The 230,686-nt window shown below is 63.2% G+C and carries 211 protein-coding genes and 1 pseudogene (1 of these 212 cut by a window edge); 123 read left to right on the forward strand and 89 right to left on the reverse strand.

The annotated features are described in order from the left end of the window. Positions 1-125: 125 nt before the first annotated feature. The 5 genes from phoU to H6X51_RS01365 all read right to left on the reverse strand — a co-directional run bounded on the left by phoU (position 126) and on the right by H6X51_RS01365 (position 6,822). Positions 126-875 carry a phosphate signaling complex protein PhoU gene (gene phoU, locus H6X51_RS01345; RefSeq protein ID WP_185265729.1) on the reverse strand — a complete coding sequence of 250 codons (750 nt, stop codon included), beginning with the start codon at positions 873-875 and terminating at the stop codon, positions 126-128. An 18-nt stretch (positions 876-893) separates the two neighbouring features. After that, positions 894-1,727 carry a phosphate ABC transporter ATP-binding protein PstB gene (gene pstB, locus H6X51_RS01350; protein ID WP_185265730.1) on the reverse strand — a complete coding sequence of 278 codons (834 nt, stop codon included), beginning with the start codon at positions 1,725-1,727 and terminating at the stop codon, positions 894-896. 32 nt (positions 1,728-1,759) lie between these two features. Further along, the gene (gene pstA / locus H6X51_RS01355; RefSeq protein WP_185265935.1) at positions 1,760-3,376 is read right to left on the reverse strand and encodes a phosphate ABC transporter permease PstA; all 1,617 of its coding nucleotides are present in this window, start codon (positions 3,374-3,376) and stop codon (positions 1,760-1,762) included. Between the two features lie 80 nt (positions 3,377-3,456). Continuing rightward, positions 3,457-5,733: an ABC transporter permease subunit gene (locus H6X51_RS01360; protein WP_185265731.1), complete on the reverse strand. Its 2,277-nt coding sequence runs from the start codon at positions 5,731-5,733 to the stop codon at positions 3,457-3,459. A 117-nt stretch (positions 5,734-5,850) separates the two neighbouring features. Continuing rightward, the gene (locus H6X51_RS01365) at positions 5,851-6,822 is read right to left on the reverse strand and encodes a PstS family phosphate ABC transporter substrate-binding protein (protein WP_185265732.1); all 972 of its coding nucleotides are present in this window, start codon (positions 6,820-6,822) and stop codon (positions 5,851-5,853) included. Between the two features lie 248 nt (positions 6,823-7,070). On the opposite strand from H6X51_RS01365, the gene H6X51_RS01370 reads away from it, so the two are divergent. Further along, positions 7,071-7,463, forward strand: coding sequence for an acyl-CoA thioesterase (locus tag H6X51_RS01370; RefSeq protein WP_185265733.1), 393 nt, complete (start codon positions 7,071-7,073; stop codon positions 7,461-7,463). A gap of 94 nt (positions 7,464-7,557) precedes the next feature. Here H6X51_RS01370 and H6X51_RS01375 read toward each other — a convergent pair whose 3' ends face one another. From H6X51_RS01375 to H6X51_RS01385, 3 genes are all read right to left on the reverse strand, one after another. Beyond that, a complete protein-coding gene (locus H6X51_RS01375; protein WP_185265734.1) occupies positions 7,558-8,466 on the reverse strand; it encodes a hypothetical protein in 909 nt (302 codons plus the stop codon). Positions 8,467-8,480: 14 nt separating this feature from the next. Next, positions 8,481-9,458 carry an NAD(P)H-dependent flavin oxidoreductase gene (locus H6X51_RS01380; RefSeq protein ID WP_185265735.1) on the reverse strand — a complete coding sequence of 326 codons (978 nt, stop codon included), beginning with the start codon at positions 9,456-9,458 and terminating at the stop codon, positions 8,481-8,483. A gap of 156 nt (positions 9,459-9,614) precedes the next feature. Beyond that, positions 9,615-9,749 (reverse strand): entericidin A/B family lipoprotein, encoded by a 135-nt coding sequence (locus tag H6X51_RS01385; protein ID WP_185265736.1) that lies wholly within the window; start codon positions 9,747-9,749, stop codon positions 9,615-9,617. A gap of 231 nt (positions 9,750-9,980) precedes the next feature. On the opposite strand from H6X51_RS01385, the gene H6X51_RS01390 reads away from it, so the two are divergent. Both H6X51_RS01390 and H6X51_RS01395 read left to right on the forward strand, forming a co-directional pair. Next, a complete protein-coding gene (locus H6X51_RS01390; RefSeq protein WP_185265737.1) occupies positions 9,981-11,237 on the forward strand; it encodes an MFS transporter in 1,257 nt (418 codons plus the stop codon). A gap of 111 nt (positions 11,238-11,348) precedes the next feature. Beyond that, positions 11,349-11,939, forward strand: a complete 591-nt coding sequence (locus H6X51_RS01395) for a DUF6933 domain-containing protein (protein ID WP_185265738.1) — start codon at positions 11,349-11,351, stop codon at positions 11,937-11,939. A 21-nt stretch (positions 11,940-11,960) separates the two neighbouring features. On the opposite strand, the gene H6X51_RS01400 is transcribed toward H6X51_RS01395, so the two are convergent. Together H6X51_RS01400 and relB are read right to left on the reverse strand one after the other, a co-directional pair. Then, complete coding sequence (locus H6X51_RS01400) at positions 11,961-12,233, reverse strand: type II toxin-antitoxin system RelE/ParE family toxin (RefSeq protein ID WP_221627181.1); 273 nt, start codon at positions 12,231-12,233, stop codon at positions 11,961-11,963. Beyond that, the gene (gene relB / locus H6X51_RS01405; RefSeq protein WP_185265740.1) at positions 12,214-12,414 is read right to left on the reverse strand and encodes a type II toxin-antitoxin system RelB family antitoxin; all 201 of its coding nucleotides are present in this window, start codon (positions 12,412-12,414) and stop codon (positions 12,214-12,216) included. The genes H6X51_RS01400 and relB overlap by 20 nt, the downstream gene beginning before the upstream one ends. A 243-nt stretch (positions 12,415-12,657) precedes the next feature. On the opposite strand from relB, the gene H6X51_RS01410 reads away from it, so the two are divergent. Continuing rightward, positions 12,658-13,737, forward strand: coding sequence for a GGDEF domain-containing protein (locus tag H6X51_RS01410; protein WP_185265741.1), 1,080 nt, complete (start codon positions 12,658-12,660; stop codon positions 13,735-13,737). 48 nt (positions 13,738-13,785) lie between these two features. On the opposite strand, the gene H6X51_RS01415 is transcribed toward H6X51_RS01410, so the two are convergent. Further along, complete coding sequence (locus tag H6X51_RS01415) at positions 13,786-14,466, reverse strand: Crp/Fnr family transcriptional regulator (protein ID WP_185265742.1); 681 nt, start codon at positions 14,464-14,466, stop codon at positions 13,786-13,788. Between the two features lie 157 nt (positions 14,467-14,623). Here H6X51_RS01415 and H6X51_RS01420 point away from each other — a divergent pair, with 157 nt between their 5' ends. Together H6X51_RS01420 and H6X51_RS01425 are read left to right on the forward strand one after the other, a co-directional pair. Next, positions 14,624-15,829, forward strand: a complete 1,206-nt coding sequence (locus H6X51_RS01420) for an alpha-hydroxy acid oxidase (protein WP_185265743.1) — start codon at positions 14,624-14,626, stop codon at positions 15,827-15,829. Beyond that, a complete protein-coding gene (locus H6X51_RS01425) occupies positions 15,826-17,226 on the forward strand; it encodes an FAD-binding oxidoreductase (RefSeq protein ID WP_185265744.1) in 1,401 nt (466 codons plus the stop codon). Before H6X51_RS01420 ends, H6X51_RS01425 begins: the two co-directional genes overlap by 4 nt. Positions 17,227-17,290: 64 nt before the next feature. On the opposite strand, the gene H6X51_RS01430 is transcribed toward H6X51_RS01425, so the two are convergent. From H6X51_RS01430 to H6X51_RS01450, 5 genes are all read right to left on the reverse strand, one after another. Beyond that, the gene (locus H6X51_RS01430; RefSeq protein ID WP_185265745.1) at positions 17,291-18,850 is read right to left on the reverse strand and encodes an acetolactate synthase large subunit; all 1,560 of its coding nucleotides are present in this window, start codon (positions 18,848-18,850) and stop codon (positions 17,291-17,293) included. 126 nt (positions 18,851-18,976) lie between these two features. Further along, entirely contained in the window at positions 18,977-19,645 is a 669-nt protein-coding gene (gene tenA, locus H6X51_RS01435) for a thiaminase II (RefSeq protein WP_185265746.1), read from the reverse strand. Between the two features lie 110 nt (positions 19,646-19,755). After that, positions 19,756-20,064 (reverse strand): AzlD family protein, encoded by a 309-nt coding sequence (locus tag H6X51_RS01440; protein ID WP_185265747.1) that lies wholly within the window; start codon positions 20,062-20,064, stop codon positions 19,756-19,758. Then, positions 20,061-20,771 carry an AzlC family ABC transporter permease gene (locus tag H6X51_RS01445; protein ID WP_185265748.1) on the reverse strand — a complete coding sequence of 237 codons (711 nt, stop codon included), beginning with the start codon at positions 20,769-20,771 and terminating at the stop codon, positions 20,061-20,063. The genes H6X51_RS01440 and H6X51_RS01445 overlap by 4 nt, the downstream gene beginning before the upstream one ends. A gap of 672 nt (positions 20,772-21,443) precedes the next feature. Beyond that, the gene (locus H6X51_RS01450; protein ID WP_185265749.1) at positions 21,444-22,436 is read right to left on the reverse strand and encodes a bile acid:sodium symporter family protein; all 993 of its coding nucleotides are present in this window, start codon (positions 22,434-22,436) and stop codon (positions 21,444-21,446) included. A gap of 94 nt (positions 22,437-22,530) precedes the next feature. Here H6X51_RS01450 and H6X51_RS01455 point away from each other — a divergent pair, with 94 nt between their 5' ends. Continuing rightward, positions 22,531-23,352: an AraC family transcriptional regulator gene (locus tag H6X51_RS01455; protein ID WP_185265750.1), complete on the forward strand. Its 822-nt coding sequence runs from the start codon at positions 22,531-22,533 to the stop codon at positions 23,350-23,352. On the opposite strand, the gene H6X51_RS01460 is transcribed toward H6X51_RS01455, so the two are convergent. Then, the gene (locus H6X51_RS01460; protein ID WP_185265751.1) at positions 23,342-24,439 is read right to left on the reverse strand and encodes an NAD(P)-dependent alcohol dehydrogenase; all 1,098 of its coding nucleotides are present in this window, start codon (positions 24,437-24,439) and stop codon (positions 23,342-23,344) included. The two genes, H6X51_RS01455 and H6X51_RS01460, sit on opposite strands and share 11 nt — an antisense overlap. Before the next feature lie 355 nt (positions 24,440-24,794). Between H6X51_RS01460 and H6X51_RS01465 the strand changes: the two genes are divergently transcribed. Genes H6X51_RS01465 through H6X51_RS01475 form a run of 3 tightly spaced genes read left to right on the forward strand, consistent with a single transcriptional unit; the run spans position 24,795 to position 28,134 of the window. Then, positions 24,795-25,238: a TadE/TadG family type IV pilus assembly protein gene (locus H6X51_RS01465; protein WP_221627167.1), complete on the forward strand. Its 444-nt coding sequence runs from the start codon at positions 24,795-24,797 to the stop codon at positions 25,236-25,238. Between the two features lie 48 nt (positions 25,239-25,286). Continuing rightward, complete coding sequence (locus tag H6X51_RS01470; RefSeq protein WP_185265752.1) at positions 25,287-27,557, forward strand: pilus assembly protein TadG-related protein; 2,271 nt, start codon at positions 25,287-25,289, stop codon at positions 27,555-27,557. Between the two features lie 19 nt (positions 27,558-27,576). Continuing rightward, entirely contained in the window at positions 27,577-28,134 is a 558-nt protein-coding gene (locus H6X51_RS01475; RefSeq protein WP_185265753.1) for a TadE/TadG family type IV pilus assembly protein, read from the forward strand. An 85-nt stretch (positions 28,135-28,219) separates the two neighbouring features. Here the strand turns inward: H6X51_RS01475 and H6X51_RS01480 are convergent, their stop codons facing one another. After that, positions 28,220-28,957 (reverse strand): response regulator transcription factor, encoded by a 738-nt coding sequence (locus H6X51_RS01480; protein ID WP_185265754.1) that lies wholly within the window; start codon positions 28,955-28,957, stop codon positions 28,220-28,222. A gap of 361 nt (positions 28,958-29,318) precedes the next feature. On the opposite strand from H6X51_RS01480, the gene H6X51_RS01485 reads away from it, so the two are divergent. The 3 genes from H6X51_RS01485 to H6X51_RS01495 all read left to right on the forward strand — a co-directional run bounded on the left by H6X51_RS01485 (position 29,319) and on the right by H6X51_RS01495 (position 33,414). Then, positions 29,319-30,947: a tetratricopeptide repeat-containing response regulator gene (locus H6X51_RS01485; RefSeq protein WP_185265755.1), complete on the forward strand. Its 1,629-nt coding sequence runs from the start codon at positions 29,319-29,321 to the stop codon at positions 30,945-30,947. Beyond that, positions 30,944-31,636: a sensor histidine kinase gene (locus tag H6X51_RS01490; protein WP_185265756.1), complete on the forward strand. Its 693-nt coding sequence runs from the start codon at positions 30,944-30,946 to the stop codon at positions 31,634-31,636. Before H6X51_RS01485 ends, H6X51_RS01490 begins: the two co-directional genes overlap by 4 nt. A 119-nt stretch (positions 31,637-31,755) precedes the next feature. Continuing rightward, on the forward strand, positions 31,756-33,414 hold the full coding sequence (locus tag H6X51_RS01495) for a long-chain-fatty-acid--CoA ligase (protein WP_185265757.1): 1,659 nt from the start codon (positions 31,756-31,758) through the stop codon (positions 33,412-33,414). A 206-nt stretch (positions 33,415-33,620) separates the two neighbouring features. Here H6X51_RS01495 and H6X51_RS01500 read toward each other — a convergent pair whose 3' ends face one another. Together H6X51_RS01500 and H6X51_RS01505 are read right to left on the reverse strand one after the other, a co-directional pair. Beyond that, positions 33,621-34,643, reverse strand: coding sequence for an NADP-dependent oxidoreductase (locus tag H6X51_RS01500; RefSeq protein WP_185265758.1), 1,023 nt, complete (start codon positions 34,641-34,643; stop codon positions 33,621-33,623). A gap of 146 nt (positions 34,644-34,789) precedes the next feature. After that, positions 34,790-35,326: a gamma carbonic anhydrase family protein gene (locus H6X51_RS01505; protein WP_185265759.1), complete on the reverse strand. Its 537-nt coding sequence runs from the start codon at positions 35,324-35,326 to the stop codon at positions 34,790-34,792. Positions 35,327-35,463: 137 nt separating this feature from the next. Between H6X51_RS01505 and prlC the strand changes: the two genes are divergently transcribed. Both prlC and H6X51_RS01515 read left to right on the forward strand, forming a co-directional pair. Then, the gene (gene prlC, locus H6X51_RS01510; RefSeq protein ID WP_185265760.1) at positions 35,464-37,503 is read left to right on the forward strand and encodes an oligopeptidase A; all 2,040 of its coding nucleotides are present in this window, start codon (positions 35,464-35,466) and stop codon (positions 37,501-37,503) included. Continuing rightward, on the forward strand, positions 37,500-37,775 hold the full coding sequence (locus tag H6X51_RS01515; protein WP_185265761.1) for a YheV family putative zinc ribbon protein: 276 nt from the start codon (positions 37,500-37,502) through the stop codon (positions 37,773-37,775). Before prlC ends, H6X51_RS01515 begins: the two co-directional genes overlap by 4 nt. Before the next feature lie 162 nt (positions 37,776-37,937). Here the strand turns inward: H6X51_RS01515 and H6X51_RS01520 are convergent, their stop codons facing one another. Beyond that, positions 37,938-38,582: a hypothetical protein gene (locus tag H6X51_RS01520; RefSeq protein WP_185265762.1), complete on the reverse strand. Its 645-nt coding sequence runs from the start codon at positions 38,580-38,582 to the stop codon at positions 37,938-37,940. Positions 38,583-38,911: 329 nt separating this feature from the next. Here H6X51_RS01520 and coxB point away from each other — a divergent pair, with 329 nt between their 5' ends. The 4 genes from coxB to H6X51_RS01540 are packed head-to-tail and all read left to right on the forward strand — an operon-like array spanning position 38,912 to position 43,144. Further along, positions 38,912-40,036 carry a cytochrome c oxidase subunit II gene (gene coxB, locus H6X51_RS01525; protein WP_185265763.1) on the forward strand — a complete coding sequence of 375 codons (1,125 nt, stop codon included), beginning with the start codon at positions 38,912-38,914 and terminating at the stop codon, positions 40,034-40,036. Between the two features lie 11 nt (positions 40,037-40,047). Then, positions 40,048-41,631: a cytochrome c oxidase subunit I gene (ctaD, locus tag H6X51_RS01530; RefSeq protein WP_185265764.1), complete on the forward strand. Its 1,584-nt coding sequence runs from the start codon at positions 40,048-40,050 to the stop codon at positions 41,629-41,631. A gap of 18 nt (positions 41,632-41,649) precedes the next feature. Then, complete coding sequence (locus H6X51_RS01535) at positions 41,650-42,219, forward strand: cytochrome c oxidase assembly protein (RefSeq protein WP_185265765.1); 570 nt, start codon at positions 41,650-41,652, stop codon at positions 42,217-42,219. Positions 42,220-42,247: 28 nt separating this feature from the next. Beyond that, entirely contained in the window at positions 42,248-43,144 is an 897-nt protein-coding gene (locus tag H6X51_RS01540; protein WP_185265766.1) for a cytochrome c oxidase subunit 3, read from the forward strand. A gap of 15 nt (positions 43,145-43,159) precedes the next feature. On the opposite strand, the gene H6X51_RS01545 is transcribed toward H6X51_RS01540, so the two are convergent. Then, the gene (locus tag H6X51_RS01545; RefSeq protein ID WP_185265767.1) at positions 43,160-43,369 is read right to left on the reverse strand and encodes a DUF2909 domain-containing protein; all 210 of its coding nucleotides are present in this window, start codon (positions 43,367-43,369) and stop codon (positions 43,160-43,162) included. 61 nt (positions 43,370-43,430) lie between these two features. On the opposite strand from H6X51_RS01545, the gene H6X51_RS01550 reads away from it, so the two are divergent. From H6X51_RS01550 to bfr, 6 genes are all read left to right on the forward strand, one after another. Further along, on the forward strand, positions 43,431-44,192 hold the full coding sequence (locus tag H6X51_RS01550; RefSeq protein ID WP_235991200.1) for an SURF1 family protein: 762 nt from the start codon (positions 43,431-43,433) through the stop codon (positions 44,190-44,192). Then, positions 44,185-44,778 (forward strand): hypothetical protein, encoded by a 594-nt coding sequence (locus H6X51_RS01555; protein ID WP_185265768.1) that lies wholly within the window; start codon positions 44,185-44,187, stop codon positions 44,776-44,778. Before H6X51_RS01550 ends, H6X51_RS01555 begins: the two co-directional genes overlap by 8 nt. Positions 44,779-44,784: 6 nt before the next feature. After that, a complete protein-coding gene (locus H6X51_RS01560) occupies positions 44,785-45,816 on the forward strand; it encodes a COX15/CtaA family protein (RefSeq protein WP_185265769.1) in 1,032 nt (343 codons plus the stop codon). A gap of 105 nt (positions 45,817-45,921) precedes the next feature. After that, positions 45,922-46,827 (forward strand): heme o synthase, encoded by a 906-nt coding sequence (gene cyoE / locus H6X51_RS01565; protein WP_185265770.1) that lies wholly within the window; start codon positions 45,922-45,924, stop codon positions 46,825-46,827. Then, positions 46,824-47,453: an SCO family protein gene (locus tag H6X51_RS01570; protein ID WP_185265938.1), complete on the forward strand. Its 630-nt coding sequence runs from the start codon at positions 46,824-46,826 to the stop codon at positions 47,451-47,453. The genes cyoE and H6X51_RS01570 overlap by 4 nt, the downstream gene beginning before the upstream one ends. 157 nt (positions 47,454-47,610) lie before the next feature. Beyond that, a complete protein-coding gene (bfr, locus tag H6X51_RS01575) occupies positions 47,611-48,075 on the forward strand; it encodes a bacterioferritin (protein WP_185265771.1) in 465 nt (154 codons plus the stop codon). Between the two features lie 87 nt (positions 48,076-48,162). On the opposite strand, the gene znuB is transcribed toward bfr, so the two are convergent. Genes znuB through H6X51_RS01590 form a run of 3 tightly spaced genes read right to left on the reverse strand, consistent with a single transcriptional unit; the run spans position 48,163 to position 50,208 of the window. Further along, positions 48,163-48,948: a zinc ABC transporter permease subunit ZnuB gene (gene znuB / locus H6X51_RS01580; RefSeq protein WP_185265772.1), complete on the reverse strand. Its 786-nt coding sequence runs from the start codon at positions 48,946-48,948 to the stop codon at positions 48,163-48,165. Further along, the gene (gene znuC / locus H6X51_RS01585) at positions 48,941-49,717 is read right to left on the reverse strand and encodes a zinc ABC transporter ATP-binding protein ZnuC (protein ID WP_185265773.1); all 777 of its coding nucleotides are present in this window, start codon (positions 49,715-49,717) and stop codon (positions 48,941-48,943) included. Before znuC ends, znuB begins: the two co-directional genes overlap by 8 nt. Continuing rightward, a complete protein-coding gene (locus H6X51_RS01590) occupies positions 49,714-50,208 on the reverse strand; it encodes a Fur family transcriptional regulator (RefSeq protein ID WP_185265774.1) in 495 nt (164 codons plus the stop codon). Before H6X51_RS01590 ends, znuC begins: the two co-directional genes overlap by 4 nt. A 68-nt stretch (positions 50,209-50,276) precedes the next feature. On the opposite strand from H6X51_RS01590, the gene znuA reads away from it, so the two are divergent. Both znuA and H6X51_RS01600 read left to right on the forward strand, forming a co-directional pair. Then, positions 50,277-51,218 carry a zinc ABC transporter substrate-binding protein ZnuA gene (gene znuA / locus H6X51_RS01595; RefSeq protein WP_185265775.1) on the forward strand — a complete coding sequence of 314 codons (942 nt, stop codon included), beginning with the start codon at positions 50,277-50,279 and terminating at the stop codon, positions 51,216-51,218. A 262-nt stretch (positions 51,219-51,480) separates the two neighbouring features. Then, positions 51,481-53,106, forward strand: coding sequence for a methyl-accepting chemotaxis protein (locus H6X51_RS01600; protein ID WP_185265939.1), 1,626 nt, complete (start codon positions 51,481-51,483; stop codon positions 53,104-53,106). Positions 53,107-53,140: 34 nt separating this feature from the next. Here the strand turns inward: H6X51_RS01600 and H6X51_RS01605 are convergent, their stop codons facing one another. Then, positions 53,141-53,446 (reverse strand): ArsR/SmtB family transcription factor, encoded by a 306-nt coding sequence (locus tag H6X51_RS01605; protein WP_185265776.1) that lies wholly within the window; start codon positions 53,444-53,446, stop codon positions 53,141-53,143. Between the two features lie 89 nt (positions 53,447-53,535). On the opposite strand from H6X51_RS01605, the gene H6X51_RS01610 reads away from it, so the two are divergent. Next, positions 53,536-54,624 (forward strand): NADH:flavin oxidoreductase/NADH oxidase, encoded by a 1,089-nt coding sequence (locus H6X51_RS01610; protein ID WP_185265777.1) that lies wholly within the window; start codon positions 53,536-53,538, stop codon positions 54,622-54,624. Between the two features lie 157 nt (positions 54,625-54,781). After that, complete coding sequence (locus H6X51_RS01615) at positions 54,782-55,933, forward strand: GGDEF domain-containing protein (protein ID WP_185265778.1); 1,152 nt, start codon at positions 54,782-54,784, stop codon at positions 55,931-55,933. A gap of 8 nt (positions 55,934-55,941) precedes the next feature. Here H6X51_RS01615 and H6X51_RS01620 read toward each other — a convergent pair whose 3' ends face one another. Together H6X51_RS01620 and H6X51_RS01625 are read right to left on the reverse strand one after the other, a co-directional pair. Then, positions 55,942-56,895, reverse strand: a complete 954-nt coding sequence (locus tag H6X51_RS01620) for a homoserine kinase (protein WP_185265779.1) — start codon at positions 56,893-56,895, stop codon at positions 55,942-55,944. A gap of 9 nt (positions 56,896-56,904) precedes the next feature. After that, the gene (locus H6X51_RS01625) at positions 56,905-57,192 is read right to left on the reverse strand and encodes a DUF2782 domain-containing protein (RefSeq protein ID WP_185265780.1); all 288 of its coding nucleotides are present in this window, start codon (positions 57,190-57,192) and stop codon (positions 56,905-56,907) included. A gap of 76 nt (positions 57,193-57,268) precedes the next feature. On the opposite strand from H6X51_RS01625, the gene polA reads away from it, so the two are divergent. From polA to H6X51_RS01655, 6 genes are all read left to right on the forward strand, one after another. Beyond that, complete coding sequence (gene polA, locus H6X51_RS01630; RefSeq protein WP_185265781.1) at positions 57,269-60,013, forward strand: DNA polymerase I; 2,745 nt, start codon at positions 57,269-57,271, stop codon at positions 60,011-60,013. Between the two features lie 421 nt (positions 60,014-60,434). Then, entirely contained in the window at positions 60,435-60,830 is a 396-nt protein-coding gene (locus H6X51_RS19995; protein WP_185265782.1) for a type IV pilin protein, read from the forward strand. Continuing rightward, positions 60,824-61,306: a pilus assembly FimT family protein gene (locus H6X51_RS01640; RefSeq protein WP_185265783.1), complete on the forward strand. Its 483-nt coding sequence runs from the start codon at positions 60,824-60,826 to the stop codon at positions 61,304-61,306. The genes H6X51_RS19995 and H6X51_RS01640 overlap by 7 nt, the downstream gene beginning before the upstream one ends. After that, the gene (locus H6X51_RS01645; protein ID WP_185265784.1) at positions 61,284-61,661 is read left to right on the forward strand and encodes a type II secretion system protein; all 378 of its coding nucleotides are present in this window, start codon (positions 61,284-61,286) and stop codon (positions 61,659-61,661) included. Before H6X51_RS01640 ends, H6X51_RS01645 begins: the two co-directional genes overlap by 23 nt. 12 nt (positions 61,662-61,673) lie before the next feature. Further along, positions 61,674-62,330, forward strand: coding sequence for a PilW family protein (locus H6X51_RS01650; RefSeq protein WP_185265785.1), 657 nt, complete (start codon positions 61,674-61,676; stop codon positions 62,328-62,330). A 20-nt stretch (positions 62,331-62,350) separates the two neighbouring features. Continuing rightward, complete coding sequence (locus H6X51_RS01655) at positions 62,351-64,507, forward strand: hypothetical protein (RefSeq protein ID WP_185265786.1); 2,157 nt, start codon at positions 62,351-62,353, stop codon at positions 64,505-64,507. 22 nt (positions 64,508-64,529) lie between these two features. Here the strand turns inward: H6X51_RS01655 and H6X51_RS20290 are convergent, their stop codons facing one another. Next, positions 64,530-64,997, reverse strand: a complete 468-nt coding sequence (locus tag H6X51_RS20290; RefSeq protein WP_185265787.1) for a tetratricopeptide repeat protein — start codon at positions 64,995-64,997, stop codon at positions 64,530-64,532. Between the two features lie 273 nt (positions 64,998-65,270). Here H6X51_RS20290 and H6X51_RS19915 point away from each other — a divergent pair. Further along, positions 65,271-65,388 (forward strand): annotated as a pseudogene (locus H6X51_RS19915) (prepilin-type N-terminal cleavage/methylation domain-containing protein); the annotation flags it as partial. A gap of 288 nt (positions 65,389-65,676) precedes the next feature. Continuing rightward, a complete protein-coding gene (locus H6X51_RS01670; protein ID WP_185265940.1) occupies positions 65,677-67,101 on the forward strand; it encodes an O-antigen ligase family protein in 1,425 nt (474 codons plus the stop codon). Here the strand turns inward: H6X51_RS01670 and yihA are convergent. Further along, a complete protein-coding gene (gene yihA, locus H6X51_RS01675) occupies positions 67,091-67,747 on the reverse strand; it encodes a ribosome biogenesis GTP-binding protein YihA/YsxC (RefSeq protein WP_185265789.1) in 657 nt (218 codons plus the stop codon). The genes H6X51_RS01670 and yihA overlap by 11 nt on opposite strands. A gap of 262 nt (positions 67,748-68,009) precedes the next feature. On the opposite strand from yihA, the gene H6X51_RS01680 reads away from it, so the two are divergent. The 9 genes from H6X51_RS01680 to H6X51_RS01720 all read left to right on the forward strand — a co-directional run bounded on the left by H6X51_RS01680 (position 68,010) and on the right by H6X51_RS01720 (position 77,507). Continuing rightward, the gene (locus H6X51_RS01680; RefSeq protein WP_185265790.1) at positions 68,010-68,618 is read left to right on the forward strand and encodes a c-type cytochrome; all 609 of its coding nucleotides are present in this window, start codon (positions 68,010-68,012) and stop codon (positions 68,616-68,618) included. A gap of 164 nt (positions 68,619-68,782) precedes the next feature. After that, positions 68,783-69,409 carry a thiol:disulfide interchange protein DsbA/DsbL gene (locus tag H6X51_RS01685; protein WP_185265791.1) on the forward strand — a complete coding sequence of 209 codons (627 nt, stop codon included), beginning with the start codon at positions 68,783-68,785 and terminating at the stop codon, positions 69,407-69,409. 77 nt (positions 69,410-69,486) lie between these two features. Continuing rightward, positions 69,487-70,305, forward strand: coding sequence for an endonuclease/exonuclease/phosphatase family protein (locus H6X51_RS01690; RefSeq protein ID WP_235991201.1), 819 nt, complete (start codon positions 69,487-69,489; stop codon positions 70,303-70,305). Further along, positions 70,305-71,162 (forward strand): N-acetylmuramoyl-L-alanine amidase, encoded by an 858-nt coding sequence (locus tag H6X51_RS01695; RefSeq protein WP_185265792.1) that lies wholly within the window; start codon positions 70,305-70,307, stop codon positions 71,160-71,162. The genes H6X51_RS01690 and H6X51_RS01695 overlap by 1 nt, the downstream gene beginning before the upstream one ends. Positions 71,163-71,179: 17 nt before the next feature. After that, entirely contained in the window at positions 71,180-72,409 is a 1,230-nt protein-coding gene (locus H6X51_RS01700; RefSeq protein ID WP_185265793.1) for a nucleoside recognition domain-containing protein, read from the forward strand. Positions 72,410-72,800: 391 nt separating this feature from the next. Beyond that, positions 72,801-74,141, forward strand: a complete 1,341-nt coding sequence (locus H6X51_RS01705) for a ribonuclease J (protein WP_185265794.1) — start codon at positions 72,801-72,803, stop codon at positions 74,139-74,141. Beyond that, complete coding sequence (locus H6X51_RS01710) at positions 74,138-75,481, forward strand: NTP/NDP exchange transporter (protein ID WP_185265795.1); 1,344 nt, start codon at positions 74,138-74,140, stop codon at positions 75,479-75,481. Before H6X51_RS01705 ends, H6X51_RS01710 begins: the two co-directional genes overlap by 4 nt. Further along, entirely contained in the window at positions 75,478-76,422 is a 945-nt protein-coding gene (locus H6X51_RS01715) for an aldo/keto reductase (protein WP_185265796.1), read from the forward strand. Before H6X51_RS01710 ends, H6X51_RS01715 begins: the two co-directional genes overlap by 4 nt. Positions 76,423-76,535: 113 nt before the next feature. Beyond that, positions 76,536-77,507, forward strand: coding sequence for a quinone oxidoreductase family protein (locus H6X51_RS01720; protein ID WP_221627168.1), 972 nt, complete (start codon positions 76,536-76,538; stop codon positions 77,505-77,507). Between the two features lie 34 nt (positions 77,508-77,541). On the opposite strand, the gene H6X51_RS01725 is transcribed toward H6X51_RS01720, so the two are convergent. Next, on the reverse strand, positions 77,542-78,849 hold the full coding sequence (locus H6X51_RS01725; protein WP_185265797.1) for an NAD(P)/FAD-dependent oxidoreductase: 1,308 nt from the start codon (positions 78,847-78,849) through the stop codon (positions 77,542-77,544). Between the two features lie 203 nt (positions 78,850-79,052). Here H6X51_RS01725 and alr point away from each other — a divergent pair, with 203 nt between their 5' ends. Both alr and H6X51_RS01735 read left to right on the forward strand, forming a co-directional pair. After that, positions 79,053-80,123: an alanine racemase gene (gene alr / locus H6X51_RS01730; RefSeq protein WP_185265798.1), complete on the forward strand. Its 1,071-nt coding sequence runs from the start codon at positions 79,053-79,055 to the stop codon at positions 80,121-80,123. Positions 80,124-80,220: 97 nt separating this feature from the next. Further along, the gene (locus H6X51_RS01735) at positions 80,221-80,769 is read left to right on the forward strand and encodes a cupin domain-containing protein (RefSeq protein ID WP_185265799.1); all 549 of its coding nucleotides are present in this window, start codon (positions 80,221-80,223) and stop codon (positions 80,767-80,769) included. Positions 80,770-80,781: 12 nt separating this feature from the next. Here H6X51_RS01735 and H6X51_RS01740 read toward each other — a convergent pair whose 3' ends face one another. The 3 genes from H6X51_RS01740 to algB form a co-directional block, all read right to left on the reverse strand. Further along, positions 80,782-81,336 (reverse strand): DUF4136 domain-containing protein, encoded by a 555-nt coding sequence (locus H6X51_RS01740; protein WP_185265800.1) that lies wholly within the window; start codon positions 81,334-81,336, stop codon positions 80,782-80,784. A 64-nt stretch (positions 81,337-81,400) separates the two neighbouring features. Further along, a complete protein-coding gene (locus tag H6X51_RS01745) occupies positions 81,401-83,185 on the reverse strand; it encodes an ATP-binding protein (protein ID WP_185265801.1) in 1,785 nt (594 codons plus the stop codon). Beyond that, complete coding sequence (algB, locus tag H6X51_RS01750; protein WP_185265802.1) at positions 83,182-84,528, reverse strand: sigma-54-dependent response regulator transcription factor AlgB; 1,347 nt, start codon at positions 84,526-84,528, stop codon at positions 83,182-83,184. Before algB ends, H6X51_RS01745 begins: the two co-directional genes overlap by 4 nt. A 217-nt stretch (positions 84,529-84,745) precedes the next feature. Here algB and H6X51_RS01755 point away from each other — a divergent pair, with 217 nt between their 5' ends. After that, entirely contained in the window at positions 84,746-85,600 is an 855-nt protein-coding gene (locus H6X51_RS01755) for a BON domain-containing protein (protein WP_185265803.1), read from the forward strand. Between the two features lie 87 nt (positions 85,601-85,687). Further along, on the forward strand, positions 85,688-85,852 hold the full coding sequence (locus tag H6X51_RS01760; protein WP_105644136.1) for a DUF1328 domain-containing protein: 165 nt from the start codon (positions 85,688-85,690) through the stop codon (positions 85,850-85,852). 85 nt (positions 85,853-85,937) lie between these two features. On the opposite strand, the gene H6X51_RS01765 is transcribed toward H6X51_RS01760, so the two are convergent. From H6X51_RS01765 to H6X51_RS01775, 3 genes are all read right to left on the reverse strand, one after another. Next, the gene (locus tag H6X51_RS01765; RefSeq protein WP_185265804.1) at positions 85,938-87,347 is read right to left on the reverse strand and encodes an efflux transporter outer membrane subunit; all 1,410 of its coding nucleotides are present in this window, start codon (positions 87,345-87,347) and stop codon (positions 85,938-85,940) included. After that, positions 87,340-90,492, reverse strand: coding sequence for an efflux RND transporter permease subunit (locus H6X51_RS01770; RefSeq protein WP_185265805.1), 3,153 nt, complete (start codon positions 90,490-90,492; stop codon positions 87,340-87,342). The genes H6X51_RS01765 and H6X51_RS01770 overlap by 8 nt, the downstream gene beginning before the upstream one ends. 83 nt (positions 90,493-90,575) lie before the next feature. Then, positions 90,576-91,727, reverse strand: coding sequence for an efflux RND transporter periplasmic adaptor subunit (locus tag H6X51_RS01775; protein WP_185265806.1), 1,152 nt, complete (start codon positions 91,725-91,727; stop codon positions 90,576-90,578). A gap of 326 nt (positions 91,728-92,053) precedes the next feature. Here H6X51_RS01775 and H6X51_RS01780 point away from each other — a divergent pair, with 326 nt between their 5' ends. Beyond that, positions 92,054-93,025 carry an AraC family transcriptional regulator gene (locus H6X51_RS01780; RefSeq protein ID WP_185265807.1) on the forward strand — a complete coding sequence of 324 codons (972 nt, stop codon included), beginning with the start codon at positions 92,054-92,056 and terminating at the stop codon, positions 93,023-93,025. 50 nt (positions 93,026-93,075) lie between these two features. Here H6X51_RS01780 and H6X51_RS01785 read toward each other — a convergent pair whose 3' ends face one another. Together H6X51_RS01785 and H6X51_RS01790 are read right to left on the reverse strand one after the other, a co-directional pair. Next, on the reverse strand, positions 93,076-94,473 hold the full coding sequence (locus H6X51_RS01785; RefSeq protein WP_185265808.1) for a sensor histidine kinase: 1,398 nt from the start codon (positions 94,471-94,473) through the stop codon (positions 93,076-93,078). After that, positions 94,470-95,138, reverse strand: coding sequence for a response regulator (locus H6X51_RS01790; protein WP_185265809.1), 669 nt, complete (start codon positions 95,136-95,138; stop codon positions 94,470-94,472). Before H6X51_RS01790 ends, H6X51_RS01785 begins: the two co-directional genes overlap by 4 nt. Before the next feature lie 249 nt (positions 95,139-95,387). On the opposite strand from H6X51_RS01790, the gene H6X51_RS01795 reads away from it, so the two are divergent. From H6X51_RS01795 to H6X51_RS01820, 6 genes are all read left to right on the forward strand, one after another. Continuing rightward, positions 95,388-96,581 carry an OprD family porin gene (locus tag H6X51_RS01795; RefSeq protein WP_235991208.1) on the forward strand — a complete coding sequence of 398 codons (1,194 nt, stop codon included), beginning with the start codon at positions 95,388-95,390 and terminating at the stop codon, positions 96,579-96,581. 46 nt (positions 96,582-96,627) lie between these two features. Continuing rightward, on the forward strand, positions 96,628-97,608 hold the full coding sequence (locus tag H6X51_RS01800; RefSeq protein WP_185265811.1) for a Bug family tripartite tricarboxylate transporter substrate binding protein: 981 nt from the start codon (positions 96,628-96,630) through the stop codon (positions 97,606-97,608). A 52-nt stretch (positions 97,609-97,660) separates the two neighbouring features. Continuing rightward, positions 97,661-98,116 carry a tripartite tricarboxylate transporter TctB family protein gene (locus H6X51_RS01805; protein ID WP_185265812.1) on the forward strand — a complete coding sequence of 152 codons (456 nt, stop codon included), beginning with the start codon at positions 97,661-97,663 and terminating at the stop codon, positions 98,114-98,116. Between the two features lies 1 nt (position 98,117). After that, positions 98,118-99,632: a tripartite tricarboxylate transporter permease gene (locus tag H6X51_RS01810; protein ID WP_185265813.1), complete on the forward strand. Its 1,515-nt coding sequence runs from the start codon at positions 98,118-98,120 to the stop codon at positions 99,630-99,632. After that, a complete protein-coding gene (locus H6X51_RS01815) occupies positions 99,625-100,662 on the forward strand; it encodes an AbrB family transcriptional regulator (RefSeq protein WP_185265814.1) in 1,038 nt (345 codons plus the stop codon). The genes H6X51_RS01810 and H6X51_RS01815 overlap by 8 nt, the downstream gene beginning before the upstream one ends. Positions 100,663-100,773: 111 nt before the next feature. Continuing rightward, the gene (locus tag H6X51_RS01820) at positions 100,774-101,445 is read left to right on the forward strand and encodes a cytochrome b/b6 domain-containing protein (RefSeq protein WP_185265815.1); all 672 of its coding nucleotides are present in this window, start codon (positions 100,774-100,776) and stop codon (positions 101,443-101,445) included. A 33-nt stretch (positions 101,446-101,478) separates the two neighbouring features. On the opposite strand, the gene H6X51_RS01825 is transcribed toward H6X51_RS01820, so the two are convergent. Together H6X51_RS01825 and H6X51_RS01830 are read right to left on the reverse strand one after the other, a co-directional pair. Further along, entirely contained in the window at positions 101,479-101,949 is a 471-nt protein-coding gene (locus H6X51_RS01825) for a c-type cytochrome (RefSeq protein ID WP_185265816.1), read from the reverse strand. Between the two features lie 96 nt (positions 101,950-102,045). Beyond that, positions 102,046-103,794, reverse strand: coding sequence for a SulP family inorganic anion transporter (locus H6X51_RS01830; protein WP_185265817.1), 1,749 nt, complete (start codon positions 103,792-103,794; stop codon positions 102,046-102,048). 207 nt (positions 103,795-104,001) lie between these two features. Between H6X51_RS01830 and H6X51_RS01835 the strand changes: the two genes are divergently transcribed. Then, the gene (locus H6X51_RS01835; RefSeq protein ID WP_185265818.1) at positions 104,002-104,775 is read left to right on the forward strand and encodes an SDR family NAD(P)-dependent oxidoreductase; all 774 of its coding nucleotides are present in this window, start codon (positions 104,002-104,004) and stop codon (positions 104,773-104,775) included. Positions 104,776-104,790: 15 nt separating this feature from the next. Then, on the forward strand, positions 104,791-105,090 hold the full coding sequence (locus tag H6X51_RS01840) for a DUF2845 domain-containing protein (protein WP_185265819.1): 300 nt from the start codon (positions 104,791-104,793) through the stop codon (positions 105,088-105,090). Positions 105,091-105,203: 113 nt separating this feature from the next. Here the strand turns inward: H6X51_RS01840 and aroE are convergent, their stop codons facing one another. The 5 genes from aroE to H6X51_RS01865 all read right to left on the reverse strand — a co-directional run bounded on the left by aroE (position 105,204) and on the right by H6X51_RS01865 (position 109,787). Next, positions 105,204-106,010: a shikimate dehydrogenase gene (gene aroE, locus H6X51_RS01845; RefSeq protein WP_185265820.1), complete on the reverse strand. Its 807-nt coding sequence runs from the start codon at positions 106,008-106,010 to the stop codon at positions 105,204-105,206. Beyond that, positions 106,010-106,915: an oxygen-dependent coproporphyrinogen oxidase gene (gene hemF / locus H6X51_RS01850; protein WP_328795607.1), complete on the reverse strand. Its 906-nt coding sequence runs from the start codon at positions 106,913-106,915 to the stop codon at positions 106,010-106,012. The genes aroE and hemF overlap by 1 nt, the downstream gene beginning before the upstream one ends. 42 nt (positions 106,916-106,957) lie before the next feature. Next, positions 106,958-107,515 (reverse strand): L-threonylcarbamoyladenylate synthase, encoded by a 558-nt coding sequence (locus H6X51_RS01855; RefSeq protein WP_185265821.1) that lies wholly within the window; start codon positions 107,513-107,515, stop codon positions 106,958-106,960. 52 nt (positions 107,516-107,567) lie between these two features. Further along, on the reverse strand, positions 107,568-108,683 hold the full coding sequence (gene dprA / locus H6X51_RS01860; RefSeq protein ID WP_185265822.1) for a DNA-processing protein DprA: 1,116 nt from the start codon (positions 108,681-108,683) through the stop codon (positions 107,568-107,570). A gap of 78 nt (positions 108,684-108,761) precedes the next feature. Beyond that, a complete protein-coding gene (locus H6X51_RS01865) occupies positions 108,762-109,787 on the reverse strand; it encodes a LysM peptidoglycan-binding domain-containing protein (RefSeq protein WP_185265823.1) in 1,026 nt (341 codons plus the stop codon). 138 nt (positions 109,788-109,925) lie between these two features. Between H6X51_RS01865 and def the strand changes: the two genes are divergently transcribed. From def to H6X51_RS01890, 5 genes are all read left to right on the forward strand, one after another. After that, entirely contained in the window at positions 109,926-110,438 is a 513-nt protein-coding gene (gene def, locus H6X51_RS01870) for a peptide deformylase (RefSeq protein WP_185265824.1), read from the forward strand. Positions 110,439-110,534: 96 nt separating this feature from the next. Next, positions 110,535-111,488, forward strand: coding sequence for a methionyl-tRNA formyltransferase (fmt, locus tag H6X51_RS01875; RefSeq protein ID WP_185265825.1), 954 nt, complete (start codon positions 110,535-110,537; stop codon positions 111,486-111,488). Next, entirely contained in the window at positions 111,485-112,819 is a 1,335-nt protein-coding gene (gene rsmB / locus H6X51_RS01880; RefSeq protein WP_185265826.1) for a 16S rRNA (cytosine(967)-C(5))-methyltransferase RsmB, read from the forward strand. The genes fmt and rsmB overlap by 4 nt, the downstream gene beginning before the upstream one ends. Then, positions 112,816-114,189: a Trk system potassium transporter TrkA gene (gene trkA / locus H6X51_RS01885; protein ID WP_185265827.1), complete on the forward strand. Its 1,374-nt coding sequence runs from the start codon at positions 112,816-112,818 to the stop codon at positions 114,187-114,189. The genes rsmB and trkA overlap by 4 nt, the downstream gene beginning before the upstream one ends. Positions 114,190-114,209: 20 nt before the next feature. Then, positions 114,210-115,658 (forward strand): TrkH family potassium uptake protein, encoded by a 1,449-nt coding sequence (locus tag H6X51_RS01890; RefSeq protein ID WP_185265828.1) that lies wholly within the window; start codon positions 114,210-114,212, stop codon positions 115,656-115,658. 18 nt (positions 115,659-115,676) lie between these two features. Here the strand turns inward: H6X51_RS01890 and H6X51_RS01895 are convergent, their stop codons facing one another. From H6X51_RS01895 to H6X51_RS01930, 8 genes are all read right to left on the reverse strand, one after another. Next, positions 115,677-116,930, reverse strand: a complete 1,254-nt coding sequence (locus H6X51_RS01895) for an OprD family porin (RefSeq protein WP_185265829.1) — start codon at positions 116,928-116,930, stop codon at positions 115,677-115,679. A gap of 57 nt (positions 116,931-116,987) precedes the next feature. Continuing rightward, positions 116,988-117,251 carry a PilZ domain-containing protein gene (locus H6X51_RS01900; protein WP_185265830.1) on the reverse strand — a complete coding sequence of 88 codons (264 nt, stop codon included), beginning with the start codon at positions 117,249-117,251 and terminating at the stop codon, positions 116,988-116,990. A gap of 25 nt (positions 117,252-117,276) precedes the next feature. Then, complete coding sequence (locus tag H6X51_RS01905) at positions 117,277-118,164, reverse strand: lysophospholipid acyltransferase (protein WP_185265831.1); 888 nt, start codon at positions 118,162-118,164, stop codon at positions 117,277-117,279. Between the two features lie 47 nt (positions 118,165-118,211). Continuing rightward, positions 118,212-118,610, reverse strand: coding sequence for a DUF1850 domain-containing protein (locus tag H6X51_RS01910; protein ID WP_185265832.1), 399 nt, complete (start codon positions 118,608-118,610; stop codon positions 118,212-118,214). Next, positions 118,607-120,628 (reverse strand): TRAP transporter permease, encoded by a 2,022-nt coding sequence (locus tag H6X51_RS01915; protein WP_185265833.1) that lies wholly within the window; start codon positions 120,626-120,628, stop codon positions 118,607-118,609. Before H6X51_RS01915 ends, H6X51_RS01910 begins: the two co-directional genes overlap by 4 nt. A 20-nt stretch (positions 120,629-120,648) precedes the next feature. After that, positions 120,649-121,602 carry a TAXI family TRAP transporter solute-binding subunit gene (locus H6X51_RS01920; RefSeq protein WP_185265834.1) on the reverse strand — a complete coding sequence of 318 codons (954 nt, stop codon included), beginning with the start codon at positions 121,600-121,602 and terminating at the stop codon, positions 120,649-120,651. A 15-nt stretch (positions 121,603-121,617) separates the two neighbouring features. Continuing rightward, positions 121,618-122,232, reverse strand: a complete 615-nt coding sequence (locus H6X51_RS01925; protein ID WP_185265835.1) for a DNA-3-methyladenine glycosylase I — start codon at positions 122,230-122,232, stop codon at positions 121,618-121,620. Positions 122,233-122,366: 134 nt separating this feature from the next. Then, on the reverse strand, positions 122,367-122,912 hold the full coding sequence (locus H6X51_RS01930; protein WP_185265836.1) for a FlgO family outer membrane protein: 546 nt from the start codon (positions 122,910-122,912) through the stop codon (positions 122,367-122,369). Positions 122,913-123,029: 117 nt separating this feature from the next. Here H6X51_RS01930 and ppnN point away from each other — a divergent pair, with 117 nt between their 5' ends. From ppnN to H6X51_RS01960, 6 genes are all read left to right on the forward strand, one after another. After that, positions 123,030-124,400, forward strand: coding sequence for a nucleotide 5'-monophosphate nucleosidase PpnN (gene ppnN, locus H6X51_RS01935; protein ID WP_221627169.1), 1,371 nt, complete (start codon positions 123,030-123,032; stop codon positions 124,398-124,400). Between the two features lie 81 nt (positions 124,401-124,481). Next, positions 124,482-125,429: a glycine--tRNA ligase subunit alpha gene (gene glyQ, locus H6X51_RS01940; protein WP_185265837.1), complete on the forward strand. Its 948-nt coding sequence runs from the start codon at positions 124,482-124,484 to the stop codon at positions 125,427-125,429. Then, positions 125,429-127,483, forward strand: a complete 2,055-nt coding sequence (gene glyS, locus H6X51_RS01945) for a glycine--tRNA ligase subunit beta (protein WP_185265945.1) — start codon at positions 125,429-125,431, stop codon at positions 127,481-127,483. The genes glyQ and glyS overlap by 1 nt, the downstream gene beginning before the upstream one ends. Then, positions 127,480-128,013, forward strand: coding sequence for a D-glycero-beta-D-manno-heptose 1,7-bisphosphate 7-phosphatase (gene gmhB / locus H6X51_RS01950; protein WP_185265838.1), 534 nt, complete (start codon positions 127,480-127,482; stop codon positions 128,011-128,013). Before glyS ends, gmhB begins: the two co-directional genes overlap by 4 nt. Before the next feature lie 3 nt (positions 128,014-128,016). Further along, the gene (locus tag H6X51_RS01955) at positions 128,017-128,751 is read left to right on the forward strand and encodes a lysophospholipid acyltransferase family protein (protein ID WP_185265839.1); all 735 of its coding nucleotides are present in this window, start codon (positions 128,017-128,019) and stop codon (positions 128,749-128,751) included. A 40-nt stretch (positions 128,752-128,791) separates the two neighbouring features. After that, positions 128,792-129,916 (forward strand): PilT/PilU family type 4a pilus ATPase, encoded by a 1,125-nt coding sequence (locus tag H6X51_RS01960; protein ID WP_185265840.1) that lies wholly within the window; start codon positions 128,792-128,794, stop codon positions 129,914-129,916. Between the two features lie 129 nt (positions 129,917-130,045). Here H6X51_RS01960 and H6X51_RS01965 read toward each other — a convergent pair whose 3' ends face one another. From H6X51_RS01965 to dnaA, 6 genes are all read right to left on the reverse strand, one after another. Beyond that, on the reverse strand, positions 130,046-130,237 hold the full coding sequence (locus H6X51_RS01965) for a hypothetical protein (protein WP_185265841.1): 192 nt from the start codon (positions 130,235-130,237) through the stop codon (positions 130,046-130,048). Beyond that, the gene (locus tag H6X51_RS01970) at positions 130,234-130,764 is read right to left on the reverse strand and encodes a zeta toxin family protein (RefSeq protein WP_185265842.1); all 531 of its coding nucleotides are present in this window, start codon (positions 130,762-130,764) and stop codon (positions 130,234-130,236) included. The genes H6X51_RS01965 and H6X51_RS01970 overlap by 4 nt, the downstream gene beginning before the upstream one ends. 96 nt (positions 130,765-130,860) lie before the next feature. Beyond that, entirely contained in the window at positions 130,861-133,275 is a 2,415-nt protein-coding gene (gyrB, locus tag H6X51_RS01975; RefSeq protein WP_185265843.1) for a DNA topoisomerase (ATP-hydrolyzing) subunit B, read from the reverse strand. Positions 133,276-133,294: 19 nt separating this feature from the next. Beyond that, positions 133,295-134,389: a DNA replication/repair protein RecF gene (gene recF / locus H6X51_RS01980; RefSeq protein ID WP_185265844.1), complete on the reverse strand. Its 1,095-nt coding sequence runs from the start codon at positions 134,387-134,389 to the stop codon at positions 133,295-133,297. 5 nt (positions 134,390-134,394) lie between these two features. Continuing rightward, on the reverse strand, positions 134,395-135,498 hold the full coding sequence (gene dnaN / locus H6X51_RS01985) for a DNA polymerase III subunit beta (protein ID WP_185265845.1): 1,104 nt from the start codon (positions 135,496-135,498) through the stop codon (positions 134,395-134,397). A 49-nt stretch (positions 135,499-135,547) separates the two neighbouring features. After that, positions 135,548-137,029, reverse strand: coding sequence for a chromosomal replication initiator protein DnaA (gene dnaA, locus H6X51_RS01990; RefSeq protein ID WP_185265846.1), 1,482 nt, complete (start codon positions 137,027-137,029; stop codon positions 135,548-135,550). A gap of 636 nt (positions 137,030-137,665) precedes the next feature. Here dnaA and rpmH point away from each other — a divergent pair. The 5 genes from rpmH to mnmE all read left to right on the forward strand — a co-directional run bounded on the left by rpmH (position 137,666) and on the right by mnmE (position 141,592). Then, positions 137,666-137,800, forward strand: coding sequence for a 50S ribosomal protein L34 (rpmH, locus tag H6X51_RS01995; protein ID WP_074779021.1), 135 nt, complete (start codon positions 137,666-137,668; stop codon positions 137,798-137,800). Positions 137,801-137,814: 14 nt separating this feature from the next. After that, positions 137,815-138,213 (forward strand): ribonuclease P protein component, encoded by a 399-nt coding sequence (gene rnpA, locus H6X51_RS02000; protein ID WP_185265847.1) that lies wholly within the window; start codon positions 137,815-137,817, stop codon positions 138,211-138,213. Continuing rightward, positions 138,206-138,454 carry a membrane protein insertion efficiency factor YidD gene (gene yidD, locus H6X51_RS02005; protein ID WP_185265848.1) on the forward strand — a complete coding sequence of 83 codons (249 nt, stop codon included), beginning with the start codon at positions 138,206-138,208 and terminating at the stop codon, positions 138,452-138,454. The genes rnpA and yidD overlap by 8 nt, the downstream gene beginning before the upstream one ends. Beyond that, positions 138,451-140,136 (forward strand): membrane protein insertase YidC, encoded by a 1,686-nt coding sequence (gene yidC / locus H6X51_RS02010; RefSeq protein WP_185265849.1) that lies wholly within the window; start codon positions 138,451-138,453, stop codon positions 140,134-140,136. The genes yidD and yidC overlap by 4 nt, the downstream gene beginning before the upstream one ends. Positions 140,137-140,221: 85 nt before the next feature. Beyond that, positions 140,222-141,592, forward strand: coding sequence for a tRNA uridine-5-carboxymethylaminomethyl(34) synthesis GTPase MnmE (gene mnmE, locus H6X51_RS02015; RefSeq protein WP_185265850.1), 1,371 nt, complete (start codon positions 140,222-140,224; stop codon positions 141,590-141,592). A gap of 33 nt (positions 141,593-141,625) precedes the next feature. On the opposite strand, the gene grxB is transcribed toward mnmE, so the two are convergent. Beyond that, complete coding sequence (gene grxB, locus H6X51_RS02020) at positions 141,626-142,261, reverse strand: glutaredoxin 2 (RefSeq protein ID WP_185265851.1); 636 nt, start codon at positions 142,259-142,261, stop codon at positions 141,626-141,628. Between the two features lie 518 nt (positions 142,262-142,779). Here grxB and mnmG point away from each other — a divergent pair. The 17 genes from mnmG to H6X51_RS02105 all read left to right on the forward strand — a co-directional run bounded on the left by mnmG (position 142,780) and on the right by H6X51_RS02105 (position 158,556). Next, entirely contained in the window at positions 142,780-144,678 is a 1,899-nt protein-coding gene (mnmG, locus tag H6X51_RS02025; protein WP_185265852.1) for a tRNA uridine-5-carboxymethylaminomethyl(34) synthesis enzyme MnmG, read from the forward strand. Beyond that, positions 144,675-145,313, forward strand: a complete 639-nt coding sequence (rsmG, locus tag H6X51_RS02030) for a 16S rRNA (guanine(527)-N(7))-methyltransferase RsmG (RefSeq protein ID WP_185265853.1) — start codon at positions 144,675-144,677, stop codon at positions 145,311-145,313. Before mnmG ends, rsmG begins: the two co-directional genes overlap by 4 nt. A gap of 17 nt (positions 145,314-145,330) precedes the next feature. After that, a complete protein-coding gene (locus H6X51_RS02035; RefSeq protein ID WP_185265854.1) occupies positions 145,331-146,128 on the forward strand; it encodes a ParA family protein in 798 nt (265 codons plus the stop codon). A gap of 22 nt (positions 146,129-146,150) precedes the next feature. Continuing rightward, positions 146,151-147,011, forward strand: coding sequence for a ParB/RepB/Spo0J family partition protein (locus H6X51_RS02040; RefSeq protein WP_185265855.1), 861 nt, complete (start codon positions 146,151-146,153; stop codon positions 147,009-147,011). 157 nt (positions 147,012-147,168) lie between these two features. Beyond that, a complete protein-coding gene (locus tag H6X51_RS02045) occupies positions 147,169-147,573 on the forward strand; it encodes a F0F1 ATP synthase subunit I (RefSeq protein ID WP_185265856.1) in 405 nt (134 codons plus the stop codon). 14 nt (positions 147,574-147,587) lie between these two features. Then, complete coding sequence (gene atpB, locus H6X51_RS02050) at positions 147,588-148,442, forward strand: F0F1 ATP synthase subunit A (RefSeq protein WP_185265857.1); 855 nt, start codon at positions 147,588-147,590, stop codon at positions 148,440-148,442. A gap of 63 nt (positions 148,443-148,505) precedes the next feature. Further along, positions 148,506-148,745: a F0F1 ATP synthase subunit C gene (atpE, locus tag H6X51_RS02055; protein ID WP_185265858.1), complete on the forward strand. Its 240-nt coding sequence runs from the start codon at positions 148,506-148,508 to the stop codon at positions 148,743-148,745. Between the two features lie 89 nt (positions 148,746-148,834). Further along, entirely contained in the window at positions 148,835-149,305 is a 471-nt protein-coding gene (locus H6X51_RS02060) for a F0F1 ATP synthase subunit B (RefSeq protein ID WP_185265859.1), read from the forward strand. 11 nt (positions 149,306-149,316) lie between these two features. Next, positions 149,317-149,853: a F0F1 ATP synthase subunit delta gene (locus H6X51_RS02065; RefSeq protein WP_185265860.1), complete on the forward strand. Its 537-nt coding sequence runs from the start codon at positions 149,317-149,319 to the stop codon at positions 149,851-149,853. Positions 149,854-149,868: 15 nt separating this feature from the next. Beyond that, on the forward strand, positions 149,869-151,413 hold the full coding sequence (atpA, locus tag H6X51_RS02070) for a F0F1 ATP synthase subunit alpha (protein WP_185265861.1): 1,545 nt from the start codon (positions 149,869-149,871) through the stop codon (positions 151,411-151,413). Positions 151,414-151,487: 74 nt separating this feature from the next. After that, positions 151,488-152,348: a F0F1 ATP synthase subunit gamma gene (atpG, locus tag H6X51_RS02075; RefSeq protein ID WP_185265862.1), complete on the forward strand. Its 861-nt coding sequence runs from the start codon at positions 151,488-151,490 to the stop codon at positions 152,346-152,348. A gap of 48 nt (positions 152,349-152,396) precedes the next feature. Next, a complete protein-coding gene (gene atpD, locus H6X51_RS02080) occupies positions 152,397-153,773 on the forward strand; it encodes a F0F1 ATP synthase subunit beta (RefSeq protein ID WP_185265863.1) in 1,377 nt (458 codons plus the stop codon). A 44-nt stretch (positions 153,774-153,817) separates the two neighbouring features. Further along, the gene (locus tag H6X51_RS02085) at positions 153,818-154,261 is read left to right on the forward strand and encodes a F0F1 ATP synthase subunit epsilon (protein ID WP_185265864.1); all 444 of its coding nucleotides are present in this window, start codon (positions 153,818-153,820) and stop codon (positions 154,259-154,261) included. A gap of 304 nt (positions 154,262-154,565) precedes the next feature. Continuing rightward, positions 154,566-155,939 carry a bifunctional UDP-N-acetylglucosamine diphosphorylase/glucosamine-1-phosphate N-acetyltransferase GlmU gene (gene glmU, locus H6X51_RS02090; RefSeq protein WP_185265865.1) on the forward strand — a complete coding sequence of 458 codons (1,374 nt, stop codon included), beginning with the start codon at positions 154,566-154,568 and terminating at the stop codon, positions 155,937-155,939. A gap of 67 nt (positions 155,940-156,006) precedes the next feature. After that, the gene (gene cfaB, locus H6X51_RS02095; protein ID WP_185265866.1) at positions 156,007-157,194 is read left to right on the forward strand and encodes a C17 cyclopropane fatty acid synthase CfaB; all 1,188 of its coding nucleotides are present in this window, start codon (positions 156,007-156,009) and stop codon (positions 157,192-157,194) included. Positions 157,195-157,282: 88 nt separating this feature from the next. After that, complete coding sequence (locus tag H6X51_RS02100) at positions 157,283-158,104, forward strand: flagellar brake protein (protein ID WP_185265867.1); 822 nt, start codon at positions 157,283-157,285, stop codon at positions 158,102-158,104. After that, positions 158,104-158,556, forward strand: a complete 453-nt coding sequence (locus tag H6X51_RS02105; protein ID WP_185265868.1) for a DUF192 domain-containing protein — start codon at positions 158,104-158,106, stop codon at positions 158,554-158,556. Before H6X51_RS02100 ends, H6X51_RS02105 begins: the two co-directional genes overlap by 1 nt. 9 nt (positions 158,557-158,565) lie before the next feature. Here H6X51_RS02105 and H6X51_RS02110 read toward each other — a convergent pair whose 3' ends face one another. From H6X51_RS02110 to H6X51_RS02160, 11 genes are all read right to left on the reverse strand, one after another. Next, positions 158,566-158,931, reverse strand: coding sequence for an NADH:ubiquinone oxidoreductase (locus H6X51_RS02110; protein ID WP_185265869.1), 366 nt, complete (start codon positions 158,929-158,931; stop codon positions 158,566-158,568). A gap of 29 nt (positions 158,932-158,960) precedes the next feature. Then, positions 158,961-159,926 (reverse strand): CobW family GTP-binding protein, encoded by a 966-nt coding sequence (locus tag H6X51_RS02115; protein ID WP_185265946.1) that lies wholly within the window; start codon positions 159,924-159,926, stop codon positions 158,961-158,963. Between the two features lie 63 nt (positions 159,927-159,989). Further along, a complete protein-coding gene (locus tag H6X51_RS02120) occupies positions 159,990-160,343 on the reverse strand; it encodes a DUF3301 domain-containing protein (protein WP_185265870.1) in 354 nt (117 codons plus the stop codon). Continuing rightward, positions 160,336-161,034, reverse strand: a complete 699-nt coding sequence (tsaA, locus tag H6X51_RS02125; protein ID WP_185265871.1) for a tRNA (N6-threonylcarbamoyladenosine(37)-N6)-methyltransferase TrmO — start codon at positions 161,032-161,034, stop codon at positions 160,336-160,338. The genes H6X51_RS02120 and tsaA overlap by 8 nt, the downstream gene beginning before the upstream one ends. Before the next feature lie 59 nt (positions 161,035-161,093). Next, positions 161,094-162,029, reverse strand: a complete 936-nt coding sequence (locus tag H6X51_RS02130; protein WP_185265872.1) for an alpha/beta hydrolase — start codon at positions 162,027-162,029, stop codon at positions 161,094-161,096. Between the two features lie 89 nt (positions 162,030-162,118). Continuing rightward, positions 162,119-162,643: a DUF3299 domain-containing protein gene (locus H6X51_RS02135; RefSeq protein ID WP_456237517.1), complete on the reverse strand. Its 525-nt coding sequence runs from the start codon at positions 162,641-162,643 to the stop codon at positions 162,119-162,121. 2 nt (positions 162,644-162,645) lie between these two features. After that, positions 162,646-163,725 carry a 5-(carboxyamino)imidazole ribonucleotide synthase gene (locus H6X51_RS02140; protein WP_185265874.1) on the reverse strand — a complete coding sequence of 360 codons (1,080 nt, stop codon included), beginning with the start codon at positions 163,723-163,725 and terminating at the stop codon, positions 162,646-162,648. A gap of 10 nt (positions 163,726-163,735) precedes the next feature. After that, the gene (gene purE, locus H6X51_RS02145) at positions 163,736-164,227 is read right to left on the reverse strand and encodes a 5-(carboxyamino)imidazole ribonucleotide mutase (RefSeq protein WP_185265875.1); all 492 of its coding nucleotides are present in this window, start codon (positions 164,225-164,227) and stop codon (positions 163,736-163,738) included. 135 nt (positions 164,228-164,362) lie between these two features. Further along, a complete protein-coding gene (locus H6X51_RS02150) occupies positions 164,363-165,052 on the reverse strand; it encodes a carbonic anhydrase (RefSeq protein ID WP_185265876.1) in 690 nt (229 codons plus the stop codon). A 57-nt stretch (positions 165,053-165,109) separates the two neighbouring features. Then, positions 165,110-166,918 carry a sodium-extruding oxaloacetate decarboxylase subunit alpha gene (gene oadA, locus H6X51_RS02155; protein WP_185265877.1) on the reverse strand — a complete coding sequence of 603 codons (1,809 nt, stop codon included), beginning with the start codon at positions 166,916-166,918 and terminating at the stop codon, positions 165,110-165,112. A gap of 44 nt (positions 166,919-166,962) precedes the next feature. Beyond that, entirely contained in the window at positions 166,963-168,378 is a 1,416-nt protein-coding gene (locus H6X51_RS02160) for an acetyl-CoA carboxylase biotin carboxylase subunit (RefSeq protein WP_185265878.1), read from the reverse strand. A gap of 137 nt (positions 168,379-168,515) precedes the next feature. On the opposite strand from H6X51_RS02160, the gene H6X51_RS02165 reads away from it, so the two are divergent. The 3 genes from H6X51_RS02165 (at position 168,516) to H6X51_RS02175 (ending at position 172,334) form a co-directional block, all read left to right on the forward strand. Continuing rightward, the gene (locus tag H6X51_RS02165; protein WP_185265879.1) at positions 168,516-169,448 is read left to right on the forward strand and encodes a LysR family transcriptional regulator; all 933 of its coding nucleotides are present in this window, start codon (positions 168,516-168,518) and stop codon (positions 169,446-169,448) included. Positions 169,449-169,836: 388 nt separating this feature from the next. Beyond that, the gene (locus H6X51_RS02170; protein WP_185265880.1) at positions 169,837-171,195 is read left to right on the forward strand and encodes a GntP family permease; all 1,359 of its coding nucleotides are present in this window, start codon (positions 169,837-169,839) and stop codon (positions 171,193-171,195) included. Beyond that, positions 171,195-172,334, forward strand: a complete 1,140-nt coding sequence (locus H6X51_RS02175) for a glycerate kinase (RefSeq protein ID WP_185265881.1) — start codon at positions 171,195-171,197, stop codon at positions 172,332-172,334. The genes H6X51_RS02170 and H6X51_RS02175 overlap by 1 nt, the downstream gene beginning before the upstream one ends. Positions 172,335-172,368: 34 nt before the next feature. On the opposite strand, the gene H6X51_RS02180 is transcribed toward H6X51_RS02175, so the two are convergent. Continuing rightward, a complete protein-coding gene (locus H6X51_RS02180) occupies positions 172,369-172,566 on the reverse strand; it encodes a PA3496 family putative envelope integrity protein (protein ID WP_185265882.1) in 198 nt (65 codons plus the stop codon). A 223-nt stretch (positions 172,567-172,789) separates the two neighbouring features. Here H6X51_RS02180 and H6X51_RS02185 point away from each other — a divergent pair, with 223 nt between their 5' ends. Beyond that, a complete protein-coding gene (locus H6X51_RS02185; protein WP_221627173.1) occupies positions 172,790-173,173 on the forward strand; it encodes a DUF6746 family protein in 384 nt (127 codons plus the stop codon). Between the two features lie 52 nt (positions 173,174-173,225). Here H6X51_RS02185 and H6X51_RS02190 read toward each other — a convergent pair whose 3' ends face one another. Next, positions 173,226-174,815 (reverse strand): ABC-F family ATPase, encoded by a 1,590-nt coding sequence (locus H6X51_RS02190; RefSeq protein ID WP_185265883.1) that lies wholly within the window; start codon positions 174,813-174,815, stop codon positions 173,226-173,228. Between the two features lie 156 nt (positions 174,816-174,971). Here H6X51_RS02190 and H6X51_RS02195 point away from each other — a divergent pair, with 156 nt between their 5' ends. Then, a complete protein-coding gene (locus H6X51_RS02195) occupies positions 174,972-175,193 on the forward strand; it encodes an AbrB/MazE/SpoVT family DNA-binding domain-containing protein (RefSeq protein ID WP_185265884.1) in 222 nt (73 codons plus the stop codon). Positions 175,194-175,203: 10 nt separating this feature from the next. Continuing rightward, a complete protein-coding gene (locus H6X51_RS02200) occupies positions 175,204-175,629 on the forward strand; it encodes a type II toxin-antitoxin system death-on-curing family toxin (protein WP_185265885.1) in 426 nt (141 codons plus the stop codon). Between the two features lie 105 nt (positions 175,630-175,734). Here H6X51_RS02200 and H6X51_RS02205 read toward each other — a convergent pair whose 3' ends face one another. After that, on the reverse strand, positions 175,735-176,634 hold the full coding sequence (locus H6X51_RS02205) for a LysR family transcriptional regulator (RefSeq protein ID WP_185265886.1): 900 nt from the start codon (positions 176,632-176,634) through the stop codon (positions 175,735-175,737). Positions 176,635-176,752: 118 nt separating this feature from the next. Here H6X51_RS02205 and H6X51_RS02210 point away from each other — a divergent pair, with 118 nt between their 5' ends. The 3 genes from H6X51_RS02210 (at position 176,753) to H6X51_RS02220 (ending at position 179,056) form a co-directional block, all read left to right on the forward strand. Further along, positions 176,753-177,568 (forward strand): DODA-type extradiol aromatic ring-opening family dioxygenase, encoded by an 816-nt coding sequence (locus H6X51_RS02210; protein WP_235991202.1) that lies wholly within the window; start codon positions 176,753-176,755, stop codon positions 177,566-177,568. 27 nt (positions 177,569-177,595) lie between these two features. Then, positions 177,596-178,390, forward strand: a complete 795-nt coding sequence (locus tag H6X51_RS02215; protein WP_185265888.1) for an SDR family NAD(P)-dependent oxidoreductase — start codon at positions 177,596-177,598, stop codon at positions 178,388-178,390. 144 nt (positions 178,391-178,534) lie between these two features. Next, entirely contained in the window at positions 178,535-179,056 is a 522-nt protein-coding gene (locus tag H6X51_RS02220) for a cytochrome b (protein ID WP_185265889.1), read from the forward strand. A gap of 71 nt (positions 179,057-179,127) precedes the next feature. Here the strand turns inward: H6X51_RS02220 and H6X51_RS02225 are convergent, their stop codons facing one another. Further along, complete coding sequence (locus H6X51_RS02225; protein ID WP_185265890.1) at positions 179,128-180,465, reverse strand: hemolysin family protein; 1,338 nt, start codon at positions 180,463-180,465, stop codon at positions 179,128-179,130. 193 nt (positions 180,466-180,658) lie between these two features. Here H6X51_RS02225 and H6X51_RS02230 point away from each other — a divergent pair, with 193 nt between their 5' ends. The 4 genes from H6X51_RS02230 to H6X51_RS02245 all read left to right on the forward strand — a co-directional run bounded on the left by H6X51_RS02230 (position 180,659) and on the right by H6X51_RS02245 (position 184,825). Then, complete coding sequence (locus tag H6X51_RS02230; RefSeq protein WP_185265891.1) at positions 180,659-181,573, forward strand: DUF808 domain-containing protein; 915 nt, start codon at positions 180,659-180,661, stop codon at positions 181,571-181,573. Between the two features lie 186 nt (positions 181,574-181,759). Then, positions 181,760-183,682, forward strand: coding sequence for a methyl-accepting chemotaxis protein (locus tag H6X51_RS02235; RefSeq protein ID WP_185265892.1), 1,923 nt, complete (start codon positions 181,760-181,762; stop codon positions 183,680-183,682). Between the two features lie 115 nt (positions 183,683-183,797). Continuing rightward, the gene (gene sodC, locus H6X51_RS02240) at positions 183,798-184,319 is read left to right on the forward strand and encodes a superoxide dismutase family protein (protein WP_185265893.1); all 522 of its coding nucleotides are present in this window, start codon (positions 183,798-183,800) and stop codon (positions 184,317-184,319) included. 20 nt (positions 184,320-184,339) lie between these two features. Then, positions 184,340-184,825: a GFA family protein gene (locus H6X51_RS02245; protein ID WP_185265894.1), complete on the forward strand. Its 486-nt coding sequence runs from the start codon at positions 184,340-184,342 to the stop codon at positions 184,823-184,825. A 95-nt stretch (positions 184,826-184,920) separates the two neighbouring features. Here the strand turns inward: H6X51_RS02245 and H6X51_RS02250 are convergent, their stop codons facing one another. From H6X51_RS02250 to hexR, 7 genes are all read right to left on the reverse strand, one after another. After that, on the reverse strand, positions 184,921-186,960 hold the full coding sequence (locus H6X51_RS02250; protein WP_185265895.1) for a nitric oxide reductase activation protein NorD: 2,040 nt from the start codon (positions 186,958-186,960) through the stop codon (positions 184,921-184,923). An 11-nt stretch (positions 186,961-186,971) separates the two neighbouring features. Continuing rightward, positions 186,972-187,784 (reverse strand): CbbQ/NirQ/NorQ/GpvN family protein, encoded by an 813-nt coding sequence (locus tag H6X51_RS02255; RefSeq protein WP_185265896.1) that lies wholly within the window; start codon positions 187,782-187,784, stop codon positions 186,972-186,974. Between the two features lies 1 nt (position 187,785). Beyond that, on the reverse strand, positions 187,786-189,156 hold the full coding sequence (locus tag H6X51_RS02260; protein WP_185265897.1) for a cbb3-type cytochrome c oxidase subunit I: 1,371 nt from the start codon (positions 189,154-189,156) through the stop codon (positions 187,786-187,788). Between the two features lie 51 nt (positions 189,157-189,207). Continuing rightward, positions 189,208-190,059 carry a c-type cytochrome gene (locus H6X51_RS02265; protein ID WP_185265898.1) on the reverse strand — a complete coding sequence of 284 codons (852 nt, stop codon included), beginning with the start codon at positions 190,057-190,059 and terminating at the stop codon, positions 189,208-189,210. A gap of 12 nt (positions 190,060-190,071) precedes the next feature. Beyond that, positions 190,072-190,197, reverse strand: coding sequence for a hypothetical protein (locus tag H6X51_RS20210; protein ID WP_268898582.1), 126 nt, complete (start codon positions 190,195-190,197; stop codon positions 190,072-190,074). A gap of 126 nt (positions 190,198-190,323) precedes the next feature. Continuing rightward, on the reverse strand, positions 190,324-190,602 hold the full coding sequence (locus H6X51_RS02270) for a peptidylprolyl isomerase (protein ID WP_185265899.1): 279 nt from the start codon (positions 190,600-190,602) through the stop codon (positions 190,324-190,326). Positions 190,603-190,612: 10 nt separating this feature from the next. Beyond that, positions 190,613-191,488 carry a transcriptional regulator HexR gene (hexR, locus tag H6X51_RS02275; protein ID WP_185265900.1) on the reverse strand — a complete coding sequence of 292 codons (876 nt, stop codon included), beginning with the start codon at positions 191,486-191,488 and terminating at the stop codon, positions 190,613-190,615. 359 nt (positions 191,489-191,847) lie between these two features. Between hexR and zwf the strand changes: the two genes are divergently transcribed. After that, positions 191,848-193,311: a glucose-6-phosphate dehydrogenase gene (gene zwf / locus H6X51_RS02280; protein ID WP_328795603.1), complete on the forward strand. Its 1,464-nt coding sequence runs from the start codon at positions 191,848-191,850 to the stop codon at positions 193,309-193,311. Positions 193,312-193,670: 359 nt separating this feature from the next. Here zwf and H6X51_RS02285 read toward each other — a convergent pair whose 3' ends face one another. Then, entirely contained in the window at positions 193,671-196,502 is a 2,832-nt protein-coding gene (locus tag H6X51_RS02285) for a putative bifunctional diguanylate cyclase/phosphodiesterase (protein ID WP_185265901.1), read from the reverse strand. 192 nt (positions 196,503-196,694) lie between these two features. Between H6X51_RS02285 and uvrD the strand changes: the two genes are divergently transcribed. The 7 genes from uvrD (at position 196,695) to H6X51_RS02320 (ending at position 213,805) form a co-directional block, all read left to right on the forward strand. Further along, on the forward strand, positions 196,695-198,875 hold the full coding sequence (gene uvrD, locus H6X51_RS02290; RefSeq protein WP_235991203.1) for a DNA helicase II: 2,181 nt from the start codon (positions 196,695-196,697) through the stop codon (positions 198,873-198,875). A 631-nt stretch (positions 198,876-199,506) separates the two neighbouring features. Further along, a complete protein-coding gene (locus tag H6X51_RS02295) occupies positions 199,507-200,337 on the forward strand; it encodes an OmpA family protein (RefSeq protein WP_185265903.1) in 831 nt (276 codons plus the stop codon). Positions 200,338-200,457: 120 nt separating this feature from the next. Continuing rightward, on the forward strand, positions 200,458-205,659 hold the full coding sequence (locus H6X51_RS02300) for a BapA/Bap/LapF family prefix-like domain-containing protein (RefSeq protein WP_185265952.1): 5,202 nt from the start codon (positions 200,458-200,460) through the stop codon (positions 205,657-205,659). Positions 205,660-205,784: 125 nt separating this feature from the next. After that, positions 205,785-207,842 (forward strand): TolC family outer membrane protein, encoded by a 2,058-nt coding sequence (locus H6X51_RS02305; protein ID WP_221627174.1) that lies wholly within the window; start codon positions 205,785-205,787, stop codon positions 207,840-207,842. Further along, positions 207,839-210,004, forward strand: coding sequence for a type I secretion system permease/ATPase (locus tag H6X51_RS02310; RefSeq protein WP_185265904.1), 2,166 nt, complete (start codon positions 207,839-207,841; stop codon positions 210,002-210,004). Before H6X51_RS02305 ends, H6X51_RS02310 begins: the two co-directional genes overlap by 4 nt. After that, a complete protein-coding gene (locus H6X51_RS02315) occupies positions 210,001-211,254 on the forward strand; it encodes an HlyD family type I secretion periplasmic adaptor subunit (protein WP_185265905.1) in 1,254 nt (417 codons plus the stop codon). Before H6X51_RS02310 ends, H6X51_RS02315 begins: the two co-directional genes overlap by 4 nt. 223 nt (positions 211,255-211,477) lie before the next feature. Beyond that, complete coding sequence (locus tag H6X51_RS02320) at positions 211,478-213,805, forward strand: hypothetical protein (RefSeq protein WP_185265906.1); 2,328 nt, start codon at positions 211,478-211,480, stop codon at positions 213,803-213,805. A gap of 328 nt (positions 213,806-214,133) precedes the next feature. On the opposite strand, the gene H6X51_RS02325 is transcribed toward H6X51_RS02320, so the two are convergent. The 4 genes from H6X51_RS02325 to H6X51_RS02340 form a co-directional block, all read right to left on the reverse strand. Next, on the reverse strand, positions 214,134-215,072 hold the full coding sequence (locus tag H6X51_RS02325; protein WP_185265907.1) for a peptidoglycan-binding domain-containing protein: 939 nt from the start codon (positions 215,070-215,072) through the stop codon (positions 214,134-214,136). A gap of 76 nt (positions 215,073-215,148) precedes the next feature. Next, positions 215,149-216,714 (reverse strand): methyl-accepting chemotaxis protein, encoded by a 1,566-nt coding sequence (locus H6X51_RS02330; protein ID WP_185265908.1) that lies wholly within the window; start codon positions 216,712-216,714, stop codon positions 215,149-215,151. Between the two features lie 34 nt (positions 216,715-216,748). Then, positions 216,749-217,591, reverse strand: a complete 843-nt coding sequence (locus H6X51_RS02335) for an EAL domain-containing protein (protein ID WP_185265909.1) — start codon at positions 217,589-217,591, stop codon at positions 216,749-216,751. A 170-nt stretch (positions 217,592-217,761) separates the two neighbouring features. Then, positions 217,762-217,977 carry a Flp family type IVb pilin gene (locus H6X51_RS02340; RefSeq protein ID WP_221627175.1) on the reverse strand — a complete coding sequence of 72 codons (216 nt, stop codon included), beginning with the start codon at positions 217,975-217,977 and terminating at the stop codon, positions 217,762-217,764. A 259-nt stretch (positions 217,978-218,236) separates the two neighbouring features. On the opposite strand from H6X51_RS02340, the gene cpaB reads away from it, so the two are divergent. Genes cpaB through H6X51_RS02380 form a run of 8 tightly spaced genes read left to right on the forward strand, consistent with a single transcriptional unit; the run spans position 218,237 to position 226,251 of the window. Next, positions 218,237-219,190: a Flp pilus assembly protein CpaB gene (cpaB, locus tag H6X51_RS02345; protein ID WP_185265910.1), complete on the forward strand. Its 954-nt coding sequence runs from the start codon at positions 218,237-218,239 to the stop codon at positions 219,188-219,190. Positions 219,191-219,210: 20 nt separating this feature from the next. Next, positions 219,211-220,467 (forward strand): type II and III secretion system protein family protein, encoded by a 1,257-nt coding sequence (locus tag H6X51_RS02350; RefSeq protein ID WP_185265911.1) that lies wholly within the window; start codon positions 219,211-219,213, stop codon positions 220,465-220,467. Positions 220,468-220,478: 11 nt separating this feature from the next. Then, a complete protein-coding gene (locus tag H6X51_RS02355; protein ID WP_407925934.1) occupies positions 220,479-221,654 on the forward strand; it encodes an AAA family ATPase in 1,176 nt (391 codons plus the stop codon). Next, on the forward strand, positions 221,651-222,922 hold the full coding sequence (locus tag H6X51_RS02360; RefSeq protein WP_185265913.1) for a CpaF family protein: 1,272 nt from the start codon (positions 221,651-221,653) through the stop codon (positions 222,920-222,922). The genes H6X51_RS02355 and H6X51_RS02360 overlap by 4 nt, the downstream gene beginning before the upstream one ends. Then, positions 222,919-223,794 carry a type II secretion system F family protein gene (locus H6X51_RS02365; protein ID WP_185265914.1) on the forward strand — a complete coding sequence of 292 codons (876 nt, stop codon included), beginning with the start codon at positions 222,919-222,921 and terminating at the stop codon, positions 223,792-223,794. Before H6X51_RS02360 ends, H6X51_RS02365 begins: the two co-directional genes overlap by 4 nt. Next, positions 223,791-224,672, forward strand: coding sequence for a type II secretion system F family protein (locus H6X51_RS02370; protein ID WP_185265915.1), 882 nt, complete (start codon positions 223,791-223,793; stop codon positions 224,670-224,672). Before H6X51_RS02365 ends, H6X51_RS02370 begins: the two co-directional genes overlap by 4 nt. Then, the gene (locus H6X51_RS20215) at positions 224,669-225,961 is read left to right on the forward strand and encodes a tetratricopeptide repeat protein (protein ID WP_268898583.1); all 1,293 of its coding nucleotides are present in this window, start codon (positions 224,669-224,671) and stop codon (positions 225,959-225,961) included. The genes H6X51_RS02370 and H6X51_RS20215 overlap by 4 nt, the downstream gene beginning before the upstream one ends. Positions 225,962-225,969: 8 nt before the next feature. Next, complete coding sequence (locus H6X51_RS02380; protein WP_185265916.1) at positions 225,970-226,251, forward strand: DUF3613 domain-containing protein; 282 nt, start codon at positions 225,970-225,972, stop codon at positions 226,249-226,251. 330 nt (positions 226,252-226,581) lie between these two features. Here the strand turns inward: H6X51_RS02380 and H6X51_RS02385 are convergent, their stop codons facing one another. After that, positions 226,582-227,073 (reverse strand): prepilin peptidase, encoded by a 492-nt coding sequence (locus tag H6X51_RS02385; RefSeq protein WP_328795604.1) that lies wholly within the window; start codon positions 227,071-227,073, stop codon positions 226,582-226,584. Positions 227,074-227,640: 567 nt separating this feature from the next. On the opposite strand from H6X51_RS02385, the gene H6X51_RS02390 reads away from it, so the two are divergent. Both H6X51_RS02390 and H6X51_RS02395 read left to right on the forward strand, forming a co-directional pair. Further along, a complete protein-coding gene (locus H6X51_RS02390) occupies positions 227,641-230,364 on the forward strand; it encodes a PAS domain-containing sensor histidine kinase (RefSeq protein WP_185265917.1) in 2,724 nt (907 codons plus the stop codon). Positions 230,365-230,491: 127 nt separating this feature from the next. Then, positions 230,492-230,686: the 5' portion of a response regulator gene (locus tag H6X51_RS02395; protein ID WP_328795605.1), read on the forward strand. The gene runs 189 nt beyond the window's last position; the window shows 195 of its 384 coding nt (coding positions 1-195); the start codon lies at positions 230,492-230,494; its stop codon lies beyond the right edge, outside the window.

A 230,686-nucleotide genomic window follows, 5' to 3' on the forward strand; every position in this document is an offset into this window, starting at 1 on the left:
ACTATACGCACGCATCGGCTTTATGTTTTTCAACCATCGGAGCTTGCAACCGGGGAGGAGTCCCTATACGCAATGACGGTGTTTGCCAAAGGCGGTCAAGGTGCCCACACACCGCAGCGTATTCCTCAGTCAGCGTCTGGGGCCTGGCTCTGGTTGTTCTTCTGCACCTGCTCGGCCATGCGCTTGAGACCCAGATGGCGGACGTTGGTGCCTTCGACCATATGGATCACGTGTTCGGCGACGTTGCGCGCGTGGTCACCGACCCGCTCCAGCGAACGCAGCACCCAGAGGATGTTCAGTACCCGGCTGATCGAGCGCGGGTCTTCCATCATGTAGGTGACCATCTCACGCATCGCGGTCTTGTATTCCTGGTCGACAATCTTGTCCTCGCGGGCCACTTCCAGGGCCTGCTGGCTGTCGTAGCGGGCGAAGGAATCCAGTGACTGCTGCACCATCTTGTGCACGTGGTAGCCGATGTGCCGGCACTCCACGTAGCCACGGGGCGCCTGGCCTTCCTCGATCAGGTGCAGCGCACGCCGGGCGATCTTCGAGGCTTCGTCGCCGATGCGCTCCAGATCGACGATGATCTTGCTGATGTTCACCACCAGACGCAGGTCGCTGGCCGCCGGTTGACGCCGCGCCAGGATGCGCATGCATTCCTCGTCGATCTGGCGCTCCATGGCGTTGGTAGCCTTGTCGTTTTCGCGCACCTTGTCCGCCAATTGACCATCGGCCTCGATCAACGCGGTCACCGCGTCATGTACCTGCTTCTCGACCAGGCCGCCCATTTCCAGCAGGCGCGTGCGCAGCGACTCCAGCTCCTCGTTGAACTGCTGGGAAATATGCTGCGTGAAGCTGTCTATGTCTTTATTCATGGCGACTCTCCCCAGGGGTTAGCCGTAGCGGCCGGTAATGTAGTCTTCGGTCTGTTTCTTGGTCGGATTGGTGAACAGCGTGTTGGTGTCGCCGAACTCGACCAGTTCGCCCATATACATGAAGGCAGTGTAATCCGATACGCGCGCGGCCTGCTGCATGTTGTGGGTCACGATGACGATGGTGAACTTTTCCTTCAGCTCGTTGATCAGTTCCTCGATCTTCAGCGTGGAGATCGGATCCAGAGCCGAGGCCGGCTCGTCGAGCAGCAGCACTTCCGGCTCCACGGCGATGGTGCGGGCGATCACCAGACGCTGCTGCTGACCACCGGACAGGCCCAGTGCCGATTCATGCAGGCGATCCTTGACCTCGTCCCACAGCGCCGCGCCCTTGAGCGCCCACTCCACTACCTCGTCCAGCGTGCGCTTGCTGTTCACGCCCTGGATACGCAGGCCATAGGCGACGTTCTCGTAGATCGACTTGGGGAACGGGTTGGGCTTCTGGAACACCATGCCCACGCGCCGGCGCAGGTTGGAGACGTTCACACCCTTGGCGAAGATGTTCTTGCCGTCGAGCAGGATCTCGCCTTCGATACGGCAGCCATCGACCAGATCGTTCATCCGGTTGAAACAGCGCAGCAGGGTCGACTTGCCGCAGCCGGAGGGCCCGATGAAGGCGGTCACCCGGTTGCGCGGGATCTGAATGTTGACATCGAACAGCGCCTGCTTGTTGCCGTAGAACAGGCTCAGGCCGGGCACATCCAGGGCGATGGTTTCCTGATCCATGCTCAGTTCCTGCTGCGAGCGACCCAGGGCGCTCATATCCATTGCATGGGTTTTGCTGCTATTGGACATAATCTGTATCCGCGTCGTAATGGTTGAGACGATCAGTTTTCCAGCGCTTTGTATTTTTCGCGCAGATGGTTACGTATCGCTACCGCCGAGAAGTTCAATGTGGCAATCACGCCCACCAGCAGCAATGCCGTGGCGTATACCAGCGGGCGTGCGGCCTCGACGTTGGGACTCTGGAAACCGACATCGTAGATATGGAAGCCCAGGTGCATGAACTTCTGATCCAGGTGCAGGTAGGGGTAGTTGCCATCCACCGCCAGCGACGGCGCCAGCTTGACCACCCCGACCAGCATCAGCGGTGCCACCTCACCGGCGGCCCGGGCCACCGCCAGGATCAGGCCGGTCATCATCGCCGGACTGGACATCGGCAGGATGATCTTCCACAGCGTTTCCGCCTTGGTCGCGCCCAGTGCCAGCGAACCCTCGCGCAGCGACCGCGGGATGCGCGTCAAGCCTTCCTCGGTGGACACGATCACCACCGGCACCGTGAGCAGCGCCAGGGTCAGCGAGGCCCACAGCATGCCGCCGGTACCAAAGGTCGGCGCCGGCAGCGCCTCGGGGAAGAACAGCGAATCGATGCTGCCGCCGAGGAAGTAGATGAAGAAGCCCAGGCCGAATACCCCGTAGACGATCGAAGGTACCCCGGCCAGGTTGTTCACCGCGATGCGGATCACCCGGGTGACCACGCCCTGCTTGGCGTACTCGCGCAGGTACACAGCCGCCAGTACGCCGAACGGGGTCACCACCACGGACATGATCAGCACCATCATCACCGTGCCGAAGATCGCCGGGAACACACCACCCTCGGTGTTGGCCTCGCGCGGCTCGTCGCTGACGAACTCCCACAGCTTGGCGAAGTAGTGACCGGTCTTCTGCAGCACGCCCATGCTGTTGGGCTGGAACACCCGCACCACCTTGCCCAGGCTGATTTCCTTCTCGCGGCCGTCCGGGACCCGCGCCATCAGGCTGTCGCGGTTGAACTGCTGGTACAGCTCCATCAGGTGCCGTTCCAGCTCGGCATACTCATTGTTCAGCGCGGTACGCTCGGCATTCAACTCCGCCTCGCGCTCCGGGGTCAGCTCGTTGCGCAGCTCATAGCCCCGCTCGCGCAGACGCAGACGCTCCAGACCGGCGTTGATGCGGCCGATCTCCTGCTTCTCCAGGTGCTTGATATCGTCCTGGATAGCCAGTGCGCGCTTGACCGCCTGCTGCAGCGCCGGCCAGGCCTGCTCACCCTGCGCGATGATCTCGCCATTCTGGCGCACGTCCACCAGGTAGCCATAGAAGTTGCCCCACTCGCGGCGCTCGATGACGATGACATCTTCCGGGGTGCGGGTGTTCTCCAGCCATTCGCCGACGATCCAGCGGAAATCCGCGCCATACAGATCGCGGTTGCCGACCTTGATCAGCTCACGCTCCATGAAGCCGTCACGCTCCGGGTCCACCGGCAGGCCGGCGCCGGCCAGACGCGCGGTGGGCACATCTTCGCGGGAGTTGACCTCGCCCATGATGACCAGCGCTTCCTGGCCGGGGATGCGATATTCCGCCTCGATCACATCCGACGGCCAGAAGTGGCTCAGGCCACGCACGGCGATCAGCAGCAGCAGGCCGATGGTCATGACCACGGCAATCGCCACCGCGCCGGCATTCATCCAGATCCACGGATTGCCGCTCTTGCACCAGGCTTTGAAAGTATTCTGTTTCACTGTGTCGATTCCTGTTGTCCGTGGGCCTAGAGCGATGCGTACTTCTTGCGCAGGCGCTGACGGATCAGTTCAGCCAAGGTGTTCATCACGAAGGTGAAACTCAGCAGCACCAGCGCCGCCAGGAACAGCACCCGGTAGTGGGTACTGCCGACCTCGGACTCGGGCATTTCCACGGCGATGTTGGCCGACAGGGTACGCATGCCCTCGAAGATGTTCATGTCCATGATCGCGGTGTTGCCGGTGGCCATCAGCACGATCATGGTTTCACCCACGGCGCGGCCCATGCCGATCATCACCGCCGAGAAGATCCCCGGGCTGGCGGTGAGGATGACCACCTTGCTCATGGTCTGCCAGGGCGTGGCGCCGAGTGCCAGCGAACCCTGGGTCAGGTGGCGCGGCACGCTGAACACCGCGTCCTCGGCAATCGAGAAGATCGTCGGGATCACCGCAAAGCCCATTGCCAGGCCAACCACCAGGGCGTTGCGCTGGTCGAAGTTGATGCCCATCTCATGGGTCAGGAACACCCGCATGTCACCGCCGAAGAACCAGGCTTCGAGGTAGATGCTCATGTGGAAACACAGCCAGCCGATGACCAGCAGCACCGGGACCAGCAACAACGCTTCCCAGCCATCGGGCACCAGGAAGCGCACCTTCTCCGGCATCTTGCTCCAGGCGAAGGCGAAGGCCAGGAAGGCGATCGGCGTGAGGATCAGCAGGCTGACCACGCCCGGCAGGTTGGCCTCGAGGAAGGGCGCCAGCCACAACCCGGCGAGAAAACCGAGAATCACCGTCGGCAGCGCTTCCATCAGCTCGATCACCGGCTTGACCTTGCGGCGCATCGCCGGGGCCATGAAGTAGGCGGTGTACACGGCTGCGGCAATCGCCAACGGGGTTGCCAGGATCATCGCGTAGAAGGCGGCCTTGAGCGTACCGAAGGTCAGCGGCGAGAGGCTCAGCTTGGGCTCGAACTCGGTGGTTCCGGAGCTCGACTGCCAGATGTAGTCGGGCTCGGGATAGCTTTCATACCAGACCTTGCCCCACAGCGCCGACCAGGAGATTTCCGGGTGCGGGTTGTCGACCTTCCAGAAGCTGATCTGGCCATCGGCATGCTCGACCAGCAGATCGCCGGCACGCGGTCCGATGCTGTAGGCCGACACCGGGCCCTGGTCCACTGGCTGAACCATCAGGTTCTGGTGTGCAGTGGTGTTGTAGAAGCCCAGCCGGCCCTGGTCATCGGCGGCCAGGAACACCTTGCGCCGCTCCTCGGCGCGGATATCGCGGATGGCGTTACCCTTCTGCGCATCGAAGCTGCGGATATGCGTCAGCTTCGAGGTACCTTCGCCGCGGACCATGAACCACTGGGCCAGGTTGCCCTGGTTGTCGCCGATGATCAGCGAAATGCCGCCCAGCAACAGATTGGCCGAGGTCACCTTGCGACCGGCCCCTTCGACCACCGCATAGCGCTCCAGCAGGTTACCGTCCTGGCGCAGCGCGTAGACGTTGACGTACTGGTCGCCATTGAACACATACATCCACTGCAGCAGCGGGTCGACCAGGATCTTCTGGATATCGCCACTGACCGGCGCCAGCGGGATTTGCCGGCGGTCCATGCTGACCTCACCGGTCATCAGGTTCTCGCGGCTGCTGATACGGGTATAGATGAGTTCACGGCCGACACTGCCGACCAGCGCCATGTTGTCGCCGTTGACCCGCAGCGTCACGCTGTCCAACGCGCGTCCCTGTTCGTCCAGGGTCATGGGCTCACTGCCATAGGGGTAGACCAGCGAGGGGGTGATCAGGCGCTTGTCATCCGGGTAGGTGACCCGGTAGTCGTGGCGGCCGATGATGACCTGGCCGTTGCTCAGGCCCACCACGAACTGGCGCGAGGTGGGGCTTTCCATGTTGAAGCTGGTGATCTGCACACCAGCAGGGATCGGTAGTTGCTGCTCGCTGATCAGCGAGCCGTCAGCGGTACGGAAGAATGCCAGCTGGCCACTGTCGGCCAGACGCACGGCGACCTCGGCCTGCTCCTCCATGGCCAACAGCAATGGCGCACCACTGTCGGCAGCCCAGCTCGGCTGGTAGCGGGTGCGCTCCTCCAGGTCGGCACCACTGAACAGTGGCAGCACCTCGGACAGCAGGTAGAGGAAGATCAGCAAGATGGCAGCAATCACACCCAGGCCACCAACCGCCACATACCAGCGGGTGAAGTGATCCTTGAAGTGACGTACCTTGCGGTGGCGTTGCATCGCTTTGGTGTCAAAGTCGATACGGGTGTCTTGGGGTGATGATTGCATAGTCATGGCCGCACACCCTACAGGGTCAATATGACAGATTAATTACAGAACCAAGGCAAAAAAGGGGTGTGCTCGATGCACACCCCTTGGGCTGGGCAATCCATCGCCCTCGCAGTCCTTCGCTTACATGCCAAGCTCTTCGTAGACCTTGTCCACGACACGCTTGGGCATCGGCACATAGCCGTCCTTGAATACCACTTCCTGGCCTTCCTTCGACAGCATCAGCTTGACGAATTCACGCTCCAGGGGCGCCAGCTCGCGGTTCGGCGCCTTGTTCACGTAGACGTACAGGAAGCGCGACAGCGGGTAGTTGCCGGAAACGGCGTTTTCCGCAGTGGCGTCGATGTATTCTTCACCTTCAGCGGCGGCCAGCGGTACGGTACGGACGCTGGAGGTGCGGTAGCCGATACCGGAGTAGCCGATGGCGTTCAGCGACTGGCTGATCGACTGCACCACGGAGGCGGAGCCGGGCTGCTCATTCACACCGTTCTTGAAGTCACCCTTGCACAGGGCTTCTTCCTTGAAGTAACCATAGGTGCCGGAAACCGAGTTGCGACCGTACAGCTGGATGTCGCGGTTGGCCCACTGGCCATCCAGGCCAGCCTGGCCCCAGGTGGTGATGTTGCTGTCATGACCGCACAGGCGGGTGGAAGAGAACACCGCGTCCAGCTCGGCCATGGTCAGGCCCTTGATCGGGTTGTCCTTGTGCGCGAATACGGCCAGGGCATCGATGGCGACGGGAATCTCGACTGGCTTGTAGCCGTACTTCTCTTCGAAGGCCTGCAGCTCGCTGTCCTTCATCTTGCGACTCATCGGCGCCAGGCTGGAGGTGCCTTCGGTCAGAGCCGGCGGCGCAGTGGAGGAACCGGCGGCCTGGATCTGTACGTTGACGTTCGGGTAGTGGCGTTTGAACTCTTCGGCCCACAGGGTCATCATGTTGGCCAGTGAGTCGGAACCAACGCTGGACAGGTTGCCGGACACACCGCCAACACGCTCATAGCTCTTCAGACTCGGATCAACATCGGCAAAACTGCTGCCTGCGGCCATCCCGGCAGCGGCAACAGCAATAGCGGCGCACAGTCGCTTCATTTTCATGTCTTTCTCCTGGTGAGGTAGTGTTAGCAACACGCGACTCAGTATCAGCAGTCGATGTGACAACTCTATTCAAGGATTATGACAATCAGGTTAAAAACAACTGTCGTTGTGCCGCCATGTTTTTTGACTGTTTTCAGCGTTGAGCGACTCGGCGCAATCCCTTAAGATACGCGGGCTCGTGTTGTCAACGACCATCACCGCTGTTTATCCAGCATGCACAACAACTACAACATCATCCAGAGTAGTTCATGCAAGACTTAGATCAAGACCCGGTGCCAAGGGGGGAACTGGCACTCAAAATCACCGCCCTGCCGCGCGACTGCAACAGTTTCGGCGACATCTACGGCGGCTGGCTGGTAGGCCAGATGGACATTGCCGGCACCAGCACCGCAGCGCGCATCGCCCGCGGCCGGGTAGCCACCGTGGCCATCGACCGCATGGGCTTCATGGTACCGGTACCGGTCGGCGCCCAGCTCGGCTTCCATTGCCAGGTGCAGGACATCGGCCGCAGCTCGATCACCATCCTGGTCGAAGTCTGGAGCGAAGACCACAGCCACGACGAAAGCCGCAAGGTGACCGAAGCCACCTTCGTCTTCGTCGCCATCGACGATCGCGGGCGGACGCGGGTCATTCCGAGCTGATCCTGGGTTGTCGAGCATCCGCTCGACGACAGGAGCTTGCAGCCACCTCAAGACCACAGGGCGAAACGCAAGGGCGTTACGCCTCCGGGGCATCCTACTGCGGATAACCCGCGTAGGAGTGCTTGAGCGTCGCGTGGTTGAGCAGCATTTCCGCCTTCAACTGACTGCCATCGGCGGAATAGATGCGGGTACGAATCCAGTAGGACTCGGTACGCTTGCTCTCCGACAATGCCACCACTTCCCGGCGAATCAGATAGTCCTCACCGACGAACAAGGGTCCGTCGACCATGCGGATTTCCTGATCGGCGAACAGCCCCACCACCGGCTGCTTGACCGGGAAAGCCGCCTGCGCACTGCTGTATTCAGCCAGCACGCTGACCATTTCCAACGGAATGATCGCCCGCCCCCAGGGAGAACCCTCCGCGCTGGAATACCAGGGTGAGTTCTCGGTGATGCGCTCCAGCTTCTGGTTCAGCGAGAACGGATACAGATTGCCCATATGCTGGTCGGCGTCCATGCGCACCTGCTCATCCGCGGCGCCCTGCATACCCACATGCAGATCGGCCAGGATAACCAGGCGCTCCGGCGGCCGCAGCCTGGCCATGCGCTCATCCAGCAGGGTGGGACCGTCATCCGGCCCCAGGCTGGCACTGGCTTCCAGTACGGCTGTGCCATCGGCCTTCTCCGCCCAGCAGCGCACCCGGTTGGCGCCCGGCGCTGGCCGCTCGACAAAGGCCCGGACCTGCTCGCCTTCCACCACCATGTTCTGGAAATGCGCGGAGAAACAGCCACGCTCGAACCACGCCTGCCCCCAGATCTCGGCCAGCAGGGGAACGAACTGGCTGAAATGGGTCGGTCCTTCGATCGGCCCGGCGCGGAAGCCGAGCTTTTCCGCCATATCGTCATCGTGGATCGAGGTATGGCCGCTGTATTCCTGGTCCGCCAGCATCTGCTTGGGTTCGCGCAACGGGCCGCACAGGTAAAGAGGGGTATCGAAACTCATGTCCAGCCTCCTTCTCAGCCGTTGATCATCTTGGTCAGCCGCTCGCGAATGATGCCTTCGGCTTCAGCCATGATGCGGTCGATCAATTCCTGCACGCTGGGGATGTCATGGATCAGGCCAGCCACCATGCCACAGGACCAGGCCCCGGCATCCATCTCGCCGGTCTTCATGATGCGCGGATAGACACCGGCGACTTCCTCGACGATGTCCTCGAACTTGATCGACGCACCCAGGCGTTTTTCCTTCTCCAGCAGACGTTCGACCGCGGCGTTGTTCATCACCCGCTCGGTATTGCGCAGCGGGCGCATGACCAGCCGGGTATCCAGCTCGCTGGCGGCAACGATGGCCTGCTTGACGTTCTCGTGTACCGGCGCCTCCTGGGTGGCGATAAAGCGCGTGCCCATGTTCATGCCCTCGGCGCCCAGTGCCAGCGCGGCGGCCAGCGAGCGTCCGTCAGCCATGCCGCCGGAGGCGACGAAGGGGATCTTCAGCTCCTCGGCGGCGCGCGGCAGCAGGATGAAGTTCGGCACATCATCCTCACCGGGATGGCCACCGCACTCGAAGCCATCCACGCTCACCGCGTCACAACCGATAGCCTCGGCCTTGAGGGCATGGCGCACCGCGGTGCACTTGTGGATCACCTTGATGCCGTTTTCCTTGAGAATCGGCAGCCACTTGGCCGGGTTGTTGCCCGCGGTTTCCACCGCCTTGACCCCACCCTTGATGATCGCCTCGATATAGCCCGGATAATCCGGCTGCTTGACCGATGGCAGGAAGGTCAGATTGACGCCGAAAGGCTTGTCGGTCATCTCCCGGCAACGGCGGATTTCCTCGGCCAGCGCCTCGGGGCTGGGCTGGGTCAGCGCGGTGATGATGCCCAGCCCGCCGGCATTGGCCACGGCTGCGGCGAGTTCGGCATAGCCGACGTGGTGCATACCGCCCTGGATGATGGGGTGCTCGATACCGAAGAGTTCTGTGATTCTGGTTTTCATGGATACCTGCCGAGTCGAGTTGGCAGCACGCCGAGCGTGCCTCTTGCAATGTCGACTGAGTGTAGGCGGCCCATGCGGGCAAACACCAGATTGAGGGGGTATTCAGCAGGTTTATGGGTAGGCCACCCGGGGCGGGTGGCCGTGCCTTCTACAGGACTACCTGCGCTCGGCTTTATCCTCGATCGCCTCGCCACCACGCTGAATATCCTTGCCGGCACCTGCCATGGTGTTACAGCCGGCCATGAACAGAACCATCATTCCGAGCAATACTGACTTCAGTTTCAGACTCATAGTGAACTCCAGCATTATTGTTGAGCACCAGTCACGCGCCGGGGGCAACGTGGGTCAGGCTGAATGGTGTGCAGCCAGAATTATTGACAGCGAAGGGGCAGGACAGGTTCATATCGTTGCGCTGGGGCCTGCGCGGCTCATTGCAAGATAACTTTGCGCCTCGCTCGGCCACCCCAGCGGGAAACTGCTACCCTGAGCGGCTGTGAAGCGTCAGATAACAAGAGAGCGCCGATGTCTGAGAATCCCAACCGCCCGAACATGGCAGTCACCGTACTGTGCGCCACCCTTACGTCCCTGGTCGTGATCGGGTTCGCCCGCCTGGCCTACGGCATCATCCTGCCGGCGATGCGCGCAGACCTTGGCCTGTCCTACCAGCAGGCCGGAATTCTCAGCACCGTTACGGCCCTGTGCTATGTCTGCTTTGTCATGGCCGGCGGCCTGGCCGCAGCCCGCTGGGGGGCGAAGGCCTCCATCCTGTTCGGCATGCTGACGGTAACGGTGGGGTTCCTGGGCCTGGCTGTTGCCAGCCACTTCTGGCTGGTGATGTTCCTCATGGGGTTGCTGGGGTTCGGTACCGCCTTCGCGTTCGCACCCATGGTGGCGCTGCTGGCGACCTGGTTTCCTGAACAGCGCGGGCTGGTCATCGGCTACATGACCAGCGGCGTCGGTATCAGCACCCTGGTGTCCGGTGTCCTGGTGCCCTTTCTGTTCGATGTATTCGGCGACCAGGGCTGGCGGGTCAGCTGGGGCGTGTTTGCCGCCGCCGCCCTGTCTGTCGCGGTCATGATCGCCCTGTTCGTACGCAACCCACCCAAGCCCAAAACCAGCAGCGCCGGTCCCCTGCCGTCGGAGGTGAAGTGGCGAATCTACCGCAACCCCCGGGTACTGATCGTAGCTACCACCTACGGCATCATCGGCCTGGGCTATATCGTCCAGACAGTGTTCATGATCAGCTTCATGGTCGAAAGCGGCCACAGCGAAGCCATCGCAGGACGCTATCTGGCAATGATGGGCCTGCTGTCCATCGCCGGCGGCCCGCTATGGGGCTGGTTGTCCGACTTCTGGGGCCGGGGCAACGCACTGGCCATGTGCATCTTCCTGGTGCTGGTAGCCGTAGCGTTGCCGATCATCGGCCAGACCCTGCCCCACTTCTTCTTCCACTTCCTGGTGATGGGCGCCTCGGTCAACGGCCTGTTCGCGCTGATCCAGACCAGTGCGACGGATCAGGTAGCGCCCCGCTACATCCCCATCGCGTTCAGCTTTGCCACCGTGTTCTTCGCTTTCGGCCAATTCCTCGGACCCGCCATCGCCGGCTGGTTGATAGAAACCTCCGGCGGCTTCATCGCGGCTTTCAGCTTTACTTTCGTGGTGCTGTCAGTGGGGTTTGGTTTGACGCTGTTGATACGGCGGTTTCCCAAGGAGTATGCGGTTGGGGAGCCGAAGGTGGGGGAGGTTCGCTCGTTGGCAGGGGCGGAAGTGGGGAAGTAAATGGTGTAAATTCAGCCGCCAAGTGGATGAATTTACACCATGCTGCCACGCCAGATTCGTGATGTTGCGCGGGATACACTCGATGATCCGGGACGCAGACAGGAGACCCCCATGATTCACCTGCATTGCACACAAAAGCTGTTCAGCAAACTGCCGGTCGATACCAACGGACGGCTGCCGAATACCCGAGCCCGACCGCTGGCAGCCAACGATACTGGAGATAGCCCATTGAGTGGCTGGCACGCCAACCTGCTTAGCCTGCAACGGCGCAACTGCCTGTTGTTCGTCCACGACACTACCCGCTTGCCGGTGCTGCTCACCTGTCTGACCAAATCGGATTTTGCCGAACTGGATTACCTTTTTCAGGATGGCTTGATGAATCTCCTGCTCAAGGGCGGCGCAAATCAGGCGCAACTGGACACAGCGGCTCGTGCTCTCACTCCACTGCAGTGCGACACCACCTGCAGCCGCTCGGTGCAAGGCACGCTGAATTATATGAAGCAACAGCTGGATCACCTGCTGTGGTACGACAACCTGGCAGTGACCGATCTCAGCTCTTATCACGCCAGCTTCTGGCTCGCTGATCGGCCATGCGGAGTGAAGGGCAGCAAGGATTTTATCTGGCCGCTGAAGGCCATGTTGGCGCTGTTGGATGAATTGGTTACGCGAGGGTCATCTGGGCTGGCGCCCCCCATGCGCTGACCGAGCAGCTGTCAAAAAACTCTACGGGTATTCCCGCCGAGCATGCAGCACCCGCAGGATATCGATGAACTCGATGTCCACCTGATAAACCACCAGATAATTTGGATGGACGACCGCCTCATGAGTACCGGGTACCCTTCCGTCTCTGAAGATAAGGGGCGCGCTCGGAAGGCTCTCAACAGTGCGCAATATCTCTGCGTGTAGAGAGGCCGCTGCGATGGAGTTACGCTGGTCTATGTAATCGATGATCTCAACCAGGTCGCTGGTGGCTTCCTCAGACCAGCGGACGGCCAGCACGAGCGTTCCTTCGCTTCTCAAGCTCCGTCCTCACTTTCGCCATGGCGTCATCGTGGGCCAGTCTTGGCTTGGTGCTGTTCATCGCTTCCTGCACCTTGGCACGGAACCAGCGATCATGGCTGGCTGCCTGCTCCTCGGTATCGAACTCGGAAACGATCGGTGATAAATGGGTACTCATGGTTTATTTCCTCTGTTCAACGCAGTATACAACTTCATTCAGCTACTGCTCAGAGTGGATGCTCATTCTGCGACCTGGTCGAGCAGAGCTATGTACCGAATAGCACTGGTGCAGCGAGAAGCGCATCCCGGCTGCCCTTGACCGGCCGTGTCAGAAAGATACATTGATGATTGCAGCTATCCGGCATCCCACTTACGATTGGGATTGACGGCAGCATGAGATCACGTTTGGAGCAGTGCGTGCATGGATACAACCGGCGTCAAGGATGGACCGCAGTCGCAATTCTGGCTGATGTGCAGGCGCTGCTGCATCATGGCTGGCAGCGTGGACGTCGCATTTTTCTTTATCTTTCATTACCTTGGTTCACCCATTCTGGCATGGGTGAACGTAGTAAGCGTCGCAATGTACGCGATTGCCTACCATGCCCTGAAACGGCGACGCAACCGCCTGGCCTTGGCACTGATCTGGCTGGAAGTCTTGGCACACACCGTACTGGGCACCGTGTTGATCGGCTGGGGCAGTGGTTTCCACTACTATCTCCTGATGTTTATCCCGGCACTTTTTGCCGGAAATCGATCGGTACGCACGGCTGGCGTTTCGGTGCTCTGCCTCTGGCTATTCTATGCCGCACTCAGCATCACCACGCATTTTGACCCCATCCAGCCGATCTCGGATGGCGCTCTCACCGGGGTGCATCTGTTCAATCTGGCCGTTTTGTTCTTAATGACCAGCTACCTCTCGGTCTACTACATGAACATGGTGAAGCGGGCACATCAGGGGCTGCGTTGTATGGCTACCACCGATCCGCTAACCCAGCTTTTCAACCGCCGGCATATGATGGAAATGGCTGCTCATGACATTTCCATCCATGACCAGCACAGCCGGTTGCTGGCTTTCCTGTTGATGGACGTAGATCATTTCAAACAGCTCAATGATCGCTTCGGGCACAACCTGGGCGACCGCGTCCTATGTAAAATCAGCGAGATCATCCAGAGCGCCCTGCGCGAAGACGATTATGTTGGCCGTTGGGGCGGGGAGGAGTTCCTCGCAGTATTGCCCGATAGCGACTCCCACCAGGCCGCAATGATTGCCGAGCGTGTGCGGGCTGCAGTAGCTGAACACGACTGGGGCCAGCTCGGTCTGAATACTGCTGTCACCCTGAGCATCGGAGTCAGCCACTACCTCCCCGGGGAAAGTTTCACTGAAAGCGTGGCTCGTGCTGACACCGCGCTGTACGTCAGCAAAGCAAGTGGCCGCAATCGGGTGGAAGCCGCAGACAGCATCAGAAATGCGCCTGTTGATGCAGTGAGTTCGAGCGTCTGACCCCATGCCAGGCTGGAGCGCCTGGTAACGGTGAACGCCATTTTCTATTCAGAGTTCCAGCGCCCCCAGCGGTCCATCTGACAGTGGCATCTCATGCAACAACACGCCGCCATAACACACCTGCAACCAGCCCTCGCGCTCCAGTTGCTTGAGCGCCTTGGTCACGCTCGGGCGGGCGGCGCCGAGCAGCAGGCCGAGCTGTTCCTGATTGACCCGGATCAGGCGGCGGTCAGCCCGCTCGCCAGGCTCGGTCAACGCCAGGTATTCGATATAGCGCACCAGGCGCTGTTTCAGCGACAGTACGCTGGCACCTTCGAGCGCGCTGAAGGCCAGGCGCAGACGGTGGGCCAGCATGCGGTTGAGGGCACGGGGGATTTCTGCGTGATGCTGGCACAGCAGGTCGAAATCAGCCTTGGCCAGCCACCGGGTGCTGACCTGGCCCTGGGCGATGGCGTGGTTGCCGCGCGGCAGGCCGTCGAGCAGGCTCAGATCGCCCAGCCAGTCACCGGGATGCAACAGGCTGAGCACGAATTCACGACCATCGGACGTGTAGTTGCAGATGCGCACGCAGCCCTGCAGCAATTGAAACAGGCCGGTGCCGGTTTCGCCGGGCAGGTACAGAGCCTGGCCATCGCGGTAGCGGCGCGGGTAGCTGCGCTCCTGCACGCGTTGAATCAGCTCGGCGGGCAGGCTGGCGGTCCAGTTGTGCAGATCGGTGGTGGTAGGCATAGGCGGCTCGGCGGTTGGAGCAGGCTCTAGCCATTGTCGTTCAGACTGGCGCCGGGCAACTTGATGAAGGTCAAATCGGCACGATTGTAACCTTGGTTGCAGACCGGCCAGCGTGGTCGGCTGAGGATGAGGGGTCCATTCCAATGGGAGCCCGTACATGCCACTGCCACCTGCACTGAAGCAGTATCTCAATATCGCCGACCTACACCACGAGGCACGGCGGCGCCTGCCGTTGCCGGTCTACCAGTATCTGGAGCGTGGCTCCGACGACGAATACAGCCTGCGCAACAACACCAGCGCCTTCGATCACTACCAGTTGCAACCGCATGCGCTGGCGGATGTCAGCCGTATCGACACCCGCACCCGGGTGTTCGGCTGCGAGATCGACTGGCCGGTGATACTGGCACCCACCGGCATGAGCCGGCTGTTTCATCCCGACGGTGAACTGGCGGTGGCGCGGGCGGCGGCGCAGGCCGGCAGCCTGTACTGCGCCTCGACCTTTTCCAGCACCGACCTGGAAAGCATCGCCGCCGCCAGCCAGGGGCCGAAGATGTTCCAGGTCTACGTGGTTACCGACCAGCAGCTCAACAACCAGTTGATCGAGCGGGCGCGCAACGCCGGCTACGAGGCCATGTGCCTGACCGTCGATACCGTGGTCGGCGGCAACCGCGAAGCGGTGGCGCGCGCCGGCATGAGCATACCGCCGGCCCTGAGCTTGAAGAGCATGTTGCAATTCGCCGCCCGCCCGCGCTGGGTGTGGAGCTACCTGAGCAGGCCGAAGTGGGATCTGGCCAACCTCTCCGAGCGCATCCGCCCAGGCCGGAACGGCAAGCGCGACATGGCCAGCTACCTTGGTGGTCTGCTCGAGCGGCGGCTCGACTGGACGCATGCCGAGCGCATCATCCGCCAGTGGAATGGGCCCTTCGCAATCAAGGGCATCATGTCCGTCGCCGACGCCCGGCGCGCGCGGGAGATTGGCGCCAGCGCCATCTTCATTTCCAACCACGGAGGCCGCCAGCTCGATTGCACCCCGGCGCCGATCGAACTGGTGGCGGAGATCCGCGCCGCGCTCGGAGCGGATATCGAGATCATCGTCGACGGCGGCATTCGCCGTGGCACCCATATTCTCAAGGCGCTGGCGATGGGCGCCAATGCCTGCAGCATCGGCCGGCCCTACCTTTACGGCCTGGCCGTCGCCGGTCAGGCCGGTGTCGAGCATGCGCTGCGATTGCTGCGCGCCGAGCTGGAACGCGACATGACCCTGAGCGGCTGCGCCAGCATCGCGGCCATCACCGCTGACCTGGTGCGCGACCCGGCGCCGCGGCTGCGCCCCATTCCGACTACCCGGGAGGTATCCCCATGAAGACCCTATTCGACCGCTTGCAACCGGGACTGCTCACTATCCTAGGTGACAGTGGTCTGCTGACCGGCGCCGATGTGGCGCAGCGCAGCGACAGCTGGACTGGCCGCGACCCGTGCCAGGCGCTGGGCGTAGCCCTGCCGCGGAATACCGCCGAGGTCGCGGCGATACTGAGGTTGTGCCACCGGGCAGGGCTGCCGGTGGTGCCGCAGGCCGGCAAGACCACCCTGGTCCAGGGCTGTGCGACCCGTGGCGAGGAGCTGGTATTGTCGCTGGAGCGGATGAATGCCATCGAAGACTGTGACGCCGTTGCCGCGACCATGACGGTGCAGGCCGGCGTGCCGCTGCAACGTATCCAGGAACGCGCCGAGGCCGAGGGCCTTATGTTCCCGGTCGATCTCGGTGCGCGTGGCTCCTGCACTATCGGCGGCAATATCGCCACCAACGCTGGCGGTATCCGCGTCATTCGCTATGGCATGACCCGTCAGCAGGTGCTCGGGCTGGAGGTGGTGCTGGCCGATGGCAGCGTACTCGATTCGATGAACGCCATGCTCAAGAACAATGCCGGCTACGATCTCAAGCAGCTGTTCATCGGCAGCGAGGGCACCCTGGGTATCGTCACCCGTGCCTGCCTGCGTCTGCAGCCGCGTCCGCTCAGCGAACAGACGGCGATGCTGGCGGTTGGCTCGTTCGCCGCCCTCGGCAAGCTGTTGCGGCGCGCGGGTGAGTTATTGGGCGGACAACTGAGCGCCTTCGAGGTGATGTGGCAGAGCCATTACCAGCTGGTGGCGGTCGACTCGGGCCGCCACGCTGCGCCGCTGCCCGCGCACTTCCCCTACTACGTGCTGGTCGAGACCCTGGGGAGTGATCCGCAGCGTGATACCGAGCTGTTCCAACAGGCCATGGAGCGGGTCATGGAGGAGAGTCTGGCCGAGGATGCGGTGATTGCTCAATCGAGGGCACAGCGTGACGCGCTGTGGGCGATCCGCGAGGATATTCCGGCGCTGATGCTGGCGATGAATTCGCCACTGTCCTATGACATCAGCCTGCCGATCGGGCACATGGAACGCTATGTGGGCGAGTTGGAGCAGGCGCTGCGCAGGACCTGGGGCGAGCAGGCTCGACTGCTGGTATTCGGTCACCTGGGTGACGGTAACCTGCACCTGGCAATCAGTGTCGGCGAAGATACCCCGGAGAACCGTGCCGCGCTTACCGAGCTGGTCTACCGGCCCTTGCAGGTACTCAATGGTTCGATTTCAGCCGAACACGGCATCGGCCTGGAGAAACGGGCCTACCTGGGCTACTCGCGCAATGCCGGGGAAATCGCCCTGATGCGTCTGCTCAAGCAGACCCTGGACCCCAAGGGCATCCTCAATCCGGGCAAGGTGCTGGGCAACTGAGAATGAGTGGGGAGCCGGCTGGCTCCCCACACACCCTGCTCGATCAGCGCTGCACCTGGGCTGGCTACGTCGCCACCGGTTCGATGATCGCTTCGATCAGCCGCGGACCGGGGGTCTTCATCGCCTCGTCGAACAGTTCGTGAAAGCGTTCGGCACTGGTGGCCCGCTCAGCCTGCATACCCATGCCGCGGGCGATCGACGTCCAGTCGATGACCGGGTTGGACAGGTCGAGCATCGACAGTGTCTTGGCGTTCGGTGCACTGCCGCCGACCCGCGCCAGCTCCACGTTGAGAACCGCGTAGCTGCTGTTGTTCAGCAGTACCACGGTGACGTCGGCCTGTTCACGCACCATGCTCCATAACGCCTGGTTGGTGTACATGGCGCAGCCGTCGGCCTGCAGGGCGATGACCTTGCGCTGCGGACAGGCCAGTGCCGCACCAAAGGCCACCGGCAAGCCCTGACCGATGGCGCCACCGGTCAGGGTCAACCAGTCGTGCGGTGCGGCCCCCTGGGTCGCCATGTAGACGCCAGCGCTGTTGGTCACGCCCTCGTCGGAGATGATCGCCTGCTCTGGTAGCAGGGCAGCGATGCTGCGTCCCAGGCTGTCCATGTTCAGCGCGCCGCCCTTGAGCGGCGGGATCATCGGCGGCTGGCACTGGGCCGGCTGGCTGGTGGCTCCGAGCAGCGTGGCCAGGCCTTCCAACGCGGCGTTCACATCATGCCGGTGTTCAGCCAGGCTGAGCAGTTGGCAATCTTCGGCGGCCAGCCAGCTGGCCTTGTCGGGATAGGCAAAAAACGCCACCGGCGCCTTGCTGTCGACCAGAATCAGTTGTTCATAGCCCTGCAGGAAGGCCTGCGCCTGCTCGGCCAGATAGGGAATGCGCTGTACCGCGACACGCCCGGCACCGCGCTGCAGGCGAGCAGGGAAGGTTTCGCAGAGCAATACCGCACCACTGGCTGCGGCGATGCGTCCGGCAATCTCCAGCGCCTGTTCACGCAGGGCGCGGCCACCGAGCAGCAGGGCACTACGCTTGCCGTTGCCGAGGGCGCTGGCGACCTGTTGCAGGCTGTCGGCGTCAGGCGCTGCCGGCGTTGCTGGTGGCAGCGCTGCTGCTGGCGTACCGGCTGGATTCCAGGAGCAGTCGGCGGGAGCGATCAGGGTGCTGATCTGGCCGCCGTTGGCATAGGCCTGGCTGACTGCTTCGGCGCCCAGCGTACTCAATTGGTCGGCACTGCTGGCCACCCCAACCCAGCCCGAGGGTAGTCTGACATGGCCAAGTAGGTCGCTGGTCAAGGGTGCATCGTATTGCAGATGGTAGGTGGCGTGGTCGCCGACGATATTGACCAGTGGCACACCCGCGCGTCGGGCATTGTGCAGGTTGGCCATGCTGTTGGAAAACCCCGACCCCAGGTGCAGCAGGGTCGCGGCCGGCCTGCCGCTCATACGCGCATAGCCGTCGGCGGCGCCGGTAACCACGCCTTCGTAGAGACAAAGCACGGCGCGCATGCCATCAGTCTCGCCGATGGCCTGTACCAGGTGCATTTCCGATGTGCCAGGGTTAGCGAAGCAGATATCCACTGCGCTGGCCTTGAGGGTGTGGAGCAGGGCTTGGGCGCCGTTCATGGGCGAATCCTCCGATCGTATCCTGCTCCCACTATAGCCAGCTGCACCGGCCGGCAATGTCAGGCAGATGACATTTGCCCGACAGTTCGTCGAATGGCGATGCAAGGGTCAGCGGCGGCGGGCACCTCACATCCGCTGATTCAGGCCCATATCCCAGAAGTCGATCTCCAACCGCGTGGCATCGCGGAAGATGCGCACCAGTTGCTCGAAACGACGCGGCGAGACATCCGCCAGTTCGCGGTTCAGCCAGGCGATTTCCGCGGCGGTGGCGCTCTGGAATTCGTCGCTTTCGTACATGGCGATCCAGGCTTCGTAGGGGTTGGCTTGCCCGCGCAGGGTTTCGCTGCGACTGTTCAGCCACTGGGCGACCTGGCCATAGCCTACCAGGCAGGGTGCCAGGGCTACATGCAGGTCGAGCAGGTCGCCACGGTTGCCGGTGTCCAGCACGTAGCGGGTGTAGGCCATGGTGGCCCGCGCTTCGGGCAGCGCCTGCAGCTGCTGTTCGGAAATGCCCCATTGCTGGCAATACTGCACATGCAGGCCCAGCTCCAGGTCGACGATCGCCTCCAGCCCGGCCTTGGCCTGGCGCAGGTCATCCAGGGTCGGGCTTTTATAGGCGGCCAGCGCGAAGGCGCGGGCAAACTGGATGAGGAACAGGTAGTCCTGTTTCAGATAGTGGCGGAAAGCATCGGCGGCCAGGGTACCGTCACCGAGCTGGCGGACGAAGTCATGTTGAATATAGGCGTCCCACTCGTTCTGGCACGCCAGGTAAAGCTGGTCGAAGCTGAAGGCCATGTTTATCTCTCTGATTTGAAAAGATTTTATCGGTGGCAGATACCATAGCGGGTCGGCCGGCGAAAGCAATAGACCAGCCCGGGCCGACCTGCCGGCAAGCCGCGCTCCAGCTAGAACTGCCGTGCCAGCGCCGCCGCCACTATGCCACAGGCGATGGCCGGCAGGGGTTTGCGCCACAGCAGCATGATGACCGCGGTGGTCAGCAGCGCCAGCCGGGCGCCGGTGTCGCCGGTGACCGCCAGCGGGGTGAGCAGTGCCACCAGCACCGAGCCGGACATGCCGTGGATGAAACGTGTCACCCGGTCGCTGATCGGCACGAAGGACATCACGTAGACGCCGCCCCAGCGGGTTGCCAGGGTCACCAGGGCCATGACCAGGACAATGACCAGCGCGCCCATGCCTGTGGTGCTGATATTCATCGTTTCCCTCCTCCGCTGAGCATGCCAGCCAGGCCACCCGCCAGCGCGCCTACCACCACGTGGCTGTTTTCCGGCAGGTACCAGTACGCCAGCAGCGAGGCCATGGCAGCGATGCCCCAGATAACCAGCATCCGCAGGTTTCTTTCGCCACCCACCACCATGGCCAGCAGGAAGCAGCCCATGACCATATCCAGCCCCAGGCTCGCCGGATCACTGATCGCATTGCCGAAATGGATACCCAGCCAGGTACCGACTATCCAGAACGACCAGAGCGCCAGGCCGCCACCCAGCAACAGCCCCAGCCCCGGCTGGCCGCGACTGAACGCCTGCATGGCCATGGCCCAGTTGGCATCCGATGCGGTGAGCATCACGCCATAGCGCTGGGGCGCCGGCAGGTAACGCAACCAGGGATACAGGGTGGCGCCCATCAGCAGATGCCGCGCATTGATGGCGAACACCGTGAGCATCATGGTGAACAGCGGCAGTTGCGTGCCCCACAGATCCAGCACGGCAAACTGGGAGGCCCCGGCGAACACCAGCGTGCTCATGCCGAGGATGGTCGAGTCACTCAACCCGACCTGCACGGCAGCCAGGCCGAAAGCGGCGCCGAAGACAATCACGAACAGCGAAATCGGCGCCAGTTGCTTGAAGCCGGACCAGACCAATGTTCTGTCGAGCCGATGCAGTTCAGTATCAGCGTTTATCACTTCAGAGCACCTCATGAGCATAATGCTGTTTACTCAACTTTCACCCCGTCATCCTTCATTTTCACCTCGTCGTCCTTCGCGAAGGCGAAGGATCCAGGGTGCCGGCTGACTCGGAGGGGCCTGTGGATCCTTCGCCTTCGCGAAGGATGACGGGGTGTGTGCCAAATGACGGGGGTGTTGCGCCAAATAGCGATGCGTTGCGAAGAGAGCGATGTTAGAAGAGAACGGCGTGAACTGAACCACATTCGCTTCATGAACAACACTTTCACCCTACTATGCACTCTGAATGTTTTTTAGAAAAACGCATAATCCATCAGGTGCTGGTGCGCGGTCCGCGCCAGCACCAGCTCACCGCCGAGAGCCAGGAGCTGTTGGGTTATGCCCGGCGCACGCTGGACCTGCATACCGAGACCCTGGGGGCCTTTCATGGTCATAAGCGGCCTGGCGGTGGCCGTGCTGTCCTGTGCAGCGTACCTGCGTACCTGAGCACCTGCAGACCCTGGGCAGCGAACATGGCCTCGGACCGCTCGAACCCATGGCGGTATCCGCCTTTCGCAGCCGGGTTTCACAGGGCTCCGAGGCGGTAGACAGGCTATATGAGCTGCTGGTCAGAACCCTGCGCATGTCAGAAGCCCCATAGACCGGCCGCGATCCACAGGGCGCCTGCCCCGGTCAGGTCGTTTCCAGCGCCGACTCCGCTGCTTCCGGGCGGCGAGCATAACGTTCGGCCAGTACCGCGCAGACCATCAGCTGGATCTGGTGGAACACCATCAACGGCAGGATCATCGCGCCCATGCTACCCCCAGCGAACAGTACCTGGGCCATGGGTACACCGGTGGCCAGGCTCTTCTTCGAGCCGGCGAACAGAATGGTGATGCGGTCCTCGATACTGAAACCCAGCCGCCGCGCCAGCAACTCGACCAGCAGCAGCACCACCGCCAGCAATATGCAGCAGGCCAGCACCAGGCCACCCAGCTGCAACAGCGGGATGCTGTGCCACAGGCCTTCCACCACCGCTGCGCTGAACGCGCCGTAGACCACCAGCAGGATGGAACCCTGGTCGACGTTCTTCAGCCAGGTCTTGTTCTGCTCGACCCAGCGGCCGATCCAGCGGCGGGCGATCTGCCCGGCGATGAACGGCAACAGCAACTGCACGGTGATCTGGCCGATGGCCCCGAGGGTGTCGCCACTGCCGGCATCGGCGCCGAGCAACAGCATGACCAGCAAGGGCGTGACGAAGATCCCCAGCAGGCTGGAGGTGGCCGCACTGCATACCGCCGCCGCGACGTTACCGCGGGCCAAGGAGGTGAAGGCGATGGCCGACTGCACCGTGGCCGGCAACGCACAGAGAAACAGCATGCCCAGGTACAGCTCATGCCCCATCATCGGCGCCAGCACCGGCTTGAGCGCCAGTCCGAGCAGCGGGAACAGTACGAAGGTACAGCTGAATACCAGCAAATGCAGGCGCCAGTGGGTGGCGCCGGCCCAGATCGCCTCGCGCGACAGCTTGGCGCCATGCATGAAGAACAACAGGGCGATCGCCAGGTTGGTGACCCAGCCGAATACCACCGCCACCTGGTCCCGGACCGGCAACAGGCTCGCCGTTGCCATCACGGCGATCAGGCAGAGGGTGAAATTGTCGGGTATGAAACGGGGGCGAGCCATGGCGTCTATCTCCTGGGCAACGAACAGCTTGCGCTGATGGACGCTTGAGTCTACTGTCGGGCAGACTTTCTGACTAACGCGATCAGGGCCTTCAATGTCGAGAAACGGACAAAGCAGTCCCATGCACCGTGCGGTCCCCCAACTGCCGCACCTGCCCCGCCCCTTGTATGCCCGGGTCGAATCCCTGGCACGGCCGGCCGCCACCGACTGGCACAGCCACCCCTGGGCCCAGTTGTCCTATGCCACCCATGGGGTGCTCTCGGTACACACCGCCAGCGGGCGCTTTCTCGCTCCGCCGCAGCGGGCGATACTGGTGCCGCCGGACCTGCCGCACGCCGTGCTCAGCTCGCCACGCACCGAGATGCGCAGCCTGTATCTGGAGCCGCAGGTGGTCAACTGGGCCGACAATCACTGCATGGTGCTGGAAATCACCCCGCTGTTGCGCGAGCTGATCAGCGCCTTTGGCCAGGTGCCGGCCGAGTATGCGATCGATGGCGCGGACGGGCGGCTGGTCGAGGTACTGCTCGACCAGTTGCAGGTAGCGCCGCGTACCGGCCTGTTCCTGCCCTGGCCAAGCGATCCCCGGCTGCAGGCGCCCTGCGAGCAGCTGTATCAGAACCCCGAGCACAGCATCAGCCTGCGGCACTGGAGCCAGCAATTGGGCATCTCGGAAAAGACCCTGTCGCGCATCTTCCTGCGCGAAACCGGCATCGGCTTTCGCGCCTGGTACCAGCGCCTGCGCCTGCTGCACGCCCTGCCCCTGCTGGACCAGGGCCGCAGCGTGACCGATGTGGCCCTGGCCTGCGGCTACGAGTCCACCTCGGCCTTCATCGCCGCCTTCCGTCAGCAGCTGGGCAGCACCCCCGGCGCCCTGGCGACCAGGGCCAGCCAGGGCGAAGGGCCATTCACGGCTTGATGGCGATCTTCAGCACGCCGTCGCGCTGGTTGGCGAACAGGTCGTAGGCCTCGACGATCTTCTCCAGCCCGTACTCGTGGGTAACCAGCACGCCCAGGTCCAGGCGATTGGAAGCCACCACGTTCATCAGCCGACGCATGCGTTCCTTGCCGCCGGGGCAGAGTGCGGTGTTGATACGATGATCGCCCAGACCGGCGGCGAAGGCACCCAGCGGAATGCTCAGGTCCTCCGAGTACACCCCCAGGCTGGACAGTGTGCCGCCCGGCTTGAGCACCTGCAGCGACTGGCTGAAGGTCTGCTGGGTACCCAGCGCCTCGATCGACGAGTCCGCACCGCGCCCGCCGGTGAGCTTCATCACCTCCTCGACCACATCGCAGTTGCGGAAATTGAGGGTGATATCGGCGCCCATCTGCCGGGCGATATCCAGCCGGTGATCGTTGCCATCCACGGCGATGATGGTGGTCGCCCCCAGCAGCCGCGCTCCGGCCGTGGCACACAGGCCGATCGGCCCCTGGGCGAAGACCACCACGGTATCGCCGATACGGATGTTGGCATTTTCCGCCCCTTTGAAGCCGGTGGACATGATGTCCGGGCACATCAGCACTTGCTCATCGGTCAGGCCATCGGGAATCGGCGCCAGGTTGGCCTGGGCGTCGGGCACCAGTACGTACTCGGCCTGGGTGCCATCGATCAGGTTGCCGAAGCGCCAGCCGGCGGTGGCCTTGTAGCCGTGGCAGCCACAGCGACCATCGGCGGTCAGGTAACTGCCATCCTGCGACGCCACCCCGTCCTGGGCGGCATAGGAATTGAAATTGGGGCAGATGGCCCCGGCAATCACGCGCTGGCCTTCCTGATAGCCCTGCACGGCACTGCCGAGTTTCTCGATCACCCCCACCGGCTCGTGACCGACGGTCAGGCCCTTGGCCACCGGGTACTCGCCCTTGAGGATATGGATGTCGGTACCACAGATGGTCGTGGTGGTAATGCGGATCAGCGCGTCGTTGGGACCGACGTCGGGAATGGGCTTGTCGGCCAGTTCGATACGTCCGGGCTCGACGAATACTGCCGCCCTCATCATCTCAGCCATGGGAATCACTCCTGGACAGTGGATAGGGAACAGCCTTCTGCGCAAGCACAGAATCCACTACAGCCTAGGTCAGTTCCGGCGAACGGGTGCTGATCTGGATCAAGTTGGTTGTCGGCGGACGGGGTGCTGAAATTGCCTGAAGCCACTCCCTCACCCCGTCATCCTTCGCGAAGGCGAAGGATCCACCGGCCAGTCCTAATCATCCGGCATAGTGATGCAGCTCACTTAAGGCATAGTCACAAGTCATTATTTCCACCACCCCTGCCGTAGCTTATAAATCCCAATGGCTTGACCAGCCAACACACCAGCGACTTGAAACAGCCTGCCAACCGGGCTTTTGGCAGTGGGGCAGGATATGCAGCGACATACAGCAAGGATGAGGCAGCGAGGCGCGGCCAGTATCGAGTTCGCCTTTATGTTCGTGCTGGTATTCATGGTGTTTTATGGGATGGTTGGGTATTTCATCCCACTCCTGCTCAGCGCCACCTACCACGAACTCTCTGCCGAAGCCCTACGTCAGGCAGTCAGCCTGCAATACGCGTCACTGGAACATGCAGAACTGAAAGATCAAGCCAAACGGGTCATACAGGACTCATGGCTGCCCGCCGTCTGGGCACAGCCATGCCCGGGCTATGGAGAAGATACTTTCCTGAAGATTGCTGGCAATACCTGGAGTACCTGCATTCGCCATGGCGATCCATCTGCGATCCTGACGCCCATTACCCTGCCCCTGCTCGACCTTGAGTGGCCGCCGCTGCCCAAAGAAATCCGCGGTGAAACGACAATACGACTGCACTGATTCACGCACGTTAACGCTGACCGGGCGCTGCCGCCAAGGAGTTCGACCATGCCCTGCCTGACAACACCACCCTCGCTCAAGGCTAGCCAGCGAGGTGCATTCAGCATTCTGACCGCCTTCACCCTGCTGATGCTTCTGCTTTTCCTGGCCCTGGTAGTAGATGGCGGTCGCTTGTATATGGAACAGCGGAAGCTGCAGAAAATTGCCGATATGGCCGCACTGGAAGCGGTGGCACGTCTTGAAAACGGCAACTGTGCCGCCGAACCCGGCAACGCTGCCAACTACGCTGACGAAAGCGCTTTGCGACACGGCTTTCCACAGGAAGGCGAGCAGCCGCTGCTCACCCAATGCGCCACGGTAACGCCGGGAGATGCCGCAGGCGACGGAAGCCGCATCATCACTGTCGACCCCGATGGTCTGGCAGTTAAAGTCACTGCCATCAGAAATGTGCAAAACAGCCTGATAGCACAACTGCTTGATCGCCTACCCACCGTTGACTTGAGAGCTGAAGCCACCGCCGTGCGTGAAGCTCCCACTGCCTCATTCAGTGTGGGTGCGCAACTGCTGCGCCTGAATGATAACAAGCTACTCGGCCAGTTGCTGAAAACCGTGGGGCTGAAGCCGGAACATCTGACCGTCCTCGACTCCGATGGTCTGGCCAGCGCTCAAATCACCCCAGCCGGCCTGCTCAAGGCATTGGGCATCAAGGTCGGCATCCATGAGCTCAAGGCTCTCAGTCCTCAGGGACTGGTTGATCTGGTCAATACCGAAGTGGGCCTGCTCGGCCTTGACCGTCTGATCGGTTTATCAGCCCAAGTAGTCTCTGACTCGGTACTATTGGCGCAGTTGGATCTGCTGCGCCAGGGTATTCTGACCAGCCCTATCCTCAAGGATGTCAACCTGCAACTGTTCGGCACCGAGGATCAACCAGGCCTGCTGAAACTGGAATCCAGCCCGGATGGCAGCCTGGGCGCCGCACTGGACACCCAGATCAACCTGGGCGATCTTTTGGGTGCCGGTATCCTGATCGGGGCCAATGGTCGTGCTCTGGAGGTGAATGAGCTGAACGTCCTAGGGCTGGCACAGGTCGAACTGGGTATTGTCGAACCACCTTCCATTGGTATCGGGCCGGTAGGCACCAAGGCCTACAACGCCCAGATACGCCTGTATGTTGGAGTCGATACCAACAAGCTGCTGGGCGGCATTCTTGCCTGGCTGACCGATACCGTACTGGGCACCCGTATCAATCTACCCATCTGGATCGACCTGGTATCTGGCGAAGGCACCCTGGAGGCCATCCACTGTGACGCCGGAACGCCCACTGCGGATATCTGGGTGGAAACAGACATACTCAATGCCTGCGTTGGCAAAATGCCCGAGGAAGGAAAATGGTCCACCAGCGGCAGCTGCGAAGTTGCCCTGCAGGAGGACGAGCTGATCAGGCTGTTGCATATTCCGGTACTCAGCGGCAAGACACATATCCCTGCGCTGGAACACGACTACGAGTTACTGGACATGGTTGCAGGTGAAACTCGCTCCACTACTGTCAACCCGCTTGCACTCGGCACCACAGTGGATAATCTGGTCAGTGGTCTGTTGGACCTGCTCAGTGGCCTGTTCCGCAAACCGGTCAATGATGATCCCCACCTGGATTACAGCCAGCAGGCACAAAACAAACTGATCGCCAGCCTAGCAGAACAATACCTGGAAGCCACTAAAGTTAATGGCTTCTATAATGTGGACAATGTCACCAAGCTGATCCTGCAAGGTAGTGATGAGCGTGATGAAAACGGTGATCAGATTCTACCACCACTGGTAAGTGCAAACTGGGAGATCCCAAACAGCATTCCCGTAACCTGTGTGCTGGGAGCATGCCCCCCCAGCGCTTGGAAAAAGGGGACCTTCACAGAAGCTTTTCATGCCTATACCAGCATTCCGTACGGCGTTCTGGATATTGTAGGCATACCCACTCTAGGTAAAGGTTACCTAAGCTGTGCAGGACTGCTCTCATCCCTGCTTAACTGGAACGGCTGCGTTCAACATAACCTGGCCAAATTGCTCCAAGACAAACCTGACAGCATCAGCATGAGCGTCAATAGCGACGGCCAGAATCTAGCCAACCCTAACAACACCGAAATCACGTGCTCTGGTGCGCTGTGCGTTATGCTGAAACCAGTGCTGGCACTGCTCAAGCCCATCCTCAACGGCATCGGCGCCCTGCTGACCACTATCCTCGCCAATGCACTCGGCCTGGAACTGGGCCGCACCGATGTCACCATGCATGCGATCAGCTGCGGCACGCCGCAACTGGTGCGCTAGACATTTCAGGGAATAAAGAATGTCCTTTATCAGATATCGCCAGAGCCGACACCAAGGAAGGTCCGGACTGCGGCGTCAACAACAGGGCGCAGTTGCCATCGAATTCGCCGTACTGTTCATGGTGTTTTTCGCCGTGCTATACGCGATCGTCGCCTACAGCATCCCTCTGCTGCTGACCCTTACCTTCAATCATCTCAGCGCAGAGGCAACCCGCGCGGCGGTCAGGATTGATCCGGCAATTGGGCTGGTGGCCTATAAACAATCTGTCAGCAAGGTTGTGCAAGATACCGTGGACAGCAGTTGGCTGCCGGAGAGCTGGGTAGACGATGAACGCTGTGCTCCTCCTGCCGATACCGGACTGCAATGGATAAATCTGGAGACCAGCCACGCTCTTCTCGCAACGGAGGCCCTGGGCACCGTAGAGCGTATGCAACTGCATGTCTGCCTGCAACGCGAATACAACCGCAACAACGCCATCATCCCGATATTGACCGTATTCGGTGTCGATATCCCCAGCCTGCCCAAGGATGAGGACGGCAACACCATCCTGCGCGGGCGCTCCACCATCCGCCTATAAATCCGCGCGCCCCGGTCCGCGTTCAGGCGCTACGCCGGAGTGGCCTGGCAGCCATGTCGTCGAGCGACAACCCCGGGTTGGGGCGCTACCGACGCCCACCCAGAGCCAGCGCCAGCAAGGTGCGGTTGTGCATGTTGGTGGCCCGCAGCACCTGGGAGACATACAGCTTGACGGTGTTTTCCGAGATGCCCAGCTCGCAGGAGATCTGGTAGTTGGTCAGCCCCTGGGCCAGCAGCTCGGCCACTTCGATCTGGCGCGGGGACAGCTTGGCGCAGCCGGGCAGGTCGGTGACCGACATCCTGCCGGCGACTGGCTCCGGCTCGGCGGAGGGATGGCTGCCACTCAGGGTTTCCACACCCTGCTGCAATTCCTGCAAGGAGTCGCTCATCTCCTTGAGCCGTTCGCCAATGGCACCCAGCTTCTGTGCTGCCGCACGCTGGCGTACCGCCCCCTGCAGCCGTTTGACGCCGGTCAGCAGGGCCTGCAGATCCAGTGGCTTCTGGTAGTAGTCGGAAATACCCGCACGCAGGGCGTCGATGACGTCTTCCTTATCGGCGTCACCGGTGAACAGAATGCTTTCGAATAGCCGATCCCGGGATTTGGTTCTACCCAATAGACGAATGAGCTCGATGCCGTTGATCTCCGGCATTCGGTAGTCACTCAGCACCAGGCCGATGCTCTCGTCATCATGGAACAGGTTGATGGCCTCTGTGGAGTCAACACAGCTGACGCACTCTATCCCATGCGACTCCAGAAACTCGGTCAACTCTTCGACAATGAAAGGCTCATTGTCGACAATCAGCACTTTGTTCAGATCATTCATGTTGCCGCCAATTCCGTCCTGCTCACCCTACCCAGTCTGCGCCTGACAAACAGGCCAACAGCCAAGCCATGAAGCTGAAAAACGCAGGGTTGCGGCCATTATAGGCACCGTGACGCAACTTATGGGTAATTTATCATTCAAAATTTGTTCCGGCCCAAATGCTCACCACAGACCTGGCAATTCGACAGTATTTGATGAGCCAGTCCCGCCGCTGTCGACAATCGCTCGCCCCAAGCAATGCATCCCCGCCAGGCCGATCTGCTGCCATACTGGCCATATTACCGGGCACGCATCGCGGAATAATGGCAATATGCCTTGACGACCACCCTGCTGGCCGCAAGGCACCTGTTCGGACCCCGATATGATCGACTACAGCCATAAACGTTTCCTGATAGTGGACGACTTCACCGACTTCCGCTCCGCCTTGAGCGGCATGCTGCGGCAGATGGGGGTGAATGACATCGATGCGGCGACCAATGGCGAGGAAGCCCTGGCGCTGTGTCGCAAGAACCACTACGACGTGATCCTGCACGACTACAACCTGGGCAAGGGCAAGAACGGCCAGCAGGTGCTGGAAGAGCTGCATCACGACCGCCTGCTCGGTCCGCACTGTGTTTTCATCATCATCTCTGCCGAGAGCAGCCAGGCCATGGTCATGGCGGCGCTGGAGTGCGAACCGGACAGTTACCTGACCAAGCCCTTCAACCTGGCCAGCCTGCAACAGCGCCTGGATCGGCTACTGGGCATGAAAAGCGTGCTGAAACCGGTGCTGGAGGCGCAGTGGCAGGGTGACTGGCGCGGTGTTCTGGAAGCGTGCAGCCGCATCCTTGCCGAGCACCCGCGCTATGCACCGCAATGCCGTCGGCACCAGGTCGCTGCCCTGGCAGCGCTGGGGCGTCGCGAGGAGCAGGCAAAACTGTTGCAGATGTTGATCAGCGAGCGCCCGCTGCCCTGGGCGCTGGTCGCGCTGGCCGATCTGTGGCGCGAGAACGGCCAGCTGGAGCAGGCCCAGGCGCTGTATCTGGACGGCATTCGCCAGTTCCCGATGATTCCAGCGCTGTATGACGGCCTGGCCGCCACCGAACTGGCCCTGGGCAATCCGCAGGAGGCGCAGCAGCAGTTGCAGCAGGGGCTGCGTATCTCACCCAACTCGTTGCTGCGCCAGGAGCGCATGGGCGAGCTGGCGCAGCGCAACGATGATCATGAGCAGGCGGCGCGGGCCTTTCGCCATGCGGTGGAACTGGGCCGCAATTCGCTGTTCCGCAATCCGGAGAACCACCTGAACCTGGTCTCCAGCCTGCAGGCCCAGGCCGGTGACAACGTGCTCGGACAACGGGTGCTGGGCGAAATCCGCCAGACCCTCGGTGAACTGGATCGTACCTGGCGCGACGATCCGGCGCTGGCAGTGCGTTCGCGACTGGCCCAGGCCGAAACCCTGGACAAGGCCGGGCAAGGCGCCGAGGCGCGCCGGCTGGCGGAGCAGGCGGTGGCACAGTTGGCCGAGCTGGAGGGTTTCTTCAGTGCCCCGGCGGCGCTGCGCGTGGCCGAACAGTTGCGCGCGCTGGGCCAGCCGCAGCAGGCCGACAGCGTACTGGGCAGCTGCGCCGAGATGTATGGCGACGATCCGCAGGTGCTGGCCGAGATCGCCACTCACACCGATGACCCGGCGATTCTTGCAGCAGGCTCCCAGGCCCTGGAGTGGAACCAGCAGGCCATCCTCCTCTATCAGCAGAAACAGTATCCCGAAGCCCTGCAGTTGTTCCGCCAGGCACTGGCCAGCCAGCCACGCAATATCAGCTTTGCCCTGAACACCGCCCAGTCGCTGCTGCGCCTGCTGGGCCGGCAGCCCGCGGCGCAGTTGCAGGAAGAGCCCGCGACAGGATTGCTGGACGAATGCCGCGACTGCCTGCAACGCGCCAGCCACATGCCTCCCGGCGATCATCGTCAGGAACGCTACCGCAAACTCCGTGAACGACTGGAGGCACTATGAACGACAGGGATCACCAGGGGCTGGATTTTTCCACCGTACTGGCCTCCACCGTGCACGACATGAAGAATTCCCTGACCCTGCTGATGCAGAGCTGGAACCAGTGGCTCGAGCGGCTGCCGCCGGAGCTGGCCGAGTCCGGCGAGCGTGGCGTGATCGAGTACGAGTCGCTGCGCCTCAACGGCATGCTGATGCAGATGCTCGGGCTGTACAAACTGCAGATCAATCAGCTACCGCTGCGCCCGGACTGGGTGGAGGTCGAGGAGCTGCTGCAGGAGCAACTGGCCCGCCATGCCGACATCCTGCAGGCCAGGGGCATCCGTGGCAGCTGCAGCGTGGAGGGCGCCGGATTGTTCTTCATGGATGCCGAGCTGATCGGTTCGGTGATCGGCAACGTGATCAACAACTCCATTCGCTACGCCCACTCGGCGATCCACCTGCAGGCCAGCCTGCACGGCGACATGCTGTTGCTCACGGTGAACGACGACGGCCGGGGTTATCCGGCCGACATGCTCGGGCGCTACGGCACCGGCACCCGCGATGCCGATGTCAGCAATGGCAGTACCGGACTGGGGCTGTATTTCGGCCAGTGCATCGCCAGCCTGCACCAGCGTGATGGCCAGTGCGGTTACATCGAGCTGGACAATGGCGGCACGCTCGGTGGCGGTGAGTTCCGTTTGTACCTGCCGTGAACAGCCCTGGCTTATGACCCATCAACACCGTGGGTTCTGACGGTTTCCCGGCTGCCCGCCGCATGCTTAGCTTGTCCGCTTCGACAATTATAAAGACCGTCTGCACGGAGTCCCTGCGTATGTTCGATCGTCATTACGCCGTCTGGCCCGACCTGGTGCCGCACTTCCTCGACCTGCCGGCCACCAGCCTGTATTCCAACCTCAGCGTGTCCGCGCTGCGTTATCCACAGCACCCGGCGATCATCTACTACGGCAGCACGCTGACCTATGCCGAGCTGGAGCGCGAGGCCGAGGCGCTGGCTGGCTACCTGCAACGCGCCGGGGTGCAGGCCGGCGACCGGGTGTTGCTGTACATGCAGAACAGTCCGCAGTTCGTCATCGGCTTCTATGCCATCCTGCGCGCCAATGCGGTGGTGGTACCGGTCAACCCGATGAACCGCAAGGCCGAACTGGAGTACCTGATCGCCGATACCGAAGCGCGGGTGGCGCTGTGCGGCCGCGAGTTGCTGGACAATATCAGCGGCCTGCTGGGCAACACCGGTCTGCAGGAAGTGCTGGTCAGCGCCTATGGCGAGTATGTTCGCGAGCCGACCGACCTGGCCCTGCCCGAGGCAGTGACGCTGTCCGCCGATATACCCGACCAGCCTGGCCTCACCGCCTGGCAGCAGGCGCTGGATGCGGCCTACGAGCCGGGCCCGCTGACCGCCGGGCCGGACGACCTGTGCGTGATCCCCTACAGCTCCGGTACCACCGGCAACCCCAAGGGCTGCGTGCATACCCACCACAGCGCCATGGCCACCACGGTGTATTGCTCGGTGTGGGGCAACAGCCAGCACGGCGGCGTACAGTTGGTGTCGGTACCCATGTTCCATGTCACCGGCATGCAGGTGTGCATGAACGCTTCCATCTACCTGGGCGCCACCCAGGTGATCATGACCCGCTGGGATCGCCGCACCGCCGCGCAGCTGATCGAGCGCCACGGCATCACCGCCTGGCGCAACATCCCGACCATGGTGGTGGACCTGCTGTCCGACCCGCAGATCGAACAGTACGACCTAAGCAGCCTGCAGGCCATCGGCGGCGGCGGTGCGGCAATGCCCGCGGCCATCGCTGCCAAGCTGGAGAGCAAGCTGGGCCTGAGCTATTCCGAGGGCTACGGCCTGTCGGAAACCCTCAGCGCCACGCACATGAACCCGCCGCTGGCAGCCAAGCCGCAGTGCCTGGGCATTCCGATCATCGGCGTGGACTCGCGGGTGGTGGATGTGGAAAGCCTGCATGAGCTGGGTGTCGGTGAGGTCGGCGAAATCATCCTGCGTGGCGAGCAGCTGTTCCAGGGCTACTGGCGCCGCCCGGAGGCCACCGAGGCGGCCTTTGTCGAGCTGGACGGCCAGCGCTTCTTCCGCACCGGCGACCTGGGCTACTACGACGAGCAGGGCTACTTCTTCCTGGTCGACCGGGTCAAGCGCATGATCAACGCCTCCGGCTACAAGGTCTGGCCGGCGGAGGTCGAGTCGCTGCTGTACAGCCACCCGGCGGTGCAGGAGGTATGCGTGATCTCGGTGCCGGACGAGCGACGCGGGGAAACGGTCAAGGCGGTGGTGGTGCTGGCGGCAGGCCAGGAGAACACCCGCGCCGAACAGATTCTCGACTGGTGCCAGGCCAACATGTCGGCCTACAAGTGTCCGAAGCTGGTGGAGTTCGTCGACAGCCTGCCCAAGTCACCCGCCGGCAAGATCATGTGGCGGGCGCTGCAGGAAGCGGAGTGGGCGAAGAGCTGATGGCAATGGGGTGTAGCGCACCTGCGCTACGCCTGCGGAGATGGAGCGGTTACGGTCCTGTCGGCGAGCAGGTGCTCGCCAACCCCAGCAAGGCCGAGCAATGAAGCCCCCTTGGAGCTGTGGGAGCCGCGCCCCACGGCGAAGCTTTCGCGCCGAGGGCGGCGCTCCCACAATGGCTGTAGTGAGGACTCCACAGGCAGACAGGCTCAGTCGGCGATATGCACCAGCTGCTTGCCAAAGTTCCTGCCCTTGAGCATGCCCTTGAACGCCTCGACGGCATTCTCCAGGCCTTCGGCCACCGTCTCGCGATACTTGATATTGCCGCTGGCGACCTGCTCGGCGAGCAGCGTGGTGATTTCCTGGTGGCGGTCCTGCCATTCGGTGACCAGGAAGAAGCGGTGCTCCGGCGGGTTCTCCAGCTTGCCGAAGATATGGAAAGGCGTTTCCACCTTGCTCGCGTCCTCGGCATTGTAGGCCGATACGTAGCCACAGATCGGCACCCGCGAGCCGGGGTTGAGCAGCTTGGCTACCGCGCGGCTGACATCCCCGCCGACGTTCTCGAAATACACATCGATACCCTTCGGGCAGGCCGCGGCCAAGTCCGCTTCCAGGTTGCCGGCCTTGTAATCGACGCAGGCATCGAAGCCCAGCTCCTCGACCACGAAGCGGCACTTGTCCGCACCGCCAGCCACACCCACCACCCGGCAACCCAGTTGCTTGGCGGTCTGGCCGACCACGGTGCCGACCGGGCCGGAAGCTGCCGACACCACCACGGTCTCACCCGCCTGGGGTTTGCCGACATACACCAGCCCGCAGTAACCGGTACGCCCCGGCATGCCGGCCACACCCAGGTAAGCCTGCAGCGGCACGCCACGCGGCTCGATCTTGTAGATCATCGGCGCATCGCCCGGTACGATGCAGTACTCCTGCCAGCCGGAATAGCAGGTGACCAGGTCACCCTCGCTGTAGTTCGGCGACTTCGATTCGATTACCCGGCCCACACTTTCACCGACGATCACCTCGCCGATGCCGATCGGGTCCATATAGCCCTTGGCATCGTTCATCCGCGGGCGCATGTAGGGGTCCAGCGACAGCCACAGGGTCTTGATCAGCACCTCGCCGTCACGCAGCTCGCGTACCGGGCTTTGCGCCAGGACCAGGTCACCGTCGCGTATTTCCCCCTGGGGGCGCTGCTCAAGAATTATTTTTCGATTGATAAGGGCAGACATGCTCAAGGCCTCCGAGCTGTAGATGGATGGGGCACAGGGCCCGTTCCAACCGAGCATAAACCACAGTGCCCGTCGGGCGGGGTGTTATTCATGTCAATGATTGCCTGTCAGTACCAGGCCGGTGTCGCCCTCTCCCCCGGCTCTTATCATGCTTGCTGTTGCAGATACTGGTCCTTCAACCGCACATAGTTGGCTGCGGTATAGGGAAAGAACTCCCGCTCGCGCTCGCTCAGGGGGCGTATTTCCTTGGCTGGGCTGCCCATGTACAGGTAGCCGCTGCGCAGGGTCTTGTTGGCCGGCACCAGGCTGCCGGCACCGAGAATCACCTCGTCCTCGATCACCGCCCCGTCCATGACGATGCTGCCCATGCCGATCAGGATGCGGCTGCCGACCGTGCAGCCGTGCAGCAGCACCTTGTGGCCGATGGTCACGTCATCACCGATGGTCAGCGGATAGCCATCCGGGTTGAACGGTCCGGCATGGGTGATGTGCAGCACGCTGCCGTCCTGCACGCTGGTACGCGCGCCGATGCGGATGCGGTGCATGTCGCCACGAATCACCGCCGCCGGCCATACCGAACAGTCATCGCCCAGTTGCACATCGCCCAGCACCACGGCGCTGGGGTCCACGAACACGCGCTCGCCCAGTTGTGGCGCCTTGCCTGCGAATCCACGTATATTCATCATTTGCCCCTTGAATTGCCCGGCTGTCGCCATCATCTATTCGGTATTGTCTCCCCGGCCGCGCCGGGTGCCAATGGCCCGCTGGTTCGCTACCATGGGCGCATTGTACGAACCCACGCTATTCAGGAAACCCCGCCATGTCCAATCCGCTGTTGCAAGCCTATGATCTGCCACCGTTCAGCCAGATCAAACCGGAACAGGTCAAGCCGGCCATCGAGCAGATCATCGCCGACAGCCGCGCGCAATTGGACAGGCTGCTGGCCAACCCGCCGGCGCAGTGGAGCTGGGCCACACTGATCGAGCCGCTGGACGAGATGGGAGAGCGCCTGAGCCGCGCCTGGTCGCCGGTCAGCCATCTGAATGCGGTGATGAACAGCCCCGAGCTGCGCGACGCCTACAACGGCTGCCTGCCGCTGCTGAGCCAGTTCTCCACCGAGATGGGCCAGAACCAGGCGCTGTATGCAGCCTATCGCCAACTGGCTGAGAGCGACGGCTTCGCCGAGCTGGACCCGGCGCAGCAGACCATCATCGAACACGCGCTGCGCGACTTCCGCCTGTCCGGTATCGCCCTGCCTGCTGAACAGCAGAAACGCTACGGCGAACTGCAGATGCGCCTGTCGGAGCTGCAGAGCCGCTTTTCCAACCAGTTGATGGATGCGACCCAGGCCTGGACCAAGCACATTACCGACCCCGACCAGCTCGATGGCCTGCCCGAATCCGCCCTGGCCCAGGCCAGGCAGGCAGCCGAGGCGCGCGAGCTGGACGGCTGGCTGATCACCCTGGAGTTCCCCAGCTACTACGCGGTGATGACCTATGCCAATGACCGCGCCCTGCGCCAAGAGGTCTATACCGCCTACTGCACCCGCGCCTCGGACCAGGGGCCGAATGCCGGCGACAACGACAACGGTCCGCTGATCGCCGAGATACTGCAACTGCGTCAGGAGCTGGCCAGCCTGCTGGGCTTCGGTAACTATGCCGAGCTGTCGCTGGCTACCAAGATGGCTGACAGCACCGATCAGGTGCTAGGCTTTTTGCGCGACCTGGGTCAGCGCAGCCGGCCGTTTGCCGAGGCCGACCTGCAGGCATTGCGCGACTTCGCCGCCAGCCAGGGCTGCGACGACCTGCAGAGCTGGGACACCGGCTACTACGCCGAGCAGCTGCGTCAGCACCGCTACGCTATCTCCCAGGAGGAATTGCGCCCCTGGTTCCCGGTGGACCGGGTGCTGCAGGGCATGTTCGATATCGTTGGCCGGCTGTACGGTATCGAGCTGCGCGAAGTCGCCGAGTTCGATCGCTGGCATGCCGATGCGCGGCTGTTCGAGGTGCTGGAAGGTGGCCAGGTGATCGGCCGCTTCTTCCTCGACCTGTATGCACGCAGCCACAAGCGCGGCGGTGCCTGGATGGACGGCGCCCGCGATCGCCGGCGCCTGCCCGGCGGCGAGCTGCAACGCCCGGTGGCCTATCTGGTGTGCAATTTCACGCCAGCTGTGGGTAATCAACCGGCGCTGCTGACCCATGACGAGGTCACCACGCTGTTCCACGAGTTCGGCCATGGCCTGCACCACCTGCTGACCCGGGTCGACTACCCGGCGGCTTCGGGCATCAATGGCGTGGCCTGGGATGCGGTAGAGCTGCCCAGCCAGTTCATGGAGAACTGGTGCTGGGAGCCCGAGGGCCTGGCGCTGATCTCCGGCCACCACGAAAGCGGCGAGCCGCTGCCCGGCGAACTGCTGGACAAGATGCTGGCGGCGAAGAACTTCCAGTCCGGGCTGGGCATGTTGCGCCAGATCGAATTCTCGCTGTTCGACTTCGAGCTGCATGCCCAGCCCGGGCGCAGCGCCCGGGAGGTGCTGCTGGCAGTGCGCGAGGAGATATCGGTGATGTCACCACCGGCGTTCAACCGCTTCGAGAACGGCTTCGCGCATATCTTCGCCGGGGGCTATGCCGCCGGTTACTACAGCTACAAGTGGGCGGAAGTGCTGTCGGCCGATGCCTTCTCCCGGTTCGAGGAGGAAGGCATCTTCAACACCGGGACCGGACAGTCGTTCCGCGACAATATCCTGGCCCGCGGTGGCAGCCGCGAACCCATGGAGCTGTTCGTCGCCTTCCGCGGCCGCGAACCTTCGGTGGACGCGCTGCTGCGTCACAGCGGCCTGAGCGAGGAGCAAGCGGCATGAACCAGCCGAACGAACCGGTAAAACGCTTCATCGCCGGGGCCGTTTGCCCGGCGTGCAGCAGGATGGACACCATCCGCATGTACCAGCAGGACGGCATGTCCCACCGTGAATGCGTGGAATGTGGCTATGCCGACAGCCTGGATGAACGCGGCAATTCAGTGCCGAAGGAAGTGCCGACGCGGGTAACCATACAGCCCTCGAGCAAACCGGCGGCCACCTCGCATGTGGCGCAGTTCTATCCGAATCCGAAGCTGAAGAAGAAGGACAGCTGAGTTTTCCGGCAGGCCCGCTATCGCGCCGGGGCGGCACGAAGCCGCCGTCATTGCGAGCCCGCAGGGCGCGGCAATCCATGGGTGCCGGCGACTCCGTGCCTGTGGATTGCTTCACCGCATTGCGGTTCGCAATGACCGGGAGAGAGATGGCCCCGACAGGCGCTAGAGATTATCCCGCCAGGTCAGTCCCAGGCCCAGTTCCTCGGCCATGTTCGGCCAGCGCCGCCACATCTCATGCCGGTCCTGCTCACCAACACCCGCCTTGTACGCCAGAAAGGCCGGACTGTTGAATACTTCCTCCGGCAACAGCCCCGCCACCGCCTCGTATACTGCCGCATCCAGCTGATTGGCATATTCCTCACCGAGCAGGTCGTGCACGATCAGGTTGGCCCGGGTATTGTTCATCGGGATCAGCGACTCGCCGCCATGGGCAACATAGCGGTCATTCACCTCCTCCACCAGGCGATGGGCCAGGTAGGCCTCGTCGAGCAGCAACAGCAGTCCGTTCTGGCTCTCGGCCACCTCCGGCGGCCGCAGGAAGAACTCCTCGGCCACCTTCAATACCGGTATCAGCTGCGCCCGCAGCTTGGCGTGATTGGCCACCGATTGCGCCGCCTCCAGCATGTCCGGCACCCGCTCGACATAGGCTTGGATAAAATTGAACAGCGTGGTGGCGGCATCATCGCGCGTGCGGATGGTGCGGTGCAGTTGCGGCAGCTTGCGTGCCAGCCAGCTGCGCAGTTCCTCATCATTGTTTTCATTTTCACGCGCGGTCCTGACACGCTCGCGTAACTCGGCAATCTTCATAGGCACTCCGGTGATGGCGAGTCAGGCGGCTCGCCGGTAAGGCATCGTTATTTGGCTGGAAGTGAAGCTAGCAGAGGGCCTGCATATCGTCAAAGTGACTCGACGACGAGCCGAATGCAGGATTCGCCAAGCGGGGTCCGGCTTCGCGGCAGGCTCGGGCCGAGAGCCAATTTCTTACATATTCGCGGCATTCTCCCCTTGACAATTTAATGAAAAATTAGACTCAAGAGGATTGCCATGATCGCCTTCAGGTCTATACTCGGTTCAGTCTGGTGCAGCTTCGCAGGCGCACCTGCGGTGATAAAAACAATAAATAAGGGGAAACCGGGATGTTGCGACATGCACACACCTGGCTGGGTGGCCTGTTTCTGACTGCACTCGGCGGGAATGCCAGCGCGAGCTGGACAGTTAACATGAGTCCGGGGGCAACGGAAGTCAGCCGTTCGGTCTTCGATCTGCACATGACCATCTTCTGGATCTCGGTGGTCATCGGCGCGATTGTCTTCGCCGTGATGTTCTGGTCGATGTTCATGCATCGCCGCTCCCGGGGGGCGGTGGCGGCCAAGTTCCATGAAAACCTCACCGTCGAGATCCTGTGGACGGTCATTCCCCTGCTGATCCTGATCGGCATGGCGATACCGGCGACCAAGACGCTGATCGAGATCTACGACACCGAGGATGCCGACCTCGACATCATGGTCACCGGCTACCAGTGGCGCTGGCAGTACAACTACCTGGGCGAAGACGTCAGCTTCATGAGTAACCTGGCGACCCCGCGCGAGCAGATCGCCAACCAGGCCGCCAAGGGCGAGCACTACCTGCTCGAGGTAGACGAGCCGATGGTGGTGCCCACGGGACAGAAGATCCGCCTGCTGATCACTGCGGCCGATGTCATCCACTCCTGGTGGGTGCCGGCGCTGGCGGTGAAGAAGGACGCCATCCCCGGCTTCGTCAACGAATCCTGGACCCGCATCGACGAACCCGGCATCTACCGTGGCCAGTGCACCGAGCTGTGCGGCCGCGACCATGCCTTCATGCCGATCGTGGTGGACGCCCGCACGCCCGAGGACTTCGCCACCTGGCTGGCCGAGAAGAAGGCCGCGGCCGCCGCCGAGGCCGAACTGACCAGCAAGGAATGGACCCTGGAGGAGCTGATGGAGCGCGGCCAGCGCGTCTACACCAGTACCTGCGTGGCCTGCCACCAGGCCAACGGCGAGGGCCTGCCGCCGATGTTCCCGGCGCTCAAGGGCAGTGACATGGTGCTCAACGACGTGGCCGCGCACATCAACGTGGTGGTCAATGGCGTGCCGGGCACATCGATGGCCGCCTTCGGCCGGCAGCTGTCGGAAGTGGATATCGCCGCCGTCATCACCTATGAGCGCAACGCCTGGGGCAACGACACCGGCGAGGTGGTCGCGCCCATCGATATCCTCAACTTCAAGAACGGCCAATAAGGAGACCTGTCATGAGCGCAGTGATCGACAATCATCACGCCGACCATGCCCACGGTCCGGCCAAGGGCTTGATGCGTTGGGTACTGACCACCAACCACAAGGACATCGGCTCGATGTACCTGTGGTTCAGTTTCGCCATGTTCCTGCTCGGCGGCACCATGGCGATGGTCATCCGCGCCGAGCTGTTCCAGCCCGGCCTGCAGTTGGTGCAGCCGGAACTGTTCAACCAGATGACCACCATGCACGGCCTGATCATGGTGTTCGGCGCGGTGATGCCGGCCTTCGTCGGGCTGGCCAACTGGATGGTGCCGCTGATGATAGGCGCGCCGGACATGGCCCTGCCACGGATGAACAACTTCAGCTTCTGGCTGCTGCCGGCGGCCTTCGGCCTGCTGGTTTCTACCCTGTTCATGGAGGGGGGCGGTCCCAACTTCGGCTGGACCTTCTACGCCCCGCTGTCCACCACCTACGGGCCGGAAAGCACCACCTTCTTCATCTTCGCCATCCACCTGGCCGGTATCAGTTCGATCATGGGGGCGATCAACATCATCGCCACCATCCTCAACATGCGTGCCCCGGGCATGACCCTGATGAAGATGCCGATGTTCGTCTGGACCTGGCTGATCACCGCCTTCCTGCTGATCGCGGTGATGCCGGTGCTGGCCGGGGTGGTGACCATGATGCTGATGGATATCCACTTCGGCACCAGCTTCTTCAATGCCGCCGGCGGTGGTGACCCAGTGCTGTTCCAGCATGTGTTCTGGTTCTTCGGCCACCCCGAGGTGTACATCATGATCCTGCCGGCCTTCGGCGCGGTGAGCATGATCATCCCCGCATTCGCCCGCAAACCGCTGTTCGGCTATACCTCCATGGTCTACGCCACCGGCGCCATCGCCTTCCTGTCCTTCGCGGTATGGGCGCACCACATGTTCACCGTCGGCATCCCGCTGACCGGCGAGCTGTTCTTCATGTACGCCACCATGCTGATCGCCGTGCCCACCGGGGTGAAGGTGTTCAACTGGGCGACCACCATGTTCCGCGGCTCGCTGAGTTTCGAGGCGCCCATGCTGTTCGCCGTGGCCTTCGTCATCCTGTTCACCATCGGCGGCTTCTCCGGGCTGATGCTGGCCATCGCCCCGGCGGACTTCCAGTACCACGACACCTACTTCGTGGTGGCGCACTTCCACTATGTACTGGTGCCGGGGGCGATCTTCGGTATCTTCGCCTCGGCCTACTACTGGTTGCCGAAGTGGACCGGCCACATGTATGACGAGGTGCTGGCCAAGACGCATTTCTGGATGTCCTTCATCGGCATGAACCTGGCCTTCTTCCCCATGCACTTCGTTGGCCTGGCTGGCATGCCGCGGCGGATTCCCGACTACAACATGATGTTCGCCAACTTCAACATGGTGTCATCGGTCGGTGCCTTCATGTTCGGCGCTACCCAGTTGCTGTTCCTGTTCATCGTCATCAAGTGCATTCGCGGCGGCAAGTCGGCTCCGGCCAAGCCGTGGGATGGTGCAGAGGGTCTGGAGTGGACGGTACCGTCACCGGCGCCCTACCACACCTTCACCACACCGCCAGAAGTGAAATAACAGAGACGGGAGGTTGCCATGAGTGAAGAAGGTCTGAGCACCGCGAGTCTGATCAAGCGCCTGCTGCTGCTGGTGGTCGGCATGTTCGCCTTCGGCTTCTTGCTGGTACCCATCTACGACGTGATGTGCCAGGCCTTCGGTATCAATGGCAAGACCGCCGGCTCGGCCTGGCAGGGCCAGGAGCAGGCGGTGGACATGCAGCGTGAGGTGCGCGTGCAGTTCGTCTCCAATAATGCCGAGGGTATGCGCTGGTCGTTCGGCCCGGAAGATAACGAGATCGTGCTGCACCCCGGGGAAACCCGCAGCATGAACTTCCTTGCCCACAATCCGACCGACCGGGTCATGGTGGCCCAGGCCATCCCCAGCGTGGCACCGTCACGGGCGGCGGCATTCTTCCACAAGACCGAGTGCTTCTGCTTCACCCAGCAGGTGCTGCAGCCGGGGGAAAGCGTGGAGATGCCGGTGCGTTTCATCGTCGATCCGGCTCTGCCCACTGACGTTCGCCGCCTGACCCTGGCCTATACCCTGTTCGATGTCACCGAACGCATGGCACCCAGCCTCGACCTGGCCGCTGTGCACCGTAACTGATTCAGGCTGCCGATAAGGAGAACAACAGATGGCAAGTCATGAAAAACACGAGCTGTACTACGTACCCGCGCAGAGCAAATGGCCGATCGTCGGCTCCATCGGCCTGCTGGTCTCGGTATTCGGTGCCGGTACGCTGATGAATGGCCTGAGCAGCGGCTCAGGCGCCTCGCCGGGCCAGTACATTCTCTACGCCGGCCTGCTGATCCTCGTCTGGATGTTCTTCGGCTGGTTCGGCAACGTCATCCGCGAGAGCCGCCAGGGCCTGTACAGCCCGCAGATGGACCGCTCGTTCCGTATGGGCATGACCTGGTTCATCTTCTCTGAGGTGATGTTCTTCGCCGCCTTCTTCGGCGCGCTGTTCTATGTGCGTATCCTCGCCGGTCCCTGGCTGGACGGGGTCGGTGAAAAGGGCTCGAGCAGCATGCTCTGGCCGGAATTCAACTTCTCCTGGCCGCTGGTCAACAACCCCGACCCCGGCGCCTTCCCCGGCCCGCAGGAGACCATCAGCCCCTGGCAATTACCGCTGATCAACACCCTGCTGCTGGTCACATCCAGCGTCACCCTGACCCTGGCCCACCATGCCCTGCGCGCCAGCAAGCGTAAGGCCCTGAAGAACTGGCTGCTGCTCACCGTGGTACTGGGGGTGATCTTCCTCGGTCTGCAGTTGGCCGAATACGTGCATGCCTACAACGACCTGGGGCTGACCCTGCGTTCCGGCATCTACGGCTCGACCTTCTTCATGCTCACCGGTTTCCACGGCTTCCACGTGACCATGGGCGCGATCATTCTCACGGTCATGCTGATCCGCGTGCACAAGGGACACTTCACCCCGGACAATCACTTCGGCTTCGAGGCCGCCGCCTGGTACTGGCACTTCGTCGACGTGGTCTGGGTGGCGCTGTTCATCTTCGTCTACGTGCTGTGAGCCGAAGCGCCGTGGTCAGTGCAGCCACGGCGCACCCCATTGCAACTGCCCGGACCACAGGCCCCAGGCGATCAGCAGCACCACCAGCACGGTCAGGCTGATACGTATGCTCAGGGCGTTGAACAGACGCCCACCGGAGCTGGCGTCACGCAGGAACAGGGCGCCACTGAACAGACTGACAACGATGGCGGCGAGCAGCAGTACGATGATGACTTTCAACCACATAAGCGATGGTCCATGTTCAATAGAATGTCCTGCAGTATAGACCTGGCCCGGAAACCGGCACATGCCCGATGGACTGACTGAGCCCATGCCACGGCAGCAGCGCTTCGCGCCCGGCTGGCCGCTGTGGCTGTTCACCCTGGCGTTGCTGCCAGGGCTGATCGGCCTGGGCTTCTGGCAGCTGGACCGTGCCGAGCAGAAACGCCAGCTGCAGGCCCTGATCGATCAACACCAGCACCAGCCGGCCGTGCCCCTGAGCGCCGTGGAGCCGTCGGCCGATATGGCCTGGCAACCCCTGTTGCTCACCGGCCGACTGGATGCCCGCCACATCTGGCTGCTGGATAACCGCACCCGCGACGGCCAGGCCGGTGTCGAGGTGCTGCAGGTATTCCATGACAGCGCCAGCGGGCGACAGCTGCTGGTCAATCGCGGCTGGCTGCGCTGGCCGGATCGTCGGCAACTGCCGGCGGTACCTACACCCGAGGGCAGTATGCAACTGCAGGTCGAAGTGCTGCCCGAGGCAAGCAGCGGCTTCACCCTGGACAGCCCGCCAGGCAGCGGCTGGCCGAAGCTGGTCGCCGCCATCGACCTGCCCGCCTTCGCCGAACAGGCCGGCGTGACGCTACAACCTTGGCTGGCGCGGCTGCGCCCGGGCAGCCAGGGCGCACTGCGCCTCGACTGGCCGCCGCTGCCAATGAGCGCCAGCAAGCATACCGGCTACGCCGTGCAATGGTTCGCCCTGGCAGCCGCCCTGCTGATACTGTTTATCTGGGCCGGCCTGCGGCCCGACACCCGGGGGAATAACGAGCATGATGAGCATGACTGAACATCCAACCGAGCGGAGCAGATCGCGCGGCCAGCTCAAGCTGCTGGCCATCGTCGCGGTGGTGGTGGGACCGATCCTGATCGCCTGGCTGATGGTGAAACTGCAGATCGGTATTCCGCAAACCCAGACCAACCATGCCTCGCTGGTCGAACCGGTACTGACGGTGCAGGACTGGCAGGTAACGCTGGAACCGCTCGGCTATGGCGCGCCCTGGCGGCTGCTGGTCACCGCCCCGGGGCAATGCGATGACGACTGCCTGGCGCTGGTACAGGAAGCGCGGCAGATCCATATCGCCACCGGCCGCGAAGCCGACCGTGTCGAGCATGTACTGGCCCTCGCCCAAGCGGCCCCCGCCGAGCTGGCCAGCCGCCTGCAGCGGGAATACCCCCAGTTGCAGCAGTTGCCACTGCAGCCGGCCCCCTATCTGCAGAGTCTCGATGCACACCCCGCCGACTGGCAACAGGGCCCGCAACTGTGGGTTATCGACCCGCTGGGCCGGGTGGTGCTGCACCGCGACCCGGGCAGCCCCGGCAAGCACCTGCTGGACGACCTGCGCCACCTGTTGAAACTGTCCAAGATAGGTTGATCGACCATGCGTAAACCCGGTTTCCTGTTTGCCGTTGGTGCCCTGCTGCTGGGCTTTGTCGTGGTAGTGCTGGGTGCCTATACCCGGTTGGTACACGCCGGGCTGGGCTGCCCGGATTGGCCCGGCTGCTATGGTTTTCTCAGCGTGCCGCGCAGCGATGCCGCCATCGAACTGGCGCAGCTGCGTTTCCCCGACGATCCAGTCGAGGCCTTCAAGGCCTGGGCGGAAATGATCCACCGCTATGCCGCCGGGCTGCTGGGCCTGGCTATCCTCGGGCTGGCGCTGTTCGCGCTGAAGCAGCGCGGTCGTGACGGCTATCCGCTGAAGCTGCCGCTGGGACTGCTGGCCCTGGTCATCTGCCAGGCGCTGTTCGGCATGTGGACAGTCACTCTCAAGCTGTGGCCGCAGGTGGTGACCGCGCACCTGCTCGGCGGCTTCGCCACCCTCAGCCTGCTGTTTCTGCTGGGCTTGCGACTGTCCGGGCGCCTACCGGCGGATGTCGGCCTGAGCGCCCTGCGCCCGCTGGCACGCGCGGTACTGGCGGTGGTCATAGTGCAGATCGCCCTCGGCGGCTGGGTCAGCAGCAACTATGCGGCGGTGGCCTGCGTCGATCTGCCGACCTGCCATGGCGAATGGTGGCCGGACATGGACTTTGCCGCCGGCTTCAACATCTTCCAGGAAATCGGTCCCAATTACCTGGGCGGCATGCTCTACGGCGAGGGCCGCACGGCGATCCACTTCACCCACCGGATAGGCGCGCTGGTGACCATCCTGGTCACCCTGCTGCTGGCCTGGCGCCTGTACCGCGCCGGCCTGACCGGCACCGCCGCGTGGCTGACGCTGGTGCTGCTGACCCAGGTCGGCCTGGGCATCACCAATGTACTGGCGCACCTGCCGCTGGCGGTGGCAGTGGCACACAACGCCGTAGGCGCCCTGTTGCTGCTGAGCATGGTGCTGGTGAACTACCAGTTGCGCCCGGCGCCCATCCGGGTGAACAGAAAGGGCACCGGTGGTGTCGGACACTGGACACCGGCCTGAGATCGGTAGCGAAGGTAACCGACTCGGCGACTGGCCAGTCGCCGAGTCATGACACATACTGGGTCAAAGCAATAACAATAAGCGCCCAAGGCGCGGGGGAAACGCATGACGACCATGACCAGAACCGCACGGGCTGTCGCCGGCTGGCGTGACTACCTGGAGCTGACCAAGCCCAAGGTAGTGGCGCTGATGATCATCACTTCGGCCATCGGCATGCTGCTATCGACGCCGGGCGCAGTGGCCTGGCAGGTGTTGCTGCTGGGTAACCTGGGCATCGCCCTGTGTGCCGGCTCGGCGGCCGCGATCAACCACGTGGTGGACCGTCGCATCGATGTGCACATGGCCCGTACCCAGCGCCGACCGCTGGCCCAGGGCCGGGTCAATCCGCTGCATGCCCTGCTCTTCGCCCTGGTTCTCGGGGTGGCCGGCATGACCATCCTGCTGCAATGGATCAACGCCCTGACCGCCTGGCTGACCCTCGGCTCGCTGCTCGGTTACGCGGTGATCTACACCTCCTTCCTCAAGCGGGCGACGCCACAGAACATCGTTATCGGCGGGCTGGCCGGTGCCGCACCACCGCTGCTCGGCTGGACTGCGGTCACCGGCCGGGTGGATGCCGAGGCGCTGCTGCTGGTGCTGATCATCTTCGCCTGGACCCCTCCGCACTTCTGGGCACTGGCGATCCATCGCAAGGCCGAATATGCCAAGGTGGCCATTCCCATGCTGCCGGTCACCCACGGCGAGCAATACACCAAGCTGCATATTCTGCTGTATACCTTTATCCTGTTCGCGGTCAGCCTGCTGCCCTATGTGATCCACATGAGCGGCACGCTGTATCTGGTCGCCGCCGTGGGGCTGGGCCTGCGCTTCATCGACTGGGCCTGGGCGCTGTACCGCGACAGCCGCAAGCATGCGGCGATCAAGACCTTCAAGTTTTCACTGTGGTACCTGCTGTGGCTGTTCGTCGCCCTGCTGGTCGATCATTATGCGGGAGCAGCCGGATGGCTTTGACGGGAGTACAGAAAACCGTTCTGGTGACGGTGGCGGCGGTGGCCCTGGTGATCGGCGTCACGGTGAACAAGATCATCCGCCCGGCGCCGCTGAATCAGGCACAGCTGGCCCAGGCCGGGGTGTTCCTGTTCGATGCGCCACGGCAGATCCCCGATATCCAACTGACCTCGGCCGAGGGCCAGGACTGGGGCAAGACGGACCTGCAGGGACAATGGAACCTGCTGTTCTTCGGCTATACCTTCTGCCCGGATATCTGCCCCACCACCATGGCCGAGCTGCGCCAGCTCACCCATGCCCTGCCCGAGAAAGACCGCGAACAGCTGCAGGTGACCATGGTCAGCGTCGATCCGAACCGCGACACCCCCGAGCAGATGAGCAGTTACCTGCAGTTCTTCGATGCCGGCTTCGCCGGCGCCACCGGCGACCCGGCGCAACTGGCCAAGCTGGCCCAGGCGCTGTCCATCGCCTATATCGAGCCGGATACCAGTGAGGCGAACTATCTGGTCGACCACAGCGGCCAGATAGTGATCGTCGACCCCCAGAGCCGTTACGTCGGCTTCATCCGCCCACCGCTGCGGCCCGCCGAGTTGAGTCAGTTGCTGCCGCGTATCATGGCCCGGCAATAAGTGATTGAGAATGGGTGTGGTTATGCTTAATGCTAGCACTTGAATACGCATAACCCATTGTAATTACTGGGATTTTACAAAAGGTTAACTGGCCATTGCAGCGGCTTTCCGGCACAATTGCCGGATTCAACCGAACCTTACTCATCGAGGTGGCGTCATGCAAGGGCATCCGGACATCGTCAATTACCTGAACGAGCTGCTGCGCGGCGAGCTCGGCGCTCGCGATCAGTACTTCCTGCACTCGCGTCTGTACGAGGACCTGGGCTACAGCAAGCTGTACGAGCGCATCAACCACGAGATGGAAGAAGAGACGCAGCACGCCGATGCCCTGCTGCGCCGCATCCTGTTCCTCGAAGGCAAGCCGGACATGCGCCCCTCACCGATCCAGCCCGGCTATACCGTGCCCGATATGCTGGCGGCCGACCTGAAACTGGAATACGAAGTGCGCGCCGCACTGGCCAAGGGTATCGCCCTGTGCGAACAGCATGGCGACTACCCAAGTCGCGACATTCTGGTCGCTCAACTCAAGGATACCGAAGAAGACCACGCCTACTGGCTGGAGAAGCAGCTCGGCCTGATCAAGATGGTCGGCCTGGAAAACTACCTGCAGGCGCAGATCTGAGCCTCAACTCCAGCTGTGGGAGCGCGGCCCGGCGCGATAGCAAGCCAGCTCATCGCGCCGAGGCGGCGCTCCCACGCACCGCTCCCGTCACTGGCGCCTTGGCGCCAGCAGCGACAGCATGAACAGCGCGGCCGCACTGACCACGATCGACGGCCCGGCCGGCGTATCCAGGTTCCACGACAGCGCCAGCCCACCGAGCACCGCCAGGCAGCCCAGGCAACTGGCGCCGAAGGCCATCTGCTCCGGGGTACGGGCGTGGCGCTGGGCCGCGGCCGGGGGGATGATCAGCAGTGAGGTGATCAGCAGCACGCCGACCACCTTCATCGCCACCGCAATGACAATCGCGATCAGTAGCATCAGTCCCAGGCGGATGCCGCTCACCGGCAGCCCTTCCACCCGCGCCAGCTCCTCGTGCACGGTCACCGACAGCAGCGGCCGCCAGAGCCAGGCCAGCAGCAGCATGACGATCACCAGCCCGCCGAGCATCCAGCCCAGGTCGGCGGAGGTGATTGCCAGCAGGTCGCCGAACAGGTAGGCCAGCAGGTCCACCCGCACGCTCTCGGTCAACGCCAGCACTACCAGCCCCAACGACAGTGTGCTGTGCGCAAGGATACCCAGCAGGGTATCGCTGGCCAGCCATTTGCGGTTCTGCATGGCCACCAGCAACACCGCCAGCAGCACGCAGCCGGCGGTCACCGCCAGCGTCAAATTGATCTGCAACAGCATGCCCAGCGCCACCCCGAGCAGCGCCGAATGCGCCAGGGTGTCGCCGAAATAGGCCATGCGTCGCCACACCACGAAGGAACCCAGCGGCCCCGCCACCAGCGCCAGGCCGAGCCCCGCCAGCAATGCGTAAAGAAGAAAGTCAGGCATGGTTGCAGGAAGATCCGTCCGGGTGGTGATGGGCAGCCTCGACGATTTCGCCGTGCATGTCGTGGCTGTGGTCGTGATGGTGGTTGTAGACCGCCAGGGCGCTGGCCTGCTCGCCGAACAGGGCGACGAACGCCGGATCGGCGCTGACCTGCTCCGGCCGACCGGAGCAGCACACGTGACGGTTGAGACAGACCACGGTATTGGTGGTGGCCATCACCAGGTGCAGGTCATGCGAGACCATCAGCACCCCGCAGCCGTAGCGGTCGCGCAGGCGGGTGATCAGTTGGTACAGCTCGATCTGGCCATTGACATCCACCCCCTGTACCGGCTCGTCCAGCACCAGCAGGTCCGGCTGGCGCAGCAGCGCCCGGGCCAGCAGAATGCGCTGCAACTCGCCGCCGGAAACCTGTTGCAGCGGCCGCTGCGCCAGATGCTCGGCACCCACCTCGCCCAGCGCCTGCAGCGCGGCGGCGCGCTTGACCCCCGGCGCCAGCAGCAGGAAACGCAGCACGGTCAGCGGCAGCGTGGCATCGACCTGCAGCTTCTGCGGCATGTAGCCGATGCGCAGCCGCGGCTGGCGCTGGACCTCGCCGCTGTCGGCCTTGAGCAGACCGAGCACGATGCGCACCAGACTGGTCTTGCCAGCGCCGTTGGGGCCGATCAGCGTGACGATTTCGCCGCGCCGCACCTGCAGCGTGATGTCCTCGAGGATGGCGTTGCCATGCCGGCGCAGGCCGACCTGGCTCAGGCTGAGCAGGGTGTCGCTCATGCCGCCTCCTGGCAGTGGGCGCACAGGCCGGCAATCTCCACGGTTTCCGACTCCACCGCAAAGCCCATGCGCTGCGCGACCTCGGCGATCGCCGGGTGGATCAGCGTCTGCTCCAGTTCGATCGCCACCCGGCAGTTACGGCAGATCAGGAAGTGCCCCTGGTGGGTATGCTCCGGGCTGGCACAACCGATGAAGGCATTCAGCGAGGCGATGCGATGCACCAGCCCATGCTCCTGGAGAAAATCCAGCGCGCGGTACACGGTCGGCGGCGCCGGACGGCGGTCATCCTCGCGCGCCAGGGTATCCAGCAGATCATAGGCACCCAGCGGCCGGTGGCTCTGCCAGACCAGCTCCAGTACGCGCTTGCGCAGGGCGGTAAGCCGCGCCCCGGCACGCTCGCAGACCTGTTCGGCAGCAGCCAGCGCATCGCTGACGCATTGGCTGTGGTCGTGCGGGCAATGGGGATCTTCCAGCGAAACGGATGTATTCATGCTGACCCTATAGCGGTTTTGTCGATGGCTGTTATCATATAACAATTCCCTGCCCCGAGGTATTATCGATGTTCCTGCGTTTCCTGCTTGTCCTGGCCTGCGGGCTTGGCCTGCCCTTTTCCGTCGCCGCGGCCCAGCCCAGCGTACTGACCACGATCAAGCCGCTGCAACTGATCGCCGCGGCGGTACTGGATGGTGTCGCCGAGCCCGAGGTGCTGCTGCCACCGGTCGCCTCACCGCATAACTACGCCCTGCGGCCCTCCGACCGGCGCCAGATTGCCGCCGCCGATCGGCTGTACTGGGTGGGACCGGAACTGGAGCGCTTCCTGCAGCGGCTGCTCGACGACCAGCCCACTGCCCGGCGCCTGGACCAGATTCCCGGCCTGACCCTGCGCTACTTCGGCGACCACGACCATGACCATGACCATGACCATGACCATGACCACCAGCATGATGCCCATGATCACCACGACCATGACCATGCCCCCGGCACCCTCGATGCGCACCTCTGGCTGTCGCCCGCCAACGCCCAGCGCATCGCCCGCTGGATGGCCGAGGACCTGACGCAATTGTATCCCCAGCACGGCGAGCGCCTGCAACACAATGCCAGTCAGTTCGGCCAGCGTCTCGACCAGTTGCACTCCCGCCTGCAGCAGCGCCTGCAGCCGCTGGCCGACAAGCCCTATTTCGTGTTTCACGACGCCTATGGCTACCTGGAAGACAGCGTTGGCATCCACCCGCGCGGCGTCTTCACCCTGTCGACGGAAGTCCAGCCCGGCGCCCGGCACACCCAGGCCCTGCGTCAGCAACTGACCGCCGCTGGCCCCAGCTGCGTATTCCGCGAACCGCAGTTTCCCGCCGACCGTATCGCCACACTCAGTGCCGGGCTGCCGGTGCACAGCGCCGAACTCGACCCGCTGGGCGTCGCCGTCACACCAGGACCAGATGGTTACGAGCAGTTGCTGGAGACCCTGGGCACAACGCTGGCCGAATGCCTGGAACAACTCTGACCTCCCCGCTCACCACCGTGTTCACATAAACCGTCATCTTGCCGAAACCATGGGTTCTCAGCCTGCACCGAGAATGCGGTGTAGAGAGTGAAGAAGTGCGGCCTGCCGCACTTTCCTCGGCCACTCAGCTCTCCCGGAAAGGCCGATATAGACCGGCAGCCACCCTTAACAACGGCTATGCTTGGATCCTATGGCCATAAGCCATCCAGACAAGGGATCGCTTTCCGGTGAAGTTTCCATTGAACAGGTGAAGATGGACATGATGAATCTGCGTAATATTTCTATCGCCACCCGGCTGGCTGGCGGATTTCTGGCCATGGCCATCGTGGTCCTGCTGCTGGGCGTCATGTCCTTCCGGGAAACCGACAACATCCATGAGCAGACCCAGGAAATCGAGACGCTGTGGGTGCCGAGCCTGCGCGAACTGGCGAGCATCAATCAGGACTTCATGCGCTACCGGATCTTCACCCTGCGCTCGGTACTGAGCGACAGCACCCAGGATATCCAGCTGCAACGCCAACGCATGTCCACGCTGGCACAGAGCCTCGGCGAAACGGAAAGCGCCTATGCGGCGATCGTCATCGATCCGGCCATGCAGCGCGCCTTCGAGGAGTTCCGGGCGCAGCGTCAACGCTACATGTCCGCTGCTGGCGAGTTGGCCAGCGAGCTGGATGTCGGCAACCGCGAGACTGCGCTGCAGATGCTCGATGGGCAGCTCAACCCGATCGCCGACGCCGCCACGGCCCAGCTGATCCGGCTCGAGGAACTGATCGTCGCCGGCGCCGATGCCGCCGCCGAACGAGCGGCGCACAGCTACCGCTCCGCCATCCGCCAGATAGTCATCGCCATCGTCGTCGCCATTGCCCTGACCCTGCTGCTGGCCTGGCTGCTGACCCGCAGCATCATAGTGCCGATCCGCCAGGCGGTGCGGGCCAGCGAGGTGATCGCCACTGGCGATCTGACCCACCCCATAGCCGCGGACGGTCGGGATGAAGCGGCCCGTCTGCTGCGCGCCCTGGCAAGCATGCAGGCTCAGCTGAGCGACACCATCCAGGGCATCGCCAACTCCTCGTCCCAACTGGCCTCCGCCGCCGAAGAGTTGAACGCGGTGACCGAGGATGCGACCCGCAGCCTGCAGCGGCAGAACGATGAAATCCAGCAGGCCGCCACCGCGGTGAACGAAATGAGCGCCGCCGTGGAGGAGGTTGCCAGCAATGCGGTGCACACCTCGGAGCAATCGCAGAGCACCACTGCCAGCGCCAACCAGGGGCGCGAGCAGATCAGCCAGACCCTGCTCAGCATGGAGCAGTTGTCCAACACCATCCACTCCACCGCCGATGAAGTCCAGGCGCTGGCCTCGCAGGCCCAGCATATCAGCGGCGTGCTGGATGTGATCCGTGCGGTCGCCGAGCAGACCAACCTGCTGGCATTGAACGCAGCCATCGAGGCCGCCCGCGCCGGCGATCACGGTCGAGGCTTCGCGGTGGTCGCCGACGAGGTCCGCGCCCTGGCGCACCGCACCCAGCAGTCGACCAAGGAAATCGAGGAGATGATCAGCAATATCCAGCAGGGCACCGAACGCACCGTGGCCGCCATGCAGATCAGCGACACCATGGCCAACAGCACCCAGCAGCAATCACAGATGGCCGGCGAGGCCTTCGCCCTGGTGTCCAGCGCGGTCGGCCAGATCAATGAGCGCAACCTGGTGATCGCCAGCGCCGCCGAGGAGCAGGCGCAGGTGGCCCAGGAAGTGGACCGCAACCTGGTGAACATCCGCGACCTGTCGACCCAGTCGGCCGCCGGCGCCGAGCAGACCAGTGCCGCCAGCCGCGAACTGTCGCGCCTGGCAGTGGAACTCAATGAACTGATCACCCGCTTCAAGACCTGATGCGCCGCCCGCTGGACTGACGCGACAGGCCGGCTCAGGCGTCGGTGTTGTCCAGGATCGCCTGCAGCAGCCCCGGGAAGCGACTTTCCAGATCCGCGCGGCGCAGCGAGTTCATGTGCGTGGTGCCCACGCCGTAGGTACACACCAACCCCGAGTCGCGCAGCACACGGAAATGGTGCGACATGCTCGACTTGGGCCGCCCGCCATCCAGTTCGCCGCAGCTGGCCTCGGCCACCTGCGCCAGATGCCGGACGATCTCCAGGCGTACCGGATCGCTGAGCGCATACAGCACGCGCTCCAATACGAAATCGTCAGGGTGGGGGTGTTTGAAGGGTCTCATGGGTCTGGATTCTACACAGGGGTTTACCTTTGATCCATTGTTCGAATATTATCGAACAACTGAAATACACCTTCACAGGAAAATCACCCATGTCTGCCCTGTTCCAACCCTTCACCCTCAAGGACATCACCCTCCGCAACCGGATTGCCGTACCGCCCATGTGTCAGTACTCGGCCGTCGATGGCCGGGTGAACGACTGGCATCAGCTCAACTATGGCGGCATGGCCCGGGGTGGCGCCGGCCTGGTCATCGTCGAGGCAACCGCTGTGGCACCGGAGGGCCGCATCAGCCCGGATTGCGCCGGCATCTGGAATGACGACCTGGCCCAGGCCTTCATTCCCACGGTGCGCGCGATCAAGCAACACGGTGCGGTGCCTGGCATCCAGATCGCCCATGCCGGGCGCAAGGCCAACGCCAACCGCCCCTGGGATGGCGACGACCATATCGCCGAGGACGATCCGCGCTACTGGCAGACCATTGCGCCCTCGGCCATCGCCTTCGGCAACAACCTGCCCAGGGAGCCCCGGGAAATGACCCTGGAGGATATCGCCCGGGTACGCGATGATTTCGTCGCCGCCGCCAGGCGCGCCCATGAGGTCGGCTTCGAGTGGCTGGAGCTGCACTTCGCCCACGGCTACCTGGCGCAGAGCTTCTTCTCCGAGCATTCCAACCAGCGCACCGACGCCTATGGTGGCAACTATGAGAACCGCAGCCGCTTCATCCGCGAGACCTTCGCCGCAGTACGCGAGGTGTGGCCAGCGCACCTGCCGCTGACCATCCGCTTCGGCGTACTGGAGTTCGACGGCAATGACGAGCAGACCCTGAGCGACTCCATCGACCTGACCCGGCGCCTGAAGGATGCCGGCCTGGACATGATCAGCGTCAGCATCGGTTTCAATACCCCCGAGGCGCAGATTCCCTGGGCACCTGCCTTCATGGGTCCGATTGCCGAGCGGGTACGCCGCGAAGCGGACATTCCGGTATCGTCCGCCTGGGGCTTCGGCGAGCCGCATATCGCAGAAAAGGCCGTACGGGATGGCCAGCTTGATCTGGTGATGGTCGGCAAGGCACACCTGGCCAACCCGCACTGGGCCTATCAGGCCGCTCGCGAGCTGAAGGTAGACCAGGCCTCCTGGACCCTGCCGGCGCCCTATGCCCACTGGCTGGCGCGTTATTGAGCAAACAGCTGCTCACCCGCTCGAAGGCCGGCACCACCGGCCTTCGTCGTTTGCCACAGCGGTAAAATTCCGACCGATAAACGCATGATGTTTGCCCTGGCTGATGCCATACTTTAGCCATTATCGAGCAGGGCGGCCCGAGGTATCCTGATCCATCATGCAAATCCACATACCCACCATGTTCCTGATGGTGATCGTCGTCAGCCTGACCATGGCCAGCTGCACTGCGGCGCTGTGGCGGCGTGACCAGCCCGAAGGCCTCGGTTACTGGACACTGGCACTGACCCTGCACGGCATCACCTTCATTCTCTACAGCCTGCGTGGGGTGGCGCCCGATCTGCTCACCGTGGTCGTGGCCAATCTGCTGCTGGTCTCGGTGTTCACGCTGTTCTGCGAGGCCATGCTGCAGTTCCAGCAGCAGCGCATGCAGCGCCTGTGGCTGTGGTGGCCGGTGCTGGTGGTGGCTCCGACGCTGATGCTGCTGCCCGATTCCCAGTCGGGGCGCGTGGTAGTGGTGGCCATTCTCAGTACCTATCAGACCGCCCTGCTGCTGGCGATCATGCTCCGCTACCGCCGGCAGACCGTCGGCCGCGGGCAGTATTTCGTCATGGCGGCGGCGCTGCTGGGCATCGCCACCATGTCCTTCCGCGCCGTAGGGACCGCGCTGGGCATGGCACCGATGCTGCAGATCACCAGCACCACCCCCATCCAGACGCTGACCTACCTGGTTTCCTGCATGGGCATGCTGCTTGCCAGCATGGGCCTGGTACTGATGACCAAGGAGCGTACCGATGCGCAGAACCGTACCCTGGCGATGCATGACGAGCTGACCGGCCTGCCCAACCGCCGCTACTCGATGGAGGTACTGACCCGACTGCTGGCGGCGCTCAGCCGCGGTGGCCAGCCGTTGAGCCTGTTGATGCTGGACATCGACCATTTCAAGCGCATCAACGACAACCACGGCCACCTGGTCGGCGACCACTCACTGCAACAGCTGGCCGCCACCCTGCGCACGCGCCTGCGCACCCAGGATCATGCCGGTCGCCTGGGCGGTGAAGAGTTTCTGGTGATACTGCCCAACACCACTGCCGCCGGAGCACGGGAACTGGCCGAAACCCTGCGCCGCAGCGTGGAGCAGCTCGGTACCGACGGGCAGGGCCACGCCCCGCTGAACATGACCATCAGCATCGGGGTCTGCACCCTGCAGCCCAGGACCCGCCTCAGCCCACCGGAGGCCATGGAGCTGGCCGACCAGGCGCTGTACCGAGCCAAGCAGAACGGTCGCAACCGGGTCGAGGCTGCAGCCTGAAGGGCGTACTACAGCGCCAGTGGCAAACCCAGGCTCACATCCCGGTGCCACTCCAGCAGCCGCTGGAAGTGCGCCGGGTCCTTGATCAGTACACCGTCGTGTTCGGCATGCCGTTCGACAGCCAACTGGCGTGACAGCCAGAAGCGCAGGGCGGCCAGGCGCAGCAGGTCAGGCCAGTGCTCCGCTTCCAGCGGTGTGAAGCGGCGCTGGCTGGCATAACCGGCCAACAGCGCCTCGGCACGCCGGGCGTCGAGCCCACCGCCATCAGCCAGGCACCAGTCGTTGACGCAGATGGCCACGTCGTACAGCGCCCAACCACTGAAGGCATTGTAGAAATCGATCAGGCCGGAGAGGTGATGACCATCGAACAGTACGTTGTCACGGAACAGGTCGCCATGCAGCAGCGCTTCGGGCAAGGCCGGCCGCTGCCGGCGCAGACGCTCCAGCACCGGCAGCATGGACTGCAACAATTGCCGGCTGCCCGGTTCGCTGCGCGCCAGCAGCCTTTGCGCCTCGCTGCTCATCCATTCCAGTCCACGGTCACTGCGCCGCTGCAGTCCACTGTCCGCGGTAGCCAGGTGCAACCGCGCCAGCACCTGCCCGAGCGCCTGGCAATGACTGCTGTCGGCCTGCTCGACATGCCGACCCGGCAGCCGCGGCTGCAGCAGAGCAGGGCGCTGGTTGAGCTGCTGCAGCGCCTGGCCATTGCGATCACGGATGGCATAGGGCACCGGCAGGCCGGCCTGCTGCAACCGGTCGAGCAGCTCGATGAGAAACGGCAACTCGGCGACCGGGCCCCGCTCGATCAGCGTCAGCACGTACTCGCCCCGCTCGGTGGCGACGAAGAAATTGCTGTTCTCGGTGCCGCCGGCGATGCCACTGTAGTCGACCAGCCGTCCCAGCTCGAAGCCCTCGAGAAAGGCCTCCAGCTGTGCCCGGTCGACCGGGGTGAACACCGACATGTCAGTCTCCTACCACTCGAAGATCTTCCATGACGGAATGCGCAGCCCATTGGGTTGGTCGGAGCGGGCGAAGTTGCCATCATCGTCCACCGCCACCAGGAAGTAGGGCGCGCCGTGCTTCGGGGTGATCTTGATGGCGTACAGGAAGCCATTGAGGCGATATTCCTCGACGGTCCGATCACCCTCCTGGCGGATGGTCACTTCCGGCTCGCCGGTCAGCGGCTCTTCCTGCGCCAGCACAGTGAAACTGGCAACCAATATCAGTGCAGCCAACCCGCGGCCTATCATGCGTGTCATGTTAACCTTGTCCTTTAGTGGAATGACGATAACCTCATTCTAGCCTCTTTTATTCCTGGAAACGCTGACCTGACGCATGACTGACTCTATCGCCCCGCTGATCCTCGTTGATGGCTCTTCCTATCTGTACCGGGCCTTCCACGCGCTGCCGCCGCTGACCACCTCCACCGGCGCCCCCACCGGCGCGGTCAAGGGCGTACTCAACATGCTCAAGAGCCTGCGCAAACAGTACCCGGATAGCCCGTTCGCGGTGGTCTTCGACGCCAAGGGGCCGACCTTCCGCGATGCGCTGTTCGAGGACTACAAGTCGCACCGTCCGCCCATGCCCGATGACCTGCGCGCCCAGATCGAGCCACTGCACGCCTGCGTGAAGGCGTTGGGATTGCCGCTATTGTGCGTCGATGGCGTCGAGGCCGATGACGTGATCGGCACCCTGGCCCGGCACAGTGCCGCCGCCGGCTGCCCGGTGGTGATCTCCACCGGTGACAAGGACATGGCACAACTGGTCGATGGGCACATTACCCTGGTCAACACCATGACCGGCACGGTGATGGACGAAGACGGGGTGCGCGAGAAGTTCGGCATCGGCCCGGAGCTGATCATCGACTTCCTGGCACTGATGGGCGACAAGGTGGACAACATCCCCGGCGTGCCCGGCGTCGGTGAGAAGACCGCACTGGGCCTGCTGACCGGCCTGGGCGGCGGCATGGACGTGATCTATGCCAACCTGGACAAGATCCCGGAGCTGCCGATTCGCGGTGCCAAGAAGCTCCCGGAGAAGTTGCTGGAACACAAGGACATGGCCTATCTGTCCCACGAACTGGCGACCATCAAGGTGGATGTCGAGCTGGAGGTGAAGGTCGATGCGCTGATGCCGACGACAGCCGACCGCGACGCCCTGATCGAACTGTACCGTACCCTCGAATTCAAGGCCTGGCTGGACGAGTTGCTACGCGAAGCCAAGGCCGCCGGGGATGCAGTGGAAGCACCGGGGCAGGCAGTCAGCGTCGAAGCCCAGTACGAAACCATCCTCGACCAGGCCCGCCTGGACCACTGGCTGCAGCGCCTGCGCGACGCCCCGCTGTTCGCCTTCGATACCGAGACCACCAGTATCTACGCGCAACAGGCCGAGCTGGTCGGCGTATCCTTCGCCGTCGAGCCGCACCAGGCGGCCTATGTACCGCTGGCGCACAGCTACATGGGCGTGCCCGAACAGCTCGACCGCGACCAGGTGCTGGCGGCGCTCAAGCCGCTACTGGAAGATCCGCACAAACCCAAGATCGCCCAGCACGCCAAGTACGACATGAACGTGCTGGCGCACTACGGCATCCAGGTGCAGGGCGTGGCCTTTGATACCATGCTCGAATCCTATGTGCTGGACTCCACCGCCACCCGCCACGATATGGACAGCCTGGCGCTGAAATACCTGGGCACCGGGACCGTGCGCTTCGAAGATATCGCCGGCAAGGGCGCGAAACAGCTGACCTTCGACCAGATCGCCCTGGAACAGGCCGGTCCCTACGCTGCCGAAGACGCCGACCTGACCCTGCGCCTGCACCAGACCCTGTGGCAGAAACTGCAGGGCATTACGTCCTTGGCCAAGGTACTGGAACAGATCGAGATGCCGCTGGTGCCGGTGCTGGCGCGTATTGAGCGCAGCGGCGCACTGGTCGATGCCAAGTTGCTGGGTATCCAGAGCCGCGAGCTGGGCGACAAGATGACCGCCCTGGAGCGCCAGGCCTTCGAGCTGGCCGGCGAGGAATTCAACCTCGGCTCGCCGAAGCAGCTGTGCGCCATTCTCTATGAAAAGCAGGGATTGCCGGTGATTGCCAAGACCGCCAAGGGTCAGCCGTCCACAGCGGAATCGGTGCTTGCCGAACTGGCCGACCAGGGCTATGAGCTGCCCCAGGTGATCATGCAGTACCGCACGGTGAGCAAGCTCAAGAGCACCTATACCGACCGCCTGCCGGAACAGATCAACCCGCGTACCGGGCGCATCCACACCAGTTATCACCAGGCGGTGACTGCCACTGGCCGGCTGTCCTCCTCCGACCCGAACCTGCAGAACATCCCGATCCGCAGCGCCGAGGGCCGGCGTATCCGCCAAGCCTTCATCGCGCCGCCCGGCTACAAGATCATGGCCGCAGACTATTCGCAGATCGAACTGCGCATCATGGCCCACCTGGCGCAGGATGAGGGGTTGCTGGAGGCCTTCCGCAAGGGCCTGGACGTACACCGGGCCACCGCGGCCGAGGTGTTCGGCGTGGCCCTGGACGAGGTCAGCAACGACCAGCGGCGCAGCGCCAAGGCGATCAACTTCGGGCTGATCTACGGCATGAGCGCCTTCGGCCTGGCCAAGCAGATCGGCGTCGACCGCAAGCAGTCCCAGGACTATATCGACCGTTACTTCACCCGCTACCCGGGGGTGTTGCGCTACATGGAGGACACCCGTGCCCAGGCAGCGGAAAAGGGCTTCGTCGAAACCCTGTTCGGCCGGCGCCTGTACCTGCCGGAGATCCACTCGAAGAACCAGGCTATGCGCAAGGGCGCCGAGCGCACCGCGATCAACGCGCCGATGCAGGGCACCGCGGCTGATATCATCAAGCGCGCCATGATCGAGGTTGATCGGTGGTTGCAGAGCTCTGGGTTGGATGCTCGGGTGGTCATGCAGGTGCACGACGAACTGGTACTGGAGGTCCGCGAGGATCTGCTCGATCAGGTCAGTGCCGGCCTGTGCGAGCGCATGAGTGCCGCGGCTGAGCTGGATGTGCCGTTGCTGGTCGAAACCGGCGTCGGCGACAACTGGGACGAAGCTCATTGAGCGGCGCGAAAGAATTTTCAGCGGCCGGGGAACTTCCCCGGAAACCGCCCGGTCAGAGACTATGAATGGCCAGTCAAGCCCTTCATGCTCCTTAGATGTGATTTAGTGTTGGCAGAATACCGGGCATCCCTTTCCTAGCACAGCCCGGTTGTTGAACCCCGAACCTTCCCTCCCCATAGAAGTTCGGGGTTTTTTTTGCCCGTTATTCGGCAGCGTCTGGCGGAGCCATTCCCCATGTATCTGGCCACTCAAGAAAATATATCGAGCATAAATTTTTCAGCGAGATCATTTTGCCAGTACCTAAATGGTTGAATTTATGTTCAACTTGATTTTTAATGCTGATGTTAGTAGTCAGACCGGCTAATGGATACCCACAAAAGCTAGGTCTTGTTAGCGCAGATTTCTGCCAAGGATTAGGGTGATGGAACGCAAAGGTTCGAAGCAGAGAGGCTTCACGTTGATGGAGCTGTTAATTGTTTTGGTGGTGATAGGTATTCTGGCGGCCGTCGCTCTGCCTTCCTATCGGGACTATGTGAAAAAAAGCCGAGCTCGTGCTGCGACGGCTGATCTGGTAGCCCTCGCGGCGGCCGTTGAGAATCATTTCCAGCGGAATTTGACATACCCTACCGATCTGACTGCTATCAACACTTGGCAACCAGCACATGACGATTTTTTTAATTACCAATACTCGGCTGATAACACCTACACGCTGAAGGCGAGTGGTAAAAGCGCCATGGCTGGATGCGATCTCACGTTGGCGCACGACAATACTCGCACAGCCAGTTCGGAATCCGCTTGCGGATTCGGATCATGGTAACCGTGGGCCGCGTTGTACGCGGTTTCACGCTGATTGAGATAATGATCACCCTGCTCATTATTGGAGTGCTCGCGCTGGTCGCAGGGCCTTTTACGATCAATTGGTTGCACCTATCCGATATACAACGAGCCAAGGGGCAACTCATCGAGACTCACGGGATAGCCAAGGCTGCTGCCTTACGTAATTCTGAAGCCTTATTCAATGATGACCCAGACAACCCGGTAGCAGTGACGGCTATTCGTCTGGACGTTGGTAGTAAACAACTCACTGTAGTCAAATGTTCAAGTGATGGAACCTGCAACGAGTCTCCATTCTGGAGTGAGCAACTGCCCGCCGATGTCAAACTGATATTTGACGATGACGTCACCAATGTTGAAGTTAAGCTGGACAATACTGGCAGGCTTCTGGGAAATAAAAGCTGGCTAGGCTACCAGATAAGCAAGGGGGGGCAGAGTGAAGAAGGCGGGCTTTATTAGACAGGCGCAGCGGGGATTTTCTCTAATCGAAGCAATGGTCAGCATTGTGCTGGTGGCCATTCTTGGTTTAGGCATGACCTATGCCGCCTCCCGAGTCTTGCAGGTACAGCGTTTTGCTACAACGCAGAGCTTGGCCGTAATACAGATGCGCGAGTATCTGCAGACCGGTGAGCAGCCAGAAGTAGAGGCAGCTCAAAAAACTGCATATATTATTGATTCCTCCCAATCTGGCGACGTTGCCATTAGCATCTCTGGCGCTCAAAGAAATATTTCTCTGTTCATCCGCTCACGCTCACTGGAAGTATCCAGTACCGAGCTGTTCAGCGGTGACGGCACGATGTCCATCGCCTACTAATCAGGTGTTTGCATGTATCCATTCCGACAGGCAGGTATTTCGCTGATCAGCCTAATGATTGGTCTGCTGGTATCCATGATCGCTGTGCTAGGCATGATGTCACTCTACAGTACCGTGGTAAAGAGCACGGTTCAGTCCACCCGTGACGCACGCATTGCTGGTGAACGCTCTGCAGCGATACTGGTGGCATCCAAGCAATTGCTGGGGGCCGGCTATGGTATTGACGCTACCCGTAGTGATGATCTTCTGCTCTTGACTGAGGCCACGCTCGCTCTGGATGGGGATCGTGGCAGCCTGAGCGGCGGTAGCGTTGTCGCTGGCAACGGTGATGGCAATGCTCTGATCTGGCGTGCTCGACCGGATGGGCTGAATAGCTGGTGCAGTGGTTTGTATGCGTCGCCAGCTAACGAACAGGTTGGACTTTATCTGCTACAACCACAACGATGTGGTGCCGTAACCGAGCCCGAGACATGGGAAGTACGCCCATTGCTTATGGACAACAATGATGCGGCGGATGAGCGATCGCGGTTGCCGGTAACCATCTCGATCAAAAGTGAGGAGTGTACGGTTTTTGGTATCGCTGGTGAGGGGGCGTTGTATGCGAGCCTGAGTACAACAGATCGCACTGGTAACGAGGTTATCAGTACTACTTGCCTGATCAACTTTTAATCAGGAATGAGATTATCGTCGTGAGAAAAATACACTCCAGCTACCAACGACAACAGGGTATAGCTGCCATCCTTATATTGGTGATGCTCGGGTTGGCATTGACAGCCAGCATGCTGGGTAGTGCCCATTACCTGCGCGCCAGCCAGCAGCAACACATGGTACTACACGCCCAAACCGCTGCAGAGGCTCGAGTTTGGACTGCAGCAGAGGCGCTGCGCCTTTATCTAGAGGCGGTAGCTCAGGCAGGTGAATGGGAAAGCTTTGCCAACAGTCTTGCCATACCAGAGCAAGTCAGCATGGATTTGGATGGCTTCGTTAAGGCTGACATCATCGCATTGAACAATACGCCGAACCCCCAGCTTACGGCACGCTTGGCAGCTAAGGCGGCAGAAAATAGTCCTGCCGAGTCCGCAGCAGTACTGGAAATGGTATATGACATCTTCCTAAACAGTGCGCCTTCTCCAGCGCCGGGTCCCCGTACAGGTCTGCGCCTTAATGCGAACCTGAATTATACTGGAGGCGGCTTGGAGATTGTCCAAGGTGAAAATATGGCTGACTTTGCCGTCAGCGGTAGTCTCACCGTTTCCAGTGGTTCAAAAGCAGTCACGTCAGGCTGTGCCAAAGGTGATATGCGTTATTCGGGAGGAGGTGTTGAGGATGGTGCAAGGCTGGTTTCCGAAGGCTTAATCTCATTGCAAAATATGACAGCACCTAACAACCTTATGTTGTGGGCAAAGAACATCAGCGCTCAACAGCACAATGGTACTTATAGCTCTATTCTTGCAGGCGCTTTTTCAGCAAATGTGCAAGCAGCCGGCAGTGTTATTGGTACAGTGGTTACAGGAGGCCAATTACGGAGCGATGATAAAATTATTCCGTCGAAAACAGGAGTCGCACAGATAACGCTGAACGACGGCACTAAGTATTATCTTCAACTAGATGCTGTTTCTGTAAATGATGATGCCATCATTACCAAAAATGACGCTGCCACTCGGATAACTGGAAGTAGCGAGCTTCCTGAATCTTTTTCCTTTATATATAAGGGCGTAGAGGGCGGATTAATAACTTTAATTGATGCTACGGTTAAGGAGATGTGGGGCAATAATATAAGCCTGCCTGACTGGCACTATCGAATCGATGAGCTCAAGGCGCACGGAAATATAGAGTCAAATACGGCTAGTATCGGGTATGTGCTGGCTGGGGGTAATTGGGTAGTAAAAAGCTCGGATCAGCCCACCCTCGACAACCCCAGTAAGCTAGGTGGTCTTTATACGGGCGGTAGCCCTCCAGTTCAGTTGGCAACAAAGACACCCGATGCCTCCCCAGGGTTGCCGGGAAACCCTATTTGCGAGGTCGGGCCCGATCAGATTGTTGTAGAGCGATATAAGGATGAAGCCAATTATGTTTTTTATTTTGAAAACAACAAGCCTATGCTTAAGGTTCAAAATCTAAAAATCTCTAGTACTGATGCTCCCATAAATGAAACGTACGATTTAAGTAGCGATGATATTCGTTATCTACATGGCTATTCATTTTTTCAGTGTGGGTGGTGGGAAAGTCATTGCTTTCGTAATGGTACTGCCTCTCCTAGCAAAGGCTGGAGCTTAACCGGCGTTCACAGTTTACCGCCAGGTATTCTCTGGTTTGATGGAGATGTTGCCTTTGATGGCATGACGCAAAATACACAGGCATTTTATAATAGTATCCTCACTACAGGCAATTTAACTCTGAAGTCTGGAGGGGGACACCAAACGCTCCGGGCTCCTAATTTTTCGGACCCGTCGCTAAGCTGTGGAGGTGCTTTCTATCCCGCGAATCTGTGCGATAGATCAGTTTCTCCGCCAGAATTTATAGTAGATAGTGAGGGTCGAAAGGGACTGCCGCTGGCGAACTCTGCCATTCTTATAGCAGGGGATCTTACGGCCAGCGGCTGGACAATTTATGGCAATGTCAGCCTGGGCCAAGGGCTGAAGACAGAAGGTGCGAAGGTGACTATTAACGGCGGGTTGTCGGTAGGTGGAAATAGCTTCAGTACTATAAATGTAGGAGCGGGAGGGCTTAAAGTAGACCTCTCAAATGTCACTCAGGATCAAATTCATTTCCCTGATGACTCTGATAATGATAGCGGTACCCCTGATAGCGCCTCGGCAGAGTTTAAGTGGGGACGTTATTTATGAGTATTCCTTTTTATTTTCTTTCTTAAAGTTTTGCAGCCTGTGTTAGAGCCAGAAGCTGTTGCCCCGCAATGGGATGACCGAAGGCAGCAGCTTTGGTTAGCCACATCAAGCCGGTGTTCTCGTCCTTTTGCACTCCGGTGCCTTTTATATATAGCTTGGCCAGATTATGCATGGCGTCGGCGTGCTCTTGGTCCACTGCTAGCTGCAGCCAATGCACAGCAATATCAGGCCTGTTCGCTTCCAGAAATAGCTGAGCCAGATCATTCTGCGCGTCGGCATCGCCCGCATCGGCCTCGGTGAAGATTTCGTAATCCTCAGGGTCTACCGCAACGCATAACAATGGGATGAGATCTGCAAAGGCGAGCATGGCCCTGCCCCGTGCATCGTTGACTTGGCGCCGGATCCGCCCTTCGTTCAGCCGCCGCCAGAACGTTCTTTTACTGATATCGGTAACAATAATCGCCGCATCCAAGCTGATTGCCTTTCTCACGTTTCCATCCTTTCACTAGTCAGGGAGTTCCAACACTGTGCCAAAATCAGATTGGCACACCTTCTGCTGTGCCAATTGGCCAGATGGCACAGCAGAAGGTGTGCCATTTGGCTCGAGTGGATGAAAAATAACATGTCAAATGGCAGAATTTTTGCCAACACGCTCTGATTATATGCTTTTTCCGATGGGTAGCCATGGATTGGACTGGTGGCATGAATCCTGCATTGTATATTTCAGCCAAACGGCTATCTCACATACAAACGGAGTTGAGGAATGAAAGCTCAAATGCAGAAAGGTTTTACTCTTATCGAACTGATGATCGTAGTGGCGATCATCGGTATTCTCGCTGCCATCGCGCTGCCGGCTTATCAGGACTATGTAAATAAGTCTGGTGAAAATGCCTGCCTGAGCGAGGCTAGCTCTTACACCAAGACACTCATGGCTGCACTTCATACAGACATGGCACGTCCCGATGCACAATTTAACAGTTGTAAGGCGCCTGAAGGTCTTGATAGCGCTAGCTTAACCACTACCAACCTGGCGTTTACTCCGGAAAAAGGAAAGGCAGGTTCGAGCGTCGTCTGTGATCTTTCGAAAGGTGGAACCTGCGAAGTCACAGGGGGCACAGGTTCAGATACTACTTCGGGTTAATTGATTTTTAGCTGCTCACTCCCTCGTGATGGACATTTTTCAAAAAAACGGTGAGTGGCTTTACTCGCAGGGCGCTATATTACAAAGTATATGCGCCCCGTTTTTTGTATTGTTTTTTCTCTCAGCTATATATCTAGGTCATGTGGATCTTGACTGGCATGACCAGCAACGCGTATCCCAGATCCTGTTACTGCTCGCGATAGTTTTTTTTTCGATTTTCTTTCCTCAGCAGAACCTTCCTAAGCCCGTTTCATACGCTTTGTTAGGAATCTTTGCTTCTGGTCTTATATCTTGCTTTTTCGCTGAGCTGCCTGGCTGGGCACTGAAGGAGTGGGCTCGCTATGTGGGGCTGGCTTTACTGGCAATAATACTGGGGTATTGCGCTCGCAAACCTGTTGTCCGCAGATTCATGCTCTGGGGCATGGCGTCAGTTGGTTTTATCCATGCATTCCAGTTTCTGGTGGCTTATGCGTCAGCTTTCCTTTCAGGCATGTACATGCTGGATGCTGGCATGCTGTTCCGCGGCTTTTCCAACCCACGTTTTTTCGGTCAGTTTCAGGTCATGCTGCTACCGGTTCTGGCGTTACTGATTCGGGAGTTCCGGCAACAGGGACGTCGCGGATTGACGGCTATCCTGTTGACTGTTCTGGCGGTGCAGTGGTGCATTGCCCTGACCCTGGGTGGGCGCGGGTTGTGGTTGGCGCTGGCGGTGAGTCATGCCGCACTCTTCTGTGTCAGCCGCTCGTTCTGGCGGTTGTTGGTAATACAGCTGATGGCCGGATTGCTGGGAGCCATACTGCTTGTGGTCATGTTTCATCTCATACCGGATTGGCTTGAGATTACGCCCAAAATGCGCGACACCTGGCGTTTCACCCTGTCAGGCAGAGGGCCGTTATGGCAATGGGCCTGGGAGATGGCATTGGCCAATCCCTGGTTTGGCGTGGGCCCTATGCACTATGCAGCTACTCTTAACCCGATTGCCACCCACCCGCATCAGGTGATTCTGCAATGGGCCGCGGAGTGGGGGTTTGTTGCCACAGCACTTGCCATGCTGCTGGCGGGCTGGGGAGTAATACATGGTGTTATGTATCTGCGCAGGAACATGGCCAGCCATCATGACGCTGCGTTGTGGCTAGCGATTGTCGGCGCCCTGGTGCTGGCGCAGGTCGATGGGGTGTTCGTTATGCCTTATACGGAGACCTGGCTGGCTATCCTAATTGGCCTGGTCCTGGCTCGATGGTCGACTGCGGCCAAGTCGCAGCCATTACAACGATATGCAAGTTTGCTACTGGCACTGCCCGTGATGGTCGTTTTCAGCTTGGTATTGCTTGAAGATGTTCCACGTCTTGCTGAAAACAAACAGGTTTACAGCGAAAAGCACGGAGGGTCTTTTAACCCCCGATTCTGGCAGCAAGGATGGATACCGTTGATGAGTGAGCCGGCTACTCACTAATATCTGCCTCGCCATCCGCTGTTGGCTCGTCCGCGGGATACAGCCAGCTTTCCAGCACCGCATGGGCTTCGTCGATGCCCTGGCGTTTGGGCGAGGAGAACAGCTGCACGCTGGCGCGGTTGCCGAACTCCTTGCGTACCGTGCTCTGCACCTTGAGCAGCACGCCCTTGGCCGCGCCGAAGGACAGCTTGTCGGTCTTGCTCAACAGGATATGCGCCGGCAGGCCGGTCACGTTGGCCCAGTCTAGCATCATGCGGTCGAAGGCCGACAGCGGATGACGGATATCCATCACCAGCACCACGCCGGCCAGTGAATCCCGCTGGGTGAGATAGGCGTCCAGATGCTGCTTCCAGTGTTCCTTCAGCTCCAGCGGCACCTTGGCGTAGCCGTAGCCTGGCAGGTCCACCAGGCGACGCTGCTCATCCAGGCCGAAGAAATTGATCAGCTGGGTACGCCCCGGGGTTTTCGAGGTTCGCGCCAGGCGGGCATGGGTGAGGGTGTTCAAGGCGCTGGACTTGCCGGCGTTGGAGCGGCCGGCAAAGGCCACTTCCAGCCCCTGGTCGGCGGGACACTGGTCCACCTGGCTGGCGCTTTTGATGAAGCTGGCGGTCTGGCAGAGGATGGCAAGAGGTGTAGCTGGGGGCATGGAATATCCGGTCTGTGTGGCTTGATGCATTCACGTCAGCGGCTAGCTTAGTATATAATGCCGCGGTTTTATATCGTGACAGTGCACTGCGACAGTATGACCATTGCACTGCCTCCGGTCGGCGGCTAGCATGGGCGCTTATTTGTGCCGGAGCGCCAGTGGTCTGTCGGCAACAGCATGCGAGGCGGCCTGCCCATAACGCGGTCATCAAGACCGGACGCAGACCAGCCCTGTTATTTTTTAGCCGTAATTGGATTAGCCGATGAATAAATTACTTGTAAGTCTGGTGTTATCCCTCGGTGTGGCCGGTTCGGCCCATGCACTGCAGGGTGATGCCGCTGCCGGTCAGGGCAAGGTGGCACTCTGTACAGCCTGTCATGGTGCAGATGGTAACAGTGCGATGCCAAACTGGCCCAAACTGGCTGGCCAGGGGGAGCGCTACCTGATCAAGCAGATGACCGATATCAAGGAAGGTACACGCCCGGTTCCCGAGATGACCGGCATGCTCGACAGCTTCAATGAGCAGGACCTGGCCGATATCGCTGCCCACTTCTCATCCCAGACCCTGGCCGGTGGTGTCGCCAGCCCTGATCTGGTCGAGCGTGGTGCCGCCATCTACCGCGGTGGCGATCTGGCCACCGGTCTGCCGGCCTGTACCGGTTGCCACTCGCCGACCGGTCAGGGCAACGCGCCGGCCGCCTATCCGCACCTGGCGGGCCAGCACGCGGCCTACACCGTCAAGCAGCTGACCGACTTCCGTGAAGGCGCCCGCACCAACGATGGTGATGCGATGATCATGCAGACCATCGCTTCGCGCCTGAGCAACAAGGACATCCAGGCGGTTGCCGACTACATCCAGGGTCTGCGTTGATCCCGGAGCGAAGCTGCAACAGCTGGTGATAAAAAAAGGGTGGCTGCGGTCACCCTTTTTTGCGACTGTTGAAAACCCAGGCGGCGAGCGAAACATGAGCGGCTGGGGAACCTTTTTGCCATCATGATGGCCTGAATGACACAGAATCCTGTCTGGAGAGATACATGCGTACGTTGTTGACTATCGGGTTGGTCTGGCTGCTGGGCAGCCTGTCACTGGTCCAGGCCCAGAGCAGCCAGTATCAGGCTGGGGTCCATTATGTCGAGCTGCCGGCAGTGGCGCCGACCCAGGAGCCGGACAAGATCGAAGTGGCCGAGCTGTTCTGGTATGGCTGCGGCCATTGCTTCACCTTCGAGCCTATCATCGGCCAGTGGAAGCAGGACCTGCCCGAGGATGTGAACTTCCGTCCGGTTCCGGCCTTCTTCGGCGGCACCTGGGACACCCATGGCCAGCTGTTCTACACTCTGGAAAGCATGGATCAGTTGGGTGAGGCCCATACCGCGGTATTCCAGGCGATCCACAACCAGGGCAACCGCCTGGCCGATGTCGACGCCATGGTCAAGCTGCTCACGCAATATGGCATCGACGAGGAAGAGTTCCGCAAGACCTGGGCTTCCCCCGGTGTGAAGCTGAAGATCAACCAGGCCAAGCGCCTGGCCAAGGCCTACCGTGCCAGCGGCGTACCGACTCTGATCGTCAATGGCAAGTACCGCATCGAAGGCGGTATGGCCGGCAGCTTCGAAGAAATGCTGAAAATCGCTGAATATCTGGTGGAACAGGAACGTCCCTGACCGAGGATGCAGTAATGATTGCCACGGGTAATATTCCATGGCGCCGAGCCACTCAGGGTTCAATGGCGCCCGCCTGCATGCAGACCAACCCGAACTGGGCCTGCAGTGAGGATGCACCGGCGCTGCCGGATGTATTGAAGCTGCTCAGTTTCAATATCCAGGTCGGCATCAATACCCAGCGTTATCATCACTATCTGACCCGTGGCTGGCAGCACCTGCTGCCCCATGCCCGGCGCCAGCAGACGCTGGGCCAGATCGCCCAGCTGCTGAATGACTTCGACGTGGTGGCATTGCAGGAAGTCGACGGCGGCAGCCTGCGCTCCGGCTTCATCAACCAGGTCGAGCACCTGGCCCGGGAAAGCCAGTTTCCCTACTGGTACCAACAGCTCAACCGCAACCTGGGCCGCTTCGCCCAGCATTCCAACGGCTTCCTCAGCCGCTACCAGCCGCAGTTGCTGGAAGACCACAAGCTGCCCGGCATGCTGCCCGGACGCGGGGCCATTCTGACCAGCTTCGGGCAGGGCCCGGACAGCCTGCTGGTGGTGATGATGCACCTGGCGCTGAGTACCCGCACCCGCGCCAGCCAGTTGGCCTATATTCGTGAGCGTATTGCCGATCACGCCCACGTGGTGTTGATGGGCGACATGAATACCCATGCCGAGGACCTGCTGGAGCGCTCACCGCTGAGCGGCAGCAACCTGCACACGGCGAGCCTGCCCGGCACCTATCCGAGCTGGAAGCCAGCACGCGTGCTGGACCATATCCTGCTCAGCCCGAGCCTGAGCATCGAACAGGTGGACGTGCTGCCGCAGCCGATCTCCGATCACCTGCCAGTGGCCATGCATATTCGCCTGCCCGAAAGCCTGTGCAGTCTGCCGGCCGCCAACCAGCAATAATGCCCCGACTGCTGCCGCGCCCACTCGCGCCTCTTGCCGGCCTGCTGTTCATCGTCCTGCTGCTGGCCGGCTGCAGCCGCGGCCTGCAGATCGACACCAGCCATACTGCCCGTGGCCAGGACAGCCGCGTGCAGTACGTGATCCTGCACTACACATCCTCCAACTCGGCGCGGGCGCTCAATACCCTGACCCTGGGCGAGGTCAGCAGCCATTACCTGATCGATAGCGGCAAGCCGGTGATCTACCGGCTGGTCGACGAGGACCGTCGCGCCTGGCACGCCGGCGACAGCAGCTGGCAGGGTCGCACCTGGCTGAACGCCAGCTCCATCGGTATCGAGATAGTGCATCCCGGCTACCGGGATACGCCGCAAGGACGCCACTGGTACCCCTGGGACCAGCAGCAGATCGAGCGGCTGATCCCCTTGCTGCAGGACATACTGCAACGCCACGACCTGCCGCCGGAGCGGGTGCTCGGCCACAGTGATATCGCCCCGCAGCGCAAGCTCGATCCCGGCCCGCTGTTTCCCTGGCAGCAGCTGGCCGAGGCGGGCGTGGCCATCTGGCCGGACGCGGCCCAGGTCGCCCAGTACCAGTACCTGCTGGCTGAGCAGACGCCACCGCTGGCCTGGTTCGAGACCACCCTGCAGCGCTTCGGCTACAGCACCGCCGGCCGACCGGGGCAAACCGACGCCCTGCGCAACGTCATCGCCGCGTTCCAGATGCGCTTCCGGCCGGCCCGGCATGACGGCCTGCCGGACGCGCAGACCGCCGCCATGCTCGCCGCGCTGGTGCCAGGCAGCTTTGCACAGATCGAGCGTTTCACCGGCCTGGCCGAGCCAGCCATCGACCTACCGTAGAAGGGACTAGCCGACACATGCTCAATGGAATCTGGCTGAGCTTCTTTCTCGCCGCCGCCGCCGCGGCGCTATGGCAATGGCTGGGACTCGGTGATGGCGAGGTGTTCAGCCGCCTGGTGACGGCGCTGTTCGACATGGCGCGGCTGAGCGTCGAGATCGTGCTGGTGCTGGTCGGCACCATGACCCTGTGGCTGGGCTTCCTGGCGATCGCCGAAAAGGCCGGGCTGATCCGCCTGCTGGCACGGGTACTGGACCCGCTGTTCCGCCGCCTGATGCCGGGCGTGCCCAGCGGCCACCCGGCGCTGGGGCATATCAGCATGAATTTTGCCGCCAATATCCTGGGCCTGGACAATGCCGCCACGCCGATCGGCATCAAGGCCATGCACTCGCTGCAGGAGCTCAATCCGCAGAAGGACACCGCGACCAATGCGCAGATCCTGTTCCTGGTGCTCAACAGCTCGTCGCTGACCCTGCTGCCGGTAACCGTGTTCATGTACCGCGCGCAGCAGGGCGCCACCGACCCGACCCTGGTGTTCCTGCCGATCCTGCTGGCCACCACCGCCTCCAGCCTGGTCGGACTGCTGTCCGTGGCCTTCATGCAGCGTCTGCGCCTACATGACCCTGTGGTACTGGCCTATCTGCTGGCCGGCGCCGTCGGCATGGGCCTGCTGCTGACCAGCCTGGCCGGGATGTCGGCCCAGGCGCTGGCGGCCACCTCGTCGCTGGTCGGCAACCTGACCCTGTTCGGCATCATCATCCTGTTCCTGGGTGTCGCCGCGCTGCGCCGGGTGCCGGTGTACGACACCTTCATTGCCGGAGCCAAGGAAGGCTTCAGCTTCACCATCTCGCTGCTGCCGTTCCTGATCGCCATGCTGGTGGCCATCGGCGTACTGCGCGCCAGCGGGGTGCTGGATGCCGGTCTGGAAGGCATCCGCTGGATGATCGAGGGCCTGGGCTGGGACACCCGCTTCATCGACGCGCTGCCGACCGCCTTCATGAAGCCACTGTCCGGCAGCGGAGCGCGGGCGATGATGATCGAGACCATGGACAACTTCGGCGTCGACAGCTTCCCGGCACTGCTGGCAGCGACCTTCCAGGGCAGCACCGAAACCACCTTCTACGTGCTCGCAGTGTATTTCGGCGCGGTCGGCATTACCCGCATCCGGCATGGATTGGGTTGTGCGCTGGTCTCGGATCTGGCGGGTATGCTGACGGCAATTGGTGTATGTTACTGGTTCTTCGGTTAGGTACTACTTCGCCATCCAGACCCGTCGCCAGGAGCTGGAGGATAGCCAGCAATTCAGCGCCCTATCCTAGGATGCCGGAGTGGAGTTCCCACTGGACTACAATGCTGCTTCACTTAACGCCGCCATCCTTCATTAAGCTCCGTCATCCTTCGCGAAGGCGAAGGATCCACCAGCCACTCCGGGTCAGCCGAAACCCTGGATCCTTCGCCTTCGCGAAGAATGACGAGGTAGAGAGCAATCCCGCATTGTTTAAGGTCAGCTCAGGAGTGGGATTAACGGCCAAGGATTAGAGTCCGGCGCATTTGCTGTGCAGCAGGCATTCAAACCTTACATCGACTCTCCCGCTGGCCGTGCTGCTAAGCTGTACCTGAGCCCATGACGGAAGTCGCGCATGCCTGCACCACGTTTCGATCAACTGCACCGCCAGTCCGGTCCTTTCTTCGTCGCTCTCGGCGGCGCCGGGATGTTCGGCGCCAATCTGTATCTGTATGGCTCCGGCGGACAGTGGATTGGCATCGATTGCGGAGTGGCCCTGGAATCCACCGCCAGCGGTGACAACCGCGTGTCGGTACCCAGCCTCAGCGCCCTGAGCAAACACGACATCCAGCTCAGTGCGCTGCTCATCACCCACGGCCATGAAGACCATATCGGCGCCATTCCCTTCCTCTGGCGTGAGCTTGGCTGTCCGTTGTACGTCAGTCCGTTCACCGCGCAGTTGATCCGCGGCAGGTTGGCGCCGAACCTGGATTGGCCGCCGCTGCATGAAATCAGACCGCTACAGGCCATTGGCCTGGGCAACTTCCAGGCCGAATGGATTCCGGTCACCCACTCGATCCCCGAGTCCCACGGCATTCTGTTGCAGGTTGCCGGCAAGCGCCTGTATCACAGCGGCGACTGGAAGCTGGATGCCCAGCCGCTGGTTGGCGAGCTGACCGCCGAAGGCCGCCTGCGGGCCATTGGCCGGGAGGGCGTCGATGTGCTGATCGGCGACTCCACCAATGCGCCCAACACCGGCGCCAGCCGCTCCGAAGCCGCCGTGCAGGATGGTCTGTCAGATGCCATACGCAGCTGCCACGGGCGGGTGATCGTTAGCTGCTTCGCCAGCAACCTGGCGCGCCTGCACAGCCTGGCGGACATCGCCATGGACACTGGCCGCTACGCCGGACTGCTTGGGCGCAGCCTATTGCGCATGCACAGCCATGGCCGGGCCCATGGCTATCTGCGCAGCCGACCGGGCTTTATCGGTGCCTGGGAGCTGGGATTTCTACCCCGGGAGCAACAACTCTGGGTCTGCACCGGTAGCCAGGGTGAGCCCGCGGCGGCACTGGGACGGCTGGCCAGCGGCAGCCATCCGCAACTGACCCTGGAGGCCGGTGACAGCGTGCTGTTCTCCTCCAGGCTGATTCCCGGCAACGAACTGCCGCTGGAACGTATCCGCCAGCAACTGCAGGGGCAGGGCGTGCATATCATCGATGACGACATGGCGCCCATCCATGCCTCCGGGCATCCGCCGCAGGAGGATCTGCGCCAGCTATATGACTGGCTGCGCCCACGCTACCTGTTGCCGGTACACGGCGAGCTCTACCATCAGCAGGCGCATATGGATTTCGCCAGGCGCCTGGGCATCGGTGGACTGATACCGAGCAATGGCGAACTGATCGACCTCAGCGCCCAGCCATGTCGCATCGCCGAGCTGCCCTGGGCGCTATGCGCAGTGGACCGCAACGGATGATGCCCGTCCGCCAGCGCCTCGATGCCCTGTTCAACCTGCGCCGGGGCGAGGCCGTGCCGGTGCTGCTGGCGGTACTGTTCTTCTTCTGCGTACTCACCGCGCTGATGATCCTGCGTCCGGCGCGTGACGCCCTGGGCATGCAGCGCGGCATCGAGGCGGTACGCTGGCTGTTCATCGGCACCGCATTGGTCACCCTGCTGGTCAACCCGCTGTTCGGCTGGCTGATCAGCCGTTTTCGGCGGCTGCAGTTCATTGCCGCCACCTATGTGTTCTTCGCCCTCAGCCTGGTCGGCTTTCATCTGCTGCTGGTACTGACCCCGCAGGCGGTCGGCGAACTCAGCGGCCAGGTGTTCTATGTCTGGTTCAGCGTGTTCAACCTGTTCGCCACCATGCTGTTCTGGGCGCTGATGGCCGACCGCTTCACCCTGGAGCAGAGCAAGCGGCTGTTCGCGCTGATCGCCGTGGGCGGCACGCTGGGGGCGATCTTCGGCCCCTGGCTGGCATCGCTGCTGGCCACGCCTTTGGGTACCCCGGCGCTGCTGCTGATCTCGGCCGGGTTCCTGCTGCTGGCCCTGCTCGCCGCCTGGGCGGTGGCCCGCAGCCAGCCGCAGCCCATGGGGCCAGCTACCGAGCAGCAGGCGGTGATCGGCGGCAGTGCCTGGCAGGGACTCAAGGCGGTGTTCCGCTCACGCTACCTGCTGGGCATTGCCGGCTATGTGATCTGCATGACACTGATGGCCACCCTGCTGTATTTCACCCGCTTGCAGATGGTCGCCGCGCTCGGTGATGACATGGATATGCGCACCACACTGTTCGCCCGCATCGATCTGCTCACCCAACTGACCACCCTGTTGCTGCAGACGCTGATCGCCGGGCGGGTGATGAAGCGCTTCGGCGTCCCTGTGACCCTGATGCTGCTGCCGCTGACCGTGATGCTGGGCTTCATCGGCCTGGCCATGGTCGCCAGCCTGGCCGTGCTGATCCTGTTCGAGGCGGCGTTCCGGGCGATCCAGCGGGCGCTGACCCGGCCGGCGCGCGAGACGCTGTATACCGTGGTCAGCCGTGAGGACAAGTACAAATCCAAGGCCTTCATCGATACCTTCGGCTACCGTGGCGGCGATGTACTCGGCGCCCAGCTCGAGGGCCTGCTCGGCCGGTTGGGCATGGGCCTGGCCGGGCTGGCCAGCGTCGCCATCCCGCTGGCACTGGCCTGGGCGGCGCTTGGCCTGTGGCTGGGCCGAGCCCAGCAGCGGCTCGCCGCCGCACAGGCAGATACGCTGCCCACCACCCCGGCGCATACACCGGACCCACCTTCCGCGACCAGGAGACAACAACAATGATCACGCGACGCGACTACCTCAAACTCTGTGCCGCCACCGGCGTGGCACTGGCCATCAACCCCCGCCTGCTGCTGGCCGACGACAGCCCGCGCCAGTTGCTCACCCGTACCATCCCCGGCACCAGCGAGCAGCTACCGATAATCGGGCTGGGCAGTTCGGCTTCCTTCTCGCGGATCGCCGGCGAGGGCGATAACGCCACTGTGCGCGAACTGCTGCAGACCCTGGTGGAGCAGGGTGCCAGCGTGTTCGACACGGCACCCAGCTACGGCGCAGCCGAGCGGGTAGCCGGCGAGATTGCCCGGGACAGCGGGCTCAATGAGAAACTGTTCTGGGCCACCAAGGTCAATGTCGCCGGGCGCGGCGGTGGCTCGGCCGATCCGGCGGCAGCCCGGGCGCAGATCGAGCAGTCCTTCGACTGGCTGGGCAAACCGGAAATGGACCTGATCCAGGTACACAACCTGGGCGACGTACCCACCCAGCTCGGCCTGCTGCGCGAATACCAGGAAGCGGGCAGGCTGCGCTACATCGGCGTGACCACCACCTTCCCCGAGCAGTACCAGGAGCTGGAACGGCTGATGAGCAGCGAACCGCTGAACTTCATCGGCATCGACTATGCCGTCGACAATCGGGTCATGGAGCAGCGCATCCTGCCACTGGCACAGGAACGCGGGATCGGTGTGCTGGTGTATTTGCCATTCGGTCGGACCCGCCTGTGGCAGTTGGTGGAAGGGCGCACGCTGCCGGACTGGGCAGCCGAGTATGATATCGCCAGCTGGGGCCAGTTCTTTCTCAAGTTCGCGGTCTCACATCCGGCGGTGACCTGCGCCACCCCGGCCACCAGCCAGGTGCGGCACCTGATCGACAACCTGGGTGCGGCCAGCGGACGGCTGCCGGACGAGGAGGGGCGTCAGCGCATGATTGCCCATATCGAATCGCTTTAAGAGGCCATCAAATATCTACGGGCCGACCGACATACGGCGCAGTCATCAAGGCGCTGATCGCTGCACCGCGGTCTTTCGATATACTGAGCAGCTTCGCCCGCCAGGAAAACACCATGAACACCATGAACGCCGCCGTACTGGCAGACTATGGCCAGGTGCCGACACTGGGCCAGCTGCCCGCCCCGCAACCGGCAGCCGGTCAGCTGCGGATCAGGATGGAAGCGGCCAGTATCAAGCAGCTGGACAAGCTGAAGGCCAGCGGCAAGCACTACACCCGTTATCCGGCATTTCCCGTGGCCGTGGGTGTGGATGGCGTGGGCCGTACCGAGGATGGCCGTCGCGTGTATGCCATGGGCGTGACCGGTATGCTGGCCGAGTACGCCCTGGTGGACGAACAGGACTGCGTGAGCGTCCCGGAAAACCTGCCCGCGTCACTGGCCGCCGTGTTACCCAATGCATTATTGGGGTCCGATGCAGCGCTGGTAGAGCGTGCGCACATACAACCTGGCCAGGTGGTATTGATCAACGGTGCTACCGGCGTTTCCGGGCGCATGGCCGTGCAGGCAGCGCGTATACGGGGTGCCGGTCGCATCATTGCCACTGGCCGCAACGCCAGCTCCCTGCAGCAACTGCATGCACTGGGCGCCGACCAGTGCATTTCGCTGCTCGACGACCCGGCACGGATCCTTGAACAGCTCACCCAGGTGCAGCAACACAGCCCGGTCAACATCGTCCTGGACTACCTGTGGGGCCAGCCCATGCAGATACTGCTCCAGGCTTTCGCCGGGCACTGCCCCGAGCCGGTCAGCATCATCACCATCGGCCAGATGGCAGGCGCCAATATCGAACTGGCCTCCGGCACGCTGCGCAGCCAGCCCATCAACCTGATGGGTTCCGGGCTGGGCAGCATCAGCAAGCCCCAACTGCGGCAATACAATCAGAAGCACCTGACGGCAATGCTGGCCAGGGCGGCAGCGGGGGAACTGGTGGCCGATTACCAGGAGTTCACCCTGGCCGACATCAGCCAAGCCTGGCAAGCCACTGTCGAACCCGGCGCGCGGGCCGTCGTGCGCATGGTCGGTTGAACGATCCAGCGGCCGACTGACCGGCTCCTCGGCCTCAGAAGCTCCCCTCCTTAAGCTTCTGCCACAGCATGCCCAACGCCAGCAGCGGCGCGCGCAGGCGCTGGCCACCGGGGAAGGTCATGTGCGGCACCTGGCTGAACAGGTCGAAGCCCCGACTGGCCTGGCCGCTCATGGCCTCACCGAGAATGCGCGCGGCCAGATGGGTGGCGTTGAGCCCGTGGCCGGAGTAGGCCTGGGCGTAAAACACGTTGGGCTGCTCGGGCAGGCGGCCGATCTGCGGCAGGCGGTTGGCGCCGATGCCGATCATGCCACCCCACTGGTAGTCGATGCGGGTGCCCTGCAATTGCGGGAATACCTTGAGCATCTTCGGGCGCATGTAGGCGGCGATATCCTCGGGGTCGCGGCCGGAGTAATGGCAGGCGCCGCCGAACAGCAGGCGCCGGTCGGCGGACAAGCGATAGTAGTCCAGCGCCACCCGCTGGTCGCACAGCGCCATGTTCCGTGGAATCAGTTGCCGGGCCAGCTCCGGGGCCAGCGGCTCGGTGGCGATGATGTAGCTGCCGGCGGCAATCACCTTGCCGCCCAGTTGCGGCTGGATACCACTGTGGTAGGCATTGCAGCCGAGCATCAGCTGGGCGGCACGGACCCGGCCCTGATCGGTATGCACGGTGATGGTCGGACCGTAGTCGATGCGGGTGACCATGGAGCGTTCGAACAGTCGCACGCCTAGCGACTGCGCTGCGGCCGCCTCGCCCAGCGCCAGGTTGAGTGGATGCAGGTGCCCCGAACCCATGTCGATCATGCCGCCGACATAGCGATCGGAGCCGACCACGCTGTGCAGTTGATCCGGCTCGACGATAGTTAGCTCATGCTGGTAGCCCAGCGACAGCAGCTCCTCGCGATCGGCACGGAAATCATCGAGATGACGCGGCTTGTTCGCCAGGTCGCAATAGCCCCAGGTCAGGTCGCAGTCGATGCCGAACTGCTCGATGCGCTGGCGCACCAGCTGCACCGCCTCGATGCCCATCAGCTTGAGCTCGCGCACGCCCTGCTCACCCAGCACCCCGGTGAACTGCTCCAGGTCGTGGCCGACCCCGCGGATCAACTGCCCACCATTGCGTCCGCTGGCGCCCCAGCCGATGCGCCGGCCCTCCAGCAGGACCACCGACAGGCCGCGCTGGGCCAGTTCGATGGCAGTATTCAGGCCGGTGAAGCCGCCCCCAACGATGCAGACATCCGCCTGTTCCTCACCCTGCAGGATGGCATAGGCCGGGTCGGCATTGCGCGAGGCCAGATAGTAGGAGTTGGGGTAATCGGCGGTGTGTATGGCTTGGCGTGACATGGAGGTTCCGTTGGCTGACAGCGATGCAAAGCGCAGGATAGCGGCATTTGCGCCGCCGCAGAAGGCTGTTCAGCCTATACTGGCCACGACGCCCCGACCAACGTCTACGACCATGGCTCGGATAATTTGATATTCTTGCCGCCGGCTTCCGCCACCATGCAGTTCCTGCGTTCCCAACAGCCCGTTTTCTCTGTGGATTGACCATGCGCCCAGCCCATGCTCTGATTGATTTGTCCGCCCTGCGTCACAATTACCGCCTGGCTAAAAGCCTGACCGGCTGTCGCGCGCTGGCTGTGGTCAAGGCCAATGCCTATGGCCACGGAGCGCTGGAGTGCGCTGCGGCGTTGAATGATGAGGCCGATGGCTTCGCCGTGTCCGCCATCGAGGAGGCGCTGGTACTGCGCGAGGCCGGCTATCGCCAGCCCATCGTGCTGCTGGAGGGTTGGTTCGAGGCCGCCGAGCTGGAGCTGATCTGCCGCCATGAGCTGTGGCCGGTGGTGCATCACCATGGCCAGTTGGCCGACCTGCAGCAGGCCGACCTGCGCCAGCCGCTGCACGTCTGGCTCAAGCTCGACAGTGGCATGCACCGCACCGGCTTCTGCGCCGCGGAGTACCCCGCCATCTGGCGTCAGCTGCAGGCCAGCAGCAAGGTCGCTAGCCTGACCAAGATTACCCACTTTGCCCGCGCCGACGAGCCGGAAACCGGCCGTACCGAGCAGCAGCTGGACACCTTCCTGGACGCTACCGCTGACCTCGAAGGTCCGGCCAGCCTGAGCAATTCGGCCGGGGTGCTGGCCTGGCCCGGCGCCCATGGTGACTGGGTGCGGCCGGGCATCATGCTGTACGGCTCCAGTCCGTTCGGCTTCGAGCAACCCCAGGCCGCCCAACTGCGCCCGGTGATGCAACTGGATTCACGGGTCATTGCCGTGCACCAGATCGCCGCCGGCGAACCGATCGGCTACGGCTCGCGCTTCGTCACCAGCCGCCCCAGCCGCATCGGTGTGGTCGCCATGGGCTATGCCGACGGCTATCCGCGCCACGCCCCGGACGGTACCCCGGTACTGGTGGACGGCCAGCGCACCTGCATCAGCGGCCGGGTGTCGATGGACATGCTGACCGTCGATCTCACCGACCTGCCCGGCAGCGGTCTCGGCAGTGCGGTACGGCTGTGGGGCGAGGGTCTGGATGCCGGCGAGGTGGCCAGCCATGCCGGCACCATTTCCTACCAGCTGTTCTGCAACCTCAATCGCGTGCCGCGTCACTACCAGGAGTGAAGGACGGGGTGGGGCGCGTTGAAGATAATGCACGGCCGTGCAACAATACGCCCCACCTGACTCTGCCTACCGTTGCCTTTCTGCGAGGATTCCGACCTTGGATGTTGGTGCCCGACTGAAGACCATCCGCAAACACAAGGGCCTGTCCCAGCGCGAGCTGGCCAAGCGGGCCGGCGTCACCAACAGCACCATTTCCATGATCGAGAAGAACAGCGTCAGCCCGTCGGTCAGCTCACTGAAGAAAGTGCTGGCGGGTATCCCCATGTCGCTGGTGGAGTTCTTTTCCCTGGAAGCCACGGCGAACCAGCCGCGCAAGGTGGTATACCGCGCCGATGAACTGCTGGATATCGGCAGCAACGAGGTAGTGATGCAGCTGGTAGGCAAGGATCACCCCGATCGCAGCCTGTCATTCCTGCGCGAAATCTACCCCCCGGCCAGCGACACCGGTCCGGACATGCTCCGGCATGAGGGCGAGGAGGCCGGTATGGTGGTGCGCGGCCGGCTGGAACTCACCGTCGGCGACGAGGTACATACCCTCACCAGCGGTGACAGCTACTACTTCGAAAGCAGCCAGCCGCACCGCTTCAACAATCCCTTCGACGAACCCTGCGAGCTGCTCAGCGCCACTACGCCGGCCAACTTCTGATCAGAACTGGACTCAGTAGTTGGGTGGGTAGTTGCTCAGCACACGTGCCGCCCGCTCATGCATTTCCTGACTGCGCTCGGCGGGTGACAGGCGATCGCGAACGATCTTGCTGTCACTGCCTCGCCAGACCAGCCGGCCATCGGCGGCATCCAGCAGATCGATCTGCAGGGTCATCACCTGGTAGTCCACGGTGCGCGTCTGGCTGTAGCCGGGGCCGCCCCAGTAAGGTCCCCAGTAGCCCCAACCGCCACCGTAGTGGGTGGTGACATTGTCCCGCCGGGTCTCCAGCACCACCGAGGCACGCACCTTGAGATCAGCGGCATCCTGCGCCGGGCGCAGGCCGCGCACATCCAGCTGGGCGGCGACCGCTTCCTCGACCCGCTGGGTGGTCAGGTCACTGGCCAGCCGTGGATCGTTGGCCGGGGCGTAGGTCACCGGCGTCTCGGCCCAGCTCCAGGTCTGGTATCGGTTGAAATCCCGGGTCGTATCGAAATCCGCTCGCGGCCCGGTGGCCTGACAGGCACCCAACACCACCAGCAGCGACAACAGCATCAATGAACGCAACATGGCAACCTCTGCTGTGTTGGTGGATATACAGAATCAGACTGCCCAGGCAGTTGATGGTTCTATGCTACGCCGCCGCGAACGGCAATAACAGCTCGAAGCGCGCGCCCGTGCCGGGATGCGAGGATACGCTGATCCGACCGCCGTGCAGCTGCACGATTTCCCGGCACAACGCCAGCCCGAGCCCGACGCCGCCACGGCTGCGGCCGATCTGCACGAAGGGTTCGAACACCCGCGCCTGCTGGCCATAGGGGATGCCCTCGCCCTGGTCCTCGACCACCAGCAGCAACTGCTCATCGCGCTTCGCCGCATACAGGCGGATCTCGTCGCCCGGCTGGCTGTGGCGGATGGCATTGGCCAGCAGGTTGTCCAGCACCCGCTCGATCTGCAGCCGGTCCAGCAGCGCCGGCGCCAGCCCCTCGGCACATTCGAGCCGCAGGCTGATGCCACGCTCGCCGGCACGGTCGGCAAAACGCTCGCGAGCCTGGGCCAGCAGCTCAGCGGCAACGCAGGGGCTGCGCTCCAGGCTTTGCAGGCCATTCTGGTAGCGGGAGAAATCCAGCAGTTCGTTGATCAGCCGCACCAGCCGGTGCATTTCCTCATCGACGGTGCGCAGCAGGTCGTCCTCCCGTGAGCCAGGGGCGAACTGCAGGCGTTCGAGCAACAGGGCGAAGGCCATGTGCATGCCGGCCACCGGGGTACGCAGTTCATGCGAGGCGCGCAGCACGAACTCGCTGCGAATGCGCTCGAAGGCACGCTGTTCGGTGACATCGTGCAACACCATGACCATGCCAAGCAGGCGCCCGCCGGTATGACTGACCGGGGTGATGCTGTAGGTCAGCAGGCGTGCGGTACCGTGCACATCCACCTGCAGGTCGCCCAGCACGCCGGACTGGGCCTGCCCCCGTGCCACCTGCCACAACTGCTCGTCCAGCTCCGCGCGCTGCAGCGCCTGGCCGGCGGTCAGGCCGAGCTGACTGACATCGCAGCCCAGCTGGCGGCCGGCCACCGGATTGAAATGCTGCAGGCGGCCGCTGCGATCGAACAGCAACAGGCCGTCGTCGATACTGTCGAGCACCGCCTGCAGGCGCCGCTGCTCGGCCAGCAGTGCCTCCACGTCACTGCTGCGAAACTGCTGCAACGCGGCCGCCATCAGGCCGAAGCGACGACTCAGGGTGGTCAGTTCAGCGACCGTAGTGACCGGCAGGGTGACCTGGAAATCGCCCTTGCCGATCAGGTCCGCGGCCTCGGCCAGCGCCTCGATCGGCTGGCCGAAACGCTGCGCGCTGCTGTGCGCGGTGACCAGCCCGAGCACCAGCACCGCCGCGCCAACCAGCCCGAGCAGGCCAGCAATCAGCCAGGCACGCTCGCGGGCATGTTGCTCACCGGCGCGCAGCTGCGTGAGGTACTGCTTGAGCAGGCTGTCGATATGATCATGGATGGCACTGAAATGCCGGCTGAACTGGTCACTGCCCAGGATCTGCTGGCGCACCGCCAGCGGCTCGGCCAGCAGGTCCTCGAATGCCGAATAGGCCTCGCTCAACTGCTCCAGAACCCGGCGGTCGGCAGTGTCGGGCATCTCCCGTTCAGCCTGCCGCAGCCAGTCATCGAAGCGTTGGTCGGAGGCACGGATCGCCGACAGGTCCAGCTCCTCGGCCAGCAGCAGCGCCACCTGGCGGTTCAGCTCCTGGCTCAGACCCAGGGCCGCATCAATGCTGCCCAGGCTGCTGCTCACCGTCTGGTTCTGCGCCCGGGTCAGGTGCAGCACGCTGAAGATACCCAGCAGCAGACCGATCAACGCCACCGTGAGCAGCGCACCGCTGCCGAGAAACAGCCGACTGCGCAGCTTCACAGGCCGAGCTGCTTGCGCTTGCGGTACAGCGTGGATGCATCGATGCCGAGTATCCGCGCCGCCTGGTCCAGTGTCTCGCTGTTGCCCAGCACCGCGGTGATGTGCGCGCGCTCCAGCTCCTCCAGACTGAGCTGGGCGCCGGCCCGAGGTACACTGTCGGCCGGTGCCGGGTCCAGCCCCAGGTGGCTGAGTTCGACCCGTTCGGCGGTGCAGATGATGCTGGCGCGCTCGATCACATTGCGCAACTCGCGGATATTGCCTGGCCAGCGGCAGTGCTGCAGCGCCGCCAGCGCCTCGTCGCTGAAGCCCCGGGCCGGCCGGCCATAGTCGCTGACGAAGCGGGCCAGGAAGCCCTCGGCCAGGGTGACGATGTCCTCGGGCCGCTCACGCAGTGGCGGCAGGGTCAGGGTGATGACGTTCAGCCGGTACAGCAGATCCTCACGGAACTGGCCTTCGCTGACCATCTCCTGCAGGTTGCGGTTGGTCGCCGCGAGAATCCGCACATCGGCCTGGCGGGTCAGCGGGTCGCCGACCCGTTCGTATTCCCGATCCTGGATGAAGCGCAGCAGTTTCGGTTGCAGCGCCAGCGGAAAATCACCGATCTCATCGAGAAACAGCGTGCCGCCATCGGCCTGGCTGACGCGCCCCAGGGTATTCTCGGTGGCACCGGTAAAGGCACCGCGGGCATGCCCGAACAGCTCGCTTTCCATCAGTTCGGCGCTCAGCGACGGGCAGTTGATGGTCACGCAGGGCCGCTTGCTGCGCGTGCTCCAGCCATGGATGGCACGGGCCAGCTCACCCTTGCCGGTACCCGACTCGCCGAGGATGAGGATATTGGCATCGGTATCGGCCACCTGCCGCGCGGTATCCAGCACCGACATCATCACCGGACAATCGGAGTCGAGCACTGCCGCCGCACTGGGTGCCTGCTGTTCCAGCGTCTGCAGCCGGGCGGCCATGCGGCTGGCCTCCAGCTGCCGCGCCGCGGCCAGGCGCAACTGCTCGGGACTGCAGGGTTTGACCAGGTAGTCCGCGGCGCCGGCCTGCATGGCATTGACCGCGGTATCCACCGCCGAATGCGCGGTGACTATCACCACCCGCATCCACGGTGCCTGCACCCGCAGCCGTGCGAGAACCTCCAGGCCATCGTCGGCGCCGAGGCGCAGATCGAGAAAGCACAGGTCGAATACCTGGGCCTGGATCAGCGCTTCGGCCTGGGCGGCACTGGCAGCGCTGGCCACTTCGTAGCCCTCATCCTCCAGACAATAGCGAAAGGTGCGCAGGATGGCCGGTTCGTCATCGACCAGCAGTATGCGTCCGTCTTTGGCATCGGTGGTTGGCATTGCCCGCTCCGTTGAAGGCCTGTGAATGATTAGTCAGCGGCGGGCCGTGCAAGTTGCACGATGATTTTCCGGGCGTTCTTGCATCATGCACGACAGCTATCGTGCAGAAAAAATACAACCAATTGATAACTAAAGACTTTTATTCCGCCAAAAGCTGGCACGCCAACTGCAATGATTACCTTCGAGCGGTTACCGCCAGACAAGAAGGAGTCATGCAATGCATACATTGAAGAAACTCGCTATTGCCACCGCCACCGTCGGTGCCCTGGCCCTGAGCCCCATCGCCGCGCATGCCGCCGATGGTGACCTGAGCCGGCAACTGACCGAGGCGCGTCAGGAAGGCTCGGTGTGGACGGCCTTTGCCCTGAACCGGCACCTGAGTCCCTTCAGCATCGATGTGGAAGTCGAGAACGGCATCGCCACCCTGACCGGCGAAGTCGAATCCGAAGTGGATCGCGATCTGGCCGAGCAGGTGGCGCTGGGCGTGGATGGCGTGCGCGAGGTCGACAATCAGTTGCAGGTCAGCGGCGAGGAGGTGAAGCGCAGCGCCGATGATGCCGAAGGGCGGGCCTTTTCCACGCGTTTCAATGACGCCACCACCACCGCCACGGTGAAGTCCAAGCTGCTGTGGAATCGCAATACCGAAGGCCTGGATATCAATGTCACTACCCGCGATGGTGTGGTGACCCTGGAAGGCCGTACCGATACGGACGCGAGCAGTGAGCTGGCCGAACGGCTGGCACGCAACACCGAGGGCGTACGCCAGGTCGACAACAAGCTGAACGTCAGCGCCGAGGGTGGCACTACCGACCGGGCGAAGGAGCGCGCCAACGAGGCCGGCGGAGCGATCAGTGATGCCTGGATCACCAGCAAGGTGAAATCCAGCTTCCTGTTCAGCAGCAACCTCGACGGCCTGGATATTTCCGTGGAAACCAAGAATGGCCAGGTCACCCTGAGTGGTCAGGTGGCCACTGATGCAGAGAAGTCGCTGGCGGTCGAGACTGCCGAGAACATCCGCGGCGTGCGCGGTGTCAATGCCGATGCACTGAGGGTCGGCGGCACGGAGAGCTGAAGTCGGTGCCGGGGTCTGTGGAGGCAATGAAGCCTGCATGGACCCCAAGGCATTGAAGCGCTATTCCATCAACCGAGGAGAAATACCATGCTGAGTTGGGCCATTACCTTCCTGATCATCGCCATCATCGCCGCGGTACTGGGCTTCGGTGGTATCGCCGGCACCGCCACAGGTATCGCCAAGATCCTGTTCATCGTGTTCCTGGTGCTGTTCATCGTGTCCTTCATCATGGGGCGGCGCCCCAAGCTATAGGCCATGCAACCACAGCGCAAAACTCAAAGACCGCTCCCGCTGGGAAGCGGTCTTTGCGCATCCGCGGCCCGGCTTTTGCAGCCACCTAACCCGCCGCAGGCGCCCCCGCCAGCGAACGATAGACATTGACCATCGCCAGGGCCATGTCGGTCCGGCTCTGCACCAGGCGGTCGCGCATGGCCGTCAACTCCTGCTCCGCAGCGAGCAGCTCGAAATAACCGATAAAGCCCTGCTCATATCGATCACGCGCCTGCTCCACTGCCTGGGTGGCGGCCTCGGTAGCGTCCTGCAGCAGTGCCACCCGTTGATGCGACTGCTGGTAGCGCAGCAGCCAGGTCTCGGTTTCTTCCAGCGCCAGCAGGACCGTCTGCCGATAGTCGGCCAGCAATCCGGCGGACTGCGCATCCGCGGCATCAATACGGACCCGCACCTGCGCCCGGTCGAGGAAGCTCCAGTCAATGCCCAGCGCTACCCGCCCGCTCCGCGCCCCGGCGCTGAACAGGTCCGAGCCATTGCCGGCCAGCGAGCCGAGCAGTGCGCCCAGCGTGAAACGCGGGAACAGGTCGGCGCTGGCGACACCGATACGCGCGCTGGCCGCCGCCAGCCGCCGTTCGGCGGCCTGGATATCCGGTCGCCGGCGCAGTACCTCGCCGGGGCTGCCCGCCGCAATCGCCGGGGTACGTTCCGGCAGGGCCGCCGGCACTGTCAGCAGCGAGACCAGCGTGGTGGGCGCCTGGCCGGTCAATACACCGATCCGGTGCATGGCTGCGCCGATATCGGCGTTCAGTTGAGGAATGATTGCCCGGGTGGCATCCAGTTGTGCACGTGCACGCACCTGATCAAACAGCGTGCCGCGCCCGACCTCCAGGCGCGCGCTGACGATATCCAGCGAGGCCTGCTGCAGGCTGATGTTTTCCTCGGCCACGCGCAGCTGCTGTTGCAGGCCTCGCAACTCGAAGTAGCTGGCGGCCAGCTGGCCAGCCAGTGCCACCTGCAATGCCTGCCGATCCGCGCCCGCGGCCTGCAGCTCGGCTTCACTGGCTTCGGTGGCGCGCCGCAAGCGGCCGAACAAATCCAGCTCCCAGCTGAGCATCACACCGGCCTGATACAGCTCCAGCCGCTCTTGGTCCGGCTGACTGCGCTCCACTTCCGCCAGCCGCTGTCCAGATACCCCAGCGCCGGCGGTCACGCTCGGCAACTGCTCACGCCGGGTGCCGCGCAACAGCGCCTCGGCTTCCTGATAGCGGGCCAGGGCCGCCTGCAGGCTGTGATTCTCCGCCATCGTCTGCTCGATCAAGCGCGCCAGCAGCGGGTCTGCAAATCCCTGCCAGAACAACTGCTCATTGTCCGGCGCTGGGCTGTCCCCAGCCGTCGCGGCTGCCTGGTCATGGGTAAAATGATCCAGTTGCGGTGATGCGGGGGGCTGGTAGTCGGGTCCCACCGCACAGGCGCTCAACAGCACAGCAATTGACAGAATGCTTGCGAGCTTATTCATCCGACTCTCCTGAGGGGTGTTCGCCCCGTTTGGCCAGGGTTCTCAAGGCCACGTAAAATACCGGCGTCAGCAACAAGCCGAACAGGGTCACGCCGATCATCCCGGTAAAGACCGTGATGCCCATGGCGTTACGCACCTCCGCCCCGGCTCCAGAGGCCACCACCAGCGGCACCACACCGGCAATGAAGGCCACCGAGGTCATGATGATCGGGCGCAGGCGTAGACGGCTGGCTTCCAGCGCGGCACTGACGGTGTCACGTCCCTGGATCTCGAGTTCGCGAGCGAACTCGACAATCAGGATCGCGTTCTTGCACGCCAGCCCCATCAGCACCACCAGTCCGACCTGAACGAAAATATTGTTGTCGCCACCCGCCATCCAGACACCGAACAACGCCGCGAGCAGACACATCGGCACGATCAGAATCACCGCCAGCGGCATGACCCAACTTTCATACAGGGCGGCGAGCACCAGGAACACCAGCAGCAATGCCAGTGGGAAGACGACCATTGCCGCATTGCCCTGGGTCACCTGCTGAAAGCTCAGGTCGGTCCACTCCAATGTCATGCCCGCCGGCAACACCTGGTCAGCGACCTGAATCACCGCCGCCAGGGTCTGGGCGGAGGACAGCATGGCCGGGTCGGACTGACCGATCAGATCCGCAGCCGGATAGCCGTTGTACCGGATCACCGGGTCCGGGCCGAAGCTTTCGCGCAGCGTGACCATGGTATTGAGCGGCACCATCTGGTTATTCGCGTTGCGTGTATAAAGATGATCGATGTCGCTGGGATCATTGCGAAATTCGGCATCGGCCTGGGCCATGACCCGGTAGGTGCGACCAAACAGATTGAAGTCGTTGATGTACTGCGAGCCAAAGTACAGCTGCAGGCTGCCGAACAGGTCCTGCAGGCTGACGCCCTGCGCCTTGGCCTGCATGCGGTCCACCTCGGCATCCAGTTGCGGCACGTTGGCCTGATAGGAACTGAACGGGTAGAACATGCCAGGTGTTTCACTCAGTGCCAGGGTCAGCGCATCGGTGGCGGTTTGCAGTTCACCATAACCGGCGCCGCGACGATCCTGTACATACAGTGAGTAACCCGAGCCCGCACCCAACCCGAACACCGGTGGCGGCATGAAGGTAATGGCGAAGCCTTCATTGATGCCGCCCAGCTTGGCGTTGATGTCATCGGAGATCGCCTGGGCGGTGCGGTCGCGATCCGCAAAGTCGTCGAACACCATGAACACCGTACCTACATTCGGCGTGTTGGTGCCCTGCAGCGCGTTGAAGCCGACAAAGGCCAGCGCGTCGGCAACGCCCTCGGTTTCCAGCGCCAGCTCACTGACCCGCCGCGCAACCGCTTCGGTACGGTCCAGCGAGGCGCCTTCGGGCAGGCGAATACTGCCGATCAGGTAGGTCTTGTCCTGGGTCGGAATAAAGCCGCCAGGCACCTGATTGAACATCAAGGCGGTGCCGCCCAGCAGCAGCACATACAGCCCGAACACCAGCCCCCGGCGGCTCAGACTGCGGCCCACCAGCCACTCGTAACGCTGGGCATTGCGCAGGAAGAAACGGTTGAACGGGCGGAAGATCCAGCCGAACAGGCGATTGATGATGCGCGCGGGCAGATCCGGCGCCGCACCGTGGGGTTTGAGCAGGTTCGCCGCCAGCGCCGGCGACAGGGTCAGCGAATTGATCGCCGAGATCACCGTGGCGATGGCAATGGTCATCGCGAACTGACGGTAGAACTCGCCGGTGATGCCATCCAGAAATGCCATGGGCACAAATACCGCGCAGAGCACCAAGCTGATGGCGACGATAGGCCCGCTCACTTCCCGCATCGCCTGGTGCGCCGCGGCCAGCGGCGCCAGACCCTGTTCGATATTGCGCTCGACGTTTTCCACCACCACGATGGCATCGTCCACCACGATGCCGATGGCCAGCACCATGGCGAACAGGGTCAGCGTATTGATCGAAAAACCCATCAGCAACAGCACCGCAAAGGTGCCGACGATCGACACCGGCACTGCCAGCAGCGGAATCAGCGAGGCGCGCCAGGTCTGCAGGAACAGGATCACCACCAGCACCACCAGGGCAACCGCCTCAAGCAGCGTCATGATCACCGCCTTGATCGAGGTGCTGACGAACACCGTCGGGTCGTAGGCGATTTCCCAGTTCAAGCCCTCGGGGAAGTCCGCCTGCAGCTCGGCCATCTTGTCGCGTATCGCTGCCGACACCTCAAGGGCATTGGAACCGGGCGCCTGGAAGATCGGCAGGGCTACCGCCTGGCGCCCATTGAGCAGCGCCCGCAACGCATCCTGCGACGCGGCCAGCTCGATGCGTGCCACATCCTTGAGCAGCATCACTTCACCCTGTTCTCCGGTCTTCAGCACGATGTTGCCGAACTCTTCAACCGTTTCCAGCCGCCCCCTGGCATTGATCGGAATCAGCATATCGGAGCCATCCGGCATCGGCGGCGCACCTATCTGCCCGGCCGAGACCTGGATGTTCTGTTCGCGCACCGCGGCGCTGATGTCACCAGCGGTCACCCCCAGCGACGCCGCACGTTGCGGGTCTATCCACAGGCGCATCGCATAGTCACCAGCGCCAAACAGACCTGCCTCCCCGACGCCGGGGATGCGCGCCAGTTCATCGCGAATGTGCAGCACCGCATAGTTGCGTATATAGGTCGCGTCCAGGCTGTCGTCCGGTGAGGTCAGGTGCACCGCCATCATCAGGTTGGGCGACTGTTTCTGGGTGGTCACGCCGAGCTGGCGCACATCTTCCGGCAACCGCGGCAACGCCTGGGATACCCGGTTCTGTACCTGCACCTGGGCCTGGTCGGGGTCGGTGCCCAGCGCAAAGGTCACCGTCAGCGCCAGACTGCCATCGCTGCCTGCCACCGACTTCATGTAGATCATGTTCTCGACGCCGTTGATGGCCTCTTCCAGTGGTGTGGCCACGGTTTCGGAAATGGTCCTGGGATTGGCCCCCGGATAACTGGCATTGACCAGCACACTGGGCGGCACCACCTCGGGATGCTCGCTCACCGGCAGCAGCGGAATGCTGATCAGCCCGACGACGAAGATAATGATCGACAGCACCGAGGCAAAAATCGGTCTGTCTACGAAGAAGCGCGAGAAATTCACGGCAAAGGCCTCCCGGAGCGCGTCTGCAAGACGCGCCCGTATTCAATGGGGCTGGAAAGGTAGTAAGTAGGAGCGCCAGCGCCTCAGCGGGCCAGGGCAACCACCGGTGCCGGGGCGCGGCGCATCTGCACCCACTGCGGTGCCACTTCGATACCCGGGCTGGCAATTTTCTGCAGACCGCTGACCACAACCCGGTCACCGGCGGCCAGACCTGCGGTAATCACCAGCAGGCCGTCCACCCGCCGACCGGTCTTGACGATGCGCCGCTCGGCACGGTTATCGTCGTTGAGCACATAGACGTAACGGCGATCCTGGTCGGTCATCACGGCTTTCTGATCGACCAGCAGGGCTGCCGCAGCAGCAGCTACCGGCATCTCCACCCGGGCGAATTGACCGGGGCGCAAGGCGCCGTCGGGATTGGCCACCTCGGCGCGGTATTGCAAGGTACCGGTACGGCTGTTGTACTGGTTATCGACGAAATCCAACTGCCCCTCATAGGGAAAGTCCTGCCCGCTCGCCAGCCCGATCCGTACCGGCACCGACGGGCCATGGGGGTTATCCTGCACAGTCTGCTGATCACTTTCGAAATACACATACAGCGGGTCGACCGATACCAGGGTTGCCAGCAACGTTGTGTCGGCCGTGGCAAGATTGCCGCGGGTCACCTGGGCACGGCCGATGCGACCGCTGACGGGAGCCCTGACCTGGGTATATTCCAGATCCAGCTGCGCACTCTGCAGCGCCGCAGCCGCGGCGTTGACCGCCGCCTGGGCCATGCTTCGGGCGGCATTGCGCTGCTCGAACTCCTCCCGGGAAATCGCCCGCCGCTCCCACAACTGCTCCGAGCGGGTTGCCTCGCTGCGCGCCAGGGTCAACTGGCTGCGCATGCGGGCCAGTTCGGCCTGCGCCAATTGCTCACGGGCCTGATATGGCCGCGGGTCTATAGTGAAGAGCACGTCACCCTGGTCAACTAATTCACCCTCCTTGAACGCCACCTGGTCGATGTAGCCGCTGACCCGCGGCCGCAGCTCTACCCGCTGGGGCGCCTCGACCCGGCCACTGAAAGCGCCCCACAGCGTCACCTGCTCGGCCTTGACCTCGGCCACCTCGACTGCAGGCGGTGGCGGCGTTGTACTATCCTGGCTCTGGCCCCGGGCATCGCAGCCGGCCAGCCCCATCAGCAGGGCTGCACCGAGCAAGGCCACTCTGGCTTGGTTGTAGGTTATTGCTTGCATAATCGTTCTCGCTTCCCCTCAGGGATCACTGGTCAGTCACAGCAGGCACAGGGCCTTGGTAGCGATGAACGATACGATCAGTTGCCTTGCAGCAGATAGCGCGTTACTGGCGCATGATTGCCTGATCCTATTTTTCCCGATTTATCAGCATGCATAGTCATGGCTGGAACAGTGCGCCCAGGAAAAATTTCAGCGTCTCTGCAGGTCACGATCAATGCAGGTTTGAGCGATCCTACTGGATCATTGCCTATTCCTGCAAAACGCAGCTGGAGGGCTTATGCCTTACCTGATCCTGTATATACTGCGTGCAGCCCTTGGAGGTCCGTATGAACACCGCCGCCTACTCAACCCCTGCAGTTGCCCCGTCAGAGCCGCCAGCCGAACCCATGTGCCGGCAACTGGCCGATCTGGTCTCAACCAGAGTCACCACGCAGGGCATCCACAAAACCAGCATTCCAGGGCTGGAGCTGTTTCGCATCGATGCCCCCTCCGGCTGCGTATCCAGCGTGTATGAACCGTCGCTGTGCGTTATTGCCCAGGGCCGAAAGACGGTCCAGCTGGGTGATCGCGAGATCGTCTATGGGGCACTCAGCTATATGGTTTCCAGCGTCGATCTGCCGGTCAATGGCCGCGTGATAGACGCCTCGGCAGAACACCCCTACCTGGCGGTGAAGATCAGTATCGATCCGGCGGAGGTGGCTGATCTGGTGCTGCAACTGGACGATGCCGAGGTGGCCAGGGAACAGACTGACTGCCCCTATTCCGCCTGCGGTCTGTGTGTCGCCCAGGTGGACCTGGGCATCCTTGATGCGATGACCCGCCTGGTTCAGTTGCTCGACTCGCCAACCGACGCCCGGGTGCTGGCACCATTGATCCAGCGCGAGATCATTTACCGCGCGCTGGTGGGCGAGATGGGCCCGCGCATGCGCGAGTTCGTCTCCGCCGACAGTCATTCACACCGCATCTCCCGGGTGATTGCGGTGCTCAAGACCCGCTTCGCCGAACCGCTGCGGGTGCGCGAGTTGGCGGAAAACGTCAACATGAGCGAATCGGCCCTGTATCACAGCTTCAAGCAGGTCACCTGCATGTCGCCGGTACAGTTTCAGAAGAAGCTGCGCCTGCATGAGGCGCGCAGATTGATGCTCAGCGAGGGCCTGGAAGCCGCTACCGCCAGCTACCGGGTCGGCTATGAAAGTCCCTCGCATTTCAGCCGGGAATACAGCCGCATGTTCGGTGCGCCACCACGTGCCGATGTGGTCAAACTGCGCGGGGAGGCACGCCTGCATCTGCCAGCCTGACCGGCAACGCACCCTCCCAACCGGCCACTGGCAACAGCGGCCGGTTTTTCTCATCTCCCCGGTTCGCTGGGGAAACGCACCCGCACCAGCAGCCCACCCAACCTGCCTTGCTCAAGACTGATATTGGCCCGATGGGCTCGACAGATCTCCCCGACAATCGACAAACCCAAGCCGCTGCCTTCGCCACCGTGCCGATAGAATCGCTCGAAGACCCTGGTACGCTCGGCCTCGGGGATACCAGGCCCGGTATCCTCGACTTCCAGAAAACGACCTGCGGCCAAGCGCAGAATTACCTGGCCGCCAACTGGTGTATGTGCCAGCGCATTGTCGATCAGGTTACCGAGCAGCTCCTGCAGCAGGGTCGGCTCGCCCCAGACGGTGAAGGGCTGCGATACCTCCAGCGCCAGTTCCACGCCGCGATCATAGGCCAGCGGTACCATGGCCATCGCCACCTCCTGCACCAGCGGCTGCATGGCGATACGTTCGGCGCTACCATCGGCTACCGCCCTGGCCCCGCGCTCGATGCGCGCCATGGACAACAGCCGGTTGGCCAGGGCGATGGTGCGGTCGGTGCTCCGTTCGGCATCCTTCAGCGCCTGGTGCCATTGCTCGGGGCGAGTGGAGCGTAGGCCGAATTCGATGCGCGCCTTCAGCGCCGACAGCGGCGTGCGCAGCTCATGCGAGGCCTCGGCGATAAAGTCACGCTGGCGCTCGAAGTTGTCCTTGAGCTGACTGGTGAAATGGTTGATGGCATCCACCAGCGGGCTGATCTCCCGTTGCAGCCCTTCGGTACTGATCGGGCTCAGGTCATCGCTGCGGCGCCCGGCCACCTCTTCCTTGACCCGGCGCAACGGCCCCAGCGCGGCGTTCACCGTCAGCCAGACCAGCAGCAGGGCGCTGATACTGAGCACGCCCAGGTTGATCAGCGAGCGATGCAGCAGGCTGCGCGCCATGCCTTCGCGGGCGTTCAGCGTTTCCGCCACGCGGATCTCCGCCATGCCATGCTCGTCACCGATGCGCACTGGCTGCAGCAGGCTGACCAGACGCACCTGCGCGCCGCGGTAATGGCCGTCGTAGAAGCGCGCCAGCGCCGGATAGTCACTGGTCATGGGGGTGCCCTGCGGTGGCGCCGGCAGGTCCTCGTAGCCGGAAACGGACAGCCCTTGCCGATCCAGCACCTGGTAGTACAGGCGGCCGGTGATGTCGTAGGCGAAGTTGTCCAGGGCGATATAGGGCACCTCCACCGATAACCTGCCCTCGGCGTCGAACAGGCGCTCGGCGATGCTCCGCGCCGAGGACAGCAGCGAACGGTCGTAGGCGGTATCGGCGGCGTTGCGCGCGTTCCAGTAGGCGCTGATCGCCGCCAATACCAGCAGCAGGCTGAGCATCAGCGCCAGCCGCACCATCAGCCGCCGGCGCAGGCTGCCGGCGCTGCGCCGGCGACTCATTCGCTGACTTCCAGCAGATAGCCCAGGCCGCGGAAGGTGACGATGCGCACGCCGCTGCCCTCGAGCTTGCGCCGCAGGCGGGAAATGTAGATCTCGATGGCCTCGGGACTGGCGTCCTGGTCCAGGCCGAACACCTTGCTGGCCAGCTGTTCCTTGTTCAGCAAGCGTCCCGGCCGGCTGATCAGGTTTTCCAGTACCGCATGTTCGCGCGAGGGTAACTGCAGGGGCGCATCGCCCAGGCTGAAGCGGCGGTCGGTCAGGTCATAGACCAGCGGCCCGCAACGCTGCTGGCGCTCGCCCCCCATCAGGCTGCGGCGCAGCAGGGCATTGACCCGCGCCTCCAGTTCGCTGAGTTCGAAGGGTTTGGCCAGGTAGTCATCGGCGCCCAGGTTGAGCCCGCGCACCCGGTCGCTGACCTCACCCCGCGCGGTGAGGATCAGCACCGCCAGGGTCTGGCGCCGCTCGCGCAACTGGCGCAACACCTCGAAGCCGTCCATGCGTGGCAGGCCGACATCGAGAATGGCCAGGGCATAGTCCTCACTGCGCAACGCCAGGTCGGCAGCCACACCGTCGTGCAGCGTGTCCACCGTCAAACCGCCCGCCTTGAGCGCGCGGGTCAGGCTGTCAGCCAGCTCCGGATCGTCTTCCACCAGCAGAATACGCACCGGCCCGTTCCTCCTAAGATCGTTTAACCGAGTTTACACCGCCAGTCGCGCTCCAGCAGTGGCAAGTTTCGATGACAGGTTGATGAAAGGTTTCCACATTAGGCTGCGGAACCTTACACCGAATATCACCCGATTCAGAGAGAGCGCACAGCGCTCCGTACAACAAAAATAATGGAGAAGCTGATGGCAGTTAGTTGCACACCCCTGTTATTGCGCGCAGCGCCACTGGCCCTGCTGCTGGGCCAGCCCATGGTGCAGGCCCAGTCCGACGACGGCTTCCTGGCCGGCAGCACGGCCAGCCTGGAGATGCGCAACATCTACTACAACCGCGACTTTCGCGAGGGCACCGGCCAGTCCAAGCGTGACGAATGGGCCCAGGGCTTTCTGCTCAACCTGCAGTCCGGTTATACCCGCGGCCCGGTCGGCTTCGGCCTGGATGCCCAGGGACTGCTGGGCATCAAGCTGGACTCCAGCCCGGATCGCACCGGCACCGGCCTGCTGCCGACGCATGATGACGGCCGCGCAGCCGATGAGTACGGCAAGCTGGGGCTGACCGCCAAGCTGCGCGCATCGCAGTCGCAGCTGCGGGTCGGCCACCTGATGCCGTCGCTGCCGACTCTGCGGCCGAACAACAGCCGCATCCTGCCGCAGACCTTCGAGGGCGGCATGCTGGAGGTCGGCGAGGTGGAGAATCTGGGTCTGTCGCTGGGGCGATTGACCAAAACCCGATTGCGCGACTCCTCGAATACCGAGGACATCGCACTCAACAGCAAGAACCGCCGCTTCGCCGGCGTGACGGCTGATCATTTTCAATGGGCCGGGGCGGATTACCAGTTCACTCCCGGCCTGGCGGGCAGTTATCACCTGGCACAACTGGAGGATATCTACCGCCAACAGGTCATGGGCCTGACCTACCGTCAGCCCCTGGGCGCCGGCAGCCTGCGTGCCGAACTGCGCGTGGCCGTGTCCGATGAGCAGGGCGCCGCCCGCGCCGGCAGCATCGACAACCAGGCCTGGCAGGGCGTGCTGGGCTACAGCCAGGCGGGGCACAAGCTGGCCCTGTCGTTGCAGAAGATGCGCGGGGACAATGCCTTCCCCTACATCGAGGGCAGCAACCCCAACCTGGTCAACTTCGTGCAGGTCAATGATTTCGCCGAAGCCGGCCAGCGTTCCTGGCAGCTGCGTTACGACTATGACTTCGCCCGGCTGGACATTCCCGGCCTGACGTTCATGACCCGCTATACCAGCGGTGACCAGGCCGAGCTCGCCGCTGGCGGGCAGGGCAAGGACTGGGAGCGCAACATCGAGCTGCAATACGTGGTGCAGAGCGGTGCGCTGAAAAATGTCGGGCTGCGCTGGCGCAATGCAACCTACCGCTCCAGCCATGCCCGCGACCTGGATGAGAACCGGCTGATCGTCAGCTATACGCTGGCGCTCCGCTAACCAAGCCTGATTGCTATTCTGATAACCTCCGAAGAGGAACTGCGACATGAAAACAACTCTGCGCACAGTACTGCTCGCCGTGGCCTGCCTGGGTCTGGCGGCCCCCGCCCTGGCCGATGAGCCACGCCGTCCGGAATGCATCGCTCCGGCCTCGCCCGGTGGTGGATTCGACCTGACCTGCAAGCTGGCGCAGAGCGCGCTGCTGGACGGCAAGTACATCAGCAAACCCATGCGCGTCACCTACATGCCCGGCGGTATCGGCGCCGTGGCCTACAACGCGGTGGTCGCCCAGCGCGCCGCCGAGGAAGGCACCATCACTGCGTTTTCCAGCGGCTCGCTGCTGAACCTGGCGCAGGGCAAGTTCGGCCGCTACGACGAGACCGCGGTGAAATGGCTGGCGGCCTTCGGCACCAGCTACGGCGCCATCGCCGTACGCGCCGACTCGGAGTTCAAGACCCTGGATGACCTGGCTGCGGCGCTCAAGGCCGACCCGGGCAAGGTGGTGATCGGTTCCGGCGGTACCGTCGGCAGCCAGGACTGGATGCAGACCGCAATGATCGCCCGCGCCGCCGGCGTCGATCCGCGCAAGCTGCGCTACGTGGCCATGGAAGGCGGTGGCGAACTGGTGACCTCGCTGCTCGGCGGGCACATCCACGTGGCCAGTACCGACATCTCCGACTCCATGCCGCATATCGAAAGCGGCGACATCCGCCTGCTGGCGGTGATGTCCGAGCAGCGCCTGCCGGGTGAGTTCAGCGAGCAGATTCCCACCGCCAGAGAGCAGGGCTATGACGTCATCTGGCCGGTGGTACGTGGCTTCTACATGGGACCGAAGGTCAGCGATGAAAAGTTCGCCTGGTGGAAGGATGCCTTCGACCAGATGATGGCGTCGGAGGAATTCGCCGAGTTGCGCAAAAGCCGCGAGCTGTATCCCTTCGCCATGAGCGGTGATGAGCTGGACGCCTATGTGAAAGAGCAGGTCAGCACCTACAAGGCACTGGCTGCCGAGTTTGGCCTGACCCGCTGACAGCTTGGTGCGGGCTGGCGTCCTGCCGGCCCGCCTGCGCGAGGATTCCCTTATGTATCAACGTCTGTTTACCGGCTTTCTGCTGGTGGTCTGTGCTGTCCTCGGCTGGATGGCCTGGGGCCTGGAAGCACCCTTTTCCTATGAGCCGGTCGGGCCGCGGGCCTATCCGCTGCTGCTGCTCGGACTGATTGCCGCCGGCGCGCTGCTGCTGTTCGTCAAACCGGCCCTGGAGGGCGGCGACTCCGCGGAGCCACCGCTGCCGCCGATCATGATTCCCAAGCTGCTGCTGTGCCTGGCGCTGCTGTTGGCGCTGGCGGCGCTGTTCGAGCGCCTGGGCTTCGTTCTCAGCAGCATCGCCTTCGCCTATGGTATGTGCCGCCTGTTCGGTGGTCGCAACCTGCAGGCGGTGGTGGTGGCGCTGGTACTGGGCATCGGCCTGTATTTCCTCTTCGATCGCATTCTGGATGTGCCGCTGCCGCTCGGCGTGCTGGCCGCCCTGGAGAACTGATATGGATACACTTCAATATCTCGGCCAGGGCTTCGGCGTCGCCCTGAGCCCGAACAACCTGCTGACCGCGCTGGCCGGCACCACCATCGGCACCATCGTCGGCCTGCTGCCGGGGCTGGGCCCGATCAACGGCGTGGCGCTGCTGATCCCGGTGGCCTTCGCCCTCGGCCTGCCACCGGAAACCGCGCTGATCCTGCTGGCCGCCGTGTACCTGGGCTGCGAGTACGGTGGACGGATTTCCTCGATCCTGCTGAATATCCCCGGTGAAGCCTCAGCGGTGATGACCACCCTCGACGGCTATCCGCTGGCACGCCAGGGCAAGGCCGGTATCGCTCTGTCGATCTCCGCCTGGAGTTCGTTCATCGGCGGTTTCATCGCCACCGTCGGGGTGGTGATCTTCGCTCCGCTGCTGGCCACCTGGGCGGTATCCTTCGGCCCAGCCGAATACTTCATGCTGATGGTGTTCGCCACCGCCTGCCTGGCCGGCATGGCCGGCGACAAGCCGGTGAAGACCGCGGTGGCGGTGCTGATCGGCCTGATGCTGTCGTGCGTGGGTATCGATGCCAACAGCGGCGTATACCGCTTCACCTTCGGCAGCCTCGGCCTGTCCGACGGCATCCAGTTCGTGGTGCTGGTACTGGGGCTGTTCAGCATCAGCGAGATCCTCACCCTGCTGGAACGCACCCACCACGGCCAGAAGGCGATCAAGGCCAGCGGGCGCATGCTGTTCAACATGAAGGAAGGCGCCTCGGTGTTCGCCACCAACCTGCGCAGCGGCGTGCTCGGCTTCACCTTCGGTATCCTGCCGGGCGCCGGCGCGACCCTGGCCAGCGCCATGGCCTACATGACCGAGAAGCGCCTGGCCAGCAAGGACAACCGCTTCGGCAACGGCGACCTGCGCGGCCTGGCCGCCCCGGAAACCGCCAACAGCGCCTCGGCCTGCGGCTCCATGGTGCCGATGCTGACCTTGGGCGTGCCCGGCTCCGGGACCACCGCGGTGATGATGGGCGCCTTGACCCTGTACAACATCACCCCCGGCCCGCTGCTGTTCCAGAACCAGCCGGACCTGGTGTGGGGCCTGATCGCCTCGCTGTTCATCGCCAACGTCATCCTGATCGTGATGAACGTGCCGATGATCAAGGTGTTCACCCGTGTCCTGGAAGTACCGAACTGGACCCTGGTACCGGCCATCGCCATCATCACCTCGATCGGCGTGTACGCGGTACATGCCACCACCTTCGATCTGTTCCTGATGATCGGCATCGGCGTGTTCGGCTATATCCTGCGCAAGCTCGACTTCCCGCTGTCCGGCGTGCTGCTGGGCTTCATCCTCGGCGGATTGATGGAAAGCAACCTGCGCCGCGCGCTGTCGATCTCCAACGGCGATCTTGGCGTGCTCTGGGCCAGCCCGATCAGCATGACCCTGTGGGCACTGGTGGCCTTCATCGTGGCGCTGCCGTTCTGGCGTGCCTGGCGCGCCCGCAAGCGTACCGCGACCATGCTGCCTGATGCCTGACGGCAGTGCGCTGAAGTACCTGGCAGCCCCGCTCGCGGGGCTGCTTGGTGGATGGCTGGCCAGTCTGCTCCAAATGCCCCTGCCATGGATAACCGGCTCGCTGCTGGCGGTCATCCTGGTGCGCTGCAGCGGTTGGCTGATCAGTGAGTTGCCCGGCGGCCGCCGGGCCGGCCAGTGGCTGGTCGCCAGCGCCATCGGCCTGCATTTCACCGCCCCGGTGTTCGAGCAGATGCTCGGGCACCTGTGGTTGATCCTGCTCGGTGCGCTGTTCACCTGCCTGCTCAGCCTGCCGGGCATCGCACTGCTGCGCCGCCATGGCGTGGACCGGCCCACCGCCTTCTTCGCCAGCATGCCCGGCGGCGCCAGCGAGATGGTGAGCTTCGGTCTGCGCCACGGTGCCAACCCGGCGCGGGTGGCTGCCGCCCACAGTCTGCGGGTACTGCTGGTGGTATTGACCATCCCGGCGATCTTCACCTGGAGCCTGCCGGCCACCCCGGCCCCGGCGGCGGCCAGCGACTGGAACTGGCTGCTGCTGTTGATGCCGCTGGGGCTGCTGGCGGCACTGCTGTGGCGCCGCCTGGGCCAGCCCAACCCGTGGATGCTCGGCCCACTGCTGTGTTGTGCCAGCGCCAGTGTCCTGTTCGATCTGGAAGTGGCCCTGCCACCGGCTGCCAGTGCCATCGGCCAATGGCTGATCGGCAGTGCCCTGGGTTGTCATTTCGACCGCAGCTTCTTTCGCAGCGCACCGGCATTTCTGCTGCGCGTGCTGCTGTCCACCCTGGCCGCCATGCTGGTCGCCGCCGGCGCGGCCTGGCTGCTTGGCCAGACTACCCAGCTGGAGGTGGCCGGGTTGATGCTGGGCATGATGCCCGGCGGCATCACCGAACTGTGCCTGACCGCCGAGGCGCTGCAGCTGTCGGTGGCGCTGGTCACCGCACTGCAGGTGGCGCGGCTGTTTCTGGTGATGTTCCTCGCCGAGCCGCTGTTCCGCCTGTGGCAGCGCCATCAGCCGCTGTGTCAGGCGCCCTGAGCGCTAACCGCCCGCGCCCGGGCCTTTGTAACTGCGACTTTCAGCCCCTTGCCCGGTCATGCACCCCGGCGTTAGCCTTGTCCGCCCATTACCAAGAGGAGTGCTGTTGCCGTGCGGATTACAGTCTGGGATCTGCCCTTGCGGCTATTTCACTGGTTGCTGGTACTGTGCGTCGCCGGCGCCCTGCTGACCATCAACCTGGGTGCCAGCTGGATCGACTGGCATGGCCGCTTCGGCCTGGCGGTGCTCGGCCTGATCGCCTTCCGCCTGGCCTGGGGTGTGCTCGGCTCGACTCATTCGCGCTTCGCCAGCTTCTTCCCCGGACCCGGCGCCATTGCGCGTTACTGCCGTGGCCAGTGGCAGGGACCGGGACACAATCCGCTCGGCGCCCTGTCGGTGTATGCACTGCTCGGGCTGTTCGCCGTTCAGGCGGTCAGTGGTTTGTTCACCAGTGACGAGATCGCCTTCAGCGGCCCGCTGAGCCGCGCGGTTTCCTCCAGTACCGTCAATACCCTGAGCAGTTGGCACCGGCAAACCGAGCTGTGGCTGTATCTGCTGGTCGGCCTGCATATCCTGGCTATCATCGCCTACCGGCTGCGCGGCAAGCGTCTGGTCGGTCCGATGATCCATGGCCAGGTCGAGGTGGATGCGCCGGTCAAGGCGCCGCGTGGCGGCGGTGTGCTGGCGTTCGTGGTGGCGCTGCTGGTAGCCCTGGCGGTGGTCTGGCTGGCCAATGGCAGCTGGATTCCGACACCGCCGCCGGCGCCAGCGCCGGCCTGGTGAACCTGTGCGGGCAGCGCCCGCACGGTCGAGGGATTACTTCTGGCGGTACTTATCGTGGCAGGACTTGCAGGTCTGGCCCACTTCGCCGAAGGCCACGCGGATCGCCGCCTGATCACCACTGGCAGCGGCACTGGCCAGCTTGCCGGTGGTCTCGTTCAGGCGCGCGGAAATGGCTGCCACGTCATCGAAGTTGTCGAACATCTCCGGCTTGACCCGGGTCACCCGGTCGCCCACGTTCCGCTCGGTGCCCGGCCCGTACAGCGCGCCCATGCCGGAATTGGCGATGGCCGCCAGGGTATTGGCCGCCGCGGCGACCTGCGCCTGGTTATAGGCCACACTCTGGTCAATGACCTGCGCCTTGATCTTGCCCATGTTCCAGGACATGTAGCTGTAGCCGGCCTGACGCAGCTTGATCTGGTCCTCTGGGGAAACGGCCTCGGCCTGCGCGGTCATGCTCAGGCCCAGCAGCATGGCACTCAGCGCACCGGCTAGCACGGATCTCATCACGTATTACTCCTTGTCTGTAGGTATTCGGCGACAGTAAATCTGCCGCTCCGTTGTATAACGGCGGACAGGAGAAAATGCCAGTGGCCAATGGTATCAAGCTGTTTGCGGTGGCGGATCGCTCGGCCGCTTTACCTCGCTGAGGGTATTGAAAGCGATATAGGTGCTGGGGAACACCTCGCCGACCTGCTGTTCGATCCAGTCGGTATCCTCCAGCTGGTCCATCACCGGGCCCTTGACCTCGGCCAGGTGGATATTGATGTCCTTCTCACGCAGACCCTCGCTCAGTTCGCTGAGCATATCCAGCCCGGTACTGTCGATGTGGTTGACCGCCGACAGGATCAGCAACAGCTCGCGGGTGTCGGGATAGTCGCGCAGGGCCTGCAGGATGGCCCGCTCGATGGCCTTGGTGTTGGCGAAGAAGATGTTCTCGTCGATGCGGATGGCCAGCAGCTGCGGCTCGGTTTCCACCAGGTGACGCTGGGTGTTGCGGAAGTAGTGGGTCCCTGGCACCCGCCCGACCACCGCCACATGCGGGCGGCTGCCACGCCACAACTGGGTGACGATGGACAGTCCGACGCCGAGTACGATGCCACCCTCCACCCCCAGCAGCAGTACCCCGGCGGCGGTGCAGGCCAGTGTCAGGCCCTCGCGCCGGTCGTAGCGCCAGGCCCGCCGCAGGCTGGCGACATCGATCAGCGGGGTCACCGCCACCAGGATCACCACCGCCAGCACCACCAGCGGCAACCAGGCGAACAGTGGCGCTATGGTCAACAGGATCAGCCCTATCACCAGCATCGACACCACCCCGGCGAGCGGCGTGTTGGCCCCGGCCTCGACATTGACCCCGGAACGGGAGAAGCCGCCGCACACGGCAAAGCCACCGGTCAATGCCGAGCCGACGTTGGCGGTGCCCAGCGCCAGCAGCTCGCGGTCGGGATCAATGCTCTGGCGCTTGCGCCGCGCCAGCGACTGGGCGATGGACACGCTTTCGACGAAGCTGACCAGGCTGATCAGCGCCGCCGGCAGCAGCAGCGCACGCAGGGTAGATATGTCCGGCGTGGACCACACCAGCGACGGCAGACCCGCCGGCAGGCTGCCGACCACGGGTACGCCGCGCGCGCCCAGGTCCCAGCCGATGGTCACCAGCAGGCCGAGCAGCACCACCAGGATCGGCGCCAACCGGGCCAGCAGCCGCGCTGCCGAAGCACTCAGGCCCAGGCGTTGCAGATGCCCGGCGAGCAGGCTGCGGGCATACAGCAGCCCGCCCAGCGCCAGCAATCCCATACCCAGCACCAGGCTGTTGACCGGCTGCCACTCAGCCAGCAACTGCGCCGGCGAGGCCGGCAGGCTGGCCAGGCCAAGCATGTGCGGCAGCTGGCTGAGCACGATGAGAATCGATGCCCCGCTGATGAAGCCGCTGATCACCGGATGGCTGAGGAAGTTGGCCAGAAAGCCCATGCGCAGCAGCCCGAGCACGAACAACAGCGCACCGGACAGCAAGGCCAGCCAGATCGCCAGTTGCAGATAATGCTCGCTGCCGATGGTCGCCAGCGGTGCCAGCAGCGCGGCGGTCATCAGCGCGGTCACCGCCACCGGGCCGACCGACATGCTCATGCTGGTACCGAACAGGGCATAGCCGAGCAACGGCAGCAGGCTGGCGTACAGGCCGATCTGCACCGGCAGCCCGGCGAGCATGGCGTAGGCCATGCTCTGCGGAATGATCATCACCGCCGTGACCAGGCCGGCCACCAGGTCACCGCTGAGCCAAGCCAGCCGGTAGTGGCGCAGCCAGGCCAGCAGTTCCTCGCCACCGGGCGGCTGCAGCCGCGGATTGTCGCGCATCAATCAAATTCCACGCAGAAATCTCCCACCCCAAGAAATGCCGTCCAGGCTCCTGGGCACAGTGTAGCGCCAGCCGCCCGGCTGCGCACCGGCGGCGCCGGTGCTGCAGACTGATCGGCCGGTATTCAGCGCAGCCAGCGCACTGGAGTCCCGGCGGCGGATCGTCGATACTCGAGGCAAAACAATCGATGGATGGAGAACCGCAGCATGAGTCAGCAACGCTTTGATCTGACGGGCAAGACCGCCCTGGTAACCGGCGCTTCCAGCGGCCTTGGCGCGCATTTCGCACGGGTACTGGCCGCTGCCGGTGCACGGGTGGTGGTCACCGCCCGGCGCATCGAACGCTTGCAGGCGCTGGTCACCGAGTTGCAGGACCAGGGCCGGCAGGCACTGGCCCTGCCCATGGATGTCACCGATGCGGACAGCGTCAACCGTGCCTTCGACCAGGCGGAGCAGCAATGGGGGCTGGTGGACATTCTGGTCAACAACGCCGGCATCGGCGACCCAGTGATGTTCCTCAACATGACCGAGGGCAACTGGCGCAGCATGATCGACACCAACCTGGACGGCGCCTGGCGCGTCGCCCACCGTGCCAGCCTGGCGATGGCCAAGGCCGGGCAGGGCGGCAGCGTGATCAACATCGCCTCCATCCTCGGCCTGCGCGTGGGCACCGCGCTCAGTCACTATGCGGTGGCCAAGGCCGGCGTGGTGCAGCTGACCAAGGCCATGGCCATGGAGCTGGCGCGCAACGACATCCGCGTCAACGCCATCGCCCCCGGCTACTTCCGCACCGAGATGAACGGCGACTACTTCGATACCGCCAAGGGTCAGGACTATATCCGCAGCAAGGTGCCGATGCGCCGCCTGGGCCAGCTCGAGGAGCTGGATGGTCCGCTGTTGCTGCTGGCCAGCGAGGCCGGCTCGTTCATGACCGGGACCATCATCAATGTCGATGGCGGGCATCTGAACAACAGTCTGTAGGGCAGGGGGTGAAGTATGCGCGCAGCCATTGCATTGCTGGTACTGGGGTGGGTAATGGGCTTGAGCCTGCCGGTGCAGGCGTCGATGCGCTGCGGCACCGAGCTGGTGCGCACCGGCATGCAGATGGAGGAGGTGCTCGAGCACTGCGGCGAACCCCAGCAGCGCTCGGTCGAGGAACCTGTGGATGAGCACGGTTACCTGATCCGCGGGGCGGTCACCGTCGAACGCTGGCGCTATGGGCCGGACAATGGCATGTACCGCTACCTGCGGTTTATCGATGGCCGGCTGGTGGAGATTCGCTCACGGCGTTCCTGAGGTTCCCCCGGGCTGGCCGGACGGCCAGCATCGCGGCGGGGCGCCGCTCCCACGGGGATAGTGACGTTGTGGTGGGAGCGGCGCCTCGCCGCGATGGCGCAGGCACCGACTGCTCAGCGCAACGCCGCCAGCACCGGTGCGGTATCAGGGCGCACGCCGCGCCACAGCAGGAAGGCTTCGGCCGCCTGTTCCACCAGCATGCCCAGCCCATCGATGCAGCGCGCCGCGCCCTGCTCGGCGGCCCAGCGGTTGAACACCGTGGCTTCGCTGGCATACATCATGTCGTAGCACCAGGTATGCCCTGGGCGGATCAGGCTGCTCGGGATTGGCGGCAGCTGCCCGTCGAGACTGGCCGATGTGGCGTTGATGATCAGGTCCACCGACTCCTCGATCCATTCGAAGCCAGCGGCGCTGATCGGCCCCTGGTCCTTGAACAGCATGGCCAGTTGCTCAGCCTTTTCCACCGTGCGGTTGACCACGCACAGCTGCGCCGGCTGCGCCTGCAGCAGCGGCTGGATCACCCCGCGCGCGGCGCCGCCGGCGCCGACCAGCAAAATGCGCTTGCCGGCCAGCGCCAGCCCGGCGTTGTGCTGGATATCCCGCACCAAGCCCTTGCCATCGGTGTTGTCACCCAGCAGCCGGCCATCGTCCAGCCGCTGGATGGTATTCACCGCGCCGGCCAGCGCCGCCGCCGGGGTGTGGCTGTCGACCAGCGCCCAGGCCTGTTCCTTGAAGGGTACGGTGACATTGACGCCGCGGCCCTGGCGCAGGAACTCGCGCAGGGTGCCGGCGAAGTCGTCCAGCGGCGCCAGCAGCGCCTCGTAGCTCAGCTGCTCGCCGGTCTGGCGAGCGAACATGCCATGGATCAACGGCGATTTGCTGTGGGCGATCGGGTTGCCGATCACGGCATAACGGTCCATCAGTCGACCTCCTTCAACCAGTCGCGCGGCGGCAGGAACTCGTCGGCCAGGCGTGCTTCGGCACTGCCCGGCTCGGGTTGCCAGTTGTAGTCCCAGCGCACCGTCGGTGGCAGCGACATGAGGATGGATTCGGTACGCCCGCCGGATTGCAGACCGAACAGGGTGCCGCGGTCCCAGACCAGGTTGAACTCCACGTAGCGACCCCGGCGGTATTCCTGGAAGGCCTTCTGCCGTTCATCCCAAGGCGTATGGCGGCGGCGCTCGATGATCGGCAGGTAGGCCTGCAGGTAGGCATCGCCAATGGCACGCATGAACTCGAAGCAGCGCTCGAAACCCCATTGGTTCAGGTCATCGAAGAACAGTCCACCGATGCCCCGGGCCTCCTGGCGGTGCTTGAGGTAGAAATACTCGTCGCACCATTGCTTGTAGCGCGGATAGACATCCTCGCCAAAGGGCGCGCAGGCCTCCCGCGCTACCCGGTGCCAGTGGATGCAGTCCTGCTCATCGGCGTAGTAGGGCGTCAGGTCGAAGCCGCCACCGAACCACCAGACCGGCTCGGCACCTTCCTTCTCGGCGACGAAGAAGCGCACGTTGGCATGGGAGGTCGGTACGTGGGGGTTATCCGGGTGCATCACCAGCGATACCCCCATGGCCTGGAAGCTGCGCCCGGCCAGCTCCGGGCGGTGTGCGGTGGCCGACGGCGGCATGCCGTCGCCATACACGTGCGAGAAGCCGACGCCGCCCTTCTCCAGCAAGGCACCGCGCTCGATGATCCGCGAGCGTCCGCCACCACCACCCGGCCGCTGCCAGTCATCGGCGCTGAAGGTCGCACCGCCATCGGCCTGTTCCAGCGCGGCGCAGATGCGATCCTGCAGGGTCATCAGGTAGTCCTTGACGGCAGCGATGGCGGCGGCATCGGGGATGGATTTCACAGGCAGGGACTCCTCTCAGGCGGAACGGATGATGCTATCGGTTTGCAGATCCCTGATCATACTGGGATTGCGCTGGCGACCCAAAACCCCAGGGACGATATCGTCCAGCTCGCCATGGAAATACTGCTCGACCCGCAGCCGGGTACGCGCCGCCGGCCGCCCCGCCGGGTTGGCCGAGGTCGACACCAGTGGCCCGCAAGCCCGGCACAGTTGCTGGACCAGCGGGTGATCGCTGACGCGCAGGGCGACGCTGGCATGATCGCCGGTGATCCACGGCGGCAGGCGTCCAGCGTGCGGTACCAGCCAGGTGTTGGGCCCGGGCCAGGACAACTGCAGCTTGGCCAGCTGATTGTGCGGCAGATCCCAGAGCAGGAATTCGAACTGCTGCATGTCGGCGGCGACCAGGATCAGGCCCTTTTCCACCGGCCGCTGCTTGAGCGACAGCAGGCGCTCCACCGCCGCCGCGTCCAGCGGGTTGCAACCCAGGCCCCATACCGCCTCGGTGGGATAGGCGATCACGCCCCCCGACTGCACCACCCTTCGTACCTGCCCCAACCGCCAACTCGCCAGCATCTGTCATTCCCCTGATTGCGAGAGGCGACATTAGCCGAGCCGGCCCCGCGGCTCAAGGCCGGAAATCGCCGGCGCGGCAATATCCGTGTGGACTGTGCTGCACATGGCCGTCCAGTTCCAGTTGCAGCAGCCCCTGCAATACCTGGTGGATCGGCAGCTCGCTCTGGCAGGCCAGCCAGTCGGCGCTGACCGGATCGTGACCGATCCAACGCCATAGCGGATGATTGACCTGCCTGGTGCTGGCCGGCTCGGCAAGCGCCGCGCGCAATGGCAACTGCAGCACCTGCAGGACGTCCTGCACGGTCTCCACCAGGGTCGCGCCATCGCGCAGCAACCGATGACAGCCGCGCGCCTGGGGATTGTGGATTGAGCCGGGCATGGCGAACACCTCGCGGTTCTGCTCCATGGCCAGGCGCGCGGTGATCAGCGAGCCACTGTTGAGGCTGGCCTCGACCACCAGGGTACCCAGGCTCAGGCCACTGATGATGCGGTTGCGTAACGGAAACAGCCCGGCATGCGGGCTGGTGTGCGGCAACTGCTCGGACACCAGTGCGCCCCCCTCAGCCACTATGCTGTCGGCCAGCCGGCGATGCCGGCGCGGGTAGCAGTTGTCGAGCCCGGTGCCCCACACGGCGATGGTCTGCTCGCCGGCATCCAATGCGCCCTGATGGCAGGCAGCGTCGATACCCAGCGCCATGCCGCTGGTCACCGTCAGGCCGTTTTCCGCAAAGCTGCGGGCAAAGGCGCGGGCGGTGGCGGCGCCGTGCGGGCCGGGATGGCGAGTGCCGACCATGGCGATCTGCGGGTCGCCCAGCAGCTGTGGATTACCGCGCACGAACAGCACCATGGGTGGGTCGCTGATCTCGCGCAGCAGCCTGGGGTAACGGGAATCGTCCGGGGTCAGCAGATGGCAGTCCGGCTGCTGCAGCCAGGCCAGGCTCTGCTCGATACCCTGCAGTACCTTCGCATTACCCTGCTGGCACTGCAGGATGGCGTGCTGCAGGCGCGCGGGCAGGCCCAGTGCGCCAAGGCTCAGCAGATCGGCACCGAGCAGCGCCGGCGGATCGGCGACCTGCTCCAGCAGTTGCCGCCGCCCGGTCGGACCCAGCCCGTCGAGCAGGCTCAGGGCCAGCCAGGCCAACCGGCGGTCGCGCAGATCGAAGGGCATGGGATGGGTACTCGACAACAGCGGGGAGCTACGGCGAGAACAGCACAGCGGCGCCACCCCGGGTGGCGCCGCTGATCATCAGGGGTTGCGGACCTTGTCCAGGATTGCCAGCTGGCGCTGGGCGTTGAGTACGATGCCGTAGCTCATGCGCTCATACACACGGAACACCATGAGCAGGCCGGCGCGCTCGTCGGGCAGTTGCACGCGCTCGTTCTGGATGCGGTCACGCACGGTCTCACCGGTCTTGTAGATCGCCAGCACATTGCCCTCTTCGAGGTTGTCCCGGGCACCCTTGTTGAGGAGGACCACATCGTACTGGCCGATCTGGGTCACGCCATTGGGTACGTCGAGGATCAGCCCCTCGATCTCGTCCTGCGGATCGCTGGGGAAGAAGGTCGAGGCCACGGCGCGCTCTTCGGTCTCCAGCAGGCGGTCGCCGACGCGCACTTCCTGGCGGCTGCGGCTGACCATCAAGGTGGTGATGTCGCGCTCCGTGGCCAGTACCTGGGCATTACCGATTTCCTGTGCATGGATGCCGAGGAAGTCGCCGCTCTGCGGGTCGGTATAGGCCTTGCCGCGGCGGTACAGGCCATAGGCTGGGACATGTTCGTCCACCTCGCCGCGGGCATATACGCGGTTGCCGGCACCGGCGACGACGCTTTCCGCCTCACCACCGATGACATAGGGCGCCGCTTCCAGCTCCGCGGCGTTTTCCATGATGCGGCCGGCGTCGAGGAAGGCGTTGATCGCCTCCAGCGGGATGGTGGGAATGGCTTCGGCCATGGGCGTGGAGCGTATGCTCGGCGACAGCTTGATGGTGCCGCCCTGACCACGGTTAACCATCAGCCGTGGCTGACCGTCGATGTAGACCAGCGAGATGACATCACCGGGATAGATCAGATGGGGGTTGTTGATCTGCGGGTTGGCGTGCCAGATTTCCGGCCATTTCCACGGCAGGTTGAGAAACCGTCCGGCGATCCCCCACAGGGTATCGCCTCGGACTACTTCATAACGTTGTGGGTGGTTTTCCCTGAACACCGACTCCTGCGCCTGTACCAGAATGCTCACCGAGAGCAGTACCAGGCCGAGTAATGTTTTCCTCATGACACGAATCCCTTTATTATAGAGGCCAGCACCCAGGTCCCACGCCTCCCCCGGCGTGCAGGACCAGCTATACTTCCAAGCTGCCTGCATATTAGCAGCACCTTACAGATCAGTTCTACAAGTGCATCACAAACCGACATGGCCATATTGAATATTCTAGAATTTCCCGATCCACGGCTGCGCACCATCGCCAAGCCGGTGGAAGTGGTCGATGAACGCATCCGGCAACTGGTCGATGACATGTTCGAGACCATGTATGACGCACCCGGGATTGGCCTGGCGGCGACCCAGGTCAACGTGCATGAGCGCGTCATCGTCATCGACCTGTCGGAAGAACACGACCAGCCGCTGGTGTTCATCAACCCCGAGCTGGAGACGCTTACCGAGGAGCTGGAGGAAATGCAGGAAGGCTGCCTCTCGGTGCCCGGTTTCTACGAGACGGTCACCCGTCCCGAGCGGGTCCGGGTCAAGGCCCTGGGCCGTGACGGTGAGCCCTTCGAGATGATCTGCGAAGGCCTGCTGGCGGTATGCATCCAGCATGAGTGCGATCACCTCAACGGAAAGCTGTTCGTGGATTACCTGTCCAATCTCAAGCGTGACCGCATCCGCAAGAAGCTGGAGAAGATCCACAAGGCGCAGGCCAACGCCTGAGCCTGTCCCTGGCCTGAAGGCTTGCCGCGGCAAGCCTTTTTCTTTACCCGGACGACCACTCGGCAGGTGCCTGCCGAGCCAACAAGGCAGCATTGCATGAACCGCTCTGACCTACGCATCGTTTTCGCCGGCACCCCGGAGTTCGCCGCGGCGCACCTACAGGCGCTGTTGCAGGCCGGCCTGAATGTGGTCGCCGTATACAGCCAGCCGGACCGCCCCGCCGGGCGTGGCCACAAGCTGACGCCGAGCGCGGTCAAGCAACTCGCGCTGCAGCACGACCTGCCGGTCTACCAGCCACAGACCCTGCGCACGCCCGAGGCCCAGACCGAACTGGCGGCGCTGCAGCCGGACCTGCTGGTGGTGGTCGCCTACGGGCTGATCCTGCCGCAGGCGGTGCTGGATATTCCGCGCCTGGGCTGTATCAACAGCCATGCCTCGCTGCTGCCGCGCTGGCGCGGTGCGGCACCGATCCAGCGTGCCATCGAGGCCGGTGACGCGGAGACCGGGGTCACCGTGATGCGCATGGAAGCCGGGCTGGACACCGGACCCATGCTACTCAAGAGTCGCACACCGATCAGCGCCGGGGATACCGGCGGCAGCCTGCATGACCGGCTCGCCGGACTCGGCCCGCAGGCGGTGCTCGAAGCCATCGACGGGCTGGCCGCCGGCACCTTGCAGGGCGAGGTGCAGGATGACAGCCTGGCCACCTATGCGCACAAGCTGGACAAGACCGACGCGCGCATCGACTGGTCACGCCCAGCGCACGAACTGGCGAACATGATCCGCGCCTTCAACCCCTGGCCGCTGGCCCATGCGCGCTGGCAGGAGCAGCCGCTCAAGGTCTGGGCCGCCGAGGTCGAGGCCGGCCGCGGCCAGCCCGGCGAGATCCTCGGCTGCAGCAAGCAGGGCCTGCTGGTCGCCTGCGGTGAGCAGGCGCTGCGCCTGACCCGGCTGCAATTGCCCGGTGGCAAGCCGCTGGCCTTTGCCGACCTGTACAACGCTCGCCGCGACCAGTTCGTTCTCGGTCAGTCGCTGGCGAACGGGCAATGAGCCCGCGCCTGGCCGCAGCCAATGCGCTGGCCGCGGTAATCGCCGGCAAGGCCTCGCTGGGCAGCAGCCTGCCGGCGCAACTGGCACATGTCGCCGCGCGGGACCAGGCGCTGACCCGCGAGCTGGCCTTGGGTACCGCACGCTGGTTTCCGCGCCTGCAGGGGCTGGCCGACCATCTGCTGCAGAAACCCCTCAAGGCGGCCGACCGCGACCTGCAGGCACTGTTGCTGGTCGGCATCTATCAACTGCTGTACACCCGCGTTCCCGCCCATGCGGCCATTGGCGAGACGGTCGCTGTCGCGGTGAGCATGAAGAAGGCCTGGGCCAAGGGCATGCTCAACGCGGTGCTGCGCCGGGTACAGCGCGAAGGCGCCGAGCTGCTGGCAACCCTCGAACATGACCCGGTGATCCGTGTGGCGCATCCGCGCTGGCTGCAGAAGAGCCTGAAGCATGCCTGGCCGGCGCACTGGGAAGCGCTGTGCGCCGCGAACAACCTGCATCCGCCGATGACGTTGCGGGTCAACCGCCGCCAGGGCAGCCGTGACACTTATCTGGCGCGGCTGCAGGCGGCCGGGATGGAAGCAGCGGCCTGCCCGTTCAGTGCCGATGGCATAACCCTGGCTCAGCCCTGCGATGTGCAGCAACTGCCCGGCTTCGCCGAGGGCGCTGTCAGCGTGCAGGACGAAGCGGCGCAACTGGCGGCACCGTTGCTGGAACTCAAACCCGGCCAGCGGGTGCTGGATGCCTGCTGCGCGCCCGGCGGCAAGACCTGCCACATTCTCGAGCTGCAACCGCAGTTGCGCGAGCTGGTGGCCCTGGACCTGGAGCCGGCCCGCCTTGAGCGGGTACGCGACAACCTGCGCCGACTGGGGCTCGATGCCACGCTCAAGGCCGCCGATGGCCGCGAGCTGGAGGCCTGGTGGGACGGCCAGCCGTTCCAGCGCATCCTGCTGGATGCGCCCTGCTCGGCTACCGGAGTGATTCGCCGGCACCCCGATATCAAGCTCACCCGCCAGCCGCAGGATATCGCCGCGCTGGCCGAACTGCAGGGCCAGCTGCTCGACCGGCTGTGGCAGACGCTGGAGGTCGGCGGCATCCTGGTATATGCCACCTGCTCGGTATTACCGCAGGAAAACACCCAGGTGATCGAGGCCTTCCTCGACCGGCAACCCGGCGCCCGCCAGCTACCCGTTGCCGGCGATTTCGGCCTGGCGCAGCCCTGTGGCCGGCAGTTGCTGCCGCAGCCGGGCGGGCACGATGGCTTCTACCTGGCCAGACTGCTGAAACTGGATAACGGCACGACGCTGCGCGACCACAGGACCAGTGCATGAAGATCATCATTCTCGGAGCGGGGCAGGTGGGTAGCAGCCTGGCCGCTTCGCTGGCCAGCGAGGCCAACGACATTACCGTGGTGGATACCGATGCGGTGCGCCTGCGCGCCCTTGGTGACCGCCTGGATATCCGCACGGTGCAGGGCCGCGGCTCATTGCCCACGGTACTGCGCCAGGCCGGCGCTGATGATGCCGACATGCTGATCGCGGTGACCAGCAGTGACGAGACCAACATGATCGCCTGCCAGGTGGCCTACAGCCTGTTCCGCACCCCGACCAAGATCGCCCGCATCCGCGAGTCGGCCTACCTGACGCGCAGCGGGCTGTTCGGCAACGAAGGGATGCCGGTGGATGTGCTGATCAGTCCGGAACAGGCGGTAACCACCTATATCAAGCGGCTGATCCAGCATCCCGGTGCACTGCAGGTACTGGATTTCGCCGGCGGCAAGGTACAGCTGGTGGCGGTGCGCGCCTATTACGGCGGCCCGCTGGTCGGCCAGGAACTGCGTTACCTGCGCCAGCACATGCCCGGTGTGGATACCCGCGTGGCAGCCATCTTCCGCCGCGATCGACCGATCACGCCACAGGGCGATACGGTGATCGAAGCCGATGACGAGGTGTTCTTCATCGCCGCGTCCCAGGATATCCGCGCGGTGATGGGCGAGCTGCGCCGGGTGGAAAAGCGCAACAAGACCATCATGATCGCCGGAGGTGGCAATATCGGCGAGCGCCTGGCCGAGGCCATCGAGACCCGCTATCGGGTGAAGATCATCGAGAACAACCGCGCCCGCGCCGACTACCTGTCACAGAACCTGGATCAGGCCATCGTACTCTACGGCAGCGCCTCGGACCGCGAATTGCTGGTCGATGAGAATATCGAGGAGGTCGATATCTTCATCGCAGTGACCAACGATGACGAGGCCAATATCATGTCCTCGATGCTGGCAAAACGGCTCGGTGCGCGGCGGGTCATGGCACTGATCAACAACCCGGCCTATGTCGATCTGGTCCAGGGTGGGCAGATCGATATCGCCATCTCGCCATCCCAGGCCACCATCGGCACCCTGCTGACCCATGTACGCCGCGGCGATATCGTCAATGTCTACTCGCTGCGCCGGGGTGCCGCCGAGGCCATCGAGGTGATCGCCCACGGCGATGCACGCTCGTCCAAGGTGGTCGGCAAGGCCATCAGCGAGATCAAGCTGCCGCCGGGCACCACCATCGGCGCCGTGGTGCGCGATGAGCAGGTGCTGATCGCGCATGACACCACGGTGATTGAGTCCGAGGACCACGTGATCCTGTTCGTTATCGACAAGAAGCACATCCGCGATGTCGAGCGGCTGTTCCAGGTCGGGCTGACCTTCCTCTAACCGGCCAGGTAGCGCAGCACATGCAGTACTCCCAGATCCAGCGCATCACCGGCATCCTGCTGATGCTGTTCTCCACCAGCATGCTGCCGGCGGCGGCAGTGGGCCTGCACTACGGCGAGCATGCGCGCGAAGCCTTCCTGATCGGGTTCGCCATTACCCTGAGCGTCGGCTGCCTGGTCTGGCTGCCGGTACGCAAGCGACGCAACGAGCTGCGTACCCGCGACGGCTACCTGATCACGGTATTGTTCTGGCTGGTACTGGGGCTGTTCGGCGCGGTGCCGCTGTACCTGCTGGAGATGCCCGACCTGACGGTGGCCGATGCGGTGTTCGAGTCCTTCTCCGGGCTGACCACCACCGGTGCCACGGTGATCACCGGGCTGGACACCCTGCCGCGCTCGGTGCTGTTCTACCGCCAGCAGCTGCAATGGTTCGGCGGCATGGGCATCATCGTGTTGGCGGTGGCCATCCTGCCACTGCTGGGGGTGGGTGGCATGCAGTTGTACCGTGCGGAAATGCCCGGCCCGCTGAAGGACAACAAGCTGACCCCGCGCATCGCCGAAACCGCCAAGGTGCTGTGGTTCATCTACAGCGGGCTGACCCTGGCCTGCGCCAGTGCCTACTGGCTGGCCGGCATGTCGCTGTTCGATGCCATCGGCCACAGTTTTTCCACCGTGGCCATCGGCGGCTTCTCCACCCACGATGCCAGCATCGGCTACTACAACAGCCCGGCCATCGAGATGATCTGCCTGGTGTTCATGGTGGTGTCGGGGATCAACTTCGCCCTGCACTTCACCGCCTGGCGCTTCCGCTCGCTGCAGAGCTACTGGCAGGATCCGGAATGCCGTACCTACCTGATGATCCTGCTGGGCCTGTTCATCGTCAGCGCCAGCCTGCTGATCCTGCACCAGTACTACGATGTACCGTCAGCCATCCGCTTCGCCGCCTTCCAGACCATCTCCATCGCCACCACCACCGGCTTCACCGTCACCGATTTCGCCGCCTGGCCGTCGGTACTGCCGTTCCTGCTGCTGTATGCCAGTTTCGCCGGCGCCTGCGCCGGCTCCACCGGTGGCGGCATGAAGGTGATCCGGGTGCTGCTGGTATTCAAGCAGGGGGTACGCGAGATCAAGCGCCTGTTGCATACCAATGGCGTGTTCCCGGTCAAGCTGGGCACCCGGCCAGTGGGCGACCGGGTGGTCGAGGCGGTATGGGGCTTCTGCTCGGTCTACGTGTTCACCTTCGCCGTGCTGCTCCTGCTGCTGCTCGGCACCGAGCTGGACTTCGTCACTGCCTTCTCCGCGCTGACCGCCTGCATGAACAACCTCGGGCCGGGCCTCGGCGACGTGGCGGCGCACTATGGTGAGCTGAGTGCGACGGTGAAGTGGATTCTCAGCTTCGCCATGCTGCTCGGGCGCCTGGAGGTATTCACCCTGCTGGTGCTGCTGACGCCGATGTTCTGGCGCCGCTGAGCAGCGCCACCGGGCAGGCTACAGCAGTGGCAGGCTGTAGTTGAGGATCAGCCGGTTCTCGTCGAATTCACTGGTACTGAAGTTGCTGCGCAGGCTGGAGTTGCGCCAGCGCAGCGACAGGTTCCTGAAGGTTCCGCTCTGCACGGTATAGGCCAGCTCCGATTCGCGAACCCATTCCTTGCCGTCGCTGCCAGTGGCGGTATCCACCTGGTCGCCGCTGATATAGCGGGTCATGAAGCCCAGACCGGGCAGCCCGGCGGCGGCAAAGTCGTAGTCGTAGCGCAGTTGCCAGGAACGTTCGCCGGCGTGGTCGAAGCTGGCATTGTAGCTGTCGTTGGCCAGGGTGCCGCCACTGGTACCGTTGACCCGCATCCAGTCGCTGTCGCCACTGACCTTCTGCAGGCCCAGGTACAGGGTATGGCCGCTGCGGCTGGCCGACAGCAGCGCCGACCAGGTGCGGTTGTCCAGCTTGCCAGCCCTCTCGCTGCCGTCCTCGCGGCCATGGAAATATCCCAGGTTGGCCGCCAGCAGCCAGTCGCCGACCGGCTGGCTGTGGCGCAGCTGGAGGTACTGCTGGCGGTAGATGTCCTTGAGCTGCGCATGCCACAGGCCGACCAGGCTGCGCTCGGCATTGAAGCGGTACTCACCACCGGCGAAATTTAAGCGATCGGAGCTGGCACCGCCGTACATCATGTCTTCCATGCTGCCATCGTTACGCGGGCTATTGCCGCGAAACTGACCGGCGTACAGGGTCAGATCGTCGAACTGGTCGGACGTCAGCTGGGCACCCTGGAAGCTCTGCGGTAATGCACGACCATCATCGGAGCGCAGGATCGGCAGTACCGGCATCCACTCGCCGAACCTGAGTTCAGTACGCGAGATCCGCGCCTTGCCGGCCACGCCCAGGCGCCCGAAGTCATCCGCCGGGTGGCCGCCATCATGCACCGGCAGCAGCGAGGTATTGGTGGTGCCACGGCCACCATCGAGCTTCAGCGCATACAACCCCAGCACATCCACGCCCAAGCCCAGCACGCCGGAGGTATAGCCGGAGCGGGCATCGAGGATGAAGCTCTGGGTCCACTCCCCGGCCTGGCTCTGGGGGTGCGCCGAATTGCTGAAGTCGCGGTGCAGGTAGAAGTTGCGCAGGTGCAGGCTGGCCTGGGCGTCATCGATGAAGCCATCGGCCTGGGCCGACAGCGGCAGGCCGCACAGACTGGCGCTGAACAGTACCGACAGTGCCAGCGGGCGCGCAGTGACGGTGAATCTGGTCATCGGATCGTTCCTGTAGCCAGGTTGGCGCAGCGGCGTACCGCGCCCGATCCCTGCAGCCTAGTCGAGAAAAGCCAACCCGACTCCCTCGCCGGGAATCACCCGCTGGATGACCATGCGCAGTACCGGCGCTTCGATCGGCATGTCCTGCACCTGGCCGCTGACCTCGGTACCCGGCGGCAGGCTGGCCAACTGTGGGTTCTCGACGAACACACCGCCATCGGACAGGTCGCGGGTCTGGCCATAGACCTCGCCCAGGTCCGGATGGCTGATGCAAATCCGGCACTTCATCATCGTCCTCGGATACTGCCGTTTGTTGCTCATCAACTGCGCTCCTTGCAGTGCTGGATCAATACCACTTCTTCTCGCCGACGGGGCGTTTCTTGAACCGCTTCATGCTCCACATGTACTGGCTCGGCCAGCGCCGCACGTAGCTCTCGATGGTGGCGCTCATCGCCGCCACCGCCTCGGTCTCGTCGTCGCTGTACAGGGCCTCGGGGGCGCGCTCGACGATCACCTTGAAACCGCTGTGATCCGGCAGGCGCACGCAGTGCAGGAACACCCCGTTGGCCGCACCGCCCTTGAGCAGACCGGGCACGAACTTGCTGGTCAGCGCCTGCACCCCCAGGAAGGGTACGAATACACCGCTCTTGAGGGCCGGTTCCGGGTCCGCCGGAATACCCACCGCACCGCCACGCCGCACCTCGCGCATCACGCTGATGATACCCTCGCGGGTGGAGGCGGCGACCTTGTTGCCAAGCTGGGTGCGCTGCTTCTGCAGCAGTTCGTCCACCGCCTTCTGCTTGGGTGGACGATAGAAGATGATAGGCGAGCATTTCAGGCAATACCAATGGTTGAGCACTTCCCAGTTGCCCAGGTGGCTGGTGATCCCGACCAGCCCCTTGCCCTCGGCCAGTGCCTCGTCGAGCAAATGCTCGCCCTCCACCTCCTTGATCAGGCCCACGGTCTTCTGCGGGCTCCACATCCAGGCGCAGGCGCTTTCAGCGAAGCTGCGGCCGATATTGACCAGGGTCTCGCCGACCAGCCGTTCCCGCTCGGCGGGTGCCAGCTCCGGCAGGCAGTGGGCGAAGTTGATGCGTACGACTTCCCGCGAACGGTTCGGCAATTTCCACATCAGCCAGCCGACCGCCGCACCGAGGCGCTGCGCGACGCCGAACGGCAGCAGTGCGAACAGCCTGAGAAATCCCACCGTGATAGCGCCCTTGAGCCTTTCCACTCACACACTCCAACCTGAAAAAGGCCATTGTAGCCTGCGCACTGGCATCAGCCCACCGGCGACTGGCAACTCCACAACTCCACCACCGGGCGTTGCGGACTCGGAGGTCCCAGCCAGTCGGCCAGTGGTCGGCAGCCAGCGTCGCTGCACAGCTGGTAATCACCCGCCGCCGCGGCGCTGCTGCGCCCCAACCGCAGCGGCTGCAATGCCGGCAGTTGCGGCCGATAGTGCCAGCTGCCATCGCGCAGCACAGCACCTTCCGGAATCTCCATCCCCGCGCCGCTGCCACGCACCCGAGCCTCACGCAGCAACAGGCCGGCGGCGCTGAGCTGATAGTCCTCTTCCCAGCGGATCTTCTCCACGCTGTGATGCCAGGCCAGGGTGAATTCGGGCAGTGGCAGCTGCGCCCAGACCACCCCGGCCAGGCCGAGACACAGCGCATTCATGCCGGCCGGGGCACACGCCGCGCCCGCCACCAGTGCTGTGCAAGAAAGAGCAGGCCCAGGGCGAAGCCCAGTTCATCGGTGACCGGCAAGGCCAGGATCATCAGCGCACCGGCAGCGAAGCCCAGCAGTTTTTCCCACCAGGCCAGCGAGCCCAGGCAATAGCCGGTGAAGACGATGCCCCACAGACCGATGGCGAAAGCCGCCTTGATCAGCATGTACAGCACCGCCCACCAATCCCCACCCTGCATCATCAGCGCCGGACTGTAGACCGCCATGAAGGGCACGACGAATCCGGCGACCGCTATGCGCACCGCCCAGAGGCTGATTTTCAGGCCGTTCTCCCGGGCGATGGGTGCTGCGGCAAAGCAGGCCAGCGCCACCGGCGGGGTGAGGTCGGCCATGATGCCGAAATAGAACACGAACATGTGCGAGACGATCAGTGGCACGCCCAGATCCAGCAGCGCCGGCGCGGCGATGGAGCTGGTGATGATGTAGTTGGGAATGGTCGGAATCCCCATGCCCAGTACCAGACAGGTGAGCATGGTCAGCAGCAGCGACAGGAACAGGTTGTCCTGACCGATGGCCAGGATGTAGCCGGCAAAGGTCGAGGCCACCCCGGTCAGCGAGACGATGCCGATAATCACCCCCACCAGCGCGCAGGCGATACCCACCGGTACCGCATGGCGTGCGCCTTCCACCAGCGCATGCAGGCAAATACGCAGGGTGTCGCGCCCACCCCTGACGAACCAGCAGGCCACCACCAGCACACCGATGACACCGAAGATCACCCCGATGCCCAGCTGGAAGAAGCCGGCACAGAGAACCCCCAGGGCAACCCAGAACACCACCCGCAGCGCAGTGGATGACAGCCGCAGGATCAGCGCCGAGCCGAGAATGACGATGGCAGTCAATGCCAGCCCCACGGTACCGGCGAACATCGGGGTACGCCCGGAGAACAGCAGCCAGACCAGGATGGCCAGCGGAATCAGCAGGAACCAGCGCTGCCTGACCGCCTCCCAGGCGCTGGGGCATTCGTCCTTGGGCAAGCCATTGAGCTTCGAACGCCTGGCCTCCAGGTGCACCATCCAGAATACCGAGCTGAAGTACAGCAACGCCGGTAGCAGCGCCGCCTTGGCCACTTCGACATAGGGCACGTTGATGGTTTCGGCCATGATGAAGGCCACCGCGCCCATCACCGGTGGCATGATCTGACTGCCCATGCTCGCCGTGGCCTCGACGCCGCCGGCAAAGGCCGGCTTGTAGCCGAAGCGTTTCATCAGTGGAATGGTGAACTGGCCGGTGGTCACCACGTTGGCCACGCCAGAACCGGTGATGGTACCCATCAATGCCGAGGACACCACCGACACCTTGGCTGGCCCGCCGGCCCGGTGGCCGAACAGGCCCATGGCAAAATCGGTGAACAGCCGGATCATCCCTGCCTGCTCCAGGAACGAACCGAACAGGATGAACAGGAAGATGTAGGTGGCTGAGACATAGGTGGGCGTGCCGTACAGCCCTTCGGTGCCGAACGACAGCTGGTTGACCAGTTGATCCAGCCCGTATCCCCGGTGCGCCAGCTCGCCGGGCAGATGATTGCCGAACATACCATAGGCCAGAAACAACCCACAGATGATCGGCAGGGCAATGCCCATCACTCGCCGCGCCGCCTCGAAGACCAGCACGATCAGCGCCAGGCCGACCAGCATGTCCATGCTGGTCAGGTCGCCCGAACGCTGGATCAGATCCGCTTCGAAATACCACTGGTAGAAGAAGGTCGCCATGCCCGCCAGCGCCAGCAGCCAGGCCAGCGGTTGCCAGGGCCGTGCGTAACCGCGCAGTGGATAGCTCAGATATACCAGCATCAACAGAAAGCCTACGTGCCCGGCCCGCAGCACCTGCGTGGAGACCGGATGAAAGGCGGCGGTGATGATCTGGTAACAGGAAAACAGCAGCGCCACATAGAACAGCGCCCTGGGCCACTCGGCGGGACTCGCATGGAGCCCCTGATATTCACTCATGGGCTACTCCCGGCCGCCAGCTATTGCAGGATGCCTACTTCCTTGTAAAACCGCTCGGCGCCCGGATGCAGGGGAATCGGCAGGTTCTGCGCCGCATTCTCCAGCGTGATCGCCTTGGCCGCGGCATGGGCGTTGCCCAGCGCGCTCAGATTGTCGAAGATCAGCTTGGTCATCTGATAAGCGATTTCGTCGTCGACCTTTTCATGGCTGACCAGGATATTGTTGATACCGACGGTGGGCACGTCCTCGTCCTGACCATCATAGGTGCCAGCCGGAATCACGCCCGGCTGATAGGCCGGGTTATTGATCTTCTGCACCACATCTTCGGGAATGGCAACGAAGTTCACCCGCATGGTACTGGCCAGATCGCGAATGGCCGCCATGCCCAGGCCGGAGGATTGCAAGGTGGCGTCCAGTTGCCGGTTCTTGATCAGCTCTACGGATTCGGCATAAGGCAGGAACTCGACCCGGCGCATGTCCTCGTAGCTCAGCCCGGCGGCGGCGAAGATTGCCCGGGCATTGAGTTCGGTGCCGGATTTGGGCGCGCCGACGGAAATGCGCTTGCCCTTGAGGTCCTCCAGGGTCTTGATACCGGATTCCGCGCTGGCTACCACCTGAATGTAGTTGTTGTAGGTACCGGCAATGGCCCGCAACCGCTTGAGCGGCGCCTTGAAGCCGGCATCCTCCACGCCATTCCAGGCATCGGCGACCGAATCGCCGAGGGCGAAGGCCAGCTCACCACGGCCGGCCTGCAACAGATTGAGGTTTTCCACCGAGGCCTTGGTCGCCTGCACCGACGGCCGGGCACCGTCGATCTGGCCATACAGCTGCGAGATAGCGACACCGATCGGGTAGTACACTCCACTGGTGCCGCCGGTAAGCACGTTGATATAGGTCGGCGCGGCAAACACAGCGGTGGTGGCGGTCAGCGCCGCAGCAGCGGCCAGCAGGCCCAGTCGTTTGGTCAGTTGCATGGATGTTCTCCATCGTTATTGTTGTTTGATGGCGGCAGCTTCACCGGCCAGCTCGGCGTAGCGGTAACAATCCAGAGTATGGTCCATAACCATGCCGGTCGCCTGCATGAATGCATAACAGATTGTCGGCCCGACAAAACTGAAGCCGGCCTTGCGCAGTGCCTTGCTCATGGCCTGTGCCTCGGGCGTGATGGCCGGCACCTCGGCATGGCTGGCGAAGCGATTGACCAATGGCCGGCCTCCAACGAACTGCCAGAGCCAGGCGGCCGGATCGGTCTGCTCGGCCAGCGCCAGCCAGGCCCGGGCATTCTGTCGCGCCGCGTGCACCTTCAACCGATTGCGAATGATGCCGGGGTCCTGCATCAATGCCTGCAGATCGGCATCGGTCTGTGCCGCCATGAACCGGGCATCGAAACCGTGATAGACCTGCCGATAGCGCTCACGCTTCTTCAGGATGGTGATCCACGACAGACCCGCCTGAAAGCCGTCGAGCAACAGCTTCTCGAACAGCCGCTGGGCATCGTACTCTGGTACACCCCATTCGTGATCGTGGTAAGACTGATAGATCGAGTCGCTGGAACACCACCGGCAGCGCGGCTGCGAAGAAATGACAGACGTATCGAGTGACATGCTTTGCCTCGGTCCTCGGGAATACGGGTTTGCCTGATGTTATACCGTCAGGCAGCTCCAAACCAAAGGGGGGCAGCAGTCATCATCGGAGTCCCCTCTCCACCTTGCGGGAGAGAGGGGTCGAGGAAGGAGGATCAGTATCTGCGGTTGCGCAGCATGGCGCGGGTATTGTCGTCCAGCGGCAGCGCATAGTCGTGTACCGCCAGCACCAGGTTGGTGCCGGGCTGCACCACCTTGAGATTGATGAAAACGAAGTCCTTGCTTTCGCCATAGGTGCCGACGATGACCGCCTGCGCGGCATGCTGGCTGGCCAGCTCCTGCACTTCGCGCGTCAGCATCATCTCGCCCTGATTCTGCAGCACGTACACGCTGTTGGCGAACTTCATCTCCACCATGTGGTAAGCGGACTGGGTAAAACGCGCCGAGACCTGCTCGGACACCAGCCGCCCCAGGGTCGAGGAACGCTCCAGGGCGTCGATATTCACCAGGGTCGCAATGAGCAGGGTGCTGCCACCCAGTTTGCCATTCAACTGCCCGAGCAATGCCTCGGCTGCCTGGTGGTTGGCGGGGATGAACGGATTGTTGCGCGCGTCGGCGTAGCTGGGGCCCTTCTGCGTCGGGGCACAGCCAGCCATCAGGACCAGCGCCAGCATCAGCGAGAAAACCATACCCTGTCTCATCACTTGCCTCCCTTGACCGGCAGAAGGACGTTTTGCGCATACAGTCGCTTGCCCGATTTGCCTTCACGGCGAAGCCGTGGAGTAAGATGGGCATTCCTGTCCAACCTGGAAGAAATAATGCCAAGACACGTCGTCAATGTTTCCGTAACCCCCCGGGGCAGTCTGGAGATCCTGTCCCAGCGTGAAGTGCAGAAGTTGAGCGAAGTCGGCTCCGGAAGCACCTACCAGCTGTTCCGCCAGTGCGCGCTGGCGATCCTCAACACAGGTGCACGAGTGGACAATGCCAAGACCATTCTCGAGGCCTATGCCGATTTCGAGGTGCACATCCACCAGCTCGATCGGGGCGTGAGCCTGGAGCTGCGCAATGCGCCGGCTGATGCCTTCGTCGATGGACACATGATCTCCAGTACCCGGGAGATGCTGTTCAGCGCCCTGCGCGATATCGTCTATACCGAGAGCGAACAACACAACAAACGTGCCGACCTGGACAGCTCCAACGGCATCACCGACTACGTATTTCACCTGCTGCGCAACGCCCGGGCACTGACGCCCGGCATCGAGCCGAAGATGGTGGTGTGCTGGGGTGGCCATTCGATCGATGCCGAGGAGTACAAGTACAGCAAGAAGGTCGGCCACGAACTGGGCCTGCGCAACCTGAACATCTGCACTGGCTGCGGGCCGGGGGTGATGAAGGGGCCGATGAAGGGCGCGACCATCGCCCATGCCAAGCAGCGGGTGATCGACGGCCGCTACCTGGGGCTGACCGAGCCGGGAATCATCGCCGCCGAGGCGCCCAATCCGATCGTCAACGAGCTGGTGATCCTGCCGGATATCGAGAAGCGCCTGGAGGCCTTCATCCGCATCGGCCACGGCATCATCATCTTCCCCGGTGGTGTCGGTACCGCCGAGGAGTTCCTCTACCTGCTGGGCATCCTGCTGCATCCGGACAATGCCGAGCTGCCATTCCCGCTGATCCTCACCGGGCCGCGCAGCGCTACCGCCTACCTGCAGCAGTTGCATGAGTTCGTCGGTGCCACCCTCGGCCCGCAGGCCCAGGCGCGCTACGAGATCATCATCGAGGACCCAATCCTGGTGGCACGCAAGATGAAACAGGGCCTGGCCGCGGTGGAGCAGTTCCGCCGCGAGCGCAACGATGCGTTTCATTTCAACTGGCTGCTCAAGGTCGAGGAAGGCTTCCAGCGCCCGTTCGACCCGACCCACGAGAACATGGCGGCGCTGGAGCTACGCCGCAGCACGCCGCCGCACGAGCTGGCGGCCAACCTGCGCCGGGCGTTCTCCGGCATCGTTGCCGGCAACGTCAAGGAACATGGCATCCGCCGGATCGAGGCGCATGGGCCCTATGAGCTGCACGGCGACCGGGAAATCATGCAGCCACTGGGCGCGCTGCTGCAGGCCTTCGTCGACCAGCAACGCATGAAGCTGCCCAACGGCACCGCCTACCAGCCGTGCTATCGGGTCATCAGCTGAGACAAATAGCCAGCCATGCTGTATGCCGCCCCGCCGGGATTGTATACTTCGGCCTTTGCTCACAGTTGACCGGTGAAAAACGTGACTCAGACAAATCCCGCCGCCCAGACCTTCCAGGGCCTGATCCTGGCCCTGCAAAGCTACTGGGCGGAGCAGGGCTGCGTGCTACTGCAGCCCTATGACATGGAGGTGGGCGCCGGAACCTTCCATACCGCGACCTTCCTGCGCTCCATCGGCCCGGAAATCTGGAACGCCGCCTATGTCCAGCCCAGCCGCCGTCCCGCCGATGGCCGCTATGGCGAGAACCCCAACCGCCTGCAGCACTACTACCAGTTCCAGGTGGTGCTCAAGCCGAACCCGGACAATATCCAGGAGCTGTACCTGGATTCGCTGCGGCACATCGGTATCGATCCGCTGGTGCACGATATCCGCTTCGTCGAGGACAACTGGGAATCGCCAACCCTGGGCGCCTGGGGCCTGGGTTGGGAAGTCTGGCTCAACGGCATGGAAGTCACCCAGTTCACCTACTTCCAGCAGGTCGGTGGCGTCGAGTGCTATCCGGTCACCGGCGAGATCACCTACGGCCTGGAACGCCTGGCCATGTATCTGCAGGGCGTGGACTCGGTCTACGATCTGGTCTACTCCGATGGCCCGTTCGGCAAGGTCACCTATGGCGATGTGTTCCACCAGAACGAGGTGGAGCAGTCGACCTACAACTTCGAGCACGCCAATGTCGACAAGCTGTTCGAGCTGTTCAGCTTCTACGAGAGCGAAGCCAACCGGCTGATCGAGGCCGAGCTGCCGCTGCCGGCCTACGAGATGGTGATGAAGGCCTCGCATACCTTCAACCTGCTGGATGCGCGGCGGGCCATTTCGGTGACCGAGCGCCAGCGCTATATCCTGCGCGTGCGTACCCTGGCCCGCTCGATCGCCCATGCCTATCTGCATGCCCGCGCCAAGCTCGGCTTCCCCATGGCCAGCCCCGAATTGCGTGACGAAGTACTGGCCAAACTGAAGGAGGCCGAATGATGCAGGCACAGGATTTTCTGGTTGAACTGGGCACCGAAGAGCTGCCCCCCAAGGCGCTGAAATCGCTTGGTGAAGCCTTCCTCGCCGGAGTCGAGAAGGGCCTGGCCGAAGCCGGCCTGGGCTACCAGGCGGCACGTTACTACGCGGCGCCGCGGCGCCTGGCGGTGCTGGTCGAACAATTGGACAGCGAACAACCCGATCGCACCCAGCAGTTGGACGGCCCACCGGTAAAGGCCGCCTTCGATGCCGAGGGCAACCCGACCCAGGCAGCGCTGGGCTTTGCCCGCAAATGCGGCGTCGAGCTGAGCGAGCTGGACCAGAGCGGCCCGCGCCTGCGTTTCGTGCAAAGCATCCCCGGCCAGCAGGCCAGCGAGCTGCTGCCGGGTATCGTCGATGGTGCCCTGGCCGCCCTGCCGATTCCCAAGCGCATGCGCTGGGGCGCCGGCAAGACCGAGTTCGTGCGTCCGACCCAGTGGCTGGTGATGCTGCAGGGCGAGCAGCTGATTCCCTGTACCATTCTGTCGCAACAGGCCGGCCAGCATTCCTACGGGCACCGCTTCCATCACCCGCAGGCCGTGCAGATCAGTACACCGGCCAGCTATGCCGATGAGCTGCGCCAGGCGCACGTGATCGCCGATTTCAATGAGCGCCGCGAACTGATCCGCCAGCGCGTCGCCGAACTGGCCGCCGAGCAGCAGGGCACTGCCATCGTCCCCGATGACCTGCTGGATGAAGTGACCGCACTGGTCGAATGGCCGGTGCCACTGGTATGCAGCTTCGAGGAGCGTTTCCTCGAGGTGCCGCAGGAAGCATTGATCTCCACCATGCAGGACAACCAGAAGTATTTCTGCCTGCTGGATGCCAACGGCAAGTTGCTGCCGCGCTTCATCACCGTGGCCAATATCGACAGCAGCGACCCGGCACAGATCGTCGCCGGTAACGAGAAGGTGGTGCGCCCGCGCCTGACCGATGCCGAGTTCTTCTTCCAGCAGGACCAGAAACACCCGCTGGAGCGTAACAACCAGCGGCTGGCCAACGTGGTGTTCCAGGCTCAGCTGGGCAGCGTCTACGACAAGGCATTGCGGGTTTCCAGCCTGGCCGCGTTCATTGCCGAGAGCATCGGCGGCGAGCCGGCCAATGCCGCGCGCGCCGGCCTGCTGAGCAAGTGCGACCTGGCCAGCGAGATAGTCGGCGAATTCCCCGAGCTGCAGGGCATCGCCGGTTACTACTACGCCCGCCACGACGGTGAGGCCGAGGATGTGGCGCTGGCGCTGAACGAGCAGTACATGCCGCGCGGCGCCGGCGCCGAACTGCCGAGCACCCTGACCGGCGCCGCAGTGGCGCTGGCCGACAAGCTCGATACCCTGGCCGGTATCTTCGGCATCGGCATGCTGCCCACCGGCAGCAAGGACCCCTACGCCCTGCGCCGCGCCGCCCTCGGCATACTGCGCATCCTGATCGAGAAGCGCCTGGAGCTGGACCTGCACACCGCCCTGCAGACCGCGGTCAACCAGTACGGTACGGCGGTGACCAGCGATGGCCTGGTAGACCAGCTGCAGGACTTCATCTTCGACCGCCTGCGGGCCCGCTACGAGGATGAAGGCATCGATGTCGCCGTATACCAGTCGGTGCGTGCCGTGCATCCGGATTCGCCACTGGACTTCGACCAGCGCGTGCAGGCGGTACAGGCGTTCCGCCGGTTGCCCGAAGCCGAGGCGCTGGCCGCCGCCAACAAGCGCGTCTCGAACATCCTGGCCAAGGCCGACGTGGCCGTGCCCGGCGACATCGATCCAGCGCTGCTCGGCGAAGCCGCCGAACAGGCGCTGGCCACGGCCGTGCAGGCAGCTCGCAGCGCCGTCACGCCGCTGGCCGCCGAACGGCAGTATCAGGGCACCCTGGAACAGCTGGCGGCCCTGCGCGAGCCGGTGGACGCCTTCTTCGACCAGGTGCTGGTGAACGCCGAGGACCCGCAGGTCAAGGCCAACCGCTACGCGCTGCTGGCCCAGCTGCGTGGCCTGTTCCTCGGTGTCGCTGATATTTCGCTGCTCGGATGAAGCTGATCATTCTCGACCGCGATGGGGTCATCAATGAAGACTCCGACGCCTTCGTCAAATCCGTCGAGGAGTGGATCCCGTTGCCCGGCTCGATCGAGGCCATTGCGCGGCTGAGCCGGGCCGGCTGGACAGTGGCGGTGGCCACCAACCAGTCCGGCCTGGCTCGTGGCTACTTCACCGAGCAGACGCTGGAAGCCATGCACCAGCGCCTGCGCGAGCTGGTGGCGGAGCAGGGTGGACGGGTCGACCTGATCCGCCATTGCCCGCATGGCCCGGACGATGGTTGCGATTGCCGCAAGCCGCTGTCCGGCCTGTTCCGACAGATTGCCGAGCATTACGATGTTTCCCTGGCTGGCGTGCCGACCGTCGGCGACAGCCTGCGTGACCTGCAGGCTGGCGCAGCGATGGGCTGCCAGCCCTACCTGGTGCGTACCGGCAAGGGCCTGGTGACAGAATCCAGACCGCTGCCCGCCGGTACCCTTGTCTTCGATGATCTGGCCGCCGTGGCCAGCCACCTGCTGGAAGCCTGACCCATGCCCGTGCTGATGGCCCTGCGTGTCACCCTGTTCTACCTGCTGCTGTCCACCAGTGCCGTGATCTGGGGGCTGCTGATGCTGCTGATCGGCCCGTTCATGCCCTATCGCACCCGCTTCAAGGTGGTGCTGGAATGGTGGTGCCGCATGGCCATCTGGCTGACCCGGCATCTGGTAGGCATTCGCTACGAAGTCAGCGGGGTGGAGAACATTCCCGATCAGGCCGGAGTGATCCTGGCCAACCATCAAAGCACCTGGGAAACCTTCTTCCTGCAGCAGGTGTTCCGTCCGCAGACCCAACTGATCAAGAAGGAACTGCTGTACGTGCCCTTCTTCGGCTGGGCCTTCGCCCTGCTCAAGCCGATTGCCATCAATCGCAGCAAGGCGCGCAGCTCGCTGCAGCAGCTCAACCGTATCGGTGGCGAGCGGCTGCGTGACGGGGTCTGGGTGCTGGTATTCCCCGAGGGCACGCGGGTGCTGCCGGGGCAGCCGATCAAGTTCACCCGCGGCGGCGCCGCCCTGGCCTGTGCCAACAACGCCCCGGTGGTACCGGTGGCGCACAACGCCGGCGAGTTCTGGCCCAAGCGTGGTTGGGGCAAACGCCCCGGCACGGTGCAGGTGAAGATAGGCCCGGCGATCTATCCCAAGGGCCCGGACCCACGCTCCATCGTCGAGGTCAACAAGCAGGCCGAGGCCTGGGTGCAGCAGGCGATGCGGGAAATCCAGGGCAGCTGAGCTACGCTGACCACTCACACAGCCAGGACGCCGCGTTCATATGGATGTATTCCGCTATCTGCATGCCCTGTCCGAGCGTAACGGCTCGGACCTGTTCTTCAGTGTCGGCGCGCCGGTCACCCTCAAGCGCGAGGGCCAGTATCATCAACTGGAAAAACAGCCGCTGCCACCGGGTTCGGTCAAGCAGCTGGCCTATCAGCTGCTGAGCCAGAAACAGATCGCCGAGTTCGAGCGCAATCTGGAAATGAACCTGGCGGTGGGCGTGCCCAATGCCGGTCGCTTCCGCATCAATGTGTATTACCAACGCGGCGAAGTGGCGATGGTGGTGCGGCATATCAATCACCAGATCCCGCGCATCGCCGAGCTGGGCCTGCCCAGTGAACTGGAGCAGCTGGTGATGCTCGACCGCGGCCTGATCCTGGTAGTTGGCGCCGCCGGCTCCGGCAAGTCGACCACCCTGGCCTCCATGCTCGATTACCGTGCAGCGCACCGGGCCGGGCATATCGTCTGCATCGAGGACCCCATCGAGTTCCTGCACCGCCATCAGCTGGCGATCATCGACCAGCGTGAAGTGGGCCTGGACACGCTGAGCTTCTCGGAGGCACTGCGTAACGTGCTGCGCGAATCGCCGGACGTGATCATGATCGGCGAGATCCGCGATCTGGAGACCATGCAGCACGCCCTGCACTACAGCGATACCGGACACCTGGTGCTGGCCACCCTGCACGCCACCAACGCCTCACAGGCGGTCGAGCGCATGGTCAACCTGTTCCCCAAGGAAGCCCGCAACCAGGTACTCGGCGATATCGCCATGAACCTGGCCGCCGTCATTGGCCAGCGGCTGGTACCGGGGCTGCAGAAAAAGCGCGTGGCGGCGGTGGAAATGCTGCTGCGCACGCCCTATATCGTCGACCTGATCGCTCGTGACGAACTGGACGAGATCAAGCCGGCCATGAGCCGCAGCGCCGAACTGGGCCTGCAGACCTTCGACCAGCATCTGTACGAACTGGTCCAGACCGGCGCGATCAGCCTCGACGAGGCTCTCAAACACGCGGACTCGCGTACCGACCTGACGCTCAGGGCACGGCTGGAGAAGGGCTTCAGCTATGAGGAGAACGAGATGAAGGTGTTGCGGGATGGGGATCTGACCGACGATTTTCGCTAGACAACAGGCCTGCACTCAGCCCCACTCCTGCAGAAGCCCCGCCCCCGGGGCGGGCGAAGGGTGAGAGCCTTCGCAGTTGCATGGGAGCATAGATCTCCTACAGGAGCGGGGCCATGCGCTGGCTCAAGTTCAGGTTTCGTTCTTTTGCTCGGCCTGTTTCTTCAGTTCTTCGGCTGGAATTTCAACCACCTTGCCGTCTATCTGAACCACAATGCCGGTGCCATGTTTGATAGCCTCTTCGCGGGCCAGTTGTGCCGAACGTAGTAAGGCAGCTGATATTTCCTGCTCAAACGTCGTTGCGTTTTCTCTCTGAGCACTCATTTGTTGACTCCTTGCCGCAGCAAAGTAGGCTTTTCTCCGGAATTATCATACAGAAGCCATTCATCCACTGCATGCCTGTAGTCGCTATGCAGCAACGTCAAGCCGGCCTTGAACCGCCTCTGAATCACTGGCACAGGTATGTTATGCCCACCATGAGCGACACGACGTGCTACCCGCTGGATAGCAATGCCGACGTCATCAAGCGACAAGAACATCAGCCTGACTTTATACCCAGCCTCCCGCCAGCGCTTTATATGCTTCAGATACCCTCTGCCGGACAAGGTGGTCTCTATTGCAAAGCTTTCCCCTCGCTGAAAACAGCTTTCCACCTCTTCCAGCATTATTTTCCCAGCGCGTACAGCAACCAGCTCAGGATCAAAAGGTGAAAGCCCTGCTGCAATATAATCGGCATTGATGAAACGGACCCGGTCTTTAAGTGGAGCGAGGAACGTGCGGGCAAAGGTGGTTTTGCCGGCACCATTGGGACCGGCAATAATCAGAACCTGTTTTTGATCAGCGCTGTTCATTCAGTTTCATCCAGGAGGTTAAGCGAAGCCATTGCCTCAATTCCTGATTCAACGTCCTCTCGATGTTCTGGAACCACGCTGACTTGCAAGCAGGCATCACACGTCCAGGTTCGACACCGCCAGCGCGTTCTGCTCGATGAACTCCCGGCGCGGTTCCACGTGGTCGCCCATCAGCGTGTTGAAGATCTGGTCGGCGGCGATGGCGTCGTCGATGGTGACCTGCAGCATGCGGCGGTTATCCGGGTCCATGGTGGTTTCCCACAGCTGGTCGGCGTTCATCTCGCCCAGCCCCTTGTAGCGCTGGATGGTGTGGCGGCGGGCGGTTTCATTCATCATCCATTCCATGGCTTCCTTGAAGAAACGAATCGGCTTCTTCTTCTCGCCACGCTGAATGTAAGCACCTTCTTCCAACAGGCTCTGCAGCTTCTCACCGAGGTCGGCCATGACGCGGTAGTCGTTGCTGGCAAACAGGTCACGGTTGAAGGTGACATAGCTGGCCTGGCCGTGGCTGATAATCTCCACCTCCGGCAGCCACAGCTGGCGTTCCTTGTCCTCACGCAGACTGACCAGGTATTCCTGGCCGGAACGCTCGTTGTCTTTTGTCATTTTTTCAAATGAAATCAACCAGTTATCCATGAACGCCTTGTCTGCCAGATTTTCCTTCGACAGGCGCGGCAGATAGATCAGGTGTTCCATCAACTCCTGCGGATACAGGCGACCGACGCGCTTGAGAATCTTCATCACGTCACGGTACTCATTGACCAGACGTTCCAGTCCTTCGCCGGTAATCCCCGGTGCATGCTCGTTGACATACAGGTAGGAATCTTCCAGTGCGGACTGGGTCAGGTAATCTTCCAGCGCTTCGTCATCCTTGAGGTACTGTTCCTGCTTGCCTTTCTTGATCTTGTACAACGGCGGCTGGGCGATGTAGATATAGCCCTTCTCGATCAGCTCCGGCATCTGGCGGAAGAAGAAGGTCAGCAGCAGGGTACGGATGTGCGCACCGTCAACGTCGGCATCGGTCATGATGATGATGTTGTGATAGCGCAGTTTTTCGATATTGAATTCTTCGCGACCGATACCGCAACCCAGTGCGGTGATCAGCGTGCCGACTTCCTGGGAAGACAACATGCGATCGAAACGCGCCTTTTCCACGTTGAGGATCTTACCCTTGAGCGGCAGGATCGCCTGGGTCTTGCGGTTACGTCCCTGCTTGGCAGAGCCGCCCGCGGAGTCTCCTTCCACTATGTAGAGTTCGGACAGGGCAGGATCCTTTTCCTGGCAGTCAGCCAGTTTGCCCGGCAGGCCGGCGATGTCCAGCGCGCCTTTGCGGCGGGTCATTTCCCGCGCCTTGCGCGCCGCTTCGCGGGCACGCGCGGCGTCGATCATCTTGCCCACCACCGCTTTGGCTTCGTTGGGCTTTTCCAGCAGATAGTCGCTGAAGAACTTGTTCATTTCCTGCTCGACAGCGGTTTTCACTTCCGAGGACACCAGCTTGTCCTTGGTCTGCGAGGAGAACTTGGGGTCCGGCACCTTGACCGAGATGATCGCCGTCAGACCTTCGCGGGCATCATCGCCGGAGGTGCTGACCTTCATTTTCTTCAACAGGCCTTCCTGGTCGATGTAGCTGTTCAGCGAGCGGGTGAGGGCACTGCGAAAGCCGGCCAGGTGAGTGCCACCGTCGCGCTGTGGAATGTTGTTGGTGAAGCACAGCAGGCTTTCGTTGAAGCTGTCATTCCATTGCATGGAGACTTCCACGCCAATGCCATCATCTCGCTGCACATTAAAGTGGAACACCGAGTTGATGGTGGTCTTGTTGACGTTGAGGTATTCGACGAAGGCCCGCAGACCGCCTTCGTAGCGGAACAGCTCACGCTTGCCGGTACGCTCATCGATCAGGTGGATACCGACGCCGGAGTTGAGGAAGGACAGTTCGCGCAGGCGCTTGGCGAGGATATCCCAGCTGAAGGTAATGCTGGTGAAGGTTTCCGCCGAGGGTTTGAAGTGGATCTGGGTACCGGTGCTATCGGTCTCGCCAATGGCCTCCAGAGGCGCCTGGGGCACGCCGTGATGGTAGGTCTGCTCCCATACCTTGCCCCCCCGGCGAATGGTCATCACCAGCTCCTCAGAGAGGGCGTTGACCACCGAAACCCCTACACCGTGCAGACCGCCGGACACCTTGTAGCTGTTGTCATCGAACTTGCCGCCGGCATGCAGCACGGTCATGATGACCTCGGCAGCGGACACACCCTCTTCGTGGATGTCGGTCGGGATACCCCGGCCATTATCCTGTACGGTGATCGACTCGTCGGTGTGGATGGTGATGCTGATGTCGGTACAGTGCCCGGCCAGCGCCTCGTCAATGGAGTTATCCACCACCTCGAACACCATGTGGTGCAGGCCGGTTCCGTCGTCGGTGTCACCGATATACATGCCGGGGCGTTTACGCACCGCATCAAGGCCCTTGAGTACCTTGATACTTGATGAATCGTAAGCTTTTTGTTCGGTCATTTCACAATTACTCCAGACGTCATTCGGTCCGCACAATGTGTCCATGTTCCACGTGGAACATCGTCACAGGTGTATCGTTTTTCCAGCAATCACGCATCTGTTCCGCTTCCACGCAGCTGACGAAGACCTGACATTGCAGGTCTTCCAGCAGAGCGCAGAGCGCCTTGCGGTGGTACTCATCCAGTTCGGAGGGCAGGTCGTCCACCAGAAAAATGCAATCCTGTTGCGCTCCATGCTCCTTGAGCAGATATCCCTGCGCGATCTTCAGCGCGCAGACCACCAGCTTCTGTTGCCCCCGGGAGAGGATATCCACTGCGTTCATGCCCTTGATCCGCAACCGCAGATCGGCGCGTTGCGGTCCGGATTGGGTATAGCCCAATTGGCTGTCGCGATCGAACTGATCATCCAGCACCTGAGCCAGGCCCTTTTCCTTGTCCCAGCCCCGGTAGTAACTCAGGGTAAGATCATCGAGTGGCACCAGCCGGGATAGTATGTCTTCAAACACCGGCTTCAAGCGCTGCAGGTAGGATTGTCTGAATACATCGATTCGTTCGCCGGCCGCGATCAGCTCCGATTCCCAGGGGACCAGCATCGAACGTTGTATTCTACCACGTCGCAGCAGGCTATTACGTTGTTTGAGGCTTTTTTGCAACCTTTGCCATACCGGAAGAAACTGATGTTCCACGTGGAACACTCCCCAATCCAGGTACTGGCGACGCTGCTTCGGTGCCCCTTCCAGCAGGCGAAAGCTGTCGGGATTGATCAGTTGCAGCGGCAGGGTTTCCGCCAGTTGGGCAATGCTGCGGACAGTTTCACCGTCGATGCGGATCTGATAATCAGCCTGCTTGCTGCGGGTGATACCCATGGAACTGGTAACGCCGTCCCGCAGGGCAACCTCGGCAAATACCGTGCAGGCATCCAGGCCGTGTTGAATCACCGGGTGCAGTCGGGTGCTGCGAAAGGAACGTGCCAGGCCGAGAATATGAATGGCTTCGAGCAAACTGGACTTGCCACTGCCATTAGCGCCGTAGATGAGATTGATGCGGGGGGAGGGGTGGAGAGTCACCGGGTGCAGATTGCGCACCCCGGTGACGGCGAGTCTCTTGAGCGGCATACAGCTCAGAGACGCATGGGCATGACAACGTAGAGACTGTCGTCGGATTCGGATTCCTGGATCAGTGCGCTGCTATTGGCATCGGACAGGATCATCTTGATCTGCTCGTTGCTCAATACGTTCATCACGTCCAGCAGGTAACTGACGTTGAAGCCGATTTCCAATGGCGCGCCGGAATAATCCACCACCGCGTCTTCTTCCGCCTCTTCCTGCTCCGGGTTGTTGGCCTGGATCTTCAGCAGCGAATCGCTGAGCATCAGGCGGATGCCGCGGTACTTCTCGTTGGACAGAATCGCGGTACGGCTGAAGGCATTGCGCAGCGACTGACGATCGGCGAGCACCACCTTGTCACCACCGCGCGGCAACACCCGCTCGTAATCCGGGAACTTGCCGTCCACCAGCTTGGAGGTGAAGGTGAAGTCGCCGGTAGTGGCGCGGATATGGTGGGTGCCCAGTACGATATTGATCAGGTCGTCGGCTTCACCCAGCAGGCGGGCCAGCTCCAGGATGCCCTTGCGCGGCACGATCAACTGGTACTTTTCCTGATAATCGATATTCGCGTCCACGGTGCACATCGCCATGCGGTGGCCATCGGTGGCCACGGCGCGCAGCTGGCCCTGGTTGATTTCCAGCAGCATGCCGTTCAGGTAATAACGCACGTCCTGCTGGGCCATGGCAAAACCGGTGCGCTCGATCAGGCGCCGCAACTTGTTCTGGTTGATGGCGAAGCTCATGGCACCGGCGCCGTCTTCCACATTGGGGAAGTCGGTGGCCGGCAGGGTGGCCAGGGTGAAGCGGCTGCGACCGGCCTTGAGAATAGCCTTGCCTTCCTCGACGCGGAAGTTGATGGTGGCTTCATCCGGCAGGGATTTGCAGATGTCCATCAACTTGCGCGCCGGTACGGTGATCTCACCGGGCTCGGCTGGCTCTTCCAGGTTGATCCGTCCGATCAGTTCGACCTCCAGGTCGGTACCGGTCAATGACAGCGTGCTTCCATCGACCACCATGAGAACATTGGACAGAACCGGCAGCGTCTGCCGGCGTTCGACGACACCTGCCACCAATTGCAATGGCTTCAACAGGGCTTCGCGCTGGATGGTAAATTGCATTGTCTTCCTTCGACCTCGTGCAGGTTGGCAATTTGCTTGGCACACACGCTCAGGTGGTCAGTGTCCGCAGCAGGTTTTTGTAATCTTCGCGGATATCCGCATCAATTTCACGCAATTCTGCGATCTTTCGTGTGGCATGCAGCACAGTTGTATGGTCCCGTCCGCCAAAGGCGTCGCCGATCTCCGGCAGGCTGTGGTTGGTCAGTTCCTTGGACAGCGCCATCGCTACCTGGCGCGGTCGGGCCACCGAACGCGAGCGACGCTTGGACAGAATATCCGCCACCTTGATCTTGTAGTACTCGGCGACGGTGCGCTGGATATTGTCGATACTGACCAGCTTGTCCTGCAGGGCGAGCAGGTCCTTGAGCGATTCGCGGATCAGCTCGATGGTGATGTCCCGGCCCATGAAGTGCGCACTGGCGATGACCCGCTTGAGCGCCCCCTCCAGTTCACGCACGTTGGAGCGGATGCGCTGGGCGATGAAGAAGGCGGCATCGTGCGGCAGATCGATGCGCGACTGCTCGGCCTTCTTCATCAGAATGGCAACCCGGGTCTCCAGCTCCGGCGGCTCCACCGCCACCGTCAGGCCCCAGCCGAAACGCGATTTGAGGCGTTCTTCCAGACCGTCGATTTCCTTGGGATAGCGGTCGCTGGTCAGGATCACCTGCTGTCCACCTTCCAGCAAGGCATTGAAAGTATGGAAGAATTCCTCCTGGGAGCGTTCCTTCTTGGCGAAGAACTGGATGTCGTCGATCAGCAGCGCATCGACCGACCGGTAGTAACGCTTGAAGTCATTGATGGCGTTCATCTGCAACGCCTTGACCATATCCGCCACGAACCGCTCGGAATGCAGATAGACGATCTTGGCCGCCGGGTTCTTCTTCAGCAGATGGTTGCCCACCGCATGCATGAGGTGAGTCTTACCCAAACCGACACCACCGTACAGGAACAGCGGGTTATAGCCATGCTTGGGATTGTCCGCCACCTGCCAGGCCGCAGCGCGGGCCAATTGGTTGGATTTACCCTCGACGAAGTTCTCGAAGGTGAAGCTGCGGTTCAGGTAGCTGGTGTGCTTGACCACCGCATTGCCAGCCTGATCGGCCCGCTGCGGAGCGCGGGGCTCCTCTTCATCCACCTTGTCATGGGAACCCTGCTCGGGCTGGAAGCCCTGGGCATTGCCCGAGGGACGAGGAGCTGGGGGTGGCGCCGCTGGCGGAGCCGCTTCTTCAGCACGTGGCGCCGGGGAGCTCATCGCTGCCGGTGCCGGAGCGACCGCGGCGGCGCTGCGGCGGCTGCCGATCAGCAGCGACACCAGCGGCGCCTGCCCCTGGGACAGATCATCCAGCAACTCCTGGATACGGTTCAGATACTTGTCGTTGACCCAGTCCAGCACAAAGCGGTTCGGTGCATACAGACGCAGCTCGGCATTATCGCCTTCCACCTGCAGGGGACGGATCCAGGTATTGAACTGCTGGGATGGAAGCTCATCACGCAAAAAGTCTATGCATTGCTGCCAGAGTACAACAGACACTAAATTCCCCCGACTTCAAGCCTGCACGGCTCGAGTTGCTTGATGAAAGATTCGCGCAGGCAAGCCGGTCGGCAAACCCACGAAAACATCAGGCATTCTAGCCTTTCCCCCCTCACTTATCCACACGCGGGCACAGCTTGTGCAGCCCCGTGTGACAAATTTCCGGCTGCCATGTTTTCGCCCATCCGGCAACCGCTTTTTTACCCCAAACCCTTGCCGGATGGGCCTCATGAACCCTGTGGACAACCTCTGTAGCAGACTGTTGGCAAACCGCGGCGCAAACCGGGGATAATTCCGGCTGTGGATATCCGCCCCGCTTATCCACAGCCGGAGCACAGCAACAGGCCCACCTCTCTCACAACTTGTCCACTGCCTTTGCTTGGGCTGAAATCTGCGGCCTGATGGACCTGGCCGGGGTTATCCACAGAAAACCGCTGCCTCATTAAGAACTACATAAGTAATCTTTTAAAAATCTTTCTCTTTGTATTCTTGTTCTACGTCCGCTTGTCATTTCATTGCCAGCCGCTCGGACGTCGGGGAATAATTCAAATTGACCTCGGGCGCCTTCTTCTCTAGAATTCCCGATCCCTTGAAAGGGCTTAGCGGCTCTGTCGTGAATTACTCAGGTATCTGAAGATGAAAAGAACTTTCCAACCCAGCGTTTTGAAGCGCAAGCGCAACCACGGTTTCCGTGCTCGTATGGCTACCAAGAACGGTCGCGCCGTTCTGGCTCGTCGTCGTGCCAAAGGCCGTCACAAGCTGTCAGCTTAAGACCGGATTTACAGGTGGATCTCGGATTCGCTCCTGAACACCGGCTATTGACGCCCGCACAGTTCAAGAACGTCTTCGATGGAGCTACCTGTAAGGCCTCAGGTCCCAATATCCTGTTACTGGCCCGGCACAACGGCCAGGCACATGCACGCTTGGGGCTGGTCATTGCCAAGAAAAATGTCCGGCATGCGGTCGATCGCAACAAGATCAAGCGCATTGCCCGCGAGTCGTTCAGACATCATCGTACTGAGCTGGACAACCTGGATATTGTCGTCTTGGCCCGCAAGGGCCTGGGCGAGCTTGACAATGCTGCGCTGCATGCCCTGTTCAAGGACATGTGGCGCCGGCTGAACAAGGCCGCTGACAAGTACAACCGCACTCGCAATTCCGGACCCCCGTCATCCAATGCGTAGCCTCGCACTCGGACTGATCAAGGTTTACCGTTACGCTATCAGCCCGCTGATGGCCAGTCATTGTCGTTTCTACCCATCCTGTTCCTGCTATGCCCAGGAAGCCATCGAACAACATGGTTTTCTCAAGGGCAGTCTGCTCAGCGTCCGGCGCCTGTCTCGCTGTCATCCCTGGAACCCGGGTGGCTATGATCCTGTACCACTCCAGAACAACCGTTCTTCTCAGATGGCCAATAAACCATGAACATGCAACGAAACATCCTCATAGCTGCCTTGCTCGTGATTACCTATCTCATGGTGCTGCAGTGGAACAATGACTACGGTCAGGGTGCGCCGCTGCCGGCCAGCGAAACCGAGATGAACGCCGCCACCGGCGATCTGCCATCGCTGCCGACGGCAGATGGCGTGGATGGCGATGTACCCCAGGCGGTGGAGCCGGGTGGCAACGACATTCCGAGCACGCCGGTGCAGACCGCAGCCGCCTCCGGCGACCTGATCCGTGTTGAAACCGATACCCTGCACCTGCTGATCAATCCGCTGGGTGGCGATATCGTTTCCCTGTCGCTGCCGGCCTATCCGATGCGCAAGGACCGTCCGGACCTGCCGTTCCAGTTGCTGGAGCAGAGCAACAACCGTACCTATGTCGCACAAAGCGGACTGGCCGGTCGCAATGGTCCGGATGCGCGGGCCAATGGCCGTCCGCTGTACAGCGCCGAGCAGACCAGTTACCGCCTGGATGATGGCAGCGAGCAACTGATCGTTGACCTGCATTTCAGTGAAGACAGCGTCAACTACATCAAGCGCTTCACCTTCACCCGCGGCGATTACCTGATCGATGTGGATTACCTGATCGACAACCAGAGCGACTCAGCCTGGACCGGCAGCCTGTTCGGCCAGATCAAGCGTGACCGCAGTGGCGACCCGTCCAGCTCCAGCGCCACCGGCATGGCCACCTTCCTCGGTGCGGCCTACTGGAGTGCCGACAATTCCTACGAGAAGCTCAAGTTCGGCAAGATGGATGACACCCGTCTGAAGCAGACCGTGGACGGTGGCTGGATCGCCTGGCTGCAGCACTATTTCGTCAGCGCCTGGGTACCCAACGCCGAGCAGCAGCATGTCTACCAGACCCGCAAGGATAGCCAGGGCAATTACATCGTCGGCTTCGTCAGCCCGGCAGTGAACGTATCCGCCGGTGAGCAGGCGACCATCAGTGCTGATTTCTACGCCGGACCCAAACTCCAGGATCGCCTCAAGGCCATCTCTCCCGGCCTGGAACTGACCGTCGACTACGGCTTTCTGTGGTGGATCGCGCAACCGCTGTTCTGGGTACTCAGTCTGATCCACAGCGTGGTCGGCAACTGGGGCTGGAGCATCATCCTGCTGACCATCCTGATCAAGCTGGTGTTCTTCCCGCTGTCGGCCACCAGCTACCGTTCCATGGCCAACATGCGCCGGGTCGCACCCAAGCTGCAGGCGCTGCGCGAGCAGTACGGCGATGACCGACAGAAGATGTCCCAGGGCATGATGGAGCTGTACAAGAAGGAAAAGATCAACCCGCTGGGTGGCTGCCTGCCGATCCTGGTACAGATGCCGGTGTTCATCGCCCTGTACTGGACCCTGATGGAAAGCGTCGAGATGCGCCAGGCCGAGTGGCTGGGCTGGATCACCGACCTGTCGCTGAAGGACCCCTACTTCATCCTGCCGATCCTGATGGGCGTGAGCATGTACATCCAGCAGCAGCTCAACCCCACTCCGCCGGACCCGATGCAGGCCAAGGTGATGAAGATGCTGCCGATCATCTTCACCTTCTTCTTCCTGTGGTTCCCGGCCGGTCTGGTACTGTACTGGGTGGTCAACAACATCCTGTCGATCGCGCAACAGTGGTACATTACCCGACAGATCGAAGGCGCCGCGGCGAAGGACTGATCACCGCCGCCAGACCACACGCAAACGCCCCGATATCGGGGCGTTTTGCCATCTGCCTTTCGCTACCTGATGCAGGAACCCGAGCATGAGCCGCCAATACCACGCCGACACCATCGCCGCCATCGCCACCCCGCCGGGCCAGGGAGGCGTGGGTATCGTACGGGTTTCCGGCCCGGGCGCCCTGCAGGTGGCGCAGCAGGTCAGCCGCCTGACACCGACCCCACGTCACGCGCATTACGGCGCCTTCCACCGCGCCGACCAAGTGCTCGACCAGGGCCTGACCCTGTACTTCCCCGGCCCGCATTCCTTCACCGGCGAGGATGTGCTGGAACTGCACGGCCACGGCGGCCCGGTGGTCATGGACATGCTGCTCAAGACCTGCCTGGACAGCGGCGCACGCCTGGCGCGGCCCGGCGAGTTCAGCGAACGGGCGTTTCTCAACGACAAGCTGGACCTGGCCCAGGCCGAGGCCATCGCCGACCTGATCGAAGCCAGCTCCGAGCAGGCCGCACGCAATGCCGTGCAATCGCTGCAGGGGGCCTTTTCCCAGCGGGTGCAGGCGCTCACCGAAGCGCTGATCAGCCTACGCATCTATGTCGAGGCGGCGATCGACTTTCCCGAGGAAGAGATCGATTTTCTCGCTGATGGCCATGTACTCGAGCAGTTGCGGCAGGTGCAGGCACAACTGCGCCAGGTCCAGCGCGAAGCTGGCCAGGGCGCACTGCTGCGTGATGGCATGAACGTGGTCATCGCCGGCCGGCCGAACGCCGGCAAGTCCAGCCTACTCAATGCCCTGGCCGGCAAGGACAGCGCCATCGTCACCGATATCGCCGGCACCACCCGGGATATCCTGCGCGAACATATCCACATCGACGGCATGCCGCTGCATATCATCGACACCGCCGGCCTGCGCGATACCGATGATGTGGTGGAGAAGATCGGCGTACAACGGGCCATGGCGGCAATCGCCGAAGCCGACCGCATCCTGCTGGTGGTCGATGCCAGCCAACCGGAAGCCCGCGACCCGGACAGCCTGTGGCCGGAATTCCTCGACCAGCACCCGGACCCAGCGAAAATCACCCTGATCTACAACAAGGTGGATATCAGTGGTGAACCCGTGGCCATCCGTTCAGCCGCCGATGGCAGCGTCAGCCTGCACCTCTGCGCCCGCAGCGGCGACGGCATCGAGCTGCTGCGCGAACACCTGAAGACCTGCATGGGCTTCGAACAGACCGCCGAAAGCCTGTTCAGTGCCCGCCGCCGCCACCTGGAAGCCCTGCAACGCGCCGCCGACTTCCTGCAGCACGGCCACGACCAACTGACCCTGGCCGGCGCCGGCGAGCTACTCGCCGAGGATCTGCGCATGGCGCAGCAGGCGCTGGGAGAAATTACCGGGGAGTTCAGCGCCGATGATCTGCTGGGGCGGATCTTTTCGAGTTTCTGCATCGGGAAGTGAAGAAAGGCGGGGGCCCCGCCTGGCACAAGTACCTTACACCGCCTGATCGAAATGCAGGGGCACGCCGGTGTCCCGCTCCATCCGCTGCATATAGTCCTTCACTGCCGTCGGCAAACTGACCGCCTTGACGATGCTCAGCATGCGCAGGGACGGATAGAGCACGAAGTCATCCTCATCGACGTGTTCGCGGCCGGCCAACAGCTTGTCCAGTTCCGCCAGTTGCTGCCCGACGTTGGCCGCCAACTGCGGGGTGTTGGCGATCAACTGCTCGAAATCACCGAAGTTTCTGGTCTGGCGCACGCGGAAGGCTTTGCGGGCTTCGACGGTGGCGAACTCACCCAGATCGGCAGCGGCCAGGCGTGGGATGGCCAGTTGCAGAATCGGCCTCCAGGCCGCGTCGTGCCAGGCCTTGATTGCACTGTCGGGCACTGGAGTGACCAGCGGCTGGCCGTAGCGGGCGTCGAGGTAATGCACTATATCCATGCTCTCGGCCATGTGGCTGCCATCTTCCTTTTCCAGGATGGGCGCGGTCTTCTTGCCGACCAGACGGGTGGGGGTATTGACATCGTTTTCCAGCAGCGTGTGCAGCTCCAGCGGCAGTTGTTTGAGGCCGAAGATCATGCGCGCCTTGCAGCAGAAGGGGCAGTGGTCGTAGACATACAGCTTCATGAGGTTCTCCTGAAAAGTAATTGATGGTTAATGCTAGCCTATTAATTTCATACTTTTAGTTGAAACTGTTCAGGGGAAATGAGCCGTAGTTGTCCCTGCCAACGAACCGCAATCACCCACCGCAAGCCCTGTGGACAACCCCACCTCAACCCTGCCCATAACTGCGGGTCGAAAGCTGGGGAAAACTCGCCTGTGGACAACCAGGTCAGTTATGCACAGCATGCACCCCCATGTTCACACCTGCTATGCGCAGCTCGGCCACAGGCTTATGCTTTCGGCAAGATATTGGTTTTGATGGGATTTTTTGGGTTATCAACAGATTGGAGACTCCCCATATACAACATCATTAACTATCTTTTTAAATATCTACTCTGTTTATTCTGTTTAACCCGCACCGATTTTCTCCCTGGCTTGGGCTGTTCAAAAAATGTTCAGCCAGTGCTGCAATTTTTCTGCTCTGCGCCTATAATCAGCCCCTTTTCCCGACGTCCGGCTCAACCCGGGCAACGAGGTGTATGGTGGATTTTCCGGATCGTTTTGACGTGATCGTGGTGGGTGGCGGCCATGCCGGTACCGAGGCTGCGCTGGCTGCTGCGCGCATGGGGGTAAAGACCTTGTTGCTCAGCCATAACGTCGAAACCCTGGGCCAAATGAGCTGCAACCCGGCGATCGGCGGCATTGGCAAGAGTCACCTGGTCAAGGAAATCGATGCCCTCGGCGGGGCCATGGCCAAGGCCACCGACAAGGCCGGCATCCAGTTCCGTGTGCTCAACAGCCGCAAGGGCCCGGCGGTGCGTGCCACCCGTGCCCAGGCCGACCGGGTGTTGTACAAGGCTGCCATCCGCCACACCCTGGAGAACCAGCCGAACCTGTGGATATTCCAACAGGCCTGTGACGATCTGATCGTCGAGCAGGACCAGGTGCGTGGCGTGGTCACCCAGATGGGCCTGCGTTTTCTCGCTGACAACGTGGTGTTGACCGCCGGTACCTTCCTCGGTGGGGTGATCCACATCGGCCTGGACAATTACTCCGGCGGGCGCGCCGGTGATCCGCCGGCCATCGCCCTGGCCCGGCGCCTGCGCGAGCTGCCGCTGCGGGTCGACCGACTGAAGACCGGTACCCCGCCGCGTATCGACGGGCGCAGCGTGGACTTCTCGAAGATGACTGCCCAGCCGGGCGATACGCCGATCCCGGTGATGTCCTTCACCGGCAGCGCCGACGAGCATCCCGAGCAGGTCAACTGCTGGATCACCCATACCAACGAGCGCACCCACGAGATCATCCGCAACAACCTGGATCGCTCGCCGATGTATACCGGGGTGATCGAGGGCGTTGGTCCACGCTACTGCCCGTCGATCGAGGACAAGATCCATCGCTTCGCCGACAAGGACCAGCACCAGGTGTTCATCGAGCCGGAGGGCCTGACCACCCATGAGCTGTATCCCAACGGCATCTCCACCTCGCTGCCGTTCGATGTGCAGCTGCAGATCGTGCGCTCGATCCGCGGCATGGAGAACGCGCACATCCTGCGTCCGGGCTATGCCATCGAGTACGACTATTTCAACCCGCAGGATCTGAAGTATTCGCTGGAAACCAAGGTGATCGGCGGCCTGTTCTTCGCCGGCCAGATCAACGGCACCACCGGTTACGAGGAGGCCGGCGCCCAGGGGTTGCTCGCCGGTCTGAACGCTGCCCGCCGCGCCCAGGGGCTGGACAGCTGGTGCCCGCGTCGCGACGAGGCCTATATCGGCGTGCTGGTGGATGACCTGATCACCATGGGTACCCGCGAGCCGTACCGCATGTTCACCTCCCGTGCCGAATACCGTCTGGTGCTGCGCGAAGACAATGCCGATCTGCGCCTGACCGAAACCGGTCGTGAGCTGGGCCTGGTGGATGATGCCCGCTGGGCGGTGTTCAGCGCCAAGCGCGAGGCCATCGAGGCGGAACAGCAACGACTGCGCAGCACCTGGGTGCAGCCCGGCAGCGAGACGGGCAAGGCCTTTGCCGAGCATTTCGCTACCCCGCTGACCCGCGAATACAACCTGCTGGATCTGCTGCGCCGTCCCGAGGTCGACTACCAGACGCTGAGCCGCCTGACCGGCGCCGCAGATATTCCCGCCGATGCCGCCGAGCAGGTGGAAATCCATACCAAGTACGCCGGCTATATCGAGCGGCAGCAGGATGAGATCGACAAGCTGCGTCAGCATGAGCAGACATTGCTACCGCAGGACCTGGACTATGCCACGCTCAATGGCCTGTCCAAGGAGATCAGCCAGAAGCTGGCCAGCATCCGCCCGCAGACCCTGGGCCAGGCATCGCGTATTCCCGGTGTCACCCCGGCGGCGATCAGCCTGTTGCTGATCCACTTGAAGAAGCGCAATGCGCTGACCGACGGCACATTGTCCCAGGAGGCATGACAGGCATGGTTGATCACGCCGGGCAACTGGCCCGTGGTGCGCAGCAGATGGGGATCGCTCTGGGCGACGACCAGGCCGGCCAACTGCTGGCCTACATGGCTCTGCTGAACAAATGGAACAAGGCCTACAACCTGACCGCGGTGCGTGACCCGGACGAGATGGTCAGTCGGCATCTGCTCGACAGCCTGAGCATCCTGCCCTTCGTCAGCGCCGGGCGGTGGCTGGATGTGGGCAGCGGAGGCGGCATGCCGGGTATCATCCTGGCGATCATGCTGCCCGGCAGCCAATTCACCCTGCTCGACAGCAACGGCAAGAAGACCCGCTTCCTGACCCAGGTCAAACTCGAGCTGGGGCTGGACAACCTGCAGGTGGTCAACAGCCGGGTCGAGGCGTTTACCCCGCAACAGGCATTTGACGGTATAGTGTCCCGGGCATTCAGTTCACTGGCCGACTTCACCGGGCTGACCCGCCATCTGAGCACGCCCGATACCCGCTGGCTGGCGATGAAGGGACTGTACCCGGATGCCGAGCTGCAGGCACTGGCCGATGATTTCACCGTGACGGCCAGCGAGGAACTGGCGGTGCCCGGTTGCCAGGCCAGCCGGCATCTGTTGATACTGCGACGTACGGCATAACCCTAGAGGAGATCCCAGTGGGCAAGGTACTGGCAATTGCCAACCAGAAAGGCGGCGTCGGCAAGACCACCACCACGGTGAATCTGGCCGCCTCGCTGGCAGCGACCAAGCGCAAGGTGCTGTTGATCGACCTCGACCCGCAGGGCAATGCGACCATGGGCAGTGGCGTCGACAAGGCGCAGCTGGATTTTTCCGTATATGAACTGCTCACCGACCGCTGCGGTTTCGACCAGGCGCTGCGGCGTTCCGAGGAAGGCGGTTACGACCTGCTGCCGGCCAACGCCGACCTGACCGCTGCCGAAGTCGAGTTGCTGGAACTGAAAATGAAGGAAAGCCGGCTGCGTTATGCGCTGGCCAATGTGCGCGACAAGTACGACTTCATTCTCATCGACTGCCCGCCGTCGCTGAACATGCTGACGGTCAATGCGCTGGTCGCCGCCGATGGCGTGATCATCCCCATGCAGTGCGAATACTACGCCCTGGAAGGTTTGTCGGCTTTAGTCAACACCATCCAGCGCATCGGCTCGGTACTCAATCCCGCGCTGCAGATCGAAGGTCTGCTGCGCACCATGTACGATCCGCGCAACAGCCTGACCCGCGAGGTATCCGAGCAGTTGAGCAGCCATTTCGGCGACCGACTGTACCAGACGGTGATCCCGCGCAACGTGCGCCTGGCCGAAGCGCCGAGCTACGGCATGCCGGTACTGGCCTACGACAGGCAGTCGCGTGGTGCCGTCGCCTATCTGGCGCTGGCCGGGGAACTGGTCAGGCGTACGCGCAAGGCAGCCAGGCAGGCTGCAGACGTAAACGATTAACCGGAAGAAGGACAGGACAGGCATGGCGGTCAAGAAACGCGGCTTGGGACGGGGATTGGACGCACTGCTGGGGCAGGCCAATACCAACGAGAAGAGCGAAGGCAGTCAGGATCAGCAATTGCGTGATCTGCCGGTCGATCTGATCCAGCGCGGCAAGTATCAGCCGCGCCGTGACATGGACCCCCAGGCGCTGGAAGAACTGGCCGACTCGATCAAGGCCCAGGGCGTGATGCAACCGATCGTGGTGCGGCCGATCGAGGGTGACCGCTACGAGATCATCGCCGGTGAACGGCGCTGGCGGGCCACCCAGCAGGCCGGCCTGGACAGCATTCCGGCAGTGATCCGCGAGGTGCCGGACGAAGCCGCCATTGCCATGGCGCTGATCGAGAACATCCAGCGCGAAGACCTCAACCCGATCGAGGAAGCCATCGCTCTGCAGCGCCTGCAACAGGAATTCGAGCTGACCCAGCAGCAGGTCGCCGATGCGGTGGGTAAGTCCCGGGTGACCATCACCAACCTGTTGCGCCTGATGTCCCTGCCCGATGACGTGAAACTGCTGCTCGAACGCGGTGATATCGAAATGGGCCATGCCCGCGCCCTGCTCGGCCTGCCCGCCGAGCAGCAGACCGAAGCCGCCCGCCAGGTGGTGGCGCGCGGCCTGACCGTGCGCCAGACCGAGGCACTGGTCCGGCAATGGCTGAATCCGCGCCGCGATGCCGGCAGCGTCCGGGCCAATCCGGACATAGAACGCCTGCAGCAGGATCTGGCCGAGCGCATCGGCGCCGAGGTGAAGATCCAGCATGGTGCCAAGGGCAAGGGCCGGCTGGTCATCAACTACAATTCGCTGGATGAACTGGACGGCGTGCTCATGCACATTAAGTAACAACTGCGACATTGCGGCGCACCACGGAAATCAACCGCTGTAGTTGAATCGACTACATAATCCACCTATACTCCTCGCGCTATTTTGACTGGGCAAAATGCACCAGTGTGTTGCAGAAAACGCGGTTGAAGTCGACGGGAATGCCATGAGGGTCTGAATGGACGCACGAACGCCCAACAAGTCCCCCTTTCATCGAACTCCCGCCTTCCCGGTGTTGTTTCTGCAACTGATCGTGACCTTGGCAGTAGCGCTCGTCCTGTGGTTTTTCCAGGGCTGGATAGCCGGCTACTCAGGTTTGTTGGGGGGACTCGTGGCGCTGATCCCCAACAGTTATTTCGCCTTCCGGGTGTACCGCTACAGCGGTGCCCGTTCGGCCCGCGCCATCGTCGGGGAGTTTTACTCCGGTGAGGCAGGCAAACTGATATTGACGGCCGTACTGTTCATTGCAGTGTGGCTTGGAGTGAAACCGCTGGATGTGGCGGCCGTGTTCGGCGGCTACCTGGCGGTGCTGGCCACAGGAGCCAGCGCACTGCTGATCGTCAGAGGCTTTCCAAAGCATTAGTGTCTGAGGCAAATATGGCAACTACATCAGCTGAATATATTCAGCACCACTTGCAAAACCTCACCTTCGGCAAGCTGCCGGCAGGTTACCAGCGTGCCGACGGCAGCATCGTCGAAGAAACCACCTGGACCCTCGCCCGGACCAGTTCCGAGGCAGCCGACATGGGCTTCATGGCGTTTCATGTGGACACCCTGGGCTGGTCGATCTTCATGGGCCTGATCTTCATCGGCCTGTTCCGCTTCGTTGCCAGCCGCGCCACCGTCTACACCCCCAGCGGCCTGCAGAACTTCGTTGAAATCGTCGTCGAATTCGTCCAGGGCATCGTCAAGGACACCTTCCACGGCCGTAACCCGCTGATCGCACCGCTGGCACTGACCATCTTCGTGTGGATCTTCCTGATGAACTCGCTGAAGTGGATCCCGGTGGACTACATTCCCGGCCTGGGCATGGCGCTGGGTCTGGATTACTTCAAGATCGTCCCGACCACTGATCCGAATGCGACCTTCGGCATGTCCATCGCCGTATTCGCGCTGATCATCTACTACAGCATCAAGATCAAGGGCGTGGGTGGTTTCACCAAGGAACTGACCCTGACCCCGTTCAACCACTGGGCGCTGATTCCGTTCAACCTGTTCCTGGAAGTGCTCGGCCTGCTGACCAAGCCGCTGAGCCTGGCACTGCGTCTGTTCGGCAACATGTATGCCGGCGAGGTGGTGTTCATCCTGATTGCGCTGCTGCCCTTCTATGTGCAATGGGCACTCAATGTGCCGTGGGCAATCTTCCATATTCTGGTAATTCCGCTGCAGGCCTTCATCTTCATGGTGCTGACTGTGGTGTATCTGAGCGCTGCGCATGAGGATCATCATTAAGCAGCCGGAACCGTGTTCAACCAACGATAAACTTGAACTACAACCTTGATCTTAGGAGTAATTATGGAACTCGTTATCATCGCTGCCGCTATCATGATCGGTCTGGGCGCCCTGGGTACCGGTATCGGTTTCGCCATCCTCGGTGGCAAGCTGCTGGAATCCACTGCCCGTCAGCCTGAGCTGGCTCCGCAGCTGCAAACCAAGACCTTCCTGATGGCCGGTCTGCTCGACGCCGTGCCGATGATCGGCGTTGGTATCGCGATGTACCTGATCTTCGTTGTTGCACCTGGTGTTGCCGGTTAATCGACTGGTAACGATGAACGGCAGGACACAGGTCCTGCCGCGTCGATCTTGTCCCCAGGACTCAATGAAATAGCACGAGGTAAATCGCTGTGAATATTAATCTGACGCTGTTTGGTCAAACGATTGCCTTCGCTATTTTTGTCTGGTTTACCATGAAATTCGTATGGCCGCCGGTTACCCGCGCCATGCAGGAACGCCAGAAAAAAATCGCCGAAGGCCTGGATGCGGCTGGCCGCGCCCAGCGCGACCTGAGCCTTGCCCAGGAAAAAGCCGCCCAGACCCTGCGTGAGACCAAGGAACAGTCTGCTCAGATCCTCGAGCAGGCGAACAAGAGTGCCACCCTCATTGTCGAGGAAGCCAAAGAGCAGGCACGTTCCGAGGGTGAACGTCTGATTGCAGCTGCCAAAGCTGAAATCGAACAGGAAATGAACCGCGCCAGGGATCAACTCCGGGCCCAGGTTGCCGCGCTGGCGATCAAGGGTGCCGAGCAGATCCTGGAGTCCGAGGTGGATTCCGCGGCCCACAGTGAGCTGGTCAACAAACTGGCCTCACAACTCTAAGCGAGGCGAGCATGGCTACAATCACTACGCTAGCTCGGCCTTACGCAAAAGCTGCTTTCGAGTTTGCTACCTCTGCTGCTGCCCTGGATGCCTGGTCTGGCATGCTGGCTCTGACAGCCGCTGTAGTCGCCGATCCGGTTTTTGTCGAGAGGATGGGTGATCCGGCATTGACCCGCGAGCGCAAGGCCGATGATCTGCTTCTGGTGTGCGAAGGTCGTGTTACTCCCGAGTTCGGCAACTTTGTCCGGACTCTGGCCGAGAACGATCGTCTGCTCCTGATCCCGGACATCGCCGAGCTCTTCGAGCAGTACAAGGCGGAACACGATCGCAGCATCAACGTCGAGGTGGAATCCGCCTTCGAGCTGACTGACGATCAACAGAAAACGCTGGCGACCGCTTTAACCAAGCGGTTAGACCGCACAGTAACTCCTCATGTGACCATCAACCCGGCCCTCATTGGCGGTGTGTTGATTCGTGCGGGTGACCTGGTCATCGACGGTTCGGTCCGCGGCAAGCTTGCAAAGCTGGCCGAGGCGTTGAAATCCTGATTTGAGGGACATGGCATGCAGCAACTGAATCCTTCCGAAATTAGCGAAATAATCAAGCAGCGCATCGAGAAGCTCGATGTGAACACCCAGGCCCGTAATGTCGGCACCATCGTCAGCGTTTCTGACGGTATCGTGCGCATCCACGGCCTGGCTGACGTAATGTACGGCGAAATGATCGAGTTCCCCGGTGCCGTCTACGGCATGGCCCTGAACCTGGAGCAGGACTCCGTCGGTGCCGTTATCCTGGGTAACTACCTGACCCTGGCCGAAGGTATGGAAGCCAAGTGCACCGGCCGCATCCTGGAAGTGCCGGTTGGTCCGGAACTGCTGGGCCGCGTGGTTGACGCACTGGGCAACCCGATCGATGGCAAGGGTCCGATCAATGCGCAACTGACTGACGCGGTGGAAAAGGTAGCGCCTGGCGTTATCTGGCGTAAGTCGGTCGACCAGCCGGTACAGACTGGCTACAAATCGGTCGACGCGATGATCCCGATCGGTCGTGGCCAGCGTGAGCTGATCATCGGCGACCGCCAGATCGGCAAGACCGCCATGGCGATCGACGCGATCATCAACCAGAAGGACAGCGGCATCAAGTGTGTCTACGTCGCGGTTGGTCAGAAGCAGTCGACCATCGCCAACGTGGTACGCAAGCTGGAAGAGCACGGCGCTCTGGCCAACACCATCATCGTTGCCGCCTCGGCTTCCGAATCCGCTGCCCTGCAGTTCCTGGCACCGTATTCCGGTTGCACCATGGGCGAGTTCTTCCGCGACCGCGGTGAAGATGCGCTGATCGTGTTCGACGACCTGTCCAAGCAGGCCGTTGCCTACCGTCAGATCTCCCTGCTGCTGCGTCGTCCGCCGGGCCGTGAAGCCTACCCCGGTGACGTCTTCTATCTGCACAGCCGTCTGCTGGAGCGCGCATCGCGCGTGTCCGAAGAGTACGTCGAGAAGTTCACCAACGGCGAAGTGAAAGGCAAGACCGGTTCCCTGACCGCCCTGCCGATCATCGAAACCCAGGCCGGTGACGTATCCGCCTTCGTTCCGACCAACGTGATCTCGATCACCGACGGCCAGATCTTCCTGGAGTCCGACCTGTTCAACTCCGGTATCCGCCCTGCGGTCAACGCCGGTGTGTCGGTATCGCGGGTTGGTGGCTCGGCACAGACCAAGATCATCAAGAAGCTGTCCGGTGGTATCCGTACCGCGCTGGCCCAGTACCGTGAACTGGCGGCATTCGCCCAGTTCGCCTCGGACCTGGACGAAGCGACCCGCAAGCAGCTGGAGCATGGTCAGCGCGTTACCGAGCTGATGAAGCAGAAGCAGTATGCTCCGATGTCGGTCGGCGAAATGGCCATCAGCCTGTACGCTGCCGAGAAGGGCTTCCTGACCGACGTCGAGATCAATAAGGTCGGCGCGTTCGAGACTGCCCTGCTGGCCTGGTTCAAGCGTGAGAAGGCCGACCTGCTCGCCAAGATCAACGAGAAGGGCGACTACAACGACGAGATCGAAGCCGGTATCAAGTCTGGCATCGAGAACTTCAAGGCGACCCAAAGCTGGTAAGCCGAGGGCGGGATACGGCATGGCCGTGTCCCGCTTCGTGCGATACGGCCACGGGCTAACCTGAAAGGTGTGACATGGCAGGCGCAAAAGAGATTCGCGGTAAAATTTCGAGTATCAAGAGTACTCAGAAGATCACCAGCGCCATGGAAAAGGTGGCGGTCAGCAAGATGCGCAAGGCACAGCAGCGCATGGCGACCAGCCGTCCCTACGCTGAGCGGATTCGTCAGGTGATTGGCCATCTGGCCAATGCCAACCCCGAATATCGCCACCCCTTCATGCAGGAGCGTGAAGTCAAACGGGTTGGTTATATCGTGGTCAGCACGGATCGTGGTCTTTGCGGTGGCTTGAACACCAACCTGTTCAAGGCACTGGTAACAAACATGAAAGAGTGGCGTGACCGTAACGTCGAAACCGAGCTGTGCGTGATCGGCAGCAAGGGTGCTGCGTTCTTCCGCAGCTACGGTGGCAATGTTGTCGCGGCAATCAGCAACCTGGGCGAGAAGCCGGCGTTGAGCGACCTCATCGGCAGCGTCAAGGTCATGCTTGACGGCTACCACGAGGGGCGTATCGATCGCCTGTACCTGGTCTCCAACGAGTTCGTCAACACCATGGTGCAGAAGCCCAAGGTGGAGCAACTGATTCCCCTGGTGCCTTCGGACACCGAGCAGTTGCAGGAGCGTTGGGACTACGTGTACGAGCCGGATGCCCAGGGGCTGCTGGATGGTCTGCTGAAACGTTACATCGAATCCCAGGTGTACCAGGCAGTCGTCGAGAACAGTGCCAGCGAACAGGCGGCACGGATGATCGCGATGAAGAATGCGACTGACAATGCGGGCGATATCATCGACAGCCTGCAGCTGATCTACAACAAGGCACGTCAGGCTGCGATCACCCAGGAAATTTCGGAAATCGTCGGCGGCGCCGCCGCGGTTTAATGCGGTCGGCAAGACGAAACGGTTTCATACCACTTAGAGGAACCAACAATGAGTAGCGGACGTATCGTTCAAATCATCGGTGCCGTCATCGACGTGGAATTTCCGCGCGATCAGGTGCCGAACGTCTATGACGCGCTGAAAGTCGTCGGCGCGGAAACCACCCTGGAAGTCCAGCAGCAGCTGGGTGACGGCATCGTCCGTTCCATCGCCATGGGTAGCACCGAAGGCCTCAAGCGTGGCCTGGATGTGAACAACACCGGCAGCGCCATCGCCGTACCGGTAGGTGCGGGCACCCTGGGCCGCATCATGAACGTACTGGGCGAGCCGATCGACGAAGCCGGTCCGGTAGCCTGTGACGAGCAGTGGGGCATCCACCGCGCGGCGCCGAGCTATGCCGAACAGGCTGGCGGCACCGACCTGCTGGAAACCGGCATCAAGGTCATCGACCTGGTCTGCCCCTTCGCCAAAGGCGGCAAGGTAGGCCTGTTCGGCGGCGCCGGCGTGGGCAAGACAGTGAACATGATGGAGCTGATCAACAACATCGCCAAGGCGCACAGCGGTCTGTCCGTGTTCGCTGGTGTTGGTGAACGTACTCGTGAAGGTAACGACTTCTACCACGAGATGAAGGACTCCAACGTTCTGGACAAGGTTGCGATGGTCTATGGCCAGATGAACGAGCCGCCGGGTAACCGTCTGCGCGTTGCCCTGACCGGCCTGACCATGGCCGAGAAGTTCCGTGAGGAAGGCAAGGACGTACTGCTGTTCATCGACAACATCTACCGCTATACCCTGGCCGGTACCGAAGTATCCGCCCTGCTGGGTCGTATGCCGTCCGCGGTAGGCTATCAGCCGACCCTGGCCGAGGAGATGGGTGTTCTGCAGGAGCGCATCACCTCCACCAAGACTGGCTCGATCACCTCGATCCAGGCGGTATACGTACCAGCCGATGACCTGACCGACCCGTCGCCGGCCACCACCTTCGCTCACCTTGACGCGACCGTGGTACTGAGCCGTGACATCGCCTCCCTGGGTATCTACCCTGCGGTTGATCCGCTGGACTCCACCAGCCGTTCGCTGGACCCACTGGTCATCGGTCAGGAGCACTATGACGTGACCCGCGGTGTACAGTATGTTCTGCAGCGCTACAAGGAGCTGAAGGACATCATCGCCATCCTGGGTATGGACGAGCTGTCCGAGGAAGACAAGCAACTGGTAGCCCGCGCTCGTAAGATCCAGCGCTTCCTGTCGCAGCCCTTCCACGTGGCCGAGGTCTTCACCGGCGCGCCTGGCAAGTACGTGTCCCTGAAGGAAACCATCCGTGGCTTCCAGGGCATCCTGAACGGTGATTACGATCACCTGCCGGAGCAGGCTTTCTACATGGTCGGCACCATCGACGAAGCGGTAGAGAAAGCGAAGAACATGTAATGGGCCGCGCCCGCGCAAGCGGGCGCAGAACCGAGGCAACTTGAATGGCTATGACAGTGCACTGCGATATCGTAAGCGCGGAAGAAGAGCTGTTTTCCGGCCTGGTCGAGATGGTCGTGGCACACGGCAACATGGGTGACATCGGCGTTCTGCCCGGTCACACGCCGCTGCTGACCGATCTCAAGCCGGGCCCGGTTCGGGTGATCAAGCAGGACAAGTCCGAAGAGGTGTTCTACATCTCCGGTGGCTTCCTGGAGGTTCAGCCGAGCATGGTCAAGGTGCTCGCCGACACGGCCATCCGCGCCGGCGACATCGACCAGGCAGCTGCGGAAGAAGCGAAGCAGGCCGCGGAAAAGGCTCTCAACGAGAAAGGCGCCGAGTTCGACTACGGTTCGGCCTCCGCCCGTCTCGCCGAAGCCGCAGCCCAATTGCGCACCGTGCAGGAACTGCGCAAGAAGTACGGCGGACCGGCGCTGAACAACCGGTAATGAAAAAGGCAGCTTAGGCTGCCTTTTTTGTGTCTTTTTTGTCAGATAGTGGTGTGGACGCTCTGAGCAGGTATGCCCTGTGCTGACACGCCGTGAATACGTCCATGTAGGCTCGTTGATGGCATCCCTGCCATCAAACGGTCAGCACAGGGCATACCTGCTCGCCGCTGTTCATTATCGTGGTTAGCATGTTCAGATACCTTGTATCCGTCTGGAACGACTTGCCATCCCCTTTGTCTAGTTGCAGGTCGCAGTTGTCTGCTTCTATCATCCAAGCCCCAAGCAATTTCCAGGACTATTTTTCATGAATCTCCACGTCGTCATCCTCGCCGCCGGACAGGGCACCCGCATGCGTTCTGCACTTCCCAAGGTACTGCACCCGGTCGCGGGCAAGCCGATGCTGGAACATGTGATCGACAGCGCTCGCGCGCTGTTGCCGCAGGGGATTCATGTGGTCATCGGCCATGGCGCCGAACGGGTACGCCAGACACTGAATGCAGCCGACCTGAACTGGGTACTGCAGAGCGAGCAGCTGGGTACCGGACATGCGGTGGCCCAGGCGCTGCCGCATATCAGTGGTGCCGATCAGGTGCTGGTGCTCTACGGTGATGTGCCGCTGCTGCAGGTGGAGACACTGAAGGGGCTGGTGCAACAGGCGGGCAACCAGGCATTGGGCATGCTCACGGTGGTGATGCAGGATCCCACCGGCTACGGCCGCATCATCCGCGACCAGGCCGGCCAGGTGCAGGCGATCGTCGAGCAGAAGGATGCCAGCGCTGAGCAGTTGCTGATCAACGAGGGCAATACCGGCATCATGGTGCTGCCGGGCAGCCAGGCGGCCGGCTGGCTGTCGAGCCTGTCCAACAACAATGCCCAGGGCGAGTACTACCTGACCGACGTGGTGGCCCTGGCGGTCAGCCAGGCGGTGCCGGTGCAGGTGGCCCAGGCGGGTGACGAGCTGGAGGTGATGGGGGCCAACAATCGCCAGCAGCTGTCGGTGCTCGAGCGTGGCTGGCAGCGGCGCGAGGCCGAGCGGCTGATGATCCAGGGCGCCTCGCTGGCCGATCCGGCACGGCTGGATGTGCGTGGCGAGGTGACCATCGGCCGGGATATCAGCATCGATGTCAACGTGGTACTGGAAGGTCGGGTGGTGATCGAGGACGACGTGGTCATCGAATCCAACTGCGTGATCCGCGACTCGGTGATCAAGGCCGGCAGCGTGATCAAGGCGTTCAGCCACCTGGACGGTGCCGAGGTGGGTGCCGATTGCGACGTCGGCCCCTATGCGCGCCTGCGGCCGGGTACCGTGCTGCACACCGGAGCCAAGGTCGGCAACTTCGTCGAGACCAAGAAGACCGTGCTCGGCGCCGGCTCGAAGATCAATCACCTGTCCTATGTCGGCGATGCCGAGGTGGGCAAGGGCGCGAATATCGGCGCCGGCACCATCACCTGCAACTATGATGGTGTGAACAAGTTCGTCACCCGTATCGGCGACGGTGCCTTCATCGGCTCCAACACCGCGCTGGTGGCGCCGGTAGCGGTCGGCAACCAGGCTACCACGGCGGCCGGCTCGACCATCACCCAGGATATCCCCGATGCCACCCTCGGCGTGGCCCGTGCCCGCCAGCGTAATGTCGAAGGTTGGAAGCGGCCGACCCGGCAAGCCAGGCCGGAGTAACAGGCAAACTCCTCTGCCGTGTCCTATAGTGGTTTGAGTCTTGACCGCTGGACACAGGAGAGGACGGATGTTTGCGCAATTTTCAGAAACATTGGGCACACTGCAACTGCCCTTGCGAGTGGTCGTCAAGGGTGGCCCCACGCTCGACCTGGCCCCCGATCCACGCGTCACCCTGCAGATAAATGATCTGGGGCTGTTGCAGGAAATGCAGCAGCCGACGCTGGACAAGCTCGGCGAGGCCTATATCGATCAGCGGCTGGATATTCAGGGCAATATCATGGATGTCATCGAGGTCGCCGATCGCCTGAGCAAGGGCCTGATCGGCGAGACGCCTGCGCCACCGGTCGAGCGCACCGAGCACGACAAGCAGATGGATGCCGAGGCGATTTCCTACCACTACGACCTGTCCAATGACTTCTATGCCCTGTGGCTGGACCCGCAGATGGTCTACTCCTGTGGCTACTTCCGCAACCCCGAGGACAGCCTGGCCACCGCGCAGATCCAGAAACTCGATCATCTGTGCCGCAAGCTGCGGCTCAAACCCGGTGAACGTTTGCTGGACGTTGGTTGCGGCTGGGGCGGCCTGGCCCGTCATGCGGCGCGCTTCTACGATGTTCAGGTGCATGGCATCACCCTGAGCAAGGCGCAGCTGGAACTGGCCCAGGCGCGTAGCGAAGCAGCTGGCCTGGGCCAGCGGGTGACCCTGGAGCTGCTCGATTATCGCGACCTGCCCGGTCGGGAGGATTTCGACAAGGTGGTCAGTGTCGGCATGTTCGAACATGTCGGGCATGCCAATCTGGATGACTACTTCCGCATTCTCTATCAGCAGGTAAAACCGGGCGGGCTGGTGATGAACCACGGTATCACCGCCAAGTATGTGGATGGCCGCCAAGTTGGCCAAGGCGCGGGCAAGTTCATCGGCCGCTATGTGTTCCCGCATGGCGAGCTGCCGCATCTGTCGATGGCGATTGCCAGCATGAGCAACCAGGGCTTCGAGGTCCTCGACGTCGAAGGGCTGCGGGTGCACTACGCGCGCACCCTGGAACACTGGAGCAGCAACCTGGAGCAGCACCTGGAACAGGCACGGCAGTATGTCTCGGACAAGGCGCTGCGTATCTGGCGTATCTATCTAGCCGGCTGCGCCTACGGCTTCCGCCGTAATTGGATGAACATTCACCAGATCCTGGCGGTCAAACCCTTTGCCGATGGCAGCCATCACGTGCCCTGGACCCGCGAGGATATCTATCGACAGTGAATGATCCACAGAGTGCTCTGTGTAATGGCATGGTGATATCGTGTCTGCTACATTGCCTGCACCACAGGCCCTGCGGAGAATACCTGGCGTGTCCCTGAAACGGCTCAACCCCAAAGATCTGGCGTTCGATGAACCCCTGCCCTGGGATCTGCTCGATGCCAGCGGCAAGTTGCTGTTGCGCCAGGGCCAGCGTATCGAGCAGGGTCCGGCATTGGCCAGGCTGTTCGAGCAGGGGCTGTATCGGCGCAGCGAGGCCCCGGCTGAGGCCCCGCCGCCGGTCAGCCTGTCGCAGATGCTGCTGTCGCCTGGCGACATGCTGCAATTGCAGTTGCCCGGTGCCGGCCAGGGCGAGCGCTACCAGGTGCGCATGATCGGTTATCATGCGCCGATCAGCCTGCTGGTTACCGCACCCAAGGTCAATGGGCGGCTGGTGTTCATCAAGGAGGGCCAGCGCTTTCTGGTACGCGGTTTTGTCGGCAAGGACGCGGTGGGCTACAGTACCCGGGTGCTGAAATCCAATCTGGCGCCGTTCGCCTATCTGCACCTGGCCTGGCCGGAAGAGGTCCAGACCATGCGTATTCGCAGTTCCGCGCGGGTGCCGGTGGATCTGGTCTGTGCGGTGACCCATGACAATTGGCAGAGCGCGGCGCGGATAGTCGACCTGAGCCCCGGTGGCGCACGTATGGTCTCGGTGCAACCGATTGCCGCCTCCGGCGAGGAGATCAGGCTGGCGTTTCGCATCAATCCCGGCGGTGCCGAGATCTATCTCAACCTGCAAGGCCTGGTGCGTACCATCGTCCAGGATGCCGATCAGGTCACCACCGGGGTCGAATTCGTCAATCTCGGGGAAGGGGACAGGTTGTACCTGAGCAACATGGTCTATCAGAATCTACTCAAGGAAAAACTTTGATGCTGGCACGCTGGATCATGGTGTTGTGCCTGGGGATGGTGCTGCCCTTGCAGGCACAGACGCTGGTGCAGGCCAGGCTGGCCGGCCAGTCCTATCAGCTGGAGCTGGTGGCCGACCCGGATAGTCGCCGGCAGGGTCTGATGGGGCGCAGTGAACTGGCACCCGGCACGGGCATGCTGTTCGATTTTCCCGAGGGTACCCGGCCGGCGATCTGGATGCGCAACATGCGGATTTCGCTGGATCTGCTGTTTGTCGACGAGAATGCCCGGCTGGTTCAGATATTTGCCGAGGTACCGCCCTGCGATGCACCGCCGTGCGTCATCTATGAGGCCGAACGGGCGCTGCGTTTCGTCATCGAAGTGCCACCGGGTACCGCCGCGCAACTCGGCCTGCAGACCGGCGACCAGCTCGATCTGGCCGACCGGCCATCCCTACCGCCCCCGCGCTACTGAACGGCGTGCTCAGGGCGTGCGCCACTGGCCCTGGCTGAACTGCTCGCAATAGGCCTGCAGCACCGGCTGGTCGCCGGGATCGCTGTAGTAGTGGATCGCCTGGCGGTAGCCGACCCCTTCACTCTGGGCATTGTCGCAAATGCCGTAGGCGCCCGCCGGGCATTGCTCCATGAAACTGACATCGAAGCTGCGTTCGGCAATCTGCGGCTGGCAGAAACTGTCCGCGAACAGCTGGGGTGGAATGTTGATGTTCTGCTGGCACAGGCGAATTGGCAACTGGTCGTCATTGGACTCGATCAGGCAGGCCGCCGGTAGCGCCGCGGTGCTGATTCCCAGCAGGATCAGCGCTGGCACCAGGTGTTTTGGATGCTTCATGAAGACAATCCCTGTAAAAGGCCATCACCTTAATCGTTCTGCAGCGCGGCCCGCAAGTCGTGCTCCAGCTGTGCGGCATCGGGCCGGTTGGTGCAGATCAACTCGATGCGGCTGTCCCGGCGCCAGGGGCTCGGTCGCCAGTCCATGGCCGCGCCGGGCAGGGCATTGAAGCTAAGCCAGCCGGCATCGGTATGCACTATGCCCTTGGCCCGCTGCCAGGCAAAGCGGCCCAGCCAGTGTTCCAGTCGTGCCCGCGAGAAACGCTGGGCCGGGTGCATCCGCCAGCCGAGACTGTAGGCGTCGTCCTGTTGCCCTGCCTGGCGCAGCCAATGGTCCTGCGAACGCCAGAGCGTCGGCATGGAGAGCGATGGAGCTGACGGCGGCAGGGTGGCGCCGGCGGTGGATACGGGGTGACCGGGCAGCGCCGCCAGTGGCAGCGCGCCATGCTCGCTCCAATGCAGTGGTATCCCGGGCAGCTTGTCGGCCAGCTGCTGGCGTTGCCGGCTATCGAGCCCGGCGGACTTGTTCATCAGCAGCAGGCCGGCCTGGGGCAGGGCCTCTTGCTGTGCTGCTGGCAGTTCTGCGCCGGCGGCCATGGCCGCGGCATCCAGCACCATGACCAGCGGCTGCAGGGCCAGCACGCCCTGCCAGGGTGGCGCCGCCAATTGCTGCAACAGCGCGGCAGGATGGCCCAGGCCCGAGGCTTCGATAAATATCCGCTGCGGTCGGGCCGCACGTAACAGCCGGCCGAGGCCTACCTGGAATGGTAGCCCATTGACGCAGCACAGGCAGCCACCGGCGACTTCCGCCAGTTGCACACCGGTTCCGCTGCCAGTATCCAGCAGTGCCGCGTCGATGCCGATCTGGCCGAACTCATTGATCAGCAGCGCCCAGCGTTCCTGCTGGGGCCGCTGCGCCAGCAGCTGACGCAGCAGACTGGTTTTGCCCGCGCCCAGCGAGCCGGCAAGCAAATGGGTGGGAATCTGTTGCAGCATGGGCATGGTTGTTCCACGTGGAACGAAAAGTAATATGAGTATCAGGGTTTAATAACTGACTGGCTATTGAAGATAATGCACGTTGTCCTGCGGCGGCTCGCCGGGAAACGGATGCGGAGCCAGTTCGATCTTCAACAGCGTATCGCCATGCAGCTCGACGAAGCCGGTATAGCGCCGCTCACCGGTCACGCTGAATTCGAAGCTGTAGCGGCGCTTGATTCCGGGTCGGCCATGCCGGCCACGACCCAGGCGCAGGCGGGTCAGGGCGACGCTCTCATCCAGCAACTGCACCCCGGCTTGCCGGCAATGCTGCCGGGCGATGCGCAGGGCGCGGTCGCGCAGACCGAGTCCGCGCCAGATCCAGGCACCGATACCGGCGGCGACCAGCATCAGCGCAACATGGCCCAGGTCAAGCATGGCGCTGCTCCACGGCTACCACCTCGATACGCTCGGGCTCGGGGTAACGCCAGTGCACATCGATATCCCAGAACTGCACACCATACTGGCGTGCCGCATCCGGTTGCTGATAGGCCGGCTTGGGGTCCTGCGCCAGGCACTGTTCGACCAGCGCGACTACCGGTTGCTGCAGGCGCTGGGCCTGCTGCTGGGCCTGCTGCAGTGCCGCCGGGGTCCAGCTCACCGGTAGTTGTGGCGGCGCGGCATCGGCCAGGCTGTTGTGCGCATCATCCAGCGCATCGGCATAGGGCACGTAGGGTTTGATATCCAGCACCGGTGTGCCATCCAGCAGGTCGATACCGGAGATGTACAGCCGTCCGGCCTCCATCGCATCGAGCCTGACCACCGACTGGCCGATGGGGTTGGGACGGTGCGTGGCGCGGCTGGCGAACACGCCGATACGCCGGTTGCCCCCCAGCCGTGGCGGACGTACCCGCAGGTGCTGCTGGCCATGGCCGGCAGCATGAAACACGAACAGCAGCCACAGGTGGCTGACACCTTCCAGGCCTGCCACGGCCTCGGCTTTGTCATAGGGGGGGAACAGCTCCAGTACACCGCTGGCCGCCGGTGCCAGCCGCGGTTGACGGGGTATGGCGAACTTCTCGGCAAAACAGGAATGCACCACGCCAATCGGCTCGAAGCTATAGGACATCAGGGTTGGCTTCCGTTTCAGCATCAGCCGCGTTGCTGCGGAGCACCGTAGGTGGCGTGCTAACGGTTCCGGATCAACGGCGGTATCGACTCAGGGTTATCCAGCAATACGAAGTGGCTGCCGTCAGGCACTTCGATGATCTGCAGGTTCTCCGCCTGCCGGGCGCTGTCGAGCATGGCCTCGCTGTCCAGCACACGATCCCCGCCCGGCACCAGCACCGCCCCACGGCGCACGTGGCGGTAGATATCCGCACCAGTGCTGCGCATCCACGCGGACAGGTCGTCGAGGTTGGTCATCAGCACCTCACTGGACTGTGCATTGAATGGCAGGGCCATGAGCAGCTCGCGCTTATACGGATCATGCAGTGGACCCCAGACCGGATTGGCCAGCAGCAGGCCCGGCTTGCGCTGCCATAGTAGATGAACCAGCGGCAGCAGCCAATGGGCAATCCGCGCGGGGGGCCGATACAGACGGCCCTGCGGCAGTACCGGTGCTTCCAGTATCACTTCCACCGGGATGAACAGCTCCGGTCGCTGGCGTGCCGCCTCCAGGGCGACCGCCGCACCGCGGGAGTGGCCATGCACGCGGATATTATCGCTGCTGACCAGATGCTCCATGGCCAGGTTCAGCACCTGTGCATCGCCGGCGATGGTACCGGCAGCTCCGCTCGGGCCGTCGGGCCAGGGCGCGGAGCGGTATTGGGGCGAACACAGCGGCAGGTGATAGCCGGCGCTGCCGATCATGATCAGCTCGATGCCCGGGTCCTGGTAATGGCGGGTGAAATACAGCGGGTTTTCCAGGAAGCCGTGCATGACCACCACACTGCAGTCCGGATTCTGCACCCGGCGGCGGATGATCCAGGCATCGCCGGTTCGATACACCTCGGCCGCCATGTCTATCTGCTGCCGGGCAGGTACCTTGCGTACCTGCAGCCAGCGCAGGACATACCACGCCCCCAGCAGAGTTATCCCCAGTGCGCCAATCAATTCTCCCATCACGCCCTCCGTTGCATGTCGTCAGGGCGCCGAGCTTAGCCCAACGCCCGTCGCAGAGCGCTCACCCGTGTGGGCGATAGGTGGACCGGCTATTCGCCCTGATACAACTGTACCTGCTCGGCCTGCATCCGATAGCTGGCATCGGCCAGCGCGTTGCTGGTCTGGTCGACCTGCAGCAGGCCGGTCAGCCACAGCGGCTGATAGATGTCCTTGATGGCGAAGCCGGCGGGATAATCGACCAGCACTATCTGGTTCGGTGGCGGTGGCGGCACATGGATACAGGCACCGGCGTAGGGCACCAGGAAGAAGCTGATATAGCGGCCGCGTTCATCGGTTTCCAGCGGCACCGGATAGCCGCCCAGCTGCACCTGCTTGTTGTGCATGGCCTCGACCACGCGGGTCGAGTACATCACCTCGGGCAGGTCACGGTCCTCGGCACGCAGGCTGCTGGTGAAGTCGCCCGGTAGCTCTTCGCCCCAGTCATGGCTGATTTCCGGCATGTCGAGCATGGCCTGGTAATCCTCCTCGGGCAGCAGGTCCAGCCAGTCCACCACCTGGGGCGCGGCCTGCAGCAGCAGGGGGCAGAGCAGCGTGGCGGCCAGCAGCAGGCGCAGCATCAGTCGATCAGCGCCTGAACTTCGGCGATACGTGACTGCAGCACCGCCGCATCGGCACAGCGCAGGGTGGCGTGGCCGACCTTGCGCCCGGGCTTGAAGGCCTTGCCGTAGTGATGCAGGTGGCATTCGGCAATCGCCGTGACCCTGGCTACCGGGGGAATCTCGCCGATGAAGTTGAGCATGGCGCTCTCGCCGACCTTGGCAGTGGAACCCAGCGGCAGTCCGACGATGGCGCGCAGATGGTTCTCGAACTGGCTGCACTCGGCACCTTCGATGGTCCAGTGCCCGGAGTTGTGCACCCGCGGGGCGATCTCGTTGGCCTTCAGACCGCCATCGACCTCGAAGAACTCGAAGGCCAGCACGCCGACATAATTGAGTCGGTCCAGCACCCGTCCGGCGTAGTTTTCCGCCTGGGCCTGCAGTGCATGGCCGCTGCTGGCCACCGACAGGCGCAGGATGCCCTGCTCGTGGGTGTTGTGGACCAGCGGGTAGAAGCGGGTATCGCCATCGCGGCCGCGCACGGCGATCAGCGAGACTTCGCCGGTGAAGGGCACAAAGCCTTCGAGGATGCACGGTACGCTGCCCAGCTCGGCAAAGGCGCCGGTCACATCCTCGGCCTGGCGCAGCACTTTCTGGCCCTTGCCGTCGTAGCCGAGGGTGCGGGTTTTCATCACCGCTGGCAGGCCGATGGCTTGCACGGCAGCCTCCAGGTCGGCCTGGGACTGGATATCGGCGAACGCCGGAGTGGGAATGCCCAGCTCCTGGAACATGGACTTCTCGAACCAGCGGTCGCGGGCGATACGCAGCGATTCGGCATTGGGAAATACCGGTACGTACTGCTCCAGGAAGGCCACGGTTTCTGCCGGCACGCTCTCGAACTCGAAGGTCACCACGTCGGCATCCTCGGCCAGGCGCCGCAGCTGCTCGCGGTCGTCGTAGTCGGCGCACAGATGCTCGCCCAAGGCGGCGGCGCAGGCGTCGGTGGCCGGGTCGAGAAAGGCGAAGCGCTGTCCCAGCGGGGTGCCGGCCAGGGCCAGCATGCGTCCGAGTTGTCCAGCGCCGATGATGCCGATTTTCATGATCGCTCCCTCAAGCCTGACGTGGGTCCGGGTTATCCAGCACGGTGTCGGTCTGCTGCGTGCGGAAGTCTTTCAGCGCCTGATGATACTGCGGATGCTTGGCGCCGAGGATGCTGGCGGCCAGCAGCGCGGCATTCACCGCGCCGGCCTTGCCGATGGCCAGGGTGGCGACCGGTACGCCGGCTGGCATCTGCACGATCGACAGCAGCGAATCGACGCCCGACAGCATGGATGACTGCACCGGCACGCCGAGCACCGGCAGGTGGGTCTTGGCCGCGCACATGCCTGGCAGATGCGCCGCGCCACCGGCACCGGCGATGATCACCTCGATGCCACGCTGCTCGGCCTGGGCTGCGTAGTCGAACAGCAGATCCGGCGTGCGGTGGGCGGAGACCACCTTGACTTCATGGGGAATGCCCAGCTGCTCCAGCATGTCGGCCGTATGGCTCAGGGTCGACCAGTCGGACTTGGAGCCCATGATCACGCCAACCAGTGCGGTCATTTTCGTGCCTCTTGATGACTGAAAGTAAAGAGCCACGCGGCATGGCGTGGCTCAAGATGTACTGCAGGCCAGTGGCCGGAAACGCGCGATTATAACCTAAAGTGCCCGCGGGGCCATCCCGGCACCGACAGACCGTCAGTAACGCGGCTTGGGCGTGGCCATCGGCAGTGGGCCGTCGCCGATGCGGCGGAACTCGCCCTTCTCGGTGTCGTAGGCGCGGATCTGGCTGGTTTCGATATCGTATACCCAGCCATGGATGAACAGGTCACCGCGTGCCAGCCGTGATGCCACCGATGGGTGGGTCGCCAGGTGACCGAGCTGGGCTACCACGTTCTCCTCGGTGAGTACGCCGAGGGTGTCCCGGTGCCCATCGCACTTGCAGTTTTCCTCGACCACGATCTTGGCCACTTCTGAGTGCTGCAACCAGGAGCGGACGGTGGGCATGTTGCGCAGCTGTTCAGGGTTGAGTACTGCCTTCATGGCGCCGCAGTCCGAGTGTCCGCAGATGATGATGTGCTTGACGCCGAGGGCGACTACCGCATATTCGATGGCGGTGGATACGCCGCCGAGCATCTGGCCGTAGGGCGGCACCACGTTACCGACGTTGCGGGTGACGAACAGGTCGCCGGGGGAACTCTGGGTGATCAGTTCCGGCACCACGCGCGAATCCGCACAGGTGATGAACATCGCCTTGGGGGTCTGTTCGAAGGCCAGTTTCTTGAACAGCTCTTCCTGCTGGGGATAAACCTCCTCATGAAAGTGCCGGTAGCCATCCACGATCTGCATGATGGCATCATCGGTACTTTTCAGCTTCTTGTAGGGCATGGGATATACGCTCGCTGGTTCGGGTTATCGGGGGAGCCGCCCGGCTCCCCACTTTGTTCAGGCTTCGATCTCGATCAGAATCTCCCCTGGATTGACGCGATCACCCTTGGCCACATGTACGGCCTTGACGGTGCCGTCGATGCCAGCCTGGATCTCGCTTTCCATCTTCATCGCTTCGCTGACCAGTACCGCCTGGCCGGCCTTGACCTGATCGCCTTCGGCCACCAGCACATCGACCACGTTGCCCGGCATGCTGGTGGTGACGTGGCCCGGCTGGGTAGCGCGCTGCCGCGCCTTGCCGCCCGCGCCGCCGACGAATTGATTGAGCTCCTCGAGAACGACTTCTTCCGGCATGCCATCCACACTCAGGTAGAAGTGGCGGGTACCGTCACCTTTGACGCCCACACCGGTGATATCGATACGGTAACTTTCGCCATGTACGTCGATCATGAACTCGGTGGCCACACCCTCGGCAGCGGCGGGACGATTGTCGCCATCGGGGATCGGCAGCAACACTTCCGGCTCCAGGGTGCCGGCGGCGCGTTCCTCGAGGAACTTGCGGCCGATATCCGGGAACATGGCGAAGGTCAGTACATCCTCTTCGCTCTTGGCCAGGTTGCCGATTTCGTTGCGCAGGCGATCCATCTCCGGCTTGAGCAGATCCGCTGGACGTACGTCGATGACATCCTCGTCACCGATGCCGCGCACCTGCAGTTCCGGGTTGATGGTGCCCGGCGCCTGGCCGTAGCGACCCTGCAGGTACAGCTTTACCTCGTTGGTGATGGTCTTGTAGCGCTCGCCGGCCAGCACGTTGAACACCGCCTGGGTGCCGACGATCTGCGAGGTCGGGGTGACCAGCGGCGGGTAGCCGAGGTCCTCGCGCACCCGCGGGATCTCGTCGAACACATCCTGGATGCGGTTCAGCGCGCCCTGCTCCTTCAACTGGTTGGCCAGGTTGGACATCATGCCGCCCGGTACCTGGTTGACCTGTACCCGGGTGTCCACGCCGGTGAACGGGCTTTCGAACTGATGGTACTTCTTGCGTACTTCATGGAAGTACATGCTGATGTCCTGGATCAGTTCCAGGTCCAGGCCGGTGTCGTAGGGCGTGCCCTTGAGCGCGGCGACCATGGACTCGGTGCCCGGGTGGCTGGTACCCCAGGCCATGGAGCCGATGGCGGTGTCGATGTTGTCGGCGCCGCACTCGATGGCCTTGAGCTGGCACATGGCGGCCAGGCCGGCGGTGTCGTGCGAGTGGATGAACACCGGCAGGCTGGTGGCGGCCTTCAGCGCCTGGACCAGTTCACCGGTGGCGAACGGGGTCAGCAGGCCGGCCATGTCCTTGATCGCCAGCGAGTCCACTCCCATGGCTTCCAGGGTCTTGGCCTGCTCGACGAACAGCTCGACGGTATGCACCGGGCTGGTGGTATAGCAGATGGTGCCCTGGGCATGCTTGCCGGCGGCCTTGACCGCGGAGATCGCGGTGCGCAGGTTGCGCACGTCGTTCATCGCATCGAAGATGCGGAACACGTCGATGCCGTTGACCGCGGCCTTGGCGACGAAGGCGCGGACCACGTCATCGCTGTAGTGACGGTAGCCGAGCAGGTTCTGGCCGCGCAGCAGCATCTGCAGGCGGGTGTTGGGCAGCGCGGCGCGCAGCTTGCGCAGGCGCTCCCAGGGATCTTCCTTGAGAAAGCGCACGCAGCTGTCGAAGGTGGCGCCGCCCCAGACTTCCAGTGACCAGTAGCCAACCTGGTCCAGCTTCGGGCAGATCGGCAGCATGTCTTCGGTACGCATGCGGGTGGCCAGCAGTGACTGGTGGGCATCGCGCAGGATGGTATCGGTTACGTTGATTTTCTTGCTCATGGTGCATTCCTCATCAGCGGCAGGCGTCTGGCCTGCGGCTCAAATCAAAGTCCGGCGTAGGCGGCGATGGCGCCCGCGATCGCCAGGGCCAGGGCCTCGGGCTTGTTCTTGGTCGAATAATCGGTCAGCTCGGGGTGGGTATCGACGAAGCTGGTGTCGAACACGCCACTGCGGAAATCCGGGTTCTTCAGGATCTCCTGGTAGTACAGTTCGGTGGTCTTCACCCCGTGCAGGTGCATGTCGTCCAGCGCCCGGTAGCCACGGTCCATGGCGTCTTCCCAGTTGTTGGCCCAGACGATCAGCTTCAGGCACATGGAATCGTAGTAGGGCGGAATGGTGTAACCGGTATAGATCGCCGTATCCACCCGTACCCCCGGACCGCCCGGTGCGTAATAGCGGGTGATCTTGCCGAACGACGGCAGGAAGTCGTTCTTCGGGTCCTCGGCGTTGATGCGGAACTGGATGGCGTAGCCGCGGTGCTCGATATCCTCCTGCTTCATCGACAGCGGCAGGCCGGAGGCGATGCGGATCTGCTCGCGGACGATGTCGATCCCGGTGATCTGCTCGGTGATGGTATGTTCCACCTGCACCCGGGTATTCATCTCCATGAAGTAGACTTCGTTGTCGGCCAGCAGGAATTCCACGGTGCCGGCGTTCTCGTAGCCCACTGCCTGCGCCGCGCGCACCGCCAGGTCACCGATATAGGCACGCTGCTCGGGAGTCAGCTGCGGGCTGGGGGCGATCTCGATCAGCTTCTGGTTACGCCGCTGGATCGAGCAGTCGCGCTCGAACAGGTGCACGGTATTGCCGAAGCTGTCGGCCAGGACCTGCGCTTCGATGTGCTTGGGATTGACGATGCACTTTTCCAGGAACACGTCGGCGCTGCCGAAGGCCTTGGTCGCCTCGGAAATCACCCGTGGCCAGGCCTGTTCCAGCTCTTCCTTGTTGTTGCAGCGGCGGATACCACGTCCGCCACCACCGGAGGTGGCCTTGAGCATGACCGGATAACCGACCCGCTCGGCCTCGCTCAGCGCCTGCTCCAGGTTCTCCAGGTTGCCCTCGGTACCCGGCGTCACCGGTACCCCGGCGGCGATCATGCTGCGGCGCGCTTCGGTCTTGTCGCCCATGCGCGCGATCACCTCGGCGGAAGGGCCGATGAACTTGATCCCGCGTTCGCTGCAGATGCGCGCCAGCTCGGCGTTTTCCGACAGGAAGCCGTAGCCGGGGTGCAGCGCATCGCAGCCGGTTTCCACCGCCAGGTTGACCAGTTGGCGGGCATTCAGGTAACCGGCCAGCGGATCGCTGCCGACGTTGTAGGACTCATCTGCACGTTTGACGTGCAGTGCATAACGGTCCGCATCCGAATGGATGGCCACCGAGCGAATGCCCATTTCCGCGCAGGCGCGGACAATGCGCACGGCAATCTCGCCGCGGTTGGCAATCAGGATTTTCTTGATCACAGCCCTTTCCTCTGTTGGGTGATCGGAGGTGAGTCAAACATACAACCGCAGCATGAATGATTAAAAATGAATAATTATTGGATTAGCCATAAGGAATAACTAATATGTAAGGAGTTCATCATCAGCGGTGGAAGAAAATGCGTAAGGAATTGCAGCGCATGACGCTGCGTCAGCTGCAGGTATTTCGCAGCCTGTGCACCAATCTGTCCTACAGCCGCACCGCCGAGGAAATGGCCCTGACCCAGCCAGCGGTAAGCCTGCAGATGCGCCAGTTGGAAGAGCTGGTGGGCCAGCCGCTGTTCGAGTACGTCGGCCGCAAGCTGTACCTGACCGATGCCGCCACCAGCCTGCTGGCAGCCAGCGGCGATATCTTCAACCGCCTGGAAATCCTCGACATGCAGCTGTCCGCGCTGCAGGGCACGCTGCACGGCGAGCTGCGCCTGGCGGTGGCCAGCAGCATCCAGTACCTGACCCCGCACCTGCTGGCAGCGTTTCGCCAGCGTTATCCCCAGGTCAGCTTCCGGCTGGAGGTCAGCACCCGCTCCGAGGTGATCCGCCGGCTGCGCGACAATCTCGATGACGTGGTGCTGATGGGCATGGTGCCCGCGGACCGGGCGCTGGACTTCTTTCCATTCCTGAACAATCCGGTGATCGCCGTGGCAGCGCCGGATCACCCCCTGGTCGGGCGCCAGAAGCTCAGCCTGGCTGAACTGGAGTCACATATGGTGCTGTTACGGGAAGTCGGCTCGGGAGTGCGCAAGGCCTGCGACGAGTTCTTCCAGCAGAAGCGCGTGCACCTGCAGCAGGTGATGCAGATGGGTTCGGGCGAGACCGTGGTGCAATCGGCGATCGCCGGCCTGGGTATCGGCCTGGTCTCGGCCCACAGCGCCTCGGCCTGGCTGCACAACGGACAACTGGCGCGCCTGGATTTCACCGACTTGCCGCTGTTTCGCAGCTGGTGCGCGGTGCATGCCCGGGGCAAGCGGCTGAGCCCGGTGGCCGAGGCGTTCCTGGGCTTCCTGCGTGAGGAGCGGGCGTTGATCAAACAGCTGGCGGAGCCTTTTAGCTAGGGGCTGCCCCGTTCATTTGCAAGCTACTTCATTGGTCCCAAGGCTCCGTCATCCTGCGCTTTACCTCGTCATCCTTCGCTTCACCTCGTCATCTTTCGTTTCTCCCCCTCGTCATCCTTCGCCTTCGCGAAGGATGACGAGGTAGGGGGCAAGGATGACGAGGGAGAGAGCAATGCTGCATTTTTTCAGCTCAACTCTATTAGCGGGTGGCAAAGTCTTGAGTGAACAGCATTACGGCCTTCGTTGAGGATAACGGTGTAGAGAGTTTAAAAAAGGGTGCCGGTCCCCAGGCTGCCTAATTCACCAGGCTTCCTAACAGTTTCGAAGCGGCTATGCTTGAATGGTCCATTAGCTGCAACGCCCTCCCTCTGACATAGGAAACTCGATAATGAGTCTGGTCCTGATCCTGGTCGCGCTGATTGTCTTTATCGTGCTGGCGACCACCAAGCTCAAGCTGCACCCGTTTCTCGCCCTGCTCGCCGCCGCGCTGCTGGCCGGCTTCGCCTATCAGTTGCCGCCACTGGAAATAGGTGGGCACATTGCCCGGGGCTTTGGCGGCATTCTCGGCGGGATCGGCATAGTGATCGCCTTCGGCACCATCATCGGGGTGATCCTGGAGCGCAGCGGCGCGGCCATCACCATGGCCGAGACGGTGATCCGCCTGCTCGGGGAGCGCTTTCCCACGCTGACGGTATCGATCATCGGCTATCTGGTATCGATCCCGGTATTCTGTGATTCGGGTTACGTGATTCTCAACTCGCTGAAGAACGCCCTGGCGGCGCGCATGAAGGTCTCGGTGGTGGCGATGAGCGTGGCGCTGGCGACCGGCCTGTACGCCACCCACACCTTCGTGCCGCCGACCCCCGGGCCGATCGCCGCCGCCGGCAACCTGGGGCTGGAATCCAGCCTCGGACTGGTGATCCTGGTCGGCCTGGTGGTGTCCTTCGTCACCGCCATGGCCGGACTGTTCTGGGCCAACCGCTTCATCGGCAAGGATATCGAACTGGAGGATGATGGCGCGCCGCTGATGGACAGCGACAGCTACCAGGCCATACGCGACAGCTATGGTGAGCTGCCCAGTCCGGCCAAGGCCTTTGCGCCTATCTTCGTGCCGATCCTGCTGATCTGCCTGGGTACCATTGCCGCCTTGCCAGCCCGCCCGCTGGGGGAAGGCTGGCTGTATACGCTGGTTGCGTTCTTCGGTCAGCCGGTGTTCGCGCTGGCTGTCGGTCTGGTACTGGCCTGCACCCTGCTCAGCTCCAACGGCAAGCGTCAGGAGTTCCATGACCGGGTCGCCGAAGGCATAGTGGCGTCTGCTCCCATCCTGCTGATCACCGGTGCCGGTGGCGCCTTTGGTGCGGTGCTGACGGTGACCCCGCTGGGCGACTATCTGGGCGAGACGCTGTCTGCGCTGGGCATCGGTCTGTTCATGCCGTTCCTGGTCGCCGCCGCGTTGAAGACCGCGCAGGGCTCGACCACGGTATCGCTGGTTACCACCTCGGCGATGGTTGCGCCTCTGCTCGGCCAACTGGGTCTGGACAGCGAAATGGGCCGGGTGCTGACAGTGATGGCGATCGGTGCCGGCGGCATGACGGTATCGCATGCCAATGACAGCTTCTTCTGGGTCGTCACCCAGTTCAGCCGCATGAAGGTCGCCACCGCCTACCAAGCGCAGACCGTCGCCACGCTGATCCAGGGTATCGTCGGCATCATCACCGTGTGGCTGCTGAGCCTGGTGCTGCTGTGATGAAACTGGTTATCGCCCCCGACTCGTTCAAGGAAAGCCTCAGCGCCGAGCAGGTGGCCAGCGCCATCGCCGGTGGCTGGCGCAGCGTCTATCCACAGGCCGACATCCACCTATGCCCGATGGCCGATGGCGGTGAGGGCACAGTGGATGCCGTGCTGGCCGCTACCGGTGGCGAGCGCCGCGAGCTGAGCGTGCGCGGCCCGTTGGGCCAACCTGTGCAGGCGCACTGGGGCTGGTTGGAAAATGGTCAGGCAGTGATCGAGATGGCTGCCGCCAGCGGGCTGCACTGGGTCGAACCGGCCCAGCGCGATGCCTGCATCACCACCAGCTACGGCACCGGCGAACTGATCCTGGCGGCGCTGGATGCGGGCGCCCGGCGCATCATTCTCGGTATCGGTGGCAGTGCCACCAACGATGGTGGTGCCGGGGTACTGGAAGCGCTGGGCGCGCGGCTGCTGGATGGCCAGGGCCAGCCGCTGGCGGCCGGTGGTGCGGCGCTGGCCAGCCTGCAGCGCATCGAACTGGATGGCCTGGACCCGCGCCTGGCGCAGGTCGAGGTGCTGGTGGCTGCGGATGTGGATAACCCACTGTGTGGCCCGCGCGGTGCCTCCCATGTGTTCGGTCCGCAGAAAGGTGCCAGCGTCGCGCAGGTCGAGCAGCTGGACCGCGCACTGGGGCATTACGCCGACGTCGTGGCCGCTGCGCTGGGCGAGGATGTGCGCGATGTGCCGGGTGTCGGCGCTGCCGGCGGCCTGGGCTTTGCTGCCAGGGCGGTACTGGGTGCGCGTTTCCGGCCAGGGATCGAACTGGTGGCGGAACTGTCTGGATTGGCGCAGGCGGTCCAGGGGGCCGACCTGGTGATCACCGGTGAAGGGCGCCTGGACGGCCAGAGCCTGCACGGCAAGACGCCGGTGGGGGTGGCGCGCATCGCCCAGGCTGCCGGCGTGCCAGTGATCGCCCTGGCCGGCAGCCTGGGCGAGGGCTATCAGCGGTTGTACGAGGCCGGCATCGACGCAGCCTTCAGTCTTGCACCAGGGCCGGTCACGCTGGAGCAGGCCATGCGTGATGCCCATGTCCAGTTGCAATCTCGGGCGGCGGATATCGCCCGGCTATGGCGACTGGCGGCCCGCCGCAGGTAATCGTTGGCGGCTGGCCTGATCCGTTCAGCTTGACTCAGAGAGCGGGCCGCGCCAGTTCGCCGCGCCGGCCCAGCAGTTCCGGGAAGTCGCCCAGCTGGGCGTTCAGTGCCTGGGCCTCGCGGTAGTCCTCGATCGCCCGGCGGTAGGCCATGCGTCGTTTATCTTCCTGCCGCCGGCGCTCGTTGCGTACGCTTTTTGCGGATTCACCTGCAAAGTCTGGATCAAAAGCCATGCTGCAGCCTCCCGAAACAATGGACGTGATAGGGCACATCCATCATGCGCCGCTGCAGGTGACCGGCTGATGACAGTATTACGGCGCTTTTGCGTCAAGACCCGCTGGGCAGTGCGGCGCTCTGTCACAGGGCATGCTGCTGGCAATTATTGCGAATCATTATCACCAAGAGTATGGTCTGGACTGTTTCGCCCTTCCCGGGCCCTGCCAAGGAGAATCAAGCATGCAGACTTCACTTCGCCTGTTCGCCGGTATCATCGCCCTCAGCCTGAGCGCGGCGGGATGGGCGCAGCCCCAGGGCGAGCGTCCCGCCCACTCCAAGGGTGAGCCGGCCGATACCCTGCAGCAGGCGGTCACCAATCTGAGTGAGTACAACGACAAGCTGGAAGCCTTGTTGGTCAAGGATGAGCTGACGGTGATGGACATGCATGAAGTGCACATGCTGACCTACACCCTGGAGAATGCCCTGGAGAAAATCCAGGCGGATCTGGTCGAGGTCGCCGAGGTGCTGGAAGAAGTGCACGTCGCGTCGGAGACCGGCCAGCCGCAGGTGGTGAAGGAAAAAGGACAGGTCTATCTGCAGACCACCCGTACTCTGGTGAAGTAACCAGCGTCGAGTTCCCTCTCGACACCGGCCTCATCTGCAGCCAGCGGTTGCTTCAGACCAGCACACCCTGGCTGCGCAGATAGTCGTCATAGCTGCCGTTGAAGTCGGTCACGCTATCGGCCGACAGCTCGATGATGCGGGTGGCCAGCGAGCTGACGAACTCCCGGTCGTGGCTGACGAAAATCAGTGTGCCGGGGTAGTTTTCCAGTGCCAGGTTCAGCGCTTCGATGGACTCCATGTCCAGGTGGTTGGTCGGCTCGTCCATCAACATGACGTTGGCGCGCTTGAGGATCAGCTTGCCGAACAGCATGCGGCCTTGCTCGCCACCGGAAATCACCTTCACCGACTTGGCAATGTCGTCGTTGGAGAACAGCATGCGCCCCAGGGTGCCACGCACCAGTTGTTCACCGCCCTGGGTCCACTGTGCCATCCACTCGAACAGGGTGCAGTCGTATTTGAAATCATCCGCGTGATCCTGGGCGAAGTAGCCGATATCGGCGCTTTCGGCCCACTTCACCTCGCCGCTCATGGGCGGCATCTCCGCGACCAGGGTGCGCAGCAGGGTGGTCTTGCCGATGCCGTTGGGGCCGATGATGGCGACGCGCTCACCGGCTTCGATCTGCAGTGACAGGTTCTTGAACAGCGGCTGGCCGTCATAACCCTGGCTCACCTTGTCCAGCGTTACCGCCTGACGATGCAGTTTCTTGTGCTGCTCGAAGCGGATGAAGGGGCTGACCCGGCTGGACGGCTTGACCTCCTCCAGCTGGATCTTGTCGATCTGCCGCGCACGGCTGGTGGCCTGCTTGGCCTTGGAGGCATTGGCCGAGAAGCGGCTGACGAACTGCTGCAGTTCGGCGATCTGCGCCTTCTTCTTGGCGTTGTCCGACAGCAGGCGCTCGCGGGCCTGGGTGGCGGCGGTCATGTATTCGTCATAGTTGCCGGGGAACAGGCGCAGTTCGCCGTAATCCAGGTCCGCCATGTGCGTGCATACGCTGTTGAGGAAGTGGCGATCGTGGGAAATGATGATCATGGTGCTGCTGCGGGTCTTGAGGATGTCCTCCAGCCAGCGGATGGTATTGATGTCCAGGTGGTTGGTCGGCTCATCGAGAAGCAGCACCTCGGGATCGGAGAACAGCGCCTGCGCCAGCAGCACGCGCAGCTTCCAGCCGGGGGCGACCTCGCTCATCGGGCCGAAGTGCTGCTCCAGCGGGATGCCCAGCCCCAGCAGCAGTTCGCCGGCACGGGACTCGGCGGTATAGCCATCCATCTCGGCGAACTCGGTTTCCAGCTCGGCCACCGCCATGCCGTCCTCTTCGCTCATTTCCACCAGTGAATAGATGCGATCACGCTCGGCCTTGACCTTCCACAGCTGTTCATGGCCCATGATCACGGTATCGATCACGCTGAAGTCCTCGTAGGCGAACTGGTTCTGGCGCAGTTTGCCGAGGCGGGTGTTGGGCTCCAGCATCACCTGTCCGGCGGAGGGCTCCAGCTCGCCACCGAGAATCTTCATGAAGGTCGACTTGCCGCAACCATTGGCGCCGATCAGGCCGTAGCGGTTGCCGTTGCCGAACTTGACGGACACGTTTTCGAACAGCGGCTTGGCGCCGAACTGCATGGTTATGTTGGCGGTGGAGATCAAGAAGGTACCCTGCGCAGTGAATGAAGGAGGTTGCCTGGGGCGGCGCATTGTACTGGCTATGCCGGATCAGGCATAGCGGCACTGATCGGGTTGGCTGCTTGTATTTTGATCAATATGGTTATATCTTTTGTTATAACTCATGCATGGAGACCTCCTATGAAACTCAAGATCACCGGTATCGGTAATTCCGCCGGCGTCATCCTGCCCAAGGAAATCCTCGCCCGCCTGCGGTTGGAAAAGGGCGACGAACTCTACGTGCTGGAAACCCCGGATGGCATAAAGCTCACCACCTTTGACCCGACGCTGGCGGAGCAGATGGCGGTGGCTGACAAGGTCATGCGCAAACGGCGCAACCTGTTGCACAAACTGGCGCAGTGAGGACCGAGACATGGTCGTCTGGATCACCAAGATACTTACCCTGGCCATTCACGACCGGCAGTTGGCCGAACATGGCGGTAGCAGCGGCGTGCGCGATGAGGGTTTGCTCGACTCGGCGCTGGCCCGACCGCAGCAACTCTTCGCTTACGGCGAGCCACCACCGGATCTCGCCGATCTGGCGGCCAGTCTGGCCCATGGCCTGGCGCGTAATCACCCGTTTGTCGACGGCAACAAGCGTGCTGCCGCTGTCATGTGCGAGGTATTTATTGAGCTCAATGACGGGCATCTGGTGGCTGATGATGTTGAACTCTATCCGCAGTACATCGGCCTGGCCGAAGGCTCCATCAGCGAAACCGAATTTGCCAGCTGGCTGCGTGAACGCATTGTGATCGACCGGCCGGACGAGTTGCAGGAGTCCGCTGCAACCTACCGCTGACAGCCGGTTGGTCGGTTGCCGTCGAGCAGGGGCTCGACAGCCCGTTGGGAGGTGTAGCACCGCCGGTCCGTGTTCGGCTGCTACGCCTGCATTCTCGTCGCCCGGTCAGGGTGGCGTCCTGGCAAATACCTCAGCCAGATAATCGATCATCACCCGTACCTTGGCCGGCGGCCGGCGATCCGGGGGGTAGAGCACATGAATGCCGCCCAGCTCGATCACCGGCTTGTCCAGCTCCAGCGCCACCAGCTCGCCCCGTGCCAGTGCCTCGCCGACGATGAAGTGCGGCTGGTAGATGATGCCCTGGCCGGCCACCGCCGCGGCCAGCAGGGCATCACCGTTATTGGCCAGCAGATCACCGTTGATGGGTACGCGCAGCTCGCCCTGGGTACCGAACGCCCATTGCTTGCTGTCCTGCATCGCTGACAGCGTATAGCTCAGACAATTGTGCTGTGCCAGCTCGCCGACCGTGCGCGGTACGCCACGGCGATCCAGATAGGCCGGTGCGGCACAGACCAGCATGCAGCTGTTGCCGAGCTGGCGGGTCTGCAGTGGGCTGTCGGCCAGCCGGCCGATGCGGATAGCCAGGTCCCAGCTGCCGGCGATCAGGTCCAGCTGAGCGTCGCTCAGCCCCAGTTCGATCTTGACCTCCGGATGCCGGTGGCTGAATTCCGGGATCAGCGGCGCAATGAAACGCGTGCCGAAGGACAATGGCACGTTCATGCGCAACAGGCCGGTGGCCTTGATCCGCTGCGAGGTGGCGGCGGCTTCGGCCTCGTCGATTTCCGGCAGGATGCGCTGGCAGGCTTCCAGATAATTGCTGCCCGCTTCGGTCAGGCTGAGCTGGCGGGTGGTGCGGTGGAACAGCTTGACCCCGAGCCGGGCCTCCAGCGCGTTGACATGCTTGGTCGCCATCGCCGGCGACATGCCCAGATGCCGGGCTGCGGCGGACAGACTGCCTGCACTGGCGGCGCGGACAAACACCCGCATACTGGTTACTCGATCCATGCGTCTGCTCCCATGCATTTCCTACTTATAGTATGAAGTCCTGGTTCATTCTAGCCGGTTCTCAGCGTCTGGGGAGGGAGCGATACTGTCGACCATGCAGATGAGTGAGGTATTTCCCATGCACAACGATCAGGATCAACGACAACCGGTGCTGTTCATTCCCCATGGTGGCGGCCCGTGCTTCTTCATGGACTGGAATCCGGCCGATACCTGGCTGGGCATGGGTAACTTTCTCAAGAATGTCGCAGCGACCCTGCCCCGGCGCCCCAGCGCCATAGTGCTGGTATCGGCGCACTGGCTGGAGCCGCAGTTCAGTATCACCGGGCATGCTCGTCCGGAGCTGATCTACGATTACTACGGCTTCCCGGCACACACCTATGAACTGACCTACCCGGCACCCGGCCAGCCGCAGCTGGCGCAGCGGGTGACCGAGCTGCTGGGCAGCGAAGGGTTGCCGGCGCGGGTGGAACCCGAGCGGGGTTTCGACCACGGCATGTTCATCCCGCTGAAACTGATGTTTCCGGGGGCGGACATTCCGGTGATCCAGTTGTCCCTGCGCCGGGACCTGGACCCGGCGGCGCACATCGAAGCCGGCCGTGCGCTGACGGCGCTGCGCGACGAGAACGTGCTGATCATCGGTAGCGGCATGAGTTTCCATAACATGCGCGCCTATGGCGACAGCCGGTTCTCAGCCATTTCCGATGAGTTCGATAAGTGGCTGACCAATGCCGTGCAAAGCGCAGCGCCGGAACGGGCGCGCCTGCTGGCCGAATGGCAACAGGCTCCCCATGCCCAACTTTGCCACCCTCCGGGGGGCGAGGAGCATCTGATTCCCTTGCTGGTCGCTGCCGGTGCCGGCGAACGATCGCCAGGCCGGAGGATTTATTCGGAACGGGTCATGCAGACCACAATTTCAGCATATCGCTTCGATTGATAACCGAAGCCAGAGGAGAGCAATATCATGATTATCGATCTCACAGGCAAAACCGCCGTCGTTACCGGCTCCACTGGTGGTATCGGGCTGGCTATCGCCATCGGCCTGGCCAAGGCCGGTGCCGAAGTGACCGTAGTGGGGCGCGACCAGGCAAGGGTCGATACCGCAGTGGCCGAGGTCCGCGAAGCCACCGGCAAGGACAACGCCCGTGGCGTGGCCTGTGATGCAGGCACTGCTGCTGGTTGCCAGGCGTTGATCGCCGCGCAACCGGAGGCCGATATCCTGGTCAATAACCTCGGCATCTATGGCGCCCGGGAGTTCTTCGATATTGATGACGCGCTGTGGGAAGAGTTCTTCCAGGTCAACATCATGAGCGGTGTGCGCCTGGCCCGGCATTACGCCAAGGGCATGCGCGAGCGCGGCTGGGGGCGTATCCAGTTCATTTCCAGCGAGTCGGCATTGAACATCCCCACAGAGATGGTGCACTACGGCGTCAGCAAGACTGCGCTGCAGGGCCTGTCCCGTGGTCTGGCCAAGGTGTTGGCAGGCACTGGCGTTACGGTCAACAGCATACTGCCGGGGCCGACCCGCACCGAGGGCGCCATCCAGATGATGGCTGATCTGGCCGCCGAGCGCGGGGTATCCACCGAGGAAATGGAAGCACTGTTCCTCAAGGAAAACCGCCCTTCGACCCTGCTGCAACGTTTTGCCAGCCCCGAGGAAGTGGCCAACCTCTGCGTCTACGCCGCGTCGCCCCAGGCCAGCGCCACCACCGGCTCGGCATTGCGTGTGGAGGGTGGGATCGTCGAGAGCATTGCCTGACGGCCCTGCCCTTGCACACATTCAGACACAAAGAGCGGAGCGCTGGGTGATCCGCTTGTGCAAGCATGATCAGCACCCAGGAGCTGGTCATAGAATGGCAACAACCGTGATTGAAACTGATGGATTTGTGAGAAGGAGCAGGACATGAATGATTCCAAAGAACGCTACGGTGGTATTACCCGGTTTTTCCACTGGGGCATGGGGCTGCTGATCGTCTGGCAGTTCCTGAAATTCTTCGACCGTATCAATGATGGCGAGCACTGGGTTGGACAGAACCTGGTGTCGTGGCACATCTCCATAGGCTCACTGCTGCTGGTGCTGATCGTGCTGCGCATCATCTGGGCGGCCAGCCAGAAGAACAACCGCCCGGAACAGGACCCGGCCACCGCGTTTCTGGTCAAGGCGGGCCATGGCCTGCTGTATCTCGGCATGCTGCTGCTGCCGATCACCGGTCTGATGATCATGATCGGTAACGGTTATGGCTGGAATCCGTTCGGCCTGGGCCTGGTCGCCCGGGGGGGCGATGAGATCGGCTGGATGGCGACCCTCGGTAGCGTGCATTCGCTGATCGCCTGGTCGCTGCTGATCCTGGTGGTCGGCCACGTGGGCATTGCCCTGCTGCACCACTTCGTGAAGAAGGACGGCGTGCTGCGGCGCATGCTCTGATCGACTTCAACGCTTGAATGGTTTGGCTGCGCCCCCTGCCCGGGGGCGCATTGCATTGCGGAGCGGTATGTTCAGGGTACTGACGGGCCTGGTTCGCGCGCTTGCGCCGCCTCGGTCAGGCTGACCGGCGCCCGCGTGGCCAGCACCTGGTCGATGCGGTAGCTGTCCACATCCACCACCTCGAAGGTATAGCCGCCCCAGGTCACGCTATCGGTACGGCGTGGCACGCGGCGCAGCATGGTCATCAGAAAGCCGGCGATGGTTTCGTAGCCTTCCTCATGGGGAATGTGTTCTATCTCCAGGGCCCGGCGTACGTCCTGGATCGGGGTGATGCCATCGATCAGCCAGGAGTTGTCGTCCCGGCGCACTATCTGTTCCTCATACCATGGCGGTACCAGATCGCCCATCACGATGCTCATCACATCGTTCACCGTGATCAACCCCACCACCAGGCTGTACTCGTTGACGATCAGCGCGAAATCCTCGCCGGCCAGGCGGAACTGCTTGAGCAGCTCCGCCAGGGTCAGGCGATCCGGTACCACCAGCGGCTTGTGCAGCAGTGCCGGGTCGCCGAGGGAGATCGGCTCGTTGTGCAGCACCCGCTTGAACAGGTCCTTCATCGATACGTAGCCGATGATGTGGTCGATATCGCCATCGCACACCGGATAGCTGGAATGAGGCGTGTCGGCGATACGTGAACGGATCAGCGCATCGGAATCATCCACCAGGAAATAGACGATCTCGTCACGGTTGCTCATCGCGCTGGGCAGGGTGCGGGTGTCCAGTTCGAAGATGTTCTCGATGGCCTGCTGTTCGCCCGGCGCCAGCAGGCCAGAGCGGGCTCCGGCCTCGGTCATGGCCAGAATGTCCTCGGGGGTGATGCTGTCATCGCGCCGGGTCGGCAGGTGCAGCAGCCTGATCAGGGCGTTGACCAGCCGGGAATAGAACCACACCAGCGGGCGCAGCATGATGGCGAGCAGGCGCATGGGACCCACCGAAAACATCGCCAGCTGTTCCGGAACGGCCATGGCCACCTGTTTGGGTATCAGGTCGGTGGCGATGATGAATACCGAGGTCAGGACGATGAACGACAGGGTAAAGCCCAGGGTCGTGGCCATACCGGGTTCCAGCACCAGGGCCAGCAACTGGGTGAACAGCGGGGTGAGGAAACCCTCGCCGACGATCCCGCCGAGAATGGCCAGGCCATTGGTGGCGATCTGCACCACCGTCAGGTAGTTGCCCGGCTTCTTCTGTACCGAGATCACCTGCAGGGCGGCGGCACTGCCGCTGTCGGCCAGCTTGCGCAGTTTCAGGGGGCGTGATGCGGCCAGGGCTATTTCGGCGAGGGCAAAGAAGGCGCCGAGCACTATGATCACGGCGAGTAATGAAAGACTTTGAGTGAAGCTCATAAAGTGTGTGCAGTGGTGGATAACGAAGGGAGATTAGCACGGGCGCTGCCGCACAATGGCTGCCAGCATGCCGGGAAGTTGTCTTGCAGGCAAATAATATGCCGCTGTGGCTGGCCGGGCTCGGCACGCAGGTCAATACTACTGACACGCCCGGTCAGCGGCGCTACTCAACCTTCCGACGAGGTACCCCGACTTGGCTTCCAGTTTGCTCGCACTGCTCGATGATATTGCCACCCTGCTCGATGATGTTTCGCTGATGACCAAGGTGGCGGCGAAGAAGACCGCTGGCGTGCTGGGTGATGACCTGGCGCTCAATGCCCAGCAGGTCACCGGGGTCAAGGCCGACCGGGAGCTGCCGGTGGTCTGGGCGGTGGCCAAGGGCTCGTTTCGCAACAAGCTGATCCTGGTGCCGGCGGCGTTGCTGATCAGCGCCTTCATCCCCTGGCTGATCACCCCGCTGCTGATGTGCGGTGGCGCGTTTCTCTGCTACGAGGGCTTCGAAAAGCTCGCCCACCGCTTCCTGCACGATGATACCGAGCGCCGCCAGCAGAAGCTCGAGGCCCTGTCCAACCCGTCGATCGATATCGTCGCCTACGAGAAGGAGAAGATCAGCGGGGCGGTGCGTACCGACTTCATCCTGTCTGCGGAAATCATCGCCATCACCCTGGGTACCGTTGCCGCGGTCACCTTCACTACCCAGGTGCTGGTGCTGGCGACCATCGCCGTGGCGGTGACCATCGGCGTATATGGTCTGGTGGCCGGCATCGTCAAGCTCGATGACCTGGGCCTGGCGCTGCACCAGCGCGACAGCGCCACGGCCCAGCGCGTCGGCAACGGCCTGCTGTGGCTGGCGCCCTGGCTGATGAAGACCCTGTCCATCGTCGGCACCGCCGCCATGTTCATGGTCGGCGGCGGGATTCTCACCCACGGTTTCCATGCCATAGGTCACTGGATCGAGGACACCGCCGAGCATACCCTGGCGCTGCCCTGGATCGGCTCGGTGCTGGGCGGGCTGGCGCCGACGCTGATGTCCGCGGCGTTCGGCATTCTGGCGGGTGGCCTGATCTTCGCCCTGATGACGGTGGGCGGCAAAGTGTTCAGAAAGTAGGCATACCAGCTTCTGCCCGGCTGGCCGGGCAGCCATGTCATTTGTCTGGCGTCTATTTTCCGTCGGGCGCTAAAGTTCTCCAGATACCGGCCGACACGGGGGGCCTGCGGGACCACAGGCTCAATAAAAACAACTCATTCAGCAAACCGAAAAGGTCCGGGAATCAATCTTGAATGGAAGTTTTTAATGAAAAGCTGGTTCGCAAATATAGCTATCAACAGGAAGCTTGGGCTGGGTTTTGGCTCGGTACTGCTGTTCACACTGATCCTGGCATGGAACGGTTGGGGTAGCCTCGGCAGCGTTATCCAGCGCAGCGGCTTCATGACCGAGATCGCCCATCTGAATGACACCCTCACCGGGCTGCGTATTGCCCGGTTGCAATTCATGCTGGCAAGGGGCGATGAGATCTCCAGTGAGCGTCTGGAAAAGAATCTGGCGACCTATCTTGCCCAACAGGCGAAGCTGCAGACCGTCTTCCTCGACCCGGCCCACCTGGCCATGCTCGCGGAGCAGAGCCAGTTCAACGAGGAGTACCAGCGGTCGCTGGGCAAGATGCGCAAGGCGTATGTGGAGATGAACGCCGCCCATGCAGCGGTGGATGCGGTGGTGGCAACGCTGGAGGAACGGACTGCGGCCATCCATGCGCGGGTAAGCCAGCTGCCAGAGTACGACGAGTCACGTTTTGCCCAGTTGCAGGGCATTGCCCGGATCCGCGAGCAACTGCAGCGGGTGCAGTACCTGTACAGCGTCTATGACGCCAACGGTACTGCACACAACGGCGAGGCGATGCTGGCACAGCTGGACGCCGCTTTGGCTGCGGTGGCCCGCTATCGCGGTGTGCTCGCACAAACCCACGGCAACGACCTGCAGATGATCGAGACCGCGCTTGAGCAGTATCGCCCGGCGATCCACGGCTTTCGCAGCGCAACCGACGCCATTGCCCTGGCGCGCCAGGAAATGACCGATGTACAGGGCGAGATCGTCCGCATCAGCGATGTCCTGTACCGCGAGCAGCTGCAGCGGCTGGACCGGGATAGTGCCCAGGCGCGTACCCGTCTGATCCTCAGCACCTTGCTGGCGCTGTTGCTGGGTGTTCTGGCCGCCTGGTTGATCACCCGCCAGATCACCCGTCCGCTGCGCGATACCCTGGCCGATGTCCAGCGCATCGCTTCAGGCGACCTGACCCCGAGGCCGGCGGTGACTCGTCGCGACGAACTGGGTGTGTTGCAGCAGGGCATTCTGCAAATGGGGCTCACGTTGCGGGAGTTGATCGGGGGCATCCGCGATGGCGTGACCCAGATCAGCAGTGCGGCCGAGGAACTGTCCGCCGTGACCGAGCAGACCAGTGCCGGGGTGAACAGCCAGAAGATCGAGACCGATCAGGTCGCTACCGCCATGCATGAGATGTCGGCCACCGTGCATGATGTGGCACGTAATGCCGAACAGGCGGCAGTTGCGGCGACCGAGGCCGACAATGAAGCGCGTGCCGGAGACAGTATCGTCGCCGAGGTCGTGGTACAGATAGAACGACTGGCCTCGGAAGTCAGCCGCTCGACAGATGCGATGACCATGCTGCAGGGTGAAAGCGACAAGATCGGCAGCGTCATGGGCGTGATCAGGGCCGTGGCGGAGCAGACCAACCTGCTGGCACTGAACGCCGCCATCGAAGCGGCCCGGGCCGGGGAAGCCGGACGCGGGTTTGCCGTCGTCGCAGACGAAGTACGCGGTCTTGCCCAGCGCACCCAGAAATCCACTGAGGAAATCGAAGGGCTGGTGGCTGGCTTGCAGAGCGGTACCAAGCAGGTCGCGACATTCATGGCGAGCAGCCGGGAGCTGACCGACAGCAGCGTGGAACTGACCCGCAGGGCCGGTGGATCGTTGGCCAACATCACCCGCACCGTTTCGACCATCCAGTCGATGAACCAGCAGATCGCCGCCGCCGCCGAGCAGCAGAGCGCCGTGGCCGAGGAGATCAGCCGCAGCGTGCTGAATGTGCGGGATGTATCCGAGCAGACAGCGGCGGCCAGCAACGAGACCGCGGCATCCAGTGTCGAGCTGGCGCGTCTGGGCAATCAGCTGCAGATGATGGTCAGCCGGTTCAGTCTGTAGCCCGCCTGGTGGCACCGGAGCTGCGACCCGGCAAGGGGAGCAGCTCGAACAAACCCTGAACGACCGGCCATCTTCTCTGTCGCATGCTTAGGTGAACCCATTGCAGGAGACAAGCATGAGACCCCAGAGTTGGCTGATATTGGCCGCGGCACTGTCCTTTGGCACTGCCCAGGCCGCCTCGCAGGAAGTGACTATCAACCTGGTGGATGCCGAAGGCACGCAACAGAACATCGGCACCATTACCATCAGCGAAACCGACCACGGCGTGCTGTTTACCCCCAAACTCTCCTCCTTGCCGGCTGGCGTACACGGCTTTCATGTGCACCAGAACGGCAGCTGCGACCCGGCGGAGAAGGACGGCAAGATGAGTGCTGCCGAGGCGGCGGGCGGGCATTTCGATCCGGATGACACCGGCAAGCATCTGGGCCCCTATGCCGATGGCCACCTGGGTGATCTGCCGGCGCTGTACGTCAATGCCGATGGCACCGCGGACTATCCGGTACTGGCACCGCGGATCAACAAGCTGGCTGAGATCGAAGGCCGGGCGCTGATGATTCACGCCGGTGGCGACAACCACGCGGACCATCCCGAACCGCTGGGTGGTGGCGGTGCGCGGATGGCCTGCGGAGTGATCTGACCGGCGCAGGGGAGGACAGTATGCATCTCGAAGGTTCATGTCATTGTGGCGCGGTGCATTTCAGCGTGGAGAGTGCCACGCCCTATCCCTACCAGCGCTGCTATTGCTCGATCTGCCGCAAGACCCAGGGCGGTGGCGGCTATGCCGTGAATATCGGCGGTGATGCCGGCAGCCTGCAGGTCAGCGGGCGCGAGTCGATCTCCATCTATCACGCACGGATGCGCCAAGCGGATGGCAGCGTGGAGATCAGTACCGGCGAGCGGCATTTCTGCCGCGAGTGCGGTAGCGCGCTGTGGGTATACAGCCCGGAATGGCCGGAGCTGGTGCACCCCTTCGCCTCGGCGATCGATACGGAACTGCCGAGGCCGCCGCAATACACCCACCTGATGCTCGGCTCCAGGGCCGGCTGGGTGGAAGTGCAGGCGGCGCCGGCAGATCTCCAGTTCGATGACTATCCACAGGAGTCACTGGCCGAGTGGCATGAGCGGCTGCGGTTGACTTGCTGAGCACTCACCTGGGGGTGTAGCGCGCCTGCGCTACGCCGGGGGGCCGGGGGCTGCTGAGGGCTGTCGTCGAGCGGGGGCTCGACAACCCGGAGGGCTCAGTGGGCTACTAGGCGTTTCATCCAGTCCAGCAGTACCGTTGGCAGCAGCTCCGGGCGGGGCAGCAGGGCGTAGTGCTGGGCGCCGAAGATGCGTGGCAGGTAGGCCGGGGCTTGGCGGTCGATGGTCAGGCAGAAGGCGGAGATGCCCTGCAGGGTTGCTTCGGTCACGGCCTGGCGCATGTCTTCCACGCCGTACTGGCCTTCGTAGATATCCCTGTCGTTGGGTTTGCCGTCGGACAGCACCAGCAGCAGACGGTGGCTGGCCGGTTGTTGCAGCAGGTCGCGGCTGGCGTGACGGATGGCGGCACCGGCGCGGGTGTAGTGTTCCGGCTCCAGTGAGCTGATGCGCAGGGCCACCTCGTTGCTGAAGTTCTCCTCGAATGCCTTGATCTGGCGCACGATCACCGCGTCCGGCCCTTCGCCGGAAAAGGCCTGGATCGACCAGGGCTCGCCCATGCCATCCAGCGCGACGCTGACCAGCAGCAGTGCTTCGCGCTCGACGTCGATGATCCGGCGGTTGGCCGCCACCCAGCTGTCGGTCGAGCCGCTGATGTCGATCAGCAGGCTTACCGCCAGGTTGCGCTCGGCATTGCGCCGGCTCTGGTACAGCGCCTCGGGCAGGGCGCCGCCGGCGCGCAGATCTGCATAGCCGTCGATATAGGCCTGCAGATCGATATCATCACCATCCAGTTGCTTGCGCCGGGTGACGCGCTGGGCGCTGAGCATCTCGAAGCGCCGGCGGATCTGGTTCAGCAGCGAGCGATGGGCCTGCAGGGTGGCATCCACCCACTGCTGGGAGCCGGGCAGATTGGGCAGCACATGTACGGTGGCGCCCGGCTGGCGGTAGGCCTGGCTGCGGTAGTCCCATTCCGGGTATTGCAGCCCGCGCTGCTCGCGGATCGCGGTCTTCAGCTGCATGGCGGTGTTGGTGTCCGGCGGGTCGTCGGACATCAGCACCTCCTTCGGGCTGCCGGGGGTGGATACCAGCCGGGCCTGGGGGATTTCCGAGAGCATGTCGCCATAGTCGTCGGCGCTGATCTCCTCGTCCCGGTCCACCGGCCGGTTCAGGCCCAGCGGGTCCTCGGCGTGCTGGTGTGGCTCGTCGGCCTGGACCATGAAGATGCCATCGTCGGACTGATCATCCTCGTCTTCCTGCGCCTGGCGCACCTCGGGGCGGCGCAGCAGGTGGGCGCTGCGGGGCGGTGTGGGGTCCGGCAGCTGTTCGCTTGAGGGGGCGTCGCCGGGCAGTGCGTCAGTGGGGCTGGCGGGCGGCGGGCGCAGGTCGCCGGTCCACCAGTCCTTGAGCAGCGGTGCGTCGCCGAGCGTGCGTTGCCAAGGCTCCAGGCCGAGGTGCCGTAGCAACTGCTCGGCAAGCTGCACCGATTGCCGGGGCGAGGCGCTGGCGGGCATGGCTGCCACTGGCTGGCCAGCGGGTGTCTGCAGCAGTTGGCGGACCAGTGCTTCCAGCGGCTGGCGTGGTGCGGCGAAAGTCTCCAGCGCGGGGCGCCGGGCCAGCGCATGCTGGCGCAGCCGGGTCAGGCTGTCGGCCATGCCCGGCAGGCAGCGCAGCAGTTCGGCGTCTACCGCCCAAGCTTCCAGCAGCAGGTAGGCATCGGCCAGCAGCGGCGGCCAGCCCGGGTCGAGCGACTCGGCACTGCCGCGCTGGGCGCGCAGCGCCTGTTGCAGGGCCATCAGCCGGTAGAATTCATTGCCCTGGGCGATATCCTCGATGCCGGAGTCGGCCGGCAGCCACAGGTGCCGGCCATTGGTTGCCGGTACCGGCTGGCACAGCCAGGGGTAGGGATTGCGCCGGAACAGGCGTGACAGCAGCGTCGGGCGTGGCGGCAGCTGGGCGATACGCAGTGGCAGGCTGCTGCCGGTGATCGCGGTGATCAGCAGATCCAGGCGCGGTGCGATGTCGATCAGCATCGCGGTGGGCGGTGCATCGGCTGGTGGGCGATAGCGCCGCCACAGTTTCTGGGCAAACACCGTGGCGTGGCGGGCGGCGTCGCTGACCAGTTCTTCCGCTTCAGCCACGGCAGCAGACTCTAGACGAAGGTGGCGTCGACCAGGTCGCGCAGTGCACCGACCATCGACGGCTCGTCGGACAGCGGCGCGACTATGGCCGCATGGCAGGCTTCACGTTGGCCGATACCGCAGGCCATCAGTACGCCGGCGGCGATCAGCAGGCGGGTACTGGGCACCTCGGCCAGGCCGCGGTCGCGCAACTGGCGGATGCGCTCGGCCAGCGCCACCAGCGCCCGGGCGCTGGCTTCATCGATGCCGCTTTCATGCTGCACGATGCGGGCCTCCTGTTCGGCTGGCGGGAAGTCCAGGTCCATCGCCACGAAGCGTTGGCGGGTGCTGGGCTTGAGATCCTTGAGCAGGCGCTGGTAGCCGGGATTGTAGGACACCACCAGCTGGAAACCGGGTGCCGCCCGCAGTGTCTCGCCAGTCTTGTCGATCGGCAGCAGGCGCCGGTGGTCGGTCAGCGCGTGCAGTACCACCACGGTGTCCTGGCGTGCCTCGACCACTTCGTCCAGATAGCAGATGGCGCCTTCGCGCACGGCACGGGTCAGTGGACCGTCCTGCCAGACGGTGCCGTTGTGCTGGATCAGGAAGCGGCCGATCAGGTCACTGGCGGCCAGGTCGTCATGACAGGGAATGGTCACCAGCGGGCGGCCCAGCTTCCAGGCCATGTGTTCGACGAAACGGGTTTTGCCGCAGCCGGTCGGCCCCTTGAGCATCACCGCCAGGCCGCGCCTGTGGCACTGCTCGAACAGCGCGACCTCGTTGCCGGTCGGGTGGTACCAGGGCGCCTCGACCGCGCCCAGGCTGCGTACGCTCTCATCGGCCCCCATATCAGACCACGCGTCCCACCGCGACCTCGTTGTCGGTCACCTCCGGCTCACTGACCTCGAAGCGCGGTCGGTAGCGGAAGAAGTCGTAGATGAACAGCCCGACCCCGGTGGAGAACAGCGTGCCACAGACGATCAGCATGACGAAATGGATCTGAATCTTCAGCTGTGCGTCCAGGTAGCCCATGCCCATGATGCGTTCCAGGTAGACCTGGCCGATGCCGGCGGTGGCGAACGACAGGGTCATGCCGAACATGCCGCCCAGCTGCAGCCAGAACGCCCAGTAGCCGATCGAGCTGCCGCGCTCGGTGCGGCCGTGGGTCAGCGAGGGCAGGGCATAGCTGATCATCGCCAGGACGATCATGGCATAGGCGCCATAGAAGGCGGCGTGGCCATGCATGGCGGTGATCAGCGTGCCGTGGGTCCACTTGTTGATGCTCGGCCAGGTATGCGCCAGCCCCAGCAGGCCGGCACCGAACAGGGTGAAGATGGCGCTGCCCAGGGTCCAGTGCAGGGCCAGCACGTTGGGGTGCGCCAGGCCCGAACGGCGCATGGCGCCGTAGGCGTACATCGCCATGCCGACGATCGCCAGCGGCTCCAGGGCGCTGAAGAAGCCGCCGATCGGCAGCCAGTAGTAGGGTACGCCGACCCAGTAGTAGTGATGCGCGGTACCCAGGATACCGGCCAGGAACACCAGGCCGACGATCACGTACAGCCACTTCTCCATCACCTCGCGATCGGCGCCGGACAGGCGGATCAGCAGGTAGGCGAGGAAGCCGCCCATGATCATCATCCACACGCCCTCGACCCACAGGTGGATGGTCCACCAGCGGTAGAAGATTGATACCGTGTAGTTCTCGTAATGCAGCAGGGCCGGGAAGAACAGCACCGCCGAGCTGACCAGGCCGAGCACCAGCACACCTTCGGTGGTGGTGAAGCGCCCGGACCTCTTGATCGTCATGCCGATGTTGTAGAGGAAGATCAGCATGCAGATGACGATCACCAGCTTGTGCGGTAACGGTTGCTCCAGCAGCTTGTTGCCGGTGCCGTAGCGGAACAGGTAGCCGATGACCGCGGTCACGCCCATCAGCGTCCACAGGATCAGCTGGATATAGGCCAGCTTGACGCTGTACAGCTCGGTGCGCGACTCATCGGGAATCATCCAGTAGGTGGCCCCCATGAAGCCGGTCAGCACCCAGACGATCAGCAGGTTGGTATGGATCACCTTGGTTACGTCGAAGGGCAGTATGTACAGCAGCGGATCGGGGCCCAGGTACTTGGTGGCCGACAGCAGCCCGAACACCAGCTGCAGGCCGAACAGCACCATGGCCACGGCGAAGTACCAATAGGCGACTGACTGGGACTTGTAGCGCATTGTCGTTCTCCGTATATCCATTGTCGCGCCTGTCGGCGCGTCAGTCAGACATCACTTGAGGGTGGCCAGGAACGCCACCAACTGCTCGATTTCGTCGTCGCTCAGGCTCTCACCGTAGGTGTCGGGCATGAAGGACACGCCGTTGGCCGAATACATGCCGCCGGTGCTCAGGTGCGCACTGGGCGCGACGATGGACTCCCTCAGGTAGCCTTCGACATCGCCGGCCTGGCCCTCATAGTCGGATGCTCCTACCAGCAGCTCGGCACGGGTCGCTACCCCGGCCAGGCTGGGGCCGGCGCCGTCGGCGCCGGGCGCCAGCGAGTGGCAGGCGACACAGCCGGGTACGGCGGTACGGAACACGTTCTCGCCGAGCGCGCGGATGTCGCTGTCCGGACTGACCGGGCGTACGCCCACCGAGGTCGAGCCGGTCAGTACCATCGCCGCCTGCTCGGCACCGGTCGCGCTGTTGACGCCGCCGGTAACCAGGATTGGCCGCGGCGGCCAGCCCTGGTTATCGACATTGGCGACCCAGTCGAGGAACTTGATCAGGTCGGTGATCTCCTCCTCGCTGAGGTTCTGCTGCGGCATCAGCCGGCGGTGGCGCTGCTCGTCGTAGAACTGTGAAGGATCACGCATGTAGGCCTGCAGATAGGCCTCGCCGCGGTGCTGGGTGATCTTGGTCAGGTCCGGTGCGTAGTAGGCACCCTCGCCGAACAGAGTGTGGCAGTTGATGCAGTTGTACTTGTGCCACACGTCCTTGCCGTGGGTGACCTGCGGGGTGATGTTCTCGGCGTTGGTCAGTTCGGGAAACTGCCGATGGCTGTCGAGGGTCAGGCCGAGAAACACCAGCGCGGCCACCAGTGTCGAACCCCATGCGAAGATTCTGGCTTGCCTGTTGTTCATGGTAGCGCCTCGTCAGACGTTGATACCGGTCCAGTGCAGGCCGGTCATGGTGAACGCATAAAGGGCGGCGATCAGCATCAGTGCCAGAACGATGAAACTCAGGATGCGCACCGGCTTGTACAAGCTCTTCAATTGCATACCGTGTCCTCCCTGATAAGGGGTGTCATGCTTGGCTTGGGACGAATGTCCCTACAAGGATAGTCGGTATTTTCCGTTTCGCCGGAGACAAGGGATAAAGCACCCCGGGGAGGACGGTGCAGGCGCTCAGTCGCGGTAGAACACCTGCACCAGGTGCCAGCCGAACTGGGTCTTGACCGGGCCGTGCACAACCTTCAGCGGTTTCTTGAAGATGATCTGGTCGATGGCGCGGACCATCTGCCCGGGGCGCACCTCGCCGAGGTCACCGCCGCGTTTCTTCGAAGGGCAGGTGGAGTGTTTTTTCGCCAGTACATCGAAGGCCTCGCCGGCGGCAAGGCGCTTCTTCAACTGGGCGGCTTCGGCTTCGGTCTTGACCAGGATATGACGGGCCATGGCGATCGGCATTGTGCTCTCCTCACTCCTGCAGGTCGCCAGCGCGCTGCGCGGCCTTGTTCGACAGGCGCAGACCACGCAGGCTGCGCTTGACGTTCTTCAGATGGTTGACCAGCTCTGGCCCGCGGCGCATGGCCATGCCCATGGCCAGCACATCGATCACCACCAGGTGGGCGATACGGGATGACAGTGGGGTGTAGATGTCGGTATCTTCGGTGACATCGATGGGGATGTGGATGCGTCCCAGCTCGGCCAGCGGCGTATTGCTCGGGCACAGACTGATCAGCGTGGCGCCGGCCTCCACCACCAGCGAGGCGGAATGCAGCAGGTCCTTGGTGCGCCCGGTCTGGGAAATGGCCACGGCCACGTCGTACGGCCCCAGGGTCACCGCCGACATCGCCTGCATGTGCGGGTCGGAGTAGGCCGCGGTGGAGACCTGCAGACGGAAGAACTTGTGCTGGGCATCGCTGGCCACCGCGCCGGAGGCGCCGAAGCCGTAGAACTCCACGCGGCGTGCCTCGGCCATGGCCAGGATGGCCTGCTCCATGGCATCGGTATCCAGACGCTCGCGCACGTCCATCAGGGTGGCCAGGGTGGTGTCGAAGATCTTCTGCGACAGGTCGGCGATGCTGTCGTCCTCGCTGATCGAGAACTGCCCGAAGCTGGCGCCGGCCGCCAGACTCTGGGCCAGCTTGAGCTTGAGATCCTGGAAGCCACTGCAGCCGATGGCCCGGCAGAAGCGCACTATGGTGGGCTCGCTGACGCCCACCTCACGAGCCAGGTCGGCCATCGACGAGTGCATCACCTGGGCGGCGTTGGTGAGAACATGGTCGGCAACCTTCAGCTCCGACTTGCGGAGGCTGTGGCGGTTACCGGCGATATGCTGGAGCAAGTTCACGTGGGCTTCATGATAGGGTCTGTTGACGTTTCATCACAAGCCGCGTTGCAGCGTCAAATCTCGCCAGGCTAGGCGTGGGACGCAGGCAATGGTCATTCCCTTGCCAAGTCCCACAACGACGTATGGCGAGATTTGACGCGCAACCCGGAGGGCCGGGCCTGTTTTTGCGCGATGCTGCGTTACTCGTCGTTCATTTGGAATGACCAAATTTCTCTCCTCGCGCCTTGCCTCGCGCAAAAACAGGCGCCGGCGCGGCTTGTGATGAAACGTCAATAGACCCTATTCTGCGGTACGGGAGTCCTGATGTTGTGTAGTTATACTACAAAAACCTCCTGCCCGCTTTTCCGAGGAGAACATTAGTGTCTGTGCGATACGGTAATGCCTGCGACATCGTGGTTTTCGGCGGTACGGGGGACCTGGCCATGCGCAAGCTGTTGCCGGCGCTGTTCTATCTGCACCGTGATCGCCATCTGCACCCGGACACCCGCATCCTGTCGCTGGCCCGTGCCCGACATGACACCGCTGACTACCGCAAACTGGTGCGTCGGCACGTCAGCCAGCACGTGGCCAAGGCCGACTTCGACGAGACCAGCTGGGCCAGCTTTGCCGAGCGGCTCGACTTCATGACCCTCAACGTCAGCCAGCGTATCGAGTTCGCCGGCCTGGCCAAGCGCCTCGGTGACCATCCCGGCCGGGTACGGGTGTTCTACCTGGCAACCCTGCCGGACCTGTTCGCACCGGCGGCGCTGCATCTGGAATCGGCCGGGCTGGTCAATGCCGAGGCGCGCATTGTGCTGGAAAAGCCCCTGGGCGACAGTCTGAAAACCGCCAATCAGATCAACGACCGGATCAGCAGCGTTTTCGACGAATCACGGGTATTCCGCATCGATCATTTTCTCGGCAAGGAGGCGGTGCAGAACCTGCTGGCGCTGCGTTTCGGCAACGCGCTGTTCGAGCCGTTGTGGCGCAACGGGCATATCGACCATGTGCAGATCAGTGTGCTGGAAACCGTCGGGGTGGAAAACCGCGGCGCCTATTACGACCACGCCGGCGCCATGCGCGACATGGTGCAGAACCACCTGCTGCAGCTGTTATGCCTGGTGGCGATGGAGGCGCCGGTACACTTCGAGCCCGAGGCGGTGCGCAATGAAAAGCTCAAGATCCTCGAAGCGCTGCGACCGATCACCGGCATGGATGTGCAGGACCAGACCGTGCGCGGGCAGTACTCCAAGGGCAAGCGTGCCGGGGAAGCATTGCCGGCCTACTACTTCGAGAAGAGCGTCGATCACGACAGCAATACCGAAACCTATGTAGCGCTGAAGGCCGAGATCGACAACTGGCGCTGGGCCGGGGTGCCCTTCTACCTGCGTACCGGCAAGTCGCTGGCGCAGCGCAAGTCGGAAATCATCATCCAGTTCAAGTCGGTGCCGCACCGGCTGTTCCCGGGTAACACCCCGGCCGGCAACCGCCTGGTGATCCGCCTGCAGCCCGATGAAAGCATCAGCCTGTCGCTGATGGCCAAGTCACCGGGGCGCGGCATGGCGCTGCAGGAAGTGGACCTGGACCTGCACTTCGATGAAGCCTTCAAGCGCCGCCGTTGGGATGCCTACGAGCGGCTGCTGCTGGATGTGATCCAGGGTGACGCCACGCTGTTCATGCGCCGCGACGAGATCGAGGCGGCCTGGCGCTGGGTCGATCCGATCATCAGCGGCTGGCACGAGGTTTATCGCTCGCCGAAGCGCTATGCCGCCGGCAGCTGGGGGCCGGAGGCGGCTGATAGTCTGCTCGAGCGTGCCGGGCATGTTTGGTTTGATGAGCGGTGAGGGCCTGTCCCCCCTCTCCCCCGGCCCCCGCTCCGCGCCCCGGCTCTTCGCAGAGCTCAGAGCGCTCAAGCGGGCGAAGCAGTGCTTCGCTTTTCCCGCTTTCGCCCCGCAAGGGGCGAGGGGTGACTCGCGTCTGGTTGGCCATGCCATCCTGAAAGCAAATGGCTGCCGGACAGTATCATCAGGGCAACATCAATACTCTCGGAATTGATATTCCAAGACCTTAACGTGACCAGAGACGCGATAACCCAGGATCACTCCATAGCCACCGGCACGAGTCACCCCTCGCCCCTTGCGGGAGAGGGGCCGGGGGAGAGGGGGGAAGCAGGCACCACCAAGGAACCCCACATACGACACCCTTATGGAGTAGTCAGGGACAACGTCCCGCTACTCCGATGCTGTTGCAGCAACCGGGTAAACACCTCTGCCGACACCGGTTTGCTGATCAGATAGCCCTGCGCCTCATCGCAGCCCTGGTTGCGCAGGAACGCCAGCTGGCTTTCCTGCTCCACCCCTTCGGCCACCACCCGCAGGTTCATGCTGTGCGCCATGGCCACGATGGCGCGTACGATAGCGGCGTCACGGGGCTGTTCGTCCAGCTCGCAGATGAAGCTGCGGTCGATCTTCAGGCTGTGGATCGGGAAGCGCTTGAGGTAGGCCAGCGACGAATAGCCGGTACCGAAATCATCCACCGCCAGCCCCACGCCTAATTGCTGCAGGGCGGCGATGTTGTCCGCCACGGTCTCGCTGTGTTCCAGCAGCATGCTTTCGGTCAGCTCCAGTTCCAGCAGGCTGGCCGGCAGCCCGGTCTGCTGCAGGATGCGCTCGATCTCCACAGCGAAGCGTGGCTGGCGCAGTTGCTGCACCGACATGTTGACTGCCACCCGCACCGCGGTCGGCCCGTGCTGCAGCCACTGGCTGGCCTGCTGGCAGGCCAGGCGCAGAACCAGGTCGCCGAGCGGCAGGATCAGTCCGGTCTCCTCGGCGATGGCGATGAATTCCGCCGGTGGCAGCATGCCGCGGGTCGGGTGTTGCCAGCGCACCAGGGCCTCGGCGCTGGTGATGCTGTTGCTGAGCAGGTCCAGCTTGGGCTGGTAGTGGATCTGCAGCTGCTCTTCGGCGATCGCCTTGCGCAGTTCGTTTTCCAGGCGCAGGCGGTCGATATTGCGCGTCGGCATGTCGGCCGAATAGAACTGGAAGCAGTTGCCGCCCAGCTGCTTGGCATGCTGCATGGCCTGATTGGCCTGGTTGATCAATTGCAGGCTGTTGCGCGCTGCCTCGGGGAAGTGGCTGATGCCGATCGAGGCAGAAATGATCAGCTCGTTGCTGCCGATCTGGATCGGTTCGCCGAGCAGCTCGAGCAGCCGCCCGGCCAGCTCCGCCAGGGCCTGGCGTGGCAGGTTCTGTTTCACCACGACGAATTCGTCGGCGGACAAGCGCGCCAGGATCAGGGCATTGTCCAGCGCCCGGGTCAGCCGGTCAGCCACCTGGCACAGCAGGGCGTCAGCCTGGATATGGCCGAGGGTGTCGTTGATGTATTTGAAGCGGTCCAGGTCGATATGCAGCAGCGCCAGTTCCTGGCCCTGGGCGCGGGCCAGGCCGGTGGCCTCGGCCAGCTTGCGGGTGAACTGGCTGCGGTTGGCCAGGTGGGTCAGCGGATCGTGATCGGTGAGGTAGCGCAGTTGCTCCTCGGTCTTGCGGCTGATGGTCTGGTCGGCGAAGAAGCCCACGTAATGGGTAATTTCGCCCTGCTCGTCGCGTACCACCGCCAGTTGCAACCACTGCGGGTAGCGCTCGCCGCTGCGCCGCTGCTCGATCACCTCGCCCTCCCAGCGGTCATGACTGCGCAGCGCCGCGCGCATGCGGGTATAGGTATCCAACGTGGCCTGGTCGTTGCTCCTGCTGAGCAGGGTGGTGCCGATCACGTCCTGGGCGGGGTAGCCGGTGATCACGCTGAACGCCTGGTTCACCGCCAGCACCTGCAACTGCGGATCGAGGATGAAGATGCCATCGGAGGTCGCTTCGAACACCGTCGCCGCCAGCCGCTCCTGCTCATGCTGGTGCCGGCGTGCGGTGATGTCGCGGCGGGTGCCGATCATGCGCAGCGCGCGGCGGGAGCCGTCACGCTCCACCGCGCGACCATTGTCCTCGACCCAGACCCAGCGCCCGTCCTGGTGCCGCACGCGGTACTCGACGCAATACGGCGTGGCGTGCTTGAAATGACTGATCAGCGCATCGCGCACGCGCTCCACGTCATCCGGGTGCACCCGTGGCTTGAGGCCGCCGTTCATGGTCAGCTGGGTCTCGGGCAGACCGAAGATTTCCTGCAGATGGGAGTGATGGACGATATCGCTGCGCAGGTCCCAGTCCCACAGGCCCAGCGCGCTTGCCTCCAGCGCCATGCTCAGGCGCGCCTGGGTCTGCTGCAGCTCGGTGGTGCGCTGGGCGACCCGGTGTTCCAGTGCATCATGACTGTTGCGTAATTGCTGCTCGGCCTGGCGGCGGTGCTGGATCTCCCCGCTCAGCTGGATGTTCAGCGCCTCGGCCTGCTGGCGTGCCTCATCCAGCCGGCGCAGCAGCCCCTGGTTGCGCAGGTTGCTGCGCAGGGTCCGGGTAGCCGAGCGGTTGATGAAGGCGGCTGCCAGCAGGATGCAGCTGAACAGGGTGATGCCCATCAAACCCCAGTAGAGGCTGCTGCCGTCATCCTGCAGCAGCAGGAACAGGATCGGTGGCAGCCAGCTGGGCAGGGCGAAGGTCAGGAAGGCACTGAAGCGGTGCGCGTAGATGATACTGACGCACAGCACCACGCCGCTGGTGACGGCGTAGGTGCTGGCCTGCAGCTCGAAGGTGTCCACCGGTACCAGCAGGATCTGCACCAGCCCCATGGCCAGCCCGGACATGATGTTGCCGCTGTAGAACACCATCAGCCAGCGTGGCTGCAGGCGCTGTTCGGGGCTGCAGTTGTGATAGCAACGGGCCAGGCGGATGCGCAGCAGCGTCAGCAGGCCGACCAGCGCCAGCCAGCTCAGCACCAGGGGCCGCGATGCCTGTTCCCAGACCAGTGCGGTGACCACGCCGGCGGCCAGCATGACCAGCCATTGGGGTAGTCGTGAATATTCGAAAAGCAGGTCGAGTTGATGCAGACGCTGGCTGGCGGGGGTGATGAAGCTGCGTTGCTCATGCTGGGTCATGCTGCCGCGCACCCGCATCTCTGGGTGAAATCCGTTGTTGTCATGCCTCTTCCATGTGCCGTGGCGATCCGTCGACAAACCATACACCAGAGCGCCAATCCGGCACAGCCCCCAGGCGGGTGCAAATGCATGACCGGCGGGTTTTTGGCACGACACTCGAACCTCCCCCGCGACTGGCGTAGAATGCCGCCAATGGATATCTCTCATTTGCTCAATTCGCTCAACGACGCCCAGCGCCAGGCGGTCACCGCGACCCCCGGCCAGCAACTGGTACTGGCTGGTGCCGGCTCCGGCAAGACCCGGGTACTGGTACACCGCATCGCCTGGCTGGTGGAGGTGGAAAAGGCTTCGCCCTGGAGCATCCTCTCGGTCACCTTCACCAACAAGGCCGCCGCCGAGATGCGCCAGCGCATCGAACAACTGCTCGGCATCTCGCCGCAGGGCATGTGGGTCGGCACCTTTCACGGGCTGGCGCACCGGCTGCTGCGCGCCCACTGGCGCGAAGCCGGGTTGGCCGAACAGTTCCAGATCCTCGATAGCGACGACCAGCTGCGACTGGTCAAGCGGGTGATTCGCGAGCTGGGGCTGGACGAGAACCAGTGGGCACCGCGCCAGGCGCAGTGGTGGATCAACGGCCAGAAGGATGAAGGCCTGCGTCCGCAGCATATCCAGGCTGCCGGCGACCTGTTCCTCACCACCATGCTGCGCATCTATCAGGCCTATGAAGAGGCCTGTGCCCGCGCCGGGGTGGTCGATTTCGCCGAGCTGCTGCTGCGTTCGCTGGAGCTGTGGCGCGACAATCAGCCGCTGCGCGAGCAGTACCAGGCGCGCTTCCGCCACCTGCTGGTCGACGAGTTCCAGGACACCAACGCGGTGCAGTACGCCTGGCTGCGGCTGATCGCCGGCAACAACCCGAGCCTGATGGTGGTCGGCGACGATGACCAGTCGATCTACGGCTGGCGTGGCGCACGCATCGAGAACATACAGCAGTTCCAGCAGGACTACCCGGCCGCCGAACTGATCCGCCTGGAGCAGAACTACCGCTCCACCGCGACCATCCTCAAGGCCGCCAACGCGCTGATCACCAATAACGCCGGGCGCATGGGCAAGGAGCTGTGGACCGACGGCAACGACGGCGAGCCGATCGCCCTGTATGCCGGCTTCAACGAGCAGGACGAGGCGCGCTTCATCGTCGACCGTATCAGTGAAGCGGTCGGCGAGGGGCTTACGCGCAGCGAGATCGCCATCCTCTACCGCTCCAACGCCCAGTCCCGGGTGCTGGAGGAAGCCCTGCTGCGCGCCGCCATCCCCTACCGCATCTACGGCGGCCAGCGCTTCTTCGAGCGCGCCGAGATCAAGAACGCCATGGCCTACCTGCGCCTGGTCGCCAACCGCGGCGATGACGGTGCGCTGGAGCGCATCATCAACGTGCCGACCCGCGGCATCGGTGACAAGACCGTCGAGGCCCTGCGCCAGCACGCCCGCCAGCAGGATGTGTCGCTGTGGCAGGCCGGCTGCGACCTGCTCGACAACAAGGGCCTGCCCGGGCGCGCCGCCAATGCCGTGCAGACCTTCATGCACCTGATCGAAAACCTCGCCGAACGGGTCGAGGGGCTGCCGTTGTACAGCATGACCCAGCAGGTCATCGAACACAGCGGCCTGCTCGCCTTCCACGAGAATGAAAAGGGCGAAAAGGCCCAGGCCCGGGTGGAGAACCTGGAAGAACTGGTCTCCGCCGCCCGCGCCTTCGAGAACGAGATGGTCGAGGAGGAAGAGGAAGGTGACACCCTGCTGGCCTTCCTCGCCCACGCCTCGCTGGAAGCTGGCGAAACCCAGGCCGACCGTTTCGAGGACAGCGTCCAGCTGATGACCCTGCACAGCGCCAAGGGCCTGGAGTTCCCGCTGGTGTTCCTCGCCGGCATGGAAGAGGGCCTGTTCCCGCACAAGATGAGCCTGGAAGAACCCGGCCGCCTGGAGGAGGAACGCCGCCTGGCCTATGTCGGTATCACCCGGGCCATGCAGCAGTTGATCATCACCTGGGCGGAAACCCGCCGGCTGTACGGCAGCGAGACCTTCAACAAGGTCTCGCGCTTCGTCCGCGAAGTACCCGCCGAACTGATTCGTGAAGTGCGCCTGGGCAACACCGTCAGCCGCGCCTTCGGGCCGGCCAAGGGCAAGGGCGCCATGTTCACCCAGGAAGCTAGCGACAGCACCGGCTTCGCCCTCGGCCAGCGGGTCATGCACTCGCTGTTCGGTGAAGGCGTGGTGCTCAACTACGAAGGCCACGGCGCCCAGGCACGCATCCAGGTGAACTTCGACGATGAAGGCAGCAAGTGGCTGATGGTCAGCTACGCCAAGCTGGAAGCGATCTGAGCGGCCGCACTCCCATCGGCAACCCGGAGCATCAATCGCAATCATGAAAGCCGGCCCGGTCAAGGTGACCCGGCCGGCCTTCATGCTTCGTTATCCTTGGTGTGAAAGAGTGCATCCTTCCCGTCTTCCCGTCTTCCCGTCTTCCCGTCTTCCCGTCTTCCCGTGTTCCTTCGCCTCTCCTCCGTCATCCTTCGCGAAGGCGAAGGATCCACAGGCCACTCCGAGTCAGCCGGCACCATGGATCCTTCGCCTTCGCGAAGGATGACGTTGGGGGAGGGATGATGACGATGAGAAGGAAGGCTGGCGACTGGAGCAAACAATGACGGGGCAAGGAATTATTCAGTGTTTCCTTAAAACACAACTTCCCTATTTATTCCTGCCAGAGAAACTTCCTCCAATAATTAGTACTGCAATAAAGAACTAGATAATTGGAACTAACACCTGCTGGCAATGAGAGAGTGCGCTGCAGGCTGGAAGCCTCTACGGTACTGGTGTTGATCCTGTTGGTCGCCGGGTAAACGCCGTTCCTACTAATACCAATTCAATATTTATCCTTTTTTGGCACTGCTTAAGATGTTGCGATACAGAGCCCTCGCCCGGGACGGAGCCGGGCGAGGTGTCGCCGTTGGCTATGGATTTGAATAATGGAGTTCCCATGGGAATCGTGATGAGAGTAACAGCCCTGTGCACCCTGGCGCTTTTGACCGCCTGCGCAAGCGTGAATGATGGGGAGAGTGGGCAACTCCGAGGGCCAATGGAGTTTGATGACGTCAAGGTGAAAGTGCAGGACCTTGGCCCCGGCCATGTACGCCAGGGCACTGTCATTACGCCCCAGGCTATTTCCCAGGTGGTGCCCGGCAGCAGCAGAAGTGATGTCAGGGCGCTGATGGGCAATCCAGCCGATGAAACCAGTCAGAGATGGTGGCTGTACAACGTCAACCTGCCCCTGGATGCCCAGGGCGATTATCTGGTGTGCCAGTTCGGTGTCGCCTTTGATCCCGCCGGTCAGGTATCCAGCAGCAAGTGGCGCAGGCCGCAGTGCAGCGCGCGCTATGAGGAACTTGTCCGCCCGGAAGTTCCAGAGGTAGAGGAAATCACCCTGTTCAGTGACGTGCTGTTTGGCTATGACAGCGCGACGCTGTCCGCCGAAGGGCTGAAAGAGCTGGATCTGGCCGCTCATGTTGTGGCCAACAAGATGATGAAGCTCGAACGCGTCGTTGTGGTCGGCCACTCCGACCGCATTGGCGCTGCCAGATATAACGATGCGCTGTCCAAGCGCCGCGCAGATGCGGTTCGCAATCATCTGATTTCCAAAGGGATCAACAGCTATCTGGTTACCGCCGAGGGGCGTGGTTCCAGGGAGCCGCTCGTCGAGTGCCAGGGCAGCGCTATCACCGCATCCCTCAAGCAATGCCTGCAACCCAACCGGCGGGTGCAGATCATGATCTACGGCCAGCGTTGAAGCAGGAATGTGCCTAGCGTCAGCAAGGGCGGCTCGATAGCCGCCCTTGTTCGCCAGAGGGTTCAGGTACACAGGTCCAGCGCTAATAGAAGCTAGAAATCCGTTTTGGAGTAACTCGGCATGACAGCCAACACAATCGACATCATTGAAAAAACCGGCGGAGCATCCGCCAGCGTACCGGTGAGCGGCGCAGTCACCTTGACCAAGGCCAGTGTCGTCAAGCTGCCCTTCGGTCCCGAGCAGTTGGCATCGACCACCCGGGTGGGCAACGACCTGCAGATCGTCCTCAAAAGCGGCGAGCAGATAGTGATCCAGAACTTCTTCGGCGTACCCGGCGCGGAAGAACGCAGTGAGCTGATGCTCGAGGATGCCAACGGCGTTGTATGGCTCGGCCAATACGACCTGCCGACGGCGGATTTCGCCTTTGCCGAGGTCTCCGAACTGGCTGCTGCCGGCGGCCTGCCGGATTGGGCCTGGCTGCTGCTTGGCTTGCTGGGCGCAGGTGCGCTGGCAGCCTTGATCGACCACAACCGCTCGTCTTCCTCCTCCCGTAAGTCGGATGATGAAGGCGATGCCGATGCCGATGCCGATGCCGACGCGGATGCAGATGCAGATGCTGATGCAGACGCCGACGCCGACGCAGACGCAGACGCAGACGCCGATGCTGATGCCGATGCCGATGCGGACGCTGATGCAGACGCAGACGCAGACGCCGACGCCGACGCAGACGCCGACGCCGACGCCGACGCCGATGCCGATGCCGATGCTGACGCTGATGCTGACGCCGATGCTGATGCCGACGCCGATGCTGATGCTGATGCCGATGCCGATGCCGATGCTGACGCTGATGCCGATGCCGATGCCGATGCCGATGCCGACGCTGATGCTGATGCTGATGCAGACGCCGATGCCGACGCAGATGCTGATGCCGATGCCGATGCCGATGCCGATGCCGATGCGGACGCTGATGCAGACGCTGATGCAGACGCAGATGCCGACGCTGATGCAGATGCAGATGCAGATGCAGATGCTGACGCCGATGCCGATGCCGATGCCGATGCCGATGCCGATGCCGATGCGGACGCAGATGCAGATGCTGATGCTGACGCTGATGCAGACGCCGATGCAGACGCAGACGCCGATGCAGACGCAGACGCAGACGCCGATGCCGATGGCAGTGAGCTGCTGGATCCCGCCGATGTGATCCTCGGGGCGCTGGTGCCGGCGCTGGACGACTTCCTCGGCCTGAACGGCGGATTGGCTCCTGCGATTTCCGCTACCGAAGGCCTGACTGATCGCCTCAACGATGCGCTGAGTCCGCTGCTGGGTGGTCAGTTCCATCCAGATGATCCGAACAGCCTGGACCAGCTGGACGAGACGCTGGGTAGCCTGGGGGGTGAGCTGGGTGATCTCCTGGCACCGCTGATCTCTGACCTGCTGGGCGGTGACGAGCTGGCACTGACGCTGCTGAACAACCTGCTGGGTGGGCAGATTGACTTCGTCACCGACGGGGTTGCCAACCTGCTGAATGAAGAAGGTTTGCTGGGTGGCGTGCTGGTGGGTCTGGGCCTGGGTGGCACGCTGGATAGCCTGCTTGACGAAGATGGCGCCCTGGCCGACCTGCTGGCGGATCTGCTGGGCGAAGGTAGCCTGGTCGGTGGCCTGCTGGCCGAGCAAGGTCTGATCGGCGGTCTGTTGGCTGAGGACAGTGCCCTGGGCGTCCTGCTGGCGGAAAACGGTATTCTGGGCGGTCTCCTCGATGAGGGCGGCCTGCTGGGCGATATCCTCGCCGAAGGCACGGTACTGGGCGACCTGCTGAGCACCCTGATTGGTGACCAGGGGCTGCTGAGTGAGCTGTTGGCCGGTCTGCTGGGTGGTGATGTCAACCTGATCGGACAACTGCTGGGTGAGTCCACCTTTATCGGTGACCTGTTGGGCGAGAGCGGCCTGCTGGCCCTGTTGACCGGCTCTGAAGGGGTGCTGGGCAATGTGCTGGAGACCCTGCTGGGTGAAAACGGACTGCTCGGCGGCCTGACTGGTGAAGATGGTCTGCTCGGTGGTGAGCTGCTGGGTACCCTGTTCGGCGACGACGGCCTGGTGACCAACCTGCTGAACGATCTGCTGAGCAACGGTGCATTGGCTGGTCTGACCGACAGCGACGGCCTGCTGGGCGCCGATGGTCCGCTCAAGGTGTTGCTGGGCGAGGACGGTGCGCTGACCCACCTGCTGCACGGTCTGCTCAACAGCGGGCTGGTGGATAATCCGGCGGTGGATCTGCTGCTGGGCCAGGATGGGCTGGTATCCCAGGTGCTGAATACCGTGCTGGGCCAGGACGGTCTGCTGAGCAGCGATGCGCTGGCCGGCCTGCTGGGTGACAACGGCGTGATCAGCAATCTGCTCGATGGCTTGTTGGGCAGCAGCCTGCTGGGTAGTGGCCTGACCGACAGCGATCTGCTGTCCGGTCTGCTCGGTGAAGATGGCCTGATCGGTGGCCTGCTGAACAGTCTGCTGGGTGGCGCGGGGCTGGAAAGCCTGCTCGGCGACCAGGGGCTGCTGGCTGAGCTGCTGGGCAGCGAAGGACTGGTCGCCGGCCTGTTGAAGGGCCTGCTGGGTGATGAAGGTGGTCTGCTGGATGGCTTGCTGGGCGGTGACAATGCCCTGTTGGGTGGCCTGCTCGGCCAGGACAGCCTGCTCAGCAACCTGCTGGATACCCTATTGGGCGACAGCGGTCCGCTCGGTGGCCTGGTGGGTGAGGACCTGCTGGCTGGCTTGCTCGGCGAAAATGGCCTGGTTACTGGTCTGCTGGATGCCCTGCTGGGCGAGAACGGCCTGCTCGGCGGTCTGCTCGGTGATGAGTTGCTGGGCAGTGAGCTGCTGGATGGCTTGCTGGGCAGCGACGGTCTGGTCGGCGGCCTGCTTGAGGGGCTGCTGGGTAACAATGAACTGCTGGGCACACTGCTGCCTGAACAGCTGCTCGATGGCCTGCTGGGTGAGAATGGCCTGGTCACCGGCGTGCTGGAGACCCTGGTGGGCGAGAACGGCCTGCTGGGCGGCCTGCTGGGTGACGACGGCCTGCTGAAGAATGAACTGCTGGACGAGCTGCTCGGTAGCCTGCTGGGTGAGAACGGTCTGGTTACCGGCCTGCTCAACGGCCTGCTTGGCGGTGCGGACGGCGGCGGCCTGCTCAGCGGTCTGACTGGCAACGACCTGCTCGGCAGCCTGCTGGGCGAAGGTGGTCTGCTCGGCGGCCTGCTCGGCGAGGGCGGATTGCTGGGTGGTCTGCTCGGCGACAACCAGGGTCTGCTGGGTAGCCTGCTGGGCGAAGATGGTCTGGTCGGCAACCTGCTCAACGGTCTGCTTGGCGGCGAAGGCGGCCTGCTGGGTGGCCTGCTTGGCGACAATGGCGGTCTGCTGGATGGTCTGCTCAACGGCCTGCTTGGTCAGGATGGCCTGCTTGGCGGCCTGCTCAGCGGTAGCGACGAAGGTCTGCTCGGCGGCCTGCTTGGTGAAAATGGCCTGCTTGGCGGTCTGCTCGGCGGTGGCCTGCTGGGTAATGACCTGCTGGGCAATGGCGTGCTCGATAGCCTGCTGGGCAACGATGGACTGCTCAGCAACCTGCTCAATGGTTTGCTGGGTGGCGAAAACGGCCTGCTCGGCGGCGATCTGCTGGGCGGCCTGCTCGGCGGTGCAGACGGCAACGGCCTGCTGGACGTGCTGTTGGGTGAAAACGGTATCGTCACCGGGCTGCTGAACAGCCTGCTGGGTGACGGCCTGCTGGGCGGTGACCTGCTGGGTGGTCTGCTCGGAGGCGAAGGCAGCAACGGCCTGCTGAGTGGTCTGCTGGGCGAGGACGGCCTGGTTGGCGGCCTGCTCAATGGTCTGCTTGGCGGCCTGCTGGACAGCGGTGAAGGTGGTCTGCCGCTGCTCAATGGTCTGCTTGGTGAAGACGGCTTGGTGGGCGGTTTGCTCAACGGCCTACTGGGCGGCCTGGTGGGTGGCGAAGGCGGTCTGTTGGGCAACGACCTGCTGGGTGGCCTGCTTGGCGGTGGCGACGATGGCAACGGCCTGCTGAATGCCCTGCTGGGTGAGGATGGCCTGATCGGCGGTCTGCTCAACGGCCTGCTCGGTGGCGAAGGTGGTCTGCTCGGCGGCCTGACCGAAGACGGTCTGCTGAGTGCCTTGCTGGGTGATGACGGGCTGGTAGGCGGTCTGCTGAATAGCCTGCTGGGCGAAGGCGGTCTGCTGAGCGGCCTGCTCGGTGGTAGCGAAGGTGGTCTGCTCGGCGGTCTGACCGATAACGACCTGCTGAGCGCCCTGTTGGGGCCGCAAGGTGTCGTGGGTGGCCTGCTGAACAGTCTGCTGGGCGAAGGTGGCCTGCTGGGCGGCCTGACTGGCGGCGGCGAGAACGCCGGCTTGCTCGACGGCCTGCTGGGTGATAACGGCCTGCTGGGTGGTCTGCTTGGCGAGAATGGTCTGCTGGGTGGCCTGCTGGGCAGCGTATTGGGTGGTCTGACGCAACAGGAGGGTAACGACCTGTTGAGCGGTCTGCTCGGCGAGAACGGCCTGCTGGGCAGCCTGCTCAGTGACCAGGGGCTGCTGGGTGCGGTCGGTGATCTGCTCAATGGGCTGCTCGGCCAGGGTGGTCTGCTGGGCGGCCTGTTGGGCGCGGACGGTGTGATCGACACCACAGTGGGAGCGGTGACTGACGTGGTCGGCGGTCTGGTGGGTGCGATCGGAGGTTTGCTTGGCGGTCTGCTCGGCGGCGGTCGCGCCAACGCTACCGGCGCCCAGGCGGCCAACTTCAGCCTGTTCAACCTCCTGGCCGATGAAGGCCTGGCCGAGGAACTGCTGGTGCAGGGTGCAGACGAGCAACTGGTCGTCGCCAGTGGAGCAGCGGATGAAACCGGCCTGTTCGCAGCAGAGCAGACCGGCGCAGAAGCTAGCCTGTACGAGATTCTGGTCAGCGCGAATGCACCGGTCGCACAGTTTGCGGCGGTGGATACCGACGCCAGCACTGAACCGACAGCGGAGCCGGCCGAGATCGAAATCGAGATCGACGACCTGCTGGGTGTGGCGCCGGATCAGGAGCAGGACAACCTGATCGACGATCTGCTCGCCGAGCTGGCGCAGGACCAGGTCGAGCAGACCGAAGCCGCCGACAGCGAAGCCGAAGACGGCGAGCTGCTGGCAGAGAATGCTGCAGAGCTGCTCGCTCAGGAAGCGGAGCTGGTCGAGGACCTCGATCTGATTGCCGCGCCGGTCTTTGTACTGGACCCGTCCAGTCTTAACGACCTGTACCAGCAGTCCCAGTCGATGATCTGAGCGTCAGTGCAGGTCATTTGATTGAGCAGGAGGCAATGGCGCCGGGTGTAAGCCCGGCGCCTTTTGTCGTTAACGGCAATAGTGCCGGGAACAGGGCTGGGGCGATAAGGATGTGGCAGTCAAGGTTGTCATTTGCGGTTGGGTTGCTGCTATCGACGGGTAGCGCGATCACTGTTGCCGAGTCCGGCATTCAGACAGGGCAGGCGCCGCAGTCGCGGGCGCTGTCGGTGGCGGAGTTCGCCAGGCTGGCCGATGCCGGCGGGCCAGCTGTCAGCAGTGAGGGTGTGCCGGCGCAACCAGTGCCGCCACCGGCTCCCCAGCCGGAGGCGGCGGTTGTCAGCGCCAGCAACGAGCGGCGGGTGCGCTCTATCTCGCTGGTAAAGTTCGTCGAGCAGGCAGACGCCGAGGGCAATGCCGGACAAGTGCCGAGGATTTCCCTGGTGGATCTGCCACCCGACCCACAGGCAGACACAGACACCGCGGCGCCACCTCCTCGGGTTGTCGAGCGCCCGCTCGACGACAATGCACCGCGCTTGCCGGAAGCAGGCGTAGCACCCGAACGCGGACCGGGGCGCTACACCCCTGGCCTTGCCGAGCCACAGCGCACCGCGCCAGATGACGAGGTGCACGCTGCCATCCAACACCGTCATTGCGAGGAGCGAAGCGACGTGGCAATCCATGGCACCGGTGTGACCGGCGAGCACTGGATTGCCGCGCCCTGCGGGCTCGCAATGACGGAGGTTGTGTCCAGCAGTATGGCAATGGAAGAGGCAGTGCCCGACGAGGAGGCAATGCCAGGGGGCGTCGCAGACGACGTGGCGCAAGCCCCCATCCAGCCCCGGGTTGTCGAGCGCCCGCTCGGCGACAATGCACCGCACTTGCTGGAAGAAGACGTAGCACCCGAACACGAGCTGGGACGCTACACCCCCGACTCAGACAAGCTGCAACTGGCCGATGCAGTACACAGCGCCCTGCGTGAGCATCCGGCGATCGTCGAATCCCTCAGCCGTCTCGACCAGCAACAGGAGCAGGTCAGCGTCGCCCGGGCCGGCTACTGGCCGCAGCTGCGGTCCGGCATCAATACCGGATACCGTCACACCACCGGACGCTCCGAGGAAGCCCTCAGCCTGTCCGCCTCGCAGATGCTCTACGACTTCGGCAAGGTGTCCAGCGCGGTGGAGGCGGCGGCCAGTGGGGTGGATCGGGAGCAGGCCAGCGTACTGCTGGCGGCGGAAGACCTGATCCGCGAGACCGCCCAGGCGTTTATCGAGGCGCGCCGCTACGAGGAGTTGCTGGCCCTGGCCACCGAGCAGATCGGCGCCATTGGCGAGCTGGAAGCGCTGGCGGAAAAACGCTCGGCGCTGGGCGCCAGCTCGGCTTCCGACCAGGTGCAGGCCCAGGCCCGCCGTGAAGCGGCGCGGGCCACGCAATTGCAGGTCCAGGCGCAGCGTGACCAGTGGCATCGCACCCTGGAAAACCTGATTGGCAGCAGCCAGCAGCTGACCCTTGACGCTGTCTGGCCGCGGACCATGGAAGGCTTCTGTCAGCGCCTGCCGGAGAATTTCGAAGGCGCGCCGCGGGTGCTGGTGGCGGAGGCCGAACGGGCTGAGGCGGAGGCCTCGATCCGTCAGGCCCGGGCCGAGCAGCGCCCGACCCTGTCATTGAGTGCGGACTTCGAGCATTACCTGAACCGCGATAGCCGGGGCTTCCAGGAGCTGGACGACCAGGAACTGGTGGTCAGCCTCAACCTGACCAGCAACCTGTTCCAGGGTGGTGCCCTGCGCGCCCGCAGTCGCGCCGCCGAGCACGCCCTGTATAGCGCCAACGCCGCCCGTGATCGGGCTCTGCTGGAGCTGTCGCGCCTGTACCGGCAGACCCGCGACCGCTCGCGCAGCCTGACCGCCAGCCTGGCCTTGCAGGACGAGCGCCACGCCAGCATCGCCAGGACCCAGGAGCTGTACCGCCACCAGTACCTGTCGCTGGGTACCCGCACCCTGCTGGATATCCTCAACACCGAGCAGGAAATCTTCCAGACCAGGGTGGACAAGCAGAACACCCTGTTCGATCTGCGCAGCCTGCAGATCGACTGCCTTTACAGTGTCGGCGGCCTGCGCGAGGCGTTCCGCGCCGCTGATGCGCTGAACCGCCGCGTAGCCAGCCGCACAGCGCAGGAGCGCTCATGACCGAACCCTCTTCAGTTACCGGCCAGCGCGCCGCCTTCCAGCCCTGGATCGATGCCCTGCTGACGGTGGCGCGCCATTACCGGCTCGATTGCTCGGCGGAAAACATCCGCCTGCAGGCCGCCGATGCCCAGGGCCAGCCGCTGGCCGAGGTGCTCGGCCGGCTGGCGCGGCAGATCGGCCTCAGTTGCCGGGTCGGCGCCTTCGACGCGGCGCAGTTGACGCCCTGGCGCCTGCCACTGGCCGTAGAGCTGGATGATGGCCAGGTGGCGGTGGTCGAGGCCATCGCCAGCGACGGCCAGCTGAGTGTACTGTTCAGCGGTGATGACGGCCTGCGCAGCAGCCTGCCGCGTGAGCAGTTGCAGGCCCGCGCGCGGAGCATGGTGGTACTGCGCCCGGCGCGGGCGGCGCCCGATGCGCGGGTCGATGACTACATCAAGCCCTTTCAGCCGCACTGGTTCCGCAGCATAGTGCTGGGTGACCTCAAGCCCTACGGGCACGTGCTGCTGGCCTCGCTGATGGCCAACATCCTGGGCCTGGCCGGTATCCTGTTCTCCCGCCAGGTCTACGACCGGGTGGTGCCCGCCGAGTCCATGGCCACGCTCTACGTGCTGTTCGGCGGTGTGCTGGTGGCCATGCTGTTCGACTTCCTGCTGCGCTGCACCCGGGTACGCATCACCGACCTGGTCGGCAAGCGCGCCGACATGATCGCCTCCGACCGGGTGTTCGGCCACGCCCTGCGCATCCGCAACAGCCAGCGCCCGCGCTCCACCGGCACCTTCATTTCACAGATCCGCGAGCTGGAGCAGGTGCGCGAGCTGATGACCTCGACTACGGTCACCGCCCTGGCGGACCTACCGTTCTTCTTCCTGTTCTGCGGCATCCTCTGGTATATCGCCGGGCCGCTGGTGTGGGTGCCGGTGGTCGCGCTGCTGCTGATGGTGATCCCCGGCCTGCTGATGCAGAGACCGCTGCACCGCCTGGCCGGCGAGGCGATGCGCGAATCCTCCCTGCGCAGCGCCATGCTGGTGGAGTCGGTGCAGGGCCTGGATGACATCAAGAGCCTGCAGGCCGAACAGCGTTTCCAGCGCCAGTGGAACCATTACAACGCGGTCACCGCCGACGTGAACCTGCGCCTGCGCTTTCTGGTCAACACCCTCGGCGTATGGACCTACAGCCTGCAGAACGGCGTGTTTGCCCTGGTGGTGCTGGTCGGTGCGCCGCTGGTGATGAGTGGTGATCTGAGCGTCGGCTCGCTGGTCGCCGCGTCGATCCTGGCCTCGCGGATGATGGCGCCGATGTCGCAGATCACCCAGGTGCTGAGCCGCTGGCAGCAGGCCAAGCTGGCGCTGGCCAGTCTCGACCGGATCATGGAACTGGCGGTGGACGACCCCGGCGCCGAGCGGCGCATTCACCGCCCCGTGCTGGCCGGCAACTTCGCCCTGCGCCAGGCGCAGTTCAGCTATGGCGAGGGCGCACCGCCGGCGCTGCGCGTCGAGCAGCTGGAGATCAGGGCAGGGGAGCGCATCGCGGTGCTCGGGCGCAACGGTGCCGGCAAGTCGACCCTGCTGCAGGCGCTGGCCGGTATGGTCGAACCGGCCGCCGGCGAGATCATGCTCGATGGCGTGCAGCTGTCGCATCTCGACCCGGCCGATGTGCGCCGGGATGTCAGCCTGATGGGGCAGAATGCGCGCCTGTTCCACGGCTCGCTGCGCGACAACCTGTTGCTCGGCGCGCCGGATGCCAGTGACGAGGAGCTGCTGGCCGCGCTGGAGATCAGTGGCGCTGGCGAGGTGGTGAAGAAACTGCCGGGCGGACTCGACCACCCGATCCAGGAAGGCGGGCTGGGGCTGTCCGGCGGCCAGCGCCAGACGCTGCTGCTGGCCCGGCTGCTGGTGCGCCAGCCGCGCGTGCTGTTGCTGGATGAACCCACCGCCTCCTTCGACGAGGTGGCCGAGCGGCGCTTTATCCAGCGCCTCGAGCCCTGGCTGGCAGGGCGCAGTCTGATAGTGGCAACCCACCGCCAGAGCATTCTCAGCCTGGTGGATCGCATCATAGTGGTGGACAACGGCCGGATACTGCGCGATGGCAGCAAGCAGGAGATTCTCGGCGCCCGGGCGCAGGCCGCCGCCAGGACACAGGCTGCCACAGGGAGCGGAGCATGAAAATCCCCCTGAGCAAACAGCGGCGCAGCAGCGCTGCCCACCCGCCGGCGCAAGCCTCGGCCTTTGCCGCATTGGATGGGGTGCAGACGCAGTACAGCGACGAGGTCGACGCCAGCCGCATCGCCCGCGCCACGCGCATCACCTGGCTGTCGTCGCTGGCGATCGCCGCGCTGCTGCTGTGGGCCTGGTTCGCCGAAGTGGTGGAGGTGTCCACCGGCGATGGCCGGGTGGTGCCCATCTCCCGCGAGCAGGTCATCCAGTCGCTGGAGGGCGGCATCCTGCTCGACCTGCTGGTGCGCGAGGGCGATATCGTCGAGGCCGACCAGATCCTGGCGCAGATGGACCTGACCAAGACCGAGTCCAACGTCGAGGAGAGCGCCGCGCGCTACCGCGCCACCCTCGGCTCGGTGGCGCGGCTGGAGGCCGAGGTCAACGGCACGCCACTGAAGTTTCCCACCGAGCTGGATGACTGGCCGGAGCTGATCGCCAGCGAAACGCGCCTGTACCAGACCCGCCGCGAGGGCCTGCGCCAGACCCTGGCCGGGGTCGACAAGTCGCTGAAACTGGTGCGCGAAGAGCTGGAGATCACCGAGTCGCTGATGGCCATCGGCGCGGCCAGCAACGTCGAAGTGCTGCGCCTGCGCCGGCAGATTTCCGAACTGGAACTCAAGGCCGGGGATATCCGCTCCGAGTACATGATCCTGGCGCGCGAAGAGCTGGCCAGGGCGCGGGCCGAGGCCCAGTCGCTGGAGTCGGTAGTGCGCGGGCGCTTCGACTCGCTGACCCGGCTGACCATCCGCTCGCCGGTACGCGGCATCGTCAAGGACATCGAAGTCACCACCCGCGGCGGAGTGATCCCGCCCAACGGACGGCTGATGGAAATCGTGCCGCTGGGTGACCAGTTGCTGGTGGAAGCGCGGATTTCACCCCGCGACATCGCCTTCATCCACCCCGGCCAGCCCGCCAAGGTCAAGATCACCGCCTATGACTACACCATCTACGGCGGTCTTGACGGCCAGGTGGCGCTGATCTCGCCGGACACCATCCGTGACGAGGCCAGGCCGGACAGCGTGTATTACCGGGTATTCATCCGTACCGACAGCGACGCCCTGGTCAACCAGGCCGGCACCCGCTTCCCCATCGTGCCCGGCATGATCGCCACAGTGGATATCCGCACCGGGCAGAAAACCGTGTTCGACTATCTGATGAAGCCGATCAACTACGCCGGTGAAGCCCTGAGGGAAAGATAAATGCTGCCAGGCATCGCGGCGCTCCGACACCGCTCCGACAAAAGACCGGGCGCTGTGACTGTAGGAGCCGCGCCCCGCGGCGATAGGGACTTGCCGGCAGTCCATGACGGGCAAGGCACTGCTGGCTGGCAGCCCGCGTCGCGCCGAGGCGGCGCTCCCACTGGGAGGAGGTTCGCCGTGGCACGGGACCATGGAATCGTCCACAAGGAGGTTTGACCAGAACATGAGCAAAGCCCTGTCGCAACTGCTGGAAAAGCTGCGCCCGGCGCTGCAGGAGCGCATCGCCGCGCTGCCATCACCCTGGCCGCGCCATACGCTGTTCCTGTCGCTCTGCGACGGACAGCGCCGCGCCTTTGTGGTGCATGCCAGCGGCGCGGATTTCGACGAGCTGTGGGACCAGCTCAGCGCCGCCTGCCAGCAGCTCGCCGCGCGCCGCAAACTGTCGGTGCGCTGGTTGCGGGCGGACTGGGTGACAGCGGTGCAGCCGCTGACCTGGCAGACCCTGCGCGGCAGCCTGAAGCTGTTCAAGCGCAACTACTTCCGTTACGGCCTGGCGCTGGACGCGCAGTTCCAGCGCGCCTTTGTCGAAGGCGAACTGAACGGCAACGCCATGCTCTACGGCGGCATCCAGGTCAGCCACGCCGTGCTCAACGAAAGCAACTTCAGACTCTACACGGGCCAGCGTTTCCCCGGCCCGGTGCCGGACTTTGCCGATGATGCGCCTGTGTACCTGCTGAGTACCGAGGGGCTGTTCTGCGACCTCGACAGCGCGCCAGTGGCACTGCACGGCATTGGCCGTGATGCCGGCCGCCGGGTGCTGGACTGCGATGCCGACACGGTGCGCGGCCTGATCGAGCGGGGCAGCCATTACCTGGCCTCCCAGGTCAGGCAGGATGGCCGCTTCCACTACGGCTGGCACCCCTGCTTCGACCGCCCGATCAACGCCTACAACACCCTGCGCCACGCCAGCACCCTGTATTCCATGCTCGAAGCCTGGGAAGTCACCCGCGAACCGGAACTGGCACAGGCCATCGAGCGCGGCCTCGACTACCTGTGCAGCGAGCTGATCAAGCGCATGACCCTGCCCGGCGGCGAACGCGCGGCCTTTCTGCTGGATGTGGGCAACGAGATCAAGCTGGGTGGCAATGCCGTGTGCCTGCTGGCACTGGTCAAATACAGCGAACTGTTCGACAGCGACCGCCACCTGGCGCTACTGGAGGAACTGGCGCTCGGCATCCGCCACATGCAGGACCCGGACAGCGGGCAGTTCGTGCATGTGCTCAACTACCCCGCGCTCGACGTGAAAGCCGCGTTCCGCATCATCTACTACGACGGCGAAGCGGCCTTCGGCCTGATGCGCCTGTACCGCCTGACCAGCGATGAGCGCTGGCTGAGCATGGTGGAAAAGGCCTTCGACAGCTTCATCGAGCGTGAGCACTGGAAGGCCCACGACCACTGGTTGGGCTACTGCGTCAACGAACTGACCCGCTACCGCCCCGAGGAGCGCTATTTCCGCTTCGGCATCCGCAACGTCGCCGACCACCTCGACTTCGTACTCAAGCGCATCACCACCTTCCCGACCCTGCTGGAACTGATGATGGCCGCGCGGCGCATGCTCGACCGCATCGCCCAGAGCCCGGAGCACCGCCACCTGCTGGGCGAGATCGACCTGGACAAGTTCGACCGTGCCCTGCATTTTCGTGCCGCGCACCTGATGAACGGCCACTTCTGGCCGGAATACGCCATGTACTTCCGCAACCCGGCACGGATTCTCGGCAGTTTCTTCATCCGCCACCAGGCGTTTCGGGTGCGGATCGATGATGTCGAGCACTATCTGTCGGGGTATGCCGCCTACTTCCATCATCTGCAATCCGGAGCCGATGCGATGACCAATATGACCAATGCCATCGACCCCTCCCGCCAAGCTGGCGAGCCCGAGGTACTCTGCGCCAGGCTGGCGAATTTCCGGGTGGATGTGGCGCGTCTGCGCGAACACTTCGAGTCAGTGGTGACAACGGTGGAGCCCATTCCCTACCGCGACAACCGTGTGGATTACCTGGGCTGGGCGGTCACCAGCCGCGACGGTTCGGTGGACGATGGCGTCCGCCGCATCCCCACCCAGAAGGGCAAGGTGGCGGACGACAAGGGCAACCGGCGCGGCGTGACGCCCAGTCAGATCTGCACCGGCTATCTGGCCGAGGTGATGGACCAGCTCGGAGCGCTGCCTATCGCCCCCTACCGGGCGCGTTTCATGCAGCTGGAAAGCGAAGGCGAGGAAATGCCTTTCCACACCGACGCCAAGCAGGAAGCCTGGCGCCTGCACATTCCCCTGGTGACCAACCCGGACGCACTGTTCCAATGGCGCCTGCCCGATGGCCGGATCGAAAGCGTGCATCTGCCGGCGGACGGTTCCGCCTGGCTGGTGCGCGTGGATGTAATGCACCGCGCAATCAACCCCACGGGCGGCACGCAGGCCAGGGTTCATCTGCTGATGGGGTTGGGCAAGAGGCCGTCGCGGGAGTTGCTGGTTGATGCGTTGAGGGTTTGGTAGGGGGCTGGTCGGCAGACAGTTGTACGCCGGGGATGATGGTGTGGTGACTTGTGTCCGCCGCTAGCCCGCTGCCCCCTCTCCCCAGCCCTCTCCCGCGAGGGGAGAGGGAGTTAGTCGGTGCGCTCTGGTTGTTTTGAGTGTGCTTGATGCCAGCGTCGTTGCAGGACAACTACGTTGTTCCGGGCAGCTCCTTTCTGCTCCCTCTCCCCTTGCGGGGTGAAGGCGGAATTAGCGAAGCACTGCTTCGCCCGCCTGAACGCCCTGAGCTCTGCGAAGGGCCGGGGCGCGGAGCGGGGCTGGGGAGAGGGGGAAACAGCCTCACCCCGCCTCAACGCACCCCAAGCAACTCAAGACTCTCATAGGTCACCGCCCCAATGGCCAGCCCATTATCAGCCTGATAATCCGCCAGCGCGGCGACGGTGCGTTGGCCCAGTTTGCTGTCGATGTTACCGAGGCTGTAGCCCCTGGAGCTGAGCGCGGCCTGCAGGCGGCCGATCAGGGTGGGGTGCAGGTCCGAGTCGCACACTGCGCGTCTGAGCACGATCTGCGGTTCGCCCTGGTACTTGGTGATGTTCATGGTGCGGGTCACGGCCGGCTCGGTGCGTTGCTGCACCTGCTCGGGGCGCACTGTCTCCACATGGGCGACGGTGGCAATCTGGGGCTCGGTAACGACTTCGACCACCCGCGCGGGCTGGTCCACAACCCAGCGGGTCACGTTCTCGTACACCGCCGGCTCGGTCACCGTCCTGGTGGTCTCGGGCTCTACCAGCACCTTGACCTTGACGGTCTCCTCCCGGGCGGGGACGGCCTTGGCGCAGAACGCCATGGCGCCGGTGTTGCCGTAACGGGTACCTGCGGCCTGGCAGGGTTCGAGTACCGTCTTGGCCTGCTCCACGGTCAGCACCGCTTCGCGCTCCTCGTACACCGCCGGTACTACCACCGAGCGCTGGACCTCGGGTTTGACCAGCACCTGTTCGGTCACCTGCTTGAAGGTGGCGGGTTCCACGCGGTAGGTTTTCACACCCTCGCGGGTCACCACCTGCTGCACACCTTCGCGGAGCTGGGCGGGGGTCACGGCATATCTGACGCTGGGCTCCTGCAACACGACTTCCACTTCTTCGTGTAGCGGGCGCGGCTTGATGGGTGCGTTGACCCAGCACTGACCCGCAGTAATGGCGGTCTGATCCGGCTGTTGGGCGGCAGCCTGTGTCGCCAGGCTGAAAGACACGGCGACAAACAACGGGGGCAGCCAAAGAAAAGAGCGCATGTTAACTATCCTGAGTCCCATTAATCCAAGCGGCCAATGTTATTGGCTCAACCGGTAAACCACAAGGCGACAGACCCTAGCGGTTGAAGCGTTCGACCAGGGCGTGCAGCGCCTGGGCGGTGGTTTCCATATCCTTGCCGGTCTGTGCCGAGCGCTGTGCCAGTTCGGCGTTCTGGTCGGAGACGCTGGCGATGTTGGTGATCTGCCGGGAGATATCCTCGGCGACGTGGGCCTGCTGGTTGGAGGCGACCGCCATCTGCTGGCCCATCTGGTGGATCTGGGCGATGGCCTGGGTGATGCCGTCCAGCGCCTGCTGGGTCTCGACCACCTGCTGTACGCCGGTCTGGGCTTCCTGGCTGCCCAGGTGCGCGACTTCCACCGCCTGGGCGGCGACCTGCTGCAGGGAGCCGATGATGCGCTGGATATGCTCGGTGGATTCCTGGGTTTTGGCTGCCAGCGAGCGCACCTCGTCGGCGACCACGGCAAAGCCGCGGCCCTGGTCGCCGGCGCGGGCAGCCTCGATGGCGGCGTTCAGCGCCAGCAGGTTGGTCTGCTCGGCGATGGCGCGGATCATGTCGGCGGCGGTCTGGATCGACTGGGACTCGGCGGCCAGGCTGTCCACCGAGTGGCTGATACCGCGTACGGTATCGGCCAGCCGCTCGATCACCTGGCGGGTGTTCTGCGCCTGCAGCGAGCCGGTCTGGCTCAGGCCGTTGACCTGCTGCGCGGCGCTGGCGGTGTCATGGATGTGCCGGGTCACCTCGCTGATCGACACGGCCATCTGGTTCATCGCGGTGGCGGCCATGTCGGCCTCGTCGCGCTGTTTGCGCAGGGCCTGGGCGGACTGGTCGGCCAGCTGGCCGCTGGTGGAGGCCAGCTCCGAGGTGCGGGTGGCGAAGTCGTTGAGACGGCTGAGCGCGGTGCGGATGCGCGCCTGCTCGCTGATCATGGCCAGCTGCAGGCGCGCCACCGGGGCCGGGGCGTCACTGTAGGTCAGGGCGATCAGTTCGCTGTCGAAGCTGTCGCCGGCGGTATTGCGCAGGCTGTCCAGGGTGCGCCGTTCATGCCGGCGCGCCAGCGCCTGCAGGGCGAACAGCAGCACTGCGCTGCTGCCCAGGCTGAGCCAGTAGTTACCGACAGACAGGGCGCCGGCGGCAATCGCGGTGGCCACCAGCGGCGGCGCCAGGTCGCCCGCCAGGCTGACCAGGCGTTGCATCGCCGGCACCTGGCGCTGGCCGTCGCGCATTTTCTGGTACAACACGGCGGCGCGGCGCACCTGTTCCGGCTCGGGCTTGACCCGCACCGACTCGTAGCCGGTGATGCGGCCGTTCTCCAGGATAGGCGTGACGTAGGCGTTGACCCAGTAGTAGTCGCCGTTGCGGCAGCGGTTCTTGACCACGCCCATCCAGCTACGGCCGCTTTTCAGGTAGGACCACATATGGGCGAATACCGCCTCGGGCATGTCCGGATGGCGGACGATGTTGTGCGGGCTGCCGATCAGGTCCTCGCGGGCGAAGCCGCTGACCGCCACGAACTCGTCATTGCAGTAGGCGATCACGCCCTTGGCATTGGTCGCGGAGATCAGCCGCTGGCTGGCCGGGAAGCTGACTTCGTGCTGGGTAACCGGCTGGTTGTTCTTCAACGCAACACCTCGGGTGGTCAGGTTGTTTCGGGTTTCAGTTGGGTCTGCAGGGCGCGGCTGTGAGCCGGGCTTGGCTGTACATCAGCGGGTTGGACTCGGCGGGCCGGTCGAACAGGTAACCCTGGAAGGCAAAGCAGCCGATGGAACTGAGGTAATCGAACTGTTCCAGGGTTTCCACACCCTCGGCCACCACCTGTATCTCCAGGCGCCGGGCCAGCTCCAGCAGGCCCTCGACAATGGCTCTGTCCCTGTGAGTGTAGGGCAGATTGCGAACAAAGGAGCTGTCGATCTTCAGGTAGTCCACCGGCAGCCACTGCAGATGGCTCAGGGCCGAGTAGCCGGTGCCGAAGTCATCCAGCGCCAGGCTCAGGCCCAATGCCCGCAGCTGGTTGAGCTGTTGCAACAGGTTGTTGTCGGGCTGCTCCAGCGGGGTGGACTCGATCAGTTCCAGGCACAGGCCGGTCGGGTCGGCGCCGCTGCGCTGCAGGCAGCCGAGCAGGCTGTCGCAGAAGCCGGGGGCGGTAAGCTGGGCGGCGCTGATATTGACCCCGACCAGCCAGTCGGTCGCCGGCTGCTGGCGTTGCCACTGGGCCAGGGTATGGCAGACGTTATCCAGTACCCAGTCACCGATGGACGCCAGCAACCCGGCGGCCTCGGCCAGCGGCAGAAACTGCTCCGGGGTGAGCAGGCCGTGCTGCGGATGTTGCCAGCGCAGCAGCGCCTCGCGGGCAACCAGCCGGCAGTCGGCATCGACGATGCTCTGGTAGTACAGGCGCAGCTGGCCCTGGTGCAGGGCGTCGTGCAGTTGCGCGGCATCAGGCGGGCCGGGCTCGCGGGTGTGATCATCTGGAGCGGCAGGAGGATGGGATGTTGCCAAATGAACGGTCTCCGCGTTGTGTGTCCGGGTTGCTTCACTGCAGCATTGCGTGACAACGCGCCATCGCGGCGGTGCAGCCGCTGCTGCCGAGAACCGGTCAGCAGCGGCAGGAGAGGGCAGAAGGCAGGGGCCGGTTGTTTAAATGTACCTGACCCCTTTTTCCCTTCCCCCTATTCTGTGGCGGTAGTTCCTGACGCTTCGCCTGTAAGTCGACTCCCTATTGCTGTAAAGAGATCTGAAACGCTCTCACCTAAAAAAGTAGCTGCGCCAATAATCGCCACCGCAATCAACCCCGCAATCAAAGCATACTCAATCGCCGAAGCCCCATCCTCACGCTTGATAAAAGCGCGCACTGTTTCCATCAACATGATCAGCTTGGTATTCATGATGTGTTTCCTTCCCGGTTCCCAATGCAAGTAAGTATCCGCGGCAAGTTGTAACAGGGCGGACTCTGGCTAGTTATATAGCGAGCATAACCATCGCCCCTGCTGAAAGTAATTATGCAATTGGGACTATCACTATCTGGCAATGGGAGAGTGTGTTGCCGGCTGGCTAGAATCCCGGATCACATGCGCCTGGGTGTTCGCCGGGCTGGGTGAGTCGTTCGCCCGATTCCGTACTACGGCTACCAAGGAGCGTGCCGCAATGAACAGTCGTGTAACCATGGTCCTGGCGGGCCTGTTGTTGGTGGGGGCCGTCGTTGCCGGTTATTGGGGACTGTCATTGAGCCGCCAGCCGGAGGTGGTCCAGGTCGCGCCGGAGCCAGCGCTGGCCGCGCCGGCCATCGAGCTGCCCAGCCTGCCGCTGGTCAACCAGGAGGACGAGCCGGAGCGGGTGCCGGTGGTGGTGTTGGCGCGGGCGGTGCCGGCCATGGCGGCGATCAGTGCCGAGGACCTGCTGGTCGAGGAACTGCGCGTGGCGCCGCCGGGCAGCTTTGCCGATGGCGAGCCGCTGCTCGGCCGGGTGGTCTGGCGCGAGCTGCCGGCGGGCACGGTGCTTAACGAGTCGAGCTTCGAGACCGGCGGGCCGCTGGCGCGGATGATCCGCCCGGCCGAGCGTGCGCTGGCGATCCAGGTGGACGAGGTGACCGGTGGTGGCGGGCATATCCAGCCCGGCGACTATGTGGATGTGCTGCTGTTTCTGCGCGACGACGAGCGCAACAGCGACCGCACCGCGCAGGTGGTGATCCCGGCGCTGCGGGTACTGACCGTGGGCAGCGCGCTGGGAGCCGACCGCACTGGCGAGCCGCTGATGGCGCCGGTGGCCGAGGACGAGCAGGACAAGCGCGCCAACCGCCGGGTAGAGCAGGCGCGCACCGTGGTGCTGGCGTTGCCCGAGAGCCTGCTGACCCGTTTCATGCTGGCCAGCGAGGTCGGCAAGCTGCGGCTGGCGGTGCGCAGCATCGACGAGAAGCTGCTGGCCGAATACCAGGCCGGCAAGGCGCTGGAGGACAAGGTCGAGGAGCTGAACCGCCAGCTGTTCCAGTTCGAGAAGCTGGCGCTGCGCCAGGTGCAGCGTCCGCAGCCGGGGTTGGTGCCGGCGCGCCCCGCCGGTGTCCCGGTCTACCACGGTAGCAGCGTTTCCCGCCAATACCCCTGAGCGAGTCAAGGATGCAGACCATGCTGATCAACCATACCAAACGTACGCTGCTGGCCCTGGGCGCGCTGACCGCCGGCCTGGCCGGCACCCCGGCGCTGGCGCAGACGGCCACCGGCTGCGCGGCGCTGGGGCAATTGCCGGGCACCTTTGAGGTGCGCCAGGGCGAGCACCGGCAGCTGCAGTTGCCGGTGCCGATCACCCGTATCGCCGTGGGCAACCCGGAGGTGGCTGAGGCGCGCCTGCTCAACCGTGACAGCGTGCTGCTGCTGGGCCAGGGCCCGGGGGTAACCACCGTCAGCCTGTGGACCCGCTGCGCCAGCACCCCGCAGCAGAGCATGCTGTTCGTCGAGGGCGCGGCCACCGCGGCGCTGGCCCGGCCGCTGTTGCCGGACAGTACCGACCCGGCGTTGCCGAGCCAGGTGCAGACCGATATCCGCTTTGTCGAGGTCAACCGCACCAAGCTCAAGGAGGTGGGTATCCGTCTGTTCGGTACCGCCTCGAACAACTTCCTGTTCGGCTCGCCGGGCAGCAGCCTGGTCACCGATGTGCCGGTCGGTGGCGTCAGTGGGGTAACGCCGGGGGCGCAGGTGCCGCTGTCGGCCGATGGCTTCAACATCCTCTGGGGTGGCGGCAGCAGCAAGTTTCTCGGTGCGCTGAGCGCGCTGGAGAACAGCGGCTTCGCCTACACCCTGTCGCGCCCCAGCCTGGTGGCGCTCAGTGGCCAGAGCGCCAGCTTCCTGGCCGGGGGCGAGTTCCCGGTACCGATCCCCAGCAGCGGCAGCGACTCGCTGTCGATCGAGTACAAGGAGTACGGCATCCGCCTGAACCTGACGCCGACGGTGATCGATCGCAACCGTATCCACCTCAAGGTGGCGCCGGAGGTCAGCGAGCTGGACTTCAGCGCCGGCATCCAGATTGCCGGCACCCAGGTGCCGGCGCTGAATGTGCGGCGCACCGATACCAGTATCTCCCTGGCCGATGGCGAGAGCTTCGTCATCAGCGGCCTGATCAATACCAGCAATCGCTCGGCGGTGGACAAGCTGCCGGGGCTGGGCGACATCCCGGTGCTGGGCGCGTTCTTCCGCAATTCGAGCATGCAACGCGAGGAGCGTGAGCTGTTGATGATAGTCACGCCACGCCTGGTCAATCCGCTGGCGGCGGACGCGGGCCTGCCGGAGCTACCCGGCGAGCAACTGCGCAACTACGACCCTTCGGTATTCGAGATGCTGTTGTTCGAGAACGGTGATTTCGACCGGACCAGCGGGCTTTCCTGGTGAACAGTGAGGTGATGATGCAAACGTTTCTGGCCTGCACCACTCAGGATACCGATATCAGCTGGCTGCAGAGTTCGCTGGCGCCCATGGGCCAGGTGCTGCGCGCCAGCCCGAGCCTGGACGAGCTGTTCGGCCTGATCGATGCCACCGGCGCCACCTTGGTGTTCGTCGGCATGGACCGCGACAACCTGTCGGCGCAGTGCGCGCTGATCGAAAGCCTGCTCGAGGCCCGGCCGCTGCTGGCGGTGATGGTGGTCGGCGATGGTTTCGACAATGACCTGGTGATCGCTGCGATGCGCGCCGGGGCGCGCGACTTCGTCACCTACGGGCTGCGCACCAGTGAGGTCAGCGGGCTGGTGCGGCGTATTACCGAGCGGTTGCCGCCGCTGCCGGCGCGCAAGCAGCAGGGTAACCTGGTGCTGCTGTTCGGCAACCAGCCGGATGCCGATGCGGCGCTGGTGGCGGCACATATGGCGCTGCAGATGCAGCGCAGCGGCCAGCGTACCCTGCTGGTGGACCTGGGCGTGCCCAATGGCGAGAGCCTGGACGTGCTGCGGCTGGAGCCGAGCTTCGTGTTCTCCGATGCGGTACGCAACCTGCGGCGCATCGACCGCACCCTGATTGACAGTGCCTTCATTGAGCACGACAGCGGCCTGCGGGTGCTGCCAGCGGGGAATAACGAGCCGCCGCTGAATATGTACAGCGCCTCCGAGCTGTTTCTGCTGACCGCGACCCTGCGGCAGAACTTCGACCGGGTGCTGGTCAACCTGGCCGGCCATACGGACAGCGAGATACTGCGCAATTTCGTCGGCCAGGCCGATCAGCTGTGCTGGTACGTGGACCCGAGCGTGAGCTGCTGTCGGCGCAATCTGGAGCTGCTCAACAAGTGGCGGGTGGATGGCGTCAAGCTGGAACATGCGCGGCTGCTGGTGGACCGTTACTACGACAACGTGGCGCCTGCGCCCAAGGCTCTCGGCCGGACCTTCGAGATGCCGCTGCTGGCCGCGCTGCCGGCCAGTGCCGAGCTGCGCCTGCGCGCGCGTAACCAGCGCACGCCGCTGTTCCATCTGGCCCCGCGTGATGCGTTGAGCAAGGCGCTGGTCGAGCTGGTGGAACAGCTGACCCCGGCTACCGCCGGGGGGCGCACACCGGGCAGCCTGCTGCGGCGCCTGGCCGGGATCGGCAAATGAACCGCTCGTTGCAGGCCGGCCTGGGGCCGGGGGTGGCGGAACTCAAGGCGCAGTTGCACCGCTACATCATCGACCAGCTGGAAGACGAGACCGACAATCTGCTGGAGGGGCCACGGCAGACGCTGGCGCGCTTTGTTGCCGGCAAGGTCGGCGAATACACCCGCCAGGCGCAGTTCGCGGTGTCGCGCTACGAGGCCGACCGGCTGACCGAGGAACTGGTCGACGAACTGGTCGGCTTCGGCCCGCTGGAAGTGCTGCTGCGTGATCGTTCGGTGAGCGAGATCCTGGTCAACGGGCCGCAGCGGATCTTTATCGAGCGCAATGGTGTGCTGCATCACAGCGATCTGCGCTTCATGGATGACCAGCACCTGCTGCGGGTGATCCAGCGCATCCTGGCGCCGCTGGGCCGGCGCCTGGATGAGTCCTCGCCGATGGTCGATGCGCGCATGCCCGACGGTAGCCGGATCAATGCGGTGATCCCGCCGGTGGCGCTGGACGGGCCCTGCCTGTCGGTGCGCAAGTTCAGCCGCGACATGCTCAAGAGCGCTGACCTGGTGGCCTCGCGCTCGCTGGACCAGGCGATCCTGGACTTCTTCCGGCTGATGGTCAGCCGTGGCTGCAACGTGCTGGTCAGTGGCGGCACCGGCACCGGCAAGACCACCATGCTGAACATGCTCAGCCAGATGATCGACCCGCGTGAGCGGATCGTCACCATCGAGGACACCGCCGAGCTGCAACTCAAGCACGACCATGTGGTACGCCTGGAAACCCGCCCGCCGAATGCCGATGGCCACGGCGAGGTGACCGCCCGGGATCTGGTCCGCAACGCCCTGCGCATGCGCCCGGATCGTATCGTGCTGGGCGAGATCCGCGGGATCGAGGTGCTCGACGTGCTGACCGCAATGAATACCGGGCACGATGGCTCGATGAGTACGGTACACGCCAACACCGCCCAGGATGCGCTGCTGCGGCTGGAGACCCTGGTTGGGCTGTCCGGCATCCAGGTGCATGACCGCACCCTGCGCCAGACCATCTGCTCGGCGATCGACGTGGTCATCCAGCTGACCCGTACCAGCGATGGGCGGCGTTGCGTGGCCGAGGTGCTGGAGGTGGTCGGGTTGCGCGACGACCAGTACGTGACCAATACCCTGTTCCGCCTGGAGCCGGGTATTCATGGCGGTTTTGTGCGCGAGGCACTGAACCCGGCCGGCGACAAGCTGCGGGGTACCGTGGGGCAGTCGGGCATGCCGGGGCTGGGCGGGCGATGAATCTCGCTCTGCTGCTGTGCCTGGCGCTGCTGTTCGGCGGCCTGCTGCTGTTGCGCCGGGGTATGCGCGATGCGCAGTCCGAGCAGGTGGTGGAGCGCCTGGCCAGTGAGCGGAACCTGCCGGAGCGGGTACGCATGAGCCCGCTGCAGCGCGAACTGCTGCGCTCGGGGCTGAGCCTGCCGGCCTGGCTGGCGCTGCTGATTGTGCTGCTGTGGCTGCTGCTGGCGCTGTTGGCGTTGCCGCTGGGCGGTTGGGTGGCGGTGCTGCTGGTGCTGCTGGTGCCGCCGGTGTTGCTGCGTTTGTACATGCTGTGGCAGTACAGCCGGCGCCTGCAGCGCATGATCGAGCAGATGCCGCAGTTTCTCGACCATGTGGTGCGCAGCCTGAAGTCCGGTCGCACCCTGGGCGATGGCATGTTGTTGAGCATGCAGAACTGCCAGGAGCCGCTGCACGGCGCCATGGAGCGCACCCGCAACGCGGTGCAGCGGGGCATGCCGCTGGCCGAGGCGATGGCCGACTTCGCCGAGCTGTACGAGCGTACGGAGTTCCATATCCTGGCCATGGGCGTGGCGGTCAACCAGCGCTATGGCGGCAATGCCAGCGAGCTGCTGACCAATCTGATCGGCATGATCCGTGACCGCGAGCGGGCGGCCCGGCAACTGCGCGCGCTGACCGGGGAAACCCGCATCAGCGCCATCGTACTGGGCTGCATGCCGCTGGCGATGGGCGGTTACCTGTTCCTCAGCAACCCGCAGATGCTGTTGGGCATGTGGGAACAGTCCGGTGGACGCATGGTACTGCTGGTGGCCTTTGCCCTGCAGCTGATCGGTAGCTGGCTGCTGTGGCGAATGATGAGGAGCATTACCCGATGAACCTGTTGCTGCTCTGTGCCCTGTTGTTGCTGTTGGCCGGTGGCTTGCTGTTGTACAGCGTATTGCGCGAGCAGTTGGCGGCGCGGCGGATGATGGCGCGCCTCGGTGATGGCAGCCGGCATGGTTCGGCGTTGCAGCAGTTGGGCGAGCGTACTGGCGCGGCGCGGCTGGGCAAGTCCGACCCGGAGACCCTGACCCTGCTGAACCAGCTGGGCTGGCGCAGCAGCCAGCGGCGCACGCTGTTCTTCTGCATCCAGATTGGTCTGCCGGTGGCGCTGACCCTGCTGGCGTTGCTGTTGCAGATGGGCCGGGACGAGCCGCCGGGCATGCCCTGGCTGGCACCCTTCATCGCCTTTGCGCTGGGCTGGCTGATTCCCAAGCGGGTGCTGGCAGCGCAGGTGCGCCAGCGCCAGGAGCGCCTGGCCCAGGAAATCTCGCTGATGATCCCCATGCTGCGCATGCTGTTCGACGTCGGCATGACCGTGGAGCAGGCCCTGCGCGTACTCAGCAACGAGGGGCAGGAGATCTTGCCGGAGCTGAGCAGGGAGCTGCGCCAGGTACTGGCGCGGGTGGATGCCGGGCTGGAGCTGGGCCAGGAGTTGCGCGATCTGGCGCTGCTGCTGCAGGTCGATGATCTGACCGACTGTTTCACCATTCTGGTGCAGTTGATCTACCAGGGCGGCGGGGCCATGGCTTCGCTGCTGGCATTGAAGGAGCTGCTCGATGACCGGCGCATGACCGGCCTGCAGGAGCGGGTATCGAAGATGTCGGCGAAGATGTCCGTGGTGATGATGCTGTTTCTGTTCCCGGCGCTGCTGATCGTACTGGCCGGTCCGGGGTTCGTGGCAATTATTCAGGCGTTGGGGGATATGGGATGAGGAAAGTCACCACGGTGTTGCTGCTGGCCGGGGCGTTGACCGGGTGCGCCGGCACCACTGGCGAGCAGTCGCCCTGGCTGGTGCAGCGCGATCTGAACCCGCCCAAGCGCTGCGAACCGCTGACCGCCGACCAGGAACTGGTGCTGGGGCTGTCCCAGGAAATGGCCAGTGCCGGGCGTCACCATGCGGCCCTGGCCAACCTCGAACGGCTGCCCGATGAGGTGCCGCAGGTGCGTCTGAGCAAGGCCCGGCTGCTGCGCCTGCTGGGCCACGGCAGCGAGGCGGAAGCCCTGTATGGCAGCCTGCTGGGCAGTTGCCTGGTAGCCGATGCGCATCACGGGCTGGGGCAGATCGATGCGACCCGGCGCAATTACCCGAGCGCGCAGCAACACCTGCGCGCCGCCGCCAGCCTGTCGCCGGCCAACGAGTCGATCCGCAACGACCTGGGGGTGGTGTACATGAACCAGCGGCAGCTGGCCGAAGCGCGCTTCGAGCTGCTCACTGCCATGGAGCTGAACGAGAACTCCAGACGCGCCGCACAGAACCTGCTGACCCTGCTGGTATACGAGGGCAACTGGCAGGGCGCGCGGGAACTGGTCAACGCCCGGGGCCTGAGCAGCGATGACTTCAAGCGCGCCGAACAGCGCGCGCGGACCATGCGCAACAATGACGCCAATGCCCAGGCGCCGGCGCTGGCCGGGCAGCCGTTGGCTACAGCGCAGCCGGCGGGCATCGCGCAGGTGACTGCGCCGGCAGCGGCGGACCCGGGCGTGCGCTCAGCCACCACGGCACCCGCCGCGGCGCCGGCTCCGGTCAGCGGGTCAGCGCAGGGGCTTGCTCGCGCTAATGTTGCAGCCCCGGACAGCGCTGCTGCGCAAAGGGTTGCTGGTGCTGAGCATCTGGCCAAGGCCGCAGTGCCACTCCAGGAGCCGAGCCGTATACCGCTCGCCGCTGCCGCTCAATGGCCAGCCCCTGCTGCCGATGCAGCGCCCGTCGTCAGCGCCGCAACCCAGGCACCAGCCCCTGCCCGCACCGCGGTTCCGGTCAGCGCAGCAGTGCAATGGCCCGCCGCCGCGCAGACCGCAGCACCGGCACGGCCGGTGACACCAATGCCGCTGGCGGTTGCCGCACAGGCCTGGGCCACGGAGCAAGCTGGCGTAGCCGCTGGCGCGGCGAACCCGGTTCGCGGCGTGCAGCAGACGCCCTCCACTGGCGCCCGCCCCATCGTGTGCCGATCATCGGAGGCGAATGCTTCCCGGCTGTCGGTCATGGAATGCCACCCCGAATGAAGGATGAGATGACTATGTGTACCCGGATACTGGCTGGCCTGGCCCTGGCGCTTGCTTCCTGCACCCTGGCTGCCGGCGATGCCGCAGCCCCGCTGGTGGCTGAGCGGCCCGAGGGGCAGACCGAGATGTGGCTGCAACTGCAGCGCGAAGGCAACGCTGCAGACCGCCAGCGTGTGCAGACGGCCACCCCGGCCGAGCGCGAGCTGAGCATGCAGCGCTTGCTCGACAGCTACAGCCACCCGATACCGGAGTATTTCGGTGAGGATGATGGTGGTAGTTTCGAGCGGTGATGATGGTGGCTCCCCCTCTCCCCAGCCCTCTCCCGCGAGGGGAGAGGGGGCTTGTGTGTGCCCGCTGACGTTGTTCTGTCTTTCTGTACTACCGAGTTGCTTGCGGCTCTTTTTCTCTGACAGATCAGGTAAGGAAAGTAGCCTCAGCATGCACTACCGGTCCCTTCATCCTCCTCGTGAGCTGAAAGCGGGAAAAGCGAAGCACTGCTTCGCTCGCTTGAGCGCCCTGAACTCTGCGCAGAATCAGGAGAAATGGAGTCATCTCCATTAGCTCGATCGGCCCCCTCTCCCCTCGCGGGAGAGGGCTGGGGAGAGGGGGGACGTTGGTTATTACGCAAGCACAACCATGCTCATCAAGAACCCGCCAAAGAAGAACGGCGCATACGGCAACCCGCTATCCTGACCTGGCTCCAGCAATGCCAGCTGGCGCCGAGCGCTGCCCGGGAGCCGCTGCCAGAGAGCTGGACCACCGAGCGTCCAGGCCAGCATGCCGAGGGCGGCGCCGGCGATGCTGCCGAGCACGTGCAGCGGACTGCTGGCCAGCGCCAGGGCGGCCAGCAGCTTGACGTCGCCAGCACCCATCTTGCCGCCAATATAGCCCGGCAGGCTCAGCGCCAGGGCCAGCGCCAGACCAGCCAGTACCGCTGCCGGTACACTACCGGTCAGGCTGTGGCCCTGCCAGAGCAGGAATCCACCGGCCAGGGCCGCTGCCGTGAGGGTCAGCCAGTTGCTGATGCGTTTCTGTCGGCTGTCCTGAATGGCGCAGAGCAGCGTCCAGGCGAGCAAACCGGCCGATGTCAGGCAGGATGTCGGGGTTTCCACGCGGGGCCATCCATTGGTGGTTGAGAGGGGAAATCACCATGGTAGGTGATTGGGCGCAGCAGGATAGTTATCACATCGTCTTAAATCGATCTGGTTAGTTCCAATTGCATAATGTTCCGCCGGTTTTCGCACATTAGAATGCTCTGGGAGGCTGCTGGGACGGGTGTTCCGGTGGCTGTCTTGTTTCGGTGATGCTTCTCGCAATTTATCGGATGAACACGGCAGCGTTGATGATGAGCAGTCCAAAACGCGGGTGGCGCTGGGTATATGGCAAGATTGTCGGCTTTCATGTCGGTCGCTGGCAGGCAGTCTATCGCGCAACCCGGTATTGGTTGACCGGCGACACTGGCTCGTTCATGAGTCACGGTGGCTTCCGCAGATCCCGTATTCGTAAATGATCACTGTCTCAGCACCGCTCGCCTATCGTGGGCGGCGTGGTGATGCTGCTGCAAGGCAATGATTCTCCGAGCAATTTTCCAGTATGGATGAGCCTTCTGGCTCGATCTGTGCCGCGGCTTCGTTGCCTTTTGCCAGCTTCTGATGGCAGCAGGTACAGGAGTATTGAGCATGAACTGGTTCTGGCATCGGGGCAGAAAGAGTGAATCGTCCGGCGAGGCTGTTGCCCCGCAGTTGCTGCAGGGCTCCGGTGGGTGCTGGTTCCAATTGGATGCGCAGGGCCGGGTAGTGGATGCCAGCCCGGAACTGCGCCGGCTGCTGCCCGATGGGCTGCTGATAGGGCCGGTTCCGCTGGCCAATTGTCTGGCCCAGCCAGTGGCTGAAATAAGTGGCTCGCCGGAGTACTGGCCGGCGCAGTTGTCATCCTTGGTGCTGCGCGCCCGCAGCGGCGAGTCGTTGTATTTCCAGGGTGGCCTGCTGCCCAACGCCGAGGGCTGGTTGCTGTGCCTGCTGGACAACACTGCGCTGGTCATGCGGCTGCAGTATGAGGAACGTCGGCGCCAGGTGCTGGATTTCTCGGTAAGCCAGGCCATGCGTATGCGCGAAGCTCCACCGGGAAATATGCATAACTTGACCGTGGAGTGGTTGGAGGGCCTGGCGCTGCGTTTGCAGGCACCCTGGCTGGGACTGTTGCTGCCCGGCGAGCGGGACTGGTCTCTGTATGCCCAGTGCGGCCTGCCGGGCAATGAACCGTTTCCCTGGGATGATGTGGACCTGCAGCGGTTATTGCGCGGAGCGGAACAGGTAAAACCCCAGATATGGTTGTGCCGCACAAGTGCCGAGCGGGCCTGGCTGGTGCCCTATCGGGAGCACGATGGCATTCAGGTCTGGCTGGTGGTCGCCGGGGTGGACACTCAGCGGCAGGTGCCGTTTTTCAGCGATACGGACTGGGTCAGTATGTTGATGCTGTTTGCCGCGCCGTTGAGTGCGGGCGTACGCGATCTGCGGTTGAAGCAGAGCCTGCAGCGCCATGCGGTATTGCAGCAGATTCTGGACAGCGGTTGGTGGGAGTATCATCCCGCGACCCAACGTCTGAGCATGGCTCCCAGCCTCGCCAGCATGCTGGGTCTGCAGCTGGACGCTGATGGCACTCTGAGGCTGGAAGATATTCTGGCGAGACTCACCCCGCTCGATCGTGAGCAGCTCAAATGGCGCCTGGAAGAGACGGCCGAGCGGGGCCTGGCTTTCAATCAGGTGGTCTGCCTGCGGGGCAACAATGGGGAGGAACAGTGGTTCCGCTTGCGCGCCGAGGCGCTGGGCAAGCGTGAGCGCAAGGTGATCGGCTATGCGATCAACATAAACGACCTGCGCCAATTGCAGGCCGAGACCGCGACTGCCAGGGCGCGGTTGGAGGGGCTGCTGGACAATGCGCCGGCGGTGATCTTCGTGCAGCGCTACGAAGCCGGTGTGCTGACCTTCGAGTTCTGCAGCGCCAGCCTGTATCGCCTGCTAGGCTGGACGTTGAAGGACCTGCAGGACAACAGCTTCGCCAGCTTTATCCACCCGGAGGACCGGGATCTGTACTACGACCGCACACGGGCCCTGTTGCAGACCGGCTATGCCAGCAGCCGCTACCGCGTCAGGGACCGGCAGAACACCTGGCACTGGCTGCTGGACGAAGCCAAGCTGCTGCGTGATGCCCAGGGCTCTCCGGTTGAAGTGGTAGGCCTGCTGATGGATGTGACCGAGGCCACCCAGGCCTCGGAAAAGGTACGCAAGAGCGAGGAGCGTTACCGGATTCTGGTCGAGGATTCGCCCGCCATCATCTGCCGCTACCTGCCCGACCTGACCCTGACCTTCGCCAACCGCCCGATGATCGAGGCTCTGGGATTGGGAGAGGCGCCGCTGGAGGGGATCAATCTGGGCCAATTTCTGCAGTCGGAAGATCGCCAGGCGGAGCTGCGGCGCTTGGCACGCATGACTCCGGAAGCTCCGGTGAGCAATGTGGAATTTTGCCCGCAGTTGCCGGGCAACCGACGTGCATGGTGGGTATGGGCTGAGCGCGGAGTGTTCGATGAGGCGGGGAGGCTGATTGAAGTACAGGCCGTGGGGCGCGACGATACCGAAGTCCACGATGCGCGGGAGCTGTTGTACCAGAGCGCGAAGATGGCCACCCTCGGGGAAATGGCTACTGGTCTGGCGCATGAGATGAACCAGCCCCTGACGGTGATGCGCATGGCGCTGACCAATCTTGGCAAGCGATTGGACAATGATGAAATGACCATAGAGTACCTCAGGGAAAAGTTGAAGAGGGTGGAGAATCAGGTTAATCGAGCGTCGAGAATAGTCGACCATGTGCGCATCTTCGGCAGGCGTTCGGAAAGCCGGGGGGTTCTGTTCGACCCTGCCAAGTCAGTGGAGGAGGCCGTGGCGCTTGTTAGAGAGGGCATGCTGCAGAAGCGCATAAGCATGGAGGTGGAACTGGAGTCGGTACCTGCCATCAAAGGGCATCATGATCGGTTGGAGCAGGTTCTGATCAATTTATTGCTGAATGCGCAATATGCGGTGGATGAGCGGCGTAATCGGGAGCCAGAACATCGACCCTGGATCAAGGCCTGTGCCAGGGAGCGGGGAGGGATGGTCATTATCGAAGTTGAAGACAATGGTGGGGGGATCACTCCGGACTTGTTGGATCGTATATTCGAACCTTTTGTTACTACCAAGCCGGTGGGCGAGGGCACAGGACTGGGCCTATCGGTCAGTTATGGCATCATCCACCAGATGCGTGGCGAGCTGGCGGTGAAGAATACCGGGCAGGGCGCGCGCTTTTCCATTGCGTTACGGGCGCGGGATGCGGACCAGCCCGAGCTTCAGCTGGAGGAGATTGAAAGATAAAGCATGCTGTTGCCTGTCATGTAGACGGGTAATGCTGTGGCATTTTTTGGGGAGCGTCGTCTGTGCGGTAGGTACCGCACAGGCCAGTGATGCTCGGGTCAATCATTCGATGAAGAGTGAGCCTCCGGTGGAAAAGATTCTATTGATTGATGACGATGAGGATATCCTTATCGAGCTGGAGGAGTTGCTGGTGCAGCTTGGCTTTGCCTGTCTGTGCGCAGGCAACGCCCGCGAGGCGCTGGCCCAGCTGGACCAGCATGCGGATATCCAGCTCATCATTTCCGACCTGCGTATGCCGGACCAGAGCGGTCTGCGGTTGTTG

The sequence above is a fragment of the Halopseudomonas xiamenensis genome, from assembly GCF_014219065.1.
Taxonomy (GTDB): domain Bacteria; phylum Pseudomonadota; class Gammaproteobacteria; order Pseudomonadales; family Pseudomonadaceae; genus Halopseudomonas; species Halopseudomonas xiamenensis.

Coding starts and splice junctions, on each gene's coding strand:
- phoU (WP_185265729.1), bottom strand. CDS start 875: ATGAATAAAGACATAGACAGCTTCACGCAGCATATTTCCCAGCAGTTC.
- pstB (WP_185265730.1), bottom strand. CDS start 1,727: ATGTCCAATAGCAGCAAAACCCATGCAATGGATATGAGCGCCCTGGGT.
- pstA (WP_185265935.1), bottom strand. CDS start 3,376: ATGAATGCCGGCGCGGTGGCGATTGCCGTGGTCATGACCATCGGCCTG.
- H6X51_RS01360 (WP_185265731.1), bottom strand. CDS start 5,733: ATGACTATGCAATCATCACCCCAAGACACCCGTATCGACTTTGACACC.
- H6X51_RS01365 (WP_185265732.1), bottom strand. CDS start 6,822: ATGAAAATGAAGCGACTGTGCGCCGCTATTGCTGTTGCCGCTGCCGGG.
- H6X51_RS01370 (WP_185265733.1), top strand. CDS start 7,071: ATGCAAGACTTAGATCAAGACCCGGTGCCAAGGGGGGAACTGGCACTC.
- H6X51_RS01375 (WP_185265734.1), bottom strand. CDS start 8,466: ATGAGTTTCGATACCCCTCTTTACCTGTGCGGCCCGTTGCGCGAACCC.
- H6X51_RS01380 (WP_185265735.1), bottom strand. CDS start 9,458: ATGAAAACCAGAATCACAGAACTCTTCGGTATCGAGCACCCCATCATC.
- H6X51_RS01385 (WP_185265736.1), bottom strand. CDS start 9,749: ATGAGTCTGAAACTGAAGTCAGTATTGCTCGGAATGATGGTTCTGTTC.
- H6X51_RS01390 (WP_185265737.1), top strand. CDS start 9,981: ATGTCTGAGAATCCCAACCGCCCGAACATGGCAGTCACCGTACTGTGC.
- H6X51_RS01395 (WP_185265738.1), top strand. CDS start 11,349: ATGATTCACCTGCATTGCACACAAAAGCTGTTCAGCAAACTGCCGGTC.
- relB (WP_185265740.1), bottom strand. CDS start 12,414: ATGAGTACCCATTTATCACCGATCGTTTCCGAGTTCGATACCGAGGAG.
- H6X51_RS01410 (WP_185265741.1), top strand. CDS start 12,658: ATGGATACAACCGGCGTCAAGGATGGACCGCAGTCGCAATTCTGGCTG.
- H6X51_RS01415 (WP_185265742.1), bottom strand. CDS start 14,466: ATGCCTACCACCACCGATCTGCACAACTGGACCGCCAGCCTGCCCGCC.
- H6X51_RS01420 (WP_185265743.1), top strand. CDS start 14,624: ATGCCACTGCCACCTGCACTGAAGCAGTATCTCAATATCGCCGACCTA.
- H6X51_RS01425 (WP_185265744.1), top strand. CDS start 15,826: ATGAAGACCCTATTCGACCGCTTGCAACCGGGACTGCTCACTATCCTA.
- H6X51_RS01430 (WP_185265745.1), bottom strand. CDS start 18,850: ATGAACGGCGCCCAAGCCCTGCTCCACACCCTCAAGGCCAGCGCAGTG.
- tenA (WP_185265746.1), bottom strand. CDS start 19,645: ATGGCCTTCAGCTTCGACCAGCTTTACCTGGCGTGCCAGAACGAGTGG.
- H6X51_RS01440 (WP_185265747.1), bottom strand. CDS start 20,064: ATGAATATCAGCACCACAGGCATGGGCGCGCTGGTCATTGTCCTGGTC.
- H6X51_RS01450 (WP_185265749.1), bottom strand. CDS start 22,436: ATGGCTCGCCCCCGTTTCATACCCGACAATTTCACCCTCTGCCTGATC.
- H6X51_RS01455 (WP_185265750.1), top strand. CDS start 22,531: ATGTCGAGAAACGGACAAAGCAGTCCCATGCACCGTGCGGTCCCCCAA.
- H6X51_RS01460 (WP_185265751.1), bottom strand. CDS start 24,439: ATGGCTGAGATGATGAGGGCGGCAGTATTCGTCGAGCCCGGACGTATC.
- H6X51_RS01465 (WP_221627167.1), top strand. CDS start 24,795: ATGCAGCGACATACAGCAAGGATGAGGCAGCGAGGCGCGGCCAGTATC.
- H6X51_RS01470 (WP_185265752.1), top strand. CDS start 25,287: ATGCCCTGCCTGACAACACCACCCTCGCTCAAGGCTAGCCAGCGAGGT.
- H6X51_RS01475 (WP_185265753.1), top strand. CDS start 27,577: ATGTCCTTTATCAGATATCGCCAGAGCCGACACCAAGGAAGGTCCGGA.
- H6X51_RS01480 (WP_185265754.1), bottom strand. CDS start 28,957: ATGAATGATCTGAACAAAGTGCTGATTGTCGACAATGAGCCTTTCATT.
- H6X51_RS01485 (WP_185265755.1), top strand. CDS start 29,319: ATGATCGACTACAGCCATAAACGTTTCCTGATAGTGGACGACTTCACC.
- H6X51_RS01490 (WP_185265756.1), top strand. CDS start 30,944: ATGAACGACAGGGATCACCAGGGGCTGGATTTTTCCACCGTACTGGCC.
- H6X51_RS01495 (WP_185265757.1), top strand. CDS start 31,756: ATGTTCGATCGTCATTACGCCGTCTGGCCCGACCTGGTGCCGCACTTC.
- H6X51_RS01500 (WP_185265758.1), bottom strand. CDS start 34,643: ATGTCTGCCCTTATCAATCGAAAAATAATTCTTGAGCAGCGCCCCCAG.
- H6X51_RS01505 (WP_185265759.1), bottom strand. CDS start 35,326: ATGAATATACGTGGATTCGCAGGCAAGGCGCCACAACTGGGCGAGCGC.
- prlC (WP_185265760.1), top strand. CDS start 35,464: ATGTCCAATCCGCTGTTGCAAGCCTATGATCTGCCACCGTTCAGCCAG.
- H6X51_RS01515 (WP_185265761.1), top strand. CDS start 37,500: ATGAACCAGCCGAACGAACCGGTAAAACGCTTCATCGCCGGGGCCGTT.
- H6X51_RS01520 (WP_185265762.1), bottom strand. CDS start 38,582: ATGAAGATTGCCGAGTTACGCGAGCGTGTCAGGACCGCGCGTGAAAAT.
- coxB (WP_185265763.1), top strand. CDS start 38,912: ATGTTGCGACATGCACACACCTGGCTGGGTGGCCTGTTTCTGACTGCA.
- ctaD (WP_185265764.1), top strand. CDS start 40,048: ATGAGCGCAGTGATCGACAATCATCACGCCGACCATGCCCACGGTCCG.
- H6X51_RS01535 (WP_185265765.1), top strand. CDS start 41,650: ATGAGTGAAGAAGGTCTGAGCACCGCGAGTCTGATCAAGCGCCTGCTG.
- H6X51_RS01540 (WP_185265766.1), top strand. CDS start 42,248: ATGGCAAGTCATGAAAAACACGAGCTGTACTACGTACCCGCGCAGAGC.
- H6X51_RS01545 (WP_185265767.1), bottom strand. CDS start 43,369: ATGTGGTTGAAAGTCATCATCGTACTGCTGCTCGCCGCCATCGTTGTC.
- H6X51_RS01550 (WP_235991200.1), top strand. CDS start 43,431: ATGCCCGATGGACTGACTGAGCCCATGCCACGGCAGCAGCGCTTCGCG.
- H6X51_RS01555 (WP_185265768.1), top strand. CDS start 44,185: ATGACTGAACATCCAACCGAGCGGAGCAGATCGCGCGGCCAGCTCAAG.
- H6X51_RS01560 (WP_185265769.1), top strand. CDS start 44,785: ATGCGTAAACCCGGTTTCCTGTTTGCCGTTGGTGCCCTGCTGCTGGGC.
- cyoE (WP_185265770.1), top strand. CDS start 45,922: ATGACGACCATGACCAGAACCGCACGGGCTGTCGCCGGCTGGCGTGAC.
- bfr (WP_185265771.1), top strand. CDS start 47,611: ATGCAAGGGCATCCGGACATCGTCAATTACCTGAACGAGCTGCTGCGC.
- znuB (WP_185265772.1), bottom strand. CDS start 48,948: ATGCCTGACTTTCTTCTTTACGCATTGCTGGCGGGGCTCGGCCTGGCG.
- znuC (WP_185265773.1), bottom strand. CDS start 49,717: ATGAGCGACACCCTGCTCAGCCTGAGCCAGGTCGGCCTGCGCCGGCAT.
- H6X51_RS01590 (WP_185265774.1), bottom strand. CDS start 50,208: ATGAATACATCCGTTTCGCTGGAAGATCCCCATTGCCCGCACGACCAC.
- znuA (WP_185265775.1), top strand. CDS start 50,277: ATGTTCCTGCGTTTCCTGCTTGTCCTGGCCTGCGGGCTTGGCCTGCCC.
- H6X51_RS01600 (WP_185265939.1), top strand. CDS start 51,481: ATGAATCTGCGTAATATTTCTATCGCCACCCGGCTGGCTGGCGGATTT.
- H6X51_RS01605 (WP_185265776.1), bottom strand. CDS start 53,446: ATGAGACCCTTCAAACACCCCCACCCTGACGATTTCGTATTGGAGCGC.
- H6X51_RS01610 (WP_185265777.1), top strand. CDS start 53,536: ATGTCTGCCCTGTTCCAACCCTTCACCCTCAAGGACATCACCCTCCGC.
- H6X51_RS01615 (WP_185265778.1), top strand. CDS start 54,782: ATGCAAATCCACATACCCACCATGTTCCTGATGGTGATCGTCGTCAGC.
- H6X51_RS01620 (WP_185265779.1), bottom strand. CDS start 56,895: ATGTCGGTGTTCACCCCGGTCGACCGGGCACAGCTGGAGGCCTTTCTC.
- H6X51_RS01625 (WP_185265780.1), bottom strand. CDS start 57,192: ATGACACGCATGATAGGCCGCGGGTTGGCTGCACTGATATTGGTTGCC.
- polA (WP_185265781.1), top strand. CDS start 57,269: ATGACTGACTCTATCGCCCCGCTGATCCTCGTTGATGGCTCTTCCTAT.
- H6X51_RS19995 (WP_185265782.1), top strand. CDS start 60,435: ATGGAACGCAAAGGTTCGAAGCAGAGAGGCTTCACGTTGATGGAGCTG.
- H6X51_RS01640 (WP_185265783.1), top strand. CDS start 60,824: ATGGTAACCGTGGGCCGCGTTGTACGCGGTTTCACGCTGATTGAGATA.
- H6X51_RS01650 (WP_185265785.1), top strand. CDS start 61,674: ATGTATCCATTCCGACAGGCAGGTATTTCGCTGATCAGCCTAATGATT.
- H6X51_RS01670 (WP_185265940.1), top strand. CDS start 65,677: ATGGACATTTTTCAAAAAAACGGTGAGTGGCTTTACTCGCAGGGCGCT.
- yihA (WP_185265789.1), bottom strand. CDS start 67,747: ATGCCCCCAGCTACACCTCTTGCCATCCTCTGCCAGACCGCCAGCTTC.
- H6X51_RS01680 (WP_185265790.1), top strand. CDS start 68,010: ATGAATAAATTACTTGTAAGTCTGGTGTTATCCCTCGGTGTGGCCGGT.
- H6X51_RS01685 (WP_185265791.1), top strand. CDS start 68,783: ATGCGTACGTTGTTGACTATCGGGTTGGTCTGGCTGCTGGGCAGCCTG.
- H6X51_RS01690 (WP_235991201.1), top strand. CDS start 69,487: ATGCAGACCAACCCGAACTGGGCCTGCAGTGAGGATGCACCGGCGCTG.
- H6X51_RS01695 (WP_185265792.1), top strand. CDS start 70,305: ATGCCCCGACTGCTGCCGCGCCCACTCGCGCCTCTTGCCGGCCTGCTG.
- H6X51_RS01700 (WP_185265793.1), top strand. CDS start 71,180: ATGCTCAATGGAATCTGGCTGAGCTTCTTTCTCGCCGCCGCCGCCGCG.
- H6X51_RS01705 (WP_185265794.1), top strand. CDS start 72,801: ATGCCTGCACCACGTTTCGATCAACTGCACCGCCAGTCCGGTCCTTTC.
- H6X51_RS01710 (WP_185265795.1), top strand. CDS start 74,138: ATGATGCCCGTCCGCCAGCGCCTCGATGCCCTGTTCAACCTGCGCCGG.
- H6X51_RS01715 (WP_185265796.1), top strand. CDS start 75,478: ATGATCACGCGACGCGACTACCTCAAACTCTGTGCCGCCACCGGCGTG.
- H6X51_RS01720 (WP_221627168.1), top strand. CDS start 76,536: ATGAACACCATGAACGCCGCCGTACTGGCAGACTATGGCCAGGTGCCG.
- H6X51_RS01725 (WP_185265797.1), bottom strand. CDS start 78,849: ATGTCACGCCAAGCCATACACACCGCCGATTACCCCAACTCCTACTAT.
- alr (WP_185265798.1), top strand. CDS start 79,053: ATGCGCCCAGCCCATGCTCTGATTGATTTGTCCGCCCTGCGTCACAAT.
- H6X51_RS01740 (WP_185265800.1), bottom strand. CDS start 81,336: ATGTTGCGTTCATTGATGCTGTTGTCGCTGCTGGTGGTGTTGGGTGCC.
- algB (WP_185265802.1), bottom strand. CDS start 84,528: ATGCCAACCACCGATGCCAAAGACGGACGCATACTGCTGGTCGATGAC.
- H6X51_RS01755 (WP_185265803.1), top strand. CDS start 84,746: ATGCATACATTGAAGAAACTCGCTATTGCCACCGCCACCGTCGGTGCC.
- H6X51_RS01760 (WP_105644136.1), top strand. CDS start 85,688: ATGCTGAGTTGGGCCATTACCTTCCTGATCATCGCCATCATCGCCGCG.
- H6X51_RS01765 (WP_185265804.1), bottom strand. CDS start 87,347: ATGAATAAGCTCGCAAGCATTCTGTCAATTGCTGTGCTGTTGAGCGCC.
- H6X51_RS01775 (WP_185265806.1), bottom strand. CDS start 91,727: ATGCAAGCAATAACCTACAACCAAGCCAGAGTGGCCTTGCTCGGTGCA.
- H6X51_RS01780 (WP_185265807.1), top strand. CDS start 92,054: ATGAACACCGCCGCCTACTCAACCCCTGCAGTTGCCCCGTCAGAGCCG.
- H6X51_RS01785 (WP_185265808.1), bottom strand. CDS start 94,473: ATGAGTCGCCGGCGCAGCGCCGGCAGCCTGCGCCGGCGGCTGATGGTG.
- H6X51_RS01795 (WP_235991208.1), top strand. CDS start 95,388: ATGGTGCAGGCCCAGTCCGACGACGGCTTCCTGGCCGGCAGCACGGCC.
- H6X51_RS01800 (WP_185265811.1), top strand. CDS start 96,628: ATGAAAACAACTCTGCGCACAGTACTGCTCGCCGTGGCCTGCCTGGGT.
- H6X51_RS01805 (WP_185265812.1), top strand. CDS start 97,661: ATGTATCAACGTCTGTTTACCGGCTTTCTGCTGGTGGTCTGTGCTGTC.
- H6X51_RS01810 (WP_185265813.1), top strand. CDS start 98,118: ATGGATACACTTCAATATCTCGGCCAGGGCTTCGGCGTCGCCCTGAGC.
- H6X51_RS01815 (WP_185265814.1), top strand. CDS start 99,625: ATGCCTGACGGCAGTGCGCTGAAGTACCTGGCAGCCCCGCTCGCGGGG.
- H6X51_RS01825 (WP_185265816.1), bottom strand. CDS start 101,949: ATGAGATCCGTGCTAGCCGGTGCGCTGAGTGCCATGCTGCTGGGCCTG.
- H6X51_RS01830 (WP_185265817.1), bottom strand. CDS start 103,794: ATGCGCGACAATCCGCGGCTGCAGCCGCCCGGTGGCGAGGAACTGCTG.
- H6X51_RS01835 (WP_185265818.1), top strand. CDS start 104,002: ATGAGTCAGCAACGCTTTGATCTGACGGGCAAGACCGCCCTGGTAACC.
- H6X51_RS01840 (WP_185265819.1), top strand. CDS start 104,791: ATGCGCGCAGCCATTGCATTGCTGGTACTGGGGTGGGTAATGGGCTTG.
- aroE (WP_185265820.1), bottom strand. CDS start 106,010: ATGGACCGTTATGCCGTGATCGGCAACCCGATCGCCCACAGCAAATCG.
- H6X51_RS01855 (WP_185265821.1), bottom strand. CDS start 107,515: ATGCTGGCGAGTTGGCGGTTGGGGCAGGTACGAAGGGTGGTGCAGTCG.
- dprA (WP_185265822.1), bottom strand. CDS start 108,683: ATGCCCTTCGATCTGCGCGACCGCCGGTTGGCCTGGCTGGCCCTGAGC.
- H6X51_RS01865 (WP_185265823.1), bottom strand. CDS start 109,787: ATGAGGAAAACATTACTCGGCCTGGTACTGCTCTCGGTGAGCATTCTG.
- def (WP_185265824.1), top strand. CDS start 109,926: ATGGCCATATTGAATATTCTAGAATTTCCCGATCCACGGCTGCGCACC.
- fmt (WP_185265825.1), top strand. CDS start 110,535: ATGAACCGCTCTGACCTACGCATCGTTTTCGCCGGCACCCCGGAGTTC.
- rsmB (WP_185265826.1), top strand. CDS start 111,485: ATGAGCCCGCGCCTGGCCGCAGCCAATGCGCTGGCCGCGGTAATCGCC.
- trkA (WP_185265827.1), top strand. CDS start 112,816: ATGAAGATCATCATTCTCGGAGCGGGGCAGGTGGGTAGCAGCCTGGCC.
- H6X51_RS01890 (WP_185265828.1), top strand. CDS start 114,210: ATGCAGTACTCCCAGATCCAGCGCATCACCGGCATCCTGCTGATGCTG.
- H6X51_RS01895 (WP_185265829.1), bottom strand. CDS start 116,930: ATGACCAGATTCACCGTCACTGCGCGCCCGCTGGCACTGTCGGTACTG.
- H6X51_RS01900 (WP_185265830.1), bottom strand. CDS start 117,251: ATGAGCAACAAACGGCAGTATCCGAGGACGATGATGAAGTGCCGGATT.
- H6X51_RS01910 (WP_185265832.1), bottom strand. CDS start 118,610: ATGAATGCGCTGTGTCTCGGCCTGGCCGGGGTGGTCTGGGCGCAGCTG.
- H6X51_RS01915 (WP_185265833.1), bottom strand. CDS start 120,628: ATGAGTGAATATCAGGGGCTCCATGCGAGTCCCGCCGAGTGGCCCAGG.
- H6X51_RS01920 (WP_185265834.1), bottom strand. CDS start 121,602: ATGCAACTGACCAAACGACTGGGCCTGCTGGCCGCTGCTGCGGCGCTG.
- H6X51_RS01925 (WP_185265835.1), bottom strand. CDS start 122,232: ATGTCACTCGATACGTCTGTCATTTCTTCGCAGCCGCGCTGCCGGTGG.
- H6X51_RS01930 (WP_185265836.1), bottom strand. CDS start 122,912: ATGAGACAGGGTATGGTTTTCTCGCTGATGCTGGCGCTGGTCCTGATG.
- ppnN (WP_221627169.1), top strand. CDS start 123,030: ATGCCAAGACACGTCGTCAATGTTTCCGTAACCCCCCGGGGCAGTCTG.
- glyS (WP_185265945.1), top strand. CDS start 125,429: ATGCAGGCACAGGATTTTCTGGTTGAACTGGGCACCGAAGAGCTGCCC.
- gmhB (WP_185265838.1), top strand. CDS start 127,480: ATGAAGCTGATCATTCTCGACCGCGATGGGGTCATCAATGAAGACTCC.
- H6X51_RS01955 (WP_185265839.1), top strand. CDS start 128,017: ATGCCCGTGCTGATGGCCCTGCGTGTCACCCTGTTCTACCTGCTGCTG.
- H6X51_RS01960 (WP_185265840.1), top strand. CDS start 128,792: ATGGATGTATTCCGCTATCTGCATGCCCTGTCCGAGCGTAACGGCTCG.
- H6X51_RS01965 (WP_185265841.1), bottom strand. CDS start 130,237: ATGAGTGCTCAGAGAGAAAACGCAACGACGTTTGAGCAGGAAATATCA.
- H6X51_RS01970 (WP_185265842.1), bottom strand. CDS start 130,764: ATGAACAGCGCTGATCAAAAACAGGTTCTGATTATTGCCGGTCCCAAT.
- gyrB (WP_185265843.1), bottom strand. CDS start 133,275: ATGACCGAACAAAAAGCTTACGATTCATCAAGTATCAAGGTACTCAAG.
- recF (WP_185265844.1), bottom strand. CDS start 134,389: ATGCCGCTCAAGAGACTCGCCGTCACCGGGGTGCGCAATCTGCACCCG.
- dnaN (WP_185265845.1), bottom strand. CDS start 135,498: ATGCAATTTACCATCCAGCGCGAAGCCCTGTTGAAGCCATTGCAATTG.
- rpmH (WP_074779021.1), top strand. CDS start 137,666: ATGAAAAGAACTTTCCAACCCAGCGTTTTGAAGCGCAAGCGCAACCAC.
- yidD (WP_185265848.1), top strand. CDS start 138,206: ATGCGTAGCCTCGCACTCGGACTGATCAAGGTTTACCGTTACGCTATC.
- yidC (WP_185265849.1), top strand. CDS start 138,451: ATGAACATGCAACGAAACATCCTCATAGCTGCCTTGCTCGTGATTACC.
- mnmE (WP_185265850.1), top strand. CDS start 140,222: ATGAGCCGCCAATACCACGCCGACACCATCGCCGCCATCGCCACCCCG.
- grxB (WP_185265851.1), bottom strand. CDS start 142,261: ATGAAGCTGTATGTCTACGACCACTGCCCCTTCTGCTGCAAGGCGCGC.
- rsmG (WP_185265853.1), top strand. CDS start 144,675: ATGACAGGCATGGTTGATCACGCCGGGCAACTGGCCCGTGGTGCGCAG.
- H6X51_RS02040 (WP_185265855.1), top strand. CDS start 146,151: ATGGCGGTCAAGAAACGCGGCTTGGGACGGGGATTGGACGCACTGCTG.
- H6X51_RS02045 (WP_185265856.1), top strand. CDS start 147,169: ATGGACGCACGAACGCCCAACAAGTCCCCCTTTCATCGAACTCCCGCC.
- atpB (WP_185265857.1), top strand. CDS start 147,588: ATGGCAACTACATCAGCTGAATATATTCAGCACCACTTGCAAAACCTC.
- atpE (WP_185265858.1), top strand. CDS start 148,506: ATGGAACTCGTTATCATCGCTGCCGCTATCATGATCGGTCTGGGCGCC.
- H6X51_RS02065 (WP_185265860.1), top strand. CDS start 149,317: ATGGCTACAATCACTACGCTAGCTCGGCCTTACGCAAAAGCTGCTTTC.
- atpA (WP_185265861.1), top strand. CDS start 149,869: ATGCAGCAACTGAATCCTTCCGAAATTAGCGAAATAATCAAGCAGCGC.
- atpG (WP_185265862.1), top strand. CDS start 151,488: ATGGCAGGCGCAAAAGAGATTCGCGGTAAAATTTCGAGTATCAAGAGT.
- atpD (WP_185265863.1), top strand. CDS start 152,397: ATGAGTAGCGGACGTATCGTTCAAATCATCGGTGCCGTCATCGACGTG.
- H6X51_RS02085 (WP_185265864.1), top strand. CDS start 153,818: ATGGCTATGACAGTGCACTGCGATATCGTAAGCGCGGAAGAAGAGCTG.
- glmU (WP_185265865.1), top strand. CDS start 154,566: ATGAATCTCCACGTCGTCATCCTCGCCGCCGGACAGGGCACCCGCATG.
- cfaB (WP_185265866.1), top strand. CDS start 156,007: ATGTTTGCGCAATTTTCAGAAACATTGGGCACACTGCAACTGCCCTTG.
- H6X51_RS02105 (WP_185265868.1), top strand. CDS start 158,104: ATGCTGGCACGCTGGATCATGGTGTTGTGCCTGGGGATGGTGCTGCCC.
- H6X51_RS02110 (WP_185265869.1), bottom strand. CDS start 158,931: ATGAAGCATCCAAAACACCTGGTGCCAGCGCTGATCCTGCTGGGAATC.
- H6X51_RS02115 (WP_185265946.1), bottom strand. CDS start 159,926: ATGCTGCAACAGATTCCCACCCATTTGCTTGCCGGCTCGCTGGGCGCG.
- H6X51_RS02120 (WP_185265870.1), bottom strand. CDS start 160,343: ATGCTTGACCTGGGCCATGTTGCGCTGATGCTGGTCGCCGCCGGTATC.
- tsaA (WP_185265871.1), bottom strand. CDS start 161,034: ATGTCCTATAGCTTCGAGCCGATTGGCGTGGTGCATTCCTGTTTTGCC.
- H6X51_RS02130 (WP_185265872.1), bottom strand. CDS start 162,029: ATGGGAGAATTGATTGGCGCACTGGGGATAACTCTGCTGGGGGCGTGG.
- H6X51_RS02140 (WP_185265874.1), bottom strand. CDS start 163,725: ATGAAAATCGGCATCATCGGCGCTGGACAACTCGGACGCATGCTGGCC.
- purE (WP_185265875.1), bottom strand. CDS start 164,227: ATGACCGCACTGGTTGGCGTGATCATGGGCTCCAAGTCCGACTGGTCG.
- H6X51_RS02150 (WP_185265876.1), bottom strand. CDS start 165,052: ATGCCCTACAAGAAGCTGAAAAGTACCGATGATGCCATCATGCAGATC.
- oadA (WP_185265877.1), bottom strand. CDS start 166,918: ATGAGCAAGAAAATCAACGTAACCGATACCATCCTGCGCGATGCCCAC.
- H6X51_RS02165 (WP_185265879.1), top strand. CDS start 168,516: ATGCGTAAGGAATTGCAGCGCATGACGCTGCGTCAGCTGCAGGTATTT.
- H6X51_RS02170 (WP_185265880.1), top strand. CDS start 169,837: ATGAGTCTGGTCCTGATCCTGGTCGCGCTGATTGTCTTTATCGTGCTG.
- H6X51_RS02175 (WP_185265881.1), top strand. CDS start 171,195: ATGAAACTGGTTATCGCCCCCGACTCGTTCAAGGAAAGCCTCAGCGCC.
- H6X51_RS02180 (WP_185265882.1), bottom strand. CDS start 172,566: ATGGCTTTTGATCCAGACTTTGCAGGTGAATCCGCAAAAAGCGTACGC.
- H6X51_RS02185 (WP_221627173.1), top strand. CDS start 172,790: ATGCAGACTTCACTTCGCCTGTTCGCCGGTATCATCGCCCTCAGCCTG.
- H6X51_RS02195 (WP_185265884.1), top strand. CDS start 174,972: ATGAAACTCAAGATCACCGGTATCGGTAATTCCGCCGGCGTCATCCTG.
- H6X51_RS02200 (WP_185265885.1), top strand. CDS start 175,204: ATGGTCGTCTGGATCACCAAGATACTTACCCTGGCCATTCACGACCGG.
- H6X51_RS02205 (WP_185265886.1), bottom strand. CDS start 176,634: ATGGATCGAGTAACCAGTATGCGGGTGTTTGTCCGCGCCGCCAGTGCA.
- H6X51_RS02210 (WP_235991202.1), top strand. CDS start 176,753: ATGCACAACGATCAGGATCAACGACAACCGGTGCTGTTCATTCCCCAT.
- H6X51_RS02215 (WP_185265888.1), top strand. CDS start 177,596: ATGATTATCGATCTCACAGGCAAAACCGCCGTCGTTACCGGCTCCACT.
- H6X51_RS02220 (WP_185265889.1), top strand. CDS start 178,535: ATGAATGATTCCAAAGAACGCTACGGTGGTATTACCCGGTTTTTCCAC.
- H6X51_RS02225 (WP_185265890.1), bottom strand. CDS start 180,465: ATGAGCTTCACTCAAAGTCTTTCATTACTCGCCGTGATCATAGTGCTC.
- H6X51_RS02235 (WP_185265892.1), top strand. CDS start 181,760: ATGAAAAGCTGGTTCGCAAATATAGCTATCAACAGGAAGCTTGGGCTG.
- sodC (WP_185265893.1), top strand. CDS start 183,798: ATGAGACCCCAGAGTTGGCTGATATTGGCCGCGGCACTGTCCTTTGGC.
- H6X51_RS02245 (WP_185265894.1), top strand. CDS start 184,340: ATGCATCTCGAAGGTTCATGTCATTGTGGCGCGGTGCATTTCAGCGTG.
- H6X51_RS02255 (WP_185265896.1), bottom strand. CDS start 187,784: ATGGGGGCCGATGAGAGCGTACGCAGCCTGGGCGCGGTCGAGGCGCCC.
- H6X51_RS02260 (WP_185265897.1), bottom strand. CDS start 189,156: ATGCGCTACAAGTCCCAGTCAGTCGCCTATTGGTACTTCGCCGTGGCC.
- H6X51_RS02265 (WP_185265898.1), bottom strand. CDS start 190,059: ATGAACAACAGGCAAGCCAGAATCTTCGCATGGGGTTCGACACTGGTG.
- H6X51_RS20210 (WP_268898582.1), bottom strand. CDS start 190,197: ATGCAATTGAAGAGCTTGTACAAGCCGGTGCGCATCCTGAGTTTCATC.
- H6X51_RS02270 (WP_185265899.1), bottom strand. CDS start 190,602: ATGCCGATCGCCATGGCCCGTCATATCCTGGTCAAGACCGAAGCCGAA.
- H6X51_RS02285 (WP_185265901.1), bottom strand. CDS start 196,502: ATGACCCAGCATGAGCAACGCAGCTTCATCACCCCCGCCAGCCAGCGT.
- uvrD (WP_235991203.1), top strand. CDS start 196,695: ATGGATATCTCTCATTTGCTCAATTCGCTCAACGACGCCCAGCGCCAG.
- H6X51_RS02295 (WP_185265903.1), top strand. CDS start 199,507: ATGGATTTGAATAATGGAGTTCCCATGGGAATCGTGATGAGAGTAACA.
- H6X51_RS02300 (WP_185265952.1), top strand. CDS start 200,458: ATGACAGCCAACACAATCGACATCATTGAAAAAACCGGCGGAGCATCC.
- H6X51_RS02310 (WP_185265904.1), top strand. CDS start 207,839: ATGACCGAACCCTCTTCAGTTACCGGCCAGCGCGCCGCCTTCCAGCCC.
- H6X51_RS02315 (WP_185265905.1), top strand. CDS start 210,001: ATGAAAATCCCCCTGAGCAAACAGCGGCGCAGCAGCGCTGCCCACCCG.
- H6X51_RS02320 (WP_185265906.1), top strand. CDS start 211,478: ATGAGCAAAGCCCTGTCGCAACTGCTGGAAAAGCTGCGCCCGGCGCTG.
- H6X51_RS02325 (WP_185265907.1), bottom strand. CDS start 215,072: ATGCGCTCTTTTCTTTGGCTGCCCCCGTTGTTTGTCGCCGTGTCTTTC.
- H6X51_RS02340 (WP_221627175.1), bottom strand. CDS start 217,977: ATGAATACCAAGCTGATCATGTTGATGGAAACAGTGCGCGCTTTTATC.
- cpaB (WP_185265910.1), top strand. CDS start 218,237: ATGAACAGTCGTGTAACCATGGTCCTGGCGGGCCTGTTGTTGGTGGGG.
- H6X51_RS02350 (WP_185265911.1), top strand. CDS start 219,211: ATGCTGATCAACCATACCAAACGTACGCTGCTGGCCCTGGGCGCGCTG.
- H6X51_RS02355 (WP_407925934.1), top strand. CDS start 220,479: ATGATGCAAACGTTTCTGGCCTGCACCACTCAGGATACCGATATCAGC.
- H6X51_RS02360 (WP_185265913.1), top strand. CDS start 221,651: ATGAACCGCTCGTTGCAGGCCGGCCTGGGGCCGGGGGTGGCGGAACTC.
- H6X51_RS02365 (WP_185265914.1), top strand. CDS start 222,919: ATGAATCTCGCTCTGCTGCTGTGCCTGGCGCTGCTGTTCGGCGGCCTG.
- H6X51_RS02370 (WP_185265915.1), top strand. CDS start 223,791: ATGAACCTGTTGCTGCTCTGTGCCCTGTTGTTGCTGTTGGCCGGTGGC.
- H6X51_RS20215 (WP_268898583.1), top strand. CDS start 224,669: ATGAGGAAAGTCACCACGGTGTTGCTGCTGGCCGGGGCGTTGACCGGG.
- H6X51_RS02380 (WP_185265916.1), top strand. CDS start 225,970: ATGACTATGTGTACCCGGATACTGGCTGGCCTGGCCCTGGCGCTTGCT.
- H6X51_RS02390 (WP_185265917.1), top strand. CDS start 227,641: ATGAACTGGTTCTGGCATCGGGGCAGAAAGAGTGAATCGTCCGGCGAG.